This window comes from Paenibacillus sp. PvR133 (genome assembly GCF_017833155.1).
GTDB lineage: Bacteria > Bacillota > Bacilli > Paenibacillales > Paenibacillaceae > Paenibacillus > Paenibacillus polymyxa_B.
On record NZ_JAFIBS010000001.1, the window covers coordinates 720,343 to 951,028 of the forward strand.

The 230,686-nt window shown below is 46.0% G+C and carries 213 protein-coding genes, 2 pseudogenes and 3 riboswitches (1 of these 218 cut by a window edge); of the genes and pseudogenes, 46 read left to right on the forward strand and 169 right to left on the reverse strand.

Annotation, left to right across the window (positions count from 1 at the left end; translation table 11 throughout):
• The 27 genes from JOE49_RS03140 to JOE49_RS03270 form a co-directional block, all read right to left on the reverse strand.
• On the reverse strand, window positions 1-39 hold the beginning of the coding sequence (locus tag JOE49_RS03140; RefSeq protein ID WP_053326232.1) for a TylF/MycF/NovP-related O-methyltransferase. It extends 807 nt beyond the left edge of the window; the window shows 39 of its 846 coding nt (coding positions 1-39); it begins with the start codon at window positions 37-39; its stop codon lies off the left edge, out of view.
• A gap of 100 nt (window positions 40-139) precedes the next feature.
• Entirely contained in the window at window positions 140-1,285 is a 1,146-nt protein-coding gene (locus tag JOE49_RS03145; RefSeq protein ID WP_028542142.1) for a DegT/DnrJ/EryC1/StrS family aminotransferase, read from the reverse strand.
• Window positions 1,286-1,304: 19 nt separating this feature from the next.
• Window positions 1,305-1,931 carry an acetyltransferase gene (locus tag JOE49_RS03150; protein ID WP_209940542.1) on the reverse strand — a complete coding sequence of 209 codons (627 nt, stop codon included), beginning with the start codon at window positions 1,929-1,931 and terminating at the stop codon, window positions 1,305-1,307.
• 12 nt (window positions 1,932-1,943) lie between these two features.
• Window positions 1,944-3,083, reverse strand: coding sequence for a UDP-N-acetylglucosamine 2-epimerase (gene neuC, locus JOE49_RS03155; RefSeq protein WP_209940543.1), 1,140 nt, complete (start codon window positions 3,081-3,083; stop codon window positions 1,944-1,946).
• Complete coding sequence (gene neuB / locus JOE49_RS03160) at window positions 3,080-4,108, reverse strand: N-acetylneuraminate synthase (RefSeq protein WP_209940544.1); 1,029 nt, start codon at window positions 4,106-4,108, stop codon at window positions 3,080-3,082. The genes neuC and neuB overlap by 4 nt, the downstream gene beginning before the upstream one ends.
• A 16-nt stretch (window positions 4,109-4,124) precedes the next feature.
• Complete coding sequence (locus JOE49_RS03165; RefSeq protein WP_245248339.1) at window positions 4,125-4,823, reverse strand: acylneuraminate cytidylyltransferase family protein; 699 nt, start codon at window positions 4,821-4,823, stop codon at window positions 4,125-4,127.
• Window positions 4,824-4,840: 17 nt separating this feature from the next.
• A complete protein-coding gene (locus JOE49_RS03170; protein WP_209940545.1) occupies window positions 4,841-5,860 on the reverse strand; it encodes a UDP-N-acetylglucosamine 4,6-dehydratase family protein in 1,020 nt (339 codons plus the stop codon).
• Between the two features lie 29 nt (window positions 5,861-5,889).
• Window positions 5,890-7,698 (reverse strand): motility associated factor glycosyltransferase family protein, encoded by a 1,809-nt coding sequence (locus JOE49_RS03175; protein WP_209940546.1) that lies wholly within the window; start codon window positions 7,696-7,698, stop codon window positions 5,890-5,892.
• Window positions 7,699-7,823: 125 nt separating this feature from the next.
• Complete coding sequence (locus tag JOE49_RS03180) at window positions 7,824-8,168, reverse strand: hypothetical protein (RefSeq protein WP_209940547.1); 345 nt, start codon at window positions 8,166-8,168, stop codon at window positions 7,824-7,826.
• Complete coding sequence (gene fliS / locus JOE49_RS03185) at window positions 8,168-8,551, reverse strand: flagellar export chaperone FliS (RefSeq protein WP_039271489.1); 384 nt, start codon at window positions 8,549-8,551, stop codon at window positions 8,168-8,170. Before fliS ends, JOE49_RS03180 begins: the two co-directional genes overlap by 1 nt.
• Window positions 8,552-8,565: 14 nt before the next feature.
• Window positions 8,566-10,038, reverse strand: coding sequence for a flagellar filament capping protein FliD (gene fliD, locus JOE49_RS03190; RefSeq protein WP_209940548.1), 1,473 nt, complete (start codon window positions 10,036-10,038; stop codon window positions 8,566-8,568).
• 14 nt (window positions 10,039-10,052) lie between these two features.
• On the reverse strand, window positions 10,053-10,433 hold the full coding sequence (locus JOE49_RS03195; protein WP_209940549.1) for a flagellar protein FlaG: 381 nt from the start codon (window positions 10,431-10,433) through the stop codon (window positions 10,053-10,055).
• A 169-nt stretch (window positions 10,434-10,602) separates the two neighbouring features.
• On the reverse strand, window positions 10,603-11,376 hold the full coding sequence (locus JOE49_RS03200; RefSeq protein ID WP_039271495.1) for a flagellin N-terminal helical domain-containing protein: 774 nt from the start codon (window positions 11,374-11,376) through the stop codon (window positions 10,603-10,605).
• A 420-nt stretch (window positions 11,377-11,796) separates the two neighbouring features.
• A complete protein-coding gene (csrA, locus tag JOE49_RS03205) occupies window positions 11,797-12,030 on the reverse strand; it encodes a carbon storage regulator CsrA (RefSeq protein WP_209940550.1) in 234 nt (77 codons plus the stop codon).
• Window positions 12,030-12,476, reverse strand: a complete 447-nt coding sequence (locus tag JOE49_RS03210; protein ID WP_209940551.1) for a flagellar assembly protein FliW — start codon at window positions 12,474-12,476, stop codon at window positions 12,030-12,032. The genes csrA and JOE49_RS03210 overlap by 1 nt, the downstream gene beginning before the upstream one ends.
• Window positions 12,477-12,559: 83 nt before the next feature.
• Entirely contained in the window at window positions 12,560-13,468 is a 909-nt protein-coding gene (flgL, locus tag JOE49_RS03215) for a flagellar hook-associated protein FlgL (protein ID WP_076294043.1), read from the reverse strand.
• Between the two features lie 24 nt (window positions 13,469-13,492).
• Window positions 13,493-15,073 (reverse strand): flagellar hook-associated protein FlgK, encoded by a 1,581-nt coding sequence (flgK, locus tag JOE49_RS03220; protein WP_071558139.1) that lies wholly within the window; start codon window positions 15,071-15,073, stop codon window positions 13,493-13,495.
• Between the two features lie 15 nt (window positions 15,074-15,088).
• Entirely contained in the window at window positions 15,089-15,589 is a 501-nt protein-coding gene (locus tag JOE49_RS03225; protein ID WP_209940552.1) for a flagellar protein FlgN, read from the reverse strand.
• Window positions 15,590-15,599: 10 nt separating this feature from the next.
• Complete coding sequence (gene flgM / locus JOE49_RS03230; RefSeq protein WP_013312286.1) at window positions 15,600-15,875, reverse strand: flagellar biosynthesis anti-sigma factor FlgM; 276 nt, start codon at window positions 15,873-15,875, stop codon at window positions 15,600-15,602.
• A 196-nt stretch (window positions 15,876-16,071) separates the two neighbouring features.
• On the reverse strand, window positions 16,072-16,482 hold the full coding sequence (locus JOE49_RS03235; protein WP_023990675.1) for a TIGR03826 family flagellar region protein: 411 nt from the start codon (window positions 16,480-16,482) through the stop codon (window positions 16,072-16,074).
• 746 nt (window positions 16,483-17,228) lie between these two features.
• Window positions 17,229-17,696 carry a LysM peptidoglycan-binding domain-containing protein gene (locus tag JOE49_RS03240; RefSeq protein ID WP_160788486.1) on the reverse strand — a complete coding sequence of 156 codons (468 nt, stop codon included), beginning with the start codon at window positions 17,694-17,696 and terminating at the stop codon, window positions 17,229-17,231.
• A gap of 382 nt (window positions 17,697-18,078) precedes the next feature.
• On the reverse strand, window positions 18,079-18,645 hold the full coding sequence (locus tag JOE49_RS03245) for a phosphoribosyltransferase family protein (protein WP_160788517.1): 567 nt from the start codon (window positions 18,643-18,645) through the stop codon (window positions 18,079-18,081).
• 348 nt (window positions 18,646-18,993) lie between these two features.
• Window positions 18,994-21,108 carry a helicase-related protein gene (locus JOE49_RS03250; protein WP_209940553.1) on the reverse strand — a complete coding sequence of 705 codons (2,115 nt, stop codon included), beginning with the start codon at window positions 21,106-21,108 and terminating at the stop codon, window positions 18,994-18,996.
• A gap of 200 nt (window positions 21,109-21,308) precedes the next feature.
• A complete protein-coding gene (locus JOE49_RS03255; protein ID WP_025719114.1) occupies window positions 21,309-21,749 on the reverse strand; it encodes a hypothetical protein in 441 nt (146 codons plus the stop codon).
• Between the two features lie 168 nt (window positions 21,750-21,917).
• Window positions 21,918-22,640, reverse strand: a complete 723-nt coding sequence (locus JOE49_RS03260; protein WP_007432713.1) for a response regulator — start codon at window positions 22,638-22,640, stop codon at window positions 21,918-21,920.
• Between the two features lie 4 nt (window positions 22,641-22,644).
• Entirely contained in the window at window positions 22,645-23,805 is a 1,161-nt protein-coding gene (locus JOE49_RS03265; protein WP_013312293.1) for a sensor histidine kinase, read from the reverse strand.
• Between the two features lie 47 nt (window positions 23,806-23,852).
• Window positions 23,853-26,570: a stalk domain-containing protein gene (locus tag JOE49_RS03270; RefSeq protein WP_209940554.1), complete on the reverse strand. Its 2,718-nt coding sequence runs from the start codon at window positions 26,568-26,570 to the stop codon at window positions 23,853-23,855.
• 266 nt (window positions 26,571-26,836) lie between these two features.
• Between JOE49_RS03270 and JOE49_RS03275 the strand changes: the two genes are divergently transcribed.
• The 3 genes from JOE49_RS03275 to JOE49_RS03285 are packed head-to-tail and all read left to right on the forward strand — an operon-like array spanning window position 26,837 to window position 32,318.
• Window positions 26,837-28,246, forward strand: a complete 1,410-nt coding sequence (locus tag JOE49_RS03275) for an efflux RND transporter periplasmic adaptor subunit (protein WP_023990682.1) — start codon at window positions 26,837-26,839, stop codon at window positions 28,244-28,246.
• Window positions 28,243-31,359, forward strand: a complete 3,117-nt coding sequence (locus JOE49_RS03280) for an efflux RND transporter permease subunit (RefSeq protein ID WP_209940555.1) — start codon at window positions 28,243-28,245, stop codon at window positions 31,357-31,359. Before JOE49_RS03275 ends, JOE49_RS03280 begins: the two co-directional genes overlap by 4 nt.
• Window positions 31,360-31,415: 56 nt before the next feature.
• Window positions 31,416-32,318: a TetR/AcrR family transcriptional regulator gene (locus tag JOE49_RS03285; RefSeq protein WP_028542162.1), complete on the forward strand. Its 903-nt coding sequence runs from the start codon at window positions 31,416-31,418 to the stop codon at window positions 32,316-32,318.
• A gap of 128 nt (window positions 32,319-32,446) precedes the next feature.
• On the opposite strand, the gene metK is transcribed toward JOE49_RS03285, so the two are convergent.
• The 53 genes from metK to JOE49_RS03550 all read right to left on the reverse strand — a co-directional run bounded on the left by metK (window position 32,447) and on the right by JOE49_RS03550 (window position 93,373).
• Window positions 32,447-33,649: a methionine adenosyltransferase gene (metK, locus tag JOE49_RS03290; protein WP_023990685.1), complete on the reverse strand. Its 1,203-nt coding sequence runs from the start codon at window positions 33,647-33,649 to the stop codon at window positions 32,447-32,449.
• Between the two features lie 333 nt (window positions 33,650-33,982).
• Window positions 33,983-34,273 carry an alpha/beta-type small acid-soluble spore protein gene (locus JOE49_RS03295; protein ID WP_013312299.1) on the reverse strand — a complete coding sequence of 97 codons (291 nt, stop codon included), beginning with the start codon at window positions 34,271-34,273 and terminating at the stop codon, window positions 33,983-33,985.
• A gap of 141 nt (window positions 34,274-34,414) precedes the next feature.
• On the reverse strand, window positions 34,415-34,993 hold the full coding sequence (locus tag JOE49_RS03300; protein WP_053326256.1) for a hypothetical protein: 579 nt from the start codon (window positions 34,991-34,993) through the stop codon (window positions 34,415-34,417).
• A 45-nt stretch (window positions 34,994-35,038) separates the two neighbouring features.
• Window positions 35,039-36,577, reverse strand: a complete 1,539-nt coding sequence (locus tag JOE49_RS03305; RefSeq protein ID WP_209940556.1) for a stalk domain-containing protein — start codon at window positions 36,575-36,577, stop codon at window positions 35,039-35,041.
• A 99-nt stretch (window positions 36,578-36,676) separates the two neighbouring features.
• Window positions 36,677-39,046 carry a copper amine oxidase N-terminal domain-containing protein gene (locus JOE49_RS03310; RefSeq protein ID WP_160788478.1) on the reverse strand — a complete coding sequence of 790 codons (2,370 nt, stop codon included), beginning with the start codon at window positions 39,044-39,046 and terminating at the stop codon, window positions 36,677-36,679.
• Window positions 39,047-39,588: 542 nt separating this feature from the next.
• Entirely contained in the window at window positions 39,589-40,935 is a 1,347-nt protein-coding gene (locus JOE49_RS03315; RefSeq protein WP_160788477.1) for an efflux RND transporter periplasmic adaptor subunit, read from the reverse strand.
• Between the two features lie 19 nt (window positions 40,936-40,954).
• Window positions 40,955-44,092, reverse strand: coding sequence for an efflux RND transporter permease subunit (locus JOE49_RS03320; protein WP_160788476.1), 3,138 nt, complete (start codon window positions 44,090-44,092; stop codon window positions 40,955-40,957).
• Window positions 44,093-44,444: 352 nt separating this feature from the next.
• On the reverse strand, window positions 44,445-48,464 hold the full coding sequence (locus JOE49_RS03325; RefSeq protein ID WP_209940557.1) for an S-layer homology domain-containing protein: 4,020 nt from the start codon (window positions 48,462-48,464) through the stop codon (window positions 44,445-44,447).
• Window positions 48,465-48,654: 190 nt separating this feature from the next.
• Window positions 48,655-49,785, reverse strand: coding sequence for a glycosyltransferase family 4 protein (locus JOE49_RS03330; RefSeq protein ID WP_028542169.1), 1,131 nt, complete (start codon window positions 49,783-49,785; stop codon window positions 48,655-48,657).
• A 137-nt stretch (window positions 49,786-49,922) separates the two neighbouring features.
• The gene (locus JOE49_RS03335; protein ID WP_025724242.1) at window positions 49,923-50,684 is read right to left on the reverse strand and encodes a WecB/TagA/CpsF family glycosyltransferase; all 762 of its coding nucleotides are present in this window, start codon (window positions 50,682-50,684) and stop codon (window positions 49,923-49,925) included.
• Window positions 50,685-50,692: 8 nt separating this feature from the next.
• Window positions 50,693-51,829, reverse strand: a complete 1,137-nt coding sequence (csaB, locus tag JOE49_RS03340) for a polysaccharide pyruvyl transferase CsaB (protein WP_209940558.1) — start codon at window positions 51,827-51,829, stop codon at window positions 50,693-50,695.
• Window positions 51,805-53,820: a DUF5693 family protein gene (locus tag JOE49_RS03345; protein ID WP_025724240.1), complete on the reverse strand. Its 2,016-nt coding sequence runs from the start codon at window positions 53,818-53,820 to the stop codon at window positions 51,805-51,807. The genes csaB and JOE49_RS03345 overlap by 25 nt, the downstream gene beginning before the upstream one ends.
• 259 nt (window positions 53,821-54,079) lie before the next feature.
• Window positions 54,080-55,798: a phospho-sugar mutase gene (locus tag JOE49_RS03350; protein ID WP_209940559.1), complete on the reverse strand. Its 1,719-nt coding sequence runs from the start codon at window positions 55,796-55,798 to the stop codon at window positions 54,080-54,082.
• A 98-nt stretch (window positions 55,799-55,896) separates the two neighbouring features.
• Window positions 55,897-56,343 (reverse strand): 3-hydroxyacyl-ACP dehydratase FabZ, encoded by a 447-nt coding sequence (gene fabZ / locus JOE49_RS03355; RefSeq protein WP_013312312.1) that lies wholly within the window; start codon window positions 56,341-56,343, stop codon window positions 55,897-55,899.
• Between the two features lie 898 nt (window positions 56,344-57,241).
• Complete coding sequence (locus JOE49_RS03360; RefSeq protein WP_028542171.1) at window positions 57,242-57,454, reverse strand: DNA-directed RNA polymerase subunit beta; 213 nt, start codon at window positions 57,452-57,454, stop codon at window positions 57,242-57,244.
• A 10-nt stretch (window positions 57,455-57,464) separates the two neighbouring features.
• Window positions 57,465-58,292 carry a flagellar hook-basal body protein gene (locus JOE49_RS03365; RefSeq protein ID WP_028542172.1) on the reverse strand — a complete coding sequence of 276 codons (828 nt, stop codon included), beginning with the start codon at window positions 58,290-58,292 and terminating at the stop codon, window positions 57,465-57,467.
• Window positions 58,293-58,305: 13 nt separating this feature from the next.
• On the reverse strand, window positions 58,306-59,190 hold the full coding sequence (locus tag JOE49_RS03370) for a flagellar hook-basal body protein (RefSeq protein ID WP_160788470.1): 885 nt from the start codon (window positions 59,188-59,190) through the stop codon (window positions 58,306-58,308).
• A 121-nt stretch (window positions 59,191-59,311) separates the two neighbouring features.
• Window positions 59,312-60,310 carry a rod shape-determining protein gene (gene mreB, locus JOE49_RS03375; protein WP_013312317.1) on the reverse strand — a complete coding sequence of 333 codons (999 nt, stop codon included), beginning with the start codon at window positions 60,308-60,310 and terminating at the stop codon, window positions 59,312-59,314.
• 171 nt (window positions 60,311-60,481) lie between these two features.
• Entirely contained in the window at window positions 60,482-60,769 is a 288-nt protein-coding gene (gene spoIIID, locus JOE49_RS03380) for a sporulation transcriptional regulator SpoIIID (RefSeq protein ID WP_007432737.1), read from the reverse strand.
• 201 nt (window positions 60,770-60,970) lie between these two features.
• A complete protein-coding gene (locus JOE49_RS03385) occupies window positions 60,971-61,711 on the reverse strand; it encodes a M23 family metallopeptidase (RefSeq protein WP_013312318.1) in 741 nt (246 codons plus the stop codon).
• A 70-nt stretch (window positions 61,712-61,781) separates the two neighbouring features.
• Window positions 61,782-63,221: a stage II sporulation protein D gene (spoIID, locus tag JOE49_RS03390; RefSeq protein WP_209940560.1), complete on the reverse strand. Its 1,440-nt coding sequence runs from the start codon at window positions 63,219-63,221 to the stop codon at window positions 61,782-61,784.
• 227 nt (window positions 63,222-63,448) lie between these two features.
• Entirely contained in the window at window positions 63,449-64,804 is a 1,356-nt protein-coding gene (gene murA / locus JOE49_RS03395) for a UDP-N-acetylglucosamine 1-carboxyvinyltransferase (RefSeq protein ID WP_028542175.1), read from the reverse strand.
• A 323-nt stretch (window positions 64,805-65,127) separates the two neighbouring features.
• Entirely contained in the window at window positions 65,128-65,379 is a 252-nt protein-coding gene (locus JOE49_RS03400; protein WP_013312321.1) for a DUF1146 family protein, read from the reverse strand.
• A gap of 347 nt (window positions 65,380-65,726) precedes the next feature.
• Window positions 65,727-66,140 (reverse strand): F0F1 ATP synthase subunit epsilon, encoded by a 414-nt coding sequence (locus tag JOE49_RS03405; protein WP_013312322.1) that lies wholly within the window; start codon window positions 66,138-66,140, stop codon window positions 65,727-65,729.
• Between the two features lie 69 nt (window positions 66,141-66,209).
• Window positions 66,210-67,610, reverse strand: coding sequence for a F0F1 ATP synthase subunit beta (gene atpD, locus JOE49_RS03410; RefSeq protein ID WP_013312323.1), 1,401 nt, complete (start codon window positions 67,608-67,610; stop codon window positions 66,210-66,212).
• A gap of 121 nt (window positions 67,611-67,731) precedes the next feature.
• On the reverse strand, window positions 67,732-68,598 hold the full coding sequence (gene atpG / locus JOE49_RS03415; RefSeq protein ID WP_023990707.1) for an ATP synthase F1 subunit gamma: 867 nt from the start codon (window positions 68,596-68,598) through the stop codon (window positions 67,732-67,734).
• A 214-nt stretch (window positions 68,599-68,812) separates the two neighbouring features.
• Complete coding sequence (atpA, locus tag JOE49_RS03420) at window positions 68,813-70,327, reverse strand: F0F1 ATP synthase subunit alpha (RefSeq protein WP_013312325.1); 1,515 nt, start codon at window positions 70,325-70,327, stop codon at window positions 68,813-68,815.
• 19 nt (window positions 70,328-70,346) lie between these two features.
• Window positions 70,347-70,892 (reverse strand): F0F1 ATP synthase subunit delta, encoded by a 546-nt coding sequence (locus JOE49_RS03425; protein ID WP_013312326.1) that lies wholly within the window; start codon window positions 70,890-70,892, stop codon window positions 70,347-70,349.
• Window positions 70,889-71,377: a F0F1 ATP synthase subunit B gene (atpF, locus tag JOE49_RS03430; protein ID WP_023990709.1), complete on the reverse strand. Its 489-nt coding sequence runs from the start codon at window positions 71,375-71,377 to the stop codon at window positions 70,889-70,891. Before atpF ends, JOE49_RS03425 begins: the two co-directional genes overlap by 4 nt.
• 109 nt (window positions 71,378-71,486) lie before the next feature.
• Entirely contained in the window at window positions 71,487-71,711 is a 225-nt protein-coding gene (gene atpE / locus JOE49_RS03435; RefSeq protein WP_007432750.1) for a F0F1 ATP synthase subunit C, read from the reverse strand.
• Window positions 71,712-71,815: 104 nt separating this feature from the next.
• Window positions 71,816-72,640 carry a F0F1 ATP synthase subunit A gene (gene atpB / locus JOE49_RS03440; RefSeq protein WP_028542178.1) on the reverse strand — a complete coding sequence of 275 codons (825 nt, stop codon included), beginning with the start codon at window positions 72,638-72,640 and terminating at the stop codon, window positions 71,816-71,818.
• Window positions 72,641-72,669: 29 nt separating this feature from the next.
• Complete coding sequence (locus JOE49_RS03445) at window positions 72,670-73,050, reverse strand: ATP synthase subunit I (RefSeq protein WP_013312329.1); 381 nt, start codon at window positions 73,048-73,050, stop codon at window positions 72,670-72,672.
• Window positions 73,043-73,297, reverse strand: a complete 255-nt coding sequence (locus JOE49_RS03450; protein WP_023990711.1) for an AtpZ/AtpI family protein — start codon at window positions 73,295-73,297, stop codon at window positions 73,043-73,045. Before JOE49_RS03450 ends, JOE49_RS03445 begins: the two co-directional genes overlap by 8 nt.
• A gap of 171 nt (window positions 73,298-73,468) precedes the next feature.
• The gene (gene wecB / locus JOE49_RS03455; RefSeq protein ID WP_023990712.1) at window positions 73,469-74,638 is read right to left on the reverse strand and encodes a non-hydrolyzing UDP-N-acetylglucosamine 2-epimerase; all 1,170 of its coding nucleotides are present in this window, start codon (window positions 74,636-74,638) and stop codon (window positions 73,469-73,471) included.
• Between the two features lie 109 nt (window positions 74,639-74,747).
• On the reverse strand, window positions 74,748-75,377 hold the full coding sequence (upp, locus tag JOE49_RS03460; protein WP_013312332.1) for a uracil phosphoribosyltransferase: 630 nt from the start codon (window positions 75,375-75,377) through the stop codon (window positions 74,748-74,750).
• Between the two features lie 356 nt (window positions 75,378-75,733).
• Window positions 75,734-76,999, reverse strand: coding sequence for an ABC transporter substrate-binding protein (locus JOE49_RS03465; RefSeq protein ID WP_209940561.1), 1,266 nt, complete (start codon window positions 76,997-76,999; stop codon window positions 75,734-75,736).
• A 15-nt stretch (window positions 77,000-77,014) separates the two neighbouring features.
• Window positions 77,015-77,851 (reverse strand): carbohydrate ABC transporter permease, encoded by an 837-nt coding sequence (locus tag JOE49_RS03470; protein ID WP_069080911.1) that lies wholly within the window; start codon window positions 77,849-77,851, stop codon window positions 77,015-77,017.
• Window positions 77,851-78,732, reverse strand: coding sequence for a carbohydrate ABC transporter permease (locus JOE49_RS03475; protein ID WP_209940562.1), 882 nt, complete (start codon window positions 78,730-78,732; stop codon window positions 77,851-77,853). The genes JOE49_RS03470 and JOE49_RS03475 overlap by 1 nt, the downstream gene beginning before the upstream one ends.
• 173 nt (window positions 78,733-78,905) lie before the next feature.
• Window positions 78,906-80,156, reverse strand: coding sequence for a serine hydroxymethyltransferase (locus JOE49_RS03480; protein ID WP_280922024.1), 1,251 nt, complete (start codon window positions 80,154-80,156; stop codon window positions 78,906-78,908).
• A 120-nt stretch (window positions 80,157-80,276) separates the two neighbouring features.
• A complete protein-coding gene (locus JOE49_RS03485) occupies window positions 80,277-80,864 on the reverse strand; it encodes a TIGR01440 family protein (RefSeq protein ID WP_023990717.1) in 588 nt (195 codons plus the stop codon).
• 220 nt (window positions 80,865-81,084) lie between these two features.
• A riboswitch (ZMP/ZTP riboswitch) is annotated at window positions 81,085-81,166 on the reverse strand.
• A 78-nt stretch (window positions 81,167-81,244) separates the two neighbouring features.
• The gene (locus tag JOE49_RS03490; RefSeq protein ID WP_028542181.1) at window positions 81,245-81,829 is read right to left on the reverse strand and encodes a low molecular weight protein arginine phosphatase; all 585 of its coding nucleotides are present in this window, start codon (window positions 81,827-81,829) and stop codon (window positions 81,245-81,247) included.
• 104 nt (window positions 81,830-81,933) lie between these two features.
• The gene (locus JOE49_RS03495) at window positions 81,934-82,494 is read right to left on the reverse strand and encodes a manganese efflux pump MntP (protein ID WP_076156417.1); all 561 of its coding nucleotides are present in this window, start codon (window positions 82,492-82,494) and stop codon (window positions 81,934-81,936) included.
• A 142-nt stretch (window positions 82,495-82,636) separates the two neighbouring features.
• Window positions 82,637-83,884: an L-threonylcarbamoyladenylate synthase gene (locus tag JOE49_RS03500; RefSeq protein ID WP_209940563.1), complete on the reverse strand. Its 1,248-nt coding sequence runs from the start codon at window positions 83,882-83,884 to the stop codon at window positions 82,637-82,639.
• Window positions 83,885-84,039: 155 nt separating this feature from the next.
• Entirely contained in the window at window positions 84,040-84,732 is a 693-nt protein-coding gene (spoIIR, locus tag JOE49_RS03505) for a stage II sporulation protein R (RefSeq protein ID WP_209940564.1), read from the reverse strand.
• 256 nt (window positions 84,733-84,988) lie between these two features.
• On the reverse strand, window positions 84,989-86,182 hold the full coding sequence (locus JOE49_RS03510; RefSeq protein WP_028542184.1) for an FtsW/RodA/SpoVE family cell cycle protein: 1,194 nt from the start codon (window positions 86,180-86,182) through the stop codon (window positions 84,989-84,991).
• Between the two features lie 75 nt (window positions 86,183-86,257).
• Window positions 86,258-87,157 carry a peptide chain release factor N(5)-glutamine methyltransferase gene (gene prmC / locus JOE49_RS03515; RefSeq protein ID WP_023990722.1) on the reverse strand — a complete coding sequence of 300 codons (900 nt, stop codon included), beginning with the start codon at window positions 87,155-87,157 and terminating at the stop codon, window positions 86,258-86,260.
• A gap of 3 nt (window positions 87,158-87,160) precedes the next feature.
• Window positions 87,161-88,228 (reverse strand): peptide chain release factor 1, encoded by a 1,068-nt coding sequence (gene prfA, locus JOE49_RS03520; protein ID WP_023990723.1) that lies wholly within the window; start codon window positions 88,226-88,228, stop codon window positions 87,161-87,163.
• 271 nt (window positions 88,229-88,499) lie between these two features.
• Window positions 88,500-89,600 (reverse strand): redox-regulated ATPase YchF, encoded by a 1,101-nt coding sequence (ychF, locus tag JOE49_RS03525; protein ID WP_023990724.1) that lies wholly within the window; start codon window positions 89,598-89,600, stop codon window positions 88,500-88,502.
• Between the two features lie 133 nt (window positions 89,601-89,733).
• A complete protein-coding gene (locus tag JOE49_RS03530) occupies window positions 89,734-90,225 on the reverse strand; it encodes a GNAT family N-acetyltransferase (RefSeq protein ID WP_028542186.1) in 492 nt (163 codons plus the stop codon).
• A complete protein-coding gene (gene fni, locus JOE49_RS03535; protein WP_053326274.1) occupies window positions 90,222-91,322 on the reverse strand; it encodes a type 2 isopentenyl-diphosphate Delta-isomerase in 1,101 nt (366 codons plus the stop codon). The genes JOE49_RS03530 and fni overlap by 4 nt, the downstream gene beginning before the upstream one ends.
• Before the next feature lie 312 nt (window positions 91,323-91,634).
• On the reverse strand, window positions 91,635-92,126 hold the full coding sequence (locus JOE49_RS03540; protein ID WP_023990727.1) for a DMT family transporter: 492 nt from the start codon (window positions 92,124-92,126) through the stop codon (window positions 91,635-91,637).
• A gap of 58 nt (window positions 92,127-92,184) precedes the next feature.
• Window positions 92,185-92,889, reverse strand: a complete 705-nt coding sequence (locus tag JOE49_RS03545) for a Crp/Fnr family transcriptional regulator (protein WP_053326275.1) — start codon at window positions 92,887-92,889, stop codon at window positions 92,185-92,187.
• Window positions 92,890-92,947: 58 nt separating this feature from the next.
• The gene (locus JOE49_RS03550; RefSeq protein ID WP_023990729.1) at window positions 92,948-93,373 is read right to left on the reverse strand and encodes a DMT family transporter; all 426 of its coding nucleotides are present in this window, start codon (window positions 93,371-93,373) and stop codon (window positions 92,948-92,950) included.
• Window positions 93,374-93,608: 235 nt separating this feature from the next.
• Between JOE49_RS03550 and JOE49_RS03555 the strand changes: the two genes are divergently transcribed.
• A complete protein-coding gene (locus JOE49_RS03555; protein WP_209940565.1) occupies window positions 93,609-95,105 on the forward strand; it encodes a phospholipase D family protein in 1,497 nt (498 codons plus the stop codon).
• 34 nt (window positions 95,106-95,139) lie between these two features.
• On the opposite strand, the gene cls is transcribed toward JOE49_RS03555, so the two are convergent.
• Window positions 95,140-96,651, reverse strand: a complete 1,512-nt coding sequence (gene cls / locus JOE49_RS03560; RefSeq protein ID WP_023990731.1) for a cardiolipin synthase — start codon at window positions 96,649-96,651, stop codon at window positions 95,140-95,142.
• A gap of 205 nt (window positions 96,652-96,856) precedes the next feature.
• Between cls and JOE49_RS03565 the strand changes: the two genes are divergently transcribed.
• From JOE49_RS03565 to JOE49_RS03580, 4 genes are read left to right on the forward strand one after another with little or no spacing between them, the layout of a single operon-like run.
• Window positions 96,857-97,450, forward strand: coding sequence for a TetR/AcrR family transcriptional regulator (locus JOE49_RS03565; RefSeq protein WP_023990732.1), 594 nt, complete (start codon window positions 96,857-96,859; stop codon window positions 97,448-97,450).
• A 44-nt stretch (window positions 97,451-97,494) separates the two neighbouring features.
• The gene (locus JOE49_RS03570) at window positions 97,495-97,836 is read left to right on the forward strand and encodes a DMT family transporter (RefSeq protein WP_076264502.1); all 342 of its coding nucleotides are present in this window, start codon (window positions 97,495-97,497) and stop codon (window positions 97,834-97,836) included.
• A complete protein-coding gene (locus JOE49_RS03575) occupies window positions 97,836-98,150 on the forward strand; it encodes a DMT family transporter (RefSeq protein ID WP_013312355.1) in 315 nt (104 codons plus the stop codon). The genes JOE49_RS03570 and JOE49_RS03575 overlap by 1 nt, the downstream gene beginning before the upstream one ends.
• Before the next feature lie 56 nt (window positions 98,151-98,206).
• The gene (locus tag JOE49_RS03580; protein WP_209940566.1) at window positions 98,207-99,139 is read left to right on the forward strand and encodes a 1-phosphofructokinase family hexose kinase; all 933 of its coding nucleotides are present in this window, start codon (window positions 98,207-98,209) and stop codon (window positions 99,137-99,139) included.
• A gap of 105 nt (window positions 99,140-99,244) precedes the next feature.
• Here JOE49_RS03580 and JOE49_RS03585 read toward each other — a convergent pair whose 3' ends face one another.
• A complete protein-coding gene (locus tag JOE49_RS03585; protein ID WP_209940567.1) occupies window positions 99,245-99,679 on the reverse strand; it encodes an Lrp/AsnC family transcriptional regulator in 435 nt (144 codons plus the stop codon).
• A 280-nt stretch (window positions 99,680-99,959) separates the two neighbouring features.
• Between JOE49_RS03585 and JOE49_RS03590 the strand changes: the two genes are divergently transcribed.
• Both JOE49_RS03590 and JOE49_RS03595 read left to right on the forward strand, forming a co-directional pair.
• Window positions 99,960-100,421, forward strand: a complete 462-nt coding sequence (locus JOE49_RS03590; RefSeq protein ID WP_068938936.1) for a VOC family protein — start codon at window positions 99,960-99,962, stop codon at window positions 100,419-100,421.
• Between the two features lie 170 nt (window positions 100,422-100,591).
• Complete coding sequence (locus tag JOE49_RS03595; protein ID WP_209940568.1) at window positions 100,592-101,056, forward strand: DUF3592 domain-containing protein; 465 nt, start codon at window positions 100,592-100,594, stop codon at window positions 101,054-101,056.
• Window positions 101,057-101,067: 11 nt separating this feature from the next.
• Here JOE49_RS03595 and JOE49_RS03600 read toward each other — a convergent pair whose 3' ends face one another.
• The 4 genes from JOE49_RS03600 to JOE49_RS03615 form a co-directional block, all read right to left on the reverse strand.
• Window positions 101,068-101,682, reverse strand: a complete 615-nt coding sequence (locus JOE49_RS03600) for a LysE/ArgO family amino acid transporter (protein WP_053326280.1) — start codon at window positions 101,680-101,682, stop codon at window positions 101,068-101,070.
• 74 nt (window positions 101,683-101,756) lie between these two features.
• Window positions 101,757-102,509: a molybdenum cofactor guanylyltransferase gene (gene mobA / locus JOE49_RS03605; RefSeq protein WP_209940569.1), complete on the reverse strand. Its 753-nt coding sequence runs from the start codon at window positions 102,507-102,509 to the stop codon at window positions 101,757-101,759.
• A 143-nt stretch (window positions 102,510-102,652) separates the two neighbouring features.
• Entirely contained in the window at window positions 102,653-106,261 is a 3,609-nt protein-coding gene (locus tag JOE49_RS03610; protein WP_209940570.1) for an Ig-like domain-containing protein, read from the reverse strand.
• Window positions 106,262-106,279: 18 nt separating this feature from the next.
• The gene (locus tag JOE49_RS03615) at window positions 106,280-108,016 is read right to left on the reverse strand and encodes a motility associated factor glycosyltransferase family protein (protein ID WP_348635846.1); all 1,737 of its coding nucleotides are present in this window, start codon (window positions 108,014-108,016) and stop codon (window positions 106,280-106,282) included.
• Between the two features lie 603 nt (window positions 108,017-108,619).
• On the opposite strand from JOE49_RS03615, the pseudogene JOE49_RS03620 reads away from it, so the two are divergent.
• Window positions 108,620-109,842 (forward strand): annotated as a pseudogene (locus tag JOE49_RS03620) (MFS transporter).
• 185 nt (window positions 109,843-110,027) lie between these two features.
• Here JOE49_RS03620 and JOE49_RS03625 read toward each other — a convergent pair.
• The gene (locus JOE49_RS03625) at window positions 110,028-111,707 is read right to left on the reverse strand and encodes a glutamine--tRNA ligase/YqeY domain fusion protein (protein ID WP_028540719.1); all 1,680 of its coding nucleotides are present in this window, start codon (window positions 111,705-111,707) and stop codon (window positions 110,028-110,030) included.
• Window positions 111,708-111,914: 207 nt separating this feature from the next.
• Between JOE49_RS03625 and JOE49_RS03630 the strand changes: the two genes are divergently transcribed.
• Entirely contained in the window at window positions 111,915-112,640 is a 726-nt protein-coding gene (locus JOE49_RS03630; RefSeq protein ID WP_209940572.1) for a copper amine oxidase, read from the forward strand.
• A gap of 84 nt (window positions 112,641-112,724) precedes the next feature.
• Window positions 112,725-113,273, forward strand: coding sequence for a GNAT family N-acetyltransferase (locus tag JOE49_RS03635; RefSeq protein WP_028540721.1), 549 nt, complete (start codon window positions 112,725-112,727; stop codon window positions 113,271-113,273).
• A 97-nt stretch (window positions 113,274-113,370) separates the two neighbouring features.
• Here JOE49_RS03635 and JOE49_RS03640 read toward each other — a convergent pair whose 3' ends face one another.
• The 13 genes from JOE49_RS03640 to JOE49_RS03700 form a co-directional block, all read right to left on the reverse strand.
• Complete coding sequence (locus JOE49_RS03640) at window positions 113,371-113,865, reverse strand: GNAT family N-acetyltransferase (RefSeq protein WP_023990744.1); 495 nt, start codon at window positions 113,863-113,865, stop codon at window positions 113,371-113,373.
• A 104-nt stretch (window positions 113,866-113,969) separates the two neighbouring features.
• Entirely contained in the window at window positions 113,970-115,220 is a 1,251-nt protein-coding gene (locus JOE49_RS03645; protein WP_209940573.1) for an MFS transporter, read from the reverse strand.
• Window positions 115,221-115,266: 46 nt separating this feature from the next.
• On the reverse strand, window positions 115,267-117,399 hold the full coding sequence (locus JOE49_RS03650) for a molybdopterin-containing oxidoreductase family protein (protein WP_209940574.1): 2,133 nt from the start codon (window positions 117,397-117,399) through the stop codon (window positions 115,267-115,269).
• Window positions 117,400-117,772: 373 nt separating this feature from the next.
• The gene (locus JOE49_RS03655) at window positions 117,773-118,606 is read right to left on the reverse strand and encodes a formate/nitrite transporter family protein (protein WP_023990747.1); all 834 of its coding nucleotides are present in this window, start codon (window positions 118,604-118,606) and stop codon (window positions 117,773-117,775) included.
• Between the two features lie 387 nt (window positions 118,607-118,993).
• Window positions 118,994-120,355 carry an FAD-dependent oxidoreductase gene (locus tag JOE49_RS03660; protein WP_013312369.1) on the reverse strand — a complete coding sequence of 454 codons (1,362 nt, stop codon included), beginning with the start codon at window positions 120,353-120,355 and terminating at the stop codon, window positions 118,994-118,996.
• Between the two features lie 391 nt (window positions 120,356-120,746).
• Complete coding sequence (locus JOE49_RS03665; protein WP_023990749.1) at window positions 120,747-121,223, reverse strand: glutathione peroxidase; 477 nt, start codon at window positions 121,221-121,223, stop codon at window positions 120,747-120,749.
• 87 nt (window positions 121,224-121,310) lie between these two features.
• On the reverse strand, window positions 121,311-122,114 hold the full coding sequence (locus JOE49_RS03670) for a hypothetical protein (RefSeq protein WP_209940575.1): 804 nt from the start codon (window positions 122,112-122,114) through the stop codon (window positions 121,311-121,313).
• A 12-nt stretch (window positions 122,115-122,126) separates the two neighbouring features.
• Window positions 122,127-123,020 (reverse strand): ABC transporter ATP-binding protein, encoded by an 894-nt coding sequence (locus JOE49_RS03675; RefSeq protein WP_209940576.1) that lies wholly within the window; start codon window positions 123,018-123,020, stop codon window positions 122,127-122,129.
• 237 nt (window positions 123,021-123,257) lie between these two features.
• Window positions 123,258-124,271, reverse strand: coding sequence for an LLM class flavin-dependent oxidoreductase (locus JOE49_RS03680; protein ID WP_209940577.1), 1,014 nt, complete (start codon window positions 124,269-124,271; stop codon window positions 123,258-123,260).
• A 104-nt stretch (window positions 124,272-124,375) separates the two neighbouring features.
• Window positions 124,376-125,539: an AI-2E family transporter gene (locus JOE49_RS03685; protein ID WP_023990752.1), complete on the reverse strand. Its 1,164-nt coding sequence runs from the start codon at window positions 125,537-125,539 to the stop codon at window positions 124,376-124,378.
• 151 nt (window positions 125,540-125,690) lie between these two features.
• A complete protein-coding gene (locus JOE49_RS03690; protein WP_209940578.1) occupies window positions 125,691-126,704 on the reverse strand; it encodes an LCP family protein in 1,014 nt (337 codons plus the stop codon).
• Window positions 126,705-126,795: 91 nt separating this feature from the next.
• Window positions 126,796-127,698: a cation diffusion facilitator family transporter gene (locus tag JOE49_RS03695; protein WP_023990753.1), complete on the reverse strand. Its 903-nt coding sequence runs from the start codon at window positions 127,696-127,698 to the stop codon at window positions 126,796-126,798.
• A gap of 209 nt (window positions 127,699-127,907) precedes the next feature.
• Complete coding sequence (locus JOE49_RS03700) at window positions 127,908-129,557, reverse strand: DEAD/DEAH box helicase (protein ID WP_209940579.1); 1,650 nt, start codon at window positions 129,555-129,557, stop codon at window positions 127,908-127,910.
• 350 nt (window positions 129,558-129,907) lie between these two features.
• Between JOE49_RS03700 and JOE49_RS03705 the strand changes: the two genes are divergently transcribed.
• The 7 genes from JOE49_RS03705 (at window position 129,908) to JOE49_RS03735 (ending at window position 134,007) form a co-directional block, all read left to right on the forward strand.
• Complete coding sequence (locus tag JOE49_RS03705) at window positions 129,908-130,516, forward strand: hypothetical protein (RefSeq protein ID WP_245248548.1); 609 nt, start codon at window positions 129,908-129,910, stop codon at window positions 130,514-130,516.
• 39 nt (window positions 130,517-130,555) lie between these two features.
• Entirely contained in the window at window positions 130,556-131,200 is a 645-nt protein-coding gene (locus JOE49_RS03710) for an immunity 50 family protein (protein WP_160788679.1), read from the forward strand.
• On the forward strand, window positions 131,193-131,600 hold the full coding sequence (locus tag JOE49_RS03715) for a hypothetical protein (RefSeq protein ID WP_053326289.1): 408 nt from the start codon (window positions 131,193-131,195) through the stop codon (window positions 131,598-131,600). The genes JOE49_RS03710 and JOE49_RS03715 overlap by 8 nt, the downstream gene beginning before the upstream one ends.
• A 177-nt stretch (window positions 131,601-131,777) precedes the next feature.
• On the forward strand, window positions 131,778-132,407 hold the full coding sequence (locus JOE49_RS03720) for a hypothetical protein (RefSeq protein ID WP_160788677.1): 630 nt from the start codon (window positions 131,778-131,780) through the stop codon (window positions 132,405-132,407).
• Between the two features lie 82 nt (window positions 132,408-132,489).
• Complete coding sequence (locus JOE49_RS03725; protein WP_049828352.1) at window positions 132,490-133,017, forward strand: SMI1/KNR4 family protein; 528 nt, start codon at window positions 132,490-132,492, stop codon at window positions 133,015-133,017.
• Window positions 133,001-133,561, forward strand: coding sequence for a hypothetical protein (locus JOE49_RS03730; RefSeq protein WP_023990760.1), 561 nt, complete (start codon window positions 133,001-133,003; stop codon window positions 133,559-133,561). The genes JOE49_RS03725 and JOE49_RS03730 overlap by 17 nt, the downstream gene beginning before the upstream one ends.
• A 2-nt stretch (window positions 133,562-133,563) precedes the next feature.
• Window positions 133,564-134,007 (forward strand): immunity 26/phosphotriesterase HocA family protein, encoded by a 444-nt coding sequence (locus JOE49_RS03735; RefSeq protein WP_068938959.1) that lies wholly within the window; start codon window positions 133,564-133,566, stop codon window positions 134,005-134,007.
• A 62-nt stretch (window positions 134,008-134,069) separates the two neighbouring features.
• On the opposite strand, the gene JOE49_RS03740 is transcribed toward JOE49_RS03735, so the two are convergent.
• Window positions 134,070-134,609, reverse strand: coding sequence for an HAD family hydrolase (locus JOE49_RS03740; protein WP_160788675.1), 540 nt, complete (start codon window positions 134,607-134,609; stop codon window positions 134,070-134,072).
• Between the two features lie 153 nt (window positions 134,610-134,762).
• On the opposite strand from JOE49_RS03740, the gene JOE49_RS03745 reads away from it, so the two are divergent.
• Both JOE49_RS03745 and JOE49_RS03750 read left to right on the forward strand, forming a co-directional pair.
• A complete protein-coding gene (locus JOE49_RS03745; RefSeq protein ID WP_160788674.1) occupies window positions 134,763-135,422 on the forward strand; it encodes a hypothetical protein in 660 nt (219 codons plus the stop codon).
• Window positions 135,403-135,762, forward strand: a complete 360-nt coding sequence (locus tag JOE49_RS03750) for a DUF7716 domain-containing protein (RefSeq protein WP_023990764.1) — start codon at window positions 135,403-135,405, stop codon at window positions 135,760-135,762. The genes JOE49_RS03745 and JOE49_RS03750 overlap by 20 nt, the downstream gene beginning before the upstream one ends.
• On the opposite strand, the gene JOE49_RS03755 is transcribed toward JOE49_RS03750, so the two are convergent.
• Window positions 135,752-137,386: a DUF6138 family protein gene (locus JOE49_RS03755; protein WP_209940581.1), complete on the reverse strand. Its 1,635-nt coding sequence runs from the start codon at window positions 137,384-137,386 to the stop codon at window positions 135,752-135,754. The genes JOE49_RS03750 and JOE49_RS03755 overlap by 11 nt on opposite strands.
• Before the next feature lie 158 nt (window positions 137,387-137,544).
• Here JOE49_RS03755 and JOE49_RS03760 point away from each other — a divergent pair, with 158 nt between their 5' ends.
• Window positions 137,545-138,321: an SMI1/KNR4 family protein gene (locus JOE49_RS03760; protein WP_160788672.1), complete on the forward strand. Its 777-nt coding sequence runs from the start codon at window positions 137,545-137,547 to the stop codon at window positions 138,319-138,321.
• A gap of 17 nt (window positions 138,322-138,338) precedes the next feature.
• Window positions 138,339-139,760 (forward strand): SMI1/KNR4 family protein, encoded by a 1,422-nt coding sequence (locus tag JOE49_RS03765; protein ID WP_209940582.1) that lies wholly within the window; start codon window positions 138,339-138,341, stop codon window positions 139,758-139,760.
• Window positions 139,761-139,828: 68 nt separating this feature from the next.
• On the opposite strand, the gene JOE49_RS03770 is transcribed toward JOE49_RS03765, so the two are convergent.
• A complete protein-coding gene (locus tag JOE49_RS03770) occupies window positions 139,829-140,443 on the reverse strand; it encodes a TetR/AcrR family transcriptional regulator (RefSeq protein WP_209940583.1) in 615 nt (204 codons plus the stop codon).
• 25 nt (window positions 140,444-140,468) lie between these two features.
• On the reverse strand, window positions 140,469-141,953 hold the full coding sequence (locus JOE49_RS03775; protein WP_209940584.1) for a phytoene desaturase family protein: 1,485 nt from the start codon (window positions 141,951-141,953) through the stop codon (window positions 140,469-140,471).
• A 421-nt stretch (window positions 141,954-142,374) separates the two neighbouring features.
• Here JOE49_RS03775 and JOE49_RS03780 point away from each other — a divergent pair, with 421 nt between their 5' ends.
• Complete coding sequence (locus tag JOE49_RS03780) at window positions 142,375-143,607, forward strand: PHB depolymerase family esterase (protein ID WP_209940585.1); 1,233 nt, start codon at window positions 142,375-142,377, stop codon at window positions 143,605-143,607.
• A 191-nt stretch (window positions 143,608-143,798) separates the two neighbouring features.
• Here the strand turns inward: JOE49_RS03780 and JOE49_RS03785 are convergent, their stop codons facing one another.
• Entirely contained in the window at window positions 143,799-143,906 is a 108-nt protein-coding gene (locus JOE49_RS03785) for a putative metal homeostasis protein (protein ID WP_158451783.1), read from the reverse strand.
• Between the two features lie 246 nt (window positions 143,907-144,152).
• Window positions 144,153-144,512: pseudogene (locus tag JOE49_RS26890) on the reverse strand (hypothetical protein).
• A gap of 167 nt (window positions 144,513-144,679) precedes the next feature.
• Between JOE49_RS26890 and JOE49_RS03795 the strand changes: the two are divergent.
• Entirely contained in the window at window positions 144,680-144,922 is a 243-nt protein-coding gene (locus JOE49_RS03795) for a helix-turn-helix domain-containing protein (protein ID WP_209940586.1), read from the forward strand.
• A gap of 484 nt (window positions 144,923-145,406) precedes the next feature.
• On the opposite strand, the gene JOE49_RS03800 is transcribed toward JOE49_RS03795, so the two are convergent.
• The 9 genes from JOE49_RS03800 to JOE49_RS03840 form a co-directional block, all read right to left on the reverse strand.
• Entirely contained in the window at window positions 145,407-146,282 is an 876-nt protein-coding gene (locus JOE49_RS03800) for a cysteine ABC transporter substrate-binding protein (RefSeq protein ID WP_023990773.1), read from the reverse strand.
• A gap of 18 nt (window positions 146,283-146,300) precedes the next feature.
• On the reverse strand, window positions 146,301-147,056 hold the full coding sequence (locus JOE49_RS03805; RefSeq protein ID WP_025721631.1) for an amino acid ABC transporter ATP-binding protein: 756 nt from the start codon (window positions 147,054-147,056) through the stop codon (window positions 146,301-146,303).
• Between the two features lie 18 nt (window positions 147,057-147,074).
• Entirely contained in the window at window positions 147,075-147,752 is a 678-nt protein-coding gene (locus JOE49_RS03810; protein ID WP_209940587.1) for an amino acid ABC transporter permease, read from the reverse strand.
• Window positions 147,733-148,398: an amino acid ABC transporter permease gene (locus tag JOE49_RS03815; RefSeq protein ID WP_023990776.1), complete on the reverse strand. Its 666-nt coding sequence runs from the start codon at window positions 148,396-148,398 to the stop codon at window positions 147,733-147,735. Before JOE49_RS03815 ends, JOE49_RS03810 begins: the two co-directional genes overlap by 20 nt.
• A 219-nt stretch (window positions 148,399-148,617) precedes the next feature.
• Window positions 148,618-150,066 carry a SulP family inorganic anion transporter gene (locus JOE49_RS03820; RefSeq protein WP_028540738.1) on the reverse strand — a complete coding sequence of 483 codons (1,449 nt, stop codon included), beginning with the start codon at window positions 150,064-150,066 and terminating at the stop codon, window positions 148,618-148,620.
• A 271-nt stretch (window positions 150,067-150,337) separates the two neighbouring features.
• The gene (locus JOE49_RS03825; RefSeq protein ID WP_160788666.1) at window positions 150,338-150,895 is read right to left on the reverse strand and encodes a hypothetical protein; all 558 of its coding nucleotides are present in this window, start codon (window positions 150,893-150,895) and stop codon (window positions 150,338-150,340) included.
• A 23-nt stretch (window positions 150,896-150,918) separates the two neighbouring features.
• Entirely contained in the window at window positions 150,919-152,589 is a 1,671-nt protein-coding gene (locus JOE49_RS03830) for an ABC1 kinase family protein (RefSeq protein ID WP_023990781.1), read from the reverse strand.
• Between the two features lies 1 nt (window position 152,590).
• Window positions 152,591-152,950, reverse strand: a complete 360-nt coding sequence (locus JOE49_RS03835; RefSeq protein WP_013312404.1) for a phasin family protein — start codon at window positions 152,948-152,950, stop codon at window positions 152,591-152,593.
• A gap of 102 nt (window positions 152,951-153,052) precedes the next feature.
• Window positions 153,053-153,691 carry a ThuA domain-containing protein gene (locus JOE49_RS03840; RefSeq protein WP_023990782.1) on the reverse strand — a complete coding sequence of 213 codons (639 nt, stop codon included), beginning with the start codon at window positions 153,689-153,691 and terminating at the stop codon, window positions 153,053-153,055.
• 428 nt (window positions 153,692-154,119) lie between these two features.
• Here JOE49_RS03840 and JOE49_RS03845 point away from each other — a divergent pair, with 428 nt between their 5' ends.
• On the forward strand, window positions 154,120-154,569 hold the full coding sequence (locus tag JOE49_RS03845) for an AbrB/MazE/SpoVT family DNA-binding domain-containing protein (RefSeq protein ID WP_071558108.1): 450 nt from the start codon (window positions 154,120-154,122) through the stop codon (window positions 154,567-154,569).
• 135 nt (window positions 154,570-154,704) lie between these two features.
• Here the strand turns inward: JOE49_RS03845 and JOE49_RS03850 are convergent, their stop codons facing one another.
• The 19 genes from JOE49_RS03850 to JOE49_RS03940 form a co-directional block, all read right to left on the reverse strand.
• Entirely contained in the window at window positions 154,705-156,162 is a 1,458-nt protein-coding gene (locus JOE49_RS03850; RefSeq protein ID WP_209940588.1) for a cobyrinic acid a,c-diamide synthase CobB, read from the reverse strand.
• The gene (locus JOE49_RS03855; RefSeq protein WP_209940589.1) at window positions 156,155-157,243 is read right to left on the reverse strand and encodes a cobalt-precorrin 5A hydrolase; all 1,089 of its coding nucleotides are present in this window, start codon (window positions 157,241-157,243) and stop codon (window positions 156,155-156,157) included. Before JOE49_RS03855 ends, JOE49_RS03850 begins: the two co-directional genes overlap by 8 nt.
• Entirely contained in the window at window positions 157,236-158,030 is a 795-nt protein-coding gene (gene cobM, locus JOE49_RS03860) for a precorrin-4 C(11)-methyltransferase (RefSeq protein ID WP_209940590.1), read from the reverse strand. Before cobM ends, JOE49_RS03855 begins: the two co-directional genes overlap by 8 nt.
• On the reverse strand, window positions 158,027-158,743 hold the full coding sequence (gene cobI / locus JOE49_RS03865; RefSeq protein ID WP_209940591.1) for a precorrin-2 C(20)-methyltransferase: 717 nt from the start codon (window positions 158,741-158,743) through the stop codon (window positions 158,027-158,029). The genes cobM and cobI overlap by 4 nt, the downstream gene beginning before the upstream one ends.
• 31 nt (window positions 158,744-158,774) lie before the next feature.
• The gene (gene cbiE, locus JOE49_RS03870; RefSeq protein ID WP_209940592.1) at window positions 158,775-160,031 is read right to left on the reverse strand and encodes a precorrin-6y C5,15-methyltransferase (decarboxylating) subunit CbiE; all 1,257 of its coding nucleotides are present in this window, start codon (window positions 160,029-160,031) and stop codon (window positions 158,775-158,777) included.
• Entirely contained in the window at window positions 160,024-161,169 is a 1,146-nt protein-coding gene (locus tag JOE49_RS03875) for a cobalt-precorrin-5B (C(1))-methyltransferase (RefSeq protein WP_209940593.1), read from the reverse strand. The genes cbiE and JOE49_RS03875 overlap by 8 nt, the downstream gene beginning before the upstream one ends.
• Before the next feature lie 74 nt (window positions 161,170-161,243).
• Window positions 161,244-161,888, reverse strand: a complete 645-nt coding sequence (locus tag JOE49_RS03880) for a precorrin-8X methylmutase (RefSeq protein ID WP_013312413.1) — start codon at window positions 161,886-161,888, stop codon at window positions 161,244-161,246.
• Window positions 161,889-162,254: 366 nt separating this feature from the next.
• A complete protein-coding gene (gene cobK / locus JOE49_RS03885; RefSeq protein ID WP_209940594.1) occupies window positions 162,255-163,034 on the reverse strand; it encodes a precorrin-6A reductase in 780 nt (259 codons plus the stop codon).
• Window positions 163,031-164,098: a sirohydrochlorin chelatase gene (locus JOE49_RS03890; RefSeq protein ID WP_209940595.1), complete on the reverse strand. Its 1,068-nt coding sequence runs from the start codon at window positions 164,096-164,098 to the stop codon at window positions 163,031-163,033. Before JOE49_RS03890 ends, cobK begins: the two co-directional genes overlap by 4 nt.
• Window positions 164,099-164,189: 91 nt before the next feature.
• Complete coding sequence (gene cobJ, locus JOE49_RS03895; RefSeq protein ID WP_209940596.1) at window positions 164,190-165,956, reverse strand: precorrin-3B C(17)-methyltransferase; 1,767 nt, start codon at window positions 165,954-165,956, stop codon at window positions 164,190-164,192.
• Between the two features lie 310 nt (window positions 165,957-166,266).
• A riboswitch (cobalamin riboswitch) is annotated at window positions 166,267-166,452 on the reverse strand.
• 57 nt (window positions 166,453-166,509) lie between these two features.
• Entirely contained in the window at window positions 166,510-167,064 is a 555-nt protein-coding gene (locus tag JOE49_RS03900; RefSeq protein ID WP_023990794.1) for an LOG family protein, read from the reverse strand.
• 206 nt (window positions 167,065-167,270) lie between these two features.
• Window positions 167,271-168,122: a uroporphyrinogen-III synthase gene (locus tag JOE49_RS03905; protein WP_076264515.1), complete on the reverse strand. Its 852-nt coding sequence runs from the start codon at window positions 168,120-168,122 to the stop codon at window positions 167,271-167,273.
• Between the two features lie 101 nt (window positions 168,123-168,223).
• The gene (locus JOE49_RS03910) at window positions 168,224-169,378 is read right to left on the reverse strand and encodes a GerAB/ArcD/ProY family transporter (protein WP_209940597.1); all 1,155 of its coding nucleotides are present in this window, start codon (window positions 169,376-169,378) and stop codon (window positions 168,224-168,226) included.
• Window positions 169,379-169,421: 43 nt separating this feature from the next.
• Window positions 169,422-169,646, reverse strand: a complete 225-nt coding sequence (locus JOE49_RS03915) for a hypothetical protein (protein ID WP_023990797.1) — start codon at window positions 169,644-169,646, stop codon at window positions 169,422-169,424.
• On the reverse strand, window positions 169,639-170,856 hold the full coding sequence (locus tag JOE49_RS03920; protein WP_160789014.1) for a Ger(x)C family spore germination protein: 1,218 nt from the start codon (window positions 170,854-170,856) through the stop codon (window positions 169,639-169,641). The genes JOE49_RS03915 and JOE49_RS03920 overlap by 8 nt, the downstream gene beginning before the upstream one ends.
• Window positions 170,856-172,481 carry a spore germination protein gene (locus tag JOE49_RS03925; protein WP_023990799.1) on the reverse strand — a complete coding sequence of 542 codons (1,626 nt, stop codon included), beginning with the start codon at window positions 172,479-172,481 and terminating at the stop codon, window positions 170,856-170,858. Before JOE49_RS03925 ends, JOE49_RS03920 begins: the two co-directional genes overlap by 1 nt.
• A 179-nt stretch (window positions 172,482-172,660) precedes the next feature.
• Window positions 172,661-172,999, reverse strand: coding sequence for a hypothetical protein (locus tag JOE49_RS03930; protein ID WP_028540747.1), 339 nt, complete (start codon window positions 172,997-172,999; stop codon window positions 172,661-172,663).
• A gap of 15 nt (window positions 173,000-173,014) precedes the next feature.
• Window positions 173,015-173,728, reverse strand: coding sequence for a pirin family protein (locus tag JOE49_RS03935; RefSeq protein ID WP_028540748.1), 714 nt, complete (start codon window positions 173,726-173,728; stop codon window positions 173,015-173,017).
• Between the two features lie 69 nt (window positions 173,729-173,797).
• Window positions 173,798-174,655: a LysR family transcriptional regulator gene (locus JOE49_RS03940; RefSeq protein WP_209940598.1), complete on the reverse strand. Its 858-nt coding sequence runs from the start codon at window positions 174,653-174,655 to the stop codon at window positions 173,798-173,800.
• 181 nt (window positions 174,656-174,836) lie between these two features.
• Between JOE49_RS03940 and JOE49_RS03945 the strand changes: the two genes are divergently transcribed.
• Window positions 174,837-175,817: a DMT family transporter gene (locus JOE49_RS03945; protein ID WP_245248341.1), complete on the forward strand. Its 981-nt coding sequence runs from the start codon at window positions 174,837-174,839 to the stop codon at window positions 175,815-175,817.
• A 96-nt stretch (window positions 175,818-175,913) separates the two neighbouring features.
• On the opposite strand, the gene JOE49_RS03950 is transcribed toward JOE49_RS03945, so the two are convergent.
• From JOE49_RS03950 to JOE49_RS03975, 6 genes are all read right to left on the reverse strand, one after another.
• Window positions 175,914-177,902 carry a methyl-accepting chemotaxis protein gene (locus tag JOE49_RS03950; protein ID WP_023990804.1) on the reverse strand — a complete coding sequence of 663 codons (1,989 nt, stop codon included), beginning with the start codon at window positions 177,900-177,902 and terminating at the stop codon, window positions 175,914-175,916.
• A gap of 154 nt (window positions 177,903-178,056) precedes the next feature.
• Entirely contained in the window at window positions 178,057-178,464 is a 408-nt protein-coding gene (locus JOE49_RS03955; protein ID WP_028540751.1) for a DoxX family protein, read from the reverse strand.
• A 117-nt stretch (window positions 178,465-178,581) separates the two neighbouring features.
• Window positions 178,582-179,442 carry a M56 family metallopeptidase gene (locus tag JOE49_RS03960; protein WP_209940600.1) on the reverse strand — a complete coding sequence of 287 codons (861 nt, stop codon included), beginning with the start codon at window positions 179,440-179,442 and terminating at the stop codon, window positions 178,582-178,584.
• Window positions 179,443-179,445: 3 nt separating this feature from the next.
• Window positions 179,446-179,859, reverse strand: coding sequence for a BlaI/MecI/CopY family transcriptional regulator (locus JOE49_RS03965; RefSeq protein WP_023990807.1), 414 nt, complete (start codon window positions 179,857-179,859; stop codon window positions 179,446-179,448).
• 146 nt (window positions 179,860-180,005) lie between these two features.
• Complete coding sequence (locus JOE49_RS03970; protein ID WP_053326318.1) at window positions 180,006-180,845, reverse strand: winged helix-turn-helix domain-containing protein; 840 nt, start codon at window positions 180,843-180,845, stop codon at window positions 180,006-180,008.
• Window positions 180,821-181,216, reverse strand: coding sequence for a Fur family transcriptional regulator (locus tag JOE49_RS03975; RefSeq protein WP_023990809.1), 396 nt, complete (start codon window positions 181,214-181,216; stop codon window positions 180,821-180,823). Before JOE49_RS03975 ends, JOE49_RS03970 begins: the two co-directional genes overlap by 25 nt.
• A 184-nt stretch (window positions 181,217-181,400) precedes the next feature.
• Here JOE49_RS03975 and JOE49_RS26895 point away from each other — a divergent pair, with 184 nt between their 5' ends.
• Window positions 181,401-181,730 carry a YczF family membrane protein gene (locus JOE49_RS26895; RefSeq protein ID WP_071558103.1) on the forward strand — a complete coding sequence of 110 codons (330 nt, stop codon included), beginning with the start codon at window positions 181,401-181,403 and terminating at the stop codon, window positions 181,728-181,730.
• On the opposite strand, the gene JOE49_RS03980 is transcribed toward JOE49_RS26895, so the two are convergent.
• The 4 genes from JOE49_RS03980 to JOE49_RS03995 are packed head-to-tail and all read right to left on the reverse strand — an operon-like array spanning window position 181,620 to window position 186,750.
• The gene (locus JOE49_RS03980) at window positions 181,620-182,765 is read right to left on the reverse strand and encodes a GerAB/ArcD/ProY family transporter (protein ID WP_025720332.1); all 1,146 of its coding nucleotides are present in this window, start codon (window positions 182,763-182,765) and stop codon (window positions 181,620-181,622) included. The two genes, JOE49_RS26895 and JOE49_RS03980, sit on opposite strands and share 111 nt — an antisense overlap.
• Entirely contained in the window at window positions 182,762-183,871 is a 1,110-nt protein-coding gene (locus JOE49_RS03985) for a GerAB/ArcD/ProY family transporter (protein ID WP_068938994.1), read from the reverse strand. The genes JOE49_RS03980 and JOE49_RS03985 overlap by 4 nt, the downstream gene beginning before the upstream one ends.
• A gap of 25 nt (window positions 183,872-183,896) precedes the next feature.
• A complete protein-coding gene (locus tag JOE49_RS03990; protein WP_337194219.1) occupies window positions 183,897-185,138 on the reverse strand; it encodes a Ger(x)C family spore germination protein in 1,242 nt (413 codons plus the stop codon).
• Entirely contained in the window at window positions 185,116-186,750 is a 1,635-nt protein-coding gene (locus JOE49_RS03995; protein WP_160789017.1) for a spore germination protein, read from the reverse strand. The genes JOE49_RS03990 and JOE49_RS03995 overlap by 23 nt, the downstream gene beginning before the upstream one ends.
• Window positions 186,751-186,974: 224 nt before the next feature.
• On the opposite strand from JOE49_RS03995, the gene JOE49_RS04000 reads away from it, so the two are divergent.
• Window positions 186,975-188,078 (forward strand): GGDEF domain-containing protein, encoded by a 1,104-nt coding sequence (locus JOE49_RS04000; protein ID WP_209940601.1) that lies wholly within the window; start codon window positions 186,975-186,977, stop codon window positions 188,076-188,078.
• Between the two features lie 55 nt (window positions 188,079-188,133).
• On the opposite strand, the gene JOE49_RS04005 is transcribed toward JOE49_RS04000, so the two are convergent.
• A complete protein-coding gene (locus tag JOE49_RS04005; protein WP_013312437.1) occupies window positions 188,134-188,607 on the reverse strand; it encodes an Rrf2 family transcriptional regulator in 474 nt (157 codons plus the stop codon).
• 66 nt (window positions 188,608-188,673) lie between these two features.
• Complete coding sequence (locus JOE49_RS04010) at window positions 188,674-191,634, reverse strand: glycoside hydrolase family 3 protein (RefSeq protein ID WP_209940602.1); 2,961 nt, start codon at window positions 191,632-191,634, stop codon at window positions 188,674-188,676.
• 234 nt (window positions 191,635-191,868) lie between these two features.
• On the opposite strand from JOE49_RS04010, the gene JOE49_RS04015 reads away from it, so the two are divergent.
• From JOE49_RS04015 to metE, 4 genes are all read left to right on the forward strand, one after another.
• On the forward strand, window positions 191,869-192,339 hold the full coding sequence (locus JOE49_RS04015; RefSeq protein ID WP_209940603.1) for an AbrB/MazE/SpoVT family DNA-binding domain-containing protein: 471 nt from the start codon (window positions 191,869-191,871) through the stop codon (window positions 192,337-192,339).
• A 291-nt stretch (window positions 192,340-192,630) separates the two neighbouring features.
• Complete coding sequence (locus JOE49_RS04020) at window positions 192,631-194,580, forward strand: anaerobic ribonucleoside triphosphate reductase (protein WP_023990817.1); 1,950 nt, start codon at window positions 192,631-192,633, stop codon at window positions 194,578-194,580.
• Complete coding sequence (gene nrdG, locus JOE49_RS04025) at window positions 194,577-195,074, forward strand: anaerobic ribonucleoside-triphosphate reductase activating protein (RefSeq protein ID WP_023990818.1); 498 nt, start codon at window positions 194,577-194,579, stop codon at window positions 195,072-195,074. The genes JOE49_RS04020 and nrdG overlap by 4 nt, the downstream gene beginning before the upstream one ends.
• A gap of 176 nt (window positions 195,075-195,250) precedes the next feature.
• A riboswitch (cobalamin riboswitch) is annotated at window positions 195,251-195,446 on the forward strand.
• Between the two features lie 160 nt (window positions 195,447-195,606).
• Entirely contained in the window at window positions 195,607-197,925 is a 2,319-nt protein-coding gene (gene metE / locus JOE49_RS04030; RefSeq protein WP_209940604.1) for a 5-methyltetrahydropteroyltriglutamate--homocysteine S-methyltransferase, read from the forward strand.
• 86 nt (window positions 197,926-198,011) lie between these two features.
• Here metE and JOE49_RS04035 read toward each other — a convergent pair whose 3' ends face one another.
• Entirely contained in the window at window positions 198,012-198,545 is a 534-nt protein-coding gene (locus JOE49_RS04035) for a DUF6985 domain-containing protein (protein ID WP_209940605.1), read from the reverse strand.
• Between the two features lie 382 nt (window positions 198,546-198,927).
• Between JOE49_RS04035 and JOE49_RS04040 the strand changes: the two genes are divergently transcribed.
• The 5 genes from JOE49_RS04040 to JOE49_RS04060 all read left to right on the forward strand — a co-directional run bounded on the left by JOE49_RS04040 (window position 198,928) and on the right by JOE49_RS04060 (window position 202,121).
• On the forward strand, window positions 198,928-199,257 hold the full coding sequence (locus JOE49_RS04040) for a PadR family transcriptional regulator (protein WP_209940606.1): 330 nt from the start codon (window positions 198,928-198,930) through the stop codon (window positions 199,255-199,257).
• Window positions 199,250-199,801: a DUF1700 domain-containing protein gene (locus JOE49_RS04045; RefSeq protein WP_069080090.1), complete on the forward strand. Its 552-nt coding sequence runs from the start codon at window positions 199,250-199,252 to the stop codon at window positions 199,799-199,801. The genes JOE49_RS04040 and JOE49_RS04045 overlap by 8 nt, the downstream gene beginning before the upstream one ends.
• Before the next feature lie 4 nt (window positions 199,802-199,805).
• Window positions 199,806-200,657, forward strand: coding sequence for a DUF4097 family beta strand repeat-containing protein (locus JOE49_RS04050; protein WP_209940607.1), 852 nt, complete (start codon window positions 199,806-199,808; stop codon window positions 200,655-200,657).
• Between the two features lie 120 nt (window positions 200,658-200,777).
• Entirely contained in the window at window positions 200,778-201,497 is a 720-nt protein-coding gene (locus JOE49_RS04055; RefSeq protein WP_013312448.1) for a 3-ketoacyl-ACP reductase, read from the forward strand.
• 186 nt (window positions 201,498-201,683) lie between these two features.
• Entirely contained in the window at window positions 201,684-202,121 is a 438-nt protein-coding gene (locus JOE49_RS04060) for an AbrB/MazE/SpoVT family DNA-binding domain-containing protein (RefSeq protein WP_013312449.1), read from the forward strand.
• Window positions 202,122-202,188: 67 nt separating this feature from the next.
• Here the strand turns inward: JOE49_RS04060 and JOE49_RS04065 are convergent, their stop codons facing one another.
• A complete protein-coding gene (locus tag JOE49_RS04065) occupies window positions 202,189-202,647 on the reverse strand; it encodes a hypothetical protein (RefSeq protein WP_053326325.1) in 459 nt (152 codons plus the stop codon).
• A gap of 120 nt (window positions 202,648-202,767) precedes the next feature.
• Here JOE49_RS04065 and JOE49_RS04070 point away from each other — a divergent pair, with 120 nt between their 5' ends.
• Window positions 202,768-202,929, forward strand: a complete 162-nt coding sequence (locus JOE49_RS04070; protein WP_013312451.1) for a hypothetical protein — start codon at window positions 202,768-202,770, stop codon at window positions 202,927-202,929.
• 25 nt (window positions 202,930-202,954) lie between these two features.
• Here the strand turns inward: JOE49_RS04070 and JOE49_RS04075 are convergent, their stop codons facing one another.
• From JOE49_RS04075 to JOE49_RS04125, 11 genes are all read right to left on the reverse strand, one after another.
• Complete coding sequence (locus tag JOE49_RS04075) at window positions 202,955-204,118, reverse strand: nitric oxide synthase oxygenase (RefSeq protein ID WP_076264524.1); 1,164 nt, start codon at window positions 204,116-204,118, stop codon at window positions 202,955-202,957.
• A gap of 150 nt (window positions 204,119-204,268) precedes the next feature.
• Entirely contained in the window at window positions 204,269-204,745 is a 477-nt protein-coding gene (locus JOE49_RS04080) for a Dps family protein (protein ID WP_023990827.1), read from the reverse strand.
• Between the two features lie 419 nt (window positions 204,746-205,164).
• Entirely contained in the window at window positions 205,165-206,892 is a 1,728-nt protein-coding gene (locus JOE49_RS04085; protein ID WP_209940608.1) for an adenine deaminase C-terminal domain-containing protein, read from the reverse strand.
• A 28-nt stretch (window positions 206,893-206,920) separates the two neighbouring features.
• Window positions 206,921-207,979 carry an ABC transporter ATP-binding protein gene (locus JOE49_RS04090; RefSeq protein ID WP_023990829.1) on the reverse strand — a complete coding sequence of 353 codons (1,059 nt, stop codon included), beginning with the start codon at window positions 207,977-207,979 and terminating at the stop codon, window positions 206,921-206,923.
• A 16-nt stretch (window positions 207,980-207,995) separates the two neighbouring features.
• On the reverse strand, window positions 207,996-208,784 hold the full coding sequence (locus JOE49_RS04095; RefSeq protein WP_013312456.1) for an ABC transporter permease: 789 nt from the start codon (window positions 208,782-208,784) through the stop codon (window positions 207,996-207,998).
• 6 nt (window positions 208,785-208,790) lie between these two features.
• Window positions 208,791-209,612, reverse strand: coding sequence for an ABC transporter permease (locus tag JOE49_RS04100; RefSeq protein ID WP_209940609.1), 822 nt, complete (start codon window positions 209,610-209,612; stop codon window positions 208,791-208,793).
• 27 nt (window positions 209,613-209,639) lie between these two features.
• On the reverse strand, window positions 209,640-210,569 hold the full coding sequence (locus tag JOE49_RS04105; RefSeq protein ID WP_068939012.1) for a nucleoside hydrolase: 930 nt from the start codon (window positions 210,567-210,569) through the stop codon (window positions 209,640-209,642).
• Window positions 210,569-211,642 (reverse strand): ABC transporter substrate-binding protein, encoded by a 1,074-nt coding sequence (locus JOE49_RS04110; RefSeq protein ID WP_104497685.1) that lies wholly within the window; start codon window positions 211,640-211,642, stop codon window positions 210,569-210,571. Before JOE49_RS04110 ends, JOE49_RS04105 begins: the two co-directional genes overlap by 1 nt.
• 175 nt (window positions 211,643-211,817) lie before the next feature.
• The gene (locus JOE49_RS04115) at window positions 211,818-212,162 is read right to left on the reverse strand and encodes a hypothetical protein (protein WP_023990832.1); all 345 of its coding nucleotides are present in this window, start codon (window positions 212,160-212,162) and stop codon (window positions 211,818-211,820) included.
• A gap of 384 nt (window positions 212,163-212,546) precedes the next feature.
• The gene (locus JOE49_RS04120) at window positions 212,547-212,843 is read right to left on the reverse strand and encodes a WXG100 family type VII secretion target (RefSeq protein ID WP_028540769.1); all 297 of its coding nucleotides are present in this window, start codon (window positions 212,841-212,843) and stop codon (window positions 212,547-212,549) included.
• 37 nt (window positions 212,844-212,880) lie between these two features.
• Window positions 212,881-214,344, reverse strand: coding sequence for a lipase family protein (locus JOE49_RS04125; RefSeq protein WP_023990834.1), 1,464 nt, complete (start codon window positions 214,342-214,344; stop codon window positions 212,881-212,883).
• An 80-nt stretch (window positions 214,345-214,424) separates the two neighbouring features.
• On the opposite strand from JOE49_RS04125, the gene JOE49_RS04130 reads away from it, so the two are divergent.
• The 4 genes from JOE49_RS04130 (at window position 214,425) to JOE49_RS04145 (ending at window position 216,599) form a co-directional block, all read left to right on the forward strand.
• Window positions 214,425-214,778, forward strand: a complete 354-nt coding sequence (locus JOE49_RS04130) for a hypothetical protein (protein ID WP_023990835.1) — start codon at window positions 214,425-214,427, stop codon at window positions 214,776-214,778.
• A 533-nt stretch (window positions 214,779-215,311) separates the two neighbouring features.
• Window positions 215,312-215,668 (forward strand): hypothetical protein, encoded by a 357-nt coding sequence (locus JOE49_RS04135; RefSeq protein WP_023990836.1) that lies wholly within the window; start codon window positions 215,312-215,314, stop codon window positions 215,666-215,668.
• A gap of 194 nt (window positions 215,669-215,862) precedes the next feature.
• Entirely contained in the window at window positions 215,863-216,207 is a 345-nt protein-coding gene (locus tag JOE49_RS04140; protein WP_023990837.1) for a hypothetical protein, read from the forward strand.
• A 47-nt stretch (window positions 216,208-216,254) separates the two neighbouring features.
• Window positions 216,255-216,599: a hypothetical protein gene (locus tag JOE49_RS04145; protein WP_023990838.1), complete on the forward strand. Its 345-nt coding sequence runs from the start codon at window positions 216,255-216,257 to the stop codon at window positions 216,597-216,599.
• 64 nt (window positions 216,600-216,663) lie between these two features.
• Here the strand turns inward: JOE49_RS04145 and JOE49_RS04150 are convergent, their stop codons facing one another.
• The 6 genes from JOE49_RS04150 to JOE49_RS26265 are packed head-to-tail and all read right to left on the reverse strand — an operon-like array spanning window position 216,664 to window position 223,500.
• Window positions 216,664-216,810 (reverse strand): hypothetical protein, encoded by a 147-nt coding sequence (locus JOE49_RS04150; protein WP_023990839.1) that lies wholly within the window; start codon window positions 216,808-216,810, stop codon window positions 216,664-216,666.
• A gap of 27 nt (window positions 216,811-216,837) precedes the next feature.
• The gene (locus tag JOE49_RS04155; protein ID WP_023990840.1) at window positions 216,838-218,232 is read right to left on the reverse strand and encodes a hypothetical protein; all 1,395 of its coding nucleotides are present in this window, start codon (window positions 218,230-218,232) and stop codon (window positions 216,838-216,840) included.
• Window positions 218,233-218,253: 21 nt separating this feature from the next.
• Window positions 218,254-220,281 (reverse strand): polysaccharide deacetylase family protein, encoded by a 2,028-nt coding sequence (locus JOE49_RS04160; RefSeq protein ID WP_160788406.1) that lies wholly within the window; start codon window positions 220,279-220,281, stop codon window positions 218,254-218,256.
• A 17-nt stretch (window positions 220,282-220,298) separates the two neighbouring features.
• The gene (locus JOE49_RS04165; protein WP_237448887.1) at window positions 220,299-221,450 is read right to left on the reverse strand and encodes a hypothetical protein; all 1,152 of its coding nucleotides are present in this window, start codon (window positions 221,448-221,450) and stop codon (window positions 220,299-220,301) included.
• Window positions 221,447-222,634: a hypothetical protein gene (locus tag JOE49_RS04170; RefSeq protein ID WP_209940610.1), complete on the reverse strand. Its 1,188-nt coding sequence runs from the start codon at window positions 222,632-222,634 to the stop codon at window positions 221,447-221,449. Before JOE49_RS04170 ends, JOE49_RS04165 begins: the two co-directional genes overlap by 4 nt.
• A gap of 26 nt (window positions 222,635-222,660) precedes the next feature.
• Entirely contained in the window at window positions 222,661-223,500 is an 840-nt protein-coding gene (locus JOE49_RS26265; protein WP_245248343.1) for a hypothetical protein, read from the reverse strand.
• 372 nt (window positions 223,501-223,872) lie between these two features.
• Between JOE49_RS26265 and JOE49_RS04185 the strand changes: the two genes are divergently transcribed.
• Window positions 223,873-225,057 (forward strand): GAF domain-containing sensor histidine kinase, encoded by a 1,185-nt coding sequence (locus JOE49_RS04185; protein WP_209940611.1) that lies wholly within the window; start codon window positions 223,873-223,875, stop codon window positions 225,055-225,057.
• Between the two features lie 139 nt (window positions 225,058-225,196).
• Here the strand turns inward: JOE49_RS04185 and JOE49_RS04190 are convergent, their stop codons facing one another.
• Entirely contained in the window at window positions 225,197-226,153 is a 957-nt protein-coding gene (locus JOE49_RS04190; protein ID WP_013312477.1) for a nucleoside hydrolase, read from the reverse strand.
• Window positions 226,154-226,364: 211 nt separating this feature from the next.
• Between JOE49_RS04190 and JOE49_RS04195 the strand changes: the two genes are divergently transcribed.
• Window positions 226,365-226,958, forward strand: a complete 594-nt coding sequence (locus JOE49_RS04195; RefSeq protein ID WP_209940612.1) for a hypothetical protein — start codon at window positions 226,365-226,367, stop codon at window positions 226,956-226,958.
• An 80-nt stretch (window positions 226,959-227,038) separates the two neighbouring features.
• Here the strand turns inward: JOE49_RS04195 and JOE49_RS04200 are convergent, their stop codons facing one another.
• Genes JOE49_RS04200 through JOE49_RS04210 form a run of 3 tightly spaced genes read right to left on the reverse strand, consistent with a single transcriptional unit; the run spans window position 227,039 to window position 230,556 of the window.
• Window positions 227,039-227,647 (reverse strand): pentapeptide repeat-containing protein, encoded by a 609-nt coding sequence (locus tag JOE49_RS04200; protein ID WP_028540785.1) that lies wholly within the window; start codon window positions 227,645-227,647, stop codon window positions 227,039-227,041.
• A gap of 37 nt (window positions 227,648-227,684) precedes the next feature.
• Entirely contained in the window at window positions 227,685-228,194 is a 510-nt protein-coding gene (locus JOE49_RS04205; protein ID WP_013312480.1) for a MarR family winged helix-turn-helix transcriptional regulator, read from the reverse strand.
• Entirely contained in the window at window positions 228,184-230,556 is a 2,373-nt protein-coding gene (locus JOE49_RS04210; protein ID WP_076156552.1) for an ATP-dependent DNA helicase, read from the reverse strand. Before JOE49_RS04210 ends, JOE49_RS04205 begins: the two co-directional genes overlap by 11 nt.
• Window positions 230,557-230,686 lie beyond the last annotated feature (130 nt).

Here is a 230,686-nt window from a genome sequence, read left to right on the forward strand (position 1 = left end):
ACCTGCACCAAAAATAACTACCTTTGCTTTATCAATCAAATTCTACACCTCTCCCGAAATAAGCATCATAAACATAATGACTGAATAAATGCTCTTTTTATGCAAAACATAGCTGTGCTAATTGAGTTCAATATTATATTCATCGAAAAAAGGCCTTCATTTGATTAATAACAAAACTCTGCTCATCCACCGACATATTTGTTCCAGAGGGCAAACAAACTCCTTTTTCAAATAATATTTTGCTAATATCCAAGCCACCTTCATGAGCATAATACACGGCATCTTTAAAGAGTGGTTGCAGATGAAGCGGCTTCCATACTGGTCGAGATTCAATATTATCTTTTCCTAAATAACCTATTAAATCACTAACGCTTGTACCAATAATTTCAGGGTCTATTATCATTGTTGTCAACCATCGAGTAGACTTACCAAAACTCTTTTCCGGCATAAATTGTATTCCATCAATTCCTGATAGCTCATAGCTATACTTTTCAAAAATTTCTCGTTTCTGTTGAATGCGTTCGTCCAACACACGAAGCTGCCCTCTCCCTATACCAGCTAGGACATTACTGAGACGATAATTGAAGCCTACATCCTCATGCTGATAATGTATCGCCTTTTCCCTCGCCTGAGTTGCGTAATGTCGCGCTCTACTTAGTGCTTCTAAATCATCTGAAACCAGCATGCCCCCACCTGAAGTAGTAATAATTTTATTTCCATTAAATGAAAGAATGCCGAATTTCCCAAGCGTTCCACTCATTTGCTTGCCGTAAGTTGCTCCGAGTGATTCCGCAGCATCTTCTACAATTGGCACCTCGTAATAATCACATATTTTTTTCAAGCGATCGTAGTCTGCACTCTGCCCATACAAATTGACTATAACTACAGCTTTAGGTTTCTTTCCCTTATCTGCATAAGTCTTGAATGCTCGCTCTAGTGCCTCAGGGGACATATTCCAGCTGTCTGGTTCCGAATCGATAAAGACAGGAATTGCACCTTGATATAAGATCGGATTAGCACTGGCAACAAAGGTAAGAGAAGAACAAAAAACAATATCATCCTTCTCCACACCAAGCAATATCAAAGACAAGTGAATTGCTGCTGTTCCAGAACTTAGGGCAACTGCGCCTCCACATCCTAAGTAATTTGCCACCTCTGATTCAAAAGCGTCTACATTTTTACCTAGTGGAGCAATCCAATTCGTTTCAAAGGCCTCTGCGATATATTGCTGTTCAAGCCCGCCCATATGCGGTGAAGATAAATAAATTCTATCTCGATTGGACATTTTGTTTCATCCCTTATCCTTATAGGTTTTTTATTACTTTGGCCGGACAACCCACAGCTATAACGTTTTCTGGCAAATCGCGGATGACACAAGAAGCAGCACCAACGATGGTATCGCACCCTACACGAACACCAGGTATAAGACTTGCACCTATTCCGATATGAGCACAGCACCCGATCTGAACTCCACCTGCCATATGTACACCTGGGGAAATATGCACGAAGTCTTCTATTCGGCAATCATGATCTATAGTAGCCGCCGTATTAACAATGACATGCTCTCCAACATACGCATCAGCGTTAATTACAGCATTAGGCATGACAACCGTCCCCTCCCCAATGAATGCGCTGGGTGCGACTACAGCGCTTGGATGAACAGCAGTACCAAATTGGACTGGAGCAACTTTTAATTGACTTACAATCTTCCTTCTGGTTGTATTATCTCCGATTGCCACAACGAACAGCGCCTCTGGATACAGAGATAATAGTTGAGCAATCTGATTACGGCCCCCCAAGATCGGCAATCCGTTCCATGCTTCTTCTTTACAATGGTCATCCAGAATACCAATGATTTCTTCACCACAGGACCGTAAAATATCCACAATAACCTTGGCATGTCCTCCTGCTCCAAAAACAATATAGCTCAAGGCCGATCCTCCTTAATAGGTAATTGTCTTTTGAATAAGCTGCTCTGACTTGGATGTTCGGTTCAATATATCTACGATGCGAGAGCTTGTGTTATCTCTACTGTAAATATTGTCGGCTGCTTTAACAATTTGTTGGAAAGGCTCAGACATTGCGTACTCCATTGCAGAAGTCAATTCGAGCTCGTCAGCTGCAATATCTATTGTGTTCACAGAACGTTCTCTGCCTGTCTGGCGAGTTCCGATATTAATGACTGGAACATGAAAGGAGGCAGCCTCAATAATCCCCGATGAAGAATTTCCAATTAATATTTTTGCGTTTTTCAACATCGTCAGATAATCAAGTTGCTCAAAACTAGTTACAAGGTGCATCCCTTTTCTTGCAGCAAAACGATTATACACATCAACGATCGCATCAGCTCCAGCATCCGAATTGGGCATCACACAAATTACCTCATTCTCCCCAGCCAAGAGAACTTCCATCATCTTACCAAGGATGTGCATATCCGCTTCTTCCGTGGTGACAGGATGATAAGCAAACAGCACATAATCGTTATCTATATTCAGATCGTATTTACGTTTCGTCCTCTCTAGCTCGGGCAGGGAAGTGTTCATCATCGTTTCAATTCTCGGAGCACCGACTACATGAATTCTCCAAGGTTCTTCGCCAAGCCTGATTAGGCGCTCTCTGCTTCCATTTGTAGCCACAAAGTGGATGTGGGCCAACTTACTAATCGCATGCCGAACAGACTCATCAATCGTGCCGGATACTTCTCCACCATGCAAATGAACAAGCGGAATGTTCATGTGAGAAGATACAATCGCAGCTGCAAGCATTTCTCCCCGATCTCCTAATACAACAACGAAATCTGGTTCCAAAGCTTCTACGGCTTGTGTCATGCCCATGATTGCTATTCCAATAGAGCGAGACATATTAGCATGAGTAGATCCTTGCAGCAGACAGTCTACCTTAGCAGATACACGAAATCCGTCCTTTTGGATAGCGTCCAATGTATACCCATGCTGTGGAGATAAATGCATGCCTGTAACCAACAGGTGGAGCTCCAGAGCATGTTCTTCCTCAAGAGCCCGCAAAACCGGGTAATATATCCCATAATCAGCTCGTGTTCCGGTAATCACCAATACTTTTTTCATTGCACATCATCCCATGATAACAAATAGTCTTCATGTACATCCTTTAAAAGCTGCTTACCAACCAAGTCATCAAAATATTTAGGCTCTATTCCAGTGCCCGGACGCTTGATAACTAGATCTTCTCGAGTTAATTGCTGGCCTGTTTTTTTAGGTGTAGCCATCACAACACTTTTTCTTGCAACGGCTCTGGTGTTTTCCTCGGAAGGCATACATCTTTTAACACCATCCCCTAAAGCCTGCTCCACATTTCGAATCGCAAGAACCATCTTTGAAAAGTCAGCAGGCTCCAGTGAAGCCTTATGGTCAGGACCTGGAAGATTTCGATCCAATGTAAAATGCTTTTCAATAATTCTCGCTCCCAGTGCTGAAGCCGCTATAGCGATCTCAATTCCAGCCGTATGATCTGAGTAACCTGTGACCTTATTAAAGGCTGTAGATATTGTCTTCATAGCTAGCAGATTCACATCTTCTAAAGGCGCCGGATAGTCAGAAGTACAGTGTAGTAATAGTACTTCACTTTTTTTAAATGCTTGTAACGATTCTCCAATTTCATCTAAATTAGACATCCCGGTCGATAGAATAATCGGACGCCCATAGCTATCAAGCTTCTGAAGAAAGGGGATATTGTTCATATCTCCTGATCCTACCTTGAATGCGTCAATATGAATTGAATTCAGAAACTCAGCACTTTCTTCATCAAAGGGTGTGGAAAGGAAATCTATCCCTTTATCCTCACAGTACCTTTTCAAAAGAACAAAATCCTCAAAGCTCAATTCCAACTGTTTTAGCATATCTAGTTGGCTTTCAGCTGAATTGGTATTTTCCGTCTGATAATTAGCCTTCTGGGCATACTTGGTTACCAGCTTTTCGCTTTTAAAGGTTTGGAATTTCACCGCATCGGCACCGCATAAAATCGCTTGATCAATACACTCGAATGCAAGCTCCAATGATCCATTATGATTGACTCCTACCTCCGCGATAATATAGATAGGGTGGTTTTCATTATTTGATAAGAGGTTTTGCATGTTATATTCCTCCCTCCTACTGCAAGGATTCCTTGTGATTGGATTCTCTCCAAAAAAACTCTGCCATTTTTAAATCAAACTCGTCATCTATGTCAATAGATCGTTCTTTAGGCATAATGTAGCCACAATTATTAGGACCAACCAGAGTGTCACTATTCATTAACAGATCTCTTTTTACGATATAGATGGCTCCATTTAGAGCATGTAGTTCTTTCAGATCTTGTCTCCTCAAATGCTCCCTTTCACCTTTCAGGTAGGGCGTTAGCCGTCCGTTATCCATTTCCCTTAGTAAATAGGGTTGCACTCCAGACAAAGTGACACTTTGAAGTGAATCAGCCTGATGATCTAAAAATATTTTATATGCTTCTTTAATGTCCATAGCATTTCGCAGTGGAGATGTGGGCTGTAGCAGCATAATAACATCAAAAAATTGATTTTGCGTCTGCTCATAAAATTCAACTGCATGCTTCAATACATCAATGCTTTTGGCCTCATCGGTAGCCAGTTCATCGGGCCTTATAAACGGAACAGCCGCTCCGGCTTGGCCCGACACACGAGCAATCTCTTTACAATCCGTTGAAACTACAACTTCGTCCACACAACCACTATTTAGTGCAGCTTCAATGCTATATTGAATGAGCGGTTTATCATGTAACAATCTTATGTTTTTACCGGGTAAACCTTTTGATCCAGCCCGCGCAGGAATAATCGCCAAACATTTGTGATTGCTCATCATACAATACCTTTTGTGAAGCCTAATCCGTTCTGTTCAATAAGCTCCCGAATGGCTTTCGGGAAAATCTGTGGTGCAGTCATCGAAGAATATTCTTGACGAATTGCCCTTTGAAAACCTTCATATTCTTGCTCTGCGGTATGAAATAACGAAGGAATGATATACATCTGTCCATTCTCCAACGCTCTTTCAGATTCCTCAAGCGTCATGAGTTCCTCATATAGCTTCTCACCCGGCCGGATTCCAGTCTCAATGATTTCTCCACGATAGGGTTTACCAACCGCCTCTTCATATGAATCAACCAAGCATTGGGCCAAATCCGTAATTTTGAGAATCGGCATTTTCAGTACAAATACTTCTCCACCTTGCGAATAATGCGCCGCATCTATGACCAATTGAGCGGCTTGAGGAATAGACATCATAAACCGAGTCATCTCTGCATGTGTGACCGTCACTGGTTTCCCTTTAGCAATCTGATCACGGAATAATGGAATAACAGAGCCCCTGGATCCCATAACATTTCCAAAGCGGACACAAGAGAAAATGGTACGTTTGCTCCCTTTATACAAGTTGGCGGCAGAAATTAAACGTTCTGATAGCAGCTTCGTGGCCCCCATCGTATTCGTTGGGTTTACCACTTTATCTGTGCTGATGGCTACTACTTTTTCTACATTATGCTCAATAGCCGTCTCTATCAGATTTTGTACGCCAATAACATTCGTTTTCACTGCTTCCATAGGGTTATACTCGCATGCTGGCACATGTTTGAGAGCAGCAGCATGAAAGATATAATCCACATCCTCCATAGCATAACTCAGTCTTTGCTTGTCCCTGATATCACCGATCAGATAACGGATATTCGTATATTCTTTTAATTCCTGCTGTAGATCAAACTGCTTGCTCTCATCCCTACTAAAAATCCGTAAGGCTTTAGGGTTATACGATAAAATATTACGTACAATCTCGCTTCCAATTGAACCTGTGCCGCCTGTAACCAGTACGATCTTGTTGGTAAACATAATGACCTCCGGAGTGTAAAACGAATAATTTATATATCTTTACGGATCACTGCATCGCTATCTGTTTTTTTATCTAAACGGCGAATCGATTCCGAAAACATTTCTTCAAGTATTGGGATTTGTGCTGTGATATCCTGTAGCAGCTTACCTAGATGCTCATAGATTAGATCAGACTTACGAGTCAACTGATGTTCTGTAACAATCACAGGGAGCATCTGATCAAAACGCGCAATTTCGATAGGCATAATGGACTCAAATATAGGTGAGAACCATTCCCTGTTGGCAATCAACCCCCACATCTGCTCTATGGATTCCACCATATTCTGGGCCTTTGCCGGTTTAGTTCGACTAAACTCGCGTAATTTATTCATAAGCTTCTGAATGGCTACAATCTCAGAGCGTACATTAGAGAAGTCCTCAAGTGTCACTATCAGCTTGTCTCTGACGTCCTGCACCTTATTCATATCAACAGCAAGATTTTTTTTGTTTATCAAATCAGCAATTGCATCATTGTCAACATGTTCCGAAGCCATGAGATCGTAGATCTCTTCCATAGGCTTAAATGGAGCACCCTCAATCGCTGCACCGTTGCGACTTGAATTGACGAATTCAAGTCGTGGAAGGGCAGCAATCAGATTTTCGAGCCCATCCTTCATCAGGGAGAAACTCTCATCTGTAAAGTTGTATGTCCCCTTTACATTCAGCACTTTCTTTGGTGCTTCCTGCACTATCTTATCCGTAGTTTCGGCTGCAAAGTGCTCTATCCCATCTGCGTAAAACTTATTATCAGGAAATGATAAATCCTGACCTGCAAGTATAATTCGTTTAGCCCCTAGACAGGCTGCTACCTGAATAGCCGTTCCTGCAACTGTTTCTGTAGGCGATATAAAAAGCTCTTCTCTACTGAGTCCTAGGAAATACTGAGATACATCATCGCTTTTCATAATACTATGAATTTTTTCTGCGCAATTCTGATCCGAAATCTCATAATAAGATGAGGAGGTAAACAGTAAGGGCTGTTCCCTCGTTGCAGAGGAAGCAAAGATCTTTTTATTCACTGGATGTCCATCCATAATGACAGCAAGGTGAGGCTGAATTCCATGCTTTATTAATGCCTGAATACTCGAGCCTGCTGAAATAATCAGTACATGCGGACGTAATTTTTTCAGGCATTCAATATCCTCCTGTAACGATGGTCCCGATGATACCACAACCGCCGTTGCACCTTCAAAAGCATAAAAAATTTGTTCAATGGAAGGAGTGTACAGTACATCAGATAGATGATATAAAAAATTTCGAGTCCATTCTTCTCGAAAACGATGCTCTGTATGTTTATCTACCAAAAAGCTATAGCGATATTCCTGAAATTGTTCCTTTACTTCACGCAGCATACTCATATCATCGGTTAGATACTTACGCAGCGCAATAAACACTAAATCTTCCATCATGTAACTACTCAGCATGTGAAACATCATATCGAGTTGAGAATCACCAACTGCTAGCCAGTATAAATTGGGATGCTCCAATAAAAGACTGAGGTCATAGTCCGTTATTGCCTTCCTAAACAGCTGCTCATCCGGCTCGTATACAAACAACCAGTGGTTCGGGTACAATTCGAGGAGATCAGCAATACTGAGCCCTCTTTCAAACCCGTATACAAAAATAATCTTCCCATTCCCAATAGATCCATCAACAGCATTGAGCCAAGCGATATCCCTTTCAAAAGACTCGGTAAACAAAGGTATAGATAAGTCATCATTCGGCAAACTATTTAAATGGGTTGCAACATGAGGAAACCTTTGCTCTAGAATTGTATGGTTTATTTGTAGTTGAGACAAGGTAATACCACCGTTTCGCATTAAGATTTGTTAATTAGTATATCGGATTTACTCTTAATGGAATGAACCTTTTCACAAAAATACCCCTATTCTAACCGAATAGGGGATGCTCCATAAAACATTTTTTATTTGCGATGATCAATAAACAAACTGTCTACAGAATAAGCTTGTTGGTATGCATGCTGCTGCACACGAATGGCTCCACGTTTCTCCATCCATTGACCAGCCTTATCCTTTAGTACATGCATACGCTGCAAAATTACAGAATCGTTACTTAGTATATCACGAATTTTCTGCTTATCATTTTCCGTTAACGATGGTTGATAGGGCTGCATCTGTTCTACAATGCGCTGCCTTTGATCTGCAAACTGTTCAAACTCTTCCTCACTTATATTCAGAAGGTTAGATAACACTGCTTCTGTCCTATGTTGCAGCTCTTCAAGGAGTACTTGCATATTAGGATCTGCCATCACACACTACCAACTACACCAGGCATTTTCATGGCTTCCAACCAAGCTTCCCGTAGGTCAGTCAAATGTTCCAGCACCTCTTGTGCCGGAGCGGCTATTTTGTGAACATTCGCCTCAATCAGCTCATGCAGCATATATTCATACACTCGCAATAAGTCATGGGATATTGGATACTCAAAATTCAACGCAGATATCAACTCGTGTACAATCGCTTGCGCTTTACACAAATTATTATTTGCTTTCTCGTTATCCTTATTCTCTATCCCCTCAATTCCCGCACGAAGGAAACGAATAGCCCCATCGTACAGCATAATTAGCAGTTTAGGCTTGGAAGCAGTTTGCGCTTGAGTCTGCCGGTATTTCTGATAGGGTGTATTGATCAATTGTAAAACCTCCTTTATGACGACATGCCAGTAAGACTCGAAGATGTACTATTATACTTGCTGATTGCCGTCTCCATCGCGGTGAATTTTTTGTAATAGTTAGTTTCAATCATCGTTAGACGGCTAGTCATGTCACTAATTCGACGGTCCAGGCTCGACAATTGCTCTCCCATTGTGCTCGTAGAAAGAAATGAAGCAGTTAGGTCCTTACTTACTTTTGAAGTACCAGCTGTATCTGCCATTCTTTGAAGTGAGGTATTCGAAATTTTCTTTAGTTTAGCAAGAACACCATCTTGTTGTGTATATTTATTTGTTAATAGGGTACTTGGGTCCTGTTTCCCGAAAAAGTTCGCGACAATATCTGGATCTTTTTCTACTGCTGCACGCAATTTGTCTGCATCTAGAATAAGCTTGCCTTTGGTATCATACGTCCCCGTAGTGATTCCTAGCTCAGACATCATTAAGGGCTTATTCTTACCATCCGCGTCAACTCTGCCGATATCTACACCTTGGATCATAGCACTACGCATCTCAGATAATGTATCCTGCAGGATAGGATCGTTTCTAAGCATGCCACTCTTGGCCTTGGTTGTCCAGAGCTTGGCTTCATCATCACTCATAGCGGCTCTTTGTTCCGTCGTAAGCGGAGCGTATTTTTTATATCTCTCTTCACCAACCTTGCCATTGAGTGTAGCGAGAACATCATTATATGCATCGACAAAGCTTTGAATATTCTCCACAATCTTATCGGTATCTTTGGTAGCTTCGATTTTTGTAGCAGCACCACCGGCTGCCTTTAGTGTAATATCAATGCCATTAATGGTAAAATTATTTGATGACTTTTTGACTTCAAGTCCATTTACCTTTAGCACAGCATCGGTTCCATTCGTTGAAGACAGTTTAAACTCACTACTAATTTGAGCGTCGATATTGAATGCTTGTGAACCGGTAGTTTTGCTCGTTAATGACAAACCCGATTTGGGGTCATACAGGGCCGTTACTCCTGTCTTACTGTTATCATTAATTTTTTTAACAAACGACTCAATGGTTTCGTTTGCATCCACATCAATAGTAGCCCCACCAACCTGAACCGTGCGAGCTGCTCCATCAGAAAAGGCAAGTTCAGTGCTTGCCTTCTCCGACCATGAACTGTCTGAGACAGATCTTGCAGCAGTAGCGAGATTGGTTACGGAGATATCCAGTACTCCACTGGCAGATGATGAAGCTGATGCAGACAAGGCATCACTATTGCCCGTCACGGTTACTTTCTGGGGATTTATTGAAGCAGTACGGCTTAATGTCGTCAGTTTATCTTGTAGAAATGAAACTATTTTAGTACTGCTTTCGCGATAATTTTCCCTTTTCCATTCCATTAATTGTTTCTGTTGATTCATTTTGTCGAGTGGTACACGCTCAGCTGTCATCAGCTTTTTAACCATTGCATCAACATCCATGCCTGAAGCAAGCCCGCTTATTCTAGTTACCATGGTTGTATATCCCCCTATACTTTTTTATCGATAATAATCCCTGCAATTTCCATCATTCTAGCCGCTATATCTAAAATTTTTTCGGGAGGTACCTCACGAATCAGATCGCCCGTTTCCTTGTTCATCACTTTTATCATGATTGCATGTGTCTTTTCATGCACAGAGATCTCAAATGTCTTCTGTGGACCTTGTATAGCATCAATTACTTTCTGTAGTTCCAATACTGCTTCCTCATGTGTCGGTTGCTTCTGACCGTTACCACCACTGGTTGTTCGTACAGCATCTTGTGTAGGAGCATGATTTGCTTCGGCATCTGAAGGGGCTTCACGTTTTATTCCTGCTGATGGCTGAACCGGCAACAGATTTCCAGTGCTAGAGGGGATCATCGAGTCCATAGAATAACCTCCATTAGTATTTTTAAATACAATAGAACCGTTCTATATTTGAAAAGCCAATACATTATATATCGGTAAAAGCGTGTAATTATTTATGAAAAAACTAAAATAAAACAAAAAAAGATCCTGCAAAAGCAGGATCTTTTTTTGTAACGGCTGTCGTTTAAAATTAACGCAGCAACGACAGTACGCCTTGTGGCGCGGAGTTTGCTTGTGACAACATGGATTGCGAAGCTTGCAGCAAGATGTTGTTTTTGGACAGAGCAACCATTTCTTTTGCCATGTCAGTGTCACGAATACGGGATTCGGAAGCTGTCAGGTTTTCTACAGTTGTGCCCAAGTTATTGGAAGTATATTCCATACGGTTTTGCATAGCACCGAGGTTCGCACGTTGCTTAGCAACCGCTTCAATTGCAGCTGTTGTAGCAGACAAAGTAACTGCAGAAGTAAGACCTCTGAAACGAGCGGAACTGATACCTTTAATAGTAATTACGAACTTGTCATCATCAGCTTGGATTTTAACGCCTGCTCCGCCAGAAATTGAAATACCGTTGAATTTTGTGTTGGACAGGATTGCGTCAATTTGACTACCCAATTGACCAAGCTCTGCTTTGATGTTGGATTTATCGCCAGCACTGTAAGTATCATTGGATTGTTGAACGCTCAGTTCTTTCATACGAGTCAGCATGGAGGATACTTCGTTCATTGCACCTTCAGCTGTTTGTGCGAAAGAGATACCATCTTGAACGTTACGTTGTGCTTGTTCCAGACCACGGATTTGACCGCGCATTTTTTCGGAAATGGAGAGACCAGCAGCATCGTCAGCTGCACGGTTGATACGCAGACCTGAAGACAATTTTTCCATGTTTTTGCTTGCTGCCGTGTTGTTCAATTGCATGTTACGGTGTGTATTTACTGCCGGTAAGTTGTGATTGATAATCATTTTAAATTTCCTCCCTGAAATGGTTTGATTCCCACGTCCTTGTGGTATAAGCGTCTTCACAGGTCGGCCGCCCTGAAGAATTACCGCTCTAAACTATATATCGACCCTTAAGCTAGAATTGTTTATAGCATTCAAGCTTTTTTTCGAAATATTTTCTTAGAAGTTTACGACCCGGTTATTTCGATTTAAAATCACCATTTTATATAATGATGACCTTGCCCAAATCCAACCTGTCCATACCTAACTTAAGCCATCAAACAATACCCAGATGGAGATTTTCGGTATTACGATAAACGCGGTAATACATGATTATATCAATTACTGTTCCAGATAAATAAGCATAAAATCTAGTCAAACAAAGGCCGACACTTTACTCGTGTCGGCCTTTCTCAATGAATGTGCACTACTATCATTGGTGGATCAGGACTTTCTTTTCTCCATCTCCAACATAGCACTTTGAATGGCATTGGAATCCATAACTGCAAATTGATTGTTTTGCTGAATAGCCTCAAAGACTTCCTTTCGATAGATATCAATATCCTTAGGAGCAGAAATACCAATTTTTACAGTATCGCCATCGACGGAAAGAACCGTGACGACAATATCATTCTGAATTACAATGGATTCACCCTTTTTACGTGTTAATACCAGCATTAGGACTCACCGCCTTTGCTGAACTCTGTTTCATTCCATAAGGGATGCTTGATAGTATATTTCGTATTCTGCAAAACAATTTGCTTCCCCGTTCGCTGCTCAATGTTAAAGATTAATGGCGCAAGCAAATTAACCGTCGTTTTGGATTGATCGCTGTTCCATGTGCAGATACATCGTACTGCTATCTGTTCTTGACTGGTAATTCCAATATCCTCTAGGGCATCATCAGATAGTTCAAATTCATAATCTTTAAAGAAATCAAATGGATTTACGGTGATAAAAATAGTAGCTGGCTGCTCTACTGCACTGAAAAGACTAAATAATTCATTATGCTCCTGTAGCTGAAATTCCCGAAGTTGTTCAAATCCTGGTATTCCTTTCGGAAACACATAAAGACTAGTATTTTTATCTTGGTTCTCTTCATCTAATTTCTGTTCTGGGGTCATAAGTAACTCCTCCTATATATAGTAACAAAAAAGCTACGGACCACTCGTCCATAGCTTCAAATTATAAATGTCAAAGATAAAAATCAGCTCATAAAGTCCATCAGGGATGGCTGCATGATTTTAGCTGATGATTTCAGGGCGGCTTCGTAAATGGTTTGGGCAGATGTAGCTTGAATCATCAGACTAGCAACATCCGCATCTTCCGTTTTAGCTTGAAGTGTCGTCAAATTCAAATTCCGCTCTTCCAAACGGGATTGTATCAGTTCAACCCGATTCGTACGTGCGCCCACTTCAGACAAACTGGTCTGCATTTTAGTAAAGCGGGATTCAATACTTGAAAGTTGACTCGATATTGCTGTACTATTTCCGCTGCTTAGTGCAGAAGATATAGCATCCATGACCTTAAAAACATTATCAGCATCTGTCGATTTCCCAAAAAAATCGCTACCGGATGTATTTACCCGAAATGCATCTTGGTCTCCAACTGCATAGCTGACAGCGGCTTGATCCGGATTGATCTGATCATAACTTGTTACTGTAGCAGAAAGCTGATACGGCGCCTGATCATAATTTTGTCCATTAAAAACATACTTCCCACGAAGCTGGCTGTTACCAATATTCATCATTTGTTCTTTTAACTGATCAACTTCTAGCTTAATCGAATCCAAGCCGGATTGAGGTAATGTTTCACTTGAAGCCTGTACTGTCAGCTCTTTAAGACGCTTCATTACATCACTGGCTTGTTGCATGGTTGTATCAGTGAAATCCAACCAGCTAACAGCCGCATCTGAGTTTGTCTTGTATTGTTCATTAGAAGCTAACTCAGCTCTGTAACGTAGCGCATAAGTTACCCCTACTGGATCATCTGAAGGCTTATTCAACTTACGACCAGTCGAAATCTGATTCTCCATTTTACCCATATTATTATTATTTCGATTCAGGTTACTGAGCAGTTGCATACTGGTCATCCCTGAAGTCACTCGAATTGGCATGGCTTACTCCACCTTCTCATTATACTAGAGACCTACGCGGCCTGTACCATTAATCAGTTTGTCTAACAGTTGATCAAAAGTTGTCATGAACCGGGAAGCTGCACTGTAAGCATGTTGAAACTTGATCATGTTCGACATTTCTTCATCCAGTGACACCCCGCTGACGGATTGGCGGTTCAAGTCCACTTGCTCAGTCAACAGCTGTGCATTCTGCGATTGTCGCTCTGCTTCCTGAGTTTGGACGCCTAATTGCCCAACAATTGCACTGAAGAAGTCATCTACAGTGGTAGTTTGCGCTTGAGTTGTATTAAAACCAAACTTCACATTTTTTAGGCTCGCCATAGACAATGCCAAAGCATTGTTACCTACAGTTACCTTTTCATTAGCTGTTCCCGTTCCATCTACACGCAAAGAGCTGGCAATTTTATTGGGATCATCTTGAATATCCTTATTCAGCGTAATGTTACCTGCTGTAATAGCAGCTCCATCTTTGGAGGTAAAGAACGCTCCGCCCTTTTGTGGTGTCGTACCACTAAGGGTGTATCCCAACTGATGGAGTCCATTAATCCCTTGTACAGTTACTTTCAAATCCGCGGTCAAGGTTCTGTTGTTATTCGCATTCGAGTAAGTCACTGCTGCATTGTTGACACCTGAATTTAGTACCGTTCCCTCAGGCAGAACTGTACCTGCAGGTAAAGTAATTTCAATGTTACCATTCGCCAGCGTATTAGCTAGCTGATCCATCTGAGTTTTGTAATCTGCTACATATTTATCTCTGGATAAAACCATACCGTACACTTCGCCACCAGTTAACGTTCCACCTTGATATGCAGCCTCAAGGCCAGCCGCCGTAATAGCAGTTACCTCTGTACCCGCTACAGCTATCTGTCCTGCCACCGTTACCTGATAACCGTTATCCAGCTGAGTTACCTGCACATTTGCAAGCTTGGACAACTTATCAACTGCATAATCCCGCTGATCACGCAAGTCATTTGGATTATCCCCAAGTTGTTCCAACTTGTAAATATTACCATTCAGGTCCGCTATAGACTGCAATAACGAATTCATCTCAGATGTTTTTAATGTAACGTTATTAGTCAAATCAGAACTGAGTGCATCCAGTTGCTTGCTAGCCTGGTTCATCGCATCTGTCAGAGCAAGCGTAGTCTCTTTTACAATTTTACGATTCGTGACATCCTGAGGATCTTGGCTCAGATCGGACCATGCATCCCAGAAATTATCCATGACCTTACGTATACCTGTATCCGAAGGCTCATTCATAATGGTCTCAAGCTTGTTCAGTGTGTCATAGCGAATGTCCCATCCACCTTGAGAAGAACTTTCATTACGATACTGATCGTCCAAAAACGTCTGACGGACGCGCTCAATAGCAGTGAATTCAACCCCTGTACCCATTTGACCTCGTACAACGGAACGATTCAAACCGTAGGCTTCCATAGAGTCCGAGGCCTTCATACTAACCACTTGTCTGGAGTAACCCGCTGTGTTGGCATTTGAGATATTGTGTCCGGTTGTATTAAGTGCTGCCGTTTGTGTGTTTAAGCTTCTTTTCGCTGTTTCTATACCATGAAATGTTGAGACCATATTTTCCTCCTTCAATTAGGCGCGTGTATCAAATAGTCCCGCTCGTACAGTAGAGGTACTTTTGTCAGCTGGACGCTGATAAACCGCTTCAGATTCCGCATAATATGACATACTCTCAATAGAAAAATCAATATAGGAAAGCGCCTGTTGTATAAGCTGTTGATTCAACTCATTTAATTTTTTCAATTCTACAAGCGTATCCGCTAGATTTTTTTGAATGTGAAGGAGGCGCTGCTTGTCTTCTACATCAAACACAAGACGAGACAACTCCGTAATATTAAGATTCAACTTGGATTTAATACCACGTTCCTGCAAAAATTCATATGCTGCCTGCAGGCGTCGCTCATCCAGCTGTTCAATGTGTCTGGACATCTTCGATTCCTGGTTCATGACTAGAATGAGCTGATCTACCTTATTTGATATCAGTGCTTCTTTTTTTTGAGTTCCTAATGCAATCAACTGCTCGTGAGCCTCTCTAAGCTGCTCCAGCACATCAATCAATCGCTCTAAAGGCATATTCCTTCACCTAGCTTTCAGAAGACTGCTTGAAGTACGGCAACAGCTTCTCTGCAATTTTATCGGCATCCACACGATAGGTACCAGAAGCTACTTGCTGCTTAAGCTCCTGAATTTTCTTAACGCGGTCTGCATCACTGCTGCGGTTCAGCATTTCCATTGCTTCCGGAGAAATCGAAACCTCGTCCTTGCGGCGGGATTTCTTTTGCTCCTCTTGACGTCCTGTTTCAATATTTCGCTGATATGGATTAATAGCTCCGATGCGGTTGGTCTCGTTAATTTTCATAACTTCCACCTTCCTTAGTTATTTGATATGGTCAGAATGTATCAGACGACATAGCGTCGAACATGGTTCGTATTATGCCTCACTTCTTTATTTTGTGCATGGTTGCTAAAAATAAAAAAACCGATAAGCTCTATAAAGATTATCGGCGGTATTTGAAACTTTTTGAATAGCTGAATGCGTTTTTAATTCCCCTGTACTACTTTCCACGAAGTTTATCAATCGCGCTGTAGGTACCTGAGCCCATATTATTACTTTGATCCTGATTACTACTTTCGCGTACAGCCTGATGCAGGTCTTTAGTCAGACGTGTTCGACAAGAATCGCACATATGCCCTTCACGAATCGGTATCCCGCATACCTCGCAAGGATACGTCATATTGGGCGCATTAGCAATGGAAATACGTCCCTCACGTATAAATGTCGTGATTTGCTTTACGGATACCTCAGTAGCCTCTGAAAGCTCATGCATATGAATGCCCTTATTTTCACGTATATGTTTGACACAGCGTTCGTATTCAAATTCAATTTCCTTAATACAGTTCTGACAGATTCCCCTGACGTTCTTAATAAACAGCTTTCCACAGCGAGGACAGTTATCCAAATTCATCCTCTGTAGCGCCCCTTTCCAATTTCCGATCTTTAATTACTTTTATCCTTACATTAACTTATAATGAAGAGCCTCGTCTAGCAAATATTTCAAAAAAAGATTTTCAGATTTTACACAATTGCACATCTTATAAGCTATCATATAAAAAGTATAAGAGAGAATGATCCATCAGTAAAAGTTTGTCTACATCTATATGCATCAATATGCAATGACATAAAATAAAGAAAGCTCATGGAAGCTAATAGTTCAGCCTATTGCATGTGTCTATTTATCGTCAAACATTGCTCCATACTTTAGATAGAAATAAAATAAGCGCCATTCCAGTTATTTTCGGGAATAGCGCTTCATTATACAATTAAAATAGCTATATATGAATATGAGTAAATGTAGAAATTAAATATCAAGATGAGGGAAAAACCGGGCGAAACAATCCTCAGAAGAATTCATGTTCACCTGTGCCCCGAATGACATCAAGAAAGCCCTGTAAATCCGGGGGAACGGCGCCCATACGAATGCTCCGCACATGGAGTGTGGGTATTCATAAATCTCATGGACCTAACATCATCTCAACTAATAACTCATCTGAAATCAAGCTAGATGCACCAGTGGAAATTTGCAGCCCAAAAAAACAAGCTATTTCACAAATAATTATTCAAAAAAGCATTGTTTTAATAGAGGCCTTCCCGTATACTATAGTCAAACGCTTGGTTTAAAAAACACACTTCAGTATACATTTATAATGATAATTATTTATTTGTGTTTGTTTGCGGTACTTGCAGTTCTTGGCCTACTTTAACCAGGTTGTTGATTTTAACCAGTTCTTCAACAGTTACACCGTATTTTTCAGCAATAGAAGCCAGTGTGTCGCCCTCTTGAACATTTACTGTGATTGTATTTACAGTTGCTGGTGTTTCAGTTGTAGTCGTTGCTGGTTTTGTAGTTGTTGCTTGATTGTTGTTCTCAGTAGCTGGTTGAGCTGGTGTTGTAGTTGCTGCATTTTCAGTCGTTTCAGTTCCAAAAAGTTTTGCTTCAAGTGCTTTTTGAGCTTCTTCTTGTTGTTTAATGATCAGTTGTTCTTCAACATGATCCCTGTTGCTATCTGCGTTGGATTTCGCCATTACTTGACCTGTTGCAAGTGGACTCAACAAAGATACTGCACCTAAACTAACTGCCAACATGCTAGATACTGCTACTTTTTTCATTACGTTTTTCATGATTTGTTCTCTCCTCTTTTTAGCTTTAAATTTTAATTAACTGCTTTACTACTGAGCGAGACACTCCCAATGTCCGCTCTTTAGTCAATAGCTAATCACTTATTACCAATCATGTTAGCTATCAACAGATAGAAATTGTACTCCTCTTTTCCAAAAAAATCAACCTCTAAATTGAAATATTCTGTTTTCATCCCTCACTTCCTTACTTTTTGTTTGTCTCTATATTTTTATTATATACCTCTCTCTAGCTCGTTGTCAAATCCTGCTGATTGTACGGCTTAAAAGACTTTTGTTCTATCAATTAATCCTTCTTTCAAGAGATTTATAACCTCTTTTTCATAGTTTCAAGCAAAATTTAATGGAAAATACTAGAGATTTAGACTTATGATCTTGCTAAGGTCAGGCAAAAAATAGCCAAATGTATTCCTTGCTCTAATGCCTTTTCTCTCAAAACACGTGCACACGCCTGTAATGTGCTCCCCGTTGTATAAATATCATCTACAAGCAAAACGGTAACGGAAAGCTTGTTCTCCGTAACACATTGAGATTCAGCTTTTAAAATAAAAGAATTCAGCAAATTTGTCATATTGGGATGGACAGAAAACGCATTATTCATGGTGTTTATGCGTTCCTTTTTGGATTTAAAGCTTTGTTTGCCTGTATCTTGTGGACGAGCAAGTAAAGATAGGAAGGGGAGCTTATTCCGCCTAGCAATCTCTTCTGCCAAGATCTGAGCCTGATTGAAGCCTCGCTCTGTAAGCCTCTTCTCACTTACCGGGACACAGGTCACTACATCTACACTCCACAAAGATCGCTTGAAACGAGAATGTTTATGACTTGCAAACTCATACCTCATCGCCTGATAGGCTCGATTCATGATCTCACCTAGCAGGGAACCATACTTTTCATTCCCGCGATATTTGAACTGTCCAATCCATTCTCTCATCATCGGTGTATAGCTGGTTGCACTCCGATTGCACACATAGTAACGTACTAATCGGTCAAGCCTTACGCAATCCGGGCAAGACGTCGGACGTCCACAATGAACACAACGAATATCGTAAACCCAAGGAATTTGAAGCGAACAAGAAGTACAAATCCCGGGAAATTCGGAAAAACGCCCTGTGAGAGTGCCGCAAGCGATACATGTTTGGGACTGACGATGGAATAACCAATTCAAAAATAGACGGGTTGTTGGAATCATCCCCATACCAGAATGCACCTTTCTTGGTAGTTTACGTACCGACATTGTTTCAGGTTTCACATTTCCAAAAAAACTTTTTTTTATTTAATGCATTTAGTGCTTCGCCTCCTTCAGGTATCCTCTTTTCCGAGCCAGTGCATTCATACGTTTAATCTGTCTAATTGCTCTCTTTTGACCTCGAGTCCATTGGGGGGATGTAAAAATAACACCTCCACATGGGTCATCCTTGGACCTTCCTGCACGACCCGCCATTTGGACAAGAGAGGCTTCATCAAAAAGACTGCTGTCCGCGTCTAATACGTACACATCACTCCGTGGAACAGTTACCCCTCGCTCCAAAATAGTCGTTGTAACCAGAACACGTATTTCAGTAGCTCGAAATAAGCGCACTTTAGCGGTTCTTTCTTCATCCTGTGAGGAGGTGCCTGCAATAGGTACATCAGGTAATTGTTTAATCAGCAGCTTCACAAGTCCCTGAATATGTGAGATTCGTGTCACAAATAGGAAAACCTGTGCCCCACGTTGTATAGATACGCGTAGGCGTTGAATAAAGGATAGGGGAAGCCGACCTTTTTGCAGCCAATGTTGCACTGAAGCAGCCCCCAGGCGAAATGGGACAGGTAAGGGATGACGATGAAAACGAACGGGAACCTTGGCGTGTGGCAGTAGACCGCGTGCAGCCTCTTTCTGCAAGGATTGCGGTGGTGTAGCAGACAAATAGATAAACTTGCCCTTCGGCTTACATACTGCTCGTGCAGCAAAAGCAAGCATAGGATCATTGTGATAAGGGAACGCGTCTATCTCATCAATCACAACCAAATCAAAGGCTTGACGATAACGCAATAGCTGATGTGTCGTTGCCAGGGTCAGCTGTCCCCTTTGCCACCGTTCTGCGCTCCCCCCATAGAGCGTCACCATGCTCACATTGGGAAAAGCAATGGCCAAACGAGGGGCTAACTCCAGTACCACATCACGGCGTGGTGTTGCCACAAGTGCCGTTCCTCCGTGGTCCAACACATATTGCAATAGCGGAAACATCATTTCCGTCTTGCCTGCGCCTGTTACAGCCCAGAGCAGAAAACGTTCTACCGTGGTATCAGGTACCTGCCGATCAGCGTTATGCCTCGCACCTTCGCCAGGTTTCGGCGAAGACTGCTTGCTTTGGACAAGGGTGCTGCCATGCGAAGCGGCAGCATCTGATCCCCGGCGCGCAACCCTATCGCGCCGGAACAACGCCCGGAGCCCACGGCCTTCCGGGCGAAAACGTCCCCGCACTTCGCCGTGCGGTGCGGCCAAAAAGCGCAGCGCCGCTTCGGCCGCGGCACGCTGTGCAGGGCTCAGCCCCCAGCGGTCGAGTTCCGTCGCCGGGGCTATGCCTGCTGTGTGTGGCAGGGCGGGTTTCGCTGCACCGCGCAGCAGCAGCGAGCATTCACGGCTGCGCCCCAGCGCGAGACATGTCTCGCAGTAAGCGCACGCCTTACGTCCGCACGACGCACAGCTCGTGCGGTGCACTAGCCCGCTGCCACAACGGTTGCAGCAGAGTTCATTCGTACGCGCGGCAGACCATCGCGTACGTGGTGCTGGAGCGAGGCCAGCAGCAAAGCTGAGTCGGCCTTGCAGATATGCAAGCTGTGCAGCGGATCGCCAAGTACGCTCCAAACCTGACGCTGCCTCTGCCAGTAGCGCTTCGGCTTCCGGAACGAGTAACTGGCGTCCTGACAACAAATTAACCAGCTCATTCGCTTGTCGTGTTAAACACTCCCTATCCAATCCATCAATTCCCGTGACGAGGCTCCTTTTTTGAATAGAACGTAAACCTCCGTTTGTTTCTCGTCCCTCATTCCTACTTTCTGTGCGAGAAGTCCACCCTTGTCCACCATCCCAAATGCATATATTTTCTACTCCTCCAGATAAAATCCGTTCTCCGTTGAAAGGCTCAGGAGCCAGTTCACTTTTTAGCTGTGCGAGAATATAAGCCCACCACTGCCGTTTTCCCCAACGCTCCATATCTGCTAATTCCTTAAATGTTTCGCACAGCTTTGTCCCCCAGGACAAGGGAAGCTCATCTCCTAATAACACCCATCTTTCGACAACATTCTCTTGTCCCTCATCTTGATTCATCCACCATGTCATATCTACTCGAATATCCACAGATAATCGGAGAGTCCAATTCCCTTTATACTTCACTGCATATACTGCAATTTTCACCTTCCCCTTCTCCTCCCATTCATGATTTTTGCGGTTCTTGTCACCCCAGAGAACAGCAAAAAAGCACACTCCTATGGCTAATAGCCTGAAGTGTGCTTCACATCAAGTAGATCTCAATGAGATCCCTGTCGTCTTGCCTATGCAACTGTTTATAAACATTTATATCCGATTTTGACCACGATGTCCACAATCCCCTGTCGCTAAGGAACAAGTGGGGCGTCCGCCAACGACTTGACCGTTCTAAGATCAATAACAACCTGCTTTTCACCGCCTGACTTCGGTAAGACCGGGTTCCCCGGTGAAAAACGACTTGAAATGACTGAAACATCCATATGACTATAGCGCACTAACCGTGTCAGAATCGGTAGCGTATCGTCCATAGATTCATCATCCAGTACTGTCACATGTAGCGGCCTCCGGTGTAGCCAGGCAAGTATGTTCAGCGAACGCATCACCCATTCCACACGATCTCCGTCATTGGACGTAATCACAATATAGCGAGTCGCACGATGACCCGGAGATATTGCGCGTGAATCTTCACCATTGTGATAAGCCTGAACCGCCTGTCGTATATACATAAGATGAACGACTGCGGCTCCCACACCGTATATAAGCAATATCCAAACCAAGTGAGCCGTCACGAGGGTTCCACCTCCTCCTATAGCGACAATATATGCCGTATAACAGGAAGAGGTGTCACGGTTATGTACTGGGTTTCCGTATGAGCGGACATATCGCTCCAAAAGAAAGGCGGTACAGCATTCATATCTATTAGCAGCTGCATCGTCTAATGCATGGAAAACTACACTTTACAGCGTAACCCATCCATATTTGATTGAGTTAATAACTGCTTGTGTACGGTCATCAACCTCCATTTTTTGCAGAATGCTGCTGACATGGTTTTTGACCGTTTTCTCACTAATGAATAAATATTCACCGATCATCTTGTTGCTCTTACCTTCAGCCATCAGACGCAGCACTTCAGCTTCACGACGGGTCAATGGATTATTTTCACCTGCGACAAACTTCACGCCGGCTTCCTTCGTATGACCTTCAGCCATAGCCCCTGTTTCATTCAGGTAGGTCATCCGGCGAAGCTGCTGAATGAGCTTACCCGTTACCTTCGGATGGATAAACGCATATCCTTCATGAACCGAACGAATTGCATTAATGAGGGACTCGGCCTCCATATCTTTTAACAGATAACCATTGGCTCCCTTGCGCAACGTCTCAAATACATAGCTTTCATCATCATGAATGGATAAAATGATAACTTTGACATCCGGGAACATCTCACGCAGTTTTTCGGTTGCCTCTACACCATTTTCAATTGGCATATTAATGTCCATCAGAACAATATCTGGTTTCTCTACGTTACAGAATTCCAACACTTGAATACCATCGCCACATTCTCCGATGACCTCAATGTCGTCCTCCATATTCAAAATACGTTTAAGTCCTTCACGGAACAACTGATGATCGTCCGCTAAGAGAACTTTAATGGGTGCATTGCTAATTTCCTGATTTTCCATGTTGTTACTCCTTTCCCTTTTCCACGTTGGTTGGGATATGAATCACTATCTTGGTGCCTTGATTCTCAGCTGATTCGATCTCCATTCTCCCCTCGAGCAGTTCAACCCTTTCCCGCATACCAATCAGACCAAAATGCCCATGATCTTTGCTTTTTTGCTGGAAAAGCTCTGGCTTAAAGCCCAAACCATTATCCTGCACCACGATTTTTACAAGCTGCGCCTGATAGGTAATCTCAACAAGCACATAGGTAGGATAAGCATGCTTGGCAGCGTTGGTCAAAGCTTCCTGGATTAGACGGTAAATGGCTGCTTCCATCGCGGAAGAGAGACGGTGTTCCTTGCCCCTTGTTTCAAAAAGCGATCTAATTTTCGTTTTTTCTTCAAAATCCTGCACATATTTCCGGAGCGTCGGAATAAGTCCCAGGTCATCCAGGGCCATAGGACGCAAATTGAAAATGACCTTTCGCATTTCCTCAAGACTGGAGCGAACCTGTTTCTTCAAGTCTACTATTTCGTCCTGAACCATCTTAAATTCCTGCTTGGCGATCATTCTTTCCACAATTTCCGTCCTAAGCACTAGATGTGCAAGGAGCTGCGCAGGTCCATCGTGAATTTCACGGGATATACGTTTGCGCTCCTCTTCCTGAGCCAAAATAATTTTCAGACCAATAAACTGCCGATTTTTGGCCGATTCGATGATCCGCGTCACTTGTCCCAATTCGCCCGACAAATATTCCAGCACGACCCCCATCTGCGAACCGATAGTTTCAGCGCGCTCGACAGAAGCCTCGACACTTTTGGCCCGCTTTTGAAGATCATCTCTTCTGGCTTTGAGATACATTTCCTTCTCGCGGAAAATCATCACATCGAGTTGAAGCTGTGTCGCCTTCTCATAAGCCTGCTTGATATCCTCTTCCGAATAGCGAACGAAGTCACGGCTGACCTCAGTCAACCGAATGCGGGACCGCCGATAGTTCATTTCCAGCTGGTCCACCTTTTCGATCGTTTCTGCTGTTTCCTTCAAGACGCTCTGGAGCTCCTGATTTAACGTGACCAGCTCGGTCCGGGCCGTGTCCAATATTTCGAACATCTGATATTTGCTGTTCTCCATCACCTGGATGGCATTTTTAATGACTCGGTCTATGATATCGGCTTGAAAGTCCACAAATGTTCTACTCCAATCCTAGCATTTCAAGTATATATCATACCATATCATGACTGGAGGGTGATGGTCTTCGTTTCTTGTTCCCATTTTACAGTCATTCCTAACTGCTCAGACACGAGTCTCAATGGGACTAAAGTCCTGCCTCCTAGCACTATGGGTGCAACATCAGTGCTTTGACGTTTCCCGTTCAGAACAACTTCTTTTTTCCCTACGGTCAAATCCATCAGCACACCGCCACGCATAATGGTGATCCGCTGATCGCCCGCATTCCATTTGGCTTGTCCGCCAAATGCGTCCAGTACATACTTGATCGGAACATACGTTGAACCATCGCGAGTCATCGGAGCGGCATCAATCGTGGTCGGCGTTCCGTTCACCGTCATTGATTTTTGCCCGATCGTCATTTGAGCTGTTCCTTTTTTGAGTCCTTCTGTACCGACCGTTCCCGGTGTATTAAAAGAAATATTATCAAAAGCAACATTGCCTGTTTTAGCGCGCTCGTCCTGACCCTCTGCCACATTGACCACATAAAGACGCTTCAGCTTCGCCGGATACGAAATATTCAAACCGCTCATATCTGCGTTAATGGTTTTCCAGCCGTTCCAGTCGATCACTTTAGCGAGATCAATATATGCTGTTTTGCCTTGAGCATCCTCTAGCTCTGCGCGCAGCCAGTTCAGACTCTTATCCCCTCTGACATCAATCGAGATGGAAGTAGCCGCCTGTTCAAGCGTTTTCCCGGATGTACCGTTCAATTGAGCGTAAGCATACATTTTACCACTGCCGTTCGTCATATCGTAGTTCAGCTCTAGCACTTTGGAATTGGCATGGTCGCCATCTCCTTGTACAACAGCTGCTGTGCCAGTAACACCTTCCACATTCGAAGTAAAATCAACCGGATACGAAACATTTTCGAAGTTCTCCCAGTTGTTTGTACTTGCTCCGCCAGCAGACAGGAAGACGACAGCGCTGAAACCATCATAGCGACCGATGGCATAGCCCGTTTTCACGCCTGCATCCACCGTATTTACTGTAAGCTGATTGTCCTTGACACTGCCCTTAAAGCCGATGAACTCCCATTTGAGCGCATCTGACGTAATGCTGACACTCTGTCCATCTTTTGTCTTTGCCGTTACCGGTACAGCGATTTTAGCTCCAGCGGTAAGCGAGCCAGTTCCAGTGCCTGCGGTAAGTGATGAAATTTCATCTGCTCCAAGCACCGTGACCTTTGTTGTAGCGCTGGCTGAGCCACTAGATGCCGTTAAAGTAGCAGTTCCCGGTTTGGCTCCCTTTACAACGCCGCCGCTCACTGACACAACAGCCGGATTGCTGGATTTCCACGTCACTTGTACTTTCGAGGTATCAAATGGATTGTAGTAGTTGTCATAGCCTTTGAAGGAATAGCTTCCGGTCTGTCCAATCAGCAGCGTTTTATTGCCCTTGATGGTGAAGCCTTTGAGCGTTCCTTTAGGAGCATTGGTATATACCCCTACTCCATTTACAATACTACGTTGCTCTGTACCATATTCTGTATTGAACGTAAGCCCCGCTGTCGTATCTCCCAAATCACGTGTCACCATAGTGGTAGAGCCGCCCCCGTCAAGGTTCATCCCCTTCCAGACGCCAATATCCTTCATCAGCGTTTGCAGCTCGCTCAGGGATACACCAACGCTGTTCCCATTCTTCTCAACAGCAATGACATAAGCGTAACGCTTGTCACGAGAATATCCCAGAGCTGTACGCGCACGCGTCCCGCCTATGCTTGTTGTGCTCCGGGAAAAAGAGGTTTTCTGGCCGTCATTTACTAATATGGTATGTCCACCAATCATCATCTGAAGGTTAGAAGGATCTACTTCACTCCCTGTCGATTTAACACGAAGATGATAGCTCGTTTCTACGGTTTGTCCCACGGTCAGATGCGCTTTGGCATAATCAGCGGCTTTACCATGAGTACGTAAAATATAGCCATCCTGCGGAACGGTCATATTCAACGTAGCATTGTCGGAGACTTGTGTAACCACACCATTTTGTACCAAGATCTCGGTGGGCGTTGTCGAACTGTTTTTGGGGCGCTCAATTGCTTTCCAAGCAGATGTATAAATATACATAGCATTAGAGTGACTATAGTTGCCCCCACTCGTCTCAGGGGAATACGAAGCCTTGTTCATCCCCGCCAAAGAGAAGGACGACCCATCTCCAGCTTTCACTGTACCTTCAAAAGTAAACTGCTCCACCATCGGAGAACCATCCTTGGTTACAGCAAAGGCATACATACCCGTTAAATCAGACGGAGTAGACATCAACACACCCTTGGATACTTGTCCACCGATCGGCGCTCCCTCGCTGGAAGTATTAAAATAATCCCCGTTTACACCAGCAACCGCCCCGGTCTCTTTTGCCATGCCACCTGTGCTCTGACGGGTCGTAAACTGTCCATTCTTCCCCGTCATGACATCCAGCTTAACGTACGGATTTTGCAAGTCCACTCGAATGATATCAGCCAGCGCTGTTCCTTTGGAACCTTTAAAACGATATTTCAATAATGTTGCACCCGAAGTAATGATCTCTTCGCCCAATTTTACAGTTGAACCAGAGGCTGCACTTGCGATTGGAGCAGACATCCAACCATTCAAGGGGATTAGAGCCCCAGTTCCAGCAACCGGACCGACCCATAATACCCCTGCCAGTGTTAACACGGCCCATCTTTTAGCGATTCCTCTGCCATTAACTTTCACTTCACTCTGTTTCTTATTACTTAAAAACATTTGGATAATAGCTCCCATCTTCAATGTATTCAAACGGTTTTGTTCCGCGCGTGTACTCTATCAATAAACAAAAAAATCCTCTTATGTTAATAGACTTATTATATAGGCAAAAGTTACGAAAATCCCGTCAACTAATTCATAAAATCTAAAACGATGAATTGACGAATGCAATATCGGCGCACTATAATACATTTGAACTTATTAGTTCAAATAATACTGATTAGTTCACAACTCCAATTATGACCCTATCGGAAGGATTGATAATCATGAATAAACAACGGGCCATCATCATATTCACTTTATCCCTGAGCATCGCACTCACCGGATGTTCTACAGAAAAAAAAGATGCCGCTCTAGGTTCATCAGCACAGCCAACCGTTGTGCGCACTGCAATCGTCAAATCCACACCCCTTCATACCGTCTATAACTTGTCAGGCACTCTTCAGGCTTATGAGGAGAACACACTGGCTTTCCAAAATGGAGGCACTGTAGCCAGTGCATATCTCACTGTCGGTACTGCTGTACAGAAGGGCGCCGTTATTGCTAGTCTGGATGACGCTGACTACAAACTTCAGGTGGCACAGGCGACAGCCTCCATCTTGGAAGCACAGGCTGGTATTGATAACGCACAGGCTAATTTACAGGCTGCTACCTCCGCGATTCAATCCGCCGATGCAGGCATTACAGGAGCTCGCGCGAATGTTAACAAGGTCAATAAAGGCGCACGTGCTCAAGAGAAACAACAAGCGCAAGCTACTGTAGATAAGGCACAAAGCGCTTATAACAAGGCCAAGACGGATAGCGAGCGTACACAGAAGCTGTTTGAGGCAGGCGCTGCTACCGCATCAGATAATGAAAATGCTCGCCTGAATGCTACCGCAGCCCTGAAAGACCTGGAACAAGCCAAGGAATCCCTGTCCCTTTTGCTGGAAGGGGCCACAGCCGAAGATCATCAATCCGCCCAAGCTTCCTTTCAAGATGCGCTTGCAGGTAAAAGCAAAGCCCTTGCGGCCAGTGAACAGGCTGCGGCTTCCCAAAAACAAGCCCATGCCAACTACGAAAAAGCCCTTGTCGCCAAGGGTCAGGCAGAGCTAGCACTATCACGCACCCGTTTAACCTCTCCCGTGAACGGCGTAATCTTAGACAAAATCGTGAATACAGGTGATTTGGTCGCGTCAGGGCAAGCCGTCTATCGCATAGGCTCCATCGACCGCCTCAAAGTAATGCTTCCTGTACCAGACAGTGAAATTAAGGATTGGAAAAAGGGTCAACAAGTAGAATTGGCGCTCTATGAAGAGACTCGTCAAGGTACGGTGTCTAACGTCTATCCTTCAACCAGCACCGACACGGGAAGGGTTAACGTAGAGATTGTTATAAACAATCCACAGCGAGACTGGTTACCCGGTCAGGTCATTAAAGCTGCTCAACAGGTGACCGACAAGAATGGGATTCTCGTTCCTGCCGAAGCAGTCATTAACACGGGAAGCAAGCCTTTTATTTTCAAAGACATTCAAGGAAAAGCTGTTAAAACCCCTGTGGAGCTTGGTAATCAGGTTGTAGATAATCAGTTGCAAATCGTATCGGGACTTCGTGAAGGCGAACGTATTATCGTTAAAGGGGCAGAAAACCTATTTGATGGAAATGCGATTCAGTCGGAGGAAGGCGGACGCCCATGATTGAGTACATCGTAAAAAAGCGAAAAATTACATTGCTGTTTTTTGTCATGCTGATTTTGGTCGGAATCTTCGCCTTTTTCCAGTTACCACAGCAGGAAATGCCGGATGTCACCATACAGAATGCTATGGTAACAACAGTCTACCCTGGTGCTTCACCACAAAAAGTAGAACAAACCGTAACTAAAGAGCTGGAGAAACGCATTAAGGAAGTTGAAGGTGTTAAAACGATTAGTTCGACTTCTGGTAACGGATTCTCCTCAATTTTAATCGAATCCAAAAACGGAGTTGATCCTCAAACGGTTTGGGATGATATGCGTAAAAAAGTGCAAGATGCACAAGCTGATCTTCCTCAAGGCGCTGAAGTGCCTGTTGTAAATGACAAACTAACCAGCTCTTTTATTGGCTCCTATGCCCTAACAGCTGACTCTTCCGCACCACTGTATAAACTAAATGATTTAACAACAACTTGGAAAGATCAGCTTAATACCATTTCTGGCGTATCTAGCGTCAAATTCAATGGTCTCCCTGATCAAGAAGTACGTGTCCATATTGACAATCAGAAGCTTCAGCAATATCAGCTGTCATGGGGACAAGTAGCTCAAGCGATCCAGTCTCAAATTGATCGAGTTCCTACCGGTAATATTGAATACAACGGACGTACCTATCAACTCATTGTTCGCGAGTCCGAAAAAGCTGATGAATTGAATCAGGTCCTTTTGACACGCACCAAAGAAGGTAATCCTGTATATTTGAGAGATGTCGGCACAACGGAGCTGGCACATCCTAATACAGAATACTTTGCCTATGTAGAGGGTAAACCGGCCATTACGCTAAGTATTGGAGCAGAAACAGGCACAGACATCCCTTCTATGAGTGAAAAGGTCAATACCAAGCTCAAAGAGCTGGAGAAAACACTCCCCGCAGATGTTCACTTTCAAACTCTTTTTGCACAAAAGGATCAGGTAAGCCATATCTTTGACGACTTAAAGCGTGAAACGATTCTTGCGATTGCGGCCGTTATTCTCGTTTGTATGTTGGGGCTGAATTTGCTCACCTCTGCATTTGTTGCACTGGCCATTCCTATTTCGGTTTCGATTGCCATTATCTTTTTGCCTATGTTCGGCATCACTCTAAATCAGATTTCCGTTGTCGGTCTGATCATCGTACTCGGCATACTCGTGGATGATGCCGTAGTTGTAAATGATAATATTGAGCGTAGACTTACGGAATTAGGAGAATCACCCTCAGTCGCAGCTGTAAAAGGTACCAAAGAGGTCATGCTTTCTATTTTGGTTGCAACTCTGGCCACCATCTCAGCTTTCGCGCCATTGTTGTTTCTTCCTGGAAATGTAGGTGCCTTTATTAAACCCATTCCTGCTATTGTCTCCCTGACCATGCTTGCCTCTATGATTATGTCGCTCACCATCATCCCTATTTTTCGAGAATGGTATGAGAAGCGCAGACAGGCTCGTCACCCTCAGGGTAAGTCTAAACCAGCAGGCTTGCTCGGCCAGCAGATTCATTCTTTAAATAAGCTCTATTCACAAAAACTGATGCCTAAGGTCATTCAGCGTCCCTTGCTGACAGCCATGGTCGGACTCATGCTTGGAACAGCCGCCTATGGATTAGTTCCCTTTACCTCAGTTGAACTTTTTCCTGAGTCGGAAGATCCTCATGTTGCACTAAATGTAAAAATGCCTGTAGGCACTTCAATTGCGGAAACCGACCAGGTCGTTAAAGACCTTGCAGGCTGGGTGAAAAAGCAACCTGAAACTTCCAAGGTCGTCTACAGCGCTGGAGGAACTGCCCCACAACTGTTCAGTGACATTAATAGTATGGGTGGAAATATTAGTTATAACGAAACGGTGGGGCAGATTGCTGTCGTCGGCAAAGAAAACGTATTCGATCTCAATACGACAGTTGATGCTTGGGAACAACATGTTAAGAAATCCTACCCTGGAGTTACAGTTACGATGTATGTTCCTCGTCTCGGGATTCCAGTGGGTAAGCCCGTTTCTATTCGTATCTCAGGTCAGGATCTGAATGAACTGCAAACCCTTGCCCAGAAGGCAAAGGAGCAGATCGCGACAGTAGAAGGCACAACAGGTATCGTGGATGATATAGGAATTGAACGATATGCATTGGAGCTTGAGGTCAACAAACAAGCGATGGATCAGTACCTGGTAAGCTACACAGATTTGACTCGCACCCTGCTTCTATTAAAAGAAGGAGCTCAAGTCAGCCAATTTGATACTGGAAACAGTCTGGTTGATATTAAAATGTATTTGAATCACAGTGACGAGGAGCCAAGTAAGCTTTTCCAACAATTAAGTGTAGTTAATACAGCTGGTAAGCAAATACCATTAAACCAGCTCGTCCAGATTAAGCCTTCATTTGCTATTCAGCAAATCAAGCATTACAATATGGAGCGGACGATTACGGTGGAAGCCGACTTGAACGGACGAACTGCAAGCGAAGCGATGGTTGACGTTGAAAGTAAGCTGGCGCAAATGAAGTTCCCAGAAGGCTACAAATGGGAGGTTGGTGGAGAAACCTCTGACCAATCGACCATATTCAAGGACTTAGGACAGCTAGCGATCGTTGTAGTCTTGCTCATTTTACTCTTGATTACCATGCAATTTTATTCCCTCTCCATTCCTATTATTATTATGACGACCGTGTATCTGGCAGCAGCCGGCGGGATTATTGGTATCTTCTTGACCGGTATGCCTATCGGTTTTATGAGCATCATGGGAATTATTGCTCTCGCGGGCATTGTTGTGCGGAATGGGATTGTGTTAATTGAATTTATCGAGGATGCACGCCATGAAGGAATGGAATTAAAGGAAGCCGTAATACAGGCAGCCGCCGCTCGCTTCAGACCGATTTTATTGACATCTTTGGCAGCTATTGTAGGTATGATTCCGTTAGCACTATTGGGAAGCCTGCTCTTTAAGCCACTGGCTTTTACCGTCATTTTCGGTTTGTTATTCTCGACCTTGTTAACCTTGTTTGTCGTGCCGTCCTTGTATATGATCATGGCCAAGTACAAGATGCGCCGTCAACTCAAAAGACAGCAGCACACAGTTATCACACGTGACCAACCTTTGTGAGGTATGAAGTGAATTCTTATGCTGCCGAGTTGGTCGGTCCCTAGGGGGAAGTATGTATGGAAAGTAAAAAAAATGATATTTTACAGGCGGCCATTCGGCTGTTCTCCAGAAAAGGCTATTATTCAACATCTGTTGAAGAAATCGCCAAAGAAAGTGGGATGGCGAAGGCATCCTTCTATAAATATTTTCAAGGAAAAGAAGAACTCCCTCTAGAAATGTGTATCATTCTGGAAAATAACATTGAACAAGACATCCGGGCTCTCTACAGTAAACCTGATCTTTCTAAGCACGATAAACTACATGGTTTTATTGTACTTTACTTGAAAAATCTCGTTGAAAACAAAGTGTATCTCATGATGGATCTTCCTGAGCCTTCCATGCTTATTTTTCAGAATGAACATCTCAATTACGCGTTCGAGAATCATGAATACAAATTGTACAAATGGGTTCGCGACTGTCTGATTGATATTTTTGGACCGAGCATTGAAGATCATGCATGGGATATGACCTTTGTACTTAAAAGCATTGTGTTTGAATATATTCGCTTCTTTGCCGATCGGATGAATGATGAAACGATTGAACATCTAACGCAGTTTATCATCTTCTTATCCAGTTCCTTGGCAACCAGCCTGAACAATGCTGATTCAGCTCCACATTTGTTCTGGAGCAAGCAAGGCTGGTTGCCTGAAAGTGCTCTAAGTAATCCCTTTGACCAAGGCCGTCAAATTAACAGCCTTCTCCACTCCTTGGAAGACAGTATACTGCTGTCTTCGTGGAGTTCAGAGGAGAAACAGGAGTGTCAGCAAATCTACGCTCATTTAAAGGAAGAGGCTCTGAAATCGAACCCTCAGAAAGGTCTCCTGAAAGCCCTTTTTGCGTATTTGGAGCAGTACAAGGAACTGCAAAAGGTTTGTCGTTTACTTAAAAATTTATTGGACCATGCACCGATATCCGAGTAGTCATCAACATTCGGTACATCCGAGCAAATTCATACTTAACAGTGAAACACATCAAAAAAAGACTGTTCATGCAAAGCATGAAACAGTCTTTTTGGGTTATTACTTTTATTTTGATAACATACGAGGAGTTACAGCCCCGCTTGTTCTTTTAGAATTTCAGCTTTATCTACGCTCTCCCATGGTACATCCAAATCTGTACGGCCAAAGTGACCGTAGGCAGCAGTTTGCTTATAAATTGGACGACGCAGATCCAACATGCGAATAATGCCTGTTGGGCGCAGATCAAAGTTATTTCGGATCAATTCAACCAGCTTCTCATCACTCACTTTACCCGTACCGTATGTATCGACGTTAATCGAAACAGGCGTAGCTACACCGATGGCATAAGCAAGCTGAATTTCCACTTTGTCTGCCAATCCTGCTGCTACGAGGTTTTTCGCTACATAACGAGCAGCGTAAGCAGCGGAACGGTCCACTTTGGTCGGATCTTTACCGGAGAATGCTCCCCCGCCATGACGTGCATAACCACCATACGTATCCACAATAATTTTACGGCCTGTCAGACCTGCATCTCCTTGAGGGCCACCGATAACAAAGCGTCCTGTCGGATTAATGTAATACTTGGTTTGCTCATCCAATAATTCGGCAGGGACAATTGGCAAAATAACCTTTTCTTTGATGTCTGCTTGAATTTGCTCCAAAGTAGTATCCTCTGCATGCTGCGTAGAAACCACAATAGCATCAATACGAACAGGTTTACCATTTTCATACTCTACCGTTACCTGGGTTTTACCGTCTGGACGAAGGTAATTCAGTGTTCCATCCTTACGTACTTCAGACAAGCGTCGTGCAATACGGTGAGACATAGCGATAGGCAAAGGCATCAACTCAGGTGTCTCGTTCGTAGCAAAACCAAACATCAAGCCTTGATCCCCAGCCCCAATGTTTTCCGTTTCTTTATCTACTTCAGCAGGATCACGGCTTTCCAAGGCAGCATTAACCCCTTGAGCAATGTCCGGCGACTGTTCATTCAAAGAAGTCAATACAGCGCAAGTATTATAGTCGAAACCGTATTTCGCACGTGTATAGCCAATTTCCTTAATCGTATTACGTACAATGGATGGAATATCCACGTATTCCGATTTGGAGCTGATTTCACCAATGACAAGAACGAGACCAGTAGCTACCGATACTTCACATGCTACCCGTGCATTAGGGTCATTAGCCAGAAAGGCGTCCAATACAGCATCGGATATCTGATCACAGATTTTATCCGGATGGCCTTCTGTTACAGACTCGGACGTGAACAAATGACGGCCTTTTACAGACATGAATTTCAACCTCCCACAATTAAAATACATGAGGATTTATAAAAAAATCCTGACATGGCAATGGTATTATTCAGATACCTTCAAGCCAACAAATGGCGGGAGATATCTTGTTACACCTGATTAATAAAAAATGAACCTTTTCCGGTAGGAAAAGGTTGCGTACAAGCCTCAAATGCCATGATATCCTATTTAAAACAAGGTGTCAATTCATACAGCCCAATTACAACTTTCGAAATTGAGGTAAGTTTACATGCAAACCATTTTCGATTCACATGTAAATAACCCCAGTTTATACGCTACTATATAATCAAAAACTGTAAAAATTATTGCAATTTACAATGTACCATATTCAGATAAGCTACGTTCAGCAGATTGTATCAATCGCTTAGTAATTTCACCACCAACTGAACCGTTCTGTCTTGAAGTTAAATCACGCCATGCTACATTTTCGCTCCCCGCAAACTCCCCCAATTCTGCAGCAAACTCACTGTCAGCCTTAGGTTGTATATGTGTATATTGGGGATTATAAACAGGCAGCCCAAATTCAGCCGCGATCTCATACTTCAAATCATCTAACCTGGCACGGCTTTCAGGAATTAATCGTCTTTGACCTCTTGATGCCATCGTATACACCCTCCACTAAACGTATTGTCTTTCATGGGGGTAGTGTGCAGCGATTAGGTTCAACTTAGCCAAGAACAATTTGCTATCCCAAGCAGTATTTAAGAAAAAGAGCCACCGAAAGTAGCTTATATACAAAACAGTTTACTGAACAGTATAACCGCCTCGTACCATAACGACCAGACCAAACTTCTGACCTTCTTTTACTTGAATACCTCTTCCTTCTCTAGGAAACGATAATAAATGATTTTTCTCGACAGCCTGATTATGAACAATTTCCGTTCCAGAAGTAATATCAATAGCACCACTGGCATCCATACTATACACAACGGCATAACCATTACGTAAAATAAATTCCGAGCCTGCTTTGGCAATCAGTTTTTGACCAGGCTTTACATCAACAACCTTTAAAGCCTCTGTCTGCTCTGGTGTGGAAGCTTTTCCTGCACTAGAAGTTCCTGACGCCGTTGTGTTAGAAGTAGTGTTTGTTGCTGGAGCATTCGAACTAGTCGTTTTACTGCTCGTGTTACTTGCTGGTACTCCACCTTTAATTGCCTGAGCAATTTTTTGGTCGACATAGCTTTTGGTTACGACTGGATCATCAGCTGTACCAGGTTGTCCAGAACTGGAGGCACCATTAACTGAATTGTTCATTAAGGAGCCAGCAACAATTCCTCCTCCAAGTAAAACAGCAGCCAACGATACTTTATAGCGTGATTTCATGAAGTCCTCCTACAGCAGGTTATAGCAAGTATAGTTAAGTTTTAATTATTGTGCGCTAGCTCCAGAAGAACCCTGCATAGCCCAAGGCTTATCAAAAGCCAACTTCAAAGTATCAATATTTGTAACTATATCTTCGGCCTGTTGCTCAGCAGTAGTGACTTTCAAATTAGCTTCATAAACCTGAAGCTCTGTAGCCAGCCCAACATCAAATTGCTTCTTAGCCATATCAGCCGCACTTCTAGCACTCACCAAGCCAGCTTGAATCTGTGAATATTGGCTTTCCAATGCTTTGATGTTGTTGTAGATTGTTCTTACTGCTTCTTCGAGTTGTCTCTTTGTACCCTCTGTTGCATACTGAGCTTTCTCAACATTAAGCTGTTCGGCTTCGTAAGGTGTGTTACCTGGCGTACTAAAATTGTAGAGCTTCAAGCTCAATTCAGCCAAATCCACTTTTTGCTCACTCAGCCAAATAGCCGTGCTGCTGGTAAGTACTTGGCTTACTTTAGTTTCCACATTATCTTTAAACTCAGAATATACAGGTTTATCCTTTAATTCATAACGTTGCTCTGGTTTGTAACCAATCACTTGGTTCAAAGATACATATGCACTATCTAGATCTTTTTTTGCCTTCTCTAAAGCAGCTTGATTTTGAGTCAACTGATTAGTTGCCTGCGTAACCTCATAATCACTCGACATTTGGTTATCTCTTTTAATTTGTGCAACTTTCAGCTTTCGCTCAGCATCTTCAATATTCAATGCAGCCAGTTTAACGGCATTCTGCTTTTGGAGAAGCTTATTGTAAAGATCCTTCACATTGTACTCAATGCCTTCTTTGGTCATATCCAAGTTCTTTTTAGCAGCCTCATAATTAAGGTTCGTTTGGGCATAACCTTTGAAAGCCTTATCTTGACCTTCATCACCTGCTTCTGCTGGAACAAAGTCAATATTCTTGCCTGCTTCTTTCATGATTTTTCCAGCTTGATCGATATTCGTTGTAGCTGTTTTAACTGAAGTACTATCAGCTACAGCCAGTTTAACGGCATCATTATAGGTCAAAGAATCATTATAGTAGGTATCATAAGTAACTTGGGTCACAGGAGCTACGAGAGGCTTACTGGACAAACTATTGGTTTGATCGCCTGTAGTGCTACCATTAGCTTGATTGGAAATGGTTACTGTACGTGTACTTTGATCCCAATTTACTTTGGCGCCTAATGATTGGCTCACAAAACGTAGAGGAACAAGTACTTGACCCTTTTGAATTTGAGTTGCCGCATCGAGTTGTACAGGAGCACTATTCTTATAAGCAAGCTTGGAACCAACATTCAGAGCCAATGTATCTTCATTTTTAGAAGCAGTTACTTTTTTAGCTTTGCTGTCCCAATCGACTTTCGCACCCAAGCTTTCAAAAACACCACGGAGAGGCACCAAGGTTGTATTTTGGCTAACAACTGGGGACTGGGTATATTGCTGAGTTACACCGTTAATAATAACCTTTATATCATCTGGTTGAGCTCCTGCAAAATTGGCAAATGCAGAAGAAAGAACTAATGTAGAAAGTGCTGCCACTCCAAAACGTTTCATAATTTCTCTCCTTTGTCAATATGACTAATAAAAGAAAAGGGCTCCAAAAGGAACCCTCTTCTCATCTAATTCAGTTAACTCAAAAGAGTTGCTCTTAAATTAGTTGTTGTTTTCAACAGTTACTGTTTTAGCAGTTGCATCATAGTTGATGGATGCATCCAACGCTCTGCTCACCCAGAAGATAGGCAGTACAGTACGGTTTTTGTTAGTTACAGCTTTAACGTCCATACGAATCACAGAACCGTTAACAGTCAACAGGTTAGTGTTCAGTTTGATTTGAGCAACGCGGTCACCTTTAATCAGGGTAACTGTGGAAGTTGCTTTGTCAAACAGGATGTTTTGTGGGGATACACCCAAAGCTTCAGCTGCATAACGTACTGGCAAGTAAGTGCGTCCGTTTTCAGCATAAGCAGCTACATCAGAAGTTTTACTTTCGCCGTTCACAGTGTAGGAAGTGCTTCCCAGTGTGAAGACAGCTTTAGTTTTAGTAGCACCTGGAGCTGGAGTTCCAACAGTTGCGATTGCTACTTCAGCAGCTGCAGTGTTGTTGTCTTTCCAGTTTTGAGTGTTGTCAGTTGCGCCTTTGTATGCAGTGTAAGAAACTGCGCTACCTTTCAGCTTAGCAACGATGTCGCCTTGAGCTACAGTACGGTCAACAGTCAGCTTAGGAGCTGAGATTGTGATTGTACTTGGAGTAGCACTTTCGCTGTCGATGTAGAAGCTCAGACGGCCTTTGTTGCTTTCGCCGTAAGTATCAGTAGATACGCTCTTCACTTTAACGTCACCAGCTGTAACTTTTACTTCTGGAGTAGAAGCAAAACGTACGCCTGTTGGCAATTCCAAGATTACTTCACGGCTACCGTCTTTCTTAACGAAAGCTTCTTTAGCAGCTTCAGTGATTGTGATATCGCCAACTTGTTGATCGCCCAGACCGATTGTCAGGGTTGGTTTGGAAGCAGCAGCCAGAGTAACTGCTTGTTTCACAGTTGCAACCTTAACAGTACCGCTCAGACCTTGGCTACCAGCAACTTCAACGTTCAGATCACCAGTGAAACCTGGTTGCGTTGCAACTTCAACGTTTTTCAGTTTCAAAGTACCAGCGTCAGTTGTGCTGTTAGGATTGTTGAAAGTCAGTTTCAAAGTACGTTTGTCAGAGTCAGTGTAAGATACCTCTGCTCCACCCAATCCATTACTGTTCTCCATAGAACCGGAGAAACTGCTTCCTGGGTTGTTGCTGTCAAAAGTAGACTGCCAACGAGCACCTTCAGGCAGGCGCAATGTTACAGTACGTCCTTTTACAAAAGATTTAGCGACAGTTTCTTTAATTGTAACATCACCAATTTTTTGCTCATCATGACCAGCAAGAATTGTTGTTGGAGTAGCTACGGAAACGCCACCACCGATTTGACCATAGCTACCAACTACGAGGGAGCTAACGTCAGTTGTTGCATTACCAGAGATGCTAACTGTAACGTCGCCTTCTTTAGCACTAGTTTCATCATCAACATAGAACCCTACAGGCAATTGGAAAGATGTTTGCTCAGAACTAACTTTATCCAAAGACAAAGTCAAAGTATCGCCATCAGTAGAATATTTTACATTTTCCGGTTTGATAGCAGTTCCAATCAGGATAGTAGCTTTATCTTTAGGAGCAGAATCCCATTTGAAGCCGCTAGGCAATTTCAACTTAATGTTGTTATTACCCAAAGAACCAGCTGTTTCTTCTTTAACTTTCAAAGTTGCAGTAAAGTTATCTTCACTGGAAACAGTATCATTTGCGGACAAGGACACTTGACCGGAAGATACTACGTTTGCAATTGTTACTTCACCGCTTGTCACACCACTTGCGGAAGCAGCATCAATAGAAACTTTTACAGGCCCATTGCTAGGTCCAGTAACATTGATACTCGCAAAGTTCATGAAGACTTCTGCACTGTCTAAAGAGTTATCAAAATTAAAAGTTACTTTAGCAGAGTTGGAAGTCAATTGTTCAACCTTCAAAGGTTGGTCAGGGAAACCAGCAGCGTCTTTGTTGTCACCAGCGTCAACATAAATACCCAAACCATAAGTAGCTTCACTAGCGGAAGTTGTAGCACCAACTGCGCCTTTCAGAGCTGCGCCATTAGCATCCGTAGAAGAGAAGGAAAAACCTTTAGGCAATGTAATAGTGAAAGTAGCGCCTTTAGCAACAGAAGCTTGGCTAACACTCATTTTAGCCTTACCCAAAGTAGCATTATCTTGTTGGTTGGAGCTGATGCTAGGAGTATTCACAGCAGTATAGCTAGAAGCTGCATGGATTGCAGTTGGTGCAGTCAATGCTGCGATTGGAGCTGCAACACCAGCAACCAATGTTGCTGTTGCCAGCACGTTGATCATTTTTTTGTTAAACTTTGTCATAACCTTTTTTTCTCCTCCTTGAATATAACCAGAAATATTATTTTTGTCTTTTTGTCGGATCTTGTCACTCATCAGTCGTTACACCTCCTTTCCGAGCTTTATGAGAACCCTTATAAAATGATATCTGTGACAATATCACAGAAGCTTGGAATCTAGTTGAAAGAAAGCGTCCATTTATGACGTACTCCAGTATTATACAATGTGATAACAATGCAGTAAAGATTTTTTTTAGCGAATTTTGTCTTTACGCTTTTGTACCCCTTTGTTTCATACTCACCCAATTAGACGTAGCATGGGTTCAAAAAGTTGCGCCTGTTTCAAAAAAATTTTTTTATTTTTTTGATTATGTATTCCGCTTTCCACAGTCATAATTATACTATTGAACCTGTTCCTCCGTCATCCTACAACTTTTACCTTATCAACCTTAAATGTACAAGGATTATTTCCGTACATCTGAGTCGGTCTTTAATGGAGTATATTCGTTAAGAATTATCCATAGAATATATAAAGCACATAAAGTCTATAGATTCCCTTGAAATCTAATACTCTAATACACTTTAAGTAGTAGGAATGACGGAGTAACAGTGATTTACAGTATATATAACCGAGACAAATTACTTCACTACATTAATCTTCGCGCCATCCGTAAGCAGACTAACGCCCTTAACGACAACATTTTGCCCTTCAGCAAGCCCCTTGGTTACCTCAACCTGTTTGGCACTTTCCTGGCCTGTCTGCACTTCTACCCGCTTAGCAACAGTTCCCTCCACTACATAAGCATACTTCTTCCCTGCCTGCTCCGTAATGGCATCCTGCGATACCAAAATGTTTTTAGGAGCTTCTGATTTCATGTATACAGTTACAACCATCCCTGATTTTAATTCGCCAGAACCATTAGGGACTGAAATCTCGACAGGATATGCCTTGAGATCATTATCCATTACCGGATTGACGGCCGATACTCTGGCCTCAATTCGCTTGTCTAAGGAGTCCACACCTACAGTCACAGATGAACCCACCCGCAACTTAAGAAGCTCAGATTCAGAAACGTTAACTTTGGCAATAATAGGATTGGTATTCGCTATTGTAGCAACCGCAGATTGTGCACTAACCATTTGCCCTTGGGTTCCTGTTACTACCGATATCGTGCCGGAAATCGGAGCTTTGACTACAGTATCCACTAATTGACTACGAGCTGTGTCTAAACTGGACTTAGCCTGATTGACAGAAGCACGAGCTACGTCAATGCCCGTTTTCTGTTGTGCAAGACGTAATGATTTTTGAGCATTATTATATGTTGTTTGCGCACTTTCCTTAGACGTTTGCGCATTATGAAGTGTGATCTGTGCATTCTCCACCGCAGTTACAGCCCTTCTATGCGCTATTTGAGACTGCTCTAACTCGGATTGAGAAAGAGCACCCGCACTAAACAGCTGTTGGTTGCGATTAAGCGTATTTTGAGCATCACGCACAGAACTCTGAGCATCTACCAGACTAGTCTGAGCTTGAGTGATCGTGTTGTCTTGCTGGACAAGCGCACTTTTGGCTTGATCCACGCTGGATTCTGCCTGCTGCACCGATTGCGCTGCACCTGACTCTGCCTGCTTTAAATTGGCCAGGGCAACCTGGTACGATTCCTGGGATTGCTTAATCGAGTCCCGCAAGTCCTTTTGGTCTATAGTAAACAATGTGTCGCCCTTATTTACTTTTTGCCCCACTGTAAGGTTAATGCTTTGAATTTTGCCACTAATTTTCGGAGACACCTGAGCCGTCTCTTTAGGAGCAAAGCTTCCAATAATACCTGTTGAATCGTTAATACTACCTTTGGTCACTTTTGCCACTTGGACCGGAATGGCTTGCTGCGCCGTAGTTGGTGCGGCAGGGGCCTCCCCCCCACCGCAACCCGCTAATGCAACTGATAAAAGCAAAGTTGTAGCAATCAGAGCACTTTTTTTATTCATTATGTTTCTCCACCTCACCTTATATATGAACACTTTTTTGTAGTTTCGCTTCTTTTTTTTGTTCTCTCTTTGCTTGTCTTTTTAATTTCCGATTCTTACGTTTTTCTATCATATTATCCATGATGACGTAGACTACCGGAATAAGAATCAATGTAATAACAGCTGCGAAGGATAACCCGAATACAACAACAACTGCCATCGGTGCTTGTGTCTCGTTACCACTGCCTGTAGCGAATGCCATTGGGAGCAAAGCTAGTACCGTAGCCAGCGTGGTCATCAAAATCGGACGCAACCGCTCAGACGCTCCATGAATAATAGCTTCATCCCGATCTTGGCCGTCTTTTCGGAGCTGAATTATAAAGTCAATCATAACAATGGCATTGTTGACGACCAAACCGACGAGCATGATGTAACCTGTCAAAGCTGAAACGCTGAGACTCGCCCCGGTTACAGCTAAACCGATAAGCACACCAATTACCGTAGGTGGAACGGAAAACATAATAACAAACGGTGTGAGCAACGATTCGAACTGTCCTGCCATAACCATATAAATGAGCACGACAGATAGCAAAATAGCTATCGCTAAGTTCATGAAAGACTCCATCATTTGTTCATTTTGGCCGCCACCCGTATCTGCACTGTAGCCCTCTGGGAAGTGAGTAGTCTTCAATAGAGCATCTATTTTTTGATTAATAGTAAGAATATCCCCTGTTCCATCAATATCAGCTGTAATCTGCACTTGACGCGTTTGGTCTTCACGAGTAACAGTATCGGGTACAGTCCGTTTATCAATACTTACTACGGAAGACAAAGGTACATCAATACCTTGCGAAGTGGTGATCCGTAAGGCTTTTAGATTTGACAAATCATGGCGGTTTTTCTCTGGCAACGATATCTTCACATCAATCTGATCTTCACCTGTACGATAGCTTGTGGCGACTGATCCATTAAAAGAAGTATTCACTGCAGATAAGATTTGGGTCGCTGATAAGCCATATCGACTTGCAAGTTCACGATTAACGGTAATCTCATATTCTTCGCGAACAGCACTCAAGGTACTTTTCACATTGACCGTACCCGGTATGTTTTTTACGTCCGCAACGAGATTGTCCGAGAGTTCTCTCAGGACGTCAATATCGTCACCTTTTAAGTTAATATTAACAGCCGCTCCGCTTGAAAGGCCTGTTGTAGACGCCATTGTAATCTCTGCATCCGGAATGCTATCAAATTTTTTACGAAGGCCATCAACTACACCATCTGTTGCCTGATGTCCATCCTTCAGTGTTACACTTAGATCTGCTGAGTTGGTTGGAGCTGCCCCTGAATAACCAGAATTGCCACCAGAACCAACAGTCACTGTCATTTTATCTAGATCCGGAACTTTCAAAATTTCTTTTTCTATATCTTGAACAACCTTTTCCGTTTCTTCCAAGACCGTTCCATTAGGAAGTTTCACATTAATTGTGAATTCCCCAGTATCGGATGCTGGGATAAATTCAGCCTTAACGAAAGGAACTAGAGCCCCAGCTGCCACAAACATTAATAAAGTAATAATTAACACAGATTTTCTATGGTTAATTCCCCACTTCAGTATACGGCGATACCCACTCTTAAATTTCTCGAAACCAATATTAAACCACACAATAGGGTTAACACCCTTATAAGTACCTGAAGAATAAATGGATTCATCTGGCACGGTAGGTAGCCAACGTGATCCCAGCATCGGCACAATCATAAGGGATACAAGCAAGGCTGCAATGTGAGAGAAAATAACTGTTAACGCCAACGGTTTAAATAGAACTCCCGCAATTCCGTCAACAAAAACAACTGGTAAAAATACTACGATCTGCGCAAGTGCAGATGCCATAACGGCATTACCCACCTGCTTGGAGCCATCAATAGCCCCTTGTAGCATGCTTTTCCCTTCATGTCGCTGTCTAAAAATATTCTCAATAATAACAACCGCAAAATCGACAAAGGATCCTAACCCCAGAAGCAAACCGCTCAGTGAAATAATATTAATGGTTTGTCCGGTGAAATACATCATCATAAACGTAGCTACGAAGGAAATTGGAATAACGATAGTAGCAATAATGGTAGAACGTATACTATTCAAAAATAACAGCAACACAATAGCTGCGATAATAAGTCCCAATATAGCATGCTCTACTAGTGAGTGTACGGAGTCGCTAATCGGTTTGGATGCATCTGTTACCATCTCCAATTGAGTTCCCGGAGGCAATTCCTTCCGTATCGAATCTAAACTATCCTTTACAGAATCGGCGATTGAAAGGGTATTCCCCCCTGTGGCTTTAGTAACAGAAATATTGATACTTGGCTTTCCGTTATAGGTAGAAATGGTTGTAACATCATCCAAGGAATCTTCAACTGTCGCGATGTCCTTTAGCTTAATGCTTCCCTTCCCTACTGGAATTGGCGTTTCACCCATTTCTGAAACAGCTTTGTATTCACCTTGAACCCGAAGTTGGATTTCTGTATTACCTCGGTACACCGAACCAGCAGAACCCGCTACGTTATTAGACGATAGCGCTTGGCTGATTTGATCTAGCGTAATGCCATAGCTTTGAAGTTTGGCTTGGTCTACAGTAATCTTCACAAGCCGAGCTTGCCCACCTGACATGTTGGCTGCAGCTACTCCCGCAATTCTTTCAAGCCGCGGCTCAATAATATCTTCAGCAATAGGCTTCAACTTGTTAATATCCTGGTCTCCTGTAAGAGAGAGCGTAATAACCGGCGTTGCGTTGAGATCCACCTTAAGGACACGCGGCGAATTAGCCGCCTTGGGAAGAGACCCTTTAACCCCATCAACTTTATCTCGCATGTCGAGGGTTGCTTGATTGATATCTACTCCCCAGTTAAATTGAATCATGACCATAGATGTTCCTTCTGAAGACTCGGACATGATTGTGTCCACGTTCTCAATAGAAGCCAGACTTTTCTCAATAGGTTTAGTAACCAATTCCTCAACTTCTGTAGGCGTTGCATTTGGAATACTAGTCACCACTGCAGCGAATGGCAGCTTCATATCCGGCATTTGCTCTACAGGAAGTCTTAACGCAAAAATACCGCCCCCGATTAACAAAGCAATAATTAACATAAATACTGTTACAGGACGGCGTATTGAAAACTGAGACATCTCATCACTCCCCACTCACTTCTCTATGTAATATTTAAGCACACACATCCTCTACTACGATGAAATAGGCGTAAAGTTTCAGATAAATGTGCAAAAAAAACATATGGAAAAATAATAAACACATTTTGAGATAAATACTTAAAAAAAAGCAATTAATTACAGACGTTTAAGCCAAATCCAAAACCAAAAACATTGTAAGGCTAATCCACAGTTTTTACCTCATTGATATTATGGCATAGGCCCTTAATCCCAGTCAAATAGCTGATTTATAAAAAACATCCCTCTCATGTATATGAAAGGGAATTACCATTTCGCATGGAGGGATGTTTAATAATTTCAGGTGTTTTGTTGATTAGATTTTAGGAAGCAGCTTTTTATCAGCCATAACTTTAGCTACAATAATCGCTGCATCTCCGCGCAAGGTCAAGGAAGTAGGATTAAACATATATCCCTTTTTCAGATCGCTTGCATCCACAGGTGACCCTGTGATAAAGCCTTTTTTGGCAATAGCCAATATAGATGCTTGCGCATAGTAATCAATCTTGTCCGCATCTTTAAAGGTCTTAGACAGGTTCTTCATGATCTTGTCATGATCTGTTTCCAGCTTCAAATTCAATGCCTTGGCAATAATGACTGCTGCATCTTGGCGTGTGATTACATCTTCCGGCATAAAGATTCTTGGTTGCGAACCTTTGACAATACCGGCGCGTGCAGCTGTTTCAATATAACGATAATCATAGAGCGCATCTGCTGATATCGTATTTGGAATAGATACGTCGTCGAAATGCTTCGCTCCGCTGAAATTAAGCGGAATTTGCAGACCTTTGACGATCATAGACGTAAATTCGCCTCTTTTAATGTAGCTGTCTGGTCCAAAGCTATTAATCGGATCCATTGGGTTCATAACACCTTTAGCCAAGATGGCTTCGATGTAATCTCTGGCGTATTTATGCTTAATGACATCACTATACGTTTCTCCAACTTTAGCAACTACATAGTAACCGAAACGATCAAACGGTACCTTAATGGTATGTTTTTTCGGATCCACCACACCACCAATGTTCTGCCAATCTTTAAGATCAGAATCAAAATAGAACACCGTCATTTGTTTCCCTGCATCCTGAGCGATACTGTTATCATATGTCAAAGTTAATGTTGCACGCTTGGATGGTACTAATTCATTAGAAGGATCACGCCAGTAGAAGTTTTTAATCTTGCTACTGTCATTTTGCGACTTGTTAGCCAATTGATAAGGATCGGCACCATAAGTTACCGGATCGTAATCATCTGTTTTAATGTCATCTGCTGTACCTGGGTCAATCCAGAATACTGGACTTGACTTGGTAAAACGATTTGGGAATTCTCTGTTAAAGTATCTACTTCCATCTGCAATCAAGCTCTGCATATCCGACAATGCTTTTTCGGTTTCAAATTCATGACGATCGACCACACCATCTTCGCTATTTGCTATCGCAAAGTACAAAGTGTGACCAGAGAAAACCTGGTTTTTGAACTGTTGCGGTTGATCGTAATCCCGACGAATCAGACTCGTTCCCTTTGCAAAAGCAAGTGTAAGATTGCCATCGAACACTTTGTGCGATGTTTTCATCGCTTCCATGTACTGCTCACCAGGAATATTAGTAGGCACATATTTAACAGTAATGGTCTGTTTCAATTTTTCTTTACCTACAGTAACCACTACGTCAATTTTATTATCTTTGTTGGCTTTTAGACCTGTAACGATGGCTTTGTAAGTAGATGGATAATCAATGGTACCATCATAATCAGAGTCGAATCCCTCTTGAACTGCTGTTTCTTTACCTACCGTAACACTATCTGCATTACCTGCGTTTACAACAACTTGCACAAAGTTTTGATTCACGATTCTCTTTTCAGGGAGCGGACGCAAAATATCAAAAGATGTGGATTGACCGGATACTTGCAGTCGGAAAGTAGCAAATGGTCCGCTCTTGCCGCTATTGTACAAGGTAATGTTATAAGCTACTGGTGTTCCATCTTGCGAAATAGTTTGGTTTTTCAACACAAAGCTGAAATACTTTTTGTCCGGATGGTAGTACACAAGCAGGTCTTTTAAATCTTTATTTGTAAATTTATCTGTAGTAGAACCGGAATTGTATGTTGTCTTAGCATCTTCTGCTGAGAAAAACTCGTTACTCAGCGTCCAGTTGACTTCACTGTCATCCGATCCCTTAATCTCCAAAATATATTGATCTTTATTAGCAATATCACTTAACGAACCACTTACCTGATCTGCTTTACCCAAATCAGCAATACTGAAAGTACCAAATACATTGATATTTTTCAGAGATGTGTTGTAGTTAGTGTCATCCACTTTGGTGAAATTAGCATCTTTTGATTTCGGAGCAATTTCGCTGTATTTCGGCGTATTGCTCAAGCCGCTAACTGGTGTAAAAGGGATGATTCCTTGTGTGTTTGGAACAGGAATTACTGGAATATTCGTCTGTGTAAAGTTTACTTTTACCGTATTGCTATACTCAATACCTGGCTTGTATACAAACTTGATTTCATTATTCCCGTTCGCTAAGGCATTGGCTGCGGCTGTCTCTGAGGAAGCAGCAAGCTTGAAGTCCGCTCCTGAACCATCCAGATCAACCAATACATTATTAACATACAGGAATACATTTCGGTTACTTCCAGTGTAATGAATATCTGCTGCGTTGCTCACATCAAGCAATTTACCTTTAAAGTAGCCCAGCTGAGTCAATTTATAGGTATTCAAGTTTGAGCTGGATGTATTCAACGGAATTTGTTGCCCATCATAAATCGTGTCGTATTTCATGAACGGACCCTGCAACAGATTCACCGTTGCTTTAATTAACTTGGTCGAGTCACCATTCAGATAAAAATTCAGTACATTTTGTCCTTCTTTAGGTAAAGTGTCTACATAAGCAACAATTTTCTTCACTTGCGTTGACTTACCATTGATTGTACGAATTACATCTTGAGGAGACCCTACAGTATGAACCGATACTCCGGAAAGCTCATTAATTGAAGAAGGTGCGCCATTAACAACGATAAACTCCATACCTACAGGTACAGATGCAGCATCTGTAGTCTTGTTCTTCATAGAGCTACCTGTTAATTTCATAGCTTCATCTAGAGCAGCTGCCTGATCAGACCCGCTTCCATTAATTCTGTTCAACAATTGAGTATTAAAATCAGGAAGATAGTTAACATCATCAATATACGGCTGAGTGCTACTGCGCAATGTAAATTGGACAGCCGATGGAGCTGGAGGTGTACTGCTATCCGTATAAGTTATGCCCAGGGATGCCCTGGTCAAATGATCAAGTACAGCTTCCGAAGGTACAGTCACCTGAAATGGATATACTTTATAGCCATTTGATGTAACTATATTTGCAGTATCAATTGTGGCATCAACCCCAGTCGCACTACCCACAGCACTACCATTGTTACTCACATCGGTAAAACGTGCATTGATTGTGGCTACTCCTGGATCGGTCGCACCAGCTGGTACCAAAACGTTACCTTTTAAAACCACACCACTTGTAGACGATACAGTAAAGTCAGGCGAAGTGGTCAGATCGGCAGAAACATTCCCATCCTTGTTCAAGGTCAAATCAGAGAATTCCGGTTTACCCGTATAAATCGTAATTTCACGTGTAACTGTAAGAGCCTGAGTTCCGTTATTCACTTTAATAGTCACTATATTTTTACCCGGACTCAGTACAACACTACCTGTTAGTTTATAGCCAGTGTAAGAGGATACATTATACGTATTACTACTTTTTGCAGACGTGAGCGTTACACTGTCAGCATTAGGAGCCGTACCTTGAATGACTACTTTTACATCATCCGTACCGCTATTGCGTGCGTCTGTCAGCACCGCTGTCTGATTCTCTAGCAACTGCTCGGTTGCACCATTCAGCGTAGCAGATAGATCATAAAGCTTGGGCCCATCCTGATACTCAATGTAAATGGAGTCCTTCATATCAGCCGAATTTTGGCTGCTTTGAAATGTAATCCGGTTCAAACCAGGAAACAGTTTAATGTCTGTAACTTTAAGCGTAGAGCCACTGACCGTAATTCCGCCTTTTTGACTCTCGTTCTTATTAACCACGTTAAGGTTTGTTCCATTTTTAGAGAGTTGGAATACACTATAAGATATAGTACTTCCGTTCACTCCGTTAATCGTACCGTTAACTGTAACTCGGTCAGTGTTTACCATTCTAGCCGAATCCACATCATATTTTTCACTTGGAAAAATAAAATAAGTTCCCGTCGCAGCATGAGCCGTACCTACCAGGGCCGCCGGCACCAAGCCAATGATGAGACCAACCGTCAGCAACATGGATAGCAATCGTTTCAAATCATTGTCCTCCTTTGATTCTGTCGCACCTTGGGGTACGTAATCATTCAATACTTTTTTTATCGGTAGTAAACATACAAAAAATTAGTAAATTCTCAAAAAAGGAGGGAGTTTTTTTACAGCAAACATCAAAAAAGCCTTCAAACCCGCGGTATACCGCCGAGCTTGAAGACTTACTTTTAAATTAAAATTATAATTTCGAACGTGTTTGGGAATCTGGCTTAGCCAGCAACCGAATCAGTGTATTAATAACTGGGCGTTTGGTTTTGCCAACAAGACCAATAACCTCTGCACCGATCTGTAGGAAGAACATCATAATACAAATCACGACAAAGGTGACCCAGTTCGCTTCATTAAGCGCAGCAGACGATTGAATCACCGCCAATACACCGAAAAATGCAGCAATACCGTAGATAATCAACACCGTCTGTCTGTGACTGAAACCTAGTTCGCGTAAGCAGTGATGCAAATGACCTTTATCCGGAGAGAAAATCGGTTTTTTCTGCAACTTGCGACGAATGATAGCAAAGAATGTATCTGACAAAGGTACACCGATAATAATCAATGGCGTAATAAAAGATACGATAGCAATTTGCTTGAAACCAAGCATGGATAGCATGGCCAGAGAGAAACCTAAAAATAATGACCCTGTATCACCCATGAATATCTTCGCAGGATGAAAGTTAAAAAATAAGAATCCGATAATACTGCCCAGCAGCACAAGACAAAGCATAGCTACCATGTAATTGCCCATCAGTACCGACATCACAAAGATAGTTCCAATCGCAATTCCTGAGACACCTGCAGCCAGTCCATCCAGACCGTCAATCAAATTGATGGCATTCGTTACACCTACGATCCAAAAAATCGTAAGCGGAATGGAAATCCAGCTTTCCAAAGATGAGTATGCATCCTGAAAAGGTACATTTACAAAATCTACACGAATATCAAAAGCAAACACGACCATACACGCAACGGCAATTTGAGCCAAAAATTTCAATTTTGCATTGAGATCAAAACGATCATCGAGAGCACCAATCAGTGTAATCAGCGTACCACCAATCAGAAAGGCTGCGATAAAGTTAATATCCCGAGAGGACAGCATTCCGTCAGGCACAAAAGGTAACACCGCCAATAAGGACAACAGAAATGCCAAGAAAATCCCCAGTCCGCCAAGACGCGGCATAATTCGGGTATGTACTTTTCGGGCATTCGGTACATCGACGGCTCCAACCTTCACAGCGAATTTCTTGACGAGCGGTGTCAGTAACAGCGCAAGTCCCAGTGCCATGATGAACCCAATAATATAGATCAATAACATTTGATCATTCGACCCCCAATTTTAAAGCAATCCCTTTTCAGATGTAACCGCATTGAATTATACTCTGATCAAAAATAAATACCAAGCTTCATATTCTGGCAAATTAGCGGGTTTTGAAGGCAGATTCAAGCTATTTATCACACTTTTGTGACGTTTTCTTTTTCGCGCATCACTTTCGCGGCAAATTTCGGCAGCGCAAGCATTCTTTTGTAACGGCTTGGCTCTTTGAGGAGTCTATATAACCATTCAGCCCGTAGCTTTTGAAACAATTTAGGTGCGCGTTTGGTTCTGCCTGATATAACATCGAAGCTACCGCCAACCCCCATCATCACCGGTACACCCAGCTGTTCCTTATATTTACCAATCCAGGGTTCCTGCGTGTCCGCTCCACGTGCTACAAACAACAAATCAGGATTTGCTTCACGAATGGCTGCAATCACGGCTTCATCCTCTTTAGGTCCAAAAAAACCATCACGCTTGCCACAAACCGTAATTGCGGGATAAAGCTCATGTACCCGCTTTGCGGTCGCTTGAATCACCTCAGATGTTGATCCCAGTAAATAAACCTTCCAATGATAGTTTTCTCCAGCTGCAAGTAATTCATGTAACAAGTCAAAGCCCGCTACCCGCTCAGGTACAGGATGTCCTACATAGTTTGCAGCCCAGACCACGCCAGTCCCATCCGGAACAATCAACTCTGCCTGTTTCATCACGTTCATGTACACTGGATCTTCCAATGCAGCCATTACCATAATCGGATTGGCAGTGATCACTTGATGGGGCTGGCGAGACTCCACTGCTTGAACTAATACATTTAATGTATCTTTCATATTAAGCCTTGATACCGGAACACCGAAAATCGGGACGGTAGGCACATTCGTAACCTTATCAACTGTCACTGTATCCATCATCCTTTGCGACACAAGTAATTAACGATATGCTGTGCCGGTAAGCGAGCCTCACTTTTTAACAAAGCAATGGCCGCTTCCTGGCTCTCGATCCATTGACTTCGCTGATCTAGCAACCGCATAGACTTATTAGCCAGTTTTTGTCCATCCAGTGCCTCTGTAGTGCCTACAGGCTGGCTACCGACACGGCTGAGGAAATGGTCAATTTTAGGATCGTAGGATATCCCCAACGGAGGCACCTGGTGGGATGCTGCATAGATCAAGCTGTGTAATCGCATCCCGATCATCAAACTGCAACGGCTGACTTCCAAAAGCATCTGTTGAGGATCAGTGACTTGATCACACATGCTGACAAGGCTCCCCGTCCCCCTAATATCCCCCAACAAATCCATTACCATCCTTGAAGCCTGCTCGTCATCAGGCAGATGGAAAGGTAAAAAGCGTAAGTGTACACGGCGCTCAGCAGCTAATCTTTTTAAGCCGTCCGCAATAGCCGTTAAATCGCGACGTTCCTTATCCCAATAACGTACAGATACGCCAACGATCGGAAGTTTATCCATAGCAGTCTCAAATGCTGCTTTATGCAGCTCGGAACCCGGGGGCAATGGAAGCCCCATTACCGGATCAGGAACAACTTCGACAACCGGGCGCTTCAGTTTCATAGTACCCAGCAGTGCGGCAGACTGCTCATCTCTTACAGAAACATATTCACAGCGCTGAAACACAGAACGGATCATAGGATAAAATATCTTCCGTTGTACCGGACCAATGCCCTGAGCATATACAAACGTCGGCTTTCCAGCCCATTGGGCCAGTTTCAGAATTGCCAGATAATACGGAATGCTTTTAGGGCTTGTTGCATCCTGGAGCAAACTCCCGCCGCCACTTATTAGCCCATCGCTGTTTTTAATCGCTCTACGAACTTCCCCCAGACTCATCCGCGCTACAGCTTCTACTCCGTACATTTTCTGTGTCCAAGCGGGGTCAGAAGACAGAACAACAGGTTTGATTGTAATCCCCGCCTGACGACTCTCCTCCTCTAAAGCTGTCAAAATCGACTTAAGCACGGCCTCATCTCCACTATTGCGAAAGCCGTAATAACCCGAGATGATTATCGTTTGAGCTGTGGTGACCATTTCTTCCAACACCCTTCCAGCACTTGCCACACGACAATTGCGATGATTCCCAGCACCAGACCGAAGCCCAATCCTAACAGCCCGCGACTAAGCGACAGTGCCGCTGGAGAGTGAATGTGAGCAAAGGTATCCACCATAGAGGCTTGACCAATAGCAGCTATAATCAGTAAATAGATTGCTTTGCGATATTTCAAAGCCAGGAACGCCCCTGCAATAAACAGTGGGTGAGCCATCAAAAATTCCTTATTGCGCGGACGTACACCAAACGCATTTTCAAGGAAGTTCCGGAAAACCAGCTCCGTGTTCGACACCGTACCCGCATTTCCGGTACGAGTCAAATAGTAATAGCCTGCGGCTGCGATAACAGCCAGTGCGATCACCCACAATACAGTAATCGGCGTACGTAGCAGCTTGGAAATTTCCTCCCGTATAGAAACACCTCGATAAAAGAAAATATATATCGCTGCTAAGAAGATCGGCAGAATGTGAAGCAAGCTTACACCTCTAAATTGGTTCAGCACAAGGCTGTAAGCAATACTATTCAACAGAGCAATAACAAAAGGCACTGCAGCCAGCGACAAAATCGCTGTCTGTACGTACAGTATAAGCGTTTGAATCAAACGCTGACCTACAGAAAGTTCGGACCCCTGTTCACGTTTAATTCTAATCGTACGCACGGCGATAATCATTGCAACCGTAGGTCCGCTAATCGCCGCGAGTAGGGCTAGACCTTGCTCCATCAAGCTGGAGTTCAAAACATAAAGTCCTGCTGAACCTACCAAACCGAGTGAAAATGCCAGCAAAGTCAATGCCGGGACGAAATAGGACACCATAATGGAGAAGAATGCCAGTGCACCCAGTACGACAATCATTTTCAGATAGCGCTGAATGGACGAATCGACGACTTGGAACGGTTCAGCCTGTCCAAGTTCAAACCCCTTTTTCTCCATCCGTTGTACAGCGTTACCCGGCTTGTCCAAGCTGTGGATTAGGTTATCTACCGAATCCTTCACCTTGGCTTCAGCAATACTACGGCTAGGCGCGGTATTCAGATACAACATGCGAATATTACGATCCTTGGTAGCCAATGCAAAACGATCGGCCAACGTTTCCACATCGAGCGTTGAATCTTTATCGCTCAATGAGTATAAACGCACAACGTTATAGTGGATATCGTAAGCGAGCTTATTGAAGCCTGCTTGCGGTTTTTTTAAGTTTTCGATAGCAGCTAGGCCAATATCGTATTTGTTCAGCAATTTAGCAAATGCCGCCAAGCTATGCTCTTTCTCGTTATCAGTGAAGCCTTTGACTGAATCACCTTCAAACAAAATGCGTTTTACACCATTCTGCTGAAAGGAAGCAAGCATCTCTTCCGTCAACTCCTGGTTGTAAGGAAGACTGTCGCTCATCCGTGGAACAATAAAAAATCCTTTGCTCCGAAGCTGCTTCATCGCAATCGGGTCAGGCTGCATGGGCTTGAGATACGCATCCTCTGGAGATGTTTCCACAACTAACCCTTCCTGTCCCTGATAAGTCCAAGGTTTTACATTGATGTCCAGGCTTGTAAACGTACGTAAAATTAACGGCTTTAATGCCTCGGCATTTTCTTTATCAGCGAAAACAATATACGTAAAATTCTCATTTGCAGGTGAAAGCCGTTTTTCCATATCGGCAACGTTCTGAGTCGTATAGGTTACGACGCGACCCGCTTTACGGAAATCATCCAACGTACTTTCATACATAGCCATGCTGTTCACACCCGCTTGCTGTAAGCGGTCAAGTTGCTCATTCAGATAGTCCTGCGGGTGAGCCTGATACGAGGCTGCCTCCGTCAAATCCCGATAATCGAATACAATCTCTACTTTTTTACTCGAGGATTCTGTCTTCACACGATCGGCGATGACCGGAATGGAAGCCAGCAAGCCGACAGCCACCAAAATCCATAACCATTTTCGAGAAGCCGTATTCCAATACTGCCATTTCTGATACACCAAAGAACCTCCTTAATATTCGGGATTTTGCAAAATTCAATGCTGCCCACCTTGCCGTACTCAGCCTTTTGGTAGGTCACTCATTGAATTTTGCAAAATCCTCCGTTGCCGGAATAAGGCTATTTTCCCAAAGCCTCTTCCAGGTTATTCTGCAATACAGAAATGACCTCCACGGCGTACTGCCCTTTGCCGTGAGAGGTCACCGATTACTATATCTTATCCAATTACCTTAACCTATTCTATTATAAAGGGATTTTTCTCAAGCGTCTACGCGAGCCATAACAGCATCGACCAGGTGGCTGATTCTTTGCTCCGCGTCTGACAGCGAGGAACCGCGTACCGCGAAGTATACTTTGATTTTTGGCTCCGTTCCCGAAGGGCGCAGGCAAAACCACGAACCGTCCTCCAGTAAAAATTTGAGTACATTTTCCTGTGGAAGTCCGTCCAGACCTTGTGAGTAGTCCAGTACCTTGTCTACCTTCACGCCTGCAATCTCTTGAGGCGCGTTGCTACGCCAATCGGTCATTTTGCCCTGAATTTGTGCCACTCCATCCTTACCCTTAAGGGTACGAGACTCCAGCTTCTCAAGGAAGTAGCCAAACTGCTCATACAGCTCTTGTAAAACATCATAGAGCGTCTTACCTTGTGTGCTGTAATAAGCAGCAGCTTCAGCGATCAGCATAGCCGCCAAGACAGCATCCTTATCGCGAGCATAATTCCCTGCCAAATAACCATAGCTCTCTTCATAGCCAAACAGGTAGGTGTACTCGCCAGTTTCGTCAAACTGGTTCATTTTCTCGCCAATATACTTGAAGCCAGTTAGCGTGTTAAACACAGTTGCTCCAAAATGTTCGGCAATGACTGCGCCCATTTCGCTGGTTACGATGGTTTTGATAACCGCCCCATTATTCGGAAGCTTGCCTGTTTCTTTCAGCTGATTCAACAAGTAGTAAACCATGATCGCGCCAGACTGATTACCGGACAATACCACATATTCGCCATCACGGTTTTTCACAACTGCACCCATACGGTCAGCATCAGGGTCTGTTCCGATCAACAGATCCGCACCAATTTTCTCACCCAGCGCGATTGCCAGTTTAAACGCATCACGTTCTTCCGGGTTTGGCGACTTGACAGTCGAAAATTCAGCATCTGGCAGCTCTTGCTCAGGCACTATATGCACCTGTTCAAAACCGATCTTCTTCAGCACACGACGAACCGGTTCATTTCCAGTACCATGGAGAGGTGTAAACACAACTTTGAAGTTTTTGCCTGGTCCGGCTGCAATCAGCTCACGGTTCACACTCACACTGGCTACCGTATCTACAAACGCTTCATCTTCCTCTTCTCCAAGCCAAACCAACATTCCCTGTGCCTCTGCTTCCTCACGTGTCAGACTGCGAATGTCGGCAAAAGAAGGAACCTCACGGATATAACTAATTACCTGTTCAGCCTGATCTGGAACAAGCTGACCCCCTTCATCGTTGTATACCTTGTATCCATTATACTCAGGAGGATTGTGACTCGCTGTCACAACGATCCCTCCACTGGCTCCCAAATGACGTACACTAAACGAAAGCTGTGGCGTTGGACGCAAGGAAGGGAACAACTTAGCCACGATACCATTGCCTGCCAGCACCAAAGCTGCATCCAGAGCAAATTCTGGTGAAAAATGACGCGAATCATGTGCAATGACAACCGAAGGTTTGCCTTCTTTACCAGCATGCTGTTCTAAAATATAGCGAGCCAGCCCTTGAGTCGCACGTCCAATGACGTAACGGTTCATCCGGTTACTTCCTGCCCCGATCACTCCACGCAGACCGCCTGTACCAAATTCCAGCTCTTTGTAAAAGCGATCCTCCAGTTCCTGCTCGTTGCCTTCCAATGCGCGCAACTCCTGTTTAGTCTCTTCATCAATATAAGGGTCTTGCAGCCAGCTCTCAATGCCTTCTAATGCTTTTTTACTCAACTGCGTCATACGGAATTTCCCCTCTCCATTTTTGGGTTGTCAAAACAGGATTTCTATGTACACATGCACTCGGTTCAGACGTCGTGCTTATGTCGGCAGAGCTTTATTTATTGGGGAGGGTCAGATAGAGCAAACATAATTTCGCCCTCAGCTACTACCGTATCGCCTACTTTAGCCGTAGCTTTCCCTTTGCCAAATGCGCCTTTGGAACGAGTGATTTCCACTTCAAGCGTCAGCGTATCCCCAGGAACCACCTGTCCACGGAAACGGAAACCATCCAACCCTGCCAAGAACCCGATTTTGCCACGATTGCTCTCTAGATGCAGTAATGCGACAGCCCCAACTTGAGCCAGTGCTTCGGTGATCAACACACCAGGCATAACGGGATACCCCGGAAAATGTCCAATGAAATGAGGCTCATTCATCGTTACATTTTTAATGCCCACTGCTCTTTTCCCTTCCTCCAGCTCAATAATACGATCCACCAATAAAAATGGCGCTCGATGTGGGATAATCTCCTGAATTTGATTAACATCCAATTGCAATTTGTCCATTTACCTTAATAACTCCTCCCGCTTGCAGGTTTGACTCTGTATCAGTCATGAGTTACTGCAAGCATAATATTACCCCGCCTGCGCTGCATAAAAACAGCTCTTGGCGGCAACAATGTTAGATATCCTTCACCTACTGCAGAAGTGGAGGTTGAGATAAGGGGCTTTTTCCGCCGGTTATGCAACCTGAGGCGCGAAGAAGCCCTTTTGCCCGTGCTTGGTTTTACCCCGCAGTGTTATAAACTTCCCCATCATTATACAGTTATCAGATGCAAAAAGAAAATTACGCGGAAGTACCATATTGGGTGCTCCTATTATGGGGGTGAAGCGAAGTTTCATTTGAGTCAAGGGGGGAAAGGGCTACGGGGATGGATCATTCTTCCGATCGCTGTTAACCTCGGATTTTTTCATTGTATAAGAATTCAAGGGTAAAATCCGAGGTTAAAGGCGAACGCTATCGCTTCTTCAGAACGATTCCATCCCCTCCGCCGAGTTACTTTTGGCTCAAAAGGAAAGCGTCGCTTCAATAATACTCGCTTGCCGTGAAGGGCAGTGAAACAACCGAAGGCCTCTATGATAGCCTACATTGGCGTTCCAAAAGACGTGCTGCATTGAAGCACGATTTAGGCATAACAAAACCCTGCGCCACTGGCACAGGGTTTTGTTATTCTATACTCCCCACACAAATTGCGGGGGGTTTATTTTAATAAAAGTGGCCCTGATGGCGGGTAGCAGCGGAGCGAAGGATTTGAATTTGGAGAAGCGCGAGCGTTCGCCTTTGCAACGGGATTTTTACATCTGGATAATTTATCAAATAAGAAAATCCCGCTGCAACAGCGATCGTAAAATCAAATCATTCGCGGAGCGGCCTTTTCCCCGCCCCCACTCTTTTAAAGTAAACTTAAGGCGCAAATATAAGATCAATGACATGCTGCCAGGTTTTCCATTCGAATACGCCTGACAACCCTTGCTTACCTACAATTACATATCCTGCAATTAAGCCGCCTAACAGCGAGAACAGGAGCAGCAACGGAACTACGAAATAACGAGCAGTACGCCAGCGGGACTTCGTCTTTTCAGGCACCGGACGGGAATCAGATTGTTCTTCTTTCATCACCAAATCCTTAAGCCCTCAGATTGTTGGCCAGGTTCATCATCGTATCACTAGAAGTTAATGCCCGTGCCGCCATTTGATACATCCGCTGAACTTGCATCATATCCGTCATTTCGCCCGCTAAATCCACATTAGATTCCTCAAGATAACCGGAACGCAAAGATACGTCCGCTGGAACAGCACCTGCCACACCTGCAGCTCCGAATACATTTGCCTCTGTTACACCATTCAACAACACGAACAGGTTATCATCCCGCTGTTCCAGTCCTTCTGGACGCTGTACATCCATTAGCTTGATTCTCTGACCAACTGTCGGAGCCCCAGTTCCATTAGCACGAATCAGCAATTCGCCATCCGAGTTAATAGCCACCTTGGAACCCGCTGGAGCAGTCACAGGAACATCATTGTTATCCAGCACGGAATAACCTTCAGCAGTGGTCAACATCATCGTCGCACTATCATTCGGATCAGGAACAAAATGAAAGCTACCGTCACGGGTCCAAGCTTTTTGCCCATTTCCCTGAACTTCAAACATGGCATTACCTTGAATCGCCAGATCGGTAGGAAGTCCCGTCTCCTTGAGCGGACCTTGCTCCATATTTTTCATGATTGCGGCCGTTTTAACTCCGTAGCCCAAATTATAGCCGAGCGGCATGGCCCGTCCATTTTGGAGATACGTTGAAGGCTGTTGCTGCACATTGGCCAATACATCTTCAAAGGAACCCTGTTTACTCTTATAACCCACTGTATTGATATTAGCAATATTATCGGCAATTAAATCCAAACGCTGCTGCACACTGGCCATAGATACCATTGCGCCAATCATGGAGTTGTTCATCACTTACCCCCTGTTATACACGGCCTACTTCATTAACGGCCTTGTCCAAGCTTTTATCATAAAATTGAATTACCTTCTGATTTGCCTCATACGCTCTTAACGCAGCCATCATATCCACCATCGACTGTGAAGCATCTACATTAGATACCTCCAGATAACCTTGACGAACGGATACAGCATCGTTAGCAGTCATCATTCTAGCTGTAGCACCGTCAGTATCATTCAGGCGAAAATTCCCATTGCCCTCACGAACGAGCTGGTACGGACGATCAATGACACTAATACCGAGCGTCGTCCCCAATGTCTGGTTGGACTGGCTATCTACCAATTCGCCCCGCTCATTTACTTTAAGCTCTGAGACAGCCCCCGTCAATTGAATCGGGTTTCCATTCGTATCCAGCACCGCTGAGCCAGTCGATGAAAGCAATGCTCCCGCTCCATTTACTTGAAAATGTCCATCACGTGTATAACGAACGTTACCATTACTGTCCCGCACCGTAAAAAATGCTTCTGGACGGTAGGTGACTTCACCGTTAGCATTGATGAATTTCCCTGCCTGATCAAAAGCCATAGGTTGACCAGTAGCTGGGTCGTTCACATTAATATTGGACTGTATCGCAAAATCCGTTTCTTGTCCACTGTCCTTTAATGCTCCCTGAATGTAAGGGGAGAGGCTTTCCTCAGCAAAAACGCCAGTATTGAGCTTGCCGACCGTACGGTCCGGGTTATCAGGGTTACCACCCGTCATGGAAATAAGCATTTCGGGGAAAGAACGCTGAACACTATTTTCCTGTTTGTATCCCGTCGTATTCATATTAGCAATATTTTGCGTCACGGTGTCATGGCGTCGTTGTTGTGTCATCAATCCGGCGGCCGCAGTATATAAACCTCTCAACATGTATCGTGCACCCCAATCCTATACTCTGCTAAAATCATATGCTCGCGCGGAGGCACGAAAGCCAAAATGCTAGGCAACCTGTCTGACCGCACACGAGTCTCTTATAGTCATTATCGGCAGATTAGAACTTTTTCTTAACCACATGATCCAAATTATCCAGCATAATTCCTGTACCTTTAACAACACAATGCATCGGATCTTCGGCAACCAGTACTGGAACACGCAGTTCTTCAGCAAGCAGCTCGTCCAATCCGCTAAGCAAGGCGCCGCCACCAGTCAAAATAACACCACGGTCAATAATATCAGCTGACAGTTCCGGTGGGGTCTGCTCCAATACAAACTTGGCCGCAGCAACAATCGCCGATACAGGATCTCTAAGCGCATCCTGCACTTCATCCGCAGAAATACTTAACGTTTTGGGCAATCCGGATACCATATCCCGTCCACGGATGTCCATTTCTGCACGCCGTCCGCTCGGATGCACGGTTCCGATAGCAATCTTGATATCCTCAGCCGTACGTTCCCCGATCAGAAGCTTGTACTTCGTTTTTACATATTTCATGATGGCTGTATCAAATTTGTCCCCTGCCATTTTAATGGAAGAAGCTGTTACGACATCCCCCATAGAGAGGACTGCAACGTCAGTCGTTCCGCCACCAATATCCACTACCATGTTGCCGCTAGGCTCAAAAATATCCATTCCTGCTCCGATGGCAGCCGCTTTTGGTTCTTCCTCCAAAAATACTTCCTTGGCCCCGCTACGCTCCGCCGCTTCACGAATCGCTTTTTGCTCCACAGAGGTAATGTTCGTCGGCGCACAAATTAGAATACGAGGGTGGCTGTACCAGCTTTTTCCCCCTACCCGATTGATAAAATATTTTAACATCGCTTCTGTTACTTCAAAATCGGCGATGACACCATCACGTAATGGACGGATGGCTATGATATTACCAGGAGTACGTCCCACCATACGGCGCGCTTCCTCTCCGACAGCCAGAACTCTTTTTGAATCGCTTTCTATCGCGACAACGGAAGGTTCGTCAAGAACAACCCCCTTCCCTTTGACGTGGATAAGCACGTTGGCCGTACCGAGGTCGATACCGATATCATTACTGAACATATTAAAAAGGCCCCCAAAGTGATATTTTAAAAAGCTAAGATTCGACAAGAAGCGGCAAATATATGTATAAACCTACGGTTACATGTCATTTTTCGTCTTGTACCATCTTTTAACATATCATACTTCAGGGGGTTGATTCAATGGCTTTGCCAGCCAATTCACTATATATTTTTAGGACTTGCCAGAAACGAGAATCTCCCTTCGTTTGCCACTCGTTTTTTTGTACTTAATTTTCGTCGCTTCTCCTCCCCGCAGATGGCGGATGGATTTATGGTATTCGAGAATGTGCTTCACCTGATCGGCAAGATCCGGGTTGATTTCAGGCAGCCGTTCGGTCAGATCTTTATGCACCGTGCTCTTGGAGACACCAAATTCCTTGGCAATCGTACGGACCGTATTCCTTGTTTCCACGATACAGCGACCGATTTTGATGGTCCGTTCCTTGATGTAATCGTGCACGCTCCCGCCTCCCTACTGTGGATAGTTTGGTACATTATATGAGGAGCGTGCCTATATATTCGCGGTTTGGCGGGAAGACATGCTTCCGAAGGCCTATTTATTTGGCAAAAGCAGCTTATGTTTACCTTATGCACAAAAACTACACAAGAAAAAAGCAGGGAATGTGGATTCCCCGCTTTGCATGCAAAGCCATGACCAAATTTATTTTTTAGGAAGCAGACCAGCTGGATTTACAGGCTTGTCATCCTGATACACTTCAAAATGCAGATGTGTTTTCAAATCCTTTTCAAGCTCGTTACGACCCGCTGAAGCAATCACATCGTTTTGTTTCACTTGATCGCCTTCTTTTACTTTCAGATCACTCAAGCTTTGGTACACCGTTTTGAGATTATTATCATGCGTGATTTCTACGACACTACCTACCAGCGGATGTTGTTCCACACGAGATACTTTGCCACTCAGGGCGGCTCTCACTTCAAACGCCTGATCGTCGGCCCGGGAAAGATCAATCCCAGTGTTAGCGGTAAATGTTTTATCGTACTCTACCATAGCTGCCGCCTGCTCATCAGCGGTCGCGTTCTCATCAAAGAACGGCTTTACGACCTGTACTGCGCCAGCATCTGCTACTGGCCATGCGATATTTTCCGACTGGGCAACTACTTCCACGCTTTCTGGCTGTTGTCCGTTAACATCGGTGTTCACTGCACTTGTGCTTTGTACCGATGGACTAGCTGGGTCAGGTTTGAAAGACTTCTGGCTGGCATCCTGATAGACCCATACTAAGGTTAGTATAATGGCTGCTGCGGCAATGTAGGCTGCCGGGTATGCCCACCTTTTGGACAACAGCTTTTTCCACGAAGACGGCCGTGAAGCTCTTCCACCCTGAAAGGTTTTGGGTGTTTCTTCATGGTTTTGGTTCTGGTTTTTATTTTGTTCATTCATTTGCTCATCACCTCAGTAACCAGTGTTACCGGGTGCAACTCTTTTATACTTCAAAGTTTCGAAATATTTACTAACTTAGAATACGAGAGGCTTGCGCAAAAGAAATACCAGTATAATAGTGAAGGAGAATTTGAGTGGCAGTATGACCTTCCTTGGCCATTCCATTGGCTCCCCACTGACTCATACCAACACCATGACCATAACCATAGGTTGTTATAGCAATCCGGTCCCCTTCAGCCTTCCACGTAAACTCAGCCGAACGCAGCCCCAGTTTGTTACGGATTTCCGGCCCTGTAAAGATTGAACCACCAACCTCAATCTTCTTGATGCGATGTCCTTCTGTCTTAGAGAGTATACGAATCTCCGGCATTCTCCCTCCTCCAGTAGAAGCAACTATCGCAGTACGACTCAACCCCAATCTATCGAACACACTCTGACGACTCAGTGTGACGGTTTCTGTATAACGTGGGGCCAACTGCTTGTCCCATGGACTTGACACACTTCGTAAATAGGGCACTGCCTTCGCCCATACATCCTCTGAATTTTCGGTATAGCCATTGCTAGTAGAAAAAAAAGATGCCGTAATGGGCTTCCCCTCATATACCATGATCGTATCCTTGGTGTCTCGTACAGCCTGCTGAATTTTAGCCAGCTCTGCGGATTTACCAGAATGTCCCCATTCTCTAGTAAGTTTAGCTTTAGAGATATAAGCCTGATGTTTAACAGTATCCGTCACATCTGCTCCCGCCGGGGCACCGCTGGTGTCATCAGCCAGCAAACGCCGGGCAATGAAGGTACGCGCGGCAATGGCCTGCGCTTTCAGTGCCTCGCCCTCGAAGCTGGGCGGCATTTCGGCGGCTACTACGCCGACAATGTATTGCTCCAGCGGTAACGTCTCCGTGCGACCGGTAGACGTGACGTACACACGCACGTACGGCTCTGCCGCCACCGGCACGCTGCGCGTTGGAGCAGCGGGCATCGCCGGTATCGGCGGGACACCCGGCAGGCGCGTGACGGACGTCTCGCCCTTTGCCGTTACGCTAGGCGCAGCCGGTGCTGCCGTGCGACTGCTCGGCGGCACCGGCTGCGCCGTCTGGCGAGGCCACGCCATTAGCGCGGGCACAGCCATGGCAAGCACCAGCACCCCTGCCATGGCGGCGAATGGCAGCCATGGGCGGCGGCTGCCCCAGCGCGGGGCACGCCCGGCGGAAGGACGCAGGTGCGGTAGCGGCACCTGCAGCGGGCTTGCAGCGCGTGTGTCATGGACCGCTGCTCCAGCAATAGGCAAAGCCGTATCAACGGAGTTCACAGCGGAAGGCACGGCTGTTGTACGCCGATTGGGCTTGACGCCAATCGGCAATGTACCTCTTGTGTCCGGCTGCTGTTGCATAAGCTTATTTTTCTGTAACGAAGTAGCTATAGAGCCAGAGCGTTCCTCCGCAAGTGAAGCCTGGCGATGTTCCTTAGGATGATGAATGGGTATACGGATGCGAACCTGTGAATCTTTCATAGGCTGAAACCTCCATCAAAGGGCTAAGTGTCCGGCTGGAAGTACTGATATACTCCAGCAGATATTTTCAATCATATGAAGTCGTCCACTTTGATAGAACCGTTTTAAGAGAACTGAAAGAATGAAAAAAACTGGTTGCAAACAACAAAAAAACCAAGCCCTTTCGGACTTGGTTCCTTATTGTTCAAGAATATACTTATGCAACATGAAGCGACATACGTTAAAGCTTAGGCGAGGGAAGGCTGGATCTTCTTAAACAGATTTCCCGACGTCTCTTCCGGCATTACGCGCTCTGTACTGGGCGAATGATTCAGTTTGGACTCTTCCACGGTCACTCTGTAAATGTCCGCTCCCAATCCAGTCAGCTTCTCAGCCAAATGAACGTAACCGCGATCGATGTGATGTACGCCGGATACCTCCGTTGTACCTTCTGCAATGAGTCCGGTCAGAATTAACGCAGCACCTGCACGCAAATCTGTAGAGGTTACTTTCGCACCTGTCAGCTTAGCATTACCAGTTACAATGGCGGAACGACCTTCAACCTTAATTTCCGCATTCATGAGATGAAATTCATCCACATGCATGAAACGATTTTCAAACACGGTTTCCGTAATAATGCTCGTTCCTTCAGCGGCAAGTTGAAGTGCCATCATCTGAGACTGCATATCGGTAGGAAAACCAGGATAAGGCAAAGTTTTAACATCAACGGCCTTTAACGGCTTATCTGCAATGACACGAATTCCGTTCTCATCAGGTTGAATGGTTACACCCATTTCTTCCATCTTGGAAATAACCGGTCCTAAATGATCGGATATTGCGCCTTCTACATATACGTTCCCGCCTGTGATCGCAGCAGCAACCATATAAGTACCTGCTTCTACCCGGTCGGGAATGACCGTATGTTTTACACCATGCAGCTTCTCAACGCCTTCAATACGAATAACGCCCGTGCCCGCACCGCGTACTTTGGCACCCATTCCATTCAGGAAATTTGCGAGATCAACAATCTCAGGTTCCTTAGCAGCATTCTCGATGGTAGTTACGCCCTCAGCAAGAGTAGCGGCCATCATAATATTCTCGGTTGCTCCTACGCTGGCTACATCCAAATAAACTTTAGCTCCACGCAGACGCCCGTTACTTTTAGCTTCAATAAAACCTTGGCCCAGGCTAATCTCCGCGCCCAATGCCTCAAAACCCTTCAAATGCTGATCAATTGGTCGCGTTCCGATTGCGCATCCGCCTGGAAGCGAGATCCTTGTACGTCCCAAACGTGTAAGCAGCGGCCCCATAACCAAGAATGATGCGCGCATTTTCCTAACCCACTCGTAAGGGGCTTCACAGGAAATTATCTTCCGCGCGTCAACACGAATGACCTCATCTTGGTATGTAACGCCTGCTCCTAAGGACTCCAGCACTTTGTTAATGGTCATCACATCGTCTAGAGGAGGTGCATCAATAATAACACTTTCTCCTTCTTCTCCTAGCAGAGAAGCGGCGATGATCGGCAGAACTGAGTTTTTGGCTCCGCTGACTTTGACACTCCCGGTCAATCTGTTGCCACCGCGGACGATAAATTTGCTCATCTATGGTTCCCTCCGCGCGTCATTTCCCTTTTCCATTCTGGAAAAAAAGAACATATTCCGCTATTTTCATGCCTTGCTTTTTCATTACATAAAAAAACAAGATTTTACTAATACCCTAACTGCCATCATACCACTGATTAAAACAAGTATACAAGCGTTTTTTGTACTTGACGACCATTGTACTCTAACTGATTCAGCCAGCTATACATGTATGGTTCTTTTGTTTACCATTGTTAACAATATGACGCGATGTTATTCGACAATTCCCGCAGAGACACAGTCATAAGGTCATATAACCCGCCCACTTCATGTTAAAACAAATTCTAGAGCATCTGACTCCAAGAAATGTAGCTCAACAGGAACCCAGAAACCAACTGTCCCAAAATTATAGCAAGAAACAAGTGTAGCAATCTGCCTTGCGGTCCTTTGGGTTGCCGGATTAACAAATCCAGCTTAAAACTCTGTAAAGCCCACCAAGCTAACGCTATACAGATGAGCGACACGATCATGGAGATCAGCGCGGTCATACTCGCCGATTGACTTAGCTGTTCAGCCAATTGCTGTTTCCCGTTCAACCATAATTCCTCCCATCTGCGTCACAGACTTCTTTATAATACTCGGCGAACGCCTAATATGCCAGTGCTATTTCTGTTTTTAGGACATTTATTTCGACAAAATGTGATTAATCACTTCTGTTTCGTGAATTTAAAAGGTACTAAATACCTAGCAGCCGGGCAAGAAAATAGGACTGTACATTTGGTAATAACAGCTAAAAAAGGGCCCGATCACAGTGATCGAAGGAAGCAAGGTTCTCCCTCACCTTCTACCGGACATTCTTTGGCAGAAATTATGAAGTGGTCTCCTTGTCGTTCCATCCGTATACTATGCCGAACCCTTTTAAAATTCCACTTAAAATCCAATATTAATTCTTATTGGTTCTGATGCTTGTAGCATTTAAACGGTTAAGCGCCCGTTGCAGAGCTACTTCCGCCCGATGATGATCTATCTGTTCCTGCTTGCTCTGGAGCCGCAGTTCTGCCCGCTCCCTTGCCGCACGGGCACGCTCCACATCAATTTCTTCGGAACGTTCCGCACTCTCAGCCAAAATGACCACTTTATCCTTGCGGACTTCAAGAAAGCCCCCATTGACCGCGATCACTTCGGTTTGACCACCGATTTTAATGCGTATCGGTGCAATCTTCAAGGGAGTGACCAAGGGAAGGTGTCCAGGTAAAATCCCAAGATCGCCTTCCGAGCCGCGAACACTGATGCTGTTTACCTGTTCTGTATAAACCAGGCGCTCCGGCGTCACAATCTCTAGTAAATACGTGCTCACTTGAATCCCTCCTGGAAGCTGTCCGCAGACAGCTCACTTCGTAAGGCTCGGCTATTCTTTGCCTGTTGTTTACAACGTTTTAGCTTTTTCAACTGCTTCTTCGATGGCTCCTACAAAAAGAAAAGCCGCTTCTGGAAGATGGTCATACTTGCCTTCCAAAATTTCTTTGAAGCTTCGTACAGTTTCTTTAACCGGCACATATTTACCTGGGAAGCCGTTAAATGCTTCGGCAACGTGGAAAGGTTGAGAAAGGAAACGCTGGATTTTACGTGCACGTGCCACCAACATTTTATCTTCTTCACTCAGCTCGTCCATACCCAGGATGGCAATGATATCCTGAAGCTCATTGTAGCGGGCCAAAATTTGTTTTACCCCTTGTGCTACATTGTAATGCTCTTCACCCACAACGTCTGGAGCCAAAATACGGGAGCTTGATGCGAGTGGATCAACCGCCGGGTAAATACCCATTTCGGAAATTTTACGTTCCAGATTCGTTGTAGCATCCAAATGGGCAAACGTTGTAGCAGGAGCCGGGTCAGTGTAGTCATCCGCAGGCACATAGATCGCCTGAATGGAAGTAACAGAACCTTTTTTAGTAGAAGTAATCCGTTCTTGCAATTGACCCATCTCAGTAGCCAGCGTAGGCTGGTAACCTACTGCTGAAGGCATACGTCCCAACAGGGCAGAAACTTCAGAACCTGCTTGAGTAAAGCGGAAAATGTTATCAATAAAGAGCAACACGTCACGGCCTTCTTGGTCACGGAAGTATTCCGCCATCGTCAGACCTGTGAGAGCTACACGCAAACGTGCACCCGGAGGCTCGTTCATTTGTCCGAACACCATCGCTGTTTTGTTGATAACGCCGGAATCTCTCATTTCATGGTACAAGTCATTTCCTTCACGTGTGCGTTCACCTACACCCGCAAATACAGAAATACCACCATGCTCCTGAGCGATATTGTTAATCAATTCTTGAATGGTTACGGTTTTACCTACACCAGCACCACCAAACAATCCGACTTTACCACCCTTAGCATAAGGAGCCAGCAAGTCGATAACTTTAATACCGGTTTCGAGCATCTCTGCTTGAGTTGTCAGCTCATCGAAAGAAGGAGCTTGACGGTGAATCGGATTTCTAGCCGTTTCACTCATATCAGCACCATTATCAATTGGCGTTCCAAGCACGTTAAATACGCGTCCAAGAGTAGCTTCGCCGACAGGTACTGAAATAGGTGCTCCCAGATCTATGGCTTCAGCCCCACGAACCAAACCATCTGTGGAAGACATGGCAATACAACGCACACGGTTGTCACCTAGATGTTTTGAAGCTTCGAGCGTCAGATCAATTTTGACTCCGCTCTCCAGCACAGTCCCAATATGAATGGCATTCAGGATTTCCGGAAGTTGTCCACGTTCGAACTCAACGTCGACAACCGGACCCATGATGCTCACTACGCGTCCTTTGTTCATCTTTTGGTTTCCCTCCTACAAGCTTGCACAGCCGCAAATCCGAACCACTCTGATTTGTTTTGCGCCCGCAATTTATCATAATAGTGTAGACCCTGCTATAAAACAGTCGCAACAAGCCTAATTAAGACTGAGCGCTTGCCCCTGCAACGATTTCCGTAATTTCCTGGGTAATAGCCGCTTGACGAGCACGGTTATAGGTCAAGGAAAGCTCACCAATTAACTTGGAAGCATTCTTCGTAGCAGATCCCATCGCCGTCATCTTCGCTCCCAGTTCACTAGCTTTACCATCCAGCAAAGCGCCGTAAATGAGCGTTTCCGCGTAACGCGGCAGCAATACTTCCAGCACTCCTTCTGGTGAAGGCTCATACTCATAGTTAATTGAGGATGAAGCTGTAGCTGAATCCGGTGTTGCCATTGGTAACAGACGGTCAACTGTTGGAATTTGAGTCAATGCGTTGACAAAGCGGTTATAGCATAGATAAAGCTCATCAAATTCTTTAAGTTCAAAGCCTTGTACAGCCTTGCTTGCAATTGTTTTGATATCTGCAAAAGCAGGTGTATCCGACAGATCTGTTACCGATTCAGCGATAGGAAATTCACGACGTCTGAAATAATCCCGTCCTTTTCGTCCAATGATGAAAATCACAAATTCATCCTGTGAACGGTGACGTTCAGAAATCGTCTGCGTAACCTGTCGTAAAATATTGGCGTTATAACCACCAGCCAGACCACGATCAGATGTAATGATGAGATAAGCAGTCTTTTTAACCGGACGCGTTTCCAGCATTGGATGCTTGATGTTATTCGCTCCAGAAGCAATGCTACTCACAACTTCCTTAAGCTTTTCCGAGTAAGGACGAGCCGACTCCGCTTTCTCCTGAGCTTTTCTCAGCTTGGATGCAGCGACCATTTCCATCGCTTTCGTGATCTGCTTCGTACTCTGCACACTTTTAATCTGACGTTTAATCTCGCGCATACCTTTTGCCATGATTTCACCACCTTTAAGCTCTAGCAAAGCCAAAGCTAACTTCGTAAGCAATCCCTTAGCTTGGGCCAAGTCCAAGCACTTCGTAAGATTCAAATCCAGCCGGACATATGTTAAAGGGCCTGTTATTGAGGGTAAAACATGCCAAGGAAGCCAAAACCCGGAGGGCACGCTTCCTTAGTACATCTTTCATCATAAACAGGCAAATTCCAATGTATTAAACCGACGTGGCGAATGATTTTTTGAATTTCTCGATAGCCGCCTTCAAAGCCGCTTCGTTATCAGCAACCAGGTCTTTCGTGTCGCGGATAGATTGAAGCACGTCTTGATGGTCAGACACCATGAAAGACAGGAAGTCTTTTTCAAAACGTTTTACATCCGCTACAGGGATATCATCAAGGAAGCCTTTTACAGCAGTATACAAGCTCACTACTTGTTGCTCTACAGCAAGCGGTTGGTTAACACCTTGTTTCAAAATTTCCATCATGCGTGCGCCGCGATCCAGACGGGCTTTTGTGGATTTATCCAAGTCGGACCCGAATTGGGAGAACGCTTGAAGCTCACGATATTGAGCAAGATCCAGACGCAGGGAACCTGCTACCTTTTTCATCGCTTTAATCTGAGCTGAACCACCTACACGGGATACAGAAATACCTACGTTGATCGCCGGACGTTGCCCTGCATAGAACAAGTCAGCTTCCAAGAAGATCTGTCCATCCGTGATGGAAATAACGTTGGTTGGAATATATGCAGAAACGTCGGAAGCCTGTGTCTCGATGAACGGCAATGCGGTAAGTGATCCGCCGCCCAACTCATCATTTAGCTTCGCTGCACGTTCCAGCAAACGAGAGTGAAGATAGAAAACGTCACCCGGATATGCTTCACGACCCGGTGGACGACGCAGCAACAGGGACAGTTCCCGGTAAGCTGACGCTTGTTTAGTCAAGTCATCATAAACAACAAGGACATGCTCGCCTTTGTACATGAAATACTCACCCATGGCGCAGCCAGAGTAAGGAGCAATGTACAGCAATGGTGATGGTTCGGAAGCAGATGCCGTAACGACAATCGTGTATTCCAGCGCACCGTGACGACGCAATGTTTCAACAACTTGAGCTACCGTGGATTGTTTTTGACCAATAGCGACATAAATACATTTCATGCCGTTACCTTTTTGGTTCAAAATTGCATCAATTGCGATAGAAGTTTTACCTGTTTGACGGTCACCGATGATCAACTCACGTTGACCACGACCAATCGGAACCATCGCATCAATAGCTTTAATCCCCGTCTGCATAGGCTCATGTACCGATTTACGGGCCATAACGCCTGGAGCCTGACTTTCAACCGGACGGAATTCTGTTGTAGCAATCGGTCCTTTACCGTCTACTGGTTGTCCCAGTGGGTTAACTACACGTCCGATCAATGCTTCCCCTACAGGGACCTGCATGATTTGACCTGTACGTTTTACTTGACCGCCTTCACGAATGTCGGAGAATTGACCCAAAATAACAACACCGACATTGCTTTCTTCCACGTTGAGCGCCAAGCCCAATACGCCAGTGTCGAATTCAACCAATTCACCGGCCATAACTTTTTCCAGTCCGTAGACGCGGGCAATACCGTCGCCGACTTCAACAACAGTGCCGACTTCAACGACCTCGATATCATTTTTATATTGTTCAATCTGACTTTTAATCAATGAACTGATTTCCTCAGGTTTGATACTCAAGTGTGTTCACCCCTATCTTCTATACTCGTCTGTTAAAGGATTTCTCGAGACGATCCAGCTTGCCGGCCAGACTGCCGTCGTACAGTGTATCGCCGATAACCACTTTCAATCCGCCCAGTAGACTCGGGTCCACTATATTTTCCACACGGATTGTTTTATGTTCACGGGCTCCGAATTCCTCGGCTACCGCTGTTTTTTCCTGATCACTTAAAGCATAAGTCGAATACACCTTTGCATGAGCAATTCCCAGCTTGTATTCCTGAATATCGAGGTATCCGGCAAGGAGAGATTCGAACAAATCTGCTCTACTACGCTGAATCAACAGCTTGATCGTGTTAATTAGCGAGGCAGAAAGCTTGCCTTCAAAACTGTTAGCCAGAACTTGAAGCTTGACCGCTTCCGTAATGTTAGGAGAATTAATGAATTTACGGATTTCAGCATCCCCCGATACAGCCTCTACAAAAGCACGTAGCTCCTGCTCGGTTTCCATAATGGTCTGTTCCTGCTCTGCCACTTCAAACAAAGCTTTCGCATACCGTTTGGCTACTACCGTATCCCGGCTCATGCTTTGCCTCCTACCTCTTTAAGGTATTGGTCGACAAGCTCTCCCTGGACTTGGTCTTCCTTGATTTCCTTTTGAATCAGTTTGGAAGCAATTTGTACCGAAGCTTTACCCACTTCGCTGCGCAGTTCGGCAACCGCCTTATTACGCTCGCTTGTGATTTCACGAACAGCTTCGTCTTTCAGGCGGACAGCTTCGTCTTTAGCCTGAACAATAATTTGCTCCGCTTGTTTGTTACCTGTTTGTTTTGACTGCTCGATAATGTCGTACGCTTCCTTACGTGCCTGCTGGAGAGCCTGCTTTTGCTCCTCAACATAAGCAGCAGCCTGTTCACGCGTCTGTGCCGCTTCATTCATTTGCTGTAATACAAGCTGACGCCGCTTCTCCATAACGGAAAAGAGAGGGCCGAATGCATAACGCGTCAGTAACCAGTACAAGATCAAAAATGCAATGATTGTGAAAACGATACTTGTCCAATTTAAACTCAATTGAAGTCACTCCTTTCCGGTGAACGTCGGTTCTGGATCTTTCATGTTCAAACGAACAAAGAAGGCGCGGATGGCTGTGCCTTCCCCGCCAAACCTTGCTTCCATTCAATTAAGCACCTGCGTAGAAAATGAATGCCAGAACGACCCCGATGATTGGCAGGGCTTCGACCAGACCTACACCGATAAACATTACCGTTTGCAACGTTGCTTTTGCTTCAGGCTGACGAGCGATACCTTCAACTGTTTTACTTACGATCAGACCGTTACCAATACCTGCGCCCAAAGCGCCCAAACCTACTGCGATTGCAGCTGCGATATATGCCCAAACTCCCATTTTAAAAATCCTCCTTAGTGATGTGTATTTATATTGTACATGTATTTGCAGTTAAGAGCGAAGCGTACTCCTGAACTTAACTAAAAACCGGAAAACGAGCTTGTCTAATGCTCTTCTTCATGCGTGTCAATGGACTGCGAAATGTATACAAACGTCAGAATCGTGAAGACGAACGCTTGAATACTGCCGACAAAGATACTAAATCCTTGCCAAACAACGAGTCCCAATACGGAAGCAATCCAGCCTCCTACACCAAGTGCTGTCAATTTCAGCAGAACACTGATCAAAACTTCGCCGGCAAAAATATTACCGAATAGACGCATACCATGTGTCAATAGTTTTGAGAACTGCTCAATCAAGTTAATTGGCAAAAAGAATGGAAATGGCTGAACGTAATGCTTGAAGTAAGCTTTGGTATTGCGGAAGATTCCCAGGAAATGAACCAGGACAAAGATCATTAAAGCGAGTCCAATAGATACCCCTGCATCTGCAGTAGGTGATTTCCACCAGCTGATGCCTACATGGGCAGCTTCGCCTGGGTGAGACGCCTGTGCTTGTTCTAATGCTTCTTTGACTGGAATGATTTCATGTCCAAATACTTGGGCACTTTGCGCATTATCGAATTCGGTCACAATCCCGAACGGTAAGCCCAGCATATTCCCCACGAAAATGAACATGATCAGCGTCATCCCCAAGGAGAGGAATGGCTTCCCTTTTTTCAAATCCATCGTGCTGGTAATCAGTCCTTGAACGAATTCTACGACCCATTCCATAAAATTTTGCAACTTGCTTGGATTGTCCACAGACAAATTGCGCGTTGCAGCAAATGCCAGTCCAAATACAATCGCACAAGTCACAATAAGCATAATAATGACGGACAAGTCAATGTTAAACCCGCCCAATTGGATAATCGGTGATTCATGCAACATGTTTTCTCACCCCTTTCTCAGTTGAGCCATCATTTTTCCTGAAGCGCGAATATGATGCCTATAATTAACAGAAGAAATTGTCCAGTCACCAGGCTTGCCATTACAGCGATCTCATGGAAATAGGCCGGAAATTCTATCGCCAGCACCACTGCCAAAATTGAGGTCCCTAATCGAACGCCAAAGCCAATACCAAACACTCTCTTCTTTCTTTCACCGGCGGCCGCACTCGCAACCTGTCGAATTTTGTAGGCCATATACAGCACATTTAGACAGCTTACTCCCGTTCCCAGAATGATTCCGTGAGCAATGTCACGATGTTGGGGCATGAAGGCGGAGACCAGGAAACACAGAGCCATAATACCAAGCGCTACGATCCATAACATTTTTTGCATACGGGTCATCTCATTCATGGTTATCCCTCAGTACCTTTCCGATCACAAGGGCAATACTTAATGCGCCTACAACCAAGCCTGCGAGAACGCTTACGCCAATCCAAATTCCGGAGCCACCAAGTTTGGCATCAAGCCATTTTCCTGCATAGAAACCACCCAGTGTGCATATCGCCAAATCAATGCCGATCGCGCTCACCAGTCCTATAGCCTTAAAGGCATTTCCGGTGTTATTTCGGTTGTTGTTTTGCTTGGAAGGTTTGACCACTTTTCCATGTCACCCCTGCAATTCCAGTCCATTTTACTTAAATATAAGATACTTTGTCAATTGAGATATTTTAGTGCCCTAAAGTATAAAATCAAACGACAAAGCATCTTAAATTGCTGTATCCCTTGGTAACCGTACAGTTTAACTGTATGCTTGCCTTGTAAAGAATAATTATATCGGACGAACGCCTTTTGTGAACATTGTGTGAAATTCTTCAGGGCGTTCGGATTGAACACCATAATGGTGCAAAATCGCATTGACAATTCTTACTGATGCTTGTCCATCACCGTAAGGATTCGCTGCTTGGCTCATAGATTCGTACAACGCGGAATCTGTCAAAAGTGCCTTGGTCCGATTGTACACGTTCTCTTCACTCGTACCCACCAGTTCCAAGGTGCCCGCTTCAATTCCTTCTGGTCTTTCAGTCGTATCACGCAGCACCAGAACAGGGACTCCGAACGAAGGCGCTTCTTCCTGAAGCCCACCGGAATCCGTAAGGATCAGATGTGTATGTGGGTAAAAATTGTGCAGATCCACAACATCCAGCGGATCAATCAGCTTAATACGCGGATGGTTGCCTAAAATCTCAAATGCAGGTTCCTTCACAGCCGGACTCGGATGAACCGGGTAAACAATAGCGATATCCTCAAACTCATCCGCAATTCGCTTAACCGCATTAAAAATCTGACGATGCGGTTCCCCTTGGGATTCCCGGCGATGTGCTGTCATAAGAATCAGGCGTTTGCCCTGAGCCCAGTCCAGTACGGGGTGCTCGTAATCCTGGCGAACCGTATACTGAAATACGTCAGTTACTGTATTGCCTGTAACATATATTCGCGATTCAGGCTTATTTTCCTTCCGCAAATTTCCAGCAGATAAAGAAGTAGGCGAGAAATGCAGATCAGACAGCACGCCTGTGAGCTGACGGTTCATTTCTTCAGGATATGGAGAAAGCTTGTTCCACGTCCGCAAGCCTGCTTCCACATGCCCTACTTCAATCTGCTGCATAAAGGCTGCATAGCTGGCGAGGAAAGTGGTCAGCGTATCGCCGTGAACCAACACGATATCGGGCTTGGCCTCACGCAATACAGGTTCCAGACCTTGAAGTACCCGCATGGAGATTTCATTAAGTGTCTGGCGATCCTTCATTACGTCCAGATCATAGTCAGGGTGAATATTGAAAACTTCCAGAACCTGATCAAGCATCTGGCGATGTTGAGCCGTAACGCATACCACGGACTCGATATGCTCCGGGTGACGCTGAAGCTCCAAAATAAGAGGAGCCATCTTAATCGCTTCCGGACGCACACCAAAAATTGTCATCACTTTGATTTTGGACATTTTCTGTTGAACCCCTTTTCATAATAAATGTCCGCTTCACAGATCTTCCTTATTCAGAAAAACGACCTGTCATAACGTCCATAGATTTTGCCGAACCGCCAAAGGCAGTCTACTTGGTTCCGTACAAGCGGTCTCCCGCGTCACCAAGACCTGGAATGATGTATCCATGATCATCCAGACGCTCGTCCAATGCAGCGACGTAGATGTCTACATCAGGATGCGCATCCTGCACAGCTTTGACTCCTTCAGGAGCAGCAATCAGATTCATCATTTTAATTTGAGTGCAACCTCTCTTTTTCAACACATCAATCGCCGCAATTGCCGAGCCCCCCGTTGCAAGCATCGGATCAATCACGATCAATTCACGCTCAGTTACATCTGTAGGCAGCTTCGTATAGTATTCTACGGGTTGCAGCGTCTCAGGATCGCGGAACAGTCCCACATGGCCTACCTTTGCTGCAGGCAGCAGCTTTACTACGCCATCCAGCATACCCAAGCCTGCACGCAGAATCGGAATAAGACCCAGCATACGTCCTGAAATCACTTTACCTTCTGTCTCAGCAACCGGTGTCTGCACCGTAATGCTTTCCAGCGGGATATCCCGTGTAATTTCATAAGCCATCAATGTTGCTACTTCATCCACCAGCTCGCGGAAATCCTTGGTGTTTGTCCGCACATCGCGGATAAATGTAAGTTTGTGTTGGATCAAAGGGTGATCGCAAACCACCAGTTTCGCCATAATATATTCCCTCCGGTATTATCGTCACGTTCTTTCGCGCCAGCATATCGAACTATCCTGAGTCGAAAGGATCTATGTAACCTATTTGTACAAACCAAATAAGCACAGATGCAATGCGTGCCTGTAAATCCTGTTTATTATAACATTCCCTTGATTGATTTAACACCTGCCACCGCAACCTTTTGTCAAGGGAAAGATATGACATGTAAAATACTTATTAAGACCACTTCACGTGTGACTTTCGTCACATAAAAACACATCAAAAAGGCTCTGACGGCACTTGACCGTCAAAGCCTGTGGACTTTAAGCTTCCTGCCCGACCTATCCCCTTTGCATCCTCCTGCAGCGCTATTCTTTTATCTATACTTCAAATTGTCCCATGCTCCCTGAAATTGCTGAAGCATTTCATCCTTCGTGATAACCCCTGCAATATAGGCTTGCATACTACTGCTTAAATCCTGATTCAGCCCCTTCGGGAAGCGTTGGAAGTTCCAGCTCCATATCTTGCCTTCCCTCACATGCCGAGATATTTCTGCACCTAGATCACCTGTCATCTCGTCACTGGACGTGATACTTTTGAAGGCGGGAACAAACTTAAACTCCTTGGTGATATAGTGCTTGCCTGTTTCTGATGTGACCAACCAATTGAGGAATTCTTTTGCCTCCTGCTTCACAGGCGAATTTTTGTTGACCACCCAGTTCGAAGCCACTCCGACAGCCAGTCTACCTCCTGTGGAGGGATCATTGTCTATAGGCGCAGGCAGAATACCCAAATTCAAGTTAGGATTAATTCCATCCATTTGCGGTTGCGTCCAATTCCCCTGGTGCATCATAGCAGCCTTACCTGTCGAAAACAGTGTCACTTGTGTATTGTAATCCGTCGTGAGCGGATTGCGGTTTCCATATTTTATAGTCAGGTCAAGCAACTTCACCCACTGATCGAACACGGGGTTACCGGGGATGCGAGCCGTTCCTTTGTTTAAATCCGCAACATAACTTTCCGGGTTCGGCTGTCTGGCAAACGGGATATTGATAAAATGGTTCCCCAGAACCCACCATTCCGCATACCCGTTAGCAAAAGGTATAATCCCTGCCGCTTTCAGTCGCTTGGCTGCTTCTTCCAGTTCATCTATCGTCTGAGGCAGTTTGGTTATGCCCGCTTTTTTGAACAAATCCTTGTTATAAACAAAGCCAAATCCTTCTAGATTCATAGGCTGTCCATAAATCTTACCGTTAACCGTCATCGGCTTACGAGCAAAATCGTCCAGGTCCTTCACCCATGGCTGATCCGACAAATCCTCCAAGTACTCCAGCCACGTATCGCGGTCCTGGTAGCCCTCATTTGTAAAAATGTCCGGCTGATCGCCTGATGCGAATTTAGCCTTCAACGAAGCACCATAGTCCGTACCACCACCGACAGATTGGATATCCAGCTTGATGCCAGGGTGGGTCTTTTCATATTCAGCCTTCAGCTTGTTTAACGGTTCCGAAATTTCTACTTTGAATTGATAAATGTGTATCGTTTTCGTCTCACTCTGTTGAGCCTTCGTATTTCCACAACCTGCAAGTGTACATGCGAGCAGCACCATCAAGGAGATGACAAGTAACGCTGGTTTTTTCATCGGTTATCCCTCCCATCAGCCTTTGACCGCACCGGCTGCAATGCCAGAAACGATGTATTTTTGCATCACCAGAAAAAACACAACAACTGGCGCGATCCCCAATACCAGTGCTGGCAGCGCCAAGTCCCATTGCTTGGTGTACTGACCAAACAACATATAGGTTGCAATCGGAATGGTGCGCAGCTCAGGATCATTCAAAATGAGTGAAGGCAACAGATAGTCATTCCAGATCCATAAGGTGTTCAAAATAAGTACGGTTACGAACATAGGTAGCAGCAGTGGACAAACGATGCGAAAGAACACCCCGTACCGGGATGAACCGTCCACCCTTGCCGCCTGCTCGATCTCAATAGGTACCGTTTTAATAAAGCCATGAAAAAGAAAAACGGACAAAGGCGCTCCAAAACCCAGATAACATAAGATCAGTCCCGGTATACTGTTGTTCAAGCTCAATACGTTGGACACTTCCATAAGCGGCAACATAATTGATTGAAAAGGGACTACCATCGCAGCCACAAGCAAACCGAATAGGCAACGATTAAAAAGAGTGTCATGCCGAACCATCTGGTAAGCGGCCATTGAGCTGATTAGCAGCAAAAGCGCATTACTGACGATCGTGACAATCAGTGAATTCCCCAGTGCTGTGGGAAAGTTTATTTTATTCCAGGCGTTAGCATAGTTTTCAAAACGGAAGGTTGTCGGCCACGAAGCGGAATGGGCCAAAATGTCGCCAAAGGATTTAACGGAGTTTACGAGCAAAAAATAGAACGGAACCAGAAAGATTAACCCGATCACAATAAGTAATAATTCAGCAGCCCATGTGCCCAAACGATAGTTTGACGTTTTTCCCATTACATTTCGACCTCCTTTTTCTTCGTGAGACGCACCTGAATGCTGGTAATGATCGCAACGACCACAAAGAAAATCATAGCTTTGGCAGTCCCTAATCCAAGTCGATTATTTGTAAACGCTTCATTATATATGTCCAACGCTACAGACTCTGTCGACTTGAAAGGTCCCCCCTTCGTGAGAGCCAAATTCAACTCAAATACTTTAAAGGACCAGGATATCGCCAGGAACAAGCAGACGGTCACCGCTGGCATAATAAGCGGCACTACAATATGACGCAAAATCTGTCTTCGGCTCGCACCGTCGATTTGGGCCGATTCAATAAGGGCATGCGGGACATTATTCAACGAGGATATGTAAATAACCATAAGATAACCCGCATATTGCCATACAAACACAATGACAGTTCCCCAAAAAGCAGTTGGCCCATCACCCAGCCACGGCAGTTTAAAAAAGGAAAGCCCTGTCGCCTCTCCTACCGCAGAAAAGCCGCGTACAAAAATAAATTGCCAGATAAAACCGAGCAGTAAGCCGCCAATCATATTGGGCATAAAAAATACAGTTCGCAGTGCATTACGGGTACGCAGCGGTTTGGTAAGTGCATAGGCTAGGAAAAAGCCAATCAGGTTTGTCAGAATGACACCACATACGGTAAACCGGACCGTAAACCAGAACGCATTACGGAAATCTGGATCATCCCTAAAAATATGAACGTAATTCCCTAGTCCGAGCCATCGGATATTTTCAGATACTCCATCCCAGTTCGTCATGGAATAATACAGCCCCAGCAGGAACGGAATGACCATAATCAAGACGAAAAACAACGCCATCGGTCCCACAAATACGAGTTGCTGCAATAATTGCGCGTATTTTCTTTGACTCAATGCAATCACTCCTTTGTCGTAGATCATGAAGGATAGCGCGCATAAACCTTACTGTAATCGCTTATTACCCAAAAATGTAAGTTTCGAGTCGTTCGGAAGCAAAAAAAGGCTGTTCTCCTCCGGCTTACGGAAGGAAAACAGCCTATAACATAAAGATTATGAATGTTGATGAATTAGTATTGAGTTCCTGGATAGATCGGGAACTTGTCTGTCAACTCGCCAACCGCTTGGCTTGCTTTGGACAATACAGTATCATCTTTCGGATTTTTAAGGGTTTCGGCAATGATTTTACCGATTTTGACCATAGCCTCTTCATCCATACCACGAGATGTTGCAGCAGGTGTACCAATGCGAATCCCGCTTGTTACGAATGGACTGGTCGGGTCAAAAGGAATCGCATTTTTATTGACCGTGATGCCCACGGAATCCAATACATGCTCCGCTTCTTTACCTGTGATATTCAAATTGCGCGTATCCAACAGCATCAGATGGTTATCCGTACCACCGGATACAATGTTAATTCCTTCAGCCAACAATGTTTCAGCCAGAACCTGTGCGTTGCGGACTACGTTTTGCGCATAGGTTTTGAACGATGGCTGGAGCGCTTCACCCAAGGCAACCGCTTTGGACGCGATCACATGCATCAGTGGCCCCCCTTGAGTACCAGGGAAAATAGCTTTATCAATCGCTTGCGCCCATGCTTTGCGAGTCAGAATCAGACCCCCACGCGGACCACGCAGCGTTTTGTGTGTCGTTGTTGTTACAAATTGGGCATGCGGAACTGGACTTGGGTGAATTCCCGCTGCCACAAGACCTGCGATATGTGCCATATCCACCATGAACAAAGCACCTACATCATTGGCAATGGAAGCAAAAGCTTCAAAATCAATAGTACGCGGATATGCACTCGCGCCAGCTACAATCAGACGAGGACGGTGCTTGAAGGCTGCCTTGCGCACTTCATCGTAGTCGATGCGGAAGTTGTCTTCGCGTACACCATAGGCAGCAAAGTTATACAACAAGCCGGAAGCGTTAACCGGACTTCCGTGTGTTAAGTGGCCACCATGCGCCAGATTCATACCCAGTACAGTATCTCCAGGTTTGAGAGCTGCCAGATACACCGCCATGTTGGCTTGTGCTCCAGAGTGAGGCTGCACGTTAGCATGCTCGGCGCCGAACAGTTCTTTCGCGCGGTCACGTGCGATGTCTTCAACGATATCTACATGCTCACAGCCACCATAGTAGCGTTTGTTCGGATAACCTTCAGCATATTTATTCGTCAGCACGGAGCCCATAGCTTCCATTACTTCTTCACTGACAATGTTCTCGGATGCGATTAGCTCGATATTGTGGCGTTGTCGTTTCAGTTCAAGTCCCATTGCTTCCATCACTGCCGGGTCACTTTTACGCAGGTGTTCCATCATGATTGATTACTCCCTCTCCATAGTCAATTGTTGGGTATACAAGCAAACGCCTGCTCCTCTGTTGGGTACCTCATCATCAATGCAAAAAAGATTAGTACAAACATGCCGCCATGCCAAATGCTAATCGCAGTTTCCGCCGACTTCTTGCTCCAGACTGTACACCGCCCGTTGTCCGCCAATAAGTGGAGGACGGGTGAACGCTGCTGTCACACGTGCTTCGCCAATCCAGCGAAGGCTTGGGCGAAACGGAACAGCAATGGGTCGCAGATGCATGCCAATCAGCGTTTCGCCGATGTCTATCCCGGCATGAGCCTGCACGTTCGCCGCCAAACACGCGTCGCTCATAGAACGATAGGCGACGGTAGCCATAGAGCCTCCTGCTGTACGAACAGGAACAGCTGCAACCTCCATCAGTCCCAATCGCTCCAGCACAGCCCGTTCAACGACCAGCGCTCGGTTCAAATGCTCACAGCATTGAAACGCCACATCAAAGCCATACTCCCTGCGAACAGACTCTACTCCAGACAACAGTTGCTGAGCCACATCGAGCGCTCCCGCCGTACCAATCCGACTTCCAGCCACTTCACTTGTGCTAACGCCGATAACCAGCAGGCGACCAGCCTTGAGACTGGCTGCTTCTGCGATTTCCCGCACGACAGAAGTGGTCTGTGCTTCCAGCGGAATCTCATGATCTAATTGTTCCACCATTGGAACCTCCTTTGGTTGAACAGCCTCTCAGAGACTAGGCACGGTCTCATGCCCCAAGTTCAACACACTCTCTCCTGATCACAATCTGACTATATTATAGCCGATGTTTCAGATTTCGAGCAGAAAAAATGGAAGAATCTTTAATGGAATCAACTCTCAGCTAAAAATCTGGCATAACTTGTATATGAAAAAAAGAGCAGTCCACACCTATGTGGAATTGCTCTTTTGCCCAGGCGACCGGCCGTATATCCGATGCTCCATCGTGGTTAATCCCACTTTTGTCGCCAGTTACATCGGATTCTCATTTTTCCACCTTATCTTAACGGATTAACCGCCGAAAATCAACAGATTCCGTACAAAACAGATGAGTAATACCAATTTTATTCGGAAGATGCCTTTAGCTTGTCCAGCAGCTTATGCAGTGCCGTACGGATTTCCGCAGCTGTGACATCGTAATCTTCTCGCGAACCACCAAACGGATCAGAAATATCAAAGCCCGGAATCCGTTGGTGTAATTCAATCATTCGTTCACGCTCCTGCGCCGATAGCTCTTGTCCGAGTGAAGCCATCAACTGCTGTGAAGCATATAAACTATCCAACTCCTGTACATCATTCAACACCGCATCCCGGTTCTCCACATATTCCTTAAGCGTAAATACTTTGCCCGCCGTTTGGGGAAAGCGCTGAATTACGTGCTGTTTATGTCCTTGCGTCAAGGTTAAGATCAGATGCGCCCACCCGGCAAGCCCGTCGCTCAAAGGGGTTGAAGTGATCTGATCGGATATATCATGATCACGTAGAACCGCCTCTGCATGTCGGGATATCGGCGTGCCTTCCATCGCGGCTACTCCCGCAGAACGCACTTCCAGTTCTAGCCCATGCTCAGCAGCCAACTTACGCAGCATCCCTTCAGCCATTGGACTGCGACAGGTATTCCCTGTGCATACGAATAAGATATTCTTCAACGTTTTCACCCCCCGTATGTTAAAAAAATATATAAACAGAGGATTACTATAATTCTAATCCCTTACTATAATCCTGCATTTATTTTACACTGTCTACGCTAAAATCAAAACATAAACATAAAGCCGAATGCCAGCAAAATGGCACCGCCCACTGCTTCTCCATAATCTCCTAGATTGCGGCTGACCTTGCGACCCAGCAACAGGCCCAACATCGCCATTGCTCCCCCGCAAAAACCAAACGCCAGAACGGACAGCACCAGATCACTCTGGAACATACCCAGTGACACTCCTACAGAAAATGAGTCAACGCTCACCCCAAGTGCAAACAGCAAAAGGCCTAAAGGCGAACGATGATCCAATACCTGTACGCCGTCCCCTTTAAAGGAATTATACACCATATGCCCGCCCAAAAGGATGAGTAGACCCCCTGCGAAGTAGGTCGTCACATGACCTAATAAAGAACTCATATAATGGCCTGTGAACATTCCCAGCAATGGCATCAGAATGTGAAAAAAGCCAATGACAGTACTGATGCGCAGCACGTCTCGCAGGCGTATCCCCTTCATGCCGATCCCTACGCCCAGCGATAACGCATCCATTCCTAGCGCTACCGCCATGATCAGAATCGTTACAACCTGCCCGGCATGGGCAGAGGCTGCCAGCATACTCCATCCCTCCATTATCCGTCTGTTCTTGTACACGTTATGCGGACAAGGGGCAAATCAGTACAAGCATAGACTGAAAGTACCCAATACCGAGACGAGGAGGGAGGAAAATTTAATATAAGAGGCTCTGATTCGACAGAAGCTACAAGCGGACGATTCGGTGACCTGCCGCTTTAAGCAGGCGGTTCATGACGGCGTCTCCCAATCCTTTCGGCGGACAGGATTCCGACAAAATGTAGGTGACGCCGTCCTCGTCGCAGCGGCGCAGCACGCCGTACAGGCGCTGCGCTGCCTCATGGAGCGCGTCCAGCTTGCCTAACGTGTAGACGCGCTCTCCGGCGTAGCCGGCGGCATGCTCGTCGAACGCGAGCACTGCCGTGCGCTCCCCGCGCGCGGAAGCCTCCGCCAGCGCGGCGCGAATCCAGCCCGTCACCTCAACGGACGACGGGCCTTGCACCAGGCTCAAGCGGCCTCGCGGCGCGTAGTGCGTGTACTTCATGCCCGGCGAGCGTGGCGCCGGGCTGTCCGCGTCCTCCCCGGGCGTAGCGACCAACGCCGGGTCCAGCACGACAGCGCGAGCAACCGCAGCGAGCTGCTCGGCCGTCACGCCGCCGGGGCGCAGGATGGTGACGGTTCCGTCGTCACCCGCCTGCACTACCGTGGACTCCAGTCCCACCCCCGTGGGACCTCCGTCCAAAATGCCGCCGATGCGGCCCTCCAGATCCTCCCGCACATGCTGTGCAAGGGTGGGACTGGGTCTTCCCGACCGGTTGGCGCTTGGCGCAGCCAGTGGACAACCCGCTTCAGCGATCAAACGAAGCGCTATCGGATGATCCGGCATGCGCACACCAACCGTGTCCAGCCCGGCTGTCACACGCGATGACAGTGCCTGCGGCACTACCGGCAATACGAGAGTCAGTGGTCCCGGCCAGAACATATTCATCAGCGCTCGGGCTGTATCGTTTATTTCTGCTACCATACCCTCTAATTGATCAACATCAGAAATATGTACAATGAGCGGGTTATCGGAAGGGCGTCCTTTGGCAGCAAATACCGCCTCCACCGCTTTTGTACTACGCGCATCGGCCCCCAGGCCGTACACGGTCTCCGTAGGAAAGGCTACCGTCTCTCCAGCTTGGAGGAGTAAGGCGGCCTCGCGTATGCCCTCTTCCGCCGCAATCCGAGCCTGTTCATCCCAAATTTCGTCAGAAACATCCCCGTCAGTGTTGCTCACAGGAACCAAACATCTTACATCCCACCATTGTGTATGGGAAGACTTCAATGCCTGCTTCAGCTCGCGAATCCCCTGTTCATCTAGCTTTTGCTCAGGTTTTTCCTTTTGCACAAATTCTCCGCGCAAGTCTTGCATTTGATTCGATTTATCGCTCATATCAGATCATCCCATATCTTATTGTCATATACAGGCCAGTGATTTCGCCTGATCCTATAAGGCTACTTTGAAAGATCAGTTCATTTGGCTCTGCCATGTGTATATCTATCGTAAGCTCCATTATAGCATATGGGGAAACTTACACTCCTCAACGTTTAGGCAAACAAGCCACTCACCCAGCTACACAGTCCCGCAAGTGCATCCCACAGAAAAAAACGTACTTCCGGCTCCTTGTCAGCGGCATTCGTCCGACTTTCTCCGTGATCCGTTTTTGCTGATACCGTTTGTGCCGCTGCTTCCCCACTGCCTGCATCAATAAAGCACAGCGGAGGAAACAGCACGCACCACCAATTTTGCCCTTTTCCTTGCCCCAGCGTAACCCGAAGTGCCTCATAATTCCCTGCCGGGTAGACAAGACCACCGTACATTTTCGTTGGGAAAGGTACGCTCGCCAGTTCCACCTGATGATCATACGCAATGCCGCGACGAGCCAGTTCCATACCTACCAAACGGTCAATTTCAGGTAAATGAGCATCAATCAATGATCTCGCTTGGTCTAAGCTTTGCGGGTTTTCCAGCTCACCCACCCAGGCATTCATCTGCTGTACAATAGCATCCCGTATTTCGCGTTTAACCAACTGATCCTCCGGGCGATCCGAATTGGCCAAAATACGCAGTCGAATGGAATCATGTGGAATCACTTTCAGCCCTGCTGTTGCCACTCCTGATGCTAAGGTTCCTCTTGTTCCAGTGGTCATAGCAGCATCCGTCTTTTGACCTTCCCAAGACATCATTAATATCGAAATACAAAATAGTATCATTGCGGCTTGCTTTACCCAACTTCTCATTTTCGTCCCCCCAAACCCAAACTCTATCATGTCTATCAGTCTGTCCGGTTTGGGAGAGTCTAAACCTATGATTCTTGTAAAAGATTCAGGACCACTTTACAGATTTTTTCAAAAATACCCTCAAATCATGCTACACCAAGCTTCTGACCCTCACCGAGGAATATGAAAAAGCCCAGATTTCACAATCTGGACTCTCTCGTTGCACCGTTTCAACTCACACAAATACCAATCATTATCTAGCCACATTCCACCTGTACTAGGCTTTTTTCGCCTTCGTCAAGCTTAGTCTGGAAGGCTGTGGCAGATCATCCTCCAGCTCTTGGCCGTGCACCTTAATACTCATAACCAAGCCGATACTAGCCATGTTAATAAGCAACGAGGTACCACCATAACTTATGAACGGGAGCGTAATCCCCGTAAGCGGCATAATGCCCAGAAACGCACCAATATTCTCAAAAATCTGGTACAGCAACATGGACACAATCCCGACAATAATATACGGTCCGGCGCGATCCCGGCATTCCAGCGAAATCAGGATCATGCGGTGAATCAAAATAAAATATAACAATAGCAGCACTGAAGAGCCTACAAAGCCAAATTCCTCCGCTACGACCACAAAAATAGAATCCGCGTACGTATAAGGAACACGCCCGGACTGTACTGAGGTTCCTTGCAAAAAGCCCTTGCCCATCATCCCGCCAGAGGCTATCGCCAGCTTGGCATTTTTGGTATGATAAGACGCCTTCGCGGTTGCCTCTTCCGGTACCAACCAAGGGTCCAAACGCTCAACCCAGTGACTACGGCCAATCCCCTTCATAAAGGAATCAATCTCATCGTGAAACGAAATATAAGCTTTGATCCCGCCGCCAACAGCGACTGCAAATACTATGAATCCGATCAACGCATGGGATGCCTTCACATTACCAATCCATAGCATACCGATGACGATGACAATATAACCGAGCGCATTACCCAAGTCATTTTGTGCCATAACCATGGCAAACGGGACAAAGCTCACCAGTGCGACCGGAAGAACATCCTGAATAAAATACAGCTTGCTCTTGCGCTTTTTGATCAGCATATAAGTCAGAAAAACGATAAGGACCAGCTTGAATACCTCAGCAGGCTGAAGATTCAAGCCACCAATTTTCAAAAAGCCCTGAGAGTTGTTAACCGTCCCGCCAAAAAATCCGAGACCCAACAAGAATATTCCGCCTCCATATACGTACAAGGCTTTTTTAATGAATATCCGAAAATCGACCATCGCTAAACCCAAAATCGCCACAAAACCCAATATATAATACCCGATCATCTTCTGGTAGTCATTGCCGTGCTCTGCCAAGTTCGTAGGGCCCCTACCTGCGCTGTATACCGTTATGATACTAATCGCCATGAGCAAAACCAGAATAAAGATAACCGGACCGTCAATTTTTTTCAATTTCTGAAGCATGATTTCCCCCTGAGCCGTTTCTCGGTCATACTCCTCTTATTCTAAAGGAAAGACTCGCAAAAAGAAAATGCAGCACTACTCCGAGACACCTAGGACATGTCGCTCGATCCCTGCAAGGTCAGGAACGATTATAATGTTCTTCCAATGACCTGCCTGTGCCAGCAGACCAGCCACGTCTCTGGCCTGTCCCATCCCCAGCTCAAACCCGATTAGCCGCGGCGGAGCCTGAAGGAGTCCGAGCTGTTCCAGCATTGCCCGATACGGGCCGAGCCCGTCAGGACCACCATCCAACGCCATCCGCGGCTCATGGTCGCGTACCTCTGGCTGTAAGCCAGCGATGTCAGCAGCCGGGATGTACGGCGGGTTGGACACGAGAATGTCCACCGCCGTTCCCACGAACGGCGCCAGCAGATCGCCCTCGCGGAATTCTACGGCTGCGCCGTTCGCAGCAGCATTATGAGTCGCTACTTTTAACGCGGCAGCCGAAATATCCCCTGCCGCCACGCGCCAGCTCGGTCGCTCAGCCGCCAGCGTCACGGCAATCGCACCGCTGCCTGCGCCGATGTCGAGCGCCTGCGGAGCGCCGCTTGGCCACAGCCGGTCGCCGTGCTGGAGTATCGCCTCGACGAGCAGTTCTGTCTCGGGGCGCGGAATCAGCACCGACGGCGAAACCGCGAACGGGCGGCCATAAAATTCCTGCCGTCCGATAATATACTGCGCCGGTTCACCCGCAGCTTTGCGGGCTATAATCCGTTCCCACGCCTCCTTGACGGAGGAAGGGAACGAATCACCCAGAGCAGCGTAAAACGCCGTGCCTTCCAACCCGAGCACATGCTCCAGCAGTAAGCGGGCATTGTGCTGCGGCTCCAGAACACCACAGCTTCCTAAAAAAGAAGAAGCCTCAACTAAGGCTTCTCTGACACTCATGTTCCGTTCCGGCGACATCCGATACACACAATCGCGTTCGTTCCCCAAAACTTAAACCTCTTGTTCCATCAAATCAGCCTGCTCTGCAATCGTGAGCGCTGATACGATTTCTTCGATCTCCCCGTTCATCACCTGGTCCAGCTTATGCATAGTTAGGCCAATACGATGATCCGTTACACGGCTTTGCGGGAAGTTGTAGGTCCGGATACGCTCACTGCGGTCTCCAGTACCTACTTTGCTCTTACGCTCGCCTGCATATTTGGCTTCCTCTTCCTGACGCAACATATCCGAAATACGGGCACGCAAAACTTGCAGCGCCTTCTCCTTATTGGAGTTCTGGGATTTGCCGTCCTGACAGGTTGCCATAATACCTGTAGGCATATGTGTCACACGCACCGCCGACTTGGTCGTATTAACGGACTGCCCGCCTGCACCGCTGGAGCAGAACGTATCCACGCGAATATCCTTGTCGGAAATTTCAATATCCACTTCTTCTGCCTCAGGCATAACGGATACTGTAGATGTCGACGTATGAATACGTCCACCTGATTCTGTTGTCGGAATCCGCTGCACGCGGTGTGCGCCGCTTTCGAATTTCATTTTGCTGTATGCACCACGGCCGTTAATCATGAAAATAACCTCTTTAAAGCCCCCGAGATCATTCATGTTCGCGTCCATCAGCTCTACACGCCAGCCTTGGGTATCGGCATAACGAGTATACATCCGATACAAGTCAGCTGCGAACAATGCCGCTTCGTCACCACCCGCTGCACCACGAATCTCAATAATAACGTTCTTATCATCATTCGGGTCCTTCGGCAGCAGCAAAATACGGATTTTTTCATCCAGCTCCCGCTTGCGAACACTAAGTTCATCAATCTCCATTTTGACCATTTCACGCATCTCGTCGTCCAGCTTTTCACCCTGCATGGTTTTTGCAGCTTCCAGCTCTTCAACGACATTTTTATATTCGGTATATGCTTCATAAGCAGGCTGTAAATCAGACTGTTCTTTGGAATAATCTCTAAGTTTTTTGCTATCGTTCGCTACATCCGGATCGCAGAGCAGTTCGCTCAGTTTATCGTAGCGGTCCGCCAATGATTGCAATCGGTCCAACAAGCGATTCACCTCTTCAGTTAAATTAATATGAAACCAGCTTCAATTTCACTGGCTACAGCTCTTTATTATACCAACTAATTCATGAATTAGCTACAAGAAATACTGACTAATTTAGGATTTTGCAAAAATCCACACAACATGCAATACAATAAAAAGTCGCCGCCCTAATATAGGCAGCGACCACATAATCTAGCACATTTCAGAACACACATACATTGAATCATCGTCTTTTATATATCCGAATCGAGTATTGTACTCTGGAAATTATATATTAAACATTAAAACGGAAATGCATAACGTCTCCGTCCTGCACTACATATTCCTTACCTTCCAGACGAAGCTGACCACGTTCCTTAGCCCCGTTCATCGAACCAGCAGCGACCAAATCGTTGTAGGATACAACCTCGGCACGGATAAATCCGCGTTCAAAATCCGTATGAATTACGCCCGCAGCACCCGGTGCTTTCGTTCCTTTGTGAATAGTCCAAGCGCGTACTTCCTGCACACCTGCTGTGAAATACGTATACAGGCCCAGCAAGCGATAAGCTGCTTTAATCAGACGGTTCAATCCGGATTCAGCTAATCCCAGCTCCTCAAGGAACATCGCCTTGTCTTCGCCTTCCAGCTCAGCAATTTCAGATTCTACCTTGGCGCTGATCGGCACCACTTCTGCATTTTCATCTATGGCAAAATCGCGTACCTTTTGCACATATGGATTGCTGTCAGCTTCCGTTACGCCATCTTCGCTGACATTAGCTGCGTACAATACAGGCTTCATCGTAAGCAAATGAAGATCGCGTACAATCAACCGTTCTTCATCCGACAATTCTAAGCTACGCGCCGGTTTATCAGCATACAGCGATTCCTTGATCCGCTCCAACACTTCAACCTCTTGGGTGTACTGCTTGTTGCCACCCTTCATGTTTTTGCGGGAACGTTCAATACGCTTGTCTACGCTTTCGATATCCGCCAGAATCAGTTCCAAATTAATAGTCTGAATGTCGCTGATCGGGTCAATTTTGCCGTCCACATGGGTAATGTTCTCATCTTCAAAGCAACGTACTACATGTACAATCGCATCCACTTCACGAATATGAGCCAGAAACTTGTTACCCAGACCCTCGCCCTTGCTCGCACCGCGCACAAGTCCTGCAATATCAACAAATTCAAATGCCGTTGGCACCGTTTTATTCGGCACAACCAGTTCGGTCAGCTTATCAAGCCGTTCGTCTGGTACTTCAACAACGCCTACATTGGGGTCAATCGTACAAAATGGATAGTTTGCGGATTCCGCACCCGCCTGCGTTATTGCGTTAAAAAGTGTTGATTTGCCCACGTTCGGCAAGCCCACAATCCCCGCTTTTAAAGCCATAATCAGAACAACTCCCGTTTATATAAAATATGCGTTATGCCATCCGTTAGTTTACCAACCCACATTATATATGAGAACCTATACACGCGGCAAGCATACGGTTATGAAATTCAGGATTTTGCTATATCCCTATTTAGATTTCTTTGCTCATCTGGATATCCGTAACCCGATAGCCCGATTTGCGATATACATGCAAAGCTCGCTCATTATGCCCAAATACATGCAAACCGATGCGGACAGCTCCCAGTCTGCGAGCCTCCTTTTCCAAAGCCTCCATCGCCAGCGTACCTAGACCTCTCCCCTGGTATGAATCGTATACAAGAATATCCAGTAGAAAAGCTTCTTTTCCTTGCGCGCCGTCCGTAATATTGAACCAGATATAACCAGCTTCCTCCTGACTCTGCCCCCCGGCATCGGAAAACATCAACATATACAGGTGAGCATGAGGTGTGTCTAGCCTCTGTGGCAGGTATCGAGCAAAACTTTCTGCCGCACGTTCTGGTGCTTCTTCTACCGTCCATGTACCTGCTTGGATTTTCTCATCCGCATAGTCGGCAAGCGAGCGTTGTTCAAATCGATCATATTGCTCCGCATTCATCTGAACCAATGTAATAAGTCCGCTCATCCATTTACCTTCTTTCTTAGTCGAGTCGTGTCTTTAAGCCCTTCTATTCCGTCTACCCCAATCCCAAACATGACCGTTCGGAGTTCCAGCTCCACCTGCTCCAGGCGTGCTTCCAGCGCTTCGCTGGAGGCAACCGCCGAACCGAGCAAAGAACGCCCGAAGCCTGCCATGTCAGCCCCCAGAGCGAGCGCCTTCGCTGCATCGACACCGTCTCTCAGTCCACCGCTACCGATCAGAGCACCATGTGGCTGAGCAGCTCTAACTTCCACGATACAATCAGCGGTTGAATTTCCCCAATCCGCAAACGCCTCCGCCGCGGCACGACGCACAGGATCAGGATTACGAAATTTCTCCACTTGGCTCCAGCTTGTCCCACCTGCGCCAGCGACATCAATAAAGGCAGCACCCGCATCATACAGTCTCGATGCCGTCTCGCCATCTATGCCCCAGCCTACTTCCTTCACTCCTACAGGCACTGAAAGCTGACGACACAACTCCTCGATGCGCTGAAGCAGGCCGCTAAAATCCAAATTCCCTTCGGGCTGGAAAATCTCCTGCAATCCGTTCAAATGCAGCACCAACATATCTGCTCCGGCAATTTCCACTGCACGGCGACAATCGTCCACGCCAAATCCGTAGTTCAGCTGCACCGCGCCCAGATTGGCAAGGACCGGGATGCTGGGTGCTAGACGGCGAACCGCAAAGGTTGAAGCTAATTCTTCCCTTTCCACCGCAGCCCGTACCGAACCGACGCCCAGCGCCCAGCCGCGTCTCTCCGCTGTCTCTGCTAATCGCTCATTAATCGCTCCTGTCTCGGCGCTGCCGCCTGTCATGGAGCTAATAAGTAGCGGTGTTCGTACAGCCTGTCCTAAAAAGGTAGTATCCAGACGAACCTCGTCAAAATGCAACTCCGGCAGAGCGCAGTGCTTAAAGGCATATCGCTCTAGCCCGCTGGTGATGCCTTGTCCGGCCACATCTTCTTGCAAACAAAGGCGGACGTGCTCAATCTTCCGTTCGCCTGTCCGTGCGGCAGGTAACAAAGAGCCGGATCTATTAAAACCGTCAGGTGCTCCTTTTTCATTTTCTGTACTACTCATCTATGTTCCACCTCATCCAAAGTCACTCTGTTTATTGTATCAAGTTCAAGAAGCACAAATAAGACCGTTCCCGAACACGGTAACCGATCTATTTATCGTCTCTTATATCAAATATCGTAGCCCTTAATGTGGCTATTTTAAGATACTTTCATTGTATCATGGATGGAAAAATATATACACGATCGTGAACATTTTTTCTTTCGGAAACTCTACAGAAAAGCCGCTCCTAATTGAGCTGCCGCTTTTCTGCAAAATGCCTATTCGAAAGGACAATCCCTATCCCAGCAAGATAAAGGCCATTTACAATCTCCTCTATCCCTTCATCGAATCAGGTACAGATGAAATGCTTTCTGCTTGCTCCTTCGTACGCCCATGTCCAAATTTGAATACGAGAATACCACCGATAATGACCAATACACCGATCAACTTGTTAAAGGTAAACGGAATCTTTTCTAATCCCAGCCATCCTAACGAATCCCACAACAGGGCGGTACCTAATTGTGCCGTCAATACAATGGAGATTGCATAGGTCGGGCCAAGTCGCTTCATTCCTTGTACCAGACAGAACACAACACCGACACCAATCATGCCACTGAACCAGTACCACGGCTGCATATGCTGTAAAGCAAATGTATTTTTCCCTTCAAAAATAAGACTCCCGAGTAAGGAAGCCAAGAACCCTGTACCCAGCACCAATGTTGTCGTGGCCCACGATCCTGTCCGTTCATTCACCTTATTATTGAATATCGTTTGCAGACTGACCAAGGCACCTGCGATAATCGCCAATACAATTCCTAATAACATATGTTAACTCTCCCTTGATGATCCTGATATTCTTCTGCCTTTATCCTAAATGCTCCTATTACAATGATTCATAAATATTATGTCCTGCCAGTTCACTCAAACCTTTTCTGTCCCGAATGACAATGTAGCCTTTTGTCCGTTCAACCCATCCATCTTCAATCATTTTGCGAATGACACGGTTGAGATGTCTATAGCTGGTTCCGATCAAATTCGCCACATCTACCAGACTAGAGGCACGTAATTCCTCATGAAAAGCCGTATTCGATTCGTCAAAAGAAACCGATAGCAGGTAGCTCGCCAGCCTGACTTCCACCGGATACATGAGATTGAAACTGGAAAAGTCGGAGTCCAGGCAAAACTTTCGCGTGACAATATCCAATAGAAATTGCAGCAAAGGAGCATAGTCTCTGCCGTATTTGTTCATCCATTGGTGGTGAATACCGATCACATAGATCGGAGACACTGCCTCTACTGTGTTGATAACGTGACTACTCCGAATATATTCAACATCTCCTATGACCTCGATCGGTGTTTTGAAGCAAAGGATCAGGGTTTTCCCTTCTGTAGAACTGGTATAAATCTTGACCTTGCCCTGCACCAGTATATATAGATGTTCGATGGAGTCCCCCTGTGAACAGAGCCTTTCCCCTTGCTCCAAACGATGCAACGACAAATAAGGATGTAGTGGCTCGTAGAGTATGGATTCCAACTCATGCAGCTGCAAAAAATATTTTAGCTGCTCTTGATCCTGAATTTCTCTCATTCCTAAGCTCACCTTCAATTTCTACATACTAAGCTTTCTTTACAAATAAAATTCTATTTTAGAGCTTCAGAATAATTACACCTGCGATCATCATACCAATACCTATAAATTGTGGCAGCTTCATCTTTTGCTTCACTATACCGAACCATCCCTTAATATCTACCAGGAAGGTTAAACACAACTGCGCAATCAACAACGCCGAGATCGTGAACGTAACCCCAATATGTTGGATTGCCGTGACTTCACTAAATATAATAATAGCTGCAAAGGCACCGCCCCAAAGATACATTGGCTTTACCTGTTTCATTTCAGCTACATTACCATCCCTTGTAAACATCCAGACTAATGCTGCCAAAATAAAGCCTATTAGCTGAGTAACAGTGGCCGCCGGCCATGTACCGATATCCTGACTAATCCGTGTATTCGCTACCCCCTGTAGCGTAATACAAGCTCCTCCCAGAAAAGCAAACAAGATTCCTCTCATAAATCGTTATTCTCCCCATGTAAATGACTTTTCTATATATTAAAGTATAGGGCAGACTCTCTATAAAGGACATATGTCCTCAATGAATAGTAAAACATACTCCATTTCATTCCATTCAGTATCCGCGTCAATCCTGCACACTTGCGTTAATAACTTGACAGTATCCCATCATAAAACTGCATGTTCCGGCACGATAAAATGGAATGCAGTATTCAATTGAGGAGTTGATCGTCATATGACTACACGTGATCCGCTGCATTCTGTGCCGGAATATCAAAGAAAAACCGGGAAAAAGGGCCGTACTCTTAAAATCGCCATTCTGGTACTTATCCTCTGGCTGATTGCCGTCATGCTGTATCAGACCCATAAACCATTGCCTCCGTTCGTCTCTTATGAGAGTCAGGAGTATTCAACCCATGAGGTAAACTTCTGGACGGATTTGACCTATCCGACCGGGGATGGAAGCACTGCACAACATGAAGGACAAATTTTGAATCGTATGCTCGGGATCATTGATGAAGCCCAACAATTTATCGTCATCGACCTGTTTCTGTTCAATGACTATAAGCATAAAGGTCAACGCTTCCCCCAAGTCAGCGCACAAATGACCGATCATCTTATTGCCAAAAAGAAAGCTCATCCTGATATGCCTATCTTTTTCATTACAGACGAAGTCAATACCAACTACAACTCTGCCCCCAATCCTTTGTTGGAGAATATGAAGCGAGCAGGGATTCAAGTCGTGCAGACCGATGTAGACCCGTTGCGGGACTCCACGCCCATCTATTCGGCGGTGTGGCGTACCTTTTTCCAGTGGTTCGGGCAGCAGGGCACAGGCTGGATTCCCAACCTGATGGCCAGTGACGGACCTGATGTAACGGCTCGCTCCTATCTTAAGCTGTTAAACGTCAAGGCCAATCACCGAAAATTGGTTGCCAACGAACAGACAGCGCTCATTTCTACAGGCAACGTGCACGACGCGAGCGCCTATCACTCCAATGTAGCGCTGGAGGTGAAGGGGCCTATCATCGGAGACATTTTACAAACAGAGCAGGCGGTGTTGGACTTTTCGGGCGGTGGGCAGCTTCCTGCCTATACACCACAGGCCGAACCCAAAGTTCCATCGAATAAGGACAGCTATCGGATCAAATATCTAACTGAGGGCAAGGTGTACACCTCGGTTCTGGATGGCATCGGGCAGACGAAGAAAGGTGACAGCATTCATATGGGCATGTTTTATTTGGCTGACCGCAAAGTATTGAACAGCCTGCTGGATGCCTCTGCGCGCGGTGTAAACATCCAATTGCTGCTGGACCCCAATGAAAACGCGTTTGGTCAGGAAAAAATCGGCATCCCCAATCGTCCGGTTGCCCAGGAGTTGTCCGATAAATCGGGCGGGAACATTCAAATTCGCTGGTATCATACCACCCATGAGCAGTTCCATACCAAACTGATTTATATCGCCAAGGCACAAGGAGAGCATATCATTTGGGGTGGCTCTACCAATCTGACCCCCCGTAATCTGGATGATTTGAATCTGGAAAATGAATTGTGGGTGGCCGCTCCGGCGGACAGCAAGCTGACCCGACAGGTTGCGGCCTATTTTGATAAGCTATGGAATAATCAGGGGGCTGAATACAGTTTGGATCTAACAGCTTACGAGGATCATTCAACATTTTGGAAAGATATTATATACCGTCTACAGGATATTTTAGGCTTTACTACATTTTAACTACGGGATACTGCTGCAGCGAATTCGTTTATGCTTACAGCAGCGGTGAAAGCAGCCGCGCGAGAGATTCCATCAAACGTTTGAACAGACGTTTTTTCATGAATTCTTCGCGTACGATCAGACTGGCAGAGTGCAAATCTCGTTCGTAGTCTGTTACCATCTGCTGCACACTGTGCGTTTGAATTAACAGAGCGTTAACTTCAAAATTCAAATGAAAGCTACGCATATCCATATTGGCTGTCCCGATGGTCGCAACTTCCCCGTCAATGATGAGGAGCTTGGAGTGGAGGAACCCTTTTTCATATTCATATACCTTGACTCCAACCTCCAGCAACGACTGGAAGTACGAATGGGACGCGAGGAACGGTAGCCATTTATCCGGTTTTGCGGGAAACAGAATACGCACGTCCAACCCGGACAGGGCAGCCATCCGTAAGGCAGTCAGGATATCTTCATCCGGGATAAAATAAGGAGTGGCAATCCAGACTGATTTTCGGGCAGATGTGATCATGGAGAAAAAGAGATTTTTAAGTACTCTCCGCTCATTATCCGGGCCGCTGGCAATAATCTGCACGCCTCCATCCGTAATGGGTTCAATATTGGGAGACAGATATTCGCTATCGAGCACCGACTCGCCCGTCATGTGAAGCCAATCCTGTAAAAATATAAGCTGCAACGTCCGCACAGCTTCGCCCTTCACAATCATATGCGTATCACGCCAAAAGCCGTAGGCTTTGTTGCGGCTGAGATACTCATCCCCTACATTTAGTCCACCAATTAATCCGATATTACCGTCGATAACTACAATTTTACGGTGATTACGATAGTTTACCCGGCTGGAGAAAAACAAGATCCGAGCACCACCGTATGCAACAACCTCTACTCCTGCATCTCTCATTTCCTTCAAAAATGACTTCGACAACTGAATACTGCCCACCGCATCGTACATAAACCGAACCTTAACACCCGCTTTGGCCTTTTCGATCAAAATCTTCTGAATGCTGGTACCGATATCATCCGACCGGAAAATGTAATATTCCATATGGATATGATGCTGCGCCTTGCGCAGTTCTTCCAGCAAAGTGGAGAAGGTTTCATCTCCATTGTTCAGAATTTGAGTTTCTGTCGCAAAATAAATCGGGGAGCGGGCCAGTCTGCGGGCCAAACGCATCAACTGCTGCTGCTCATCTGTAAAGCAGGTCAGATCCCGTTTGACTCGCAAAGCATCCTTTTCAATGCGGTCGTAAGCCTGTTGGTCACGCAATGCCTTTTTGTCATACTTGCGACGCTTGAATACATTTTGCCCAAACAAAAAATAAAGAGGAAGTCCAACGACTGGCAGCAATGCCAGCAGCAAAATCCAGGACATCGTGGTGGAGGGATTACGATTCTCCGTAAAAATAATCAGACTGATGGAGATCACTGTCAGGGTGGAAAAAATACTGATGACAGTTCCTTCATTTTTGCCGATGTAATTAAACAAGCCAAAATAATAAATAATAAACACCATAGCCGCGATCAATACGGCCAGTAAGCTTCGCCTCATAACTAACCTCACTTCCAGTGGACTGCATTTGACAGGTATTCTTCATTATATTGTACATGAGCCCCTTATTTCTTCCCACTTTTTTATTAAAATGTTGATAAAAAAAATCCAAAGAAAAGCTTTATACAAAACGCAATGATGCTGGGTTGACACTTACTTTTTTTCGTGTAAAAATAAACTAACGAACGTTAGGTAGGTGAAAATAATGGGGATGGAAGAGATTCGAAAGGCCGCTCTTTTTCAGTTTGCCACCAATGGGTATGAGGGAGCCTCCTTGAGCAGTATTGCCGCTGAGGTCGGTATCCGAAAACCGTCTATATACGCGCATTTCCAAGGCAAGGAGGATCTGTTTCTACAGGTGGCGAGGTACGCTTTTCAAGAGCAGAATTTACGTATTTTCGAATACTTTACGGAACGTAAAGATCAGCCGCTTAAGCATACCCTGCATGACTTCTTGTTTTGGATGGGACAGGAATATGAGAGCAACGACTCAGCCAAGTTTATGCTTCGCTTTTCCTTCTTTCCGCCTGTATCGTTGTATCACGAGGTGCTGGATATTGTTAATCCTTTTCTGGATAAAATGGAGCGAAAATTAACTCGCCGCCTCCGGAATACACGGGATCGGGAACCCTTTGGGCATATGGAGCCAGTGGATGTGGCTTTAGCCTTCATGACACTGGTGGACGGAATCATGGTGGAGCTACTGTACAGTGGAAGCATCAACTACCACCGAAGACTGAACGCTGCATGGCCTATTTTTTGGCGTGGGATTACGTTAACCTCACCTCATGAAGCGTGAAGCCGTCGAACTTATAAAATCTATTTTTGAGGAGAACATTCATCATGAATCGCAGTTGGATTTACGTTTTTGTTGGCGGCCTGATTGAGGTCGTATGGGTATCGGGTTTGAAGCATGCGGATTCCGCACTCACCTGGGCTGTAACCGTGCTGGCTGTGGTAGCCAGCTTTTATTTGATCATGAAGGCTGCGAAGCGTTTGCCTGTAGGCACGGTATATGCTGTATTCACCGGACTGGGGACAGGGGGAACGGTCGTAGGCGAAATGCTGCTATTTGGGGAACCGTTTCAATGGTCCAAAACGCTGTTAATTGCCCTTTTGCTGGCAGGTGTGGTCGGCTTGAAGTTAGTTACCGACCGTGATGTTCAGGAAGGGAGTGGTGCATAATGGCTTGGATTGCATTGGTTATCGCGGGATGCTCGGAAGTGTTAGGAGTCATCGGTATGAAGGGCGTTACGGTGGGCAAAGGCTGGAAGTCCTTAGTGCTTATGGTCTTATCCTTTGTTCTTAGCTTCTCTCTACTCAGCTATGCCATGAAAAGTTTGCCTATGGGAACTTCCTATGCGGTATGGACAGGCATCGGAACGGTTGGCAGCACGATTACAGGCATGTTCTTGTACGGTGAACAAAAAAGCGTACTGCGTGTTTTATTCATCGCCATGATTCTTGCCGCAGCATTGGGATTAAAGCTGATATCTTAGCATGAGCGAATGGCATCAAATGTTGCAAATTGCTGATCTTAAAGGAGTGATGCCTTGTGATTACCACCGTAACGCTTAACGCGGCTGTGGATAAAATCTACACGGTTGCAGGCTTCGGTTTGAATGCCGTCCACCGCATTGAAGGCAGCCTCACGGTGCCGGGCGGCAAGGGCGTGAATGCCGCTCGCGTCATTCGCACGCTAGGCGAGCCTGTACGAGCGACCGGGTTTGCTGCCGGACACACCGGACGGCTGCTCATTGACGGGTTGAGCGCAGAAGGCGTAAGTGCCGATTTCATTGAAACGGCACATGGGGAAACCCGTCTCGCCATTACCGTGCTCGACCCGTCCGCGCGCACGCAGACCGAACTGATTGAGAGCGGACCGACCATTGGGCCGCTTGAATTAGCCGCACTGCGGCGCAAAATCGAGACCCTTGCCGAGGATTCGGCTTGGGTCGTATTCTCCGGCAGCCTGCCACCCGGCTGCCCGCCCGATCTGTACGCCGAGCTGTGCACGCTGGCGAAGGCGCGCGGCGCGCGGGTGGCGCTGGACGCGAGCGGGGAGGCGCTGCGCTTGGGGCTGCGCGGAAAGCCCGACCTCGTGAAGCCTAACGAGGACGAGGCCGCCCACTTCGCGGGAATCGACGCAACGCGCCCGGATGCCGCTGAAGCGGCGGCAGCAAAGCTGCTGGAAGCCGGAGCGCAGCTGGCCGTCATCTCGCTCGGCGCGCGCGGGGCGCTGGCGGTAACGAGCGATGCGCGCTACCGCGTGAGCCTGCCAGAGGCGGACATTGTCAGCGCGCTCGGCAGCGGTGACGCCATGGTCGCCGGGCTGGTCACCGGCGCGGCGACGGGGCTGGATCTCCCTGCCATGCTACGGCAGGGAGCGGCCTGCGGCACAGCGGCAGCTCTGCACGCCATGGCCGGGAAGATCGAGCTCCAGGACGTGAAGCGTCTGGAGCAAGGCATTACGGTGACGCTGTTGTAATTCAGCGTCACTTTTTTATTTCATCCAAGCATTCGCTTGTCTTCATTTCACAAATACAGTTATTCCGAATGCTCTATATTCCAAATGTTCGGTTCTCCGATTGGCTTACAGCAAAACCCTGTTCTCCAGTATATTTTTCATACAAATATGCGACTTCGAAGGACCCAGCTTGACTAGTGAATCCTGAAGCTCTGCAATTTCCTCTACCGACGCGGTTTGTACCTTAATGAGATAATTAAATTCCCCACTAATGCGAAATAAATCGGTGACTTCCTTCGCCTCTCTACAAAATTCAACCAGCTCTTGGCAATGTTCTGTCTTTATTAGAATAAATGTAGTCGTCCCTCGATTCATTTCCCATAAATTAAATACGGTACTATATCCGGAAATAATCCCTCGTTCTTCAAGCTTGGTTATCCTTTCTTTAACAGACGGCTGTGACATCGAGATTTCTTTACTGATTTGGGAAATAGTTATCCGAGCGTCATGCTGAAGCAATTTCATGATTTTGTGATCTATATCGTCAATGTGATGCTGCATATCGAGTCCCTCCTAACCTGAATTTAAAAAATAATATTTTTCACCCAAATTAACTTTTTTTCAATAATTAATATAGTATAAAAACCTTACTTTAATTATATAAGCACCACATAATTATTCATATAATAAGGTTCACTTACATGAGGATTTTGCAAAAATCTCATGAGCGACTTCCAATGAACAATATATAGATCGAAATGGTTTAGTTCGTCTATATCTTGCACTTCGGAGCGACTGGAATCGAATTTTGCAAAATCCTGAATCAAAAGGAGGATCTGAAATGAGCGTAAAGGGACTAGCGCATGTTGCCATACAAGCTCGTGACTATCAAGCGACCATTGCATTTTATACCAAGGTATTGGGATTTAAAAGAGGACATCACTGGAGTCTTCCGTCTTTTCGAATTCAAGAGGCTTCCATGCTGATCTCACCCGATCAGAGAACCTGTCTCGAAATTTTTGATAATGATGCTGTTATTCCTGCCCAAGGAAAAAAAGCTTCATCCGAGCAAGAGATTGCTCACGGGGCTTTATTACACTTGGCATTTTACGTAGACAATGTAGATGAAATATATCAAAAAGCCCTTGCCCACGGAGCAAGAACCTTTGTGGAACCCAATCAGCTTACACTTGGCGAACCTCCTCTGGTTGTAACAAATGCATTGGTCCACAGCCCTAATGGTGAGGTTATCGAATTTATCAAGGATGTTGATTTTGATATGTCCCTATCGAGCAAAAAGTAATCCTAGCAGCTATTAAAAAGATCCACTTCCCGGTGAAGTAGGATCTTTTTATATTCCATACAGCTCTGCCGTTATCTCTATGGAAGAATTAAACTGTTTCTAAAAAAAGTCCGATATATTGATTATCGCTTTGTTTAAAGGAGTAGATTATCATCTCAATTGATTTCAATGTGTATTGGTTTCATTTTAGCTCCGATCTGCTGATGCCATTGTTCAGCTTGATTGGACTGCTACTCATCTATTTTGGATTCAGAACGATCCGTCGTCATCGTTATCGTAAACGCCACTGGGTCCGTACCAAGGGGCAAATCGTTGATGCGCATATCGAAGTAGATATTGATGTCGTTCCCTTTGACCGAGATGATCCGGTAGATACTAGCTACACCCGCCGATTAAAGGTGCGCTTCTATACAGCTTCAGGTGAAGCCGTAGAATTCTGGAATCCTTATAGCACCAACCTAAGCCTCAACCGGGTTGGCAGCAAGATTAAGGTATTATACAATCCATCCAACCCTCGGGACGCCCGAATTGCAGGCGGTATAAATGGTGCTGGCTGTCTGGCCTTTATGCTGTTTTTGATCGGTGTTCCCTTTGCTTTGAGCGGGGTATTCGCTGTTTTGAAGCTTTTCCTCTAACCAGGCTTGGATCACATACTGGTAATAAAATTTATCGCCATATACATTGCCAGGCCTAAAATAATCAATGCCGATATTTTGTTGAGCACAGTCCCAAACTTCCCTTCTGAATCCATACGTCCCACGAGACGCCCCGCCGTTGCCAGACCGATAAACCATATCCAAGATACGGACACGGCAGCCAGACCAAAGGCCCAGCGTTCCCCGCCGTCATATTGAAGGGAGCTGGTTCCAATTACGCCAACAGTGTCGAGTATGGCATGTGGATTCAATAGCGATACCGAAGCGGCAAAAATCATCTGTCGTTTCGGGCGCATCGGCTGACTTTCTCCCGAGGAAGCTGCCTCCGATCTCCATAGAGTCCAGGCCATATATAGCAGAAACAAACAGCCCGCTGCATAGAGTACGTTCGTGAGCCATAGAAATTGCTGCAAAATAAGAGACACGCCCCCAACCGCAAGCGTGATCAGGATTGTATCACAGACACCCGCTGTAATGACAGCAGGCAGTGCATTGCGAAACCGCGACTGGGACGCCCCTTGATTAAACACAAATACATTCTGTACCCCCAAAGGCAAAATCAAACCCAGCGCTAATAAAACAGCATGGATAATAGCTTCCAACATGTTATGTACTCCCCTCAAAATCATTACACTTCTTCTCTCTCATCTCCTGTTATTTCCTTCCGTTCTTGATGTGGTTATCGTTCTGGTTTTTCCAGGTTCTGTGCACGTTCGGTACGTTTTTGTATATGCTCCAATTGCTCCACTGTAGTCTGATAATCTTGCGGGTAGTTCATATTAAACACAGCTTGCCGCCACATCTCTAAGCTCGCACCTGGCCAATCGCCCGCTGTCTCATAACGAACGTTCAATGAATCTAGCCAGTCGATCAGACGAAGACGGTCACTACGCAGACATTGCTCGGCAGACGGCAACACACTTTGATGGTATATGCCTAGCAGCGGATGTATACGTCCATCCACCGAGGCGATCACTGCCTGTAACTCAGGTTGTGCTGGCTGGGGCAATGAGCCATTTCCTGTCAAGGTTGTATGATCTCCTTGTACTTGTTGCTTTCCTTGTTCACTATTTGTCTCTTGCGCCGCTGCCCAGTTCGTTGCGTGAGTAAGCAAAGCACACAATATCTCTGGCTGCACGAAGGGCATATCGCAGGCAACGACAATGCCCCACTCCGTTGTGGAAGCAGAAAGCCCCGCATGAATGCCGCTCAAAGGCCCTAAGCCGGGATACAGGTCTTTTGTCGTTTCCAGATCAAACTCTCTATACTGTTGTGCATCCCGGGTCACTACAATAACCCGTTTTGCTACCTGCCCTAGCACAGCAGCTATTCTCTCCAGTACCGTAATCCCTCCCAGCTGAAGCAGCGCCTTGTCCTGTCCCATTCTGCTGGAGCGTCCGCCTGCCACGATAATTCCAGTTACCTCCACCATCACCATCGCACCTCCTTTTTGCTAGACAAATTCTATCATTAAACACGGATAAATCTAATAATATCATCTATATAAAGTATAAAAAATGGCGATCCACCTGGATCGCCAAAAAAGAGGGTGCCTATTCGTCTAGTTCGTTACTTTTAATTCGTGAACTTAATAAGTTGCAAAAATCGTTTTATTATGGAAGTAGCCTCCGCCCGGGCCGCCTGCTGTTTGGGCGCAAGCAAGTCGGGAGAGACACCCTTAATTAATCCTTGCTCTGTAGCCTGCGCCATAGCATCTTGAGCCCAAGGAGAAACAGTAGATGCGTCGCTGTAAGTCTCTTTATATTTCTCATTAGTAGGATCAGCATTCAGTGTTTGAGCATAATGTACAGCCTTTTCGGTAATAACCACGATCTCCTCGCGAGTAATCAATCTTTCTGGTCCAAATGAATGATTCCCGTAACCACGGATCAGACCAGCTTCCACCGCAGCTCCAACACTACCAGCATACCAGGCATTTTCTTTCACATCTGTAAAATGTTCCGTTAGCGGCTTTTCCTGCATGCCGAGCCCGCGCACAAGCAATGTCACAAATTCAGCTCTTGTTACAGCCCGATTCGGCTCAAAAATATCAGGCTGAACACCTTTTACAATTAGCTTATTTGCCAGCATCTCGACATCTTTTCGTGCCCAATGATTCTCCAGATCCTTAAATTTTTTATCTGCTGAGACTACAGCATAAATGCTGTTATGGTTTGATTTGATGATTGCCTCTAATTGTCCATTCACATTCCGAATCAATACAGGAACAGATGACAACACACCTGTCTGAGGATCAAACCATACGGCCGCTACATGCTCAGGATCAACTTCATGATCGAGAATCAATTTCCGTTCCACGTAATGCCCGAAAAATTCAGTGATCTCTTGATCTCCAGCCATAAGCTTGAAATCAACCGGATTTACCACAACATTCGCTAAACCCGTGTCAGCAATAGCTTGTCGCACTTGTGCACCGTTTTCGCCTGACAGCGCTGAAATTTCGACGATCAGGTTGTCTTCAGGATATAATGAGACCAATTTGCCAACCAATTCAGCAGAAAGAGTAAACTGGGCTACTGCTGTGTGAATGCTAATCGGCACCTTTGTATTTTCTTTCTCATATTCCTTTAAAAAGGTAGAAGGTATACTCACTTTTGCTGCTTTATTGTACCCCGAGGCGTTCACGACCAACTCTTTCTGCTCACCGATTGTAACATTCAGGGCTTGGCTGACGTCTCCATCGTTCAAACCAATAAGTTGAATAGTGCGGCTCTTATCGGCTACTGTCTTAGCGTCTGTTAATAGGACACCCGTCTTGGTCTCTGTTTGGGAAGTCGCTGACGAGGTATTCTGAGCTGACGTTTCTTTATCCTTAGAACGATGTGAGCGTTCATCTAGCGTACGGAACGTCCAATCCTCTGGCGTATGCATACCTACATACGGATTCATTGCCAAATCCGTCAGTGCTCCCGAGGTAATTTCCAGATAGTAGGACTTTCCTTGTTCCAGTCCACCCGATAGCCCAATGTACGCTATATTTTCCTCGCCTTTTAACGTAAAATTCGAATTTCCTGCACCGGATACTCGCAGTTCGCGAACCACTGCCCCACCTGAGGCTTCGTGGAGCCTTACATAGCCTTGGTTCCACTTCATCGGCTCATTGAACTCCAGCATAAAGCCTGCATACTGGCCTGCACCACTAAGCTCTGAACCTTCCGGTGATACCTTCCTTACCAGCTTCGGCGCTGTGGTGTCTGCCGTCTGGAAGTTCCACATGTCCTTGTCCCAAATCGCATTGTTGCCTTGACCCACACGGTCTACAAACATCCCCGAGCTGACCTCCACATAATACTGGGTACTATCTGCCAGTGGATGATCCAGTTCCATCCGCACATGCTGACCACTGATATGTACCGTGCCACCTACGACTGTACCACCGCTCACGTTAATCCGGCCTGCTTCACTTCCATCCTTCTGGTGCACCACCAGATGGCCTGTACCTAGCTGCACCTCTTCGCTGAATGCCATTCCCAACTCCGGTGTGAGCGTCCACACATTGTCGTGGGGAGACATATAGGTATAGAAAGGTCTCTCATCTAGTACGCGGAACGTCCACTCCTCTGGAGTACGTGTACCCACATACGGGTTCATCGCCAAGTCCGTCAATGCTCCCGAGGTGATTTCCAGATAGTACGACTTTCCTTCCTCCAGCCCGCCTGACAGCATAAATTCGACTACATTATCATGTCCTTCTAGTGTACTGTTTAAATTCCCTGCACCCGATACTCGTAGTTCGCGAACCACTGCCCCACCTGATACTTCGTGAAGCCTTACATAGCCTTGGTTCCACTTCATCGGCTCATTGAACTCCAATATAAACCCTGCATACTGGCCTGCACCACTGAGTTCCAATCCTTCAGGCGTTATCCTCTTTACCAGCTTCGGCGCAGTGGTGTCTGCTGTCCGGAAGTTCCACATATTCTTGTCCCAAATGGCATTTGTCCCCTGACCCGCACGGTCTACAAACATACCCGAGCTGACTTCTACATAGTACCGGGTACTATCCGCCAGTGGATGATCCAGTTCCATCCGCACATGCTGACCGCTGATATGTACCGTGCCACCTACGACTGTACCACCGCTCACGTTAATCCGACCCGCTTCACTTCCATCCTTCTGGTGCACTACCAGATGGCCTGTGCCTAACTGCACCTCTTCACTGAAGCTCATGTGCAGGTTCGGGGTGAGCGATTGACCACTCCCTTCTGGATACAGATTCGTATAACGAGGCCGCTCATCTCGTGTGCGGAATGTCCAGTCCTCCGAAGTATGCATCCCTACATATGGATTCATCGCCAAATCTGTTAGTGCTCCCGAAGTAATTTCCAGATAGTACGACTTTCCCTGTTCCAGCCCACCCGAGAAGGAGAAGTAGGCTGTATTTTCCCAGACTGATTGGGATTTCCCCGTTCCCCACTGACCCGATATCGGTAACTCACGAACCACTGCCCCACCCGAGGCTTCGTGCAATCTTACGTAGCCGTGGTCCCATCTCACTGGCTCATTAAACTCCAGCATAAAGTTCGCATCGTAGGGACTTACGCCACTCATGTCTGGGCCTTCTGGTCCCTTCCTCACCAGCTTCGGCGCAGTTTTGTCTGCCGTCTGGAAGTTCCACATGTCCTTGTCCCAAATCGCATTGTTGCCTTGACCCGCACGGTCTACAAACATACCTGAGCTGACCTCTACATAATACTGGGTACTATCCGCCAGTGGATGATCCAGTTCCATCCGCACATGCTGACCGCTGATATGTACCGTGCCACCTACAACTGTACCTCCGCTCACGTTAATCCGGCCCGCTTCACTTCCATCCTTCTGGTGCACTACCAGATGGCCTGTGCCCAGTTGCACCTCTTCACTGAACGACATAGCCAGATTTGCGGACAAAGAAACGCCGCTTTCCTGAGGTGAAAGCCATGTATAGTATGGAGGCTCGTCCATTTGCGCCTGCATATAGACTGATAAGGCCACGGGGGATGAGAAAGCGTCTTGTATGAACCCGTCCGACACCGACACATTCTCCGTCGTATTGTCGCTTACGCTCTCCGATGCAAACGTCGCTGAAATATATGGGTTGGCTAGGTTGAGCACCTGTGTTGTCAGTACACTTACCTTAATCATTCGATTTACATGATTCTTATTTCTTTTCTTCTTACTCATATACGTGCTCCTTTTTATCTAGGTGTGAATGGAATGGTGAAATTCATGGATCTCATTCTTGATTTCCATATAATCCTGCTGGCATTTCCATATGAAATCCCCGAAGTACAGCAGAATTTGCTCCCCTCTGATTAGAGGATTCCTACTGCTCTGAATGGCGCCCATTTTACTGTACAAAAACTCATACAGCATACGATGGCGAGGAAGAACATATATTTTGAAAAAACAATTACCTAATAATGAGGCAAATAAGTCATCAAACTGTCCAAAGGACACGTTCAGCATATTGGCCTGCTTCAGACTGAGCTTATGTTTGATGCCGAGCAAAGCATGATGAATCTGTTCCATAATGGTTTGAAAAACCTCTTCATCCCGCTGAAGCTCTTCAATGCGTGACCTCAGAAACATGAGATCGTATTCCGAATTACTGCTGGTTTGCAGCCACGTATCGTCAATAGCACCTTTTAACCGCGTCTGGATTACCTCTTCCAAGTTCTGAAAAGATGTTCCTTTGATAACAGCGCCTTCACGCGTTGTGTTTATAAATTCAGTTCCCTTCACTGTACTAATGTAAAACTCCATCTCTATTTTCATTTTAATAAAAGAATGTCGTGTAACTACCTGTTGACCATGAACACCCTGTACACGCGGCAAATCGGCACTAGCTGGAACACCTTGGGCATGAGTAATCCCCTCAGCATAATATTGTTCATCCCGATAAGCTAAATTTTGCCCTACCAACACAACAGGGTCTGCTTTCATCTGGATCAGACATTGGAGTGCAATGACCGCTACTGAAGGAGCATCGTTAATAATCGTTGGTTTATTTCCCTCCGGTGTACGCAATACGTGTTTGGAGAGTTCATCCTGAGAAATGATGATATGCATAAGACGACCTGGATAATGATCGAGTGTGTGCTTACCGACCGTACTGCCGAAAATAAGTGGAATTGAATCAATTCGCTTGTCGATCACCTTTTGAATTACATTTACGTTGTGTTCGTTCGGGTCATAACTGAACGTGCCGTGCGGATAAATGCCATGCTCCACCAGCGTGTTCACTGCCGATCCTACCGTAAACAGATAAGCAAGATTATTCTCACGAATATGTCGCAGGTGCTCAATTTCGTCGTTAAGCGAAGGGCCAGCGGATATTACTAAGGCTGGCTTACTCCTAATATGCTCTGAGCCCGCCTGCAGAAAATCCGAACTATGTAAAATATAAGGGAAATTATGAATACTGTTTAACGCCCATTTTTTTTCGTACACGTTATTGATAGCCATTTTGTCCTTCTTGTTAGAGACCATTTTGTACAATATTTCATTAAACTTCTTCAGTTCCGCAGCAAATAAGGAGCGATACGGGAGCCATGGAACAACTAGGATCCCAGATACACGGTCGATCAACCTATGCAGTGTACCGATTGTCTCTCCTGTCATTCCTCCTACCATTACCTCTTCGATCATCTCATCAGCCAGCCAATCGTTTTCATTCAGATGCTGCAAAAAAATATTCATCAAACCAGTGTCGGGCTCGATGATGGAGAAGCTGGTATTCGGGTACTTGCGTAGAAATTCACGAATATGGTACCCAAGTCCTACACCAAAAAAGATCACGTGCGCTTGAGGTTTAACCTCGTTAAAACCCAAAACAAATAATTCTGCTTCCCGCCTAGGTTGCTCAGGATCATGCAAATAATATGATTGTCCCTCACGAGTCAGTATTACATTGGGCTCGTTGGTTTCAGAAGTCACCAACGCACCTCCTTCTCCTGCCTGAAGCAAAAGAAGCCGAGGAAATCGGCGGTACAAGGAATTGTCTCTATGATGCTGTAATGCCATTTTCCATCCCTTTCCACCCGATATTTCATAAAACCAACTATACAGGCCAGTCGATTAAACCTATATCATTTCTTACGAAGCATAGTATTCTGATTTTATGTAATATCTGCGACAATATATTTTTATTCAAGAAAAAATAATCCTAAATTCTCCTGATTATGGATTAAGTATCGGCTATTCTATGTATAAACTTTAGGTCTTAAGAACCTATTTATAAATAAAGATTTTGTAACTAACCAAGCATTTACTTGAACTAACCATATATAGTCTTAAACCCTGTAGTTCGTCTACATGTCGCCCCTTAGAGCTACAAAAACAATAACTAGTAAAATAGCGAAATAATCATTAAGTTTGCATAAACCAATATCAAATTAGTATCTTCTAATAATTATTACATAATTGTTAATTTATTGGTTTGTTAACCCTTTCAACACATGATACATTGGAATAAAGAACCTCCCACAGATCGGCATCGATGCGCAATTCTCTATCGGGCTAAGAAAGGAATGGCTTGTCTTGCAAAAGAGAGAAATTCAAGAGACTCCTCTATATTCCTTAAAACTGTATAATTTTTTTCTATATGGAGCTATGGTCATTTTCTCCAGCTTCTTCCCGTTGTATCTGCAAGATATCGGCATGGACAAGCTGGAGATCGGGAGTCTGATGGCTATCGGACCTTTTGTATCCGTATTCGCGAACCCTTTTTGGGGCTATACAAGCGACCGGAGCCGTAACCTCCGACGTATTCTACTATTTATGATTATAGGTACCTTGTTATTGCTACAAGCTTTATTTCATGTCCATACGTATATCATGATTTATGTGGCGATGATTGGTTTTTATTTTTTCCAAAGCCCTTTATTTGCGCAAAGCAACAGCCTAATTCTCAGCTATATTGAGGGCACAGACCGGAAATTTGGTTCATTCCGTATATGGGGCTCCTTCGGTTGGGCTGTGACAGCAGCAGTTGCTGGCATAGTTATTGACCAAACGGGGATATCCAGCATATCCACCATCTTTACGGTACTTCTTCTGGCTGCATTGATCTGCACCTTGTCGATTCCACCACTGAAAAGCACTGTGGAGACAGCAACTATTCATTTGCGTGGCTTTGGCAGCGTTTTAATGAACGGATACTTTATATCCTTTATTTTATTGGGCATCCTTGTATCCATCCCGAATTCAATCAACAGCGCCTTTATGTCCCTGTATATCACCGAACTGGGTGGGTCCAAACAGATGCTTGGTTTTGCTGTTTTTATGTCATCGGTATTCGAAATTATTGTATTTTTGCTGTTTGATCGCTTCTTGAAGAAAAGAATGACCGTGATGGTCGGTTGTTTGGCACTCGTCAGTTTGCTGTTTGCCTTACGGTGGGAACTGATGGCTCTGGCCACAGACCCGATTCAGATCGTGTTCATTCAGGCACTTCATTGCGTCACCTTCGGTGGATACTTCTATGTAGGCACCCAGTTGACCGTCCTATTTACCCCTGCAGCATACCGATCATCCGGACAGGCCGTATATACCTTGACCTGGAGTGGTATATCCGGTATCGTAGCAGGTTTTGCGGGAGGTTGGCTATTCCAGAACTTTGGCGGAGAAATGATGTACCATGCAGGGGTCTTTTTCGCCCTACTTGGCTCTGTGGGATTCGCTATCATGTGGTATATGCTGTACAAGAACGGTTATCAGCCAGGACTGCCAGCGGGCACAAACGAATAGAAGAAGCCCCTTAACAACACTAAAGGAATGAGCTATCCCCTCTTCCCTTCTGGCTTGTTAGCAAAGACAATAGAGTATCGTCAAGTCAATGATCATGGATAAAGAGTGTGCATGCGTAAAATAAAGGAGTCTGCCGTCGGCAGACTCCTTTTCAACTTGGTCGCACGAAGCTACCATCTGTCCCACACTTTCCAACAATCTATTGCTTAGGCAATTGGAAAGAGCTTTTCAACGATACAACACGGTTAAATACAGGCTCACCCGGCTTGGAAAGCTTCGGATCGACACTGAAATAACCATGACGGAAAAATTGGAACTTGTCCTGCGATTGAGCTTCTTTCATGTTCGGCTCGACATAGCCATGAGCAATTTCCAAAGAGTTCGGATTCAATTGGTCAAGGAATGTTTTTTCCGATGCATCCTCTTCAATCTCTTCCGTGTCCTCTGCATTAATCAAAGGCTCATACAAACGGAATTCGGCAGGTACAGCCTGAGTAGCCTCTACCCAGTGGATCGTTCCTTTCACTTTACGTCCAGTAAAGCCTGATCCGCTCTTGGTCTCTACATCATAGGTACAATGAATCTCCGTTACATTTCCGTCCGCATCCTTAATCACATCGTTGCATTTAATGAAGTAAGCATGCTTGAGACGTACTTCATTACCAGGGAACAAACGGAAGTATTTGCTCGGCGGATTTTCCATGAAGTCCTCACGCTCAATATAAATTTCACGGGAAAACGGAATTTGACGTGTACCGAGTTCCGGATTTTCAGTATTATTTTCCGCCTCCAGCATTTCAACTTGTCCTTCAGGATAGTTTGTGATAACCACCTTCAACGGATCTATGACTGCCATGGTGCGAGGTGCCTTAAGCTTCAAATCCTCACGTACAAAATGCTCCAGTACCTGCAAATCGATGACTCCGTAGGCTTTGGAAATGCCTGTCTCATATACGAAGCTGCGGATGGCCTCCGGCGTGTAGCCGCGACGACGTAAACCGGAAATCGTCGGCATACGCGGATCATCCCAACCATCTACGTGCTTTTCATCGACCAGAAGCTTGAGCTTACGTTTGCTGGTTACGGTTTGAGCCAGGTTCAGCCGTCCAAATTCGTATTGGTGCGGTACCTTTTCCATCTCGCATTCAGCTACAACCCAATCGTACAGCGGGCGCTGATCTTCGAACTCCAGCGAACAGAGCGAGTGCGTTACTCCCTCAATCGCATCTTCCAGCGGATGAGCATAGGAGTACATTGGATAGATACACCATGTGTCGCCTGTATTGTGATGTGCTGTGTGTGAAATGCGGTAAATAACCGGATCACGTAAATTAATGTTTCCTGAAGCCATATCAATTTTGGCACGCAGCACCTTTTCACCATTTTGGTATTTGCCTGCACGCATCTCTTCAAACAGCTTCAGATTGTCTTCAACACTGCGATCCCGATAAGGGCTATTTTGCCCCGGTTCGGTCAGTGTGCCACGAGTTTCACGGATTTGGTCCGCGCTTTGATCATCCACGTAGGCTTTACCTTTTTGGATCAGCAGGATGGCACGCTTGTACATTTCTTCGAAATAATTGGAGGCAAAATGTTTTTCCTCCCATTCATAACCGAGCCACTTCACGTCCTCCTGGATGGAGTTCACGTATTCCGTGTCTTCCTTCGCCGGATTGGTGTCGTCAAAACGCAGATTTGTGCGTCCTCCGAATTCATCTCCCAGCGAGAAATTGATCCAGATAGCTTTGGCATGTCCAATATGCAAATATCCGTTAGGTTCAGGCGGAAAACGTGTAACAACCTCCTTTACCTTACCCGTACGTAGATCCTCTTCAATAACATTTTTAATAAAATTGGGGGGAGTGATCGGCTTCTCCACGCTAATCAACCTTTCTTCCGTATAATCTGTGTAAAACCTGTTCCCTTAAATATACCCTTTCACACCGCATAACTCAATAAAATGAAAATCCTTATGCACGCTTCAGCAAAAAAAGTGACAAGTTATGAAAAAGAGTTAACATTTTCGGCAAATAAATTCGTTATAGTGTATATATCTTTTATTTTGCCCGGAAAAGGAGACCCACCCGTGTTTAAGCTGCTCATTGTGATCCTGCTGTCTATGCTTTTGTCCTCTTCCGTCATGACTTCCGGCCATCCCTCACCGGACCCGGTGAACGAAACCGTACAATCTCGTCCGCTAGCCAGCGCTCCAGAAGAATCATCTGTCCGCTTATATGCTGTTAATCCGTCACAGGGATTATTCCATTCAGCTGTACTGGAAATCGGCCAGCAACGCCGCACATTCCGATGGTCGGGCTCGGCAGATATTTCCACCGCACCACAATTATATTACAGGGATGTGAACGGGGATGGTGTCCGTGAAGCTGTCGTGATCCTCACGCGTGCCTCGGGAACGGGTGTCGAATTGCAGGAGTTGCATATTGTTAACGCACGCACGATGGAAGAATATGTAGTCGAATCGGCAGCAGATGCTGTATCCCAGCGCGTACACAGCTCAGTGGAGCTACGTGATCACAACCGCCAGGTCCATATTGCTATCACGATTGACGGTGTTACACACACGATAGACCCTAAAGCATCCGTATTTTACGATGATCCTGCCCAATTTACAAAACATCTCGATTTTAGCTCTTTCGTCATGTATGATGCCGAACAACTTCCTCTGCAAGCCACTGTATCTGGCAGTGTATCCCCAACCGAATTTGTAGGGGATTTGGATCTGAAATATGTATACGAGCATGAACGGTTCCGGGTGGGACCTATAGAATTTGAAGCTTCCTCTCCCTTTTGACGACTCTCGCAGAATAAGGTAGCATGGGATTAAATGCTAGACTGGCTGGTTTAGCGATTTTCCGAGTGAAAGAGGGGATCAATCATGTTTACATATGCGTTGGACGAACGCACAGTCCTTCGGCCGCTCACCAAGGAGCATGTGCAGCCTCTGTTTGAGCTGATCGAAATGTCTCGTGACCGCCTGCGTCAATGGCTTCCATGGGTAGACTCTACCACGGAAATCAGCCACACAGAGCAGTTCGTGCAGGGCGCCTTGAAACAAGCCGCAGAGAACGGTAGTCTGACCGCCGGAATTTGGATAGACAACGAGCTTGCTGGCATCATCAGCTACCATGAGATCAATTGGACTCACCGCTCCGTTAGCATCGGATACTGGCTTGGACACGGGTACGAAGGACAAGGTCTTATGACCAGCGCCTGCCGCGTATTCGTTGAATATGCTTTGATGGAGCTGGACTTGCATCGGGTCGAAATCCGTTGCGCAACTACGAACCGCCGCAGCCGCGGTATTCCAGAACGATTGGGCTTTGTGCTCGAAGGCATTGTACGCGAAGCGGAATTGCTGCCCGACGGCTACATGAACCACGCAGTGTATGGTATGCTCCAAAATGAATGGAAGCAACTTCGGTAATATTGATGTACAACAACGCCGCAGACCTGATCAGGTCTGCGGCGTTGTTTGTTTAGGCCGGGCATAAAACTGAATATTACTGTCTGTAGCCTCCCGCCTATTTTAAGAAATAGGCCATTAACACATCATCCACGAATTGGCCTGCTATGTAAAACTCCTCATGCAAACGTCCTTCAATCGCAAAACCGCTTTTTTCATAAAACATAAGGGCTTCCGTGTTGCATGAGAGTACACGCAAACTCAACTTGCGTATGCCCTCGGCAGCTGCAATGTCCTTCATGGAGTTCATGAGCGCCGTCCCAATACCTTTGCGATGATAAGCTGGATGTACAGCTATATTTATTTCGAGTACATGACAATTACTAGCCAACAGCGTTGGAGAACGAAATCCAATATACCCGCAGAGTACTTCCTGTTCGATGGCGACCAGTTGAGAGCCTGGAGGCGTATTGCGCAGAAACTCTCCGCGCGACTTCCAAGACAGCGAAGCGGGAGCCGTGCGTTCATTCCATACCAATTCATCCAGCGCAATCAGATCAGGAGCATCCTTCATCTCCGAATGACGTATTGTCAAGGGTTGACTTGTAAACAATTCCTTTCAATCCTTCCTGTGAAGGCTTTCCTGAAGCAATAACTACAACCATTCGTCACTTATTGTACCATAATTACAGCATATTACTGCACTTTTATTAGGACTTAAGAACTGGGAGCATCTACCTTGGGTGTCGTAGTATCCAAAGTATCCGAATGATGCCGGAAACGGTTCAACCAGCTATGCAGGACGAAAAACAGGATCGACAACACCGCTACGCCTGATGCCAGCCAAAGTGTAGGCGGTAACCCACCGCCATCATACAACTTCCCCATAATATAAGGCCCCATTACCCGTCCGGCTGCGCCAATACCCCCCACAAGCCCAATGTAAAAGGGTGCACCCCGACCTCCATGATCAGACAGGAATGCTGGAACCGCAGGTGCAATCAGCATTTCTCCCAGGGTCGCCAGAACCATAGCGAATATCATTCCAGTATAGTTCTGTGTGCCCAGCATGACAATATAAGCCGCCAAATAAAATCCTCCGGCCCATGTCATTTGCGCTGAAGCGTGATGAGCGTACAGTCGTTTTATCCAAAAAATAATGGGTTGTGCGGCAAATATAAGGATACCATTCAGCGTCCATAGTAACCCATACATCGTTTTAGGCAAGCCCTGCTCAATAATATGGGGAGACACTCCTGTATTCCAGATCGAATTGCCGAACCATAAAAAAAGCGAGCCTACCCCCACAAAGAGATACAATCTGGTATCACGAAACAGCAAACGAGCTGGTATTTCCTCTCTTTTCTTCACGGACTTGCTGAGCTGTACTTCTCCCTCTTCCCGATCTACCCTGCTTAGATAAGACCAGAAGAACCCGGCAAATACCGCAGAAGTCACCCCGTTCATCACAAAGCTGAGCTGATAGGAAAGGTCAGCCAGAACGCCACTCAATCCCGTACCCACTGCAACCCCAATATTGTTAGCGACATAAATAATATTAAACAGCTCTCCACGACGGTCAGCGAAACGAAAACCTACAAAGGCCTGAATCGCAGGCACAGATACGACATTAAAAAAGCCGATAAAGCCCATCATGATGACAAACGCTACCCAATGACCACTGGTAAATGGAAGCGTGAGAAGTCCCAGCGCGTTCATCGCCAGTGAGCCAACAATCAATTTTTTGGCTCCAATACGATGATAGAGGGCTCCGCCCAGCACTTGACCAAAAATTCCGCCCAGAGACTGCACTAAAATCGCAATCCCTGCATCTCCCATACTACGGTTCAGTTCGTCAAACACATACATGCTGACCAACGGCCACATCAATGAACTTCCAGCGGAATTAATCAGGCTAGCAATGAGAAACACTTTCACTTCTTTCGGATAAGACTCCAACCATTTCATGTCTTTTGTTTCTCCTTTTGCATCTGACGCCATAAATGGCATTATCTCATTGGCGCTTCACATTCACCACCGTTGAGAAGAAAGTAGCCCCCTGTCCCATATCCGACAGCCGATCAGAGGTTAACACATTGACACGCTGTCTGCGTCCTTTGCCTTCCCACCATAATCCCTGGCTAATCACTGTACCGGGCAGCATCAGATCGGTGACTTTGGCTTTCAGCTCATACGTCCCCCGATCATTCCATACGGTAACCGGTTCCCCATCCGCGATGCCTCTTGTCTGAGCATCCTCCGGGTGAATTTGTAGCAAGGGCTCCCGCTCTAGCCGCTGATGCTTGGGCAAGTTAGCGAAAGTAGAATTCAGAAAATTATGGTTTGGCGGTGAAATAAACATTAATGGAAACCGCTCGTCCGCTTGCGGTCGATGCTCTCCATCATACCCTTCAATCAGCGGCACATATGAAGGCATCGCGGGCAGACCTGCTTGTTTCATTTTTTTCGAATACAACTCAATCTTGCCTGAAGGCGTGGTTAGACGATCCAAATAAGTAGCCTTTGGCGACATATCGAGCTTTACAAAAGGTGACTCTTTTAAGGCTTCCAAGGTTACACCGTTGAGATAAGGGTTCGTTGGATTATCAAGCGCGCCTGCGATCATGTCCGCTTCACTTTCCGTAAAGGCAGCTTCGTCAAAGCCCATAGCCCGTCCGAGCAGGCTAAACAGCTCATAATTGCTTTTGCTTTCCCCGAGTGGAGCAATGACGGGTTCCTGCATCTGGACATAGTGATGCCAGTAGGATTTATATAGGTCCGTACCCTCAAAGGAAGACGCTGCAGGCAGCACAATATCGGCATAACGGGCCGTATCCGTAAGAAACAGGTCATGTACGACTGTGAACAAATCCTCTCGTTCAAATCCTTCAGTCACCCGTTCCGAATCGGGAGCTACAACTACCGGGTTACTGCAGTATACAAATAACGCCTTAATCCGCTGTTCCTTCTGTAGCAGCGCTTCTCCGATCCGGTTCATGTTGATCACCCGGGCATCCGGGTTCTGTCGCAGATCAGGACGCGCCAGATTGGCGCCGTTAAATTTGCCATAAGCGCCATTAGAGCGTGACGCTCCCCCGCCGTGCTTTAGCCATTGTCCAGTGAGCGCAGGCAAGCATGTAACCGCACGTACGTTCATACCGCCATTATCATGATGCTGAAGCCCATTACCTATATTGATATACGCTGCTCGCGCAGTTCCGTACATTTCCGCTAAACGGATAATATCTGCTTCCGGCACGCCGGTAATCCGCGAAACTCGCTCTGGTGTATACGTCTTAACATGCTCGCGCAGTTCCTCATGGCCTACCGTGTAGCGATGTAAAAATTCGTCGTCCGTCAGTCCCTGAGCGAACAGCACATTCATAACACCCAGCGCGAGCGCCGTATCCGTCCCCGGATATAACGGAATGAACCAATCCGCCCATTGCGCCGTCCGGTTGCGATGAACGTCAATAACGACCACCTTAGCACCCTTTTTACGTGCCTTCTCAGCCAAAACGACCTGATGCATGTTGGTGCTAATGACATTTCCACCCCACACAATAATGAGGTCTGCATCCTCCGTGTCCTCCGGGCTGGTGCCGCCCTTAAAGCCCATAACGGATGCCCAGCCTTCATTCCCAGCCACGCTGCAAATCGTCTGATCCAGTTGGCTTGAACCCAGCGCATTAAAAAATCGGCGATCCATTCCATCCACACTCAATACGCCCATATTGCCATAAAAGCTGTAGGGGAGAATAGATTCCGATCCGTCCGTACGTATCAGCTCCTTGAATCGACCTGTAATGGTATCGACCGCTTCCTCCCAGCTAATTCGTTCAAACTTCCCTTCTCCTTTGGGGCCTATACGTTTCAACGGATAGAGCACCCGATCAGGATCATATACCCGCTCCGTCATATTGCGAACTTTGTTACAAATAGCGCCTTTGGTAATAGGATGATCCGGGTTCCCAGTGACCTTGACTATCTTTCCATTTTCCTTGTGAAGCAGGAGCCCACACGTATCCGGGCAATCTAACGGGCATACAGCCGGAAAAATACCGTCCTGCTGCTCCGTCATCCGCTGTCCCCTTTGTAAGTCTTGTTGAAGCGTGGCCTCAGGAGGCGCGCTATTGCGATGATCCATAGTGTTGATGCTCCTTTCCGTTACCGTTTCCAAAAATTACACTGATCTTATCATATCCACAGCTTTGACCTATGGCAAGAGAAGGATTTTCCCACACAGCCGCTAGTCCAAAATATTAAAAAATCCGTCTGCTGCATAGAGCAAAACGGATTTTTTTAAGAATCATATTTTTTTCGACATCCTGTTTCATCATATCTTACCGAGGGTAAAAGAGATCAAGGCATTATGGGACGAGAGCACACTCATCCTCCATGCCAAATCATGGACCACTCCCAAAAAAAATCCGCCATGACAGGTTTCGTTCCCCCGGGCCTGTCATGGCGGATTTGCTTTGTTCATTGCTGTTTAAAGTGCCGTAATTAAGCAGGATCACTCAACGGATTTGATGTGCAACCGAAGAAGTGGTTGGAGATTCATTCACTGGATGTGCGTTGGCTTGAGGCTTTTTTAAATAGGCCAACCAGTAGGCTCCAGCCACAAACAGGCTACCTCCTACCAAATTCCCCAGCCAGACCGGAATGAAGTTCATAACATAATCTGCCCATGAAAAGTGGCCTGCAAAAATAGCCGCCGGAATGAGAAACATATTGGCAACAACGTGCTGAAATCCAATAGCGACAAAGGCCATGGTCGGGAACCAAATCCCCATAATTTTGCCGCCAATTGAGTCTGTGCTATAAGCCAGCCATACAGCCAGTGCTACGAGCCAGTTACATCCTATACCCGATATAAAAGACTGCAAAAAGCTTTCATGTAGCTTATGTCCTGCCATATCCACCACTTTGTCCAGGTAAGGGCCCGTTTCTGTCAAACCCAGCACATGGCCAAAGAAAAATGCAACGAATAACGCACCCGCAAAATTACTGAGCGTAATAATCGCCAAATTACGAAGCATGGCCCCTGTCTTAATCCGTCCTGCCCATCTCGCCAAAGGAACCGCCATCATATTGCCGGTCAGCAATTCTCCGCCGGCGATCAAAACTAATACCAGACCTACAGGGAACACCGCAGCTCCAATAAAGGTAGCAATGCTTCCCCATTCTTTAGGCGCACTTGCAATAACACGTATATCCAGCAAAAACCCGAGTGCAATAAATGCACCTGCCAAAAATCCCAGTACCACCGCCACAGTCCACGGGTTGTTCGCCTTGGCCACTCCTGTTTCCACCGTCTTTTCGGCAATTTGCCCCGGTTTATAGCTCGCCATATGTCCCCGCTCCTTTAATATCTTTTCACTAAAATGTTCTTCTTTCATATTTTATTTAAAATCAGTGATTATGTTTGTGAAAAAAATCACTTTATCGAACATTAAAAAACAGCCCTTGGAAAAAGGACTGTCTTTTCTGTATTATTACATCTACTGCGCTACTACGCACTTTACATTTAGTTATATTCTTCCTTTTCAACTGCTCTCAAGAACCAAATAACTCCACCGAGGCCTACCAGCGCCACGACTACAAGAAAAAGGATATAAAACAAATCCATAAGCTACTTACCCCCTAATCCTTATGCTACTCTATATTGTACTATAAGGATTCGTCCATACGTCTCAGATTGTTGACAAACTTATGAACAATGTCACAGACAAACCGAATTATACGGTAACTGGGTTCCGTTCGGATATTGTAGGCAATGCTTGTAAACCTGCTGCGTTCAGGAAATTCCAAGGCTTGTTATAATGTGGCTGGAAGAAGAAATCGACAAAGGCCAACTGGTCAATGGTCATATGATTTTGAATGGCTACGGATAGCGTGTTAATGGATTGCGTCAAATCCACCTTCGACATAATTTGTGCCCCCAAAATTCTCCGTGTCTCCTGCTCATATACCACTTTCAGTAATACCTTTTCGGAGGTTGGCATAAATTCAGGCCGGTAGCTGTCCTCAATGGTTACAGCTTCTACAGTCATGCCTTCGTCCGTTGCCGCCGCTTCCGTCATGCCTGTTCCTGCAATATTGTCTTCGTAAATTTTGATACCCGAAGTTCCTTGGGTTCCCATGTAGGCAATGGTTGGTTGTACCAGATTACGTGCTACCAGCGTACCCATACGAACTGCGTTGGTTGCCAAAGGGATATAAGCCGTTTTGCCTGTCGGATTATAGCGGATTGCACAACTGTCACCTGCTGCAAACACATCCGGGCAGCTACTTTGCATATAGTTATCCACAATGATCGCACCGTTAGGCAACATATCTACCTGACCTTTGAGCAGATCCGTTTGAGGTCGGAAACCGATGCAGAGAATAACAAGCTCTGTTTCATATTCTCCTTTAGAGGTCACGACTTTACTTACCTTACCGTTCGTACCCTCAAAACGACTCACCGTCTCGCCAAGTACCAGCTTAATGCCATGCTCCTTCAGGGAACTTTCAATCCGGTCTGTATACTCATGGTCCAAATACTTATTCAATATACGATCAGCACTGTCGATCAATGTTACATTTTTACCGTTCATTTGGAACGCTTCTACCAGTTCAACACCAATGTATCCTGCTCCGACGACTGTAATGTTCTGTACGTGCTGGGCTTTCTCAATGATATCATTCGAATGATTATAGTTTTTACAGAGCAAAATATGATCAAGTTCAATGCCTTCCAGCTTCGGAATAATGGGCCATGATCCTGTAGTCACAATTAATTTATCAAATGTGTCTGTAAATTCTTCACCTGTTTGGAGATTACGTGCATGCAGCGTCTTGCCTGCCGTATCCACACTCGTTACCTCATGAAGCATCTTGGTCTCTACACCCAAGTCAGCCAGTTGATCTGGAGACGAATAAAACAGTCCGTGCGGATCTTTGACGACACCACCTACGTACAGCGCAATACCACAAGATAAGAATGAAATATTATCATTACGCTCATAAACGGTAATTTCGGCATCTGGATAACATTTAGCTGTATTGACGATAGCTGCCGTGCCTGCGTGTGTACATCCGATAACTGCTACTTTCATGTTAAATTCCTCCTTGGTGTGTGGGCATAAAATGTATAATAATTGTGAATAGTTTCACGTAAACAGCTCGTTAGCGTTTGTGATTTATTTCACTTCATGCGCTTATTATAGTGTGATATTTTTCACATTACAATAGCTTTTTAAGATATTCACAATTTGTCCACATTTAAAAAAGAAAGGATATACGAGTTCAGTCGTTTGCTGAAATGTTTCTTTGCTCCATCCAGTTTTCCCTGTAAGCCCCCTGATTATGCCCTTGGAATCGACCTTCACATGATGCAATACACCTTAGACAAATGCATATGTAGAGAACAAAAAAGGTCCGTTTCCCGGAGACATTCCGGAAATCAGACCCTTTTTAAACATATACGTTGGAATTAAAGCGAAGCTACTATAGCAATTGCTCAATAGCTGCTTTCATCGCTTCTGGTGACTCCTTCGGTTCAAAACGACCCACAGGTACACCTTCACGATTCACAATGAATTTCGTGAAATTCCACTGAATTGTCCCATCTTCCTGTTCTCCAGGCTGTTGCTTTTTTAAATATTCAAACAGAGGCGCTGTATCAGGTCCGTTGACGTCCACTTTGGCGAATATCGGGAAACTAACCCCATAATTCAATTGGCAAAATTCAGCCGCTTCCTCGCTGCTGCCCGGCTCCTGACCGCCAAATTGGTTGCAAGGAAATCCTAATACAACTAATCCCCGATCCTTATATTCGTCATAAAGCTTTTGCAAATCCCCATATTGCGGGGTAAGTCCACATTTACTGGCGGTATTCGCAATAACCAGCACCTTACCGGTGTAAGTATCCAGAGAAACCTCCTGATTCGCTGGTGTTACGGCATTATGTGAATAGACAGACATACAGCATCCTCCTTCGTGTCGCTTGGTTTAGGTTACATAACCTATTTTAACCAAAACGTGACGGACATGCCAACATCCACAGTGACTTTACCGTGATGCCATCACTTCGAGTCTGCGTTCTTCGCGTTCGGAAGCGGACATTTTTGGGCAAGCATAACAATACCGCTGGCCTCCACCTGTCTTGTAATATTGGCAACAGGACGGTTTCATGTAGGTATTTTCACCGGGGCGGTAAGGATTGTCCAATTCAATGAGACGAACCGTAAACGGATTTCTTTTACGCCCGAATACCTCTCCCTCCAGCTCACGTGTCACATACATATAATCTTGTTCAAAGCGCTCCACATCCTGAAGATCAGTCAACGATGGCTGTACTCTATCCTTAAAATACAGCAATGTCAACGGAAACTGTCCCCACATTTGCCCAATAGATGCGCTCCCCACTGCAGCTATTGCCTCCAATATGGGCCGCATCTGCAAACTGTAAAAGTCACGTAACACTTGCTGAGCCTGTTCGGAAGAATGGTCATCCCCATTGTTCCGCGTATTGTCCAGCTCTGTTAGGTCGATGACCTGGAGGCTAATAGAGGGATATTGACCTTCATAACAAATATGAAATCTGAGATTAGAAACGGACAGATCCAAACGGCGTTCACACAGTGACACCATAAAATGCTGTGCAAACACGAGACCACGCAACTGGTTCACAAAATAAACGGCTGCGGTTAAATCGTCTTCAGCACGCAGAAGATCGCCGTAATACTCCATCACAGAGCGGATTTTCTCTGGTTCAAGCCATTCGGCCACTGGGCCGGAATATACTGCATCCTCCGGCGTGACTCTCACTATTTTCGCTAATTGCTCAAGCTGATTGTAATCCAGTGGTCTCATGGTATGTCCCCTTTAACCTCTTGCCGCTACTTGTGGTCTGGTATCACGTCGCTCGGCAACAGAACCCACGGGTTGCTTCTCTTCCACATTCATTTCCTTTACTGCTTGGCTTACCGCTGGCTGTCCAGCCAAAGCATATGGAAGACAGAGCGGTACACCCGTACGAGGATCTGTTACAATATCCGCCTCAATCCCGAACACCTCGCGCAGCACATCAGGAGACATAACCTCAGTTGGAGTTCCTACCGCCTCGGCCTTCCCTTTTTTGATCGCAATCATATGCTGAGCATACCGGGCCGCATGGTTCAAATCATGTACGACCATAACAATGGTGCGCTCCGCCGAAGTATTCAGATACTCTAGCAAATGCAGCACTTCCAGTTGATGCGCCATATCTAAAAATGTCGTCGGCTCATCCAGAAACAAAATATCCGTATCCTGCGCAAGCGCCATAGCAATCCAAGCACGCTGACGCTGACCGCCAGAAAGCTGATCAATCGGACGATCGTGGAACTCGCTCATTCCCGTTACTTGAATGGCCCACTCTACCATTTTGCGATCTTCCGCTTTCATGGAGCCAAAGCCTTTTTGATAGGGAAAACGTCCGTAAGATACCAGTTCCGTCACGGTTAATCCTTCCGGTGCAGTCGGATTTTGTGGCAAAATAGCCAGCTGTTTAGCTACTTCCCGGGTGGATTGCTTATGAATGGATTTACCGTCAAGCAGAACACTGCCGCCCTTAGGATTCATGATGCGAGCCATCGTCTTCAGAATGGTGGACTTGCCAGAACCATTTGCGCCCACCAAGGCTGTGATTTTCCCTTGCGGTATTTCTACGTTCAGATCTTCTACAATCAATCGATCTTCATAAGCAATATCCAGATTTGCCGTTTTCAGACGAAACATTTGGAATCATCCCTTTCCCTTATCCAATATATATAGTCACGGGCTTAACGCACGACTTTCATCAAAACTTCATTCTATCTTTATATAATAAAGATATTGATAATCATTATCAAGTGTTAACTGGTTTATTTCCTATATCATACAGTGCATATCATCCAATATTCCCTCAAAAAATTCAAAAAAAGATCACAGCTCCTCGAAGCTGTGATCTTTTAAATCCGGCGAATCGCATTATGACTATACAGAAGACAGTCCAAATGCTTCAGCCATGAGACGTATAGATTTCATTTTGGCATCAAAGTCGTGAATAATGCTCGCAACCATGATCTCCTGTGCATTATAGTCCTTACTTAATTGCTCAATCTGACGCTTCACCTGTTCGGGCGAACCGACCACCATACGTTTGCGATTCTCACGAATACGCATCCGGTCAAACGGCGTATACGGATACGCCAGTGCCTTTTCGACGGAAGGTGTTCCAGCGGAGCGCATTCCCTGCTCTAATAGTACAAGAGACAAGTCCATACTGGAAGCCAACCGATTCGCCTCCTCTTCGGTGTCCGCACAGATCGCAAATACGGCAACAAGCGAACGCGGTTGGTCACTATGCTGGGAAGGCTGGAAGCTTTCCTGGTATTCCTTCATAGCCCCTGTGCCACCTTCACCGTTAATGAACTGCGCAAACGCAAAGCCCACGCCACGCTCGGCTGCCAGAGCTGCGCTATCACCGCTGGAGCCGAGCAACCACATTTCCGGTACAGTTTCTATGAGCGGCATCGCCTGTAGCGAACCGAAACGGTGATCATTGCCTGTGCTGTCATGTAAATAAGCTAACAGGTCATCCAACTGCTCAGGGTATAGATCTACGCCACCTCGCATTTTGCCTTCTTGCAGAGCTCTGGTAGCAATGGGCATTCCTCCAGGCGCTCGTCCCAGACCCAGATCAATGCGTCCCGGATACAACCCCTCCAGCACACGAAAGTTTTCCGCTACTTTATAAGCGCTGTAATGAGGCAGCATCACACCACCCGACCCCACTCGAATGGTTGAAGTCCGGGCGGCCAGATGTGAAATCAGTACCTCCGGACTGGACCCTGCAAGATTTGCGGCAGAATGATGCTCTGATACCCAAAAGCGATGATAACCCAAGCGTTCCGCCTCTATAGCAAGCTCAGCGGTCTTTTGTAATGCCTGCGCATGCGTCATGCCTTCCGATACCGGAGATTGGTCAAGAATGCTGAGTTTTATCATAAAAGTCTGACCTTTCTATTTTGGAATAAGGATAGGCATTAATTATAGCACGCGTAGCCACAGTTACCCAAGAGGGGGCCATATCAATTTTATAGTGGAAAATTTTATTTCTCGTAAAGACTTGCGTTCTCTTTATCCGCCTCATAGAGATGCGAACGCTTTTTAAAGAAACTGTACAGATGTGTAACAATTACTTTCAAGACAGCATATCCCGGAACCGCCAGTACAATTCCCACCACACCAAACAAATTGCCTGCCGTCAGAATAACGAAGATAATCGTGATCGGATGTACTCGAAGAGATTTGCCCATAATTTGTGGAGAAATAAATTTACCCTCAATGAGCTGTACGACTGTCCATACGATAACCATCTTGAGCAGCATAATCGGTGAGGTGACCAAGGCTACAATTAACGCAGGTGTAATGGCAATAACGGGACCTAAGTAGGGGACAACGCTCGTAAAGGATGCAATGACTGCAAGCGTCAGAGAGTAGTCTAATCCAATGATTAGATAACCAATATACAACAGCGCCCCAATACAGAAGCTGACAATAATCTGCCCACGAATATAGGAACTGACCTGATGGTTCATTTCAGTCATAATGCGATCTGTTTCTTTACGAAACATAGGCGGGAGCATTTTCAGGATAAACTGTGGCAGCTTGTGTCCATCTTTTAGCAAGTAGAACAGAATAAATGGAACCGTGGCAATCGCAAGTACCGTTTCTGTAACCACGCCCAAGAAGCTGCCCACGCCCGTCCATGCATTATTAATAAAGCTAGATAACTTTTCAGAAGCTTTGGAGGCCAGCTCAGATGGATTAATTTGAATGGTGTTCTGGAACTGGTTTACAAAATCGCTGCCGATCAGTTTCTCGAATTGTCGTTGTACTTGCTCGCTATAGGCAGGGAAATTTTGGATGAGCCCCTGTATTTGATCACGGATTACAGGTACCACCGATGTAACCACAATCGCAATAACCCCTATAATGAGCAAAAACAGTACAATAATGGAGTATATTCGTTTCACCTTATTACGCTCCAGTACATCAACCAACGGATTGAACAGATAGTACAACACGCCGGATAAAATGACAGGGAGAATTATCGTTTTCAGCAGCACCATGACAGGTGTGAATATGTATGAAATTTTGGTAAGCACCAAGATATTCAAGCCGATCAGCAGCAGTACCAGCAGGAATAACACAAACTTGTTGTTCAGAAAAAACTTCTTGAATCGGTCTTTCCATGCCGGAGTTATTTCCACACCACATTCCCCTTCTCTTTACACAATTGAGTATACGTTCTTCATAGATACGATATATTTTTGGAACAAAATATACAAGGTTATACCCAAATAAACACAAAAGCAAACAAAGTTGTACGTCATCGTACGAACTTCGCTTGCTTTCGAAGGGTTATGGAGTATCATTTATCGTGGTTGCAGCATCCACCGTCGTGGTCACAAGTTTGTTCTCCTGTTCAAAAAGATTCTGTATGAAGCGCTTGAGCTTTCTTTCGTCCACACCCAACACCTGCGCACCCTTAATGGTTTCCCCGCGTACCAATTCATTTGGTGGGATTTGCTGCTTCGCTACTGTTGTTGCATCGATATTAAAGCCCAATGAAGCCAATTGCAGCATTTCCGTAGTACTGAGATTCGTTTCAATATAAGGAGAAATGCTATTTAAAATACTTGGCAGTTTGATTAGAGATGAGGTTGACTGAATTTTACCGCCAAGCTCGGTAATGAATTTGCGTTGCCGCTCCGTACGCGTAAAATCGGAAGTCGCATCATGACGGAAGCGTACATATTGCAAGGCTGTTTTACCGTCCATGTGCTGCATTCCCTTTTTCAAATCAATATCAAACTGGTGTTTATCTGCCTTGGAGGTATAGTGCATATCTTTTTCGACATCCAGGTCAATACCACCCACAGAATCAACCAACGCAATAAAGCCATTAAAATCAGTATATACATAATATTGAATCGGTATCCCCAACAGGTCGCTCACGGTCTGTCTGGTCAAATCCGGTCCACCGTAGGAAAAAGCAGCATTCAATCGACTTTGCCCATGACCTGGGATATTGACGTACGTATCACGAAGAATCGACATAAGTGTAGCCTTTTTCGTAACCGGATCAATAGAAGCAACCATAACGGAGTCAGAACGCCCTGAATCCTCTCCACGGGAGTCGCCGCCTAGCAGCAGAATATTCACTCTTTCTGTCCCATCCCATTCTGGTGGGAGCGATACCTCTACAGGTTGTACATTGGTTTGAGTTTGTGCCTGCGGTTTGAATTTCGAATCCTGTCCGGAAGCAACCGAAATTTGGTTCGTAAAATGATATATAGAATACGTATAATATCCGCCCACTAAAAGAACAGCCGCAGTCACAGAAATGCCTAACCATTTTAAAAATTTTCGCATATTTTCGGGTAACCTCGCTTTTATTCATCATCGTTCGGCTTTTAAAAGCATACCCTCCCTGCAAGTTATCTGTCAATTCGCGTCGTCTGTTCTAGTGGTCGTCTGGATACCATGGATTCAAATGGACAAGCACCTCATAAACCCGCGGTTCCTGCTTCATGACAGCCCCCTTAATCAGTCGGATAATATCGTGTCCCTGCTGAATCGTCAAAGAGGCATCTACTGAAGCGCGGATATCCACGATAATATAATGGCCGTGCTCACGGGCACGGATACGATCAATACGTTGAACCTCAGCTACACTCAGTGCGGCTGCGGCGTAGCTTTCAATTTCCTCCGTGGCAATCGCTTTTTCCATAAGCACATCTATGGATTCACGGCCCATTTCCCACGCTAATTTCAGAACTAGCAATGCCACTACGAATCCCGCAATAGGGTCACCGTAGGATAAGATTGAAATGCTCCAGTGCTCCCCAATCAGCCCCAAACCGATACCCAGTACAGCAGCCCCAGAGGCGTACACATCAGCGAGATGATCTTTTGCCGTTGCGATAAGACCCTGACTATTGGCCGCTCTCCCGATACGAATCGTGTAGATATACAACCACTGTTTCCAGAGCAAGGAAATAATGGCGGCCACCAATGCCAGTATATGCTCCTGTGGCATCGGTTCGAACAGTGCTGCAATCGAATGATAGCCGATAAATATGCCCGCTCCAAACAATATGACCGCCACCACGCTTGCACCGATCACTTCTGCTTTGCCGTGACCATAAGGATGATCCTCATCCGGCGGCTGGCTGGATATGCGCATCGCTCCCAGTGCCGTTGCAGAGGCAATCACGTCCCCGGCATTATGCACACCATCGGCCACCAGCACCTTGCTGTTGAACATAAGTCCTGTAATAATTTTAATGCCGGTTAATAGGATGTTGCTAATCAGGCTGATCCATGCTGAGACCATGGCGCGCTTGCCCATATCCTGTTCCTGCATGATGTATAACCCCTCCAAATTTATCTTTTGAAAAATGTATCCTGAACGCTGATCATTTATTTCAAGGTAGCTCCGCTGCTCATGTCATCTTATGGTGCTGCTCCTTCAAGCGGTATGGGTGAAGATTACAATAGCCCCGGAAGATGAGCCTCCCCGGGGCTATTATGATAACCATAGTGGAGTATTCTATGAGAATACTCCTGTTTTATCTATCTGGACCGTCCGCGACGGCCGCCTTGTCCTTGACCACCACGCGGGCCGCCTTTGGCTTGTCCACCGCGGCCACCTTGGCCTCCACGTGCAGAACCACTGCTGCTGCGGTCATATCCGCCACGCTCGCTGCTTTGCCCTGCCGAGCGGCCTTGGCCTCCGCGTGCGGAACCGCCGCTACTGCGGTCATATCCGCCACGCTCGCTGCTTTGTCCTGCCGAGCGGCCTTGACCTCCGCGTGCGGAACCGCCGCTGCTGCGGTCATACCCGCCACGCTCGCTGCTTTGTCCTGCCGAGCGGCCTTGGCCTCCGCGTGCAGAACCACTGCTGCTGCGGTCATATCCGCCACGCTCGCTGCTGCCGCGGCTAGAACGACGTTCGCCGCCTGTGGCATCACGACGGCCCGCCTGTTCGCGGCCGCTGCCCCGGCGTCCGCCGCCGGAGTCGTTGCCGCCGTAGGAACGGCGGTCGTTTCTGCCCGAACGGCGTTCTCGACCCTGTCGATCAGCCGTATCGGAAGCAGGTCTACGCTGTCCGCCGCCCTCACTGCTGGTGAATGTGACACCAGCAACTTTCTGGATGTTCCGAAGCTCTGGAACATCTCTTGGCGTAGCGAGCGTCACTGCCACGCCTTTGCCTCCGGCACGGCCGGTACGCCCGATGCGGTGGATGTAGCTTTCGGCATCCTGTGGCATGTCATAGTTAAAGACATGCGTGACGCCTTCTACATCCAGGCCGCGCGCAGCTACATCAGTCGCTACGAGCAATTGGAGTTTCGCTTCACGGAACGCCTTCATCACTTGCTCCCGCTTGTTCTGGGACAAATCTCCGTGAAGCTCACCGCTCTCAAAGCCCATCTCTTGCAGCTCTTCGTTCAGTTTGGCAGCCCGGCGCTTCGTACGGCAGAAAATAACAGCCAAGTACGGGCGATCCGTATTCAGCATATCCACCAATGCCTGTTGCTTACCACGGTCTGTTGTTTGCACAACGACCTGACGGATTTGGCTCACCGGAACGGAAGAAGCGGATTTCACTTTGACATCTACGGGTTCGTTCATATATACACGAGCCAGCTTGCGAATACCGGCTGGCATCGTAGCGGAAAACAGCATCGTCTGTCTCCGGTAAGGAACCTCCTGAAGAATCGTCTCCACATCGTTCAAAAAGCCCATGTGTAACATTTGGTCGGCTTCGTCCAGGACCAGCATTTTAATGCCACCCAAATCCAGCGTGCCACGTCTCAGGTGATCCAGCAGTCGCCCAGGTGTACCAATAATCAGTTGTGCGCCGCCTTTCAGTTTACGAAGCTGACGCTCTACGTCCTGTCCTCCATAAACAGCCAGTAAAGACAAACTTGGCTCCGTCGCAGCCAATATGTTGGCTTCCTCTGTAATTTGGAGCGCCAATTCACGCGTAGGTGCAATCACGAGCGCCTGCGGGTGTCGCTTATCCAAATTCAGCTTTTGTAGAATCGGCAGTAAGAACGCAATCGTCTTCCCGGTTCCCGTATGTGCCTCGGCGATAACATCCTGACCTTCCATCAACAGTGGAATCGACTCCTGCTGTACAGGAGTTGGGGATGAAATTCCCTGTTCTTTCAAGGCTTCTACCCAATGCTGCTCTACGCCTAATGCTGCAAAATTCTTCAAGTGGTATTCACTTCCCTTATCTGTATTCAATATGTGTCACGTAAAATAGGTTCATGTGCCATATGACATCTATCGTTCCATAGTTCAGAATTCCCATTTTTGTATCGGTTCTCATTCTACCCTTTTCAGGAAGGGAGCTTATCCGTTATCGTTGAATCTGTTCATGTAACCAACATACGGCCGCAATGCGGCTCAGGCCCGTTCCATCTATGACTTTCCTAGTATACGCGAAGTTGAACTGGTTTCCAAACGATTTTAATGAACAGCACCACAGTCAATGTAAAAGGTGAATTCGATCTTCATGTCATATATTATGGTATATGAATTGGTAATTCATGAATAAAGGATGGATGCTTGTGGTTAACAACCTGCATTATAATTTCATAATGACCGGTTCCTTGTCGGAGAAGCACACTTTGTTTGCCGAAGAGTGCTTTACTAACCTGTTCGATTGTTTTGAAACGCTCCTGAATATATCAGGAATCCGCAATACCCGTGTGTCAGTCTATCAAGCCGGGGCTAAAAAGGCCAAACACGGTAAGATTCGCTGGGACAAGCAGGAGTTGCTTCGTATTGTTACCGATGATGAATTGATTCCGCTGATGCTAGCTATCGAGGCTCCCAGTATCAAATCATCCTATAACAAAGGGACAACGCCGGAACTGTACATTCTTTTGTCCAATGACCCCCTGTGCCAATCTTCTAATCATTGCGGCATGCTCGTTTCAATCCGTCAGGACGTTTATGAAAGTATCGACCAAGCAATCGTCGAAGACGTTATGATGAAGCTGAGCCAGTGGTTAAAGGCAAACAAGCTGCTACACAGCTCGCGTAACTTTTATGCTGGCAGTAAAGCACACGCTATTATGGATATTCTTCCATTTATGCTCGAACAGGATACCCCGGATATGAAGTATGTTTTTCAATCGTGGACTCCGTTCCCTTTACCACACACTTAAACAATCCGTCATACTATTAACCCCAGGAGGCTGCAATTTATGCAAATTCAAATTCAAAAGGTTGAAAAAAAAGAGAACGAATATCTCATTCATTATCAAGCCGGGGGAGCGTTGCCGTTCGTTCCGCATGATATTGTTTTGATCCATGGCAAACAGTATTTTATAGGCACGATTTTAAAAGTAGAGCCGGAACAAGCCCTTATACGTATCAATCCAGAATATGAAGACCAACTGGCAGGGTCCATCGGACTGGAACTGGCTTTCTCTCCAACCGTTTCTATTCAAGGAGCAGACAGCATTGTCGAGAAGCTTGGCTATTTCCCTCCCTTTCATTATGACCGAATTACAGCTGCTAATATGACGAAAGACCAGATTACGCTGACGATTGAGCTATCCTACGCTAGCGTGCTTGTCCCTAAATCACCGGATCTGGAGCCTTCGGCTGAGGCACCTGTAATCCCTGAAGCTCCAGTAAAAGACGTCCCACGCTATGCAGTGACTTTTACATTTCTGGAAACCAAAGAGCATGTATTAACTCCTGTAGAAACAGAAAACATCATCTTGCAGCTTGATTTCCGCTATGAAGAAGCAGACATGGTAGTTGATATCGATGCCTTGTCGGGACTGTCAGGTAGCTTTCTGTGCAGAGGTATCCGCGCAGAGATTAAGGAGCTGAATGAATAAACAGGAGGCTCGCGAGCTGTTACGTTGTCATTCTTTTATTCACGATGATCTGGAGCATCCCAAAATGCAAAACGGATTTCTAGGGATGCTCCGCCCCTTTCAGGGAGAACTGATCGAGGACAACTTCCATGAACTGATGACCATCATTGAAGTTCTCGCAGATGAGTTGGAGAAACCATCCGTAGAACGGGAGCTGATTGCCGCTCTGTGGGGGATTTGCCAATATACACGGGCATGGGCATTGTATCCTGATAGTATGCTGCAGCGAAACAACCTACTGACCGTAGAGCAGATCAACACCCTCGACGATTGGATTGATACGATCTCCTATGCGGTTATGGTGCTGCTGGAGGGTGGCGGACGGGAAGAAGCTTTATCGAACTACAGACATGAGAGTTGATCCGCAGTGATACATATATCTTAGTCAAGGAGGCCGCTTGTGCACTGCTTCGCGCACATAAAAGCATGCCTTTCGCACAACATGCTCTGAAGCAATTATCGCAGCATGAGAATTCGGTGCATCTGCCAAACGGGAGCTGTCCACATAATCGACAACCAAAGGAGAATCACTCTACTTATGCGTGTAAGAATATTTATATTCATATTGATTATCGGGATTATATGTGTGCCTGCCTATTTCATCATGAGCAGCTTTGGATTATTTCAAAATGAAAAGGTGCTTGTACATTACAAGCTTGCCATTGAGGTAAAGGATAAAAAGTATGATGCCTGGCCTTTAATCAGCAGCTATACCGCTATAGATAAAAAAGGGGACAATCGTCAGCTCTACTATCAGGCGGAGGGCTCAGGCATAGAGTATCTGTTTCAACTGGCGTATGGACAATATGAACTCCGACCCTCCAAGGAAAATCCTTTTCTGGACGGGGGAGTCCACTACACCATGGACCATCCTGAGTATGTGCGTGAGGAAAAGCAGTATGAGAATGCTAGCGACTACACGGAATTAACCCATTATTACAATCAGCAGGAACAGATTATTTATACCTATAATCCCGAAGCCAAGCTCGATAAAACATACGTCCGTTCCATCATCACCGCTGGGATGACTCGCACAACCGGTAGATCAAGCCGTGCGGTAAAGGATGACTATATCAATATCAGTAAGCTGTTTAAGGACAAGCTGGGAGTGAATGTGAAGGTAGATGTGGATGAGGACAACAAAATCGTCACCCTATCCATGACATGATCTCACAAACGATGCACCGCTGCGTCTTCTCATTTCCAAAAAGAGGTCTATGGTTTACTAGGATCAAGGGGGCTGGTTGTTGATGTCATTCGCAATTGAATCAGGGCTTTCGCCTGCCCAGATCGCGGCATTGGAGGAACAGATACAGCATATATTGCCCGCTGGCTATACACGTTTTCTTTCACAATATAACGGTTTTTATGTAGCCGCCCCTTTTTATTGCAATGTGCCCTTCGATCGCGTGGATAACGGAGACATTGATTTGACTTGTTTTTTCGGATATGAGGTATCCAACAAAAACCATGACCTTCTAGCGATTAATGATGAATTTCTGGATGAAATCAATCATGTCCAGAACGCTTTGTTGATTGGTGCAGATGCGGGCGACAATTTTTACGTTCTAATATGTAATGAATACACCCCGTATGTGTACTACTGGGACCGCACACATCTTCATGCTTATGATGACAAACTGAACTATGATATTGCAGAGCAGGACGAATGTGGACATTTGTATCTGGTGGCAACAGACTTTACAACGTTTTTTAATCAGGTAATTGAACGACTCAACGAGCAGAAAGGGAGGCCTACTGATGACAGAAATACATAACCCTAATTGGGGACCGGCTTATTTAGAAGGTTGGGTTGTACCCGAAAACCCAGAGGCATGGGTCGAGCAGGAGTGGACAGGTACGCTTCGTTCACAGGCAGGACATACGAAATTCCACATTTTTTATTATGGAGAACTTATGGACGAGCTGATCACTGGAACTGAATTTGCCCCCCAACTCATTATTGCAGAAGAGGCAGTCACAGGTGAACAGATCGTGATTTTTGACGGAACCCGCCATGGTTACGATGCTCTGCTATGCGAAGTTTATACCAAGGAACAGCAGAACAATCGTACTCCCCTGCTGCCCTATCTGGACGAAGATGGTGAAGATACTTTCGAGGTAAGCTTGACCGCTTTTTATAATGTTGATTGGGATGACGAGTTTGCAGACGATGTGGATGAGAATGGACAGTTAGAGCTGATCAACGGCGAACGATGCGATTTTGAAGATGCGAAGCGGAACGGCTATGATGCGATCAGCATTACGATTACCAACGCTAAAGGTCTAAAAACAGAGATCATTCAGGAAGAGCTGGCCTGACGATGGTGTTCAAAAGAATCAAACATCGGGAAGGCGATATTTTTGTTATCCCCATGCATGACGGCCGATTTGCGGTATGTCAGGTGATCTGCGCACTGTATGGTAGATTCAAAAAAGCGTTCTCCTTCGGGGTTCTATCCATAGGCCAGAATCAAGCGTACAAGGGTGAAAAGACATATCTTCCGTTCACAAATTATCGCGGCCGATTTGAAGTTATATTCACCGCCACCCAAAATCTGACGAAGGGAGTATGGCCTATTATCGATCAGCGCCCTCTATCCGAGGAACAACAGCAGCTAAAATATTTTAATTGTGCGGGCCATCTGTATTGCGGGGATGAATATATACGCAATCTGGAACTGGAAGAATATAATCAATATACTGTAATGGGCGTGGCTGGATATGAGTTGGTACAGCGATATTTAGCCCAATATGAAGACCACTAGCAGAAGAATAGCAGCACAAATAACTACCTTGAAGTTTGATACCAAGGTGGTTATTTACGCTGCTAAAAGGGCTCGAACGTATAAGAGAATGGTGTACGCTCTGTCCCTAATACTGACTTCACGCGCTCTTCATCCACCAACGCTTCGACGAGGCTATATAAATCCGAGGCTGCATACCGAAAATTGCCCCATGTGCGTAGATTCAAAGCATAGATTGGGAATTCTCCCCGTTCATCAGGCGATTGAATATCCCAAATCAGCAGGTCATTCCCTTCACTGGAAGCGAAGGGAACCGCATGCTCCAAAAGCTCCGGAAAACCATCTGGCTCCAGCGCCGCTTCTTGTAGAACCTCTTCCGATTCCAGTAAATCATCAAACCAGGCCCGCCAGTTATGATAACGATGAAGCCATGAATCCGGGTGATCGCCAAGAGGAATATGAATGTTCCATAAGCCACATAGTCGCCCGTAACCAAGAGTTTTGACATAATCTATATAAGAAGGCGGAAAGCCCATACCATTTTTAAAACGATGCTCTATTAGAAAAACCTCATCATAATAAGCCTGAAACTGCGGACGTTGCAGCCCTGTAAAAATGCTCATGTTCGCCCTCTCCTTTTGCACGTCCTATTCACCTTTTCACCCTTCGGCGCATTGAAAAGGCCATTTTCAAGTGTTAATGTTGTTAAGAAATATTATAACATATGAATCATAAAATGTACGTTTTTACGCTCTTTCCGAAAAGGAGGAACGAATATGGAGCAAAAGCGCTTCAAAGATGAACATGGATATAAATATGACTTTAGCGCCGTGATCAGGAGAGGAGAACAGGTAGCTGTTCATTGCCCTCGTTGTCAGGGCCAGGCTTTTATTTCCAACTCAAAGGAAGACTGTCATTACGTCGTTCGATGTTCTCATTGTTACTACACGTATCAGCAGCCAGAATCTTATACATTCTATGCACGCGGCGTATGCAACCATTGCGAACGGTATTTTAATATCGAAATCCATGATGACCGAACGAAACTCCATAAAAATACGAATATAAACTGTCCGCACTGTGAGACACGCAATCAGGTTCCGGTGCATCGTGTTCAATCACGCGAATGGCATACGGACGTGATCCAAAACGGAAAAGACCCTATTTTCCAGCTCCAGCTGTACTTCCTTGATTACTATCGGGGTAAACCTGTCTGGGCTCTTAACCGGATACACCTGAATTACCTGCTCTCCTATATCTCTGCCGAGTTGCGGGAAAAGCCTACATCCGGTATGATGCGTACGGCTTCCCATTCCATTCCCAAGTACATTAAGGATGCGAAGAATCGCCAGGCCATCTTGAAAATATTACAAAAGCTACAGCATAAGCAAGCCGCTAAGGGAGGGGCCTCCATACATGAGCATACAAACTTTTGACAGCCTTGAAGCATTGATTCGTGCCGTTGGCCAAACAGAGATCAATGAATGGGTATTTGCCAATCTGGAACGTGTTCAAAGTAATCCGCTCAATTCTACCTATTACATCATCCCCGAGGAAGAATTGTGGGAACTGGAGGATGCCGGTCTCACCGTCACCAATCATCGTGATGAAAGTATACCTGCATCTCTACCAGACCATCACGTGCAATCTTGGTTGGAGGTGGCGACTGTACAGGATGTCATTGAAGTGTTACGCCACAGCGGAAGCGAGCCGGATATTGAACGCATTGCGCAGGGACTGCGATATTATCATGAATATGATGCTTTTATGGAATAAGCGTTTCCAGCAGCTCTTTTACCTCAGGGACAGCCTGCTTCAGGCTGTTTTTTAGTTTCTTCGCGCCACCCCATATACGATAAACAAGCACCTCTTGTTCATAGTCCTCCAGCTTCTCAAGCTCCTCCACCAGTACCTGTGCCTGCTCTACAGTTTCGATTCTGGATGACTTCAGTGGTTTGGCAGACTCGTTGCCTGCCAGTAGAACCCTCGTCCAAATGGGGATCGTGTCCGGTGTCAGTCCGTGTGCGTCAGCAAATACAGCGGCGTAACCGTCCTGTACGGACTGATGTTCACTGTCCACCAGCTTCATATAACGATTCACTAGTGGGAAATAGTTCTTTCCTTTTAGGCCCAGTCCCATCACCGCATAGGTTCCCGGCATCGCCGACTTTTCACCGGGCTCTACATCGTTATACCATTTGAATTCTTCCATCACGGTTTCGGCATATTCAGCCAGCAACGGATGCAGCGACGGATACTCAAGTGCATTGGCGAAGAAACGATGTAGCGTAGATTTAGCCAACTTGGGTACAGGCAGGTAGTTTTTCACCTTGCTTTTGAACTTCATCCGATATTCCTTGGTAAAGCCCTTCTTTAAAATATCGCATAAATATACAAGTGCTTCTCTATAGCTTTCTTCTTCCTCTGAACGAATCTGAACCTCCAGCGTTTGCAAAATATCATTGGCTTGGCAGATGACTCGCTCGCTTGTATGTAGCGCTGGGATGCTTCCTGATCCGCTCTCAAGCCACACGGAAGCCTGCTCCGAGCCTAACTGTGTAGCAATCTCCAAATACTTCTGCCGTGCATCGGCATCGGTCGAACCCACCCGCATCGCGGTAAGCAGGAGCATCTCCATGGCTGGCGCAGGAATTTCCGAAGGGAGAATATCAGGCTTCACTTTATAATCCAGCCCATAGCTTTTTTCCCGATCTGTATAATTGGCCAAAAATTCATCCTCTGCCCAATGCTTCAAGCCACTGCTGAGCTGATACCTCCATGCTTCCTCACGCTTGCGGCTGACCTTCACTTTGGCATCCATTCGATTCAGCAGCTCATTCATCCACTGGGCGTTTACAGGGTACAAATGAGGATCAAGCAAGTGCCTTACTAAGAAAAAATCGTCCTCTTCCTTCGGCACAGCTTTACTAGAGGGGTTGAGTTTCTGCTCTACAAACTGTTGGATAGTGGCTAACAGTTGCTGCCGCTTATCTTCGTTCAGGAGTGAGAATGTAAAATGACTAGCCTTATTCTCCAAGACTACTTCCAGATGAAATTCCAGCCGATAACGAAAGAACATGGAACTAAATTCTTTCGACTTAAACAGAGCCTCTATCCGTTCCCTAAACACAGGCATCCATTCGTCCTGTACCTGCTGCAATGTTACCCCATCTGTAAACCCAGAAATTTTCGTATCCGGTCTACGATGATCCCAATCAAACGGTTCGTAGGTATCCACCCACAGCCCATCCTTCTTACAGGTAACTTTTAAGTATTCATGAATCCCTTCGTGAAGGACACTTTTGATTTGGAATTCGGCGATGCGCTTTTGCTCAGAAGCGTACGCCTCATCAATCGCCTCAAAAATTGGATCTATGTAGGCTTGTACCCCTGATGTCATAAGATGTGTTCCTCCTTCGTCCCCTCACAAATTGTAGTTCCTATGAAATTAAGATAGACTAATCTATAACTATTTTATTTCCTGATTATAGCATATCTCTCATTTACTTTTGGGCTCTATCCCTATAGATAGAGTGCCGGGAAGCAGGTGTATTCTACATGTATTGGGTTTCCACACAGCACACACCGATGGCTACCGATGAACTGACAAATATTGAGCATACCTATGGAATAACTTTACCACCTCCCTATGTAGCATTCCTCACCCGCTACGGGCCGGGCACCTATTGTGGCCTGCTGATAATTGAAATGCCTGATCCTCAACTATTGCAATCCTATACGGATTACGAACTGTGGACGCATGATGATAACTGCCCAATTACAGCGCGGCAGCTGGGTGAGTGCGTGGTCATTGGCAGCTCCATAGATGGTGACTTCCTAGCGATTCACCCTCAGGTTGAAGGCTTAATGTGGCTGCCACGACACTCGGAGATCATTACTACGAAGACTTTAGATGTTCAAGTTCCATTCACAGAAACATTAGAGCATATACTACAGGATGAATTCGGAAGAACGGAGCCATTCCCCCGTTATTTCGAACCTGTCAGCCCAGACAAAGCCGCTACATTCCTACTGTTTAGTCCCTCGGATACGGCCGAGGCCTACAATCCAGACAATCCGAGCGATCAGGCGCTGAATTTTGCTCCGGCATCCTTACAAGCATTGGCTCAGCGATTTAAACAGCATTTTAGCTCAAATCTATGGATTGAAAATGAGCATATCTGCATGGCTTTTCTTCAGACTCTTGGCGGATACGTGCGTTTTAACTATGCATATGGACGCGAAGTGGCGATCATTTATGAACCCAAAGCGATAGCACTTCGTGATGAAATTCTAGCATTCTTGCAAAAAGAGCATTGCCGGGTTGTAGAGTAAGGGGAGGGCGAATACGAATGACAGTACATTTTGCACAAACCTTAGAAAAACTGGAACAAGTCGTTGATCGTCTGAGACAAAGTAGGATGCCTGATGTGGTATACCAATGGACGGAGGGGATTTCTACAGGTGAACTAACTGAGCTGGAGGAACGGCTGCGGATGCCTTTGCCTGCCTCCCTGTCTGAATTATTACAGCGGTGTGGCAGCTTAAATTTACTATGGTGCCTCCCCCCACACTGTATTGTAGCTGATGGACCGGAGTGTTCATATAAAAACAGCAATGATCTTGAACAAGAGCAGTGTATCCTAGACGATATCACAGGAGAGTTTGGATGGAATCATGAGTATATTGGCTATTTTACATCCTATGGGGAAGATACCGACTCAGCAGCGGACGAGCAACGATATCTGATCCTTAATTATAATGGTGCGGGTGATCCGATACTGCTTGATATGGCAACATCCGCAACAGAGCCAGCGGTTTTCTGCTATCATCACGAGCTGGATCAGTTCACGCTGCTCGCGGAAAATCTACCCGCCTATATAGACACCATGCTCACCTTGCACGGGCTATGGCTATGGGATTGGTTTAAAGTGGCCGATGAGCATGGCATTCAGCTAAACAGCCCACCACTGCAACTGTGGCAACGCTGGTTGAACATGTTTTGCACGATGAAGCTGGAGGATGCACAGTCGTTGGAGACGCTAATCCATTACACCACCATGCATGGCGTAGATTATCCTGCTGTGTTGCAGGCTTTTCAAGCCTATGATCCAAAGGATATTTTTCTTGCCTGGGAGCAGCACTGGCAGAACATTCAACATAGCCAGGTTCCATTCTCTACTTGGGCCGTTTTGGTAGGGGAGACTGCGGGGATTGGGGCTGCTGATTGGGTCCGCTCCTTGTGGGAACCGGAAACCGCGCAAGCATGGACATCTTTAGCGCAAAACAATACCCTACATGCTAAGGGTGCATTTGTGTCCACACGTGCCTATCTGAGCGCCCGTTGCCTACCCGAGCAGGAAGGCTTGGTATGTGTTTGCAATCACCTGCTACAGGATTCGGCTGCAGAAGACAAATTAGAAGGATACACCGCTAATGGGCAGCTACAACATTTTCGTTCACCACAGATCATTAACTGGATGCGGGATAAGGTCAATCATCCGGTGGATGGCTGGGCAATACTTTTCGCTCACTCCCGTCCTACAGCTGAGCAGTTGATTGAATGGCTATCCGATAGCGAGCTTCATCAAAAAATTGCAACCGAGGCGCTGGATATTATGATTCATCGGGATCTTCTTCCCGCTCTGGAAGCAGACGCTTGGGCCAATATCTCAGATCTGCTTCTTGCTTCTTTGCAGCTCGTTATGCTCAAAAAAGATAAACGTCGTATTGAAGCCGTGCTTAAGCAGCTTTCAGATTTGGAACTTCGTTAATCTTTCGGAATGGTTGTATGCGGATTCGCATGTACAGTGGTGTGAGGTAAAGAAAGTTAGCCGCTGCGTCAGCGGCTTAACCCCCTGAGGAAAGTATCTATAGTGAATGCGATCAATTCATCATTGGATTTTGCCATAGGAAGTTCAAAATTCAGGAGCAAGGAAGTCAATCCGTGCAGCATACTCCATACGGATCTGGCGATCAGGCGCTCATCTCCTTGAATGATGCGGCCTTCCTCCATAGCGGCTTTGAGCCCAGCTTCAAGCAGCTCAAAGCCTTTAAAACGCCCACTGTCTATAAGGCTGACCAAGCTTACAGATTCCAGGTTGCTGATAAACAGGATGTTGTAATATTCCGGGTTAGCCGTCCCAAAACGAACATACGCATCAGATACCGTTTTCAGTGTGTCCAGCGCATTCGATCCCGCTGCCTGTGCTTCATCCACACGCTGCTGAAGAGCCTGTAGGAACAAGGTATTTCCTTCTATCAGCAGTTCACGGACAACGGCTTCCTTATTGGCAAAATAATGATAAATAGTTGTTGGTGAATATTCGATCTGATCCGCAATTTTGCGCATGGAGACTTCGGCATACCCTTGATTCAGGAAAAGCGACCGGGCGGCCTCAATGATTTTCCGGCGGATTTCACTGCTTTCACGTTCTCGGCGTTTGATATGTTTCATGAGTAGATGTACTTGCCCTTTCTGCCTACCCCAATTTGGCGGCGATACGATCAGCTTCCATTATACCCGAGTTCATAGCCCCTTGAAACCCGCCCCCAGGCTGTGTCCACGCCCCTACCAATGACAAACGGTCTACTGCTGACTTGTGCTTCAGCCTTTTTATACCGGACTGCCGGACCGTTTGTGCGTAGCCATAAACGGCCCCGTCGGGATTAGCAGTATACCGCTGCATCGTGCGCGGTGTGCCCAACTCGGCCACCACTACCTTGCTGCCAAAACCTGGATACAACTGTTCAAGACATCCCAGTATCTGCTGTGTCACGGCTTCTTTTTTGGCTTTATATTCAGGACGTGCAGTAGGCCAGTTCTCCAATTTATCCAAAAATGTAATTGCGATGACACCCTTTCCCGGTTCATTGAGCTTAGGGTCCATAGCGTTATAATTCGTGAGCATCCAGTTGCCTTTCGTATACTGGCCGCTCATCATAACTTCATAATCTGTCTCCGAATCCAGCTCATTACGTAGGATTAAGTCTTCTTCGGTGATACCAAGCTCATGGGGTTCACATGATAATCCCAGATATAGCTGGGTGAGCGACGTGCCAGTCTCCAAACTGCTGACAGCTTTCAGCTCACGACGGGCAGCATCATGGTTTTCCAGTAGACGGCCATAGGTATGATGGGGACTGATACCAGACACAATCCAGTTGGCTTTATATACATCCCCTTTTTTCAGACGGACACCAGCTGCTTTACCGCGTTCGAGCATAATCTCAGATACCTGACTGCGCAGATGAACTTCTCCTCCCGCTGACTTAATAGCGTCAACCAGTGCATTGGATAAAGCCTGTGCGCCTCCCTCAATGTAATACGTCCCCTCCAAATGATAGCCGATCCAGGGAATGAAAAAATACAAGGCCGCAAGCCGCTTTGGAGGCAATCCATAATAGGCCCACAGCGCGGTAAAAAATTCCGTGAATCGTTCAGACAACCCGAATTGTCTTACAGCTTCCCAGGTCGTCATTTGCGTCCAACGGAAGAAGGTTCCTGCTTTGAGCAGGCCAACCGCCTTGCGCCAGGAAGTGAGAGTAGAAAAAGCAGAAAAGCCTGTTTCAAAACGGCGAATGCCCGCGAATAAACTGTCAATGCCTGCCACCTCAGCGGGAAACATGTTTTTGAGGAACTGCACATACTCCTGAACATCGGACGGAATATCAATGGTCTGTCCTTCCCAACGAATGGAGTAAGGGTGCTTTTTGCGGAGAGGAACAATTCGCTGGTCCGCATTGCAGTCCTTTAACAGCCGACCGAAGCTGCCCTCCTCGAGTCCGCCGACACCGTGCAAGGAGACATCAAAGGTATATCCCTTTCTTGTAAATTCAGTTGCGAAACCGCCAGCTAAAGTATGGCTTTCAAAAACAGCTGTTCGGTAACCGAGCGCGGAAAGTCTTGCTGCACAGGACAAGCCACCCAGTCCTGCACCGATGACAATAACATCGTATTGGTTCATGATTTCATCTCCTTTATTAACATCGTTATATAAGTTAACGGTGTTAATAAAGGAGATTATATACCACAATATTACCGTTGAAAAGCCCGGTATCTTGGTTGCCCGCTATAGATGAATACAATGAGTTCGATTTATCTATTTCTAATTGCAAGCCGCTTTAAGGATTTTTGTAGAATCCTCCCGTTGCGAAGATAAAACTTTTTTTATAAAAAAGATCCAAAAATGTAGCGCTTTCACTTGTCAGAATCCAATGAAGGTGCTATCCTTCAAATGGGATTGTTACTGAAAAGGCAAAACCCGAGTACACACGTGTACCCGGAGTTTGCCTTTTTTTGATTTGTATGAATTCCACAGCATACAGTCAATTATCCCGAACATGTAGTAAGCGCTTTAAAAAATGACACCAAAGGAGATTAATCTCATGCAAAGAAGACGTTTTGCCCTTGTTTTATTATCTTTCGTGTTCCTGCTAACGATCTTTTTCCCATCCTCCAGCTCTGCCGCAGCAGCCGATGTCCCAGCGCCACAGGCTACCCTGCTTACTCAGGTACAGCCTTTGGGTGAAGTCGTTTCTGCTGTCGTACTGAAATACAGCACCAATATTGACGGGGCATCCTTATCCACGTCCAGCTTTCAGGTTCAATCTGTACTCAATGATGTATATACAGACAGAACCGTGACCAGTGTATATACCAATGATACTGGAGCCATCACCAACCGCAGTACTTATGGTAAATATGTCGTGATTGAGCTGGATACGCAAGATAAAAATGCAAGTACCCTTACTTACGATGCAACAAGCGCAGTTAACCGCATCAACACGTTGAACTATACGATTAGTCAAAAGAAAGATATTGCAACTTCAAAGAAAACAGTCATCCCAGCCTCTACACAGACTGTAAAAGCAACGGATAAAATTACACCGATCGTGGACGATTTCCAAAAAAACACCTTTGAAAATAAAGAAGGCTTCAAGCTGAACTACTTTACATTTGAACCTAAAGTAGAACCAGGCAAAACTTACCCGTTGGTTGTATTCCTGCACGGAAACGGCGAACGCGGTGATGGAAACGGAGTCAACCTGTTAGCGAATGCTGGTGCTGTCACTTGGGCTTCTCCTGAGCAGCAAGCCAAACACCCATCCTTCGTAATCGCTCCACAAAGCCCGATTGACCTGGAGCATAAATTCATTTGGGCAGATGAGCCACGCAACAGCGCTGTAGCCGATCTGGTACGTGATGCGGCGTTAAAATACCCGATCGATACCAACCGAATCTATATCGTAGGTATTTCTCAAGGTGCCATGGGAACATGGAGATTGTTGGAAAAAAATCTGGACTTGTTCGCCGCAGGTGTGCCGATTGCCGGTTTGACCAACTATGAAAAAGCCGTTAACATGTATGCGCCTGTTGAACCTACACACGTCGAGGCATTGAAAAACGTTCCTATTTGGGCCTTCCATGCTGCAGACGATACCACAGTAAGTCCTAAAAACTCGCAAGAAATGGTCGCTGCCATTAAAGCACAAAACGGAAACCTCATTCACTTCACTGAATACGAAGCAGGGATTATCAAACCTACAGGACACTTCTCCTGGGTTCCGGCTCTGCAAAATCAGGATATGATTGAATGGCTGTTTGCACAAAAGAAATAAATGTAGTTTTTCATATCTATAAAAAATAATGCGCCAGAACGGTTCGATACCCGCCTGGCGCTTTTTTATATCTATAAAAAAAGGCACCTGCCTTCCTGTGTACCACCATCAGGAAAGCAGGTGCAATATCAAAACGAGGAGACTGAAAAATTTGACACTGGTATTGCCATTTGCAGTTAACTTGGAACCTGCTACTTCGCCCGTTTCGCAGCTTTGATCGTTCTCAAAGCTCGTCTGCGAGTTACCTTGTTCGGACTCCGAAGCTGTCTTCTGGCAGTTGCCACATCTGCTTTAGCCATGTGCACATCACCATCCTATTCACTTAGGCTCATATTGGGAGCATGCACCTAAAGACTGTTAGTAATGATTATGATTCTCATTATCATTTAAGATTATATAATGAAATCTACTAGCATGCAAGAGCTTTTGGGGGAGTATGTATCTTTATTAGGACGGTGTTCATTTCACCCTTTTACGCTTCTGTGTTACATTATATAAGTAAAACGAGAACAAAAATTCGAATCAGAATTTACGTTCGCCATTTTTCATAGTCCTTTATTCCGAACTAAGTCAAAGTCTATATCTTCCCGACATGTGTTCCATAACAGTTCATCTGTAAGAAAACTTAATGCATCCATGTTGCGCAATCGTTCGACCAACTCAGTAATCACATCTATGTCTTCACGTTGTACATGCCTTGCAAGAGTGAATTCCTCCCGTGTCACCATCAACATATAGATGCGAATAATGCTTTTCCTTTTTTACATGTCGAAGAGTAAGCACGCTATTGTCGATCATCATGACGTAACGTCCTTGATCAGATAGCCTTCAAAAAGCTCATACATATGCGGAAGATCACAGGGACCAAGAATGACACTTACTTTTTCAAAATTACTTTTGTTCATTTAGATTTAGCTCCCTTCACATCTATTAAAACGGTCTTTACTAAAGATTAGATTTGTAAATTTTATAACTTTTAAAGATTAACCTTTGTAGTTATTTTATATCCTTTAAAGATAAACTTCAATAGTTAATGTTATTTCTATTTAAATTTCTATAATGAGGTGTATGTATGGGAATTGTTTTTAAACTTGAAGAATTACTTCGAGAAATCGGGATTACTAAAAACTCTCTCGCTCGTGAGGCAAAAATCAGGCCTAATACCATCTATGAGATGTGTAACAATACATCCAAGCGAATCGAATTTAAAACATTTAATACCGTGATGGAAACACTGATTCGGCTCTCTGGTCGTCCATTAACTCTACATGATGTTCTCGAATATATACCTGAAAATGAACTAGAGAAACACTAATTCATTCACAGAATAGTCCGCTGCACCTTATATCTCTGCCCCTGGCAGGGATATTTTTTCCCTTGTTATTTAGCATAATTGTTATCATTTATTTCAGAGTACGTGTAACTAGAATCTATACTGATAAAGGAGTATTTTTCAGAAGCAAAAATACGTCCGGCTACCGTAATAGATATGGTAAATGGCAAAACCAAAAGACTTGAACTGGAAACACTAGTCCATATACTTGATGCTTTGAATAGATTTGCCCGCCAACGAAGATTTACAAGGGCTATTACTCTCGCTGATATTATAGAATACATTCCTGAAGATGGAATTGAGAGACAGTGAGACTGTAACATGAGAATGAGGATTACTATTAGCCCAGTGGGCATTTCCATGACAAAATAAGAGGTTGCTAAGGCCCTCTTTTCCCCATATTAAAGAAGCGTTGGGCTTGTTGTCCCAACGCTTCTTTATGGTAAAACAACAACTTATACTATGATTAATCCACTTTGCCGCCCTCTACGACCAGTTGATCTGTAAAGCCTTCTCCGTAAACAGAGGTCAATGTGTCCTTGTAGGCTTGATGCACAAAGTTTTCCTTGCCTAATGTAGCCAGCTCATTGTTGATCCAGTCTAACAACTCCTTATTTCCCTTTGCTACTGCGGGTGCAATTGTATCTTGACCACCAAAGGCCGGGATGGTTACGGTAAAGCCGGGGTTGGCCTTGGCCCAGGCGATCAGCTCTGTATTATCGTTGGCAATGGCGGCGCCGCGTTTGTCTTTGAGGGCTGAGAAAATCTCTGTGTATTGATCGAATTTAAGCAGCTTAATGTCAGGATAATTTTTCGTGAAATAGGTTTCAGCCGTCGTTCCCTTTGCGACAATCAGCTTTTGTTCCGAATTCTTCAATTGGTCAATCGTGGTGATTGGAGCACTGTCAGGTGACACAATACCAAAGGATAATTTCATATATGGATTGGCAAAATCGACTTTTTCTTTACGCTCATCCGTCACCGTAAAGTTAGCCATGATGATATCTACCTTGTTGGATTCCAAATAGGCGACCCGGCTGGCAGCATCCACCAGGACAAATTCCACCTTGGACTCGTCACCCAAGAGATCTTTGGCAAACCGCTTCGCAATGTAAACGTCAAAGCCTTGATTCTTCCCTTCCGAATCCACGTAGCCAAAAGGCGGCTTATCTGCAAATACACCTATTCGAATCTTGCCGTTCTTTTTAATGTCCTCAATCGAAGCAAATTTAGCCGAGCCTGAACTACCGTTGGTATTTCCGCCTCCTGCACATCCCGCCAAACCAACAAGCAGCAAGCTTAAAGCCAGTAATAACGTCGTAAACTTCATTCCTTTTCTCATCTGTATTCATCCCCCTGTTTATATCGTTTCGTACTGAAATATATCCAGAAAGTGCTGGGCACGCTCTGTTTCCGGTTGGGTAAAAAATTGCTGCGGTGTAGTCATTTCACATATCTGTCCTTGATCCATAAAAACGATACGATCTCCTACCGACTTGGCAAATCCCATTTCATGCGTCACGATAATCATGGTCATGCCCTGTTGTGCCAGCTCTCGCATGACATCCAGCACCTCTCTGACCATTTCCGGGTCCAAGGATGCGGTGACTTCATCAAAGAGCATAATTTCCGGGTTCATACACAGGGCGCGCACAATCGCAATCCGTTGCTTTTGCCCGCCTGATAATTGTCTCGGATACGCATCTTTGCGATCCAGCAGACCCACTCGCTCCAATAGCTGCTCCGCTTGCTCAAGTGCCTCCTGCTTGTTTCTCCGCTGAACTTTAAGCGGGCCAAGCAATATATTTTCTAAGACCGTCATATGCGGAAACAGCTCGTAGTTCTGGAACACCATTCCGATATGCTGCCGCACCTCGCGCCAATTCACTTTCTTATCCGTCAGGTCCTGCCCTCTATAACGGATAGCTCCGCTCTGGACTGGTTCCAGACCATTGAGACATCGGAGGAGTGTGCTTTTTCCACATCCCGAAGGACCGAGAACGACCACGACTTCCCCCTTCGTTACATCCAGATTAATCTGTTGCAGTACTTTTCGGTCTTCGAAGCTTTTGTGCAGCCCTCGAATTTCGAGTAAAACCTCCACAGCCTCTCCCATGACACCCACCCCATCCTGCTAATTTTGCCATCTGCGTTCAAATCTTTTGGAAAGTCTGGATAACGGATAGCATACGAGAAAATACAATATGAAAATAAAGCCGTACACCCAGAAGGATGCCGAGGGCGCTTTGATTACACCAAGCTCAATAATCTGCTGTCCGACCTTGACCACTTCCACTACACCGATCAGCACCACTAATGAAGTGGTTTTGATCATCCGTGTCGCCAGATTAATAGAACCGGGAAGCATTCGGCGCACCGCCTGGGGAATGAGCACATGGCGGTATAACTGTCTATATGTCAGTCCCAGTGCCTGCCCGGATTCCATCTGATGCTTGGGCAGTGATTCCAATGCACCACGAACGATGTCACCAATCTCGGCCGCTCCCCACAGGCTGAATACAATAATTGCTGTCAATTCCCCGCTGATATTCACATTCAACAAAGGAGTAAATCCAAAATATACGACATACAACCACACCAGAATTGGAATAATGCGGAATGTCTCCAAATATAATTTCAGCACAAACCGAATCGGTCTTGATTTTAAGGTGCGCAGCAACCCCATCAAAATGCCTAATAGAGTACCAATAATAATGGAAAGTAGCGCAATCTCCAGCGTAACGAGCAATCCCCCTAATAGACGCTCGAAATTGGAACCTTCAAAGAGTACATTAATCCCCGAATTCAGCATATCGCACCTTCCTTTCCACCCACGTCAGCAGTATCGACAAAGGTAAAAGCAGGACGAGATATGCCAATACCAGCAGAATTAGTGATTCTGTTGTTTTGTAGTACATGCCGATCAGGTCTTTTGCCACATTCATCAGATCTAATAAAGCAATGGCGCCAACAATGGAAGTCTCCTTGAGCAAAAAAATCGCATTCGCTCCCAGAGACGGAACACTGATGGCAAAAGCCTGTGGCAAAATAACATATCTCGCCAGTTGTATCTTGGACAGCCCGAGACTCAGCCCGGATTCCGTCTGGGTTTTACTCACTGCTTCCATTCCCCCACGGAACGCCTCAGCCATATACCCCCCGCCCAAAAAGGTCATGCCCACAATGGCACACGTCATTTCGCTCATATGCAGACCTATTTTCGTAAACCCATAATACAGAAAATATAACTGTACAAGCAGCGGCGTATTTCGGGAAAGCTCAATATAGGCAACAATGATGCCGCTAATTCCCCTTACCTTGTAATACAGCACTGTGCTGCACAGCAAACCGACGACTAATGAAAATAGAATAGCAAAAAAGGCGATCTTCAACGTCAGCCACATAGCTTCTCCATATAACGGCAAGCTCTCTACAATAAACTCCCAGTCTAAGTTCATATGTGCATACCTTTCGATTTTCGATTATTCCTATGTATTTGCTTTGCTTAATAACAATGATTGTATTCCTGCCCAATTATTACGTCAATACTTTGATGAAAATTTGTCATATTTATCTATGATTTAGGAAGAAAAGTGTTGTTTTATTTCAGAAATAAATAAAAAAAGCTTGAAATGAATAAATTTCATTTCAAGCTTTGATTTATGCTATACGATTCATCACACGAGTGGCTCTGTAACTACAGGACCGCCAAGCTTCTCTATAATTAAACGGCTTTCCTCATTTAACCCTTGCAGGGTAATAGATTTGCCGGATTTCGTATACTTTTGCAGCACCTTGCCGATGGCAGTAACTGCGGAGTGATCCCAAATATGAGAATGGCTAAAGTCCACCACGACACGTTCTGGATCATCCGAAGGTTCGAAATGATCGACAAAATGAGTCGTTGAAGCAAAAAACATCGGACCCCTGACATGGTACACCTTCTCATCGTTGTTCTCCGTCGCGCTAATGCGGATTTTAGCCATTTTCCAGCCAAAATGCAGGGCACTCAGCAGTACGCCCACGATCACGCCCTTGGACAAATCATGCGTAGCCACCACGATGATCACCGTGACTACCATAATTAACGTATCTGCTTTCGGAACCTTGGCAATATTTCGCAGCGATTTCCAATCCACAGTTCCAATACACACCATGAACATGACTCCCACCAATGCGCCCATTGGCACTTCCTTTACAACCCCGCCAAGCACGAGCAGCAGAAAGGCCAAGAATACCCCAGCCGTAAAAGTGGACAAACGCCCTCTTCCGCCTGAGCTGACATTAATGACGGATTGTCCGATCATGGCACAACCACCCATGCCACCAAAAAAGCCATTTACAAAGTTAGCGATCCCTTGGCCGCGGGCTTCCCGGTTTTTATTGCTTTTCGTTTCGGTCATTTCATCCAAAATACTGGCTGTCAGCAGCGATTCCAGCAGTCCAACCAGTGCCATCGTAAAGGAATACGGCAGCAAAATCCGCAAAGTATGCCACGACCACTCAATTTGCGGCAAATGGAATGAAGGCAGCGAGCTGGTTAGCGTACCGATATCTCCTACCGTTTTCACATTCAATCCAAATACATACGTAATGATCGTCATAATGATGATTGCCGTCAATGGAGCAGGAATGCTTTTCACAAATCTCGGTAAAATATACACAATGAGCAGCGTCCCCGCTACCATCGCGTACATGATCCAATTAGCTCCATGAAAGTGGGTGAGTTGCGCCATAAAGACGAGGATCGCCAGCGCATTCACAAATCCGGTCATGACCGGCTGCGAAATAAAGCTGATAAAACGACCTATTTTCAATACACCCAGCAGCACTTGAATGATTCCTGCCAAAATGGTAGCTGCAAACAGATATTCCACGCCATGATCCTTCACCAGGCCAACGACCAGTACAGCTACGGCCCCGGTCGCTGCCGAGATCATCGCCGGACGTCCACCTGCAAAAGAGATGACAATTGCCATCGAGATGGAGGCGTACAGTCCGACCATGGGATTGACCCCCGCAATGATCGAGAAGGCAATCGCCTCAGGAATTAGTGCTAGCGCCACAGTCATGCCCGCAAGTATATCGGCCCGGATATTACCGAACCATTGTTGTCTAAGATTCATACTGTCTCGTTCCAGCCTCCTATATTTACAGAGAGTAGCGTGTTGACTCGCAACCCGTGTGTTTCGGGGCATCCGTCCAGCTGCCAATCGCCAAGGCTCTCCTATCATTCAGCTCGTCTCTCTCAAACGAACCCGGTCCGTTACATTCAGTCCATCATTATAACGTAAGGAATTCGCAGAGACGAATGAGTTAAAAGGCTGTTTACAGAAAGAAATCATCTATTTCCTTGAAATATCGCCCAGTATCTTCATCTTATTCGTTTTCTTATATTTAAAATTTTCGCAACTCCTGTACAAGCTCCGATAGAGCTTCAGCAATCTCCGAGTCCGCATGGTGCTGAAGTAGGCTTTCAAAGTCAGGCAGTGCTTTCTTCAATAATCGATAGCTATAGTCATAATAACTCCAAAAAGCTACCGGATCATAACCGCGTGCTTCTTCCTCTTCCCACTCCAGTTCATCTTCTTCTGGATCGCTGTCTGTCGGCCATAGATATTTTTCGTCCAGCAGCATGGTTAGAGATTCCACAGACTTCTGTGAATCCTCTTGTGCATTTTCCATGTCCAATGCTCCAACAACCGCATGGTACAGTTCCAACTCACTCAGCGTGATATCATCCGAATTTCTCGTATGCATATTACGCAATAAGAAAAGTAACACCCATGGCGTAACCTGCCACAGTGTGCCTTGATGCTCTATCAGATCAGCAATTGCTGCGTACTCCCCGTTGGATATCAATTGTGGCAACTCCGTGCCCCTACCATAAGGAGTAGTCAGGCGGTGCCATGGCACATCTGCAATTAGGAGATTATTCATCTTATGTGTATCCATAACCCCTCCTTCCTGGTCGGTATCTAAAACCTTCCCGATTTAAAAATGGAATACAGTAAAAAGGCAACCATTAAGAGAGCTACAACAAAGCCGATTTCAATGGCAGGTACATTCCACAGCATGGTCGCCTGATGATTCAGCGATGAACCGATAATCAGTCCGACCATAATAATGCTGAACGCTAACAGCACGATACTGAATGAGAGGCGGTTGCTGATCTGATCCAGCCTGCGCAGAAGCATTTCCAGCTCCGGCACAGTAACCTCCAGCTTAAGCTTGCCCTTGCTGATAATCGAGGCCAAATGTCTCGCCTGTCCTGGCAGTTCCATCAGCGTCTCCACCAGCTCGGTTGCACCACCCAGTAGCTTGCCTCGGATACGACGACCACTGAAGCGTTCCTTCAACAGCTTGTTACCAAAGGGCTCAGCCAAAGCGATAATACTGAGATCAGGGTCCAGATGCTCCACGACCCCCTCCAGTGTCAGCAACGCCTTGCCTAGCAACAGGACGTCCGACGGCAAACCAATCCGATGGCGCTGCGCTGCGCCAAATAGGTCGTTCAAAGCATCACCAATACTGACCTGTGAGAAAGGAACGTCTGAGTAATCTTCGCGTATCTTGTCCAGATCGGCACGCAGCGCATTCAGGTCGGTGTCCGGTTCGACCAGACCCAAACGTTCGATAGACCGAACCATGGCATCGGTATTTTTGCGCATCAGGGCAATAATGAGGGAAGCGAGATGATTCTTCATCTCTTCGCTCAGCCTTCCCGTCATGCCAAAGTCCAAATAAGCGAGACTGCCATTTTTCAGAACGAGTAAATTCCCCGGATGGGGATCGGCATGAAAAAAACCCTCCATAAAAATTTGATGCAGCATGCTGTTCACCAGCCGCTGCGCCAGTTCTTTCAAGTTATATCCACGGCGTAATAGCTCTTCACGACTACCTAAGTGAGTTCCGTCTAGAAACTCCATGGTCAGTATACGGGAAGAGGTATGATCCCAGTATATTTTCGGAATATAGATATGTGGGTCCTGCTCAAATTGGAGCGCAATCTTCTCTGTGTTACGGGCTTCATGGTTGTAATCCAGCTCCTGAATGAGCGATCTCCCCAGCTCCTCTACCATCTGGCGAAGCTGATACCGCTCTACCCATTCCCAGCGCTTGGCTGCCATAGCGGTCAGTTCCCGCAAAATGTCCAAATCTCGCCGAATAATGCGATTAACGCCAGGACGCTGGATTTTAATGGCGACCATTTCGCCGCTGTGCAGCTTGCCCAGATGCACTTGCCCGATCGAAGCAGCGGCCAGCGGAACATCGTCAAAACGAACCAGTATGTCCTCTAATGACGTGTCCAGCTCCTGCTCCAGAATGCCACGCGCTGTTTCAGATGAAAACGGCGGTACCTGATCCTGAAGCTTAACCAGCTCACGGATAATAGGCTCCGGCAGCAGGTCAGCACGTGTGCTTGCCAACTGTCCAAGCTTGATGAATGCAGGCCCCAGATCCTCCAGCACAAGTCGAATCCGTTCACCTAGCGTTTTGGACTCGGGAGTTTCTCTCGTCAGCCACTTGCGAGGCAATGACAGCAGCTGGAACAGTCCCATTTCTTCCACCATATAGCCAAAGCCATGACGCGCCAGCGCCATGGCAATTTCCCGGTAACGACCGGCGTGCTTCATACGAACCGCCATTTTAATCCAGCCGGTTCGCTTCTTCAGCGTCGCTCGAACCCGTAAGCGCCGCCTTTTCTTTTTCCAGCTCCGCTACCTGTTTTTCCAACAATGCCACACGTTGCTCCAAACTTGTAACATCATTTTCGGTAGGTACTTCCAGCTCCTGCAAAATGCGGCTAACCTGTTCGCGGATCACTGTTTTGAATTGTCCCTGTTCCTCTGCCCCTCGTTCGATCAGACGATCGACCAGCGCTTTGGATTCCGAGGGCGCAAGTTCTCCCCGGTTTACGAGATCCTCGACGGCTTTCTCCACCTTTTCTTTGCTGACAACGGTGAGGCCCCACCCCAACGAGATGGCTTTTTTGAACAAATCGCTCATAATATATCCTCCCCTACCTGTGATTACCTATAGTATAACCTGAAAAGGGGAGCCGCATAAAGCTCGCAGCTCCCCTTCCTCAATGAATGGAATGATCTATGTTTAACCTGGAAAGCGTCCAGCCCACTTGGCAGCCTGAAGCAACAGCTTGCGGTATCCCTCGTGCTGGAAGCTTGGCTGATTATGTCCAGGCATCAAATAGACGACCCGACCCAAGCCATAGGACAGTGACCATGCCGCCGGCCACCACTCGCCCTCGTGTTCATATTCCATCAGTAGTGTTTTTTCAGTGAATGGATCAAAGTCAAAACGATACGGTTCCTCTTGGATCTCAAACGGCTCGATTCCTTCCATAATCGGATGATCCGGCGCCGTTACTTTGAAGGAAAGTGGTCCGGCAGCCGGATGCCGCAAGAAACGCGCCCCCATTAATTGTGCAATCTCATACCGTCCTTGCAATGTGATTCCGTTATGCAGCACAAGCAATCCACCCCCGCCGCTAACATAGGACAGCAATCCTGCTGTTTGTTGAGGAGACAGGACCTCCTTGCGGCTATCACAGTACGAGATACATAGATCGAATGGGGTTAGATTTTCCTTGAGCAGCATTTTACGATTCTCACTGCATTGTACGGTCATCCAATCCTGTAAAATATGGCTAATCTCTTCGTCCACCCCTTGCAGCGGGTGAAACTCCGGATACGAATAATCTCCTAACAACAATGCTTTTCTTTTTTCCATGATAAATCCTCCTTGCCTGACTTGTATATAAGGACTTTAAAGGCGGGACCCGTGTCATTTATTCTTGTTTGTGGGGTCAAAACGCTCAGAAAATTCCGTTTGGCCCTCATCCATTTCCCATAACACCGCCATCATTGTCCGAGCTACGGCATATATAAATAATTCTACAGACGGCCTATTAAATCCTTTAGCAGAAGATTATAGCATATATGTTCGCTCGGGATAAACTTATTCAAAATTTATAAATCTGAACGATGGCGATTCGGCCTGTTTATGGTATACTCGTAAGAAAAAAAGTGCGTCCATGCTTGATTAACAATAAAGGGCCGCTTTTTGTAAGAATTTATGCTTGCGGTTATAGAATTGATAAGAATTGCCTCAAACCTTATACATTCTATAAATCTTAAAAAACCGGGGAGGTTGCATGAATGAAAAGGACTGGAATGACCCGGCCCTTGGACAGCTTGGGGCGAATTGTGCTACCTAAAGAGTTGCGCATGACGATGGAGATTGACATCGGCGATCCATTAGAGTTTTTTATTGAAGACCAGACACTCATGCTCCGTAAGTACAAATCAACCAACTGTATTTTTTGCGGTGCGGTTGATACCAACACCTACTTTAAAGATCAGTTTATCTGCGATGAATGTGCAGCCTCGATGAAAACGGAAGATTTACTTCCGGTCACAGCGACTGAAACCCATTCATCCCCACTTAAGCAAAATATGCATATGAAAAAAATTTATCAGCGCACGGACGTTATTTTGGAGAAAATGAGAGAGCTTATGGAAGAACATCCAGCATCTTCACAAAAACAACTCGCCTCCATGCTTGGTGTGAGTCAGGGAAGGATTTCCCAACTGAAAAAGCTCATGTAAGCGAATCACCAAAAAAGTAATGTATACGCTTCCAGACTATGTAAGGTTTAAGTCTATTGATATTTAGAAAAGCCGGCCCCTTTAGGGGAATCGGCTTTTTTTCGTTTCTATGAAGTAGTGGACTCGGTTGCAAAACTATTGACCGTAAGCCCGGCATTGTTCCACCCAGCGTGTTGCCGCTTTGGGAAGAGAAGCGAGATGAACATGCGTGTAGGCTGCCAAAAGGTTCCCTTTCGCATAGCCCTCGCTCTGGAGACCACGCATCCCCTTGGTTTGATAGGCATAGGAGTAGGGGGCGGATGATTCATCATAGTGCATGACAGAATAATGAAATTCATGTCCCCGAATTGTCTCTCCAGCCTCCAGCAGCAAGCAATCCTGCAAAGCGGTTGCTTCCCGGTATCCCAGTGCGGCCCGTTTCTCTTGCATGCGGACGTCCGACGGAATAACCCCGGCCATGTGATGGACATTACCCATACGATCCGTAAGTGTCCGTGCCAGTACCATATAACCGCCGCATTCGGCGAATACTGGCATATCCCGGCTCACCGCGTTGCGGATATCTTCCAAAAAGCCTGTATTTGCAGCGATATCTGCGGCAAACTCTTCGGGGAAACCGCCGCCCAGATATAGGCCGCTTGCCTGCTCAGGTACGCGTTCTCCCGCCAGAGGACTGAAATAGACAATCTCCGCTCCCGCCTGACGTAGCAAATCCATATTTTCCGGGTAGTAAAAATTGAAAGCCGCGTCTCTGGCGACGGCGATGACGGGACGTTCCCCGGTATCAGCTTCATGCCCTACTGATGGAAGCCAATCCGGGGAAAATAATGGGTGATCAGGCGGGCTGGGCGGCGGAGCCGAATCTGCCAATGCCCGCAGTGCATCCAGATCCGTACCCGCGCGGATCAGCTCTGCCGCCCGTTGGAAAAGCGGCTCCAGCTCGCCGCGTTCCACAGCAGGTACTAATCCCAGATGACGCTCGGGAATATCCAGCCCGTCATCACGCTTTAACCAGCCGAGCACGGGGATGCCGCACTCCTGCTCAATCGCCTTTTTGACGATGCCATAGTGCCCTTGGCTACCGCAGCGATTCACAATTACGCCCACAATGCGCAGCTTGGGCTCCAAGCGCTGAAAGCCGAGCACAATAGCGGCGGCGCTTCGTGCCATACTGCGCACGTCGACCACCAGCAATACAGGGCTGTCCGTCAGCATGGCGATCTCAGCGGTCGAGCCGGTGTTGCTGAGCGGGTCCTTGCCGTCATACAGCCCCATGACGCCTTCAATCACGGAAATATCCGCGCCTTCAGAAGCACGGATAAAGATTTCACGCACCGTATCTGGTGAGGTCATCCAAGAATCCAGATTACGGGAAGAAGACCCGGTCGCGGCAGTATGATAGGTCGGATCAATATAATCCGGTCCGCACTTAAAACCCTGCACTCGCAGGCCGCTATCGGCGAAAGCCTTCATCAGCCCGAGTGTAACAGTTGTTTTGCCTGCACCGCTGCCTGTGCCAGCAACAACAATACGGCTTCTGCGCGTAGCGGCAGATGGATCAGACTGTACAGCCTGCTTCATGACGTCAGTCATAGGAAACCCGCGCTACAGACAACGTCATATTGCCGCTTTTTTTCTTCTCCAGCAGCCAATGGTCTGCACCTGAAGACAACAGGGCTGATGGTTCACTGACCCCATATGCACCAGTGTATTTGAAGACGGTTTCCGATGGATTGGGAAGCTGCACCGTATTCAGCTCTGACGGAGTATATGTCACCAGCTCCCAACCGTATTTGGCGCAAAGGGCAAGTAAGCCCTCTTCGTCCTTTTTCAGATCAATGGTGGCAATATTCCGTACGCTTTTCACGGACAAACGTAGCTCTTGCAAGGTGTCCAGCACACCCGCCTCCAGCTCCTCTAATGCAGTCCCACGGTTGCAGCCGATGCCAAGCACCAAGCTTTTCGGACGGTACAGCACGCCATTAGAAAGAAGCTGCTCCTCTTCCTGCGGCTCCAATAAACGGTCACTCACGACCAACGCGGCGTTAAATGGTTCTTGTAATGCTTCTGCCGTCGAAGCATATACCTTGATATGTCCAGGTACAGGCTTGTCATAACGCCACCAGTTCCGTTCGCCTGTCTCTTGTATGAGCGCAACAGGCTCCTCGTTCACAACAGCGGCGCTCACAGGAGTGGCCTTGTCGAAGCTATCGACCACCCAACCCAATTCCCGACCAAACATGTCCACCGGAATCGTGCCCTGCACGTCTGATGCGGTCGTGATTACAGCACGTGCGCCTAATACAGCCGCTACATGGCGGGTCAATTCATTGGCGCCACCTAAATGGCCAGACAATACGCTAATGACATGCTCGCCGCGATCATCAATGACAACTACCGCTGGATCTACCTTTTTATCCACCAAAATTGGTGCAATCATACGAACTACTGCACCGAGAGAAATAAACAAAATAATACCGTTATATTGTTTAAATAAATCCGGCAAAATCAGCTTGACCGAGCCTTCGAACAACTGAATGCCACGCTCCTGCTCGTCGCCACGCTCAAACTTGGACATGTAATACACATCCGTGCCCGGAAAGCTGTCTCCCAAATTGCGGACCATTTCCACTCCATGCTTCGTGATCGCCACAGCGGCAAATGGATTACTCACCGGGCTTCACTCCCTTCCGGTAGCCATGGGTGAACGACTTGTCGTACAGCTTGGAACGATGCGCGTCCTTGTCCACCAGCTCCGGGTCCAGCGCCCAGCCTGCCAAAATCATGGCATGCATCGTAATACCTGCTGCACGCAGATCAGCTGGCAATTCGGCAAGCGTCGTGCGTACGATCTTTTGATCCGGCCAGGTCGCTCGCTGTACAACCGCTACAGGCGTGTCCTCGCTCCAGCCTGCCGCCAGAAACTCAACAACTACCTTCTTCGCCAGCGTTGCGCTGAGGAATAAGGCCACTGTGCAGTGATGGGAAGCCAAATCACGCAGCTTTTCCCGATCTGGTACAGGTGTACGGCCTTCGGCACGCGTCAGAATGACGGTCTGCGTCAGGTCAGGCACAGTTAGCTCTGCACCCAACACGGCCGCAGAAGCAAAGACCGAGCTGACGCCCGGCACGATTTCGTATGCTACTCCGCGCTGCTTCAGCAACACCATCTGCTCCAAAATGGCACCGTACACTGCCGGATCGCCTGTATGTACGCGAGCTACACTGCGTCCAGCCTGCACAGCCTCGCTCATGATCTCGACCTGCCGCTCCAGGTCCATGCCTGAGCTTTGCAGTACCTGCGCCTCTGGTTTGGCCGTGGCAATCAACTCGTCGTTCACGAGTGAATCCGTGTACAATACCACATCGGCCGTGCGTAGAATCCGGGAGCCTTTGACAGTAATCAACTCCGGGTCGCCGGGACCTGCTCCTACAATATATACTTTGGGCTCCAACGTCATTTGCTCACCACCATTAAACTCAAATATTCAAGTTCCTGTCCGCGCAGCTCACGTGCGTTGCGCCATACCATTTCATAAGGAGAAGTGACCTTGGTAATGACAGAAGCACGGTCCCCAAGATGGAGTTCATCCAGCACATCCAAAATCAAATCCAGCACCTTGGCAACCTTGATAAACACGACCGTATCGTGATTCTCAATCGCCCGCTTCATCGCTTCCCGATCATCCGTAGCCGGAATTATACCGACCTGCTGATCTCCGTCTGCCAAAGGCAATTCCAGCGCTGCCGCCGCTCCCAACACAGACGAAATGCCCGGAATAGATACAATCGGCACCTCTGGATGGAGATCCTTCATGAGCCGTGCCAAATGAATAAAGGTACTGTACAGATTAGGGTCTCCCTCTGTGACAAAGGCTACATCCTTGCCTTGACTCAGTGCCTCCCAGCAAGCAACCACCGTTTTGTTCCATTCACGCTCCAGTACAACCGGGTCCTTGGTCATTGGAAAAATGAGTCCCAGCATCTCCTTTTCCTCCGGGTTGACGTACAACTCCACGATCTCGTGAGCATACGACTTACCTCCCCGGCGTTTCTTCGGATAAGCCACAACTGCACATTCCTGAATCATGCGATACGCCTTGACTGTAATCAGCTCGGGATCACCCGGCCCCACACCTACGCCGTAAAGTGTTCCTGTTGCCGTCGTATTCATGCTGTCTCTCTCCCCCTCTTGAATTACCAGCTTACTCCCCTGCTACTTCATCAGCCACGTCCACCACCGGCTGTCCTGTAATAACATATATCGGATTGAGTCCATCAAAACGAGTCATATTCAAAATCGGCTTGCTACGCGCTGTTTGCAGTAACGTCACCGAAGTTTCGAGACCTGCTGCTTGCATCGCCTTCATACCGTCATGCAGCGTCTCAATCGTTGCAGCATTCACTACAATTCGTCCATCCTTACGCAGACGGGAAGCACACAGACGAATCAGCTCAGCCAATTCTCCCCCGCTCCCACCGATAAACACCGCATCCGGGTCTGGCAGATCTTCCAATCCGGCAGGCGCTTTGGCATGAATGACCGGGAAATCGGTGCGGAATTTGATTTTGTTTGCTTCCACATTAGCGAGATCGCCTTCATTCTTCTCAATGGCAAATACTTGTCCATACCTGGCCAGCCGCGCACATTCCACCGCTACAGAGCCGGAGCCTGCGCCGATATCCCATACGATGCTTCGTTCGGTCAGACGCAGCTCGGACAAGCTGAATACGCGTACTTCACGCTTCGTGATCAGCCCTTTTTCCGGCTTGCGCTGGTGAAATTCCGCATCCTCGAAGCCAAATCCCCGACGAATTGCAGGCACGTCTTCTCCCTTACGGCGGCGTAAAATAACCACATTCAATGGTTGGAACGTTCTCTGCGCCATCTCTTCCAGCGTATAATGCCGATACGCCTCATCCGGTCCGCCCAAATGCTCGCCGACAAAGGCATCATATTCCGTCATACCATAATGCAGCAAATAGGCAGCGACTGTGGCGGGATGATTTCGGTCATCCGTCAGCAGCGCGACCTTGTTCTGTCCGTCGATCCGCTGCGCCAATCCGGTCATCGGACGGCCGTGTACGCTTTCCAGCACCGCATCCTGCCAGCTTTCACCGAGACGCGCAAACGCCAGCTGAACCGAGCTGAGATGCGGCAAAATATCCAGATGTTCAGCCCCCAGCTTGGCAGACAAATAACCTGCAATTCCAAAAAAAAGCGGATCGCCTGACGCAAGCACGACAATATCCTTGTCATTGCGCAACCGTCCCAATTCTTCTACCACGGCAGATAAGCCGCTCTTTAATGTTCGTTTTTCCCCTGCGAATGCCTTGAAAAAGGCTAGCTGGCGTTCTCCACCAACCAGCAGGTCGGCACGCTCAATGTGCTCCAGCGTCTCCTGCGACAGACCTGCCGCTCCATTTTCACCGATACCAATGACACGAATCACTCTACTCACCGACTCTCGCCCTCCCCAGCACGTTCCCTTTCATCGTTACCAGTACCATTTCCACGACAATTCCACCACCTGCATGGTCCAGACAATGCTGACATCCATAGGTACACAGCTTTTCAAAAAAGCTCAGCGCATTCGCTTCCGTCATCATATCTGCCACCTGCGTAGCTGTATTCGCCTCTGCCACTGCCGCTGCAAGCGACTCGTCCACACCTGCTTCACGCGCGACCTCAGCCAAAAAGCCAAAGTCCACCGGTGCGCTCTTGGAGTGAACCATCATGACACCTTGAGCTACCTTCGACAGCTTGCCGGGCATACCGACGAGAATAATCTTTTTCATTCCCAGCCGTTTCCCGTGCTTAATGGCAAAGCCGACAAAATCCCCCATCTGAATAAAGGCCTCTTCCGTCAGCTGATCGTACATTTGCATGGCATATTTTTCACTGCTGCCACCTGTGGTCAGGACTATTTCCTGGCAGTTCATCGCTTGCGCAACCGATATGGCCTGCACGACACTGGCTTTATAAGCTGACGTGGAAAACGGAACGACCACTCCACGCGTACCTAGTATGGAAATACCGCCAAGAATGCCAAGTCGCCCGTTCAACGTTTTCTTGGCAATTTCTTCACCGTCCGGTACGCTGATGACGACACGGACACCTTTGGCCGATCCGTGCTCTTCAAGCACGCCTGTCACAGCCTCCGTAATCATCCGGCGCGGCACCGGATTAATCGCTGCTTCCCCGACAGGCACAGGCAGACCGGGCTTCGTTACCCGCCCCACGCCGATGCCACCGTCCAACTCAATGCCCAGCTCCTCGCGCCAGCTAACAGAGGCGCTAATTCTCGCCTGATGCGTGGCATCTGGGTCATCGCCACCGTCCTTGATCGTCGTGCAGGAAGCTTCGTCCGCGTCCCACACAGGCTCAATCAGCTCAAACGCATGATCAAAGCCCGCGGGCAGCGATATCACTGCTTCCTTCGGCGGAATGCCCGTGATGAGCAGTTGTACCGCTCCTTTGGCCACTGCAGCCGCACAAGCTCCAGTCGTAAAGCCTGACCGCATCGGCTTGTCCGGTGCGGGAGCTTCACCGCTTTTCATCCGTTTGGGCCTGTCGACGGACGCCGCTTCCTTTTCCATGCCAATTCCTCCTTAACCTCTTCTGCTGATCATGTTCCAATTCATTTCATGATACAGCAAACGGACAACCGCATCTAGCGGACAGCCATTAAGGAGATCGCATTCAATGCTGCTACGACAATTGTACTGCCGCCCTTGCGTCCAATATTCGTAATGAACGGAATATCCAGCTTGCGCAGCTCGTCCTTGGATTCTGCCGCCGAGACGAAGCCTACGGGCATGCCAATTACCAGTCCGGGCTTAGCCGCTCCTTCTTTCACCAGACGAATTAACTCCAACAACGCTGTCGGTGCATTACCAATGGCATAGATACCGCCTTCGCCCGCCTGAATCGCTTTGCGCATCGAAATAATGGCGCGTGTCGTATTCAGCCTTTTCGCTTCTTCCATGACGTCAGGGTCAGATATGTACACATGCACATCCCCACCAAATTGACGGATACGATCCTTGCTCAGCCCCGCTTGAATCATTTGCACATCCGCCACTACCTGCTGCCCTGCGCGAATAGCTGCAACCCCGGCTTCAATCGCTTTTGGATGAAACACCATGCTCCGGCCCAGCTCAAAATCAGCAGATGCATGAATGACACGCTGTACAACGGGATATTGCTCTGCTGTAAAAGGATGCTCTCCCAGTTCTTCTGTGATCATCTCGAAGCTTTTGCCTTCAATCTCCTGCGGCTGTACCGTTAGCGGTTTGAAATCTGTTTTAAAATCCATCGTATCGACCACTCCCTTATGGAAAATTAGAAAATTAAATTAGCTTAGAACATTAAAGTTACCTATTGTTCCACTACGCAGTCGGATGGTGCTTCCCATCGCCACCGCCCCCGGATTCCTTGAATAAAACCTATGATCAGCGTAGAAATCCGGGGACAAAAGCGACCGCTACGCTTGTACAGCACCATTCCGACTACTCCGTTTTATGTTCATTTTTCAAGTTCGTCTTATATAGGGAAAATAACATTCATGTTAAGGAGTTACAAACACCTCTACACAAAAACTGCACATTTTAAGATGACTATATTTTAAATACATGCCAGAAGTCGTTCCAGATTGACTGGACTCGCAGGGGCAAGACTCAACTCAAATTGAAGTTTTCTCTTTGTCTATACGCAATGCGTCGATGACTCCTTCGAATTGATCAAATACTGTGCCAAATTCCACTTCCGGCCTGGAAATCAAAAGTACGTGAATCCCCAGCTCCAATGCAGATTGAACCTTTTCATCCACTGCTCCCGTGCGTCCGCTTTCCTTGGTGACCATCACGGTCGTGCCATAGTGCTTGTACAATGCTTCATTCATCTCGCGGGAAAAGGGTCCCTGCATGGCAATAATATTCTTTTGCTCCATGCCCAGTTCGCTGCATTTCTCCATATTGTCCAAGCGCGGCAGCATGCGTGCAACCAGACGAATCTCCGGGTCTCCGAGTAAATGCTTGGTGAACGTGCCGAGCGTCTTACTGCCTGTCGTAAGCATTACAGAGCCTTTGAGTTGCTTCGCTTCTAATGCGGCCTCTTCATAGGAAGACACGATGTGGAGCAACGGATGATTGTCATACACCAGTCCCGCCCGCTCGTAGCGAATATAAGGAACTCCAGATACGCGAGCGGCTGTCATCGCATTCGCATGTGCTTCTTCTGCAAAAGGATGACTGGCATCAACGACGGCCAGTATTCCCTGCTCCCGAATCATTGCAGCCATTTCATCGGCTGTCATTCGTCCTGTACGTACGTCTAGTCCCACTTCGGACAAGCTGGCTGCCGCGCTTTCGGTTACGACCGAGGTCAATACGTTGAAGCCATTGTCACGGATTTGCAGCGCCAATTCCCGAGCGTCGCTCGTTCCGCATAGCATGAATATCATGAGCCCTTCACCTGCCCGCTTCCGTTCACTACAGATGGCGTATGTGAATGCTCGTGATGGTGATCATGGTCATCATGGCTGTGAGCATGGACATGCTCATGAGTGTGATCGTGGCTGTGTGTATGGTGATCATGATGATCGTGCTCATGTGCATGATGATGATGTTCATGGTCGTGCTCATGCTCATGATGGTGATCGTGGTCATGATCGTGGTGATGATGGTGGTGCTCCTGCGCCTCCAGACGGAACTGGCAGTTATCACAATTGGCCGTAACCTTGCCAAACAAGCCTTCCTTAGCTCGCTCCAGCACCAGTTCAATCAATTGGGGATGGAAACCAAAATATCCGCCCATCTCCACTTGTAATGCAGGGTGAGCCTCGGCAAATTCCTGGGTCATTTCTCCGATGCGCTTAATCAGCACACCCGTGAACAGAAAATAGGGAAGCACAATAATCTTTTTGGCCCCTAATCGTACACAACGCTCCAATCCATCGGGAAAAGAAGGCTGCGTCACACCGATAAAGCTGCTCTCTACCCACGTATAAGAAAGCTGCTCCCACAGCATACGGGTGATTTTGAAAAAGTCACTGTTCGCATCTGGATCGCTACTTCCGCGTCCTAATACAAGTACCGCCGTTTCTTCGTCGGATACCTCGGCAAATGCCTCTACAGCGCTATTCATTCCCGCTGGAATTGCAACCGGACGGGCCTCTTTCAAGCGGCTTTGCAGAATGCTGACGATTTTCTCGTGAACACCAATCGGACGTCCATATACAAATTCCACCTGCGGATACTTTACTTTTGCCCGGTCAATAGCCATCGGAATATCAATTTTGGCATGTACCGCTGCGAACAAGATAATCGGAATAAGAACGACACGCGTCGCCCCTTTCTCCACACATGTTTGCATCCCTTCAGCAATGCTGGGACGTGCCAACTCCAAGAAACAGGTTTCCACGCACATATCCGGTACCCGGTCTGCCACTGCCTGTGCAAATTCTAGCAGTTCCTGGTTCCCCTCCGGGTCCCGACTTCCATGTCCAACCAACAATATTGCATCCACTGCTGTTTTTTCCTCCTCTTTATAGGGATAACCTGCATGACGCCCTATTTTATATATATGCTTGTATCCAGTTCATCAGGCCTTCATTCCATTAATCACCACAAACCGCATTCACTTCTACCGTTGCTGGTGTATCTTCATGCCGGAAACCCGCAACGACCCCTACACGTTTAAAAAATTTATGAAAACGCTCATTCGGATGCCCTTTTTCCTTATATTCAGCAATGACGTTCTCCACGATATCAGTAATCTGATCACCCGGAATTCCTTCCGCTACAGGCTGAGCGGCATGAGCATTGCGACCGAATTTTTTGCCACCGAGGAAGAGGTCGTATCCTCCCTTGCGATAGACGATTCCGATATCCTCCAGCACCGCTCCATAGCAGGCCATACCGCATCCGTTCAAAGCAATACTCGTTTCCTTGGGTGCCTGTAATCCGCCAAGTACAACCTGTAGATGCTCAGCCACAGGCACAGCGTCATCCTTCTCCATATTGCAGAAGTCGCACGCCTTCACCTTAAACACATCGCCAATCGGCATGACAATGAATCGTTCATCCCGCAGCCGTCCGACCAGTTCCTCGGGGTCTGCACACGGCACGCGCAGCACGATCTGATGATCTGGCGTGTATTCCAGCTCGCCGTCATCACCCGCTACCTCGGCGAGCAGCGCCATCTGACGAGCGGTGAACTTCTTGTTTCCCACACCCGGGGAAACGCCCACCTCAAACAGCGCAGGCTTGCCAAAGCCGCCTGTCGCCATTCCAGCCGTAGCCCCCGCTCCGGCCACCGCTAACGTTCCGGCGGTGCTCTCGGCGGTAGGCACTTGCCCGCTCCAGCGAGCGTTGGCTTCGCCAGGCAGCTTGCCGCCGACAGCGAGACGGCTTAGTGCCTCTGCTGCCAGCGATGCCGGGGCTGCGCCGGTTTGCACAGCAGTCGTTGCCTGCGTCGCAACCGCAGCGCCGCTCGCGGAGGGTCCAGCGGGCGTAGTCGGGGCTGCGCCTGCTTGCAGTGTATCCTCTTGTGCTCCCAGCGACCACGGCTCCGCTTCCGTGCGGAGACGCTGATGCGGCTTGAGTGCCTGCTCGGTCGCATCTAATGTGTATTTGCGCTGATATCCGCGCGGAGTCACGATCAAGCCGTCATACACCGTCGTCGAGGAATTGCCGATGATTACAGTCGTCAGCATCCCAATGTCATGGTTCAGCATATCTTCCAGCGTCGTTACAATAACTTGCTGACGTTCACGATAAGCACTTTTCACCAACCCGACTGGAGTTTGCGGATCGCGGTAACGCAGCAAAATGGACTGCGTCTCCACAATCTGGCGGGTACGCCGACCACTGCGCGGGTTGTATAATGCAATTACAAAATCGGCCGAAGCAGCTGCTTCTACGCGCTTCACAATCGTTTCCCATGGGGTCAGATGATCACTCAGACTGATCGTGCACGCATCATGCATAACTGGCGCCCCCAACAGTGATGCACAGGACTGAATAGCCGAGATCCCCGGTACGACTTCTACCTCAACCCCGTCCTCGCGTCGCCAGCCTTTTTGCATCAGTACCTCATACACCAGCCCTGCCATACCATAGACTCCCGCATCTCCACTGGAAATGACAGCTACCTTCTTGCCCATCTCTGCTTGGCGAACCGCCTCCTGCGCACGGCTCACTTCCTCTGTCATTCCTGTGCGTACAATCTCCTGTCCGTTCAACAACGGACGGATCAAATCAACGTAGGTATTGTAGCCGATAATGACCTCACTTTCGGCCAGCGCATCCAGCGCCCGTTTTGTGATATGTTCCATATCTCCTGGTCCAAATCCAATCACCAGCAATTTTCCTAATGGGCTCATCGTGCTCCTCCTATTCATCCTTTTCAGGGCAGCTATGCTATCTATTTCAATGATTTATGCACATCGTGTAACTCAAAAAACCCCATCCTGCCCGGATGGGGTTTCTATGTACGCATCTCTCATCAGACGAACAAACAGCGTAAGAAGACACTATTTGTCTTCCTCCAGCCTGCCGTTGTTTTCCATCTGACTGTTTACGTTTCAAACGCTGCTGCACGTTCATATCCACGCAAACCTCTAGCCAACATGGAAAAAGCAACGTGTGCCTGATTTCCTGATTTCGTACACCCATCCTCTCCGCGAAGGTTAACGGTGCATACAGATCAAGGTAGGTCTCCTGGCTTGGCATCAACGGATTCTTTCGTCTTCCCCGTTTTTCACGAGTGACCATTTTAAAAAATCCTCTTCCTTACAGTGGCGGGACCGCTCGGGATTTGCACCCGATTCCCTGTTACCCTTTGCTCAATCGCAAAGGCACCTTGTCTGTCCGCTATTTGATTATGGGTCTTATCATAACCTTGCCTCAATCAGTTGTGCAAGCACGAAAAACGCTTTATTTCAAGTTCTCTGCTTTATTTTTTAACATATGTAGCAATTCGTCCGGGTCCGCAGAGATACTTAATAACGCTGGGTGCTCGGCCCCGGTAAACCCTTCTTGCACGCTATGACGCACCATTTCTACTAACGGGTCAAAATATCCATTCACATTCAACAGCCCAATGGGCTTGCGATGAATCCCGATTTGCGCCCAGCACAATACCTCGAATAGCTCCTCGAAGGTTCCCAAGCCACCCGGAAGAGCGATAAACGCATCGGCCATCTCGCTCATTGCCGCTTTACGCTCATGCATGCTTGCTACCTCAATAAATTCGGTAACTCCCCGATGAATGATCTCTGCATCAAATAACAGGGTGGGCATAATGCCAGTGACCTGACCGTCACCCGCCAGCATTCCATCCGCCACCTCTCCCATCAGCCCCCTGCTAGATCCACCATAGATCAGACGGATATGATGGCGAGCCATGGCTTCCCCCAGCTTGCCTGCAGCCTCAACATATACCGATGAATGTCCAGGTCTGGACCCGGCAAATACGCAAATAGAATTCATTAACGTCTCAGCTCCTGTCCTAAGTATCATGCATCGAAACTTATTCATTATATTAGATAAACATTTTCGCTATAACAAAAATTTTTGTCGATGCATGTCCAACAAAAAAAGATAAAGACCTCGTAGGCCCTTATCTTTATTTTACTCTGTATCCCAAAATATAAGTTCATTTTTTAGCATACTGCATTTATAATTTCTATCTCATTTCAATGACCATTCACGATCTTCAGACCACAGCCATGCACCGAATCGTTATGTTCAAAATATTTACCCAACTCCACCATCATCGCGCCCATGCGCTCTTCGGTTGGAAACACGACTCGGTCAATCCCTTCTTCCACTATGGACTGTGCAGTCACCTTCCCTACGGATACAGCAATCACATCCTCACGAAAAGCTTCCAGTAAATCCTCGATTCGATTTTGCTCTCTGGCATATTGGGCCAAAAATCGGATTTGCGGACCACTTGTGAACGTAACAGCATCAACATTACGATGGATAACATCCTCCAGTAACGTCTGCAATTTTGCTTCCTCAGGTGGGATATGCTTATAAGGAAGTACCTGGCGGGTCACTGCCCCCTGCTCGTCCAGCCACTTTACCAACCGTGGAGCTGGATCGCCATGCAGTTGCAACAATACTTCCTTCCCCTTCAGATCGTATGGGGCGAAAGCTCCTGTCAATCCGATCAAACTTCCGTCCTCGTCTCGTACTGCTGGCGTAAAGCCACGCTTTTTGAGTCCATTGACCGTCTTGTAGCCCCGCGCTGCAATGTTGGAAGATTGCAGCAACTCCATGATCTGTTCGGCCACGCCCATATCCTCTGCCATATCAAACAGGGCATCCAGCCCCATACCTGTCGTGAAGATGTACCAGTCCGGAGGGTGCTTCACCCACGATACAACAGCGTTGCGCAGCTCGATATCATCCAAAAAAACGGTGCCCTGGGCCGGGCGCTGTACTGGCTCACCCCCCATCTTCACAACTAGCAGCGCCATTTCTTCTGCTTTACGGGGACCAGCAAGAGCGACTCTCTTACCTGCCATGCGTTGTGCCATTCTGTTGCCTCCCTTGTAGAAGTCGTATTTCTTTCTACCAAGTATACAATCAGAGGGGTAAAAGACAAATAAGAATTACTTTTCCGATAAATACAGTAATCTTATAAGTGGTCGTGTCCTGTTCTGCCTCCATGCTGGCTTTCTTTCTGACTACTGCTATCCCGCTCTCCGTTAGATGCCTTATCATCTCCGCCTCTCCCTTTAGATTTGGGTCGGAGCAACATCCATAGCAACAAGGGCATGATAACAAAAAAAATGATCATCACCGCGGTCCACTCCCGGCTGAAATCATAAATTTGCACGATGTTGGAGAACAGCATAAACGAACAGACGTAACCCAACAAACCTACGGGCCAAACCATCAGACTTCCCCATGCATGGGCAAACATACGCTTTACTGCCAAACTGGTAACGTACAGGTCAACCCCAATCTTCGTAAGAAAGGTCGGTACGGTCAGTGCGGCCACGAACAAGTCGAACCGATCCAGAAAGTCCGTTAGCTGCAATTGACGCACTAGTTCATAGGATGGATAAAATAGCCGGGACAAGATAGGAACACCAATAACCAACTCCGACAGCAACATCAGCATGGTCAGAAATGCGGTTCCGAGCAAATGCCCATACCACGCACTACGCCCATTATAGCTCTTCCCAGAAATCACAAAGGGAACCATCATGATATCGGCCATATATCCCAGCATGCGCCAGCTGCCCTTGATCACTCCATCTACTTCCGGATGTAAATAGGGTCTCAGTACCGAAAAATCCATATTACGCCCGAAAAAAAGCGGCATGGTCAGCAGCGTCAGAATCAACAAAGGTACAAAAATCTCGGTCATATTCACGATGGTGCTTATTCCGCCTTTGGCCATAAACGCCAGAGTCAAAAGCAAAATAAGAGATACGACAACAATCGGAGTCAGCGGCAAAAGTACAACCTCCACCAAATCCGTGATAACTCTCAAATCCCTTGCAAAAATGATCAGAAATAAAATAAGGTAGACTGCAAGCAGCATCCGTCCTAGCACAGGGTGAAAGCTCACCATGGCCTGCATCAGGTCCTGATCAGGAAAACGCCGCTTGAGTCTCAACATGGCCCAAATCGGCAAGCATAGCACGATAGCTGCAATTACACAGGTCCAGTAGGCATGTTGATTCGCGTAATCTGCTGCCTGCGCCGGAGCATGTATAAGGGTAATAGCGACCTCCATCAATACACCAAGCAGCACGATTTGTCTGGTTGTGAACTGTCTCATGCAGGTACATCCTCCTTTTGCCCGCAGGCATCCATTACACGATTTACAACGTAGGGGGGAGCCACATGTCAATAAAACGGGCCAGCCATGTAGCCACATAAACAGTGCTCTTCGTTGATGTTCCGTAAATCCAGACACCAATGCTAATGACATACAATACGCGTGAGATCCAGCGATTGACGGCAGGCGCATCCCTAATACTTTTGCGGTCAATCAGATACATGAAGAGCATAGCCAGCAATAAAGGTAATAGAAATACTTTATTCATTCTGGATTTGCTCCTTTTTGACCCCGAATGGTTTGGTGACTGCACCGATATTTTCAATATGCACGACCGGATCTATAGTGACCTCCACCTTGGGATACAGTTGATCCCATTGAGGTTTAATCCGTTCCCATTCATCCGGATGACTCGTAATAATAGCCCGGCCCAAACCAAGTACGTCTGAGTGATATTTTTGCTGGATCACCTTGACACCCTCTCCCAGCTCCCTCTTAATTTCCTCGGCTGTCTGCTGTTCCAGCCACTTCAAATTTTCCTCGTTGGAAATATCGAAATCCGTCTCATTTTCCTTCACATTCCCGTTACAGTTCATATGAACGGTCATGCGAATATCGTTCCCACGAATATATGGCTTGATATGGACATTATTTTCGATGAGGTGTACAGATATGTAGCCTCTACCTTTGGGAGGGTGGATAAATATTTCTGTCTCCTTGGCTTGCTCCATACCCAAAAGCAGAAACCGACTGAGGTGGTTATCTATAATCCCTGTTAACCTGTCTTTGCGAAACACAGCCAGTCCATCGACCTGAATATTCGTCTTCTTGTCTTTAAGGTTAGAAGGCCCATTCTTCACCAGAGACATCACCGGCACCACCGGGTCAATGCCATCCAGCAGGACGGAATTTATCAGCAGCTTAATAGAACGAGGTTTTTTCATATAGGAATAGTTGAGCTCACGCACCATTTCTGCCGGATATTGCTCAATCGGGGCATCTGCCTGAAGCACTTCCATCGCTGATCCCTTCGTAATAACAACCAGGGAAGACAGACGGTTTTGCGGAATACGCGCCAGTACATCCATCATTTTGTTAATCCCTTCCCGCGCCAGCGTCTCACCGAACAGCAGCACCCGTCGATGGGAGTAATTCAGCGTTCGCGAAACCGCACGCTGTTCCTCGGTGCTTGCTCCCCGGAAGCTTGGACCTGTTTTGGACTCCAGGTAGTAGGACTTCGTACCGCTTGTACCTCCCCCTCCTCCTGTGCTGCCCGAAGATCCAAGTTGTCCGGGCAAAGCGATTTGCATCGTTACCCGATATTGATCGCCTTCTTTATCCAGACCCGTACCCATCACAAAGGCCACATCGTTCACTTCACGGCGATCCCAGCATCCTCCCAAAAGAACAGAACAAAGCAGCAGACAACAGAGCACAGCCGCTTTACGTATTTGTTGTGCATCGGATTTGGGCTTCATCACCATCCCTCCTCGGTTGTAGGCGATCCATTCATCTTTTCCTTCGCTCGTTTGTTGTTGTCTTTACCAATCCAGGAAGGACGTTTAGTCATTTTCCACCAAGGCGCACGAACGACGATATCCTTTTGATCCATATGTTTGTATGGGCTATATCCGCTCATATAAGGAACACCAAACGATGTTAGCTTGGTTAGATGCGTAGCAATCAGCGTTGTCGCAATAATGATCCCAAACAATCCGAATAATCCCGCCATCAGCATAATTGGAAATCGTAGCAGACGAACCGTGATGGCAAAGTTAAAACGCGGGATGGTAAACGACGCAATACCTGTGAGCGACACAATAATGACCATCGGGGCCGATACAATCCCTGCTTGTACAGAGGCCTGACCGATGACGAGCGCTCCAAGGATACTGACAGCCTGACCGACCGTTTTGGGGAGACGAATCCCCGCTTCTCGTAACGCTTCAAAGGAAATTTCCATCATTAGTGCTTCCACCAAAGCGGGGAAAGGGATAGACTCACGTGCTGCCGCAATACTCAAAATAAGCGTCGTCGGCAGCATATCATGATGATAGGTCGTCACCGCTACATATAATGCAGGCAGAAACAGAGCCAATATGAGAAAAAGAAAACGAATCCAGCGCACCATATTACTGATAAAAAAGCGCTCATAATAGTCTTCGCTCGCTTGCATCATCTGCCACATCGTGACTGGCCCAATCAGGGCAAAGGGCGTTCCGTCTACAAAAATAGCAAAACGTCCTTCCAATAATTGCGCAGTGACGGTATCCGGGCGTTCGGTGTATTCCATTTGCGGAAACGGCGAAAACGGGTGATCCTCAATCAGTTCCTCAATATATCCAGTCTCCAGAACACCATCAATTTTAATATCGCTAAGCCTTTTTTTAACATCCTCCACCAGCTTTGGATCTATGATCCCTTCAATATAAGTAAGGACGACGCTCGTTTGAGTTTCTGTTCCGATGGTCATGCTGTACATCTTGAGCTTGGAGGTTTTCAGTTTGAAACGTAACAGTGCCGTATTGACGCGAAGTGTCTCTGTGAATCCTTCACGCGGTCCACGAATAACCGATTCGGTCTGCGGTTCCTCCACTCCACGGCGGACACCCCCCTTGGCGCTAAAAATATACGCACGAGGCGTGCCATCTACAAACAAGGCGGCATTGCCGTCCAGTATCGCTGCCGATACCATCTTCCATTCGTCCATCGTTTTGGTCTGGGACATGGAGATACGAGTTTCATCCAGCGGCTCCAATTTGCCGTTCACTTCAGGGTCCTTGAGCATCATGCCCAGAATGACAGGCCGCAGAATATGGTCCTGCAAATCCTCCGATTTTACCGTACCTTCAAAATAAGCCAATAACCCTTTGCGTTCAGGGGAAATCATGAGCTCTCGATAGACGATATCAGAGCAATCCTTGAAAATATCACGCAAAGCAATCAAATTGTCTTCCACACTGCTACGCAGCGGCTGTTCCAGCCATGAAGACTCAGGCAGTCCTTTAGGCACATTGAAATTTCGTGTCTTGCGGTCTGCGGCTGGAATCGCTCGCCGGCTCCACGGTGGCTTCGGCAACTTTGGAAAGCGCCCTTTCTTCATCCTTATTCCCCCTTTACGAATGAGCCGAACAGATAATATGACATATAGGATGTACCAGCCTGCAAAGGATTATGTATCCAATGAACTCAACATGTTGAACAGATAACAAAAAGACCCTGCACTGATGCAGGGCCTTCGAAAATCCATTATAAATCTGGAAATTTATGATAAAGGAATGATTAATCTCCCCAATACTCCTCGGGATGGTATTCAATCTCAGAACTAGCTTTGAACGTAAGCTCATCTGTCTGATCATGATATTCCACGCTTTCCGGGGTGACGTAATACCAATGCTTCACCACGGGTCCATCGTCTACCGGCGTTACAAAACGAAATACGTTCAACTCCCCGCTATAACGCACAATCGCCTCCGCCGTCTCATGCGGCAGTCCTTGAAGCGTAAAGCGAAACACGCCGTCCGCCGATTCCAAATGGCAATCGAAAACCTGCTTGCGGCTGTCAGCAAAGCTACGTCCCGTGACGGCATGCTTGATCAGCCATGTTTCCTGCTGCGCCATTGTGCGCACCTCCTTTTAGGGCAAATCAATCAACATATAAAAAACAGAATCTTCTGCTTTCAGTGAGAGCTTCGGCTCCTGCTCAATACGAGCGGAATCGCGTCCTTGCAGAATATGTTCACCGTTCACACGCAGCGAGCCTTCGATGACGAATAGGAACACGCGCCGACCCTCGGCCTGTGTGAATTCTACTTGCTCTCCAGGCTGAAGCTTGCTTAAATAAATCGTTAAATCCTGATTGATTGCAGCTATTTCACCCTCTGTGCCTGGTACGCGCTTTCCGGCAACGACAGGCAGAAGCTGACCGTGAAGACGCTCAGGATTGAACGCTGTAGCCTCATATGACGGTTTCAGGCCTCTCGTATGCGGGCTAAACCACAATTGCAGTAGACTGACATCCTCCGTTTGTGAAGCGTTGTGCTCCGTATGAATGATGCCGTGGCCCGCTGACATTCGCTGAATGCCTCCAAAACGGGTCACCGCTACATGTCCACGGTTGTCTTCATGACGCAATTCCCCATACAGCACAATCGAAACAATCTCCATATCACTGTGCGGATGCGCCCCAAATCCCCGTCCCGGTGCGATGACATCGTCATTACAGACACGCATAGGACCAAACGCTGTATTGTTCTCATCCTGATACTCCGCGAATGAAAAGCTGTGACTCCCCCGCAGCCAGCCCTTATCGAAGCTGAATCGGGAAGCCGCCGGATATATTGTAAACATAATAGCCCTCCTTCAGGAAGAAAAATGAGATCAAATCCCTCTCATTGTACCCGAGCCCAAGCAATAAAGCTACGCCTCTGTCTGAGTGATAATCTCGTCTATAAAAGACTGCAAAGTACTGGTAACAAAGGCTTCCTTACGCCGGATAAACACCGTTGTTACTTCATTGTACGGCTCAGGCATCGCATGACCGCAGACAAGGCCTTGAGCCACCAGCCCGCTGATCGAAGATTCGGGAAAAACGGTCATTCCAATACCAGCCGCCACACTGCCGATAATTGTCTCAAATGTCCCAAACTCCATAATCTGCTTGGGAATAATCCCCTCCATCTTGAGCCAGGTTTCCAGCCGTCCCCGGTAGCCGCAACCTTTTTTATACAGCAGGAGTGGACGGGTTGTAAAATCCTCGACAGAAAAGTCATCTCCTTGGGATACGAGGACCAGTTTTTCCTGAAACACATCAAACTGTTCAATCATCGGATGCTTGACCGGCCCGGTCACAAAAGCTCCATCCAGCCGCATTTCTGCAACCTCCTGCACCAGAGACTCTGTAACCCCGGCCTTGAGGGACAACTCGACATCCGGGTACTTGCTATAGTAAGCATGTAAAATGGCCGGGAGGGCAATGACAGTCTCCACAATGCCAATCTCCAGCACCCCCGAAGGTGCAGAGGTATTCTGAAACGCATGTTTCATTTCCTCGAATTGCGATAAAATGCTTTTCGTATATTGCAGCAGACGCTTGCCCTCGGCATTGAGGATCATTCCCCGCTTATGTCTATTAAATAAAGGCGTTTGCAGTTCCTTTTCGAGCAGCTTGATTCTGGCCGTTACATTGGACTGGACATAGCTAAGCTCGGCTGCAGCCTTGCTGACACTGCCATGCGCAGCCACCGTCTGGAAAATGTTTAAATCGTTCAGATCCACTACTGCTCCCCCTTATTGTGAAGGACAAGGGGCCATCAAAATTGACGCGCCTTGTCACTTATTATCATTTTAAATGATCATAATGTTTATTTTCAATCATTTTACCAACAGCTTCCTATCCTTTATGATGTGTCCATAAGATATGTCCGCTGAGACCGGCAAGGAGGAGCTTTTGTACACCATGAACAGACAAATCATGACCGGATCTTTATTATGCCTAATCGCCAGTATGTCCTGGGGCGCGATGTTTCCGGTTTCGCACATTGCATTACAACATATCAATCCACTGTACTTTTCGTTTTTGCGCTATTTATCGGTTACACTCATTTTAGTCGTGCTATTGTGGCTCAAAGAGGGACGGACAGCATTTCGCTTTGAGGGCAAGGGCAAGACGTTGTTATTCTTCGGGACCATGGGATTCACCATTTATAATATGGCCGTTTTCCAGGGACAGCACGCGATGGGGGCAGCAGGTACTCTCGTAGCCTCTATAATGGAAGTTCTAATGCCGATGATTTCCATTGCGATGGTGTGGATCATGACCCGTAAAATGCCTCCGAAATATACACTAATCAGCATGGTGATTGCGCTGGCTGGGGCTTTACTGGTGATCACGAACGGAAAATGGACCTTTTTCACGCTTGCCGGACAACATTTACTACCGCTGCTGCTTATTTTCGTAGGCGTCGTCGGATGGGTCGTATATTCCATGGGAGGCAGCCATTTTGCAGGATGGTCTACTCTTCGGTATTCAACTCTAACCTGCCTGCTCGGAACTCTCGTCTCCTTCGTAGTCGTCACATTTGCCTCTGCTTTCAACTGGATTGTGGTACCGGACTGGCAGGCTGTGTGGTCAGTTAAATACGAAATGAGCTTTATGATCCTGCTTCCAGGGCTAGCTGCCCTGCTTAGCTGGAATGCCGGAATCCGAAAGCTGTCTCCACTGAACGGAATTCTATTTATTAACTTTGTACCGATTACCACGCTGGTACTCATGTACTTCCAAGGTTATGCTATTAGCCGTTTTGAACTATTTGGGACAGTGCTAGTCATTTTCGCACTGATTCTGAACAATATGTTTCAGAGAAGTTCGCTGCGTCCTTCCGACAGCTCACGGAATTTCCGTTTCCGCCTGGATCGCCGCAAGTCCTTCCAACGTTAACTTCTAACTCTGCAAACCAAAAATTATGCTAAAACATTTAAAAAAAAGCGCCTGGATACAGAGTACAATCTCCTGTATCCGGCGCTTTTTATCATTTTAAGATTTTCCTTCAACCTGAAACCGTCCAACCAGTTCGCGCAATTCCTCTGCCATTTGGCTCAGGTCCGCTGTAGATGAAGCAATTTCTTCTATAGAAGCGAGCTGTTGCTCAGCTGCCGCTGAGATCGACTCGGTGTTGCTCGCTGCCTCGTCCGAAATGTGGGAGATATCGCTCATAATATCTACGACACCTACAGTCCCCCGTGCCATTTCCTGAGTCACTCCGGTAATGTCATTGATATGCTCCATAGCTCGTTCCACGGCCTGGCTGATTTCCGCAAAGGATTGCTCAGACGTGGTTACCGAATCAATGCCTTCCGTCACCCGTGTCCGCGCTTGATGCATAGCACCCAGAGCATGATTCATATCCACCTGCATCGCTTCAATGCGCTCCGAGATCAAGGTAGCCGATTTGGCGGATTCCTCAGCTAGCTTACGCACCTCCGTAGCGACCACGGCAAATCCCTTACCATGATCCCCAGCGCGTGCGGCCTCAATGGACGCATTCAGAGCTAACAGATTGGTCTGTTTAGCGATACCGGATATAACGCTGATAATATTCACGATTTCACCGGAGCGCTCATTGAGGGAGTCCATGGCCTGTCCGAGATCGTTAACGGTCTCGTCGATGTCATGCATCTTCTGTACAGCCTGCGTAGCAGCCTTGCTACCCTCCTGAGCCGACTCGGCGTTCATCTTCACATGTTCAGATACGCCCAGCATACGCTCGGATACGTTCGCTGCTTGCTGAGCAAGCTCCTCCATATGTACAGAGCCGTGCTTGACGCTCTGCACCTGACGTTCGCTGCCCACAGCTACTTCCTGGATAGCAATGGTGACATGCTCAATCGCTTGGGTCGTCTGATCTGCACCCGCAGCCAGCTCCTCCGCTGAAGAACTTACCCGATCTGTCGTTTCGTGTACGCTTCGAATCATCGTGCGCAAACTATCGACCATAGTTTGGAAGTGAGAAGACAATTCGCCTACCTCATCCGTTTTTCCAGTTTCCAAATCGCCCGTCAAATCTCCTTCACTGATTCGTTCAGCTGATTTTTGCAGCTTACGAATCGGTACCAGAACAGAACGGGTGATCAGGAAAATCGCGATAAGCGCAATCACCAATGAGGCAGCCAACACAAAAATGGTTACATAACGTATGGCAGCGGTGGCATCGCTAATCTCGGATTGATAGAAGGTACCTGCTATTTTCCAGCCGGTATCTTTATTCGTTACATAGTTCAGGTACTTCTCTTGGCCTTCATACACATATGTATACTGCCCGCTCTGCGCAGCATACATATCATTTATAAAGCTTGCATCAAGAGATGTACCCGGCTTAGCCGTAGGGTGGACTACAAATTTTTTCGTATGATCCAAAATGATGATATACCCCTCCTGGCCGACTTTGATGGAGGCCAGTTTGCGTACACTTTCCAGATTTAGAGAAATCCCGATAACCCCGGACTGGTCGGAAAGCGTCTGAGATACCACCACAACAGGAATACCCGATGAATTGATGATAACAGGGGTGATCGCTACCTTACCGGGTTGCTTCATCGCTTCGATGTACCATGGCCGTGTGCGAGGATCAAATGTCCCTTCGTCCTCCTTGGGCACCCCCCGAATCATCAGCCCGTCCGGTGTTCCAACAAAAATATCCGTCGCATCTTCGTGCAAGCCCTTGTATTGAATCAGTTTGGGCTGAATCAATGGGCTGTTTCGACCATCTATCATTGAGGCGTCCAGACGCTCCGCCAAATACTTCGCATCTTTAATTTTACTGGCGATTGCATATTCAATAATCGAGTTAGCCGTCGCTACACCCTGATTTGCACTGCTGTAGAGCTGTTTTTCCATAGCATTATATGATGATTTATAGGTCGCAATGGAAATACTTAAGCTCGGAATCAGCAAAACAAGCAAAAAGCCTAAACTTAGCTTGTTCCTGAGTGTCCATATAGTTTTTCTCTTTCGCGTTGTTCCCATGTTTTTTCCCCTTTGCTCATAAAACGATATATTTGAATTACATTCAGTGTTAGTTATATCGGTTGAAAGTAACAAATGATTTACAATAAAATTTCACAAAGGAGAAAAACAAAAACCGCGCCCTATGAGACTAAGGACGCGGTTATATGAACATTTAGACCTGTACGTTACTGTTTTCAGCCTTTTTACGGCCAAATAACTGATCCACTGCCAGAAAACGTCCACCGACAAGCGCTTGCTGAAGGCTGGTGAACAGAATCAGCAGATCAAATTCAATCGAGCCAAAAGGCTGTCCTTTTTTAGCGGTTAGCAATACACCGATCATAACGATGGTCAATGCCGCTCCAGCCAGTCGTGTTCCGATACCCAGAACCAGTGCAATACCCCCAACCAGCTCAACCGTGGCGACCACAGGAGCCATCCAACCAGGGAGTCCGATGCTTTGGAAGAAGCCAGAGGTTCCGTCTAATCCCTGAAACTTTTGTGCACCGTGAACGATAAAAATAACCCCTGTAAAGATTCGTACCAACAACAATCCAATATTCATAAGCGTTTGATTCATTTGCTCATCTCCTTTTAAGTTGTATAAAAATCCTGTAACAAACTACATAGTGTAGTGTATTGCACATCAAGTATCGGGAGCGCGAAAAGCGCCACCCGTAGGAAACATCTTACCCAACTAGATTAGCGCCAGTGCGAACATAAGTGTCAGCATCACTAGCACATAGCTGGAAAACATAATCGAACGCCAAGGCATTTGAATGACAGGTTCTTGCTGAGGGTCTAAAATACGAGAGATACGATAATTAATGGACGTTTCTGCAAACGAGGAACAAGCGGCGGAGTTTACCAGGCGAGTATTGGCAGGCGTCATACTCAGAAGCTTGAGCAATGCGCTCCCAATCCCAACTGGTGAACCAGCTCGATGAATCGCTTCGTTATCAGCCAAAATTTCACGGGCCGTCTTATAATGATTGGTAATGTGACGCAGCACCGGCAAGTAAAATAGCTGTTTAGCACACACTTGCAGCAACCATGTCTTCAACGGATCATAATGTTTCATATGATAGGCTTCATGGTATATGACCGCTTCTTCCTCGTGCTTGTCCAGTACGGACAATAGTGCAGAGGACAATACAATACGTGGCTTCCATAATCCCATGGTGAAGGCGGCTGGCTTGGCATAATTAATGACCCATATCCGATCGGTCCCGAGTTCACGATATCGCTCACCCAGTGCTTCAGTCAGCGGCAGGTCACGCATTCGGTGCAGTCTGCGAAAAGCTGCCCTGGTAGCCATACACTGTCTGACTGCTTCTCCTCCGGCGATAGTGAAGGTAACGAGAACCAGCCCGCTGAGTGCATCCACCATATAGCCGATTCCGTAGTGCTGCAACAAACTTCTGCATATTTGAAACACGTTATAATTCAATTTCCAGCCGAAAACATGCTGCCCGGCGTACATACCCATCTGTATAAGGGCGAAACCCGAAATCAAGGCGCCTGCTGTAAACAGTAATTTAGAACGTGTTTTCCACATCGTCTACATATCCTTTTTCCATTGTTTAATTTTTTGTTCCAGACGTTCGATCAACTTCGGATCGGCCACCTCCAGAGCATCAATCATATGATTGACAGCAAGCGGACCAAATTCATCAACCAATTCGTGACTCAGTCCCTTGGATTGCTCATCCATGAACTCATCCCTGCTTAATACTGGACGATATAAAGACGTTCTCCCACGTATACTCTTACTCAGTATTCCCTTTTCCACTAAACGGTTCATCACGGTCATTACCGTATTGAAGTTAAAGTCCCGATCCCCCTCCAACGCGGTCTGCACTTCTTTGATACTCCGATCCGAAGTGGACCATAAAATATCCATAATTTTGGCTTCCAGAGGTCCGAAAAATCGGTTAAGCCCGGTTTCGCCAGCTTTAAAATTCAGTCGTTTCATAAGAAGCACCTCACACTACCGATTGTAGTGTATATATCCGGATAAAGTCAACCGTCACACCTAATGTCAGTTTCTTCATGGAATCATATACAAACCGCCGAATGTCTCCATCCGGCGGAAATTCATCGGTATTCATAGCTTTTAGTTCAATCTGCCAATCTGTATCCTACACCTCTTACGGTTGCAATATATTCAGGTTCTGCAGGTCGATCATCCAGCTTCTTGCGCAAACTTTTGACATGCACATCTACAACGTTGCTGCCTCCTACAAAATCCGTCTCCCAGATATCGTGCATCATTTGCTCACGGGAGATCACTTTGCCTTGAGCATCAATCAGCTTCAGCAGCAAATCGTATTCTGTTTTAGTCAGATTCAATTGACTCTCTTCTTTATATACCAGCATTTTATCTCGGTCAATCCAGATGTCCTTGAATACCGTACGACGGCTGGCTTGCGCTACCTGACGGGAAGCGGCAGGATGGCGTACAATCATCCGTTCAATGTCATGCACCATATGATTGGCAGCCAGCGGCCACACCAGCACCTCTTCCGAAGGAAGCAGCTCATGCGCATGTACAGACATCCGATCCTGTACCACATACATAACCGGTGTGTCTTTCATATGTTCTACCTCAAGACGATTGCGGATATCCAGTAATTCACTCTGTGGTTCGGTGGCGGTCAAATCGTAAATCAACAAATCGCTTCCCAGATGACGCTGCACTTCAGGCTCCCAGCGATGAAAAACCATCACATCAAAACACGCATCTGACAACGTACGCACCAACCCATGAACTACACCCGGTACCGAACTGATCAGAATGATACGACGTGTAGTCGGACAATACAAAGGCTCATTGGAGGGAACGGTCTGCAACGTAGGTGTAGAGGGAGCTGCTAACATCGATGTCCAACTGCCCTTCACCCGTCTAGGCATGTCAGCCACTTTGAAACGATTCGTTATCTGATTCGCTTGCTTTGACATTCCTTACACACTCCTCCGAATACGACATGGGCATGGGCAATATTATACCCCGTTTCATGCGCAACCGTGTCAATCCAATCATGTGGGACTTCACTCATTACTTCATCTACTCGGCCGCATACCTGACAAATAATATGCTGATGATCGTCCATCCGTCCATCATAACGACTAGCAGCTTCCCCCAGCTTCAATTCACGGATTAATTCCTTATCCGTCAAATAACGTAGGGAATTATATACTGTTCCATAGGCCAGATTATATCCGCGCTCCATCAACCGATTCATAACATCAGCCGCAGTAGGATGATCGTGGGCTTCACGAACCACATCATATACCGCTTGGCGCTGCGAAGTTAAATTTAAAGTTCTCATACCGCATCTCCCTTAACCAACGCAGATTATATTAATTACAAAATTACAATCACAATAAAGATCAATTTAGAATAAGTATAAATCTTAATTTATTTCAAGTCAATGGGATCGGATAAATTGAACGGCTTTGCAACACAATGTATACATGGTACATCTCAGCCCATACACATCGGAGGAATATTTTATGAAAATACTGTGGATATTCACCCTCTTTATGATACTTATGCTCGGCACCAATCTGCTAGTGAACTGGCTATTCGGTACTCATACCCCATGGGAGCCCATGGCATTGGCTTTTAGTACTATGCGTCCATCCGAATATATCGTCTTGTCAGGAATGCTGCTCGTATTCTTTGTGACCGTGGCAAAAAAACAAATTGAGTACGGATTTCGCTTCCTTTTTTCACGATGGTCCCGTTTTCTGAAAGTTTCCGCTTCTTCCTCGGGTTCTAACTCTGCTTCGATGCAAAAGAGCGGCCAAAAAGAGCAGCAAGGGAAAGATGTAAACAAATAACGGATGAATATAAATAAACGATAATCGTCCAAAAGCAAGGTGCTCAATCATGCTGGGTGTTTGCACCTGTGACCACAGTAAGACAATGATCCCGACAAAAAGTAGTGTTTTCCGGTAGGGGAGGTTAAAAATATCGGAGATCCCGAGCACCGCAGCATAGAAGAACAGGGCAATTTTAAAAAAATCGCCGATAATCATCGTCATCAGAACAATCACATCCAGACGCTGTAAATATTCTGAAAACTGTACATTCCCAAATGTGCTGAGTAAAGGAAAGATGGAGCGCTGTGCAATGTCAGTGCCCATAACAGCCACATTTAGTATTGCGGCTTCAGCTAAAACGAGACCACCTACGATAATGCCCGCATAGCCTGTTCTGGCCATCTGCGACGTTTTTTCCAAATGGGGCACGAACATCATAAAACAAATCATTTCTGCGTATGGAAATGCCAAATGTTCCCTAATGGCTGAATGAAGCACAGATTTAAAGCCATGCTCCATCACCGGCGTCAGCTCATGCAAATGAATGCTGTCCGATAAAATCAACAGTACATTCCCCACAAAAATGACGGTCACCACTGCAATAAGCATTATTTGTCCTGTTCGAGCTAATACTTCAAATCCTAACCAAAGGACATACATTACGCACAAAACCATAAGGAAGGCAACGACCAGGTTGGGCGTTTGCTCCAGTACGGAAATACGAATCAGCTCTGTCTCATCGCGCAAATTCCCACCTGTTAGAAATAAAAAAAACAAAATATATAATACTCCCATGACTGTTCCACATGTATGACCGACCAATTCGCTAGCATAGGTTGTGAGAGGCTTACCAGGGAACGTTTCAGCTGTGTAGCAGTACATTCGGAACAATACCATACCCAGAATCATAGCAACGAGTTGAATAATCCATGTGTCCCGCTGCATATAACTATCCATATTAATGGTGACTGCGTTCCCAATCAGAAAATGAAACATAAGAATGAGCAGTTGTCCGGTGCTGATGTATGTTTTGTTTTCAAGACGATGACTCACGAGGCATACCCCTTTCTTTTTTTGTTGCGGATCTTTTTCAGCCATGACACCATAAGCAACAAGAAAGGAAAAAACACAGCAAATACCGGAAACATCCATTTCAGTACAAACTCGCCTGTTGCAAGATGTTCTTGATAACCTTGGGTCATCAACACGCAAGAAACAAGCATGATAAGCCCAAACGGCAGGATCAGTTTATGGTACGAAACACGCAATACATCTTCAGCAGCCTTAACCGCTGCATAATAGAAAATAAAAATTTTAAAAAAATCAAAAATAATGACAGTCATGACCCCAATTACATCCACTCTATCGACGAAATCTGATATTTCGACCTTGCTGATCATAGAAAGCAGCGGGTAAGTGGCCCGTTTGAATACGTCCTCCCCAAGCACAACCACATTTGACAGTGTAACAAAAGACAGGATTGCGCCTCCCAACAATACAGCGGTGACCCCAACCCCGTTGGCACGGTAGCTTTTCTTTAATGTGGGAAGGATCATCGCAAACGTGACCATCTCACCGTATGGCAACATCAAGGCTTGTGAATAAACAACCTCCCATATCGGCTGCCAGCCATGCTGGGCAATAGGAAATATATTGCTCATATGAACAATACCTGACAATAAAATCATGATATTCGTAGCGCAGCCCAGCAGCAGCAGCAAGAATAACAGCATAAGTCCCGTCCGGCCTGCGACCTCAATTCCCAAATGCATCACATACATGACAAGACCAATCATCAGGACACAGACGATAGTTAACGGCGTATGCTGTAATGTCCGATCGGCAATCAGTATTCCAGTATCTCGAAGATCGCGTGCTCCGCCGTAAAGAAAAAACACAATATATAAAAAGGCAAGCACGCTCCCAGCAGTTTTGCCTAGGAGCACCTTGCAGTACTGTGTCATGAGCAGGTCGGGAAAGTGGCGGTGAAGGCTGCCGTAGCATAGAAAAAGTAGGGCTCCCAAACCTGTGGCGATAAGAATAGCAATCCACGCATCCTTGCCCGCATCTCTTCCGGGAATAGACATCATGGACGTCCCCAACTCAAACAGCATCATCAGGGAAATCATCTCTTTTGCGTCGATTTGTATCTTTTTCAATGCCTTCCCTCCTTTCCCGATTTCACTAATTGGACTCTCCCTTCGAATAAGGGTTAGTCCGTGACTGTGTATGCTTCAGTACCGAAGTCACCTGAACACGAACGGTGCTTTCTGCAAAATAGCGGTTCCATTCAGGTGAGAGTTTTTTCCACTGTTCAGGATGGCTTTTCTCCAGTGCATGGCCTAGGCCGAGTACATCACTACGGCTACGCTGAACCTCCTTAACCGTTGAAGTAATCACTTTTTTTGTTTCCTCTCCCCACTGTTTCTGCAAGCTATACATAACCTCTGGACTTTTTAAGTCAATCGAGCACTCGGCTTCCTGAATCGTCCCGGTCTGCTCCAAATTAATAACAAAAACCGGCTTCCCTTGCTCGATCAGACTGTGTACATGGGTTTTAGAATACAAGGTTTCGATTCCAATGATTTCACCTTTTTTGCCGCAGCTCAACGCGGTTTCAGCACTTTTCACCTTGTTATTCACCATAGATAGTCCCAACGCTTGGTCATCGTCCAGCCATTGGATGAGACGATCCTTCTGGAACACTCCCATACCCTTGATGCTAACAATCGCTTCGGGCAAAATACTATCCACGTTAGCCTTAAGGTGGGCCTGCTCCAAATTACCTTCTACTTCTACACCAGTAAGGACAGGGCCACTACCTTTATTGGACATACTCCGGATAACATCGTCTAGACTCACTGCGTAATCCCCGGCGTACATACGCTGGGACGCTTCCAGCTTACCCGAGATATCATTAGCAGGAATACGACCGATTGCAGTCATGGATGCCAGTACGTTCTTGGCCGTTTCACCGCGTGCTACCAGCATTTTCATCGTTAGTCGGGGCTCCGCAGCCCTTTCCAAATAATCCAACGTATCCCCGATACCACGTCGAGCCAGCTTTTCTCCAAAAACGACAATCCTCGCATGGGCCAGAGAAACTACCCGCGGAATCTTCTGTGAAGCTTTGCGAATTACTTGAAAAAGGTTGCTTCCCTTTTGCTGATACAGCACGACTGGGGTATTTCCTCGGGCCTTAGCCCCGGCAATTTCATCCGCTACGATAATCTGTAGGGAAACCTCATAATCCGATTCCCCATCCGCATCAATGCCTATAGCCGCGACTACTGCCCGCTGGTTCAACTCCACTGAATCCCAGCAGCCAGAGAGAAGCGGCATGACTAGTAGCCCCACCAAACTCAGCATCCATATTCTCCATTTAAAGGTTACTGCGCTTCGTTCACTCCCCTTCTCCAGATGCACCCTGAGCGCCCCCCTCCCGCATCGGTGAAGTTTTATCGGAAGGGGAAATCCCGCTTCCATCCTTCATTCGTGTCTGATTCGTTGATGTAATACTTTTAGGACGTTTCCGCATCATCCAAAACGGCATTCGCAATACGGCATCCTTTTGACTCTCCAGCACAAAGGGGCTGAAAGGGGCCATATAGGGCACCCCAAAGGAGCGAAGGCTATTCATATGAGCGATCAGCGCAATGAGCCCCAACGTAATGCCATACAGCCCCATAAATGCAGCCAGCACCATAAAAACAAACCGGAACAGTCTCCCGGCTACCGCCATGTTATATGTCGGAATCGCGTAGCTGGCAATCCCCGTCAGCGCTACTACAATCGTGAGCAGCGGGGTGACAATTCCAGCCTCCACAGCCGCTTGTCCCAATACAAGCGCACCGATAACGGATACCGTTTGTCCGCCCACACGGGGCATTCGAATACCGGCTTCTCGCAAGATTTCAAAAGTGATTTCCAGAATAAACGCCTCCAGAAAGGCCGGAAAAGGAACGGATTCCCGCTGCGCTAGTATACTGATGAGCAGTGGGGTTGGTATCATTTCATAATGATAAGTGGTTAAGGCGATGTAGAGAGAAGGCCCCAAAATCAGAATAATAAAGCTGATATACCGGATGACACGGACGACAGTTGCCATGTCGTAACGTTCTGAATAATCGGAAGAACTTTGAAAAAATTGAGCAAATACAGTAGGCATTACCAGTACAAATGGATTCCCATCCACGATGAGTGCCACCCGACCCTCCATAATGTTGCTACTTATCGTATCTGGTCTTTCCGAGTTATAGATCGTTGGAAAAGGTGTGAGATTTTGGTCCTGTATCATCTCTTCTACCATGCCGGATTCAAATATGGCGTCAATATTGATGGCTTTTATCCGTTCGCGAACTTCATCTACAACACTTGAATCTGCAATATTCTTCATATACAGTATGGCCACATTCGTGAGGGACGTACTTCCCACTTTGAACATCTCCATCGTAAGATCGGAGCTTTTAATACGCCGACGTACAAGAGAGACGTTCGTGAACAGGGATTCCACAAATCCATCCTTCGGCCCCTGAACGACAGACTGTGTGGAGGGCTCGTTAACCGCCCGCGTCTCTCCTCCACGTGTGCCGCATGCGATGGTTTTTATACAGCCTTCCAGTAAAATGATCGTATCTCCCATCAAGAGTTGTTCCATCATGGAATCCCAATCATCGCACTCCTTCACTTCACCCAGTTCCAGCGCGTGAGCCTGTATCCGATTGTAAAGCTCTTCTGCACTTTCCACCTCAGCAGCCACCTCGGCAGATGGGCGGCTAAGCAATGATTTCATGACGAGTTCATTCACCGTATCCGTCTTGACCATACTATCTAGAAATACAATAGCGGCGGGTACATCCGCCTTCAGTCCCACATTAAAACGGCGAATCAAGAAGTCTGGGCTGTTTGACGTCGATTCCTTAATTTGCTGCAAGTTGGTATCCACATGAGCCTCGATCTTTAAAGAACGTGAAGAATTTTTATTATTCTTGTCCGCACCCGACTTTTTATTATGTTTGCGATAGGGATAGCGAATCATGAGCAAACCTCATCTCCAGTAAGGCAGCAATAGATACCGCCTATTTTTCCTTATTCTTGTATCTTTGGAGTATGCTCAATCTATTCCCAGTTATGCACCAAACACGTGAACGAAACGTTATAAGCGCATCAGCGTAATAAATTTCAATAAATTCTTCATTTTCAAGCTTAATGTCAGTTTTTTTGATAAAATGAAGAAATATGCCTCTCGGGAGGGTTAGCATCTTGTTCAGTACGTTTTTTGTAAATACCTGTATCCTTGTCACCTTTTTGTACATAACTGGCCTCATATCACAAAGATATAAAATCCGTCTGCACACCTTGAAGCGTAAGATACATTGGATCGGAGGCGGCCTTTTTGGGTGCTATGGCATTGTTATGATGTACTATTCAATTCCAGTAGGATTTAATACGATTGCCGATCTTCGTCATTTGGCCATCGTAGCTACCGCAACGTACATCGGCGCCCCAGCAACGCTCATGGCTACCCTATTTATATGTGTAGGTAGATTATTGCTGTTTGGTATCAACACTCAAGCCATCGTAGGCGCTATTTTTATGATGCTCGTTGGGCTGGGGTGCGCTTTATTGTCACATCTGTCCTGGTCACGTTTACCCAAGCTGATGATTATGAACGTTTTTGCTATGGGCATTATATTCTGTTCCCTTATGATTAATTTGAAGAATCTTGATGATGTTCTGCATGTTTATCCGCTCCAATTATTCATATCCATGATCGGCGGATGTCTTCTGTACCTCATTGCTGAATCTATCAACACATCCAATGAGCTATTACTTCGACTGGAGCATACCTCCTACACAGACCATCTCACTAATTTAAGCAACAGAAGACAGCTTGAGTTTTCATTGGAAGAGAAGCTCCCTCAAGCTCGTCAACGTCATGAGCACTTATCTGTACTGGTGTTGGATATTGATCACTTCAAGGAAGTCAACGACACCTATGGGCATGCGGCAGGAGATGCAGTGCTGCGCCAGCTTGGGCAGATTCTAATGGAAAAATGTCGTCCTAATGATGTAGTCACCCGCAGCGGGGGGGAAGAATTCACCGTGCTTTTGCCAAATTGTGCTTTTCGGCAAGCGTTGCGAATAGCTAATCAGATTCTTAGTGGAGTAAATCAGCACGAGTTTATTTTAGCGGATGGTCTTGTTCTTAAGGTCACGGTGTCCATCGGTGTGACGACATTTCCTGGTACCGGGGAAGATATGTCCGGGGCAGCCCTGTTGGAGCAGGCAGATAAAGCACTATACGAAGCTAAAAATGCAGGACGTAACCGGGTTTGCTCATATGAAACATACTTTGAGGCATGACCATTTCATAGAAATAGCCGATACAACCCTCTTTTGAGAGTCGTATCGGCTATTATCATTTTGAATCTTCATTATGATTGCATTTTCCCACCACGAGTGATGTACGATTGGCAAGCGAAGCCAGCGTATGGGACCCCCATACTTCCAGCATACGTCGTTCGCTCTCGGCTAAAATTTCGGATACGGCTATCGCCAACTCCTCACAAAAAGGATTGGTTTCCGGTTCATGCATCATACCCGGGAAAATCGGATCACATATTTCAATGGCGTGGTATATATCGGCAAGTGTAATATGGTCGGCCGAACGGGTAAGCACATAGCCTCCCTCACGACCTTCGCGTGCTGCAATCAAATCTGCCTGTACAAGTCGCGTCAGCACCCTGCGCACCAAAGTGACTTCGCAGTCAATGGAACGGGCAATAGAACCGCTGGCACAGAGTTCTCCGTGCTTTTCCAAATAGACAAGCGCCTTTACCGCCACCCCAAGCCATTTGGGCGTTGCGGTGCGTAGTCGTTTTTCACTATTCAAATGAGATGACACCCCTAAGCTGTAGAAACTTCGTTGAATGCATTGTACGTGATGTCAGAAGTAAGTTCAAGCCTGAAAGCCGGAATCCTCTGTAGCATTAGCGCCCAAAGTAAAATGAGCTAGCCGCACTTCCCCGCTCAACAACAGGTATACATCACGTGTGCCAGAGACTGAATGTACCGCTTCCGAAAGCGTAACCCATGCTTGCGCCCCTCCTGTATTGCCCACGTTCACACGTGCCACAGCTTCGCTGTCCGGTGCATCCAAACGCAACTCAAATGTGGCATCGCTACTGTTGCCTGACACGCGACACTGAAGCTCGACCACACTCACCGTATCCATGTCTACGCCATGAAAGGCAATCCAACCGGAACGTTGAGGTATGCGCGGACGTACACAGGCCTCCCTTTGCTCCTTGCTTTCATCCAGTACGATGTCGGAGCAATCATCAAAGTTTTCAGCGCGGATACTTCGTCCAGCTTGGCGTGGTGGAATAACTTCGCCACGAACGTACACAGGGTGCTCCAACCGGATATCCGCTGAGGAAGCGCCTGCAAGCAGTGTATATTCACCCGATTCAACGCAATAGCAATCCCGTGTAACATCCCAAATCGCCCAATCCTTCATCCGAATCGTAAAGGAAACCGTTCGCGTCTCGCCTGCCTCTAAGCGAATACGTTGAAAACCGTACAATGTCTTCAATGGTCGCTTTACTCGTGAGGCACCAGGCCGTGCATAGAGTTGTACAACCTCTTCACCAGCAGCTACGCCCCTATTCGTCACCTCTACCCACACCTGGAGCGTATCCACGGCATCCAGTGCAGCAATAGATTTTACGCTATCCTTTGGGGCATCCGTACGCAGGTCATTATATTCAAAAGGCGAATACGTCAATCCATGGCCAAACGGATACAAGGATTCACCTTCAAAATATTGATAGGTACGACCGCCGCGAATAATATCGTAATCTTTGATGTCGCCCAATTGATCCTCGCTCTGAACCCAGGTCATGTTCAAACGCCCCGCTGGCGCGTAGTCTCCAAATAACACATCCGCTATTGCTGTACCATGCTCTTGTCCCGCATGAGACGTGTATACGATCGCTGGAATATGCTCCTGAACCCAAGGGATGGCAAATGGATAGCTGCCCGTCAGAACCACAATCGTATTCGGATTGACGCGATACACTTCCTCGATAAGCCGTTGCTGGGAAGCTGCCAGTTCCAAGCCTGGACGGTCATTCTCTTCCTTTCCATTGATGAGCGGGTGATTTCCAACAAATACAATTGCTGTATCTGCCGCTTGCGCAGCGGCTATCGCTTCCGCTAAACCATCTGACACCGTCTCTACCTGGAATGTTTGGCTCTGTCCTAAAAATGTCGAGGATGTCGAGGATGTCGAGGCGTTACTCTCTACAGCGTTAAGTGCAGATTTTTCAGCCTCCACTACCTTTAATGAGCCCTCCGTTCCGGCAATCACTGGTTTGCCATTCCATGTTGTCCACAGATGCTCTCCTTGTCCAACAGGAGTCAGCCCAAAGACCTCTTTGACATACCAGCCATACGCTTCATCAGCTGTAACACGGAGCGTTTCCTCATCACTCGTCACGTAAGTACCCAGATGCTCATCATGTAACGTCACACTGCCATAGCCCCAATCCGTCATGGTCAATACTGTGGGCTCTCCATCCTGGGACAGGCGCATCTCACCGGAAGAATCGACTGTGAGCTTCGCTCCGTCATTCACCGCCGTCAAGGTCACGCGATTCTTACCGTCACGGTACACGACGCGTTCCTTCGTGTCCTCGCCTTCCAGCTTGGCGCGAATCGCCTCCAGCGGTGTAACCCGGTAGGGCAGCGTACCGGAATACCAGTCGCGGTACACCTCATTGCCATGCGTACCAATGACCGCTACTTTGCCACACCGGGCAGGGTTCAATGGCAAGAGTTCATGCTCATTTTTAAGCAGTACGATCTGCTCCCTCGCCGCACGCAACGACAATTCACGGGCTTGCTCTGTCATGAGAGCCTCCTCTCCGATCAAGGCATAAGGATTGTCTGCCGCCGGGTCGAATTCCCCCAAACGAAAACGGACACGGAACGTATGGAACAATGCCCGATCCAAGTCTTCTTCTTGTAGCATTCCTTGCGCCAAAGCTTCTCGAATCGCCTGCTTGGAGAGCTCCGCATCATCTGTAATGCTGTCAATTCCCGCCCGAATAGATTCGGCCACGCCAAGCGTATGGGAATCGTAATACTGATGATCGTTGACAATCCCCATGACATCACCCGCATCACTTACAACAAAGCCGTCCATCCCCCATTCGTCCCTGACAATATCGTTAACCCCATGATATAACGTAGCAGGCGTTCCATTAATCAGGTTGTAAGAAGTCATCATCGACTGTGCGCCGCCTTCCGTAAAAGGCTTTTCAAAAGCTCTTAGGTAATATTCTCGCAGGTTTCGCGGGTCTATACTGGAGGAGCCACTTCCCCGATCCACTTCATTGTTGTTACCCAGAAAATGTTTTAAAGTGGCAACCGCTTTCAAATATACCGGATGATCCCCCTGTATCCCCTTGACTAACTCCTTTGACAACTCTCCCGTCAAATACGGATCTTCACCGTAAGCTTCCTCATTGCGTCCCCATCTCGGGTCACGCTCCATATCCACCGTAGGTGCCCACAGGGTCAGACCGTTTAATTTGGGATCACGACGATAGTAAACACGTGCCTCATCTGCGATAACAGAGCCGATGAGGCGCATTAATTCCGTATCCCAAGTACATGCCAATCCTACAGGCTGAGGAAATGAAGTCGCCTCACCTAACCACGCTATCCCGTGTGCCGCTTCCGTACCGTGCTTGTAAGCTGCGACTCCCAGTCGGTCAATGGCCGGCTGGTATTGCAACATGGATTCAACCTTTTCCTCCAAGGTTAGTCGCGAAACGAGATCCCGTACACGCTCATCCAGATGAATCTTCGGATCTTGAAATAAATATTCGATACCCGTTGTTTCATGACTCATATCCGTCATCTCCTTAGCTTAATTAAGATGATAAAAAGTTCATTTATGAAAGCGTTTTAATATATCATAGCTAAAAAGGGGTACCCCGGCAACAATACCGAAAACATCCTATACTGGTTGAAAGAGAGACCGCAGCATAAAGACAAAAAAAGTTGTATTTTACCTTCAATATACAAAGCTAAAAATAATATTTTTTGGTATAATCAGGATATATCACTGAAGGAGGAAGCGCTAATGAAAAATACCGGAATGACAAGGCCTCTGGATCAATTGGGGCGGATTGTACTCCCTAAGGAAATGCGCACTACAATGGATATCAATATCGGTGATTCACTTGAATTTTTCGTAGATGAAGAAGGGTTTGTACTAAGAAAATACACCGGTGTCTCCTGCAAATTTTGCGGCGCAGTGGATTATTTAACTTATTTTCGCGACAGCTTTATTTGCGCAGAGTGCATCCAGGTATTAAAGACCGATGAAAATGTGCATGCCACAAGCACCGATGCTATCCAGGCTCAAGAAGATTCTAAGCCGACCCGAACCAATACAACCTGGCAACCCAAGCAATCTAGAGTGCAGCAAGGTGAAATGGTAAAAAAGCTACGCAAGCTGATTCAGGAACACCCGAACCTGCCACAAAAAGTATATGCCGAAATGCTAGATATTTCCCAAGGCCGGGTGTCCCAGTTGAAAAAGCTACTCTAAACCTTCTCAAAACAATATCCCAAGATCCTATACTATGTACTCGCAAGCCTATCATTTTCATCGCAACTACGATGGCCAGATATAGAGTAAGATACATATCCGTGGATGTGTCCCTTACTCTGTATCTGGCTTTTTTATGCTGCCCGCTCCTACCAATGTGACAATAGTCACATACTCTCAATGTATACGTATATACAATATATAGATCGAAACAATTGGTTAACACAAGATATCATCAATATGTTGTTTTTGTGAAAAATATATATATTTTACTATATGGAGGGTTTTACGATGAAGGTGCTGGAGGAACATCAATTATACGACATCGGCGAGCGGGTCATTGGGGCACAAGATCTGGACATGCTGCGGGAGAATGCAAATTTGAATGGAGAATCGTTCAGCGGCAAAATGAGCAAGCTTGGGTCCGAGTATGCCAAATGGTATGCGCGCCTGCGGGTACTTCCGCCTGAACTGACGAACGCGATTGACCACGGATATGTATATGTTCACGATTTGGACCAATATGCGCTCGGAACTACGAATTGTATCTTTATCCCTTTTGGTCGTTTACTGCGAGACGGCTTCAATACAGGCAACGGCTCTGTGCGCACACCGCAAACGATTATGTCCGCTATGGCACTGGTCGCCATTATTTTCCAATCTCAGCAAAACAGCCAATTCGGAGGTGTCTCCGCCAACAAAATAGATTGGGACCTTGCCCCATACGTTGCCCGGTCCTTCCGCAAACATCTGCGCAAAGGACTTCGGTTGTTCGAGGAAGAGATAGAATCCCATCTGTCTGACGATGAACTACATATGGCCAATCCCCATTTGCAAGAAGTCTGCCCTCGTTCATACGCATTCGCACGCGAAGAAACGGAAACGGAAACCCGGCAGGCTGCTGAATCGCTCATTCATAACCTGAACACCATGAGCAGTCGGGCAGGTGGACAGATTCCATTCACTTCACTGAATTACGGAATGTGCACGTCTGCTGAAGGACGGCTTGTTACTCAATCGCTGCTGGAGGCCACTATTCGCGGCTTGGGCAGCGGGGAAACTCCTATTTTTCCGCAGCATATTTTCCAATGCAAAGAGGGAATCAACCAGGCAGAAGGCGACATCAATTATGATTTGTTCTTACGGGCGGTAGAATGCTCTAGCAGACGGATGTATCCCAATTTTGTGAATGTGGATGCTACCTTCAACTTGCCTTTTTACCGTGCTGATGACCCGGATACCATTATAGCGACAATGGGTTGCCGTACCCGCACCATTTCTGACCGTTTCGGTAGAAACCGGCAGAGTGGCAAGGGAAATCTCTCCTTCAATACCATTAATCTGGTGCGGCTTGGCATTGAGTATGGTATTTGCACAGGCAAACGCCTGACACCTGACCGTGATCGCTTTGATGCGAGACTGGAAGAAGTTATGCGCATTGCGGTGGATGGCCTAATCCATCGCTATCAAATCCAGACCAGCCAACCGGCCAAAGCCTCGGACTTTATGATGCGCGAAGGGGTATGGGAAGGTGGAGAACAACTGGCGCCAGATGATAAGGTGGGAAGCGTACTAAAGCACGGTACGCTTTCGATCGGGTTCATCGGGCTGGCTGAGTGCATGAAGGCACTATACGGGAAACACCACGGGGAGGATGATTTCGTATACCGCGAGGCACAGCGAATCATCACTTCCATGCGCGTGTATTGCGATCGAATGAGTGAATATCACAATTTAAATATTACATTGTTCGCTACGCCTGCCGAAGGTCTGTCGGGCAAGTTCACATTGCTGGATCAACGTGATTTCGGAATTATTCCTGAGGTAAATGATCGAGAATATTACACGAATTCTTTTCATATTCCCGTGTATTATACGCTCCCGGCTGCTCGTAAAATCAGCTTGGAAGCTCCGTTCCATAACCTCTGCAACGCTGGTGCGATTTCATACATCGAACTGGACGGCAATGCGCGGAATAACCCGGATGCGTTTCTTAAAATTGTTCAGTACGCGCTGCATCAGAACATCGGCTATTTCTCTATCAACCACCCGGTGGATCGTTGTACGGAATGTGGTTATGAAGGGATTATCGGGACAAGCTGCCCCCAATGTGGCACAGATGAGGAGCATACACACTTTCAGCGCTTACGTCGGGTAACCGGATATCTGACAGGAGATTATACCGTTCGCTTTAATGCTGCAAAACAGGCAGAAGTTCGAGACCGGGTGAAACATAAGTGAATTTGTGTGGCTACATTCCGGAATCTCTGAACGAAGGATACGGCCTGCGCACTGTCGTGTTTATTAGCGGTTGCCGTCATGCCTGTCCCGGATGCTTTAATCCAGCGTCGTGGAGCTTCCGTGCAGGTGAGCCATTTACACCCCAACGACAACAGGAAGTCATTCGTGACATCATGGATAATCCGTTGTTGGACGGACTGACTCTCTGCGGGGGAGATCCGTTTTTCTCAGCAGCAGAATGCTCGCAATTTGTGCGTGACTTCCGCGAGGCCTGTCCCGACAGAACCGTGTGGGCTTATACTGGCTTTGTCTATGAAGATTTACTCACAGATCAGGAGCGACAGGAGCTAGCGCTTTTGTGCGATGTGATTGTGGATGGTCGTTTTGTAGAACAGCAAAAAGACCTGACCCTTCCCTTCCGGGGCAGTCGCAACCAGCGTCTGGTAGATGTAAAAGCCAGTATTCAGGCAGGCTATACCGTTTCATTGGCTTAACGCGAAGTTTACCCGGCAAGATGCTATATATCTAAGACAAGTCCCCATCATGGGTAAGGCTTGTCTTTTTTTCATATAGCTAACTGTTTCCATTGGAGTTTCTATTGCGCATCCTGTAAGTTTCACTTATGATGGTGAACAAGTATACGAGTGCATAATTATTCGTCATACCTTAACCGCATAGCTTGGAGATAGGTGTCTGTTCTATTCAGATCAGGCTTAAAAGGGAAGCCGGTGCAAATCCGGCACGGTCCCGCCACTGTAAACGGGGAACTTTCAGCTGTTCATATATCCACTGGTCCACAGACCGGGAAGGAATGCTGAGAGTCATGATCCGTAAGTCAGGAGACCTGCCTATTTTAACAACATCGCAAGTACCTACGGAAGATAGGGAGGTGTTAAGAGCAGTCGCCGTATTTTTGATTTTTTAATCACGGAGGCATTCTTTCCCCTACTTATTTTTAACTCTGGGGGAAGAATGCCTTTTTTGGTACGTAAAAATAAAACAGCTACCCACTAGGAGGAAAAGTACATGTCCATTATTGAATGGCCTGAATTGTCCGGCTTGATTAGCAGTAATCTGGGATATCCGCGTATCGGCGAAAACCGGGAATGGAAGAAAGCACTGGAACGCTTCTGGAACGGCAGCATTAACGAAAGCGAACTGCAGACGGAGATGAAAAGATTACGGTTGGAGCATCTGAGCAAGCAGCGTGACAAGGGGATTGATCGCATTCCTGTCGGAGACTTCTCCTATTACGATCACATGCTGGATACATCTGTAATGTTCGGTCTGGTACCCGAACGGTTCAACCATCGTCCCGCAGGTCCGGTTCCTCTGTCCGTATATTTTGGGATCGCTCGTGGACAGAAGGGAGCAACCGCCAGTGAAATGACCAAATGGATGAATACCAATTATCACTACATCGTTCCTGAATTGGCAAACGCAGTCCCGGTGTTCACTGAAAATAAACCCTTACAGGCTTATCGTGAAGCAAAACAAGAACTAGGCATTGATGGGAAACCGGTCCTCATCGGCCCCTATTCATTCGTTACCTTATCCAAAGGCTATGATCGTAAGGATTTGGCCACCATCGTACGAAGCTTCCTGCCACTGTACACCCGTATCCTGTCTGAACTAGCGGCAGAAGGCGTTCAGTGGGTCCAAATCGATGAACCTGTCCTAACCACCTCATTCCCGGCAGAGGATTTGGACATTATTCAGGAAGTCTATGAAGCTTTGACTCAAGCTGCGCCCTCCTTGAATATAATGCTGCAAACCTACTTTGGCAGCCTGGACCATTATGAGCGTCTGTCCGCACTTCCGGTACAGGGGCTGGGTCTTGATTTTGTGTATGATGATGGCGAAAATCTTCAGCATATATTGCAGCATGGCTTCCCTAAAGGAAAAACGCTGGGCGCTGGGGTTATTGACGGGCGCAATATATGGCGAAGCGACCTGAACGCTGTGGCTGCCCTGCTGGGTCAGTTAGCAGAACAAACCACTGCCGCACAGCTTATCGTACAGCCATCATGCAGTCTGCTGCATGTGCCAGTCAGTCTGGAGGCAGAGCACAAGCTGGACAAGGAGCTGGTGCAAGCGCTGGCCTTTGCCGATGAAAAGCTGGAGGAAATCGCCGTCCTGACGGCTGCACTTGGCAAACACGATCCTTCCGCACCCGCCAAGCTTGAGCAAAGTGCGGATGCGGTAGCCCGTTTCAACAGTTCAGCGGCACGCGTACAGACAGCTGCCGATCTGGCCGACCTGTTGGCAAAAGAGCCTCTGTCACGCAGCGTTCCTTTCGCCGAGCGTCGTGAGATTCAGCAAAATAAGCTGAAGTTGCCTCCACTGCCTACGACGACCATTGGTAGCTTCCCGCAAACCGCCGAGATCCGCAAGGCCCGCCTGCACTATCGCAAAGGAGAATGGTCAGCCGAGCAATACCGGGCGTTCATCCAACAGCAAATTAAGGAATGGATTGATATTCAAGAGGACATTGGCATTGACGTGCTTGTTCATGGGGAATTTGAGCGGACCGATATGGTTGAATTTTTTGGCGAAAAGCTGAACGGCTTTGCTTTTACGCAAAACGGATGGGTGCAGTCCTACGGCTCCCGCTGTGTTAAACCGCCGATTATATACGGAGACGTTTCCTTCGATCAGCCCATGACCGTGGAAGAAACGGCATTCGCCCAATCGTTAACCTCCAAGCCTGTTAAGGGAATGCTTACAGGCCCTGTGACCATTTTGAACTGGTCTTTTGAACGTAACGATATTCCTCGTAGTCAAGTTGCTTTACAGTTGGCTCTGGCATTACGGGCAGAGGTAGAGGCACTGGAACAAGCGGGCATCGGCATGATTCAGGTCGATGAGCCTGCAATTCGTGAAGGACTTCCGCTGAAAAAAGAACAACAGCAAGCCTATCTGGATTGGGCGGTTCAAGCCTTCCTTGTGACCACGGCCACCGTTGAGCCTGCGACCCAAATCCATACGCACATGTGCTATTCCGAATTTCAGCATATGATTCAGTCCATCTCCGATATGGATGCCGACGTTATATCTATTGAAACTTCGCGAAGTCACGGAGAACTGATTGTCAGCTTTGAAGATCAGGTATACGACAAGGGCATCGGTCTGGGCGTGTACGATATTCACAGTCCGCGCATCCCCGATGTATCAGAAATGCTAAGCATGATCCAGCGTGCCCTGCGCGTACTGCCATCAGATTTGTTCTGGGTTAATCCGGACTGTGGTCTGAAAACCCGCACCAAGGAGGAATCTATCGCCGCCTTGCGACTAATGGTACAAGCGGCTCAAGCAGCCCGGGCTGCATTGGCTGTATCCAACTAATTTTTTTATCGTATCGAATCGCGCCATCATTTCACCATATCCTATTCCCCTTTCCGGCCCTTTTTGCTAAAAGCCGGGAAGGGGATTTATTCTAGGTCATATAATGTATAAACGCCTTGAATATGCTCCATTTTCATCTCCTTCATATGTACGCCTAAGCCATGTTCTTGATCCCAGGAGCAACTAAAATTCAAATAGAGTTCATCCTTTGCCGATGAGTCGGAAATCAGTATAGACACAAGCTGTATTCGATCCAGCAATTGTTCCGGCCGCTCCACATAAGGCGCATATTCATCTGGGTCCTCTCCCCATATACTGTAAGCATTCCGGTACTTTTCCACTATGCCAGCATAATGATGGTGTATGGACTCCAACACTTGAGGATGAATAGCTGACGAATATTCCATATACTGCTCCCATGTGTTTTTTTGCAACTGTGTAGGTTCTTCTATAGTCTGTGCCTGTTCTTCGGAGTCAGCCCCCACGATAAATTCGACTTCTACTTCCGAGGGCTGCCCGCAAAAATTAAGATGTACTACACCACGCAGAACAATCTCCTCAGATACATCCCAAGACTCATCATCCTGTTCCAGTTCCATATACCAATGTTTCCAATCCACCCTTTACCCACCTCTTCATAAAAAGTAATATTTAACCCTATTGAATACTTTACAATCTATCATTTTAATGAATGAAATTAAAGTAGCATCCTATTTGTGCTTCCAGCCATATTTCGAGTAATTTCCAAATAAAAATACTTTTTTCTACAACATTCGCTATTCAATAAAGCCTTCAAGAAAGAAAATCTGCCCATTTCGGCACAAATATTTTATTATTAAAAATTTAGTACCTTGCATTAATCAGTACATGATGTTAAATTATACCTGACTACTGTTCTATAATTAGTACCCGTGACAAATTATGCACAAACACACGTTTCTTCCCCTTATTCCGAACGACACCTATGAATTATTGATAACATCCAGGAAGGGAGCACCGCTCGTGAATGTGAACATCCAATTCAAAAAAGGGGTACTGGAACTGTGCGTTCTAGTTCTAATTGGACGCAGAGACCGTTATGGCTACGAGTTGGCTCAAGCCGTCTCCCGTCATATTGAAGTAGCTGAGGGAGCCCTATATCCATTGCTCCGCCGTCTGGTATCAGAAGGATACTGCACAACGTATTTACAGGAATCGACCGAGGGGCCTCCTCGCAAATATTATCGGCTGACCGATACTGGCAGTCATTATACAAGAATACTTACGCGGGAATGGAATGATTTTGTCCATAATGTCGCAAGCCTACTGGAGGAAGGAAATTCCGATGAATAGAAAACAGTTTCTTACAGAGGTGGAACAGCGTCTTTCTCCTCTCCCTGCAGAGGTACGCAATGAGCTGCTTAGTGATTTGAGCCAGCATTTTGACTACGGGTTGGTTAATGGCAAAAGCGAAAGTGAGATTGCCAATGAGCTGGGTAACCCGGAGGATATTGCCCGAGAAGCGTTGGATGATCCCAATGCAGCCTGGAACGCTTCTCCTCCGCTTCGTCAGGGAAGCTTCGCACGCAATCTTTTTACTTTCTTAGGGCTGCTGTTTCTCAATTTGCTAATCTCCATCCCTATTATGGCTACCCTATGGGCAGTATGGGCTTCATTGACCGTGGTATCGGTCAGCTTCATTGCAGCCCCCCTTCTCGCCGTTACTGATTATGCACTAAACAGCACCTTTTACCCGGCCAAATTCTTTTTCTCTATCACGATGACGGGTATAGGTCTATTGCTGCTGCCTGGAGTACGTTATCTCTTACTCCTTATGGTCAAGGGCACAGTACGATACTGGAAATGGAATCAGACTACCCTGAGGGGAGCTTACTAACAACATGAATAAAAAGTGGTTTATTGCAGCAGGTCTGTGCATTGTGATCGGTGTAGCCGGAATGGTGGCTTACGGTGCCCCATGGAGTCAACAAGTCATGAAGGAAACAACTGCGATTAACAAAAAATGGACGTTCACACGTGGTCAGCTACAGAAGCTGAAAGTGGAAAGTTCTGATGATGTCTCTATTTTGTTTACTCCCGGCTCTGGCGACCAAGGTACGATACGCATTAGTGGAGAAGTTCAGACAAAAGTAGCCGACCAAATTCATAATGCCCGAATTGAGAACGGTAAGCTTACGATTCAATCGGAGCCGGCCGCTTCCTTGTCATTTCTTTCGATCACCCCTGATGTGGATCAAACGATTACCATAGAGATGCCCTCCGGCGAAACACTAACTGACCTACAGGTAGATGCACATTCAGGGAATGTAAAACTTCAAGATGCCTCCGTGCAGAATACTTCCATCACCGCTACTTCAGGCACTGCCGAGATTACAAACCTCCAAAGTACCCACCTGATCGCAAATTTAACATCCGGCAATTTTACAGCCAGTCAGCTTGCAGCAGATATGGAGTTGAAGCTTACTTCAGGCGATGTTACCATCCGCGATTATAGCGGTAATGGCCTTATTTCCCTAACCTCAGGGGAGACAAATATTACACAACGTGCCGTAGCCAACTTGGAAGTGAATGCTGATTCTGGTGACGTGAAGATTAAACAAGCTCCCGATTTTAAAGGTGTTTATAATGTCCACTCTGACTCTGGGAGTATAGATATTCCCGAATCTGTTCCCGGTAGTGTGAACGTGATAAAGGTAGAAACCACCTCAGGGGATATTAATATTTCCAAATAGGAGACCTCTAGATGAATACCTCATCAGAGGCGAAGTTTGGTTCAATGAGTTTAACCTTGTATAATGTAACCATGTGCTCACATGCACAACCACGTTATGGAGTGAAAAGGAGGAGACTGGATGGAACTTAAGAATAAAACAGCCATTATTACAGGAGCCAGCAAAGGAATCGGTAAAGCAATTGCCGAAACTTTAGCTAAGGAAGGCGTTAACCTGGGATTAATCTCACGAACATTGACTGACCTGCAAAAGCTGCAGGATTCGCTGGGGAGTACATACGGTGTGAAAGTGGTGAGTGCCGTTGCAGATATATCGGATCGCGCACAGGCCGCTGCCGCTGTAGCTTCACTGGAACATGAGCTGGGCGCTGTCGATATTTTGATCAATAATGCAGGCATTGCTACCTTTGGCACAGTCGCAGATATGGACCCCGAAGAGTGGGAACGTATTATTCGCGTAAACCTGATGGGAACCTATTATGTCACACATGCTGTTCTTCCAAGCATGCTGGCACAAAAGAGCGGGAACATTATTAATATTTCCTCGACGGCAGGAGAACGAGGTTTTGCAACAGGCTCGGCATATTGCGCATCCAAGTTTGCTTTGATGGGCTTCACGGAAGCACTGATGCAGGAAGTTCGCAAATCTAACATTCGCGTCACCGCGCTGACTCCAAGCACTGTCAATACAGAACTGGCGGCAAATGCAGGATTGCCTATTGGTGATGAAGATCGCATGCTTCAACCGCAAGATTTGGCCGATCTGACATTAGCCGCATTGAAACTGCCTCCACGGGTTCAATTAAAAGTAGCCGGTATTTGGACAACCAACCCACAGTAATTCGACACGACATCTTAGATTCATTGGCTGTACAATGCTCCGGCAGACGTAATTGTTCGTCATGCCGGAGCTTTTTTTTCAGCAGAGCTATACCAAAACAAACTGTAATATAAGCGCTTTGTACTTCCAGCATATATACATACAATTCCTACAACTATAAGCGCATTTCAGGAAAGGGGAAAAATGATGAAGAACACAGGAATGACACGGCCATTAGACCATTTGGGCCGCATTGTGCTGCCCAAGGAGCTGCGCAATTCTATGAATATTAATATTGGAGATGCCCTCGATTTTTTTATTACCCCAGAGGGACTGATGATTCGCAAGTATACGGGGGTTTCTTGCTATTTTTGTGGTGCCGTAGATCATTTGAGCTATTTTAGGGATCATCTGATATGTAAAAGTTGTATTGAAAATCTGAAGAGCGATAATCCTTCCAGTCATTTGAGTGAATCCCGTCCTGTCCAGCCTAAGAAAAGAAGGAGTTACAGAAATCAGAATGATCTCCTGAATAAACTAAAACAGCTCATGCAGGAGCATCCTAATGTATCTCAAAAAGAATTAGCCGAAATGCTCGAACTATCCCAGGGACGCGTGTCACAGCTTAAAAAGCTACTCCTTTAAATGATCCTGCCGATCCGTCTGTTATTATCAACAAAAAAAGAGCCTGACGGCTCTCGGATCATCATCGTTACGCAATGTCAGAATGCTCCATAACCGGGACTCGATAGGCCAGCAAGGACTCGTCTATTACGGCAGAAATAAACGTTGCTTCTATTTCAGGCACCAATCTAAGCGCATAATTCCATGCGTTTTCTTCAATTTGCAGCGCAAGTCGTTGCCGGGTCCCTATCCCGCTCTCTTGCTCCAAAGCATCGGAGAGGTCCACTAATTCCGTATCGGCGGCGTGCCCGATCTCATGTGCAAGCACAACTGTAAAATACTCCTCAACTCGATCAACGCTGCCGAACATTTGTAAACACTGTGTTTCAATAACGTCCGTATACATGGTAATGGCGTGAGCATTCATGGCATATTTGCCCCCAATCAGCCTTCCACCAGGAAAACGTTTCTCCAGCTTAACTGTCACACCTATAGCAGCCCGTTCCAAAAGCTCAGCGACAACGCGCTCTGCCTGATATCTTTCCAACTTAGCTTCGCTCCTCAAACCAGGATATATAAAGTTATATTTACTTTAAACTTATGAAATCATGGATGTGTTCATACCATACACAGTACGATATTATACCTTTTTACAAAGGAGAATACCATGTCAGAAGATTATTATATAGGCTGGGGAACGCTTGCCCTTATTAATGCCGGTTTGGCACAATCCAAAAATCGGAGCGGGCTAAATTGGTTTCTGCTCTCCCTATTAATAGGGCCACTGGCTACCCTTTTTATCGTTGCATGGGATAAGCTGGAATCCTAATCCAGCCATTAGGTCATTCCCATCATTATCCGGAATGAAAAGGGCAACCTTGGCGCTTCTGCTGAAGCACTGCATCTGATACTGTATTAGCCTGTCTCGACATATACGGCTTCTCTTGAACTCCGAAATTCGGCTTCACAAGCCGATTATCGTAGGAACTATGAAAAATATGCGTTGTCGCCGGGGATAGCGGGGGGATCAGCCATGTCCAATTGCCTGTCAGTGCGCGCCCAGCCTTGGCCTCCCGTTCCTCAAACAGCTTGAATTGTGCCGCTGCGGTATGGTGGTCGACAATGCTGACTCCCGCTTTTTTAAAAGAATGCAGCACAGCAATATTCAATTCCACCAGCGCCCGATCACGCCAAAGCGTTGTTTCACTCGTCGTATCCAGCCCCATCAGCTTAGCCACCTGTGGCAACATATTATAGCGGAAGGTATCCGCAAAATTACGGGCGCCGATTTCTGTTCCCATATACCAGCCGTTAAAGGGAGCCGCCGTATAGATGATACCGCCAATCTCCAGCGTCATGTCCGAAATCATAGGCACGGCATACCAACGTAATCCCAAGGAAGCGAAACCCGAAAGTTCTGGATGCTCAATGGCTACCTCCATCACCAAATGCTCAGGAATATCAAATAGCTCGGGAGGCCGCCCGCCTGCTTCCACAACCAGTGGCAAAATATCAAAAGGAGTCATCGCTCCTTGCCAGCCCATATCTTTACAAACATTGGTAAAATCCACCGAGATCGGGTCCCCGATGATCCCTTGATCGGTTTCATATCCAGCGTAACGAATGAGTTGATGGTTCCAGATGCGGATATTCGGCTGCCCCGGCTTGGAGGCGCGAAATACAGTAAGCGTTGGCTTAATTTTACCGCCATTCGTTCCTATGCGCATATGCTCCAGGAGCTCGCAGACCACCTCCGTCGCATCTGACGCGCCCCGCGCATCCCTGACCAAAAGCTTGTCCCAAAATAAGCGCCCTATGCAACGGTTGCTATTGCGCCAAGCCATGAGTGCTCCGTGCTCCAGCTCTTCGTACGTATGATCATACGTTCCCGTAGTCTCTATGTCGTAACGAATATGAAGAAGCCGGGCTTCCGCTTCATCGCGGCTTCGGCCCAGCTCCTCATAACATGTATATATAAACTGCTCCGCTTCATGCAAAAGCTGTTGTTTCACTTCCATAACATACACCCCATCCCGGCAGCTCTATGACTCAAGAGCCTGTGGTCTTCCACGCCTTCACGTTATTATACTCCAGTGGCAGAGTGGAACCAACGGGATGTGTATCTTGTTCACCTGATCTCCATATACGTGGAAATATACACCAATTAATTATCCCAAATACGCACTCAGCATCCAGATATGTTTATCCATTGCTTCTCTCAAGCCGTTAAGAAGATCCTCTGTCGCTTTATCCTGTGCTGCTTCCGCTGCTTCCATCCCATTAGCCAGTTCAACGGTGATGGTTTTAAAATCAGCAACAACGGACTTCACCATATCGTCAGCTGTCTGTTCACCTGCGGACTCCTGAATAGCTGAAAGTTGCAAATGCTCCTTTAAGGTCGCAGCCGGACGGCCGCCAATAGCCAACAAACGTTCAGCAATCGTATCTAGATTAGCTGTTGCTTCATTGTAAAGTTCTTCAAATTTAGCATGCAGTGTGAAGAATTTAGGTCCTTTCACATACCAGTGGAAATAATGCAGTTTCGTGTACAATACAGACCAGGTAGCTACCTGACGATTCAATGCCTTGTGCAATTCTTGAATGGCCTCTTGTGTAGGTGCGTTCGTATGATTTAATGTACTCATGTTAAAATCCCCTCTCGTTTTCATTCAAAATATAGTTGGTGTAAAGCTTGGATACTCGTTAACAGTAGTGTCTGATTTTCTTCAAAATCCCATGCGTCAATCCAATAAATATTTATTAATTAATTTAGACTTAATCTAAATCCTGTTTTAATTATAACACTGTGTCGATGTTTTTCAAGTCTTTATTCGGTTTTAATCATGAAGATTACGTGAATTGATTGTAAATCAAACTCTATATGCAATAGGACATCCACAATCAAGACTTATTTATCTTTATACATAGGTTACATCAATAGGAGTAAAGAAGATGTTAATTTTGTCTGCTAAAGTATCTGTATTGTAGGCAAAGTCCATAACCTACTACCTCATACCTAGCCACGGCAAAAAAGAGCCGGCCCGTAAGAGGGTCAGCTCTTTTATTATTCTTGCATCTCTGAAGGTTCCACGATTAAGGATACAACCTTGCCAGCATTTACATCAATCAGGCCGTGATCGGTAATTTTCAGGGCCGGGCTGACCGGCAAAGAATGCGTACTCAGCGACATGATTGGATTGTAATGGCGGTAGCCCAGCGACAACAAGGCTGAACGAAGCTCCTTCACATGGGCTGCAACCATTTCCAGCGGTCCTTCTGTTAAAATCCCGCCTACGGTTAACGGCAAATGGGACAGCACCTTGCCATTTTCAACTACGCAAAAGCCACCTTGGCTGGATAAAACCGTATTCGCAGCCAATATCATATCTTGCTTGTTATGCCCTACGACCAGCAAGTTATGGTTATCGTGCGAATAGGTGGTTGCCACTGCCCCACGTTTAATCGTATCTCCCCCGATCAAACCGTAAGCACGGTTGCCATTCTTTCCATACCGTTCAAACGTAGCGATGAGTCCATGTTCACCATGTTCCCATACCAGTTCACCCTGCTCCACATGTGCAGATGCAATCCGTTCGCTCGTAAAAGTTGAGCCATCCTTGACCATCATAATACGACATTGATGTGTGCCATCAGCTACATCCATCTTTACCGTAAAATCCTGCTCCGTGAGCGGATTGAGCTTCACACTTTGATAAAAATGGGCGGGGAAGCGGCTTTTTATCGGTGCTTGATGGTATTCCTCGAACTTATCGAATACCTTGAGTCCGTCCTTATAGACTTGCTCCACATCAAATTGACCAAGATCGGACAGCAGTACAAAGTCAGCTATTTTTCCCGGTGCAATTGTTCCGCGGTCATGCATTCGCATCCGTGCAGCAGGAGTAAACGTAGCTGCATAAATGGCATCCTCAGGCTTCATGCCCATTCCGATAGCTTTACTTACAATATGGTTCAGATGCCCTCGTTCTACGAAAGAGTCTGGCATCACATCATCCGTTACGAAGCAAAAATGCTGTGCCACATCTTCCTGAATAAGATAGTCCATCACTTCAGGGGTCATCGATTTTTCCTGGATTTCAATAAACATCCCGGCAGCCATCCGCGCCTTCATACCTTCAATACTTTGGTGAGTATGGTCCGAGCCTATCCCCGCATAAATCAACTGATGCAGGTCCAGATCAAGCAGCTGCGGCGTATGGCCTTCAATGATCAGCTCCGGGTAATGCTCACGAACATGGCGTAAGATGCGATTCGTCTTGCTTTCCGGATCACGAATGACATCCACATAGTTCATAATTTCACCCAGGCAGATCATTTCGCCGGTTTGCAGTAGCGCATCAATCTCGGGAATACCGATCTCGCCTCCTGAGGTTTCGAGCGGCGTTGCCGGGACAGAGCTTGGAATACCATAGAACATATCAGCCACGCAATCTTTGCTGGCTTCCATCATTTCCTGAATGCCTTCCAATCCGAAAACATTCGCCATTTCGTGCGGTTCCGGTACAATCGTCGTTACCCCATTGCGAATCAGCCCATAGGAAAAGGTTGCCGGTGTCACCATTGTGCTTTCGATATGCAGATGGATGTCAATCAGGCCGGGAATCATATATTTCCCATGCCCCTCTACAATCTCAGCCACCTCAAAAGACTCCAGACCACGCTGACCGATATACATAAACTTACCGTCAAGTATAGCTACATTACCTTCTTCAAACGTCTTATAGTAACTGTTATACACCTTAACTTGTAAAATCATTTTGTCTGCACGCATGATGTATCTCCTTCATCGAACCCGCTGATTATTGGACCAGCACCATTTTATCTGCCGGAAAATGCAGGGTAACCCGTTGACCGCTCAGGTAAGGCGTATCCATTTCCTGATTAGCCGTAAAGTTGCCTTTCGCCGTTTCTACCACATACTGATAGCTACGCCCCAGGTAAGTACTTACCTTAATAATACCGGGAAGCTCATTTTCCCCTGTCTCGTTGCCTTCTGTTCGAATGACCAAATCATCCGGGCGAATAGCGCCCTGACGAGCACCCGGCTGGGCAGTACCCTGATTACGCGCTACACCGAACGAAAGATCGCCTGTATTTAGTCGAATACGATCCCCTTCTTCAGTACGCTCGTCAAAACTCAGAAAATTATTAAACCCAATAAAACGGGCGACAAATTCGGTCGTCGGATATTTAAAAATGGTCGATGGAGCATCTAATTGTTCGATGTTCCCCTTATTCATAATCGCAACCTGGTCAGAAATCGAAAAACATTCCTCCTGATCATGCGATACATATACGGTAGTGATGCCCAGTTCCTGTTGAATACGGCGAATTTCCACACGCATATTTACACGCAGGTTAGCATCCAAATTACTCAGAGGTTCATCAAACAACAACAGGTCGGGTTCAATCACAAGCGCTCGCGCAATCGCAACACGTTGACGCTGTCCGCCTGACAATTCACCGGGGAAACGTTTTTCAAATCCCCCCAGGCTAACCGTATCCAGCATGGTCATAACGCGGCGCTTTACATCATCTTCCTTTACCTTGCGTAACCGCAGACCAAAGGCAACATTATCAAAAACGGACAAATGCGGGAAGAGTGCATAACTTTGGAATACAAAGCCGAAGTTCCGTTTATTTACCGGAACCCGAGTATAATCCTTATCGTCAAACAAAAATGTTCCTTGTTTAGCTTCGAGAAATCCTGCAATGAGACGAAGTGTGGTCGTTTTGCCACAACCACTCGGTCCGAGTAGCGAGAGCAATTGCCCCCGTTCGAGCTGCAAATCGAAATCCTGCAAGATCAGTTGGTTGTCATAAGCGACCGATACGCGATCCAGAGTAAGCAGTGCCATAAGGTTGAAGCCTCCATTACCTTTTAGTGAAGTAAGACAATCCCATCAGTCGTTCAATCAAGAACATCAGGATACCGGTCAAAATCATCAGCATAACCGAAATCGCCGCAATCGTCGGGTCAAAATAATTTTCGACGTAAGTCAGCATTTGAATGGGCAGGGTGCTGAAGCCCGGTCCTGTCATAAAGACGGAAATGTCGACATTGTTGAATGATTCCAGAAAGGCAATCAGGATAGCCGCAATAATACCTGAGCGGATGTTGGGCAGAACCACCTTGAAAAAGGTTTCCAGCCGTCCAGCCCCCAAACTAAGCGCTGCTTCCTCAATCGCGAAATCAAAGTTAGACAAACTGGATGCAATGACTCTAATAATGAACGGCAGCATAATCACCGTATGTCCGATCAATAGTCCAGCATATACTGGTAAATGGTAAACAATGATCAGATAGCGCAGCAGTGTAAAACCAAGAACAATACCTGGTATAAGCAACGGGGAAAGGAACAAAGCATTCAGCGCATCCTTCCCGCGAAACGAAAAACGACTAAGTGCATAGGCGGCAGGCATACCGATCAGCAGTGCCAAGATGTTGCCTAGCAGAGAAACGACAATGGACGTTTTGAACGTGGACATAAACAAATCCACTTCAAAAATATTTTCATACCAGCGCAAAGAAAAGCCCTGCGGAGGAAATTTTAACACCGTGCCCGGCTCGAAAGAAGTGACCGATATGATCAACAGCGGACCGAGCAGAAAGATGAAGACCAGCAGGCTAAAGAAGCCTAGTCCGTAATGTTTCTCCCGCATATCCACCTACCCCTTCGGATTGAGTTTATGGGCCGCCTTATTTAAGAGACCGACCACGATAAATGTAATAACAATCATAATTGTTGCAATAACAGAAGCTAAAAACCAGTCGTTTAGCGTCATCGCGTTCTGATACAAAAATGTAGCGATAACCCGCTGTTTTCCTCCAAGTAGTGCTGGTGTCGTATATGCAGTCAGACTGCCCACGAAAACGAGAATGCTTCCAATGATCAGGCCCGGCACAGACAGCGGAAATACGATTTTACGAAATGCGCTAAATCTGGAGGCCCCGAGGCTCTGAGCAGCATGAACAAGATCACCGTCGATATTTTCGAGTACACCAATCAGTGAAATAATCATCAGCGGTAAAAACAAATGAACCAGACCAATAATCATCGCTGCCGGAGTATACAAAATATTCAGCGGCTCATCCACGAGTCCTAAACCGATGAGCACGTTATTTAACAGCCCCTTGCGACCCAGAATGACCATCCAACTGAATGACCGCACCACCGGACTCGTCAACAAGGGAAAGATAGCCAGCGCTAGCAAAATCCCTTTACGACGCGGGGCCTTTTGCGAAATATAATAAGCCGTCGGGAAGCCGAGTAATACGCACACAAGTGTCGTTACGACACTGACTTCCAGCGTAGTCAGCAATATTTTCAAAAAATAAGGGTCCTTGAAGAAATGGAGATAGCCTTCTAGGGTGAATGAGCTGTTCAGTACGAAGGTCGAACCGATCGTCAACACAATCGGAATGACCATGAACACCGCCAGAAAGAGCAGACCTGGCAGCAGCAGCCAATACAAGTATGTTTTCTTCATGGGTAGCTCCTTGCGGTTATCAAAATGTTATTCCTTATTCAGCACCTGGATAAACAGCTCCAGAAAAGCTTCGCTGTCCACCTGTTCGCACACATTCATATTAGGGCTATGATTGAGGCGGTTCTGTACATCGCCCACTGTTTGTCCATCACATATGCGACTCGAGGTTTCCACGTCGACATACAACAGCGAGGTATTTACTAACCTCGAATTCAACGCGACACCCACGGCAAGCGGGTCATGAAGCGCACACGCTTTTACCCCGTTGCGTTCTTCATAACGCTTGGTATAAACGGCCGTGCTTTCAGCTACATAATTACGAATTGCTGGGCGGGTCAGACGAGCAATATGATCCGCAGTCAGCAGAGCCTTCCGTGTTACATCCAGTCCCACCTGTATCAACCGGCCAAATCCTGCATGAAATACGATTCGTGCGGCTTCAGGATCAGCATACATGTTGTACTCCGCTACAGGTGTAATATTGCCGCATCCGTGAATAACACCGCCCATAAAAATGACCTCATTGACGTGATCCGTCAGCTCGGGACACTTGAGCAGCGCCAGTGCCAGATTGGTGAGTGGGCCGGTGCAAATGAGCGTCACTTCCCCCGGGTGAGCCATCACGGTATCAATGATGATATCCGGTGCAAAACCTTCGGACGCAGACATGGCTGGTACTACTCCACTCAATGCACCTCCAATGCCGTCTTCTCCATGGACACGGTGCTCGTGCAGACCTTTACGTATTAAGGGAGCCTCTGCCCCCCGATAAACCGGAATATCCGGTCTATCCAAAAGGTCGAGGATTTTGCATGTGTTCAATGTTGCTTGTTTAAGTGAAACATTACCGCATACTGTAGTAATCGCTTGGATATCCAGCTGACCACTTTTGGCCGCTAGTAAAATACCCAACGCATCATCAATGCCCGTATCTACATCTAATATGACCTTTTTCATTATTGTGCAACTTCCCGGTTCCAGCGATCTGTCCATGCCTTGATATGATCGTTAACGAACTTCATATCCAGCTTGGTCAGCTTGTTCACTACATCCGCACCGTACGTAATTCCCTCTGTATCCGCACCGGATAGTACCACCTGCGTATTCACCGGGGAATCAACCTTTGCCTTGGCAGATTTTTCTTGAACTTCCTTGCTCAGCTGCCAGTTGATAAATTCCTCAGCCAGCTCCTTCTGGTCGGAGCCTTTCACTACATTAATCGTGTTCATTACTGCGTAAGCACCTTCACTAGGAGCTACAAATTTCGCTCCTGGCACAGCCGCCTGCAAATCTTTGAAGTACATTTCCATGATCGGACCGCCCGCAATTTCTTGTTGACTAAACATGTTCACGAACTCGGACGTTTTACTATAAAACTTAACGATATTCGGACTCAGCTCTTTCAGTTTTCCGAAGGCTTGGTCTTCATTAAACTCCTTACTACCCGCTACTTTGGAGGCTGCATCTACCATCATTGGTCCGGCAGTCGCCGTAATGTTCGGCAGAGTCACGTTTCCTTTGAACTCATTGCCCCACAGGTCAGCCCAAGAGGTCACATTCTTTTTCACCAGCTCCGGATTATAAGCAATACCGAGACGCCCGACCGTATAAGCAGGACCATACTCCTCACCCAGCGGCGCTTTGGCAATATCATAAATTTGGTTCAGGTTCGGCACCTTGCTGCGATCCAGCTTCTCAAACAATCCCTGTTGGATTCCCTGTTGAGCATAATAATCAGACAGATAAATCAGATCGACGTCTGTGCTTCCTTGACTGATTTTGTTCAACCGTTCTGCGTTATTTCCAATTTCGACCACGATGTCAACGTTATGTTCCTTTTCAAAAGGCTCGTACACTTCTTTGTTAAAAAAGTCCTCGGAAAAGCCCCATGTTGAAATAACTAGTTTCTTTTTCCCATCAGCTGAGCCATCTTTTCCATCTGTCTGACCGCCAGTAGCATTGCTGCCGCAACCTGCCAGTACCACAGATGCCAAGGTCACAGCCATAAATCCTTTAAACCATTTTTTCATATGAAACTCCCCCTGTTTTTTTATTCTGCACACCTTATGACACAAAAAAGAAAAGTACTCTTGTAAAACAAGAATACTTTTCTTCGTAAACAAAGAATAAGTTGATCCCGCTGCGCGTTATAACAGGTTCTCCCCTCAGATAGATCCGAAGCGAAAAGCCGAATATCCAATTTTATTAGGATTCTTTCAGTATGATGTTCGTAATTGCCCACTGCGTTGCTGCATCATAATCGCGCAGTAAAGCTTCTATATCGAGCTCCATATCCTCAATCAGCTTCTCACGAAGTCTCTTCTTGTACAGCATGGACATTCGGAAATCCACTTCCAGCTTCAAGCCGGGGGCTTCCACTTCCAATGCCGCCGAGCGTGGAGAACGCCGGTGCTTCGCCACAAAGGTAACAATGTTGTTCTCAACGGTGGCCCGCAGCAGCGTGGTCCCGAAGCCGAACAGTTCCTTTGAAACTTCATTGTAAATCTGGCACATCCGCTTCTTGCTTTCGTTACTGTCGAGCAGCGTCAATGAACCCACCCTCATCAGCATATTACGTACAATCAATCTTTCAACACGATAGATTATACATAAATATACGATAAATAGCAAACAAAAATCCCTAATCTAATAACATATGATGCGAAAAAGCGAACAATATGTCGAACTTTGTAGCTTTTCAACATTTTTACACTTTTTCGTCTAACCCTTAAGTTTCCGAACACTGCTATATTCCCCGCAGGAAAATTAAAGTAGACTACAAAGTCGTTATCGTTACCACTCTGGGAGAATATTTTTTTCTTCTACTATATATGTAGTTTTATTTAAACGCAATTAACCGTACCCCGCGGGAGTCCCCTAGCGATTGTACGGTTTTTATATGTTATGTAGCTGACTTAATGGTTGAGCTCTACATCACCATTGTGCAGCCCGTTTGCGTCTCTCCTCACGCCGATCAGCTTCTTCCATTTTCCGAATATAACGTTTCAACTGCTCTTTATGATCGTCCAATTCCTGTATTCGTACAGTTGTGCCTTGGAGAAACGTCTCCATTTTACGTGTTAATTCAGCAGCCGATTCGCCCCTCCAGTCTTGCAGACGACCATATATATTTCTCATCTGCTGCTCCTGATGCTGAAGTCTTTGCTTTAGCTGTTCGCATTGCTGTACAGCCCTTCGCAGATCCCCCAGACTCAAAGATATTCTGCCCATCTCTTTTGCCCCCTGTTGTGTTCTTACAGCTGATCTTTTACTGATCCACCATCGTGAATTCCTGACCCTTGCGATCTATATATTCTGCTATCTCCGTAATTGATTCCTGATACCAGCGATTAATCCGATCTAGCGTTGCCGTTGCACTATGCGCAATTGGGGTCAAAGACTGACTTTCACTTGTCCCGATATGAGCCTGAAATAACTGGATGGATGCTCGGGTATCGCTAGAGAACCCATGCAGGCTGGAACGCATCTGGTTAGCCGCATGCTTTAGCTCCTCAGGTGTTAATTGAATTGTGCCCCCATTTTTGTTGCCCACAAAATATGCCCCACCATGGGTGCGACCATTTTGCTGTCCTTCTCCCATCAGATTCACTCCCAGTGTAGTAGCAGCAAACTGCCCGAAAGCACCCATTTGTCCACCGTAGCGTTCAACCAGGTCGCCCATGACTTCCTTGAGTTCTGCTCGCGCGGCCAGCATTTGCTCGTACGCCTGCACCCGTGGATTGCCTTCCACCAATTGACCGTCCATGGTGTACAGTGGATTGCTAATATTGCCATTTTCATCAAACGTAAAGTTTCCCATGCTATGAGTGTTCTCTCCACCTAATACAGAATTATAGAATTTGGTGAATGCATCTTGCTGCATCATAGGCAGCGTAACCGGGACAAAAACAATTGGGGACCATTGAGGACCAAAAATAAGATCTCTTAATTCATTATTTTTTTTAAGTGGAACTGAAACAGGAATAGTAAACTTGGCCGCATTGGCAGTCTTATAATCACTCCCAATATGATACGTTTCCCCCACATGTTGATTAGCTTTAGTAGCTCCCCCACCAACGCTATCTCCGGGATGGGCAAAAGCCACATTAGTCTTCTTGAATTCTCCTGCTTTCACCCTCTTTTGAAGATCTTCAGGCAATAAATGTACAATACCCGGAGCAGCAAAACTCACGGATGATAAACCATTTTTCACTGCAATATATTCTGCTTCTGCACCGCCTAAAGAATGGCCTGTCGTAGAAATTTCAGCAGCGGGGTACTTCTTCTTCACTTCGTCATACAGTGTTTGGGCTTTTGTAAATTGATTATCCTGATACTGTGACTCATACTGATGAAATGAACTTTGTACCTGTGGGGGGAGCTTTTTTATCTCTTCTTGATTATTTACATAATAATCGTGAACTTGATTTAAATTTTTCGCTCGTCCGCCCACAACATCGCTAATATCCGTTCCTATGTCCATCGCTCTACTCCATATTGGTCTTCCCCCTGGTTCAGTTCCCCTATATCCTATAATCACCTGATTGCTATTCTCATTGTGAAAAACGGTCGCATCAAATCCAGAACCGTTCGTGTCATGTAATAGTTTCTCGTCTAAATCAGCAACCCTCCAACCAGGAATGTTATTATTTCTATAAGTCTTTGGATCAATATTCAATTCGTAAGCTTCATTCGATATGATCCAGTAAGTTTCATCTTTAACGTAATTCAATTTTTCCCCACCTTGTCTAAATAGCTGAGATATTATAAAGTTATAAAAAGTCATTATTTCCATTAAAGGAGAAAAGAAAATTGAAAAAGAAAATTTGGCTTTCTGCTCTTACCTTGGTTTCAATCCTTGTTGGAATCTTTTATTACATGCAATATACGGCGAATGTACAAAAAGAAGAATACGTCCAATCTGGCATACCTATTGGAAAAGAATACATTAGGAAACATTATAATGCCGAGTTTATATACAAAAATTACGACTATATTGGCGGCTATGTTAACTCTACCGTTTATCTTCGTGGCTATATAAAAGGACATGAAGGTCAGATAATCTCACTAAATTACGACTATAAGAAAAAAAAGGTACTCTACGTAACTGGACCGGATTGGTTCATCGATAGTCAGGATCCCAAGAAGGACGTATCTGTTCCATAAAATAAGATTCGCTTTATTCAGTAAATAAGTTCACTCTTCCATTCTCAGGAAGCAATATCATTATAATGTATTATATTTATTTCGAGTATCAATCGGAACAGAAATGAGAACAAAGTCGGAGAGGATTGTATTTTTGGTGATAGTTCTTACCTAATAACGATTAGGACTTTATAGCTGTATGTTAGGAGAAGATTACGTAAATGAACATACCTTTTAAGTTGTGTCTAATATTTCTATGACGCCGCTTATTCTGACAGGATTCGGTTTCTCAGTACCTCAAGAAAAAGAGTTATAGATGTCGCAACTCCCATCGGCATCAACCTTATCCACTACAAACTACGCTATATTAGAGGTCACGAGAACAGCAAAATCACCATTCACTACACTTATTAAACTAAAGAAGTGATCAACGTTTCTGGACCGGGTTGGTTTGTTATTGGTTTATTAATAGTAGGGTTATAGATGAGGATGCTCGTTATTCCTAAGAAAGCGTGTAGCATATTCACTCCCAATTCTAAGGAGATTAATTCAACTTGAAAAAGAAACAATTATGGCTTTTTGTCTTTATATTACTTGTCATTCTGGTAGGGGTCTTCTATTACATACAGTATGCATCGAATGCCAAAAAAGAAGAAATCGTTCGGACAGGCATACCTATTGGAAAAGAGTACATCAAGAAATACTATAGGGCAGATTTCATATTTAAGAGTTATGACTATATAGGTAGCTATGTTAATAACACGGTTCATCTAATCGGTTATATAAAAGGGCATGAAGGCCAATCGATATCTATCGCTTACGATTTTAAAAAGAAAGAAGTGTCTAGTGTAACCGGACCAGATTGGTTCATTGACAACCGCTATCCCAAAAAGATTATTTTTCCATTCTAAAGTCAAGTCCAGTATCCAAATAATCAGCCCTCTAACAGATGATTTTTTCCTAATATGAGGAAATAGTATCATTATAATACTTCCTGTTACTAAAAGATATTTGCAACAAAAATAAGAACCAAGTCATTGTTCACTGCATTCGGGTTGTAGTTCACATTAAATTATAAATAGCATGTTAGGGGAATGTTGCGTAAATGAACACAATCCTTAAATGTTGCACAGTTCTCATCATAATATTAACCATTCTGGGCGGTTGTGGTTTTTCTACCGCTCAAGAGGAAGAGATAGTGGAGTCTGCTACTACTGTCAGTATCAAATATATTAAAACTCACTATAATACGGATTTCGTATTAAAAAATTACAATATTGAAGAAAACAGTGTCTTTTCAAGAGTACATCTTTACGGCTATATAAAAGGAAACGATACAGACTTAATTAGGATATCCTATGACTTGGACTCAAAAGAAATCGTCAATGTTACGGGACCGGATTGGTTTATTGATAGTAAGGTCATAGATAAGAATGCACCTTATTCCTAAGAAAGCGTATAGCATATTTAGCTCAATTTTAAGGAGAATACTTCAACTTGAAAAAGAAACAACTATGGCTTTTTGTCTTTATATCACTTGTCATTCTGATAGGAGTTTTCTATTACATGCAGTACGCATCGAATGCCAAAAAGGAAGAAATCGTTCGGACAGGCATACCTATTGGAAAAGAGTACATTAAGGAATACTATAGGGCAGATTTCATATTTAAGAGTTATGACTATATAGGTAGCTATGTTAATAACACGATTTATCTAATCGGCTATATAAAAGGACATGAAGATCACTCGATATCCATCGCTTACGATTTTGAAAAAAAAGAAGTCCTAGATGTATTAGGACCTGCTTGGTTCATCGATAGTAGGAATCCTAAAAAGAATTAGAATATTGAACCATGATTGCAGAAAAGGCCCCTTAGGGGCCTCTTCCAGTCGTCGTTAGTCATATTTAACGCTCTTCACCTTTGGTGCTATGCTTAGTTACATGAATAAAAGGATATTCTCCTTTGCTAATTTTACGTTTCCATTCTTGAATCATATCTTCTTGGGTAGGCGGTTTCTCATTCACGATTGCTCCTGTAGTTACTTTAGCCATATTCTTTACCCTCTCACGATGGATTAGTTATTGCGTCTTTATCTTTTCTCCAGTCATTTTGATGTTACCATCCATTTCTACCAAACTCGTTTTACATTTTAAACCGATAGCATCCTTCGCGGTGACCTGAATTGTGTTCCCCGCATTGAATACCAAATTTCCATCAGCCTTAACACGGATGTCCTTTTTACTCCGCAATTCGATGCCGTGGTCATCCAACAGTCGAATCACCACTTCATCGTCGTTCCCCGTGATTAAAATTTCATTTTTCTCAAAAATAATAGCTTTGCGGTACTTGGTCATAAAGATCTTCGTGGACGGGTCCTGAATAAAGTCGCCCCCTTTGGATCTCTTGCGGATCGAGTGAGTTACAATGGCGTCCTTTTCTTTAGCGGTCGGAAAGTAAATGTCTACAAAATCAAATAGCTCCGGCATGCAGTACCATCCTGTATTCCCTTCCGATGTATAAAATGTAGCCGTTGGGAAAGCGTAGGTTTCCTTGACATTCGGCTTGACCTTATCCATTTCATAAAAGAAAACCTTCACATGATCCTGCTCGATTCCAATAACCTTCGATTTTAACGAGATACCACGAATGCTTTCATTTACAATCAAATCCTGTTTCATTCCATCCGCTGTAGTCAGCACATATTCATGCCACAAAGCACTATGTCGTATAAACGCAACAGACTGCAGGACGTATAAAGCTTTCCCTTTAAATTTAACCTCCGCCCCAATTTGCAGCAGGACATCTCTAGCCCCTGTCGTTTGCACTTTATAATATAAAAGATTGTCATCCTTGCTGGCTCCTGGTTTGGTTTTTCTGGTCATCGAGTAGTTATATTGCTTTAGCTCCCCTTGATTGACACCATCCGGTAATCCAAAATAAAACTGAGGTTTTTCTCCAATCGGATCAGGTATTAGTCCCCAACCAAGCCGAGACGCTATACGTTTTAGAAACGACCAGTCCGTTTCGTCGAATTGCATCGTAAATTCCTGTAAAAGCTGATCTTTTAAGCGGCTCGTACAATTGGCTTTGGGATAGGATTTGAGTACATGTTCAAGTAATGCCTGCACCTTCATCTTCACATTTTGAAAGGATTGTCTATGAAGCACTTCATCCAGCTGGCTTGTATAGGAGAGGGCCTCGACAACCAAATAGGCTACATTGGACACCAACTTGATTCTGAACTGCGTGACTAATCCCCTAAATAATACACTCTGCTTTTGATCATCATTCACATAAGAAACGACTAACTTCGCCCCTGCCTCCATATGATCTGTGTACTCTTCCATTTGGGCACCCGTTAACACACCTGTCAAAAAGACTTTCACATGCTCATTCATTTTCTGTACAACTTTAACTTTCGGATTTTTAAGAGATAAAACCGTTCCATTATACTTGATGATTGGATATCCCATGTTACCGCTCCTCTATGTCGGTTAGTTTACGTTTATCCGTTGTTTGCTTACGTATTGAATGACATCTTTAATGGTTTGATTATGTCCCTGATCGTTGAGAGCCTGATCTAATGCAGGGAGCGTGGTAAAGGTTTTATTTTTTTTCTGAAAATATATGCTGGCCATAGGGAACTCATCAACTCTACCAGGTCCATGAATCCCGTTGTCAACATTGGCAATGATGATAACATCCTTCAATCCATCCTTATTCACATCCTTGAAGGCCACTGCTTCTACTCCTCCGTAACGTGCAACCCACTCACGGTTCCCGTAGAAATCAGGGAATGGATATAGAATATGTCCTTGGTCATCCAATAGGAAGAAAAAAAATTTACGAAGACCTTCCGGATACCCATATGTGGATACAAACCTTACTTTCCCAAAGCCTTCGAGAGTAGTTTGAAAAGACTGCGACTCTGCAACTTCATATTGGTCAGTATCCAATTTCCCACCACCAACATCGGAAACAGACTGATCCACAACTAAACTTAACTCACTCCATAGTTCCTTATTTTGCTTGATATTATCTGGAATTTGCGCAAGACGAATCTCATACTCTGCATGGTCCCCTACTGCATGAGCCACAGGAATACTAATTCCTAATGAATCACTTGTGAGGTAACTAAATGATTCTATTCCTGCTTCCACAGGCGATCCTTCGGGTACATCCGCGCTTGCTAATGCTAGAATCAAATCATCTTGAGTAAGATTACCAAGTAAATCTTTTTGTTCTGGCTCTACAGCTGAGAATTTCCCGCTTTTTATAAGATCAATAAAAGGTTTATCGATCTTCACCAGATCACTCAATCTTAATATTGAAGCCTGCTTCATATCCAAGTTGGTCGTATAGAAAATATGATTAGGATAGGCTGCGTCCTTCACATAACAAACACCCGTATATTGAACACTCAAGAACCGTTCACTTTGCCGTTTAATTTCATAATCAATCTCTACATGAGCTTCAGTACCAGAATCGACATGTTCGTGTAATCCTTTTACCGCTTCGGTCTTAAGAATTTGGTTTAAAGATTTTTGCTTTGCAGTATCCTTGAGCTTTGTAATTTGAGGATATTTAATCACGATTCCATGTTCCGAATATTTCGCTTGAATGAGTTCGTAGCTTTGCTGTTCAATATGAGTATTTGAGCTGATGCTATGTTCAGAATCAATACGGACTTCCCCGCTTTTGGAGAACTCAATGATAAAGTTCTGTTCAGAATCATCACTGTTTATTAAGAAACCATCGTCGTGGTCTAAAACTCCGATACTCATGCTATCATGTTGTCGACTCTCGATAATAATAGGCTCATTCATATCCTTGTTCAGTTCCCACGTATCTGGGAGCTTCATCTTACCTACATTTATGCTTTTCTGCGTCCACTTTTGTCCAGACAACTCCCATAAAGCAACGAATACGGGATCTGGATGATATATGGAAACATATCCCCCTAACCACAACTGCATTCCGTGCTCTGAATCTCGAACCACAAAATCTGTAGCCAATTCTGGCCCGCCATCCTCAATCATCTGGGCGTGCACAAGTTGCTTCATACTCCACCACTGAATAAATGTGTATTTATCTCCGATCGTACCTGTCAGCGTTTTAGGTGCTCTATAATTCACAACCCTAACGTTTAGCTGCCCACTTTTTAACTGAAACGATTTTGTTAAGATAGTGAGATTGTTATCGAACTTTTCTACTAATTCTCCGTCCTTCATCCCTACACTTTCTGGTTCGTTTAACAACAAATTAAGATCCTGTGTGAAGTTCTGAAGCTTATTTTGTCTGACATCAGAATCCATATTTTCATCGTTGATTATTCGAAGTTTTTGAACTAACACCTCCAACTTTTTCGAATAGGAAATCGTTTCGGCTTCATTTTGGAGAACAAGCGCATTATTTGTTGCTGCTTTTGAAGAATCATTTCCCTCCGTACATCCGTTCAGTACCACGAAGGAAAATAACAATAACAGGACGAAACATATACGACCGCCCTTGAAGTAACTCATGCTGGATATCACACTCTCTACGATTTATCGTTTAATTCTATGCTCATAATCCTCCACTTGCCTGACTGTTTTTCTAATGTAAATACAAGTCCTTGGTTTGATTCCTTTTCTTCTGAGTTACTCTTTACCAAAAATGCCCGCTGATCAGCCTTATTAGCAATCTCTTTTATATTCAGATCTAATCCCGTATAGTCCATAGCGGAAAAATCTATGATATCTTCAAAAAAATTATTTTTCGGGTTTTCTGACAAAGCTGTGAATTCCGCCATTTCAGGCAAGTGTATCAAGAAGCGATTCATAAGATAATGATCTTCCAAATAATTTTGAATAATATCTTTGGGAACCGTGGGGTATGCAAATTTTTCGTTTTCATTCTCATATAGTACTTTTGTTTTTTCTGGTCCGGTCCTGTTGAATTTTTGATAAGTCATTATCGTATGTTGCTGAGTATCCTGAAAGCGGTAGTAACTCACATCCTCAAAAACACCATCTTTATTAATGTCCTCTAGCTTCCTGCTCCCTTGCCCTGTTGCTTCTGGATAACTGTAATTCAGGTTATTAATTTGGTTATGGTACAAAGCAAATATAGAGAAGCCTTCTGCCTCATTCACTTCGCTAGTGGAATATACCACGATAAATTTTTGTTCTGTTTGATCCAACTTCATGATCTTCACATCTTTATTAAGATGCACAACCATAACTGGGTCCTTTAATTTATCAATGATGTGATAACCAGCATCCTCCCGGACTACAAATATGGCGTCAATTTTCTCTTTTTCTAATCCAAAAGCAAGCACGTAATCCGGCTTTCCATCATGGTCCAAATCTTCTTTTAATATTTTCTGAAGCTGCTCATTTGGGGGTTGGATTTTCTTTATAAACTGATCTAATGTGTTAGAATCTATGGCGTAATTTTCATTTCTTTTATTAATCGGATTCACAATATTGCTATTCCGATCTTGTTTTTGAGCAGCAGACTCTGGTTCAGTCACAGCTTTTTTCTCTATCATTTGAGTGCTAGGTTTGATGGGATCAACTGCTTGCTGCTTCTCATTCGTAGGTTGTTCAGAACATCCATTCAATAGCAGACTAAATAACAATATTAAAAATAGTATTTTATTTTGTTTTATAAAGTTGATTTCAAAAAACTCCCTTTTCACGTTGTTCATTGAACGTTTATACGTTGTTTGCTTACGTATTGAATGACATTTTGAAGTGTTCGGTTATGTCCAGTTTGATTGATACTCTTATCCAACTCAGGCAGGGTAGTGTACGTTTTGTCCTTTTTCTGAAAGTAAATCCCCGCGATAGGTAGAGTTTCTATCCCGTGTGCATTAACTCCGGTGATATAATCAGCAATAATAACAATATCCGTACGTCCATCCTGATTCAAATCCTTAAAACTTACTGCTTTGATCCTATCAATCATTTTACCGTTGTTACCATAAAATTCGGGGAATTCGTACAGGATCTTGTTTTCCACATTTTTGTCACTGTTAACTTCCAAAAAAAACTTTGCTTGAATCAGATCATTCGTATCCTCATCTTTTAAAGTGGATATAAACTTTACTTCTCCCCATCCATTAAGAATGGTAGTAAATGATTGTTCCCTTTGAATAGTATATGGTTCTAGATCAGGGTCGGGCTGAGCATCCTCTTCTACATAATCAGCACTACGTTGCTGTTCTATGGATTTCTCCATATTATATTCTATGAAGATATTATTTACTTTTTCCGTTTCAGTATCCCACTGAATCCTCAAATGTAAGCCATTCTTGGAATAAAGCAGACTCCCATTTGTTACAATACTCGGTTTGCCATAGAGCTGTAGTACTTTGCCAAGGGTATCACCGATCTTCAAGCCTCTTTTTGTTTTAAACTTGGGATTCTCCAAACTCACGGCTACTAAATAGCTTTCACCATCCACCAGTTCCTCCCCTTCAAGTTCAATCTTAGATAAAACTACAAATCTTATTTCTGGCTCCTCATAGTTAGGATAGGACAGACTCCATCTTCTATATGTTCCATTCCCACTATTATATCCTCTATTGTTAGCTTCAAATCCTTCACTGTAACCCCACTTATGGATAAGTTCTTTAATATCCGTATTCTTATCAATCTTATGTGATCGATATGAGACCTCAAAGTCGTCGTCCTGAAGGGACTCCGGATCGGCAGAAGCAATATTCTGGGCTTTTTCGACTTTTTCACTTCGATAGTTCCATGTGCTCTCGTCTTTGACGCTAACTGTTTTCTCACTTTTATAATTATTGATACTTGTAGAACCGCACGCAGTTACTCCAAAAATCATTATAAGCATTATAATGCAATAACCGTAACTTGGTTTGTACACTTCTTTTCCTCATTTCGAATTGTGATTTATCTTTCACCGACGATACTCCACTCATTCGTATCATTTTTTCTGCTATCGTTACCATTTTGGGTAGGTTTAAATTTAAAATTAGGAAGCTTAATACCTTCGGATGCAGCAATTTTCTGAGTTACACTTTTATCAAGACTCAACAAATATTGTTCATAGTTAGAAGCTTCATTCCCACTAAAGGTATTGTATATTTTCCGCACACTCTCACCCCAACGGTTATCGCTAGCGTATATGCCACATTCAACTCGCTTAGATTTCATTCTAAGAATCGGCGTGAACCAATTACAGTATTGGAAAACATCTCCTTTGCCTGTAATACCACTCAATTTATTGTTTTTTACTACTGCTTGCCTAAATTCCTGACCATAATATATATATCCTAATATTTTCCCGAATATCAGGCTATTGGCTTTCATCAAATCTTTGGCATAATTAGTTTCAGCACCATGCTCACCATCAGCCGCCCTATTTGTACTAAGCTGATTCAATTCACCCTCCACTTCTGCTAAAAAGCGGAATACCCAGCCTGCATCATAGATTCCATAACAAGGTTGAGGATCAAAGAACCAATTTTTATCATAGGCTTCGACGACATAGTTATAGTTACGATCCATCAGATACGTGCGCCTCATAGAATAGGTAATGTATCCGATCCTCGTCTTGGCCACTTCTGCAGAATGGGCTTGCAGGCAGATCGATTGAAAGGATTGAATAAAGGAAGAGATGAGCTCTTCTTTTATTTGTTCATACAAAGACGCTGCTTGATGTAATTTCTGGTTCAATACATCTTCTGCATAGGTCTTAAGGAAGTGTTGTAGGGCTTCCTGTCTATTCATAATTCCACCTCTGAACCTATTATATAGAATATTTACATGATATTACTGGTTCTATCCTCCTATTTTATTACACAATTTTCATATCATGAGATTACATATGAATTTATGAAAAAAGAATGAAAATAATCATATATTTTCGTGAATGTGTAATAATACAAACAAAAACCTTCCCAGAAAGGCTAGCATTAGACCTAAAAAATGAAGGTTTGCGCAAGCGAATAGGTAAATGGAAGTAGAAAGATCGGTTTATAATGAAATAATCATGTATAATTAATGATACGCTCCAAAAACACATTCAGAGGATCGGGAATGGGATACACAAACTGCTAAAGTTTTTGGATAACCACCACTTTGCATCAGGATTGGAGATACATGACTACTTCACCTACAGGTTTTTATAATAGTATTCAAGAGGCTACCGCGCATGTCATTGATGTGTTGAGTGATATTTTGCATGTAAATACCATTTTCATTGCCGCTAATGATGGGATTACGAATGTAATCGTTGATTCATTTAACCGGGAAGAGATACTCGTTAAGAAAGGGGATGTGCTCCCTTTTGAGCTTAGCTATTGCAGTCTGGTGTTGGACCATCCTGCAGATCACCTCACGATTTCAGAAACGACTATTCACCCGCACACATGCGATTTAGATGTGACTAAAACCATGGGAAACCACTCATTTACAGGAATCCCTATTCGCATGAAAAATGGTCAGGCTTACGGAACCATTTGTATCTTGGACGCGCCATCTGTACATTTGACAGAATCCGAATTGAAGGCCCTACAGGCTATGGCTGTATTTCTGGGTTATGTGGTGGAACTGGAGAAAGAAAAGATAGATGCTGAGATCTCTGCCCTGAGCAAGCTGGATTTGATATCTTCCCTGAGTAATAAAATTCGGTTTTCGCTGACCGAAATATGGGGAGCCACCGATCTCATGCTGACGACGGAGTTAACCGAGGAACAACAGCAATATATGAGCATCATGGAGTCGAGCAGTCGCTCGCTCATGACGTTATTGAGTAATATTTTGGATTACAGCACTATGGAATCCAGGCAGATTGATGATATTGAAGATCCGTTTGATCTGAGAACGATGATGGAAAATGTATTGAGCCTGTATACAGAGGTAGCCGCGCAGCGGAATCTCGAGTTGAAGCTCGACTGGAATCTCACCAGCTCGCCTATTTTTATCGGGGATGAAGCTAAAATTCGCCGTATGCTGATTAATTTGGTAGATAATGCAGTGAAGTTTACAAGCACAGGAGCTGTCACTTTATCTGCAACCACCCAATCCGTGACCGATGCACCTGAGATTGAACTGGAATTAAAGGTGAAGGATACCGGAATCGGTATATCTCCGAATAAATTGAATTTGTTGCTTGAACATGACCGTGGGTACTCTCTCTCATATGGAAATCCAGGCTTGGGTTGGCAGATTACCAAACATCTATTAAAACGAATGAACGGTAAGATGACAGGGAGCAGTGAACCTGGTAGCGGGACGGAGATAACGCTCCAGTTCACCCTGAAAATATACCAGGAGTCTGCCTAAAACAGAGATTAGCTTGTGATATATAGAGATATCATGCAATAGAAGCCCGTGACGCATAACGTCACAGGCTTTATGTTATGGATTACGGGCTACTAGGCAGTATGGTTGCTCTAAGCCGCACGCTTATGCATAGCCGGTCTTAGTAACGTTTGGGAGCAGCTAGCTTGGCCAAATCGGCCATATACGTAAAAAAGGCTTCCGGGTCTGTATCATATACCAGGTTCACAGGACGTCCATCTGCCTGTTCCACCGTTCTGCCCTGACTTGGTCCTTCTGCGATAACGCTGCAATGCACCGTCTTTTTCTTGACAATGTCCGGGCGTCCTACGGATGCAGTGGTCAGTACATCCCACAAGTAATAGGTTGAGTTCGTTTCGCTATAAACAAGCGGAGGACATCCTGCATAGCAATTGCCCAAGAAATCCACGCCTTCATATCGGCGCTCCGCAGCCCAACGATTGCGTACTGCTGGAGTTAATGGCACTTTGCTTGTGCTTTCCAGCGCTACCAGATCAATCGTAATGCCGCTTTGCCACACCCGATATGCCGCTTCTGGGTCCCAGAACACATTCCACTCTGCTGTGCCGTCATGCTCCGGCTCTTCTACATTCCCTTTTTCAAAGGTGCCACCCATCCATACCAGCTTTTCAATCTTTGCTTCAATATCCGGTGCTTCATCCAGCGCTCGCGCCAGATCGGTTAGCGGTCCAGTGAATAGCAACAGCGTCTTACCTTCAGCTCCGCGTACCTTTTCAATCAGGTGCTGATGAGCTGGCAGGGATGAAAGCGGTGCTTCCATACGCCCCGATTCATTCAGTACGGGTAATGCATCCACATAGAAGGAATGTAAACGCCAAGCGGCAGGAAACGGATTTTTACCGCGTGAATTAGACTTTGCGACTTCCACAGGCCCTTTATTTTGTCCAAAACGATCAATAATTTTACGACTGGCATCCGTCGCAGGCTCCAGGTAACCATCTGCTGGAATCACCGATACTCCGGTCAAATGAACCTGCTCCATCTGAAGCAGCATAAAAAGGGATACTAGATCATCCACTCCACCATCATGATTAAAATAAACGTTTGTCTGACTCATCTGTCTCTTCCTTCCTTTATCCCCGTAAAACAGGCTTGTTCTTATCGGCAACCATCCTTCATTATGCCTGATCGCTTCACAGGAGTAAATGTGGGATAGTGCGTGGATTAGGGATTTTTTGCTTACTCCATGCTTAAGAAAGGTAGAAATGTGTGTAATAACAGGGTAGAATCATGGGTCCTAATCGGAAGCGTATGAAGGAGAGATGCATATGACAGCCCGAACAATAGAAGAGTTGGAGCAGATCCGTAAAGAATGTAAATCCATGGTGACGAAAAGGGCTGCGGCTTCGGGGGGAGCGGTATTGGTTCCAGTTCCAGGAGCTGACGTTCTTGCTGATGTTGGCATTTTGATGCAGTTACTGCCAGCCATTAATGGAAAATTCGGATTATCTGAGAAGCAGCTGGAAGGTCTGGACGCAGAAACAAAATCCATGGTGTATGGTTTTATCACCTCAATTGGCAGCAAGCTGATCGGGCGACTCATCACCCGTGAAGTTATCGTGCAGATTTTGCAAAAAATGGGCATTCGGATCGCTACCAAGCAGGTTAGCAAGTTTGTCCCCCTTCTGGGGCAAGGGCTAGCCGCGGCAATTGGCTTCACTGCTATGCGAACCATTGGTAATCGGCATGTCGATCAATGTTATGAAGTAGCCAAACGCTTGCTGGAGCAGCGAACTGCCGCGGATACCGCGCGCAACTGGACAGTTCCACAGCAGCCTCTAGAGCCTGTGGGAGTGGATCATTTGCCAAACCGGGACCCGGGAGCAGCGATTCCACTACTGCCGGCACCCCCTAAAGATTAAGTTCTTCACATTCGAGTCAACCATCCATTTCACCCGCACGGGGTACCGCAGATCGAGACGGGTCCTGTATCCCGTGCTTTTTAGCCTTCCACCTTGGCTCCATAGGAGCGGGCCACCGCTACTGCCTGCTCGATATCCAACTTGGCTCCGGTGATGTCCAGATCTTTAAAATTCACGCCATCCATCTTCGCACCGCGCAGGTCTGTTCCTTGAAGATGGGCTTTGTGCAGTCTTACCCGGGTAAGATCCGCCTCCCGCAAATCTGCTTTTTCCAAATTGCATTCGGATAAGTCAGCTTCCTTGAATCGTATTTTTCGCAAATCTTGTTTTCTTAAATCTGCATGACGCAAATTCGTATAAGACCAGTCTCCGCCCGTAATTGTGATACCATCCATATTCGCCCCCGCAAAATCTGAACCTACCAGCTTGCAGTTATCAAACCGGACTACAAACAAATTGGCGCTGGTGAACAAACAATTGGTAAAAGCCGACTCCTTGTAGTGAGATGCATTCAGAATGGCTCCGGTAAAATCACAGTCCACAAAAGTACAGCCTTCCACGAGGGACTCATTCATCTCCACACCCCGAAAGCGACATCGGGTAAACTCGCAATTTCTCCACTCGCCTTCTCTGGCATCCATTGAGCCAAAATCACGGGCTTCATAGACCTCATCTGTATAAAAGAACATGTTCTCTCTCCTATTCCTTATTCCCTATGTTAGGAACTCAGCATTTCGGCAAGGACCGCTCAAAACCGCCTTTCATTTTTCCCAGTAAACCCTTCATCATCTTATGATCCTGCGGCGTAAACTCAGACATACACGACCGAATCAACTTCGTATAATAAGGGACTATCTTACTTAACAGCTCTCGTCCTGCCTCTTTTAATCCGACAGTCACCATCCGCCCGTCACTCTCATGAGCCACACGTTCAATCATGCCATCTCGCTCTAATCCGTCGATCAGCCCCGTCATGGTTCCACGCGTCACATCAGCTTTTTCCGCCAACTCTGATGGTGTCATGCGATGCGGCGAATGGCAATGCAACAGGCTAAGAACAATAATCCGACCCTGAGAAGCCCCCAACTTGCTAAAATCCGTATCCATTTCTCTGAAAATACCATTAGCCAAGCGCGCAAATGTCACAAAAGTCTCTATATTATCCACTTCGGCATCTTCATGTCCAAAGCTACGCAGCACCCCGCGTATGGAGTCATTATGAAAATTAAAGTTCATAGTCTATCCATTCCTTCCTTAATCCCGCTTGTTCCGTCAGACGGTAGCTTTTCCATTCGTCAGGCAGCAAAGAAGCATATGGTTCCTTGGCAAAACGATCATCTACCAGGACCAGCAATCCTTCGTCGTGCTCTGTGCGAATCAGTCTGCCACCTGCCTGAAGAACCTTGTTCATTCCCGGATATACATACGCATAGTTGAAACCATTCCGTCCCTGTTCCGAAAAATAATCCCGCAGCACATCCCGCTCTGCTCCAATTTGCGGCAAGCCGACGCCGACAACCACTACCCCATTTAAGCGATCCCCAGGTAAATCGACACCTTCAGCAAACACACCACCCAGTACGGCAAAGCCAAGCAAGGTGTGCTCTTGCCCAGGCTGGAAAGCCTCTAGAAATCGATCCCGCTCTGGTTCGGTCATCCCCGGACTTTGTACCAACGTATTTGCGGACACGTCCCGAAGCATGAACTCCTCATATACCTCACGCAGATATGGATAGGACGGGAAAAACACAAGGATATTTCCTTTCCGTTCCACAACCAATGCAGCCAGCATATCCGCAATCGCCCCTTTGGAACGCTCACGATCCCGATAACGGATGGAGAGCGGCAGCAGACGTACATCCCACTGCTCCTGATGGAAGGGGGAAGGAACCTGTAACGTATAATCTTCCTCGTTTGCTCCGAGCATGTCCCGGTAATAAGCAAGCGGTGTCAACGTTGCGGAAAAATAAATGGCTGAGCGGTAGCCCTTAATAGCTTGTCCCAGCAAGTGAGAAGGATCGAGGCAGAACAGCTTGACCCTCACTTCACTGCGCCCCGCTTCCACATATGTAACGTATCGTTCATCGTATAAAGCAGCAATGCGCAGCATATTCTGAGCGGTAAAATACGTATCTAGAAGCAATGCATAAGCCGTACCCTCACCGCTTGCGTGGCTTGTACTGCCCCCCGTCACCAGTTCACGTTCAGCTGCTTCCACAAAAGGCGCCAACAGCTCCAGCACCTCTTGCGGTGCTGCTGTCTCCACTGCTTTTCCTGTATCTGCATATTGCTTGCGCAGCGTAATCATATGTGCGTTCACTGCACTCGCAGCTGCAGCAATCTCTGGGCTTAGCAACTTAAATTCTCGTTTCAGTTCCAAAAAAGAAGATTTCAAAATTTCCGCCGAAAACATGTCCCGGCCGCGTTCTACCAGATTATGAGCCTCATCCACCAGTACGACACCTTTTCGCTTGTGCTCCTCCAGCAATCTTTTCAAAGAAATCCGTGGATCGAAAACATAATTATAATCACTGATTATACCATCCGAGGCATACGCCACATCCAGCGAAAATTCAAAGGGACATACCTTATGCTTGCGCGCATAATGCTCAATCACCGCCCGAGTCATTAACGTCTCATTCGCCAAAATATCGGAAACCGCACCGTTGATCCGGTCGTAATAGCCCTCGCACATGCTGCATGATCCAGCATCACAATCATTTTCATCCTTAAAGCAAATTTTATCCTTCGCAGTCAAAGTCACCACATGCATGTGCAGCCCTTGGGCCTGCATTCTAGCGTAAGCTTCTTCGGCTGCTGCCCGAGTCGTGGTACGAGCCGTCACATAATATACTCGCCTAACCTGGCCCTCACCGATAGCCTTGATCGCAGGAAACAAGGTGGATACCGTTTTACCGATACCTGTAGGTGCTTTGGCAAACAGGTTAACCCCTTCGGCAATCGTCTTGTACACCGAACCCGCGAGCGTTCGCTGACCCGAACGATACGTGTCAAAGGGAAAGTTCAACATAGCAATACTGGCATCCCGCTTTTCCGCATGTGCTCTCAGCAGGAATGCATACGGAGCATAACCAGCAATCATCTCCTGTGCGAAAGCTTCTAGCTCAGCAAAGGATAGCTCGCGCCTAAATCGGCGAATGTCTTCACTGTGTGCCTGTACATAAGTAAGCTGGACCTGCATGGAATGATGTTGTTCCTCACGAGCAATCATATAGGCATACAGAAATGCTTGTGCCCAGTGTACGGGTTGACCGTCACCCTGAATATCTTCGAGGGGCAAAGAGATCGATTTAATTTCATCAACTGTCCATACGCCATCCAGCTCAATCAGTCCGTCACAGCGGCCTTCAATGATAAACAATTCGTCCTTATACGAAATTTCTGTACGTAAATGTACCTCTTTGCGGTCATGCTCCTTGTAACCTTTCTGGATAACCTGATGCACGCGAGTTCCTTCGAGCATACTGCTATTCGAGCGAAAGCCGCTATGAATGCTGCCGCTCCGATGCACATATTCCACAAGTGGACGCACCGATATGTGAATTGGTTCCTTCATACGATCACCCGTTCCGGTCATAGTCCTTTCACTGTACCACGTAGATAAACGAAACGTAAGGGACATAAGAATCGTTTGTGGTCGATTGGTATTCACTCATGCTTACTTTTTACCGAAATATAGAAACGAGGCCTTTTGCTTTACTTCCCAC

Excerpts from the sequence above, each read along its gene's own strand:
- JOE49_RS03145 (WP_028542142.1), bottom strand. The coding sequence starts at position 1,285 with ATGTCCAATCGAGATAGAATTTATTTATCTTCACCGCATATGGGCGGG.
- neuC (WP_209940543.1), bottom strand. The coding sequence starts at position 3,083 with ATGAAAAAAGTATTGGTGATTACCGGAACACGAGCTGATTATGGGATA.
- neuB (WP_209940544.1), bottom strand. The coding sequence starts at position 4,108 with ATGCAAAACCTCTTATCAAATAATGAAAACCACCCTATCTATATTATC.
- JOE49_RS03170 (WP_209940545.1), bottom strand. The coding sequence starts at position 5,860 with ATGTTTACCAACAAGATCGTACTGGTTACAGGCGGCACAGGTTCAATT.
- JOE49_RS03180 (WP_209940547.1), bottom strand. The coding sequence starts at position 8,168 with ATGGCAGATCCTAATATGCAAGTACTCCTTGAAGAGCTGCAACATAGG.
- fliD (WP_209940548.1), bottom strand. The coding sequence starts at position 10,038 with ATGGTAACTAGAATAAGCGGGCTTGCTTCAGGCATGGATGTTGATGCA.
- JOE49_RS03195 (WP_209940549.1), bottom strand. The coding sequence starts at position 10,433 with ATGGACTCGATGATCCCCTCTAGCACTGGAAATCTGTTGCCGGTTCAG.
- JOE49_RS03200 (WP_039271495.1), bottom strand. The coding sequence starts at position 11,376 with ATGATTATCAATCACAACTTACCGGCAGTAAATACACACCGTAACATG.
- csrA (WP_209940550.1), bottom strand. The coding sequence starts at position 12,030 with ATGCTGGTATTAACACGTAAAAAGGGTGAATCCATTGTAATTCAGAAT.
- JOE49_RS03210 (WP_209940551.1), bottom strand. The coding sequence starts at position 12,476 with ATGACCCCAGAACAGAAATTAGATGAAGAGAACCAAGATAAAAATACT.
- flgL (WP_076294043.1), bottom strand. The coding sequence starts at position 13,468 with ATGCCAATTCGAGTGACTTCAGGGATGACCAGTATGCAACTGCTCAGT.
- flgK (WP_071558139.1), bottom strand. The coding sequence starts at position 15,073 with ATGGTCTCAACATTTCATGGTATAGAAACAGCGAAAAGAAGCTTAAAC.
- JOE49_RS03225 (WP_209940552.1), bottom strand. The coding sequence starts at position 15,589 with ATGCCTTTAGAGCGATTGATTGATGTGCTGGAGCAGCTTAGAGAGGCT.
- flgM (WP_013312286.1), bottom strand. The coding sequence starts at position 15,875 with ATGAAAATTAACGAGACCAACCGCATCGGAGCTATTAATCCATATCAG.
- JOE49_RS03235 (WP_023990675.1), bottom strand. The coding sequence starts at position 16,482 with ATGAATTTGGATAACTGTCCTCGCTGTGGAAAGCTGTTTATTAAGAAC.
- JOE49_RS03240 (WP_160788486.1), bottom strand. The coding sequence starts at position 17,696 with ATGAAAAACGTAATGAAAAAAGTAGCAGTATCTAGCATGTTGGCAGTT.
- JOE49_RS03245 (WP_160788517.1), bottom strand. The coding sequence starts at position 18,645 with ATGATGAGAGAATGGATTGGACAGTTCAAATATCGCGGGAATGAAAAG.
- JOE49_RS03260 (WP_007432713.1), bottom strand. The coding sequence starts at position 22,640 with ATGGAAAATCAGGAAATTAGCAATGCACCCATTAAAGTTCTCTTAGCG.
- JOE49_RS03270 (WP_209940554.1), bottom strand. The coding sequence starts at position 26,570 with ATGTTTTTAAGTAATAAGAAACAGAGTGAAGTGAAAGTTAATGGCAGA.
- JOE49_RS03275 (WP_023990682.1), top strand. The coding sequence starts at position 26,837 with ATGAATAAACAACGGGCCATCATCATATTCACTTTATCCCTGAGCATC.
- JOE49_RS03280 (WP_209940555.1), top strand. The coding sequence starts at position 28,243 with ATGATTGAGTACATCGTAAAAAAGCGAAAAATTACATTGCTGTTTTTT.
- JOE49_RS03285 (WP_028542162.1), top strand. The coding sequence starts at position 31,416 with ATGGAAAGTAAAAAAAATGATATTTTACAGGCGGCCATTCGGCTGTTC.
- metK (WP_023990685.1), bottom strand. The coding sequence starts at position 33,649 with ATGTCTGTAAAAGGCCGTCATTTGTTCACGTCCGAGTCTGTAACAGAA.
- JOE49_RS03295 (WP_013312299.1), bottom strand. The coding sequence starts at position 34,273 with ATGGCATCAAGAGGTCAAAGACGATTAATTCCTGAAAGCCGTGCCAGG.
- JOE49_RS03300 (WP_053326256.1), bottom strand. The coding sequence starts at position 34,993 with ATGAAATCACGCTATAAAGTATCGTTGGCTGCTGTTTTACTTGGAGGA.
- JOE49_RS03305 (WP_209940556.1), bottom strand. The coding sequence starts at position 36,577 with ATGAAACGTTTTGGAGTGGCAGCACTTTCTACATTAGTTCTTTCTTCT.
- JOE49_RS03310 (WP_160788478.1), bottom strand. The coding sequence starts at position 39,046 with ATGAGTGACAAGATCCGACAAAAAGACAAAAATAATATTTCTGGTTAT.
- JOE49_RS03315 (WP_160788477.1), bottom strand. The coding sequence starts at position 40,935 with ATGAATAAAAAAAGTGCTCTGATTGCTACAACTTTGCTTTTATCAGTT.
- JOE49_RS03320 (WP_160788476.1), bottom strand. The coding sequence starts at position 44,092 with ATGTCTCAGTTTTCAATACGCCGTCCTGTAACAGTATTTATGTTAATT.
- JOE49_RS03330 (WP_028542169.1), bottom strand. The coding sequence starts at position 49,785 with ATGTTATTGATCTATATTATTGGGTTCATCATGGCACTGGGACTTGCG.
- csaB (WP_209940558.1), bottom strand. The coding sequence starts at position 51,829 with ATGGTCACCACAGCTCAAACGATAATCATCTCGGGTTATTACGGCTTT.
- JOE49_RS03350 (WP_209940559.1), bottom strand. The coding sequence starts at position 55,798 with ATGACGCAGTTGAGTAAAAAAGCATTAGAAGGCATTGAGAGCTGGCTG.
- fabZ (WP_013312312.1), bottom strand. The coding sequence starts at position 56,343 with ATGGACAAATTGCAATTGGATGTTAATCAAATTCAGGAGATTATCCCA.
- JOE49_RS03360 (WP_028542171.1), bottom strand. The coding sequence starts at position 57,454 with ATGAAAGAAGAACAATCTGATTCCCGTCCGGTGCCTGAAAAGACGAAG.
- JOE49_RS03365 (WP_028542172.1), bottom strand. The coding sequence starts at position 58,292 with ATGAACAACTCCATGATTGGCGCAATGGTATCTATGGCCAGTGTGCAG.
- JOE49_RS03370 (WP_160788470.1), bottom strand. The coding sequence starts at position 59,190 with ATGTTGAGAGGTTTATATACTGCGGCCGCCGGATTGATGACACAACAA.
- mreB (WP_013312317.1), bottom strand. The coding sequence starts at position 60,310 with ATGTTCAGTAATGATATCGGTATCGACCTCGGTACGGCCAACGTGCTT.
- JOE49_RS03385 (WP_013312318.1), bottom strand. The coding sequence starts at position 61,711 with ATGAATGAACAAAATAAAAACCAGAACCAAAACCATGAAGAAACACCC.
- spoIID (WP_209940560.1), bottom strand. The coding sequence starts at position 63,221 with ATGAAAGATTCACAGGTTCGCATCCGTATACCCATTCATCATCCTAAG.
- murA (WP_028542175.1), bottom strand. The coding sequence starts at position 64,804 with ATGAGCAAATTTATCGTCCGCGGTGGCAACAGATTGACCGGGAGTGTC.
- atpD (WP_013312323.1), bottom strand. The coding sequence starts at position 67,610 with ATGAACAAAGGACGCGTAGTGAGCATCATGGGTCCGGTTGTCGACGTT.
- atpG (WP_023990707.1), bottom strand. The coding sequence starts at position 68,598 with ATGGCAAAAGGTATGCGCGAGATTAAACGTCAGATTAAAAGTGTGCAG.
- JOE49_RS03425 (WP_013312326.1), bottom strand. The coding sequence starts at position 70,892 with ATGAGCCGGGATACGGTAGTAGCCAAACGGTATGCGAAAGCTTTGTTT.
- atpE (WP_007432750.1), bottom strand. The coding sequence starts at position 71,711 with ATGGGAGTTTGGGCATATATCGCAGCTGCAATCGCAGTAGGTTTGGGC.
- atpB (WP_028542178.1), bottom strand. The coding sequence starts at position 72,640 with ATGTTGCATGAATCACCGATTATCCAATTGGGCGGGTTTAACATTGAC.
- JOE49_RS03445 (WP_013312329.1), bottom strand. The coding sequence starts at position 73,050 with ATGAATGAGATGACCCGTATGCAAAAAATGTTATGGATCGTAGCGCTT.
- wecB (WP_023990712.1), bottom strand. The coding sequence starts at position 74,638 with ATGTCCAAAATCAAAGTGATGACAATTTTTGGTGTGCGTCCGGAAGCG.
- upp (WP_013312332.1), bottom strand. The coding sequence starts at position 75,377 with ATGGCGAAACTGGTGGTTTGCGATCACCCTTTGATCCAACACAAACTT.
- JOE49_RS03465 (WP_209940561.1), bottom strand. The coding sequence starts at position 76,999 with ATGAAAAAACCAGCGTTACTTGTCATCTCCTTGATGGTGCTGCTCGCA.
- JOE49_RS03470 (WP_069080911.1), bottom strand. The coding sequence starts at position 77,851 with ATGGGAAAAACGTCAAACTATCGTTTGGGCACATGGGCTGCTGAATTA.
- JOE49_RS03480 (WP_280922024.1), bottom strand. The coding sequence starts at position 80,156 with ATGATGGAACACCTGCGTAAAAGTGACCCGGCAGTGATGGAAGCAATG.
- JOE49_RS03485 (WP_023990717.1), bottom strand. The coding sequence starts at position 80,864 with ATGGTGGAACAATTAGATCATGAGATTCCGCTGGAAGCACAGACCACT.
- JOE49_RS03495 (WP_076156417.1), bottom strand. The coding sequence starts at position 82,494 with ATGCTGGCAGCCTCTGCCCATGCCGGGCAGGTTGTAACGATTCTGATC.
- JOE49_RS03500 (WP_209940563.1), bottom strand. The coding sequence starts at position 83,884 with ATGAGCGATAAATCGAATCAAATGCAAGACTTGCGCGGAGAATTTGTG.
- spoIIR (WP_209940564.1), bottom strand. The coding sequence starts at position 84,732 with ATGAGAAGTTGGGTAAAGCAAGCCGCAATGATACTATTTTGTATTTCG.
- JOE49_RS03510 (WP_028542184.1), bottom strand. The coding sequence starts at position 86,182 with ATGCTTCAGAAATTGAAAAAAATTGACGGTCCGGTTATCTTTATTCTG.
- ychF (WP_023990724.1), bottom strand. The coding sequence starts at position 89,600 with ATGGCTTTAAAAGCGGGGATTGTGGGCTTGCCGAACGTGGGCAAATCA.
- JOE49_RS03530 (WP_028542186.1), bottom strand. The coding sequence starts at position 90,225 with ATGAGCGGACTTATTACATTGGTTCAGATGAATGCGGAGCAATATGAT.
- fni (WP_053326274.1), bottom strand. The coding sequence starts at position 91,322 with ATGAGTAGTACAGAAAATGAAAAAGGAGCACCTGACGGTTTTAATAGA.
- JOE49_RS03540 (WP_023990727.1), bottom strand. The coding sequence starts at position 92,126 with ATGTTATTAGGAATTGTATTGGCGATTATCGCAGGTGCCTTGGTCAGT.
- JOE49_RS03545 (WP_053326275.1), bottom strand. The coding sequence starts at position 92,889 with ATGAGAGAAATTCAGGATCAAGAGCAGCTAAAATATTTTTTGCAGCTG.
- JOE49_RS03550 (WP_023990729.1), bottom strand. The coding sequence starts at position 93,373 with ATGAGAGGAATCTTGTTTGCTTTTCTGGGAGGAGCTTGTATTACGCTA.
- JOE49_RS03555 (WP_209940565.1), top strand. The coding sequence starts at position 93,609 with ATGACTACACGTGATCCGCTGCATTCTGTGCCGGAATATCAAAGAAAA.
- cls (WP_023990731.1), bottom strand. The coding sequence starts at position 96,651 with ATGAGGCGAAGCTTACTGGCCGTATTGATCGCGGCTATGGTGTTTATT.
- JOE49_RS03565 (WP_023990732.1), top strand. The coding sequence starts at position 96,857 with ATGGGGATGGAAGAGATTCGAAAGGCCGCTCTTTTTCAGTTTGCCACC.
- JOE49_RS03570 (WP_076264502.1), top strand. The coding sequence starts at position 97,495 with ATGAATCGCAGTTGGATTTACGTTTTTGTTGGCGGCCTGATTGAGGTC.
- JOE49_RS03575 (WP_013312355.1), top strand. The coding sequence starts at position 97,836 with ATGGCTTGGATTGCATTGGTTATCGCGGGATGCTCGGAAGTGTTAGGA.
- JOE49_RS03585 (WP_209940567.1), bottom strand. The coding sequence starts at position 99,679 with ATGCAGCATCACATTGACGATATAGATCACAAAATCATGAAATTGCTT.
- JOE49_RS03590 (WP_068938936.1), top strand. The coding sequence starts at position 99,960 with ATGAGCGTAAAGGGACTAGCGCATGTTGCCATACAAGCTCGTGACTAT.
- JOE49_RS03600 (WP_053326280.1), bottom strand. The coding sequence starts at position 101,682 with ATGTTGGAAGCTATTATCCATGCTGTTTTATTAGCGCTGGGTTTGATT.
- mobA (WP_209940569.1), bottom strand. The coding sequence starts at position 102,509 with ATGGTGGAGGTAACTGGAATTATCGTGGCAGGCGGACGCTCCAGCAGA.
- JOE49_RS03610 (WP_209940570.1), bottom strand. The coding sequence starts at position 106,261 with ATGAGTAAGAAGAAAAGAAATAAGAATCATGTAAATCGAATGATTAAG.
- JOE49_RS03635 (WP_028540721.1), top strand. The coding sequence starts at position 112,725 with ATGTTTACATATGCGTTGGACGAACGCACAGTCCTTCGGCCGCTCACC.
- JOE49_RS03645 (WP_209940573.1), bottom strand. The coding sequence starts at position 115,220 with ATGAAATGGTTGGAGTCTTATCCGAAAGAAGTGAAAGTGTTTCTCATT.
- JOE49_RS03650 (WP_209940574.1), bottom strand. The coding sequence starts at position 117,399 with ATGGATCATCGCAATAGCGCGCCTCCTGAGGCCACGCTTCAACAAGAC.
- JOE49_RS03655 (WP_023990747.1), bottom strand. The coding sequence starts at position 118,606 with ATGGCGAGCTATAAACCGGGGCAAATTGCCGAAAAGACGGTGGAAACA.
- JOE49_RS03660 (WP_013312369.1), bottom strand. The coding sequence starts at position 120,355 with ATGAAAGTAGCAGTTATCGGATGTACACACGCAGGCACGGCAGCTATC.
- JOE49_RS03665 (WP_023990749.1), bottom strand. The coding sequence starts at position 121,223 with ATGTCTGTCTATTCACATAATGCCGTAACACCAGCGAATCAGGAGGTT.
- JOE49_RS03670 (WP_209940575.1), bottom strand. The coding sequence starts at position 122,114 with ATGAGACCACTGGATTACAATCAGCTTGAGCAATTAGCGAAAATAGTG.
- JOE49_RS03675 (WP_209940576.1), bottom strand. The coding sequence starts at position 123,020 with ATGTTTCGTCTGAAAACGGCAAATCTGGATATTGCTTATGAAGATCGA.
- JOE49_RS03680 (WP_209940577.1), bottom strand. The coding sequence starts at position 124,271 with ATGATAAAACTCAGCATTCTTGACCAATCTCCGGTATCGGAAGGCATG.
- JOE49_RS03690 (WP_209940578.1), bottom strand. The coding sequence starts at position 126,704 with ATGCGAAAATTTTTAAAATGGTTAGGCATTTCTGTGACTGCGGCTGTT.
- JOE49_RS03695 (WP_023990753.1), bottom strand. The coding sequence starts at position 127,698 with ATGCAGGAACAGGATATGGGCAAGCGCGCCATGGTCTCAGCATGGATC.
- JOE49_RS03705 (WP_245248548.1), top strand. The coding sequence starts at position 129,908 with ATGCTTGTGGTTAACAACCTGCATTATAATTTCATAATGACCGGTTCC.
- JOE49_RS03710 (WP_160788679.1), top strand. The coding sequence starts at position 130,556 with ATGCAAATTCAAATTCAAAAGGTTGAAAAAAAAGAGAACGAATATCTC.
- JOE49_RS03715 (WP_053326289.1), top strand. The coding sequence starts at position 131,193 with ATGAATAAACAGGAGGCTCGCGAGCTGTTACGTTGTCATTCTTTTATT.
- JOE49_RS03720 (WP_160788677.1), top strand. The coding sequence starts at position 131,778 with ATGCGTGTAAGAATATTTATATTCATATTGATTATCGGGATTATATGT.
- JOE49_RS03725 (WP_049828352.1), top strand. The coding sequence starts at position 132,490 with ATGTCATTCGCAATTGAATCAGGGCTTTCGCCTGCCCAGATCGCGGCA.
- JOE49_RS03730 (WP_023990760.1), top strand. The coding sequence starts at position 133,001 with ATGACAGAAATACATAACCCTAATTGGGGACCGGCTTATTTAGAAGGT.
- JOE49_RS03735 (WP_068938959.1), top strand. The coding sequence starts at position 133,564 with ATGGTGTTCAAAAGAATCAAACATCGGGAAGGCGATATTTTTGTTATC.
- JOE49_RS03740 (WP_160788675.1), bottom strand. The coding sequence starts at position 134,609 with ATGAGCATTTTTACAGGGCTGCAACGTCCGCAGTTTCAGGCTTATTAT.
- JOE49_RS03745 (WP_160788674.1), top strand. The coding sequence starts at position 134,763 with ATGGAGCAAAAGCGCTTCAAAGATGAACATGGATATAAATATGACTTT.
- JOE49_RS03750 (WP_023990764.1), top strand. The coding sequence starts at position 135,403 with ATGAGCATACAAACTTTTGACAGCCTTGAAGCATTGATTCGTGCCGTT.
- JOE49_RS03755 (WP_209940581.1), bottom strand. The coding sequence starts at position 137,386 with ATGACATCAGGGGTACAAGCCTACATAGATCCAATTTTTGAGGCGATT.
- JOE49_RS03760 (WP_160788672.1), top strand. The coding sequence starts at position 137,545 with ATGTATTGGGTTTCCACACAGCACACACCGATGGCTACCGATGAACTG.
- JOE49_RS03765 (WP_209940582.1), top strand. The coding sequence starts at position 138,339 with ATGACAGTACATTTTGCACAAACCTTAGAAAAACTGGAACAAGTCGTT.
- JOE49_RS03770 (WP_209940583.1), bottom strand. The coding sequence starts at position 140,443 with ATGAAACATATCAAACGCCGAGAACGTGAAAGCAGTGAAATCCGCCGG.
- JOE49_RS03775 (WP_209940584.1), bottom strand. The coding sequence starts at position 141,953 with ATGAACCAATACGATGTTATTGTCATCGGTGCAGGACTGGGTGGCTTG.
- JOE49_RS03780 (WP_209940585.1), top strand. The coding sequence starts at position 142,375 with ATGCAAAGAAGACGTTTTGCCCTTGTTTTATTATCTTTCGTGTTCCTG.
- JOE49_RS03785 (WP_158451783.1), bottom strand. The coding sequence starts at position 143,906 with ATGGCTAAAGCAGATGTGGCAACTGCCAGAAGACAGCTTCGGAGTCCG.
- JOE49_RS03795 (WP_209940586.1), top strand. The coding sequence starts at position 144,680 with ATGGGAATTGTTTTTAAACTTGAAGAATTACTTCGAGAAATCGGGATT.
- JOE49_RS03800 (WP_023990773.1), bottom strand. The coding sequence starts at position 146,282 with ATGAGAAAAGGAATGAAGTTTACGACGTTATTACTGGCTTTAAGCTTG.
- JOE49_RS03805 (WP_025721631.1), bottom strand. The coding sequence starts at position 147,056 with ATGGGAGAGGCTGTGGAGGTTTTACTCGAAATTCGAGGGCTGCACAAA.
- JOE49_RS03810 (WP_209940587.1), bottom strand. The coding sequence starts at position 147,752 with ATGCTGAATTCGGGGATTAATGTACTCTTTGAAGGTTCCAATTTCGAG.
- JOE49_RS03815 (WP_023990776.1), bottom strand. The coding sequence starts at position 148,398 with ATGAACTTAGACTGGGAGTTTATTGTAGAGAGCTTGCCGTTATATGGA.
- JOE49_RS03820 (WP_028540738.1), bottom strand. The coding sequence starts at position 150,066 with ATGAATCTTAGACAACAATGGTTCGGTAATATCCGGGCCGATATACTT.
- JOE49_RS03825 (WP_160788666.1), bottom strand. The coding sequence starts at position 150,895 with ATGGATACACATAAGATGAATAATCTCCTAATTGCAGATGTGCCATGG.
- JOE49_RS03830 (WP_023990781.1), bottom strand. The coding sequence starts at position 152,589 with ATGGCGGTTCGTATGAAGCACGCCGGTCGTTACCGGGAAATTGCCATG.
- JOE49_RS03835 (WP_013312404.1), bottom strand. The coding sequence starts at position 152,950 with ATGAGCGATTTGTTCAAAAAAGCCATCTCGTTGGGGTGGGGCCTCACC.
- JOE49_RS03840 (WP_023990782.1), bottom strand. The coding sequence starts at position 153,691 with ATGGAAAAAAGAAAAGCATTGTTGTTAGGAGATTATTCGTATCCGGAG.
- JOE49_RS03845 (WP_071558108.1), top strand. The coding sequence starts at position 154,120 with ATGAAAAGGACTGGAATGACCCGGCCCTTGGACAGCTTGGGGCGAATT.
- JOE49_RS03850 (WP_209940588.1), bottom strand. The coding sequence starts at position 156,162 with ATGACTGACGTCATGAAGCAGGCTGTACAGTCTGATCCATCTGCCGCT.
- cobM (WP_209940590.1), bottom strand. The coding sequence starts at position 158,030 with ATGACGTTGGAGCCCAAAGTATATATTGTAGGAGCAGGTCCCGGCGAC.
- cobI (WP_209940591.1), bottom strand. The coding sequence starts at position 158,743 with ATGAATACGACGGCAACAGGAACACTTTACGGCGTAGGTGTGGGGCCG.
- JOE49_RS03875 (WP_209940593.1), bottom strand. The coding sequence starts at position 161,169 with ATGGAAAAGGAAGCGGCGTCCGTCGACAGGCCCAAACGGATGAAAAGC.
- JOE49_RS03880 (WP_013312413.1), bottom strand. The coding sequence starts at position 161,888 with ATGGATTTTAAAACAGATTTCAAACCGCTAACGGTACAGCCGCAGGAG.
- cobK (WP_209940594.1), bottom strand. The coding sequence starts at position 163,034 with ATGATATTCATGCTATGCGGAACGAGCGACGCTCGGGAATTGGCGCTG.
- cobJ (WP_209940596.1), bottom strand. The coding sequence starts at position 165,956 with ATGAGCCCATTAGGAAAATTGCTGGTGATTGGATTTGGACCAGGAGAT.
- JOE49_RS03900 (WP_023990794.1), bottom strand. The coding sequence starts at position 167,064 with ATGAATTCTATTTGCGTATTTGCCGGGTCCAGACCTGGACATTCATCG.
- JOE49_RS03905 (WP_076264515.1), bottom strand. The coding sequence starts at position 168,122 with ATGGCACAACGCATGGCAGGTAAGAGAGTCGCTCTTGCTGGTCCCCGT.
- JOE49_RS03910 (WP_209940597.1), bottom strand. The coding sequence starts at position 169,378 with ATGAGACAGTTCACAACCAGACAAATCGTGCTGCTTGGTGTATTGATG.
- JOE49_RS03915 (WP_023990797.1), bottom strand. The coding sequence starts at position 169,646 with ATGAATAAAGTATTTCTATTACCTTTATTGCTGGCTATGCTCTTCATG.
- JOE49_RS03920 (WP_160789014.1), bottom strand. The coding sequence starts at position 170,856 with ATGAAGCCCAAATCCGATGCACAACAAATACGTAAAGCGGCTGTGCTC.
- JOE49_RS03925 (WP_023990799.1), bottom strand. The coding sequence starts at position 172,481 with ATGAAGAAAGGGCGCTTTCCAAAGTTGCCGAAGCCACCGTGGAGCCGG.
- JOE49_RS03930 (WP_028540747.1), bottom strand. The coding sequence starts at position 172,999 with ATGGCGCAGCAGGAAACATGGCTGATCAAGCATGCCGTCACGGGACGT.
- JOE49_RS03935 (WP_028540748.1), bottom strand. The coding sequence starts at position 173,728 with ATGTTTACAATATATCCGGCGGCTTCCCGATTCAGCTTCGATAAGGGC.
- JOE49_RS03945 (WP_245248341.1), top strand. The coding sequence starts at position 174,837 with ATGAACAGACAAATCATGACCGGATCTTTATTATGCCTAATCGCCAGT.
- JOE49_RS03950 (WP_023990804.1), bottom strand. The coding sequence starts at position 177,902 with ATGGGAACAACGCGAAAGAGAAAAACTATATGGACACTCAGGAACAAG.
- JOE49_RS03955 (WP_028540751.1), bottom strand. The coding sequence starts at position 178,464 with ATGAATCAAACGCTTATGAATATTGGATTGTTGTTGGTACGAATCTTT.
- JOE49_RS03960 (WP_209940600.1), bottom strand. The coding sequence starts at position 179,442 with ATGTGGAAAACACGTTCTAAATTACTGTTTACAGCAGGCGCCTTGATT.
- JOE49_RS03965 (WP_023990807.1), bottom strand. The coding sequence starts at position 179,859 with ATGAAACGACTGAATTTTAAAGCTGGCGAAACCGGGCTTAACCGATTT.
- JOE49_RS03970 (WP_053326318.1), bottom strand. The coding sequence starts at position 180,845 with ATGTCAAAGCAAGCGAATCAGATAACGAATCGTTTCAAAGTGGCTGAC.
- JOE49_RS03975 (WP_023990809.1), bottom strand. The coding sequence starts at position 181,216 with ATGAGAACTTTAAATTTAACTTCGCAGCGCCAAGCGGTATATGATGTG.
- JOE49_RS26895 (WP_071558103.1), top strand. The coding sequence starts at position 181,401 with ATGAAAATACTGTGGATATTCACCCTCTTTATGATACTTATGCTCGGC.
- JOE49_RS03995 (WP_160789017.1), bottom strand. The coding sequence starts at position 186,750 with ATGATTCGCTATCCCTATCGCAAACATAATAAAAAGTCGGGTGCGGAC.
- JOE49_RS04010 (WP_209940602.1), bottom strand. The coding sequence starts at position 191,634 with ATGAGTCATGAAACAACGGGTATCGAATATTTATTTCAAGATCCGAAG.
- JOE49_RS04015 (WP_209940603.1), top strand. The coding sequence starts at position 191,869 with ATGAAAAATACCGGAATGACAAGGCCTCTGGATCAATTGGGGCGGATT.
- JOE49_RS04020 (WP_023990817.1), top strand. The coding sequence starts at position 192,631 with ATGAAGGTGCTGGAGGAACATCAATTATACGACATCGGCGAGCGGGTC.
- metE (WP_209940604.1), top strand. The coding sequence starts at position 195,607 with ATGTCCATTATTGAATGGCCTGAATTGTCCGGCTTGATTAGCAGTAAT.
- JOE49_RS04045 (WP_069080090.1), top strand. The coding sequence starts at position 199,250 with ATGAATAGAAAACAGTTTCTTACAGAGGTGGAACAGCGTCTTTCTCCT.
- JOE49_RS04050 (WP_209940607.1), top strand. The coding sequence starts at position 199,806 with ATGAATAAAAAGTGGTTTATTGCAGCAGGTCTGTGCATTGTGATCGGT.
- JOE49_RS04055 (WP_013312448.1), top strand. The coding sequence starts at position 200,778 with ATGGAACTTAAGAATAAAACAGCCATTATTACAGGAGCCAGCAAAGGA.
- JOE49_RS04060 (WP_013312449.1), top strand. The coding sequence starts at position 201,684 with ATGAAGAACACAGGAATGACACGGCCATTAGACCATTTGGGCCGCATT.
- JOE49_RS04070 (WP_013312451.1), top strand. The coding sequence starts at position 202,768 with ATGTCAGAAGATTATTATATAGGCTGGGGAACGCTTGCCCTTATTAAT.
- JOE49_RS04075 (WP_076264524.1), bottom strand. The coding sequence starts at position 204,118 with ATGGAAGTGAAACAACAGCTTTTGCATGAAGCGGAGCAGTTTATATAT.
- JOE49_RS04080 (WP_023990827.1), bottom strand. The coding sequence starts at position 204,745 with ATGAGTACATTAAATCATACGAACGCACCTACACAAGAGGCCATTCAA.
- JOE49_RS04085 (WP_209940608.1), bottom strand. The coding sequence starts at position 206,892 with ATGCGTGCAGACAAAATGATTTTACAAGTTAAGGTGTATAACAGTTAC.
- JOE49_RS04090 (WP_023990829.1), bottom strand. The coding sequence starts at position 207,979 with ATGGCACTGCTTACTCTGGATCGCGTATCGGTCGCTTATGACAACCAA.
- JOE49_RS04095 (WP_013312456.1), bottom strand. The coding sequence starts at position 208,784 with ATGCGGGAGAAACATTACGGACTAGGCTTCTTTAGCCTGCTGGTCTTC.
- JOE49_RS04100 (WP_209940609.1), bottom strand. The coding sequence starts at position 209,612 with ATGAAGAAAACATACTTGTATTGGCTGCTGCTGCCAGGTCTGCTCTTT.
- JOE49_RS04105 (WP_068939012.1), bottom strand. The coding sequence starts at position 210,569 with ATGAAAAAGGTCATATTAGATGTAGATACGGGCATTGATGATGCGTTG.
- JOE49_RS04110 (WP_104497685.1), bottom strand. The coding sequence starts at position 211,642 with ATGAAAAAATGGTTTAAAGGATTTATGGCTGTGACCTTGGCATCTGTG.
- JOE49_RS04120 (WP_028540769.1), bottom strand. The coding sequence starts at position 212,843 with ATGGGCAGAATATCTTTGAGTCTGGGGGATCTGCGAAGGGCTGTACAG.
- JOE49_RS04140 (WP_023990837.1), top strand. The coding sequence starts at position 215,863 with ATGAACACAATCCTTAAATGTTGCACAGTTCTCATCATAATATTAACC.
- JOE49_RS04150 (WP_023990839.1), bottom strand. The coding sequence starts at position 216,810 with ATGGCTAAAGTAACTACAGGAGCAATCGTGAATGAGAAACCGCCTACC.
- JOE49_RS04155 (WP_023990840.1), bottom strand. The coding sequence starts at position 218,232 with ATGGGATATCCAATCATCAAGTATAATGGAACGGTTTTATCTCTTAAA.
- JOE49_RS04160 (WP_160788406.1), bottom strand. The coding sequence starts at position 220,281 with ATGAGTTACTTCAAGGGCGGTCGTATATGTTTCGTCCTGTTATTGTTA.
- JOE49_RS04165 (WP_237448887.1), bottom strand. The coding sequence starts at position 221,450 with ATGAACAACGTGAAAAGGGAGTTTTTTGAAATCAACTTTATAAAACAA.
- JOE49_RS26265 (WP_245248343.1), bottom strand. The coding sequence starts at position 223,500 with ATGAATAGACAGGAAGCCCTACAACACTTCCTTAAGACCTATGCAGAA.
- JOE49_RS04185 (WP_209940611.1), top strand. The coding sequence starts at position 223,873 with ATGACTACTTCACCTACAGGTTTTTATAATAGTATTCAAGAGGCTACC.
- JOE49_RS04190 (WP_013312477.1), bottom strand. The coding sequence starts at position 226,153 with ATGAGTCAGACAAACGTTTATTTTAATCATGATGGTGGAGTGGATGAT.
- JOE49_RS04195 (WP_209940612.1), top strand. The coding sequence starts at position 226,365 with ATGACAGCCCGAACAATAGAAGAGTTGGAGCAGATCCGTAAAGAATGT.
- JOE49_RS04200 (WP_028540785.1), bottom strand. The coding sequence starts at position 227,647 with ATGTTCTTTTATACAGATGAGGTCTATGAAGCCCGTGATTTTGGCTCA.
- JOE49_RS04205 (WP_013312480.1), bottom strand. The coding sequence starts at position 228,194 with ATGAACTTTAATTTTCATAATGACTCCATACGCGGGGTGCTGCGTAGC.
- JOE49_RS04210 (WP_076156552.1), bottom strand. The coding sequence starts at position 230,556 with ATGACCGGAACGGGTGATCGTATGAAGGAACCAATTCACATATCGGTG.